General features: G+C 34.4%; 198 protein-coding genes, 5 tRNA genes and 1 pseudogene (1 of these 204 cut by a window edge). 93 read left to right on the forward strand and 111 right to left on the reverse strand.

Features of this window, described 5'->3' with window-relative positions:
* Positions 1-310 (reverse strand): alanine--tRNA ligase-related protein (locus tag Q0L65_RS05565; protein ID WP_296684314.1); only part of this gene is annotated, 310 nt, incomplete at its 3' end.
* Between the two features lie 311 nt (positions 311-621).
* On the opposite strand from Q0L65_RS05565, the gene Q0L65_RS05570 reads away from it, so the two are divergent.
* The 8 genes from Q0L65_RS05570 to Q0L65_RS05605 all read left to right on the forward strand — a co-directional run bounded on the left by Q0L65_RS05570 (position 622) and on the right by Q0L65_RS05605 (position 7,938).
* Positions 622-1,599 carry a M23 family metallopeptidase gene (locus tag Q0L65_RS05570; protein ID WP_296684316.1) on the forward strand — a complete coding sequence of 326 codons (978 nt, stop codon included), beginning with the start codon at positions 622-624 and terminating at the stop codon, positions 1,597-1,599.
* Positions 1,599-1,931: a MerR family transcriptional regulator gene (locus Q0L65_RS05575; RefSeq protein WP_296684317.1), complete on the forward strand. Its 333-nt coding sequence runs from the start codon at positions 1,599-1,601 to the stop codon at positions 1,929-1,931. The genes Q0L65_RS05570 and Q0L65_RS05575 overlap by 1 nt, the downstream gene beginning before the upstream one ends.
* A gap of 59 nt (positions 1,932-1,990) precedes the next feature.
* Entirely contained in the window at positions 1,991-2,584 is a 594-nt protein-coding gene (locus tag Q0L65_RS05580) for a LemA family protein (protein ID WP_296684319.1), read from the forward strand.
* 19 nt (positions 2,585-2,603) lie between these two features.
* A complete protein-coding gene (locus Q0L65_RS05585) occupies positions 2,604-3,041 on the forward strand; it encodes a TPM domain-containing protein (protein ID WP_296684321.1) in 438 nt (145 codons plus the stop codon).
* Positions 3,041-3,841 (forward strand): TPM domain-containing protein, encoded by an 801-nt coding sequence (locus tag Q0L65_RS05590; RefSeq protein WP_296684322.1) that lies wholly within the window; start codon positions 3,041-3,043, stop codon positions 3,839-3,841. The genes Q0L65_RS05585 and Q0L65_RS05590 overlap by 1 nt, the downstream gene beginning before the upstream one ends.
* Positions 3,842-3,894: 53 nt before the next feature.
* Positions 3,895-4,308 carry an Rrf2 family transcriptional regulator gene (locus Q0L65_RS05595; RefSeq protein WP_296684323.1) on the forward strand — a complete coding sequence of 138 codons (414 nt, stop codon included), beginning with the start codon at positions 3,895-3,897 and terminating at the stop codon, positions 4,306-4,308.
* Between the two features lie 221 nt (positions 4,309-4,529).
* Positions 4,530-7,100: a TonB-dependent receptor gene (locus tag Q0L65_RS05600; protein WP_296684325.1), complete on the forward strand. Its 2,571-nt coding sequence runs from the start codon at positions 4,530-4,532 to the stop codon at positions 7,098-7,100.
* A 103-nt stretch (positions 7,101-7,203) separates the two neighbouring features.
* Entirely contained in the window at positions 7,204-7,938 is a 735-nt protein-coding gene (locus Q0L65_RS05605; RefSeq protein ID WP_296684326.1) for a DUF2490 domain-containing protein, read from the forward strand.
* A 61-nt stretch (positions 7,939-7,999) separates the two neighbouring features.
* On the opposite strand, the gene Q0L65_RS05610 is transcribed toward Q0L65_RS05605, so the two are convergent.
* The 3 genes from Q0L65_RS05610 to era form a co-directional block, all read right to left on the reverse strand.
* Positions 8,000-10,765 carry an outer membrane beta-barrel protein gene (locus tag Q0L65_RS05610; protein WP_296684328.1) on the reverse strand — a complete coding sequence of 922 codons (2,766 nt, stop codon included), beginning with the start codon at positions 10,763-10,765 and terminating at the stop codon, positions 8,000-8,002.
* A 160-nt stretch (positions 10,766-10,925) separates the two neighbouring features.
* Positions 10,926-12,236, reverse strand: a complete 1,311-nt coding sequence (der, locus tag Q0L65_RS05615) for a ribosome biogenesis GTPase Der (protein WP_296684329.1) — start codon at positions 12,234-12,236, stop codon at positions 10,926-10,928.
* A gap of 151 nt (positions 12,237-12,387) precedes the next feature.
* The gene (era, locus tag Q0L65_RS05620) at positions 12,388-13,269 is read right to left on the reverse strand and encodes a GTPase Era (RefSeq protein WP_229325392.1); all 882 of its coding nucleotides are present in this window, start codon (positions 13,267-13,269) and stop codon (positions 12,388-12,390) included.
* Positions 13,270-13,388: 119 nt separating this feature from the next.
* On the opposite strand from era, the gene Q0L65_RS05625 reads away from it, so the two are divergent.
* The 3 genes from Q0L65_RS05625 (at position 13,389) to Q0L65_RS05635 (ending at position 14,936) form a co-directional block, all read left to right on the forward strand.
* Positions 13,389-13,461 (forward strand) — tRNA-Met (locus tag Q0L65_RS05625).
* Between the two features lie 268 nt (positions 13,462-13,729).
* Positions 13,730-14,251, forward strand: coding sequence for a hypothetical protein (locus tag Q0L65_RS05630; protein WP_296684332.1), 522 nt, complete (start codon positions 13,730-13,732; stop codon positions 14,249-14,251).
* Positions 14,244-14,936 (forward strand): nucleotidyl transferase AbiEii/AbiGii toxin family protein, encoded by a 693-nt coding sequence (locus tag Q0L65_RS05635; protein ID WP_296684334.1) that lies wholly within the window; start codon positions 14,244-14,246, stop codon positions 14,934-14,936. Before Q0L65_RS05630 ends, Q0L65_RS05635 begins: the two co-directional genes overlap by 8 nt.
* Before the next feature lie 153 nt (positions 14,937-15,089).
* Here the strand turns inward: Q0L65_RS05635 and Q0L65_RS05640 are convergent, their stop codons facing one another.
* The 4 genes from Q0L65_RS05640 to Q0L65_RS05655 are packed head-to-tail and all read right to left on the reverse strand — an operon-like array spanning position 15,090 to position 19,717.
* Entirely contained in the window at positions 15,090-16,373 is a 1,284-nt protein-coding gene (locus tag Q0L65_RS05640) for a bile acid:sodium symporter family protein (RefSeq protein ID WP_296684336.1), read from the reverse strand.
* A 3-nt stretch (positions 16,374-16,376) separates the two neighbouring features.
* Positions 16,377-17,039 carry an aspartate/glutamate racemase family protein gene (locus tag Q0L65_RS05645; protein ID WP_296684337.1) on the reverse strand — a complete coding sequence of 221 codons (663 nt, stop codon included), beginning with the start codon at positions 17,037-17,039 and terminating at the stop codon, positions 16,377-16,379.
* Positions 17,040-17,066: 27 nt separating this feature from the next.
* Positions 17,067-18,467 (reverse strand): four-carbon acid sugar kinase family protein, encoded by a 1,401-nt coding sequence (locus Q0L65_RS05650; RefSeq protein WP_296684339.1) that lies wholly within the window; start codon positions 18,465-18,467, stop codon positions 17,067-17,069.
* Positions 18,467-19,717, reverse strand: coding sequence for a ribulose-bisphosphate carboxylase large subunit family protein (locus Q0L65_RS05655; RefSeq protein ID WP_296684340.1), 1,251 nt, complete (start codon positions 19,715-19,717; stop codon positions 18,467-18,469). The genes Q0L65_RS05650 and Q0L65_RS05655 overlap by 1 nt, the downstream gene beginning before the upstream one ends.
* A 152-nt stretch (positions 19,718-19,869) precedes the next feature.
* On the opposite strand from Q0L65_RS05655, the gene Q0L65_RS05660 reads away from it, so the two are divergent.
* On the forward strand, positions 19,870-21,045 hold the full coding sequence (locus tag Q0L65_RS05660) for a peptidogalycan biosysnthesis protein (RefSeq protein ID WP_296684342.1): 1,176 nt from the start codon (positions 19,870-19,872) through the stop codon (positions 21,043-21,045).
* A 165-nt stretch (positions 21,046-21,210) separates the two neighbouring features.
* On the opposite strand, the gene Q0L65_RS05665 is transcribed toward Q0L65_RS05660, so the two are convergent.
* The gene (locus Q0L65_RS05665; RefSeq protein WP_296684344.1) at positions 21,211-23,121 is read right to left on the reverse strand and encodes an ABC-F family ATP-binding cassette domain-containing protein; all 1,911 of its coding nucleotides are present in this window, start codon (positions 23,119-23,121) and stop codon (positions 21,211-21,213) included.
* Positions 23,122-23,185: 64 nt separating this feature from the next.
* Here Q0L65_RS05665 and Q0L65_RS05670 point away from each other — a divergent pair, with 64 nt between their 5' ends.
* Positions 23,186-23,569 carry a DUF983 domain-containing protein gene (locus tag Q0L65_RS05670; protein WP_296684345.1) on the forward strand — a complete coding sequence of 128 codons (384 nt, stop codon included), beginning with the start codon at positions 23,186-23,188 and terminating at the stop codon, positions 23,567-23,569.
* A gap of 5 nt (positions 23,570-23,574) precedes the next feature.
* On the opposite strand, the gene Q0L65_RS05675 is transcribed toward Q0L65_RS05670, so the two are convergent.
* The 7 genes from Q0L65_RS05675 to topA form a co-directional block, all read right to left on the reverse strand.
* A complete protein-coding gene (locus tag Q0L65_RS05675) occupies positions 23,575-24,624 on the reverse strand; it encodes an FAD-dependent oxidoreductase (protein WP_296684347.1) in 1,050 nt (349 codons plus the stop codon).
* Between the two features lie 96 nt (positions 24,625-24,720).
* Positions 24,721-25,611 carry a gliding motility protein GldN gene (gldN, locus tag Q0L65_RS05680; RefSeq protein ID WP_296685199.1) on the reverse strand — a complete coding sequence of 297 codons (891 nt, stop codon included), beginning with the start codon at positions 25,609-25,611 and terminating at the stop codon, positions 24,721-24,723.
* 39 nt (positions 25,612-25,650) lie between these two features.
* Positions 25,651-27,189 carry a gliding motility protein GldM gene (gene gldM, locus Q0L65_RS05685; protein ID WP_296684348.1) on the reverse strand — a complete coding sequence of 513 codons (1,539 nt, stop codon included), beginning with the start codon at positions 27,187-27,189 and terminating at the stop codon, positions 25,651-25,653.
* Positions 27,190-27,238: 49 nt separating this feature from the next.
* Complete coding sequence (gene gldL / locus Q0L65_RS05690) at positions 27,239-27,874, reverse strand: gliding motility protein GldL (RefSeq protein WP_296684350.1); 636 nt, start codon at positions 27,872-27,874, stop codon at positions 27,239-27,241.
* A gap of 27 nt (positions 27,875-27,901) precedes the next feature.
* Positions 27,902-29,323 carry a gliding motility lipoprotein GldK gene (gene gldK, locus Q0L65_RS05695; protein WP_296684352.1) on the reverse strand — a complete coding sequence of 474 codons (1,422 nt, stop codon included), beginning with the start codon at positions 29,321-29,323 and terminating at the stop codon, positions 27,902-27,904.
* A gap of 109 nt (positions 29,324-29,432) precedes the next feature.
* On the reverse strand, positions 29,433-30,584 hold the full coding sequence (locus tag Q0L65_RS05700) for a formimidoylglutamase (RefSeq protein ID WP_296684353.1): 1,152 nt from the start codon (positions 30,582-30,584) through the stop codon (positions 29,433-29,435).
* A 3-nt stretch (positions 30,585-30,587) separates the two neighbouring features.
* Positions 30,588-33,092, reverse strand: coding sequence for a type I DNA topoisomerase (gene topA / locus Q0L65_RS05705; protein ID WP_296684355.1), 2,505 nt, complete (start codon positions 33,090-33,092; stop codon positions 30,588-30,590).
* 285 nt (positions 33,093-33,377) lie between these two features.
* Between topA and miaB the strand changes: the two genes are divergently transcribed.
* The 7 genes from miaB (at position 33,378) to groL (ending at position 40,036) form a co-directional block, all read left to right on the forward strand.
* The gene (miaB, locus tag Q0L65_RS05710; protein WP_296684356.1) at positions 33,378-34,823 is read left to right on the forward strand and encodes a tRNA (N6-isopentenyl adenosine(37)-C2)-methylthiotransferase MiaB; all 1,446 of its coding nucleotides are present in this window, start codon (positions 33,378-33,380) and stop codon (positions 34,821-34,823) included.
* A gap of 92 nt (positions 34,824-34,915) precedes the next feature.
* Positions 34,916-36,178 carry a sigma 54-interacting transcriptional regulator gene (locus tag Q0L65_RS05715; protein WP_296684358.1) on the forward strand — a complete coding sequence of 421 codons (1,263 nt, stop codon included), beginning with the start codon at positions 34,916-34,918 and terminating at the stop codon, positions 36,176-36,178.
* Positions 36,179-36,218: 40 nt separating this feature from the next.
* Positions 36,219-36,728, forward strand: a complete 510-nt coding sequence (locus Q0L65_RS05720) for an LptE family protein (RefSeq protein WP_296684360.1) — start codon at positions 36,219-36,221, stop codon at positions 36,726-36,728.
* A gap of 74 nt (positions 36,729-36,802) precedes the next feature.
* A complete protein-coding gene (locus Q0L65_RS05725; protein ID WP_296684362.1) occupies positions 36,803-37,636 on the forward strand; it encodes a tetratricopeptide repeat protein in 834 nt (277 codons plus the stop codon).
* 2 nt (positions 37,637-37,638) lie between these two features.
* Entirely contained in the window at positions 37,639-37,965 is a 327-nt protein-coding gene (gene secG / locus Q0L65_RS05730) for a preprotein translocase subunit SecG (protein WP_296684363.1), read from the forward strand.
* Between the two features lie 136 nt (positions 37,966-38,101).
* The gene (locus Q0L65_RS05735; protein ID WP_229317362.1) at positions 38,102-38,377 is read left to right on the forward strand and encodes a co-chaperone GroES; all 276 of its coding nucleotides are present in this window, start codon (positions 38,102-38,104) and stop codon (positions 38,375-38,377) included.
* A gap of 33 nt (positions 38,378-38,410) precedes the next feature.
* Entirely contained in the window at positions 38,411-40,036 is a 1,626-nt protein-coding gene (groL, locus tag Q0L65_RS05740) for a chaperonin GroEL (protein ID WP_296684367.1), read from the forward strand.
* An 89-nt stretch (positions 40,037-40,125) separates the two neighbouring features.
* On the opposite strand, the gene Q0L65_RS05745 is transcribed toward groL, so the two are convergent.
* The 6 genes from Q0L65_RS05745 to Q0L65_RS05770 form a co-directional block, all read right to left on the reverse strand.
* Complete coding sequence (locus tag Q0L65_RS05745) at positions 40,126-40,803, reverse strand: VTT domain-containing protein (protein ID WP_296684369.1); 678 nt, start codon at positions 40,801-40,803, stop codon at positions 40,126-40,128.
* A gap of 108 nt (positions 40,804-40,911) precedes the next feature.
* Positions 40,912-41,316 (reverse strand): cation transporter, encoded by a 405-nt coding sequence (locus tag Q0L65_RS05750; RefSeq protein ID WP_366051379.1) that lies wholly within the window; start codon positions 41,314-41,316, stop codon positions 40,912-40,914.
* Positions 41,317-41,322: 6 nt separating this feature from the next.
* Entirely contained in the window at positions 41,323-43,332 is a 2,010-nt protein-coding gene (locus Q0L65_RS05755; protein ID WP_296684371.1) for a TonB-dependent receptor, read from the reverse strand.
* A 75-nt stretch (positions 43,333-43,407) separates the two neighbouring features.
* Entirely contained in the window at positions 43,408-43,812 is a 405-nt protein-coding gene (locus Q0L65_RS05760) for a hypothetical protein (protein WP_296684373.1), read from the reverse strand.
* 45 nt (positions 43,813-43,857) lie between these two features.
* Positions 43,858-45,213, reverse strand: a complete 1,356-nt coding sequence (locus Q0L65_RS05765; RefSeq protein WP_296684375.1) for an MBL fold metallo-hydrolase — start codon at positions 45,211-45,213, stop codon at positions 43,858-43,860.
* Positions 45,214-45,243: 30 nt separating this feature from the next.
* Positions 45,244-46,074 (reverse strand): ATP cone domain-containing protein, encoded by an 831-nt coding sequence (locus tag Q0L65_RS05770; RefSeq protein WP_296684377.1) that lies wholly within the window; start codon positions 46,072-46,074, stop codon positions 45,244-45,246.
* An 85-nt stretch (positions 46,075-46,159) separates the two neighbouring features.
* Here Q0L65_RS05770 and Q0L65_RS05775 point away from each other — a divergent pair, with 85 nt between their 5' ends.
* From Q0L65_RS05775 to Q0L65_RS05805, 7 genes are all read left to right on the forward strand, one after another.
* Entirely contained in the window at positions 46,160-46,615 is a 456-nt protein-coding gene (locus tag Q0L65_RS05775) for a GAF domain-containing protein (protein ID WP_296684378.1), read from the forward strand.
* Positions 46,616-46,620: 5 nt separating this feature from the next.
* Positions 46,621-47,610: an energy transducer TonB gene (locus Q0L65_RS05780; protein WP_296684379.1), complete on the forward strand. Its 990-nt coding sequence runs from the start codon at positions 46,621-46,623 to the stop codon at positions 47,608-47,610.
* A 105-nt stretch (positions 47,611-47,715) separates the two neighbouring features.
* Entirely contained in the window at positions 47,716-47,985 is a 270-nt protein-coding gene (gene rpsO / locus Q0L65_RS05785; protein ID WP_296684380.1) for a 30S ribosomal protein S15, read from the forward strand.
* A 143-nt stretch (positions 47,986-48,128) separates the two neighbouring features.
* A complete protein-coding gene (locus tag Q0L65_RS05790; RefSeq protein ID WP_296684381.1) occupies positions 48,129-50,264 on the forward strand; it encodes a polyribonucleotide nucleotidyltransferase in 2,136 nt (711 codons plus the stop codon).
* A 163-nt stretch (positions 50,265-50,427) separates the two neighbouring features.
* Positions 50,428-51,291: a sigma-70 family RNA polymerase sigma factor gene (locus Q0L65_RS05795; RefSeq protein WP_026707723.1), complete on the forward strand. Its 864-nt coding sequence runs from the start codon at positions 50,428-50,430 to the stop codon at positions 51,289-51,291.
* Between the two features lie 50 nt (positions 51,292-51,341).
* Complete coding sequence (gene rpe / locus Q0L65_RS05800) at positions 51,342-52,004, forward strand: ribulose-phosphate 3-epimerase (protein WP_296684382.1); 663 nt, start codon at positions 51,342-51,344, stop codon at positions 52,002-52,004.
* A gap of 720 nt (positions 52,005-52,724) precedes the next feature.
* Complete coding sequence (locus Q0L65_RS05805; protein ID WP_296684383.1) at positions 52,725-54,074, forward strand: carboxypeptidase-like regulatory domain-containing protein; 1,350 nt, start codon at positions 52,725-52,727, stop codon at positions 54,072-54,074.
* Between the two features lie 242 nt (positions 54,075-54,316).
* On the opposite strand, the gene Q0L65_RS05810 is transcribed toward Q0L65_RS05805, so the two are convergent.
* Positions 54,317-54,619 carry a hypothetical protein gene (locus Q0L65_RS05810; RefSeq protein WP_296684384.1) on the reverse strand — a complete coding sequence of 101 codons (303 nt, stop codon included), beginning with the start codon at positions 54,617-54,619 and terminating at the stop codon, positions 54,317-54,319.
* Between the two features lie 641 nt (positions 54,620-55,260).
* Here Q0L65_RS05810 and Q0L65_RS05815 point away from each other — a divergent pair.
* Genes Q0L65_RS05815 through Q0L65_RS05845 form a run of 7 tightly spaced genes read left to right on the forward strand, consistent with a single transcriptional unit; the run spans position 55,261 to position 61,935 of the window.
* A complete protein-coding gene (locus Q0L65_RS05815; protein WP_296684385.1) occupies positions 55,261-55,854 on the forward strand; it encodes a TetR/AcrR family transcriptional regulator in 594 nt (197 codons plus the stop codon).
* Positions 55,851-57,101: a TolC family protein gene (locus Q0L65_RS05820; protein WP_296684386.1), complete on the forward strand. Its 1,251-nt coding sequence runs from the start codon at positions 55,851-55,853 to the stop codon at positions 57,099-57,101. Before Q0L65_RS05815 ends, Q0L65_RS05820 begins: the two co-directional genes overlap by 4 nt.
* A gap of 23 nt (positions 57,102-57,124) precedes the next feature.
* Complete coding sequence (locus Q0L65_RS05825; protein WP_296684387.1) at positions 57,125-58,000, forward strand: HlyD family efflux transporter periplasmic adaptor subunit; 876 nt, start codon at positions 57,125-57,127, stop codon at positions 57,998-58,000.
* 1 nt (position 58,001) lies between these two features.
* The gene (locus Q0L65_RS05830; RefSeq protein WP_296684388.1) at positions 58,002-58,913 is read left to right on the forward strand and encodes an ABC transporter ATP-binding protein; all 912 of its coding nucleotides are present in this window, start codon (positions 58,002-58,004) and stop codon (positions 58,911-58,913) included.
* A 3-nt stretch (positions 58,914-58,916) separates the two neighbouring features.
* The gene (locus tag Q0L65_RS05835) at positions 58,917-59,651 is read left to right on the forward strand and encodes an ABC transporter ATP-binding protein (protein ID WP_296684390.1); all 735 of its coding nucleotides are present in this window, start codon (positions 58,917-58,919) and stop codon (positions 59,649-59,651) included.
* Between the two features lie 21 nt (positions 59,652-59,672).
* A complete protein-coding gene (locus Q0L65_RS05840; RefSeq protein WP_296684391.1) occupies positions 59,673-60,779 on the forward strand; it encodes an ABC transporter permease in 1,107 nt (368 codons plus the stop codon).
* Positions 60,780-60,810: 31 nt separating this feature from the next.
* Complete coding sequence (locus Q0L65_RS05845; protein WP_296684393.1) at positions 60,811-61,935, forward strand: ABC transporter permease; 1,125 nt, start codon at positions 60,811-60,813, stop codon at positions 61,933-61,935.
* A 180-nt stretch (positions 61,936-62,115) separates the two neighbouring features.
* On the opposite strand, the gene Q0L65_RS05850 is transcribed toward Q0L65_RS05845, so the two are convergent.
* Both Q0L65_RS05850 and Q0L65_RS05855 read right to left on the reverse strand, forming a co-directional pair.
* Positions 62,116-62,721, reverse strand: a complete 606-nt coding sequence (locus tag Q0L65_RS05850; protein ID WP_296684395.1) for an HPP family protein — start codon at positions 62,719-62,721, stop codon at positions 62,116-62,118.
* Positions 62,722-62,727: 6 nt separating this feature from the next.
* The gene (locus Q0L65_RS05855) at positions 62,728-64,008 is read right to left on the reverse strand and encodes a chloride channel protein (RefSeq protein WP_296684396.1); all 1,281 of its coding nucleotides are present in this window, start codon (positions 64,006-64,008) and stop codon (positions 62,728-62,730) included.
* A gap of 300 nt (positions 64,009-64,308) precedes the next feature.
* On the opposite strand from Q0L65_RS05855, the gene Q0L65_RS05860 reads away from it, so the two are divergent.
* Positions 64,309-64,938 (forward strand): Crp/Fnr family transcriptional regulator, encoded by a 630-nt coding sequence (locus tag Q0L65_RS05860; RefSeq protein ID WP_296684398.1) that lies wholly within the window; start codon positions 64,309-64,311, stop codon positions 64,936-64,938.
* Positions 64,939-64,988: 50 nt separating this feature from the next.
* Here Q0L65_RS05860 and Q0L65_RS05865 read toward each other — a convergent pair whose 3' ends face one another.
* The 5 genes from Q0L65_RS05865 to Q0L65_RS05885 are packed head-to-tail and all read right to left on the reverse strand — an operon-like array spanning position 64,989 to position 71,196.
* A complete protein-coding gene (locus Q0L65_RS05865; protein ID WP_296684399.1) occupies positions 64,989-65,174 on the reverse strand; it encodes a DUF2892 domain-containing protein in 186 nt (61 codons plus the stop codon).
* A gap of 17 nt (positions 65,175-65,191) precedes the next feature.
* Positions 65,192-65,497 carry a hypothetical protein gene (locus Q0L65_RS05870; RefSeq protein WP_296684401.1) on the reverse strand — a complete coding sequence of 102 codons (306 nt, stop codon included), beginning with the start codon at positions 65,495-65,497 and terminating at the stop codon, positions 65,192-65,194.
* An 18-nt stretch (positions 65,498-65,515) separates the two neighbouring features.
* On the reverse strand, positions 65,516-68,707 hold the full coding sequence (locus Q0L65_RS05875; RefSeq protein ID WP_296684403.1) for an efflux RND transporter permease subunit: 3,192 nt from the start codon (positions 68,705-68,707) through the stop codon (positions 65,516-65,518).
* A gap of 48 nt (positions 68,708-68,755) precedes the next feature.
* The gene (locus Q0L65_RS05880; protein WP_296684405.1) at positions 68,756-69,838 is read right to left on the reverse strand and encodes an efflux RND transporter periplasmic adaptor subunit; all 1,083 of its coding nucleotides are present in this window, start codon (positions 69,836-69,838) and stop codon (positions 68,756-68,758) included.
* Positions 69,839-69,882: 44 nt separating this feature from the next.
* Entirely contained in the window at positions 69,883-71,196 is a 1,314-nt protein-coding gene (locus Q0L65_RS05885) for a TolC family protein (RefSeq protein ID WP_296684406.1), read from the reverse strand.
* Between the two features lie 641 nt (positions 71,197-71,837).
* Here Q0L65_RS05885 and nhaA point away from each other — a divergent pair.
* Positions 71,838-72,980, forward strand: a complete 1,143-nt coding sequence (nhaA, locus tag Q0L65_RS05890) for a Na+/H+ antiporter NhaA (RefSeq protein WP_296684408.1) — start codon at positions 71,838-71,840, stop codon at positions 72,978-72,980.
* A gap of 74 nt (positions 72,981-73,054) precedes the next feature.
* On the opposite strand, the gene Q0L65_RS05895 is transcribed toward nhaA, so the two are convergent.
* The 15 genes from Q0L65_RS05895 to mraZ all read right to left on the reverse strand — a co-directional run bounded on the left by Q0L65_RS05895 (position 73,055) and on the right by mraZ (position 90,456).
* The gene (locus Q0L65_RS05895; protein ID WP_296684410.1) at positions 73,055-73,753 is read right to left on the reverse strand and encodes an IS1 family transposase; all 699 of its coding nucleotides are present in this window, start codon (positions 73,751-73,753) and stop codon (positions 73,055-73,057) included.
* Between the two features lie 258 nt (positions 73,754-74,011).
* Positions 74,012-74,461, reverse strand: coding sequence for a GatB/YqeY domain-containing protein (locus tag Q0L65_RS05900; protein ID WP_296684412.1), 450 nt, complete (start codon positions 74,459-74,461; stop codon positions 74,012-74,014).
* Between the two features lie 294 nt (positions 74,462-74,755).
* Positions 74,756-76,708 (reverse strand): cell division protein FtsZ, encoded by a 1,953-nt coding sequence (ftsZ, locus tag Q0L65_RS05905; RefSeq protein ID WP_296684414.1) that lies wholly within the window; start codon positions 76,706-76,708, stop codon positions 74,756-74,758.
* Between the two features lie 54 nt (positions 76,709-76,762).
* Complete coding sequence (gene ftsA / locus Q0L65_RS05910) at positions 76,763-78,148, reverse strand: cell division protein FtsA (RefSeq protein WP_296684416.1); 1,386 nt, start codon at positions 78,146-78,148, stop codon at positions 76,763-76,765.
* Positions 78,149-78,154: 6 nt separating this feature from the next.
* On the reverse strand, positions 78,155-78,877 hold the full coding sequence (locus tag Q0L65_RS05915) for a cell division protein FtsQ (protein WP_296684418.1): 723 nt from the start codon (positions 78,875-78,877) through the stop codon (positions 78,155-78,157).
* Complete coding sequence (gene murC, locus Q0L65_RS05920) at positions 78,864-80,213, reverse strand: UDP-N-acetylmuramate--L-alanine ligase (RefSeq protein ID WP_296684421.1); 1,350 nt, start codon at positions 80,211-80,213, stop codon at positions 78,864-78,866. The genes Q0L65_RS05915 and murC overlap by 14 nt, the downstream gene beginning before the upstream one ends.
* Before the next feature lie 75 nt (positions 80,214-80,288).
* Positions 80,289-81,377: an undecaprenyldiphospho-muramoylpentapeptide beta-N-acetylglucosaminyltransferase gene (gene murG / locus Q0L65_RS05925; protein WP_296684423.1), complete on the reverse strand. Its 1,089-nt coding sequence runs from the start codon at positions 81,375-81,377 to the stop codon at positions 80,289-80,291.
* 10 nt (positions 81,378-81,387) lie between these two features.
* Entirely contained in the window at positions 81,388-82,683 is a 1,296-nt protein-coding gene (locus tag Q0L65_RS05930) for an FtsW/RodA/SpoVE family cell cycle protein (protein WP_296684424.1), read from the reverse strand.
* Between the two features lie 37 nt (positions 82,684-82,720).
* A complete protein-coding gene (murD, locus tag Q0L65_RS05935; RefSeq protein ID WP_296684426.1) occupies positions 82,721-84,055 on the reverse strand; it encodes a UDP-N-acetylmuramoyl-L-alanine--D-glutamate ligase in 1,335 nt (444 codons plus the stop codon).
* A complete protein-coding gene (gene mraY / locus Q0L65_RS05940) occupies positions 84,056-85,285 on the reverse strand; it encodes a phospho-N-acetylmuramoyl-pentapeptide-transferase (protein WP_296684428.1) in 1,230 nt (409 codons plus the stop codon).
* 6 nt (positions 85,286-85,291) lie between these two features.
* Complete coding sequence (locus tag Q0L65_RS05945; RefSeq protein ID WP_296684430.1) at positions 85,292-86,755, reverse strand: UDP-N-acetylmuramoyl-L-alanyl-D-glutamate--2,6-diaminopimelate ligase; 1,464 nt, start codon at positions 86,753-86,755, stop codon at positions 85,292-85,294.
* Positions 86,752-88,752 carry a penicillin-binding protein gene (locus tag Q0L65_RS05950; protein ID WP_296684431.1) on the reverse strand — a complete coding sequence of 667 codons (2,001 nt, stop codon included), beginning with the start codon at positions 88,750-88,752 and terminating at the stop codon, positions 86,752-86,754. Before Q0L65_RS05950 ends, Q0L65_RS05945 begins: the two co-directional genes overlap by 4 nt.
* On the reverse strand, positions 88,743-89,090 hold the full coding sequence (locus tag Q0L65_RS05955; RefSeq protein ID WP_296684433.1) for an FtsL-like putative cell division protein: 348 nt from the start codon (positions 89,088-89,090) through the stop codon (positions 88,743-88,745). The genes Q0L65_RS05950 and Q0L65_RS05955 overlap by 10 nt, the downstream gene beginning before the upstream one ends.
* A 9-nt stretch (positions 89,091-89,099) precedes the next feature.
* The gene (gene rsmH / locus Q0L65_RS05960) at positions 89,100-90,008 is read right to left on the reverse strand and encodes a 16S rRNA (cytosine(1402)-N(4))-methyltransferase RsmH (RefSeq protein WP_296684435.1); all 909 of its coding nucleotides are present in this window, start codon (positions 90,006-90,008) and stop codon (positions 89,100-89,102) included.
* A complete protein-coding gene (gene mraZ, locus Q0L65_RS05965) occupies positions 89,983-90,456 on the reverse strand; it encodes a division/cell wall cluster transcriptional repressor MraZ (RefSeq protein ID WP_296684437.1) in 474 nt (157 codons plus the stop codon). Before mraZ ends, rsmH begins: the two co-directional genes overlap by 26 nt.
* A 304-nt stretch (positions 90,457-90,760) precedes the next feature.
* On the opposite strand from mraZ, the gene Q0L65_RS05970 reads away from it, so the two are divergent.
* Positions 90,761-91,534, forward strand: a complete 774-nt coding sequence (locus Q0L65_RS05970; RefSeq protein WP_296684439.1) for an alpha/beta hydrolase — start codon at positions 90,761-90,763, stop codon at positions 91,532-91,534.
* Positions 91,535-91,552: 18 nt separating this feature from the next.
* Positions 91,553-92,173: a ribosome biogenesis GTP-binding protein YihA/YsxC gene (gene yihA / locus Q0L65_RS05975; RefSeq protein ID WP_296684441.1), complete on the forward strand. Its 621-nt coding sequence runs from the start codon at positions 91,553-91,555 to the stop codon at positions 92,171-92,173.
* 68 nt (positions 92,174-92,241) lie between these two features.
* Here yihA and gldC read toward each other — a convergent pair whose 3' ends face one another.
* Positions 92,242-92,577 (reverse strand): gliding motility protein GldC, encoded by a 336-nt coding sequence (gene gldC / locus Q0L65_RS05980; protein WP_296684443.1) that lies wholly within the window; start codon positions 92,575-92,577, stop codon positions 92,242-92,244.
* Positions 92,577-93,533: a gliding motility lipoprotein GldB gene (gene gldB, locus Q0L65_RS05985; RefSeq protein ID WP_296684445.1), complete on the reverse strand. Its 957-nt coding sequence runs from the start codon at positions 93,531-93,533 to the stop codon at positions 92,577-92,579. The genes gldC and gldB overlap by 1 nt, the downstream gene beginning before the upstream one ends.
* Positions 93,534-93,719: 186 nt before the next feature.
* On the opposite strand from gldB, the gene nadE reads away from it, so the two are divergent.
* Positions 93,720-94,526 carry an NAD(+) synthase gene (gene nadE, locus Q0L65_RS05990; protein ID WP_296684446.1) on the forward strand — a complete coding sequence of 269 codons (807 nt, stop codon included), beginning with the start codon at positions 93,720-93,722 and terminating at the stop codon, positions 94,524-94,526.
* A gap of 87 nt (positions 94,527-94,613) precedes the next feature.
* Entirely contained in the window at positions 94,614-95,243 is a 630-nt protein-coding gene (locus Q0L65_RS05995) for a response regulator transcription factor (RefSeq protein WP_296684449.1), read from the forward strand.
* A gap of 46 nt (positions 95,244-95,289) precedes the next feature.
* On the opposite strand, the gene dnaG is transcribed toward Q0L65_RS05995, so the two are convergent.
* Positions 95,290-97,266 carry a DNA primase gene (dnaG, locus tag Q0L65_RS06000; protein WP_296684450.1) on the reverse strand — a complete coding sequence of 659 codons (1,977 nt, stop codon included), beginning with the start codon at positions 97,264-97,266 and terminating at the stop codon, positions 95,290-95,292.
* A 235-nt stretch (positions 97,267-97,501) separates the two neighbouring features.
* On the opposite strand from dnaG, the gene Q0L65_RS06005 reads away from it, so the two are divergent.
* Both Q0L65_RS06005 and Q0L65_RS06010 read left to right on the forward strand, forming a co-directional pair.
* Positions 97,502-99,844: a PAS domain-containing sensor histidine kinase gene (locus tag Q0L65_RS06005; RefSeq protein WP_296684452.1), complete on the forward strand. Its 2,343-nt coding sequence runs from the start codon at positions 97,502-97,504 to the stop codon at positions 99,842-99,844.
* A gap of 4 nt (positions 99,845-99,848) precedes the next feature.
* Positions 99,849-100,205 (forward strand): response regulator, encoded by a 357-nt coding sequence (locus Q0L65_RS06010; RefSeq protein WP_296684453.1) that lies wholly within the window; start codon positions 99,849-99,851, stop codon positions 100,203-100,205.
* Positions 100,206-100,557: 352 nt separating this feature from the next.
* Here Q0L65_RS06010 and Q0L65_RS06015 read toward each other — a convergent pair whose 3' ends face one another.
* From Q0L65_RS06015 to rlmN, 3 genes are all read right to left on the reverse strand, one after another.
* A complete protein-coding gene (locus Q0L65_RS06015) occupies positions 100,558-101,334 on the reverse strand; it encodes a response regulator (protein ID WP_296684455.1) in 777 nt (258 codons plus the stop codon).
* A 138-nt stretch (positions 101,335-101,472) separates the two neighbouring features.
* Positions 101,473-102,450 (reverse strand): polyprenyl synthetase family protein, encoded by a 978-nt coding sequence (locus tag Q0L65_RS06020; protein ID WP_296684457.1) that lies wholly within the window; start codon positions 102,448-102,450, stop codon positions 101,473-101,475.
* A gap of 63 nt (positions 102,451-102,513) precedes the next feature.
* The gene (rlmN, locus tag Q0L65_RS06025; RefSeq protein WP_296684459.1) at positions 102,514-103,554 is read right to left on the reverse strand and encodes a 23S rRNA (adenine(2503)-C(2))-methyltransferase RlmN; all 1,041 of its coding nucleotides are present in this window, start codon (positions 103,552-103,554) and stop codon (positions 102,514-102,516) included.
* 106 nt (positions 103,555-103,660) lie between these two features.
* Here rlmN and Q0L65_RS06030 point away from each other — a divergent pair, with 106 nt between their 5' ends.
* Complete coding sequence (locus Q0L65_RS06030; RefSeq protein WP_296684462.1) at positions 103,661-104,302, forward strand: O-methyltransferase; 642 nt, start codon at positions 103,661-103,663, stop codon at positions 104,300-104,302.
* Here Q0L65_RS06030 and Q0L65_RS06035 read toward each other — a convergent pair.
* The 4 genes from Q0L65_RS06035 to Q0L65_RS06050 form a co-directional block, all read right to left on the reverse strand.
* Positions 104,279-104,845: a phosphatase PAP2 family protein gene (locus tag Q0L65_RS06035; RefSeq protein ID WP_296684465.1), complete on the reverse strand. Its 567-nt coding sequence runs from the start codon at positions 104,843-104,845 to the stop codon at positions 104,279-104,281. The genes Q0L65_RS06030 and Q0L65_RS06035 overlap by 24 nt on opposite strands.
* Positions 104,845-105,246 carry a twin-arginine translocase TatA/TatE family subunit gene (locus tag Q0L65_RS06040; protein ID WP_296684467.1) on the reverse strand — a complete coding sequence of 134 codons (402 nt, stop codon included), beginning with the start codon at positions 105,244-105,246 and terminating at the stop codon, positions 104,845-104,847. The genes Q0L65_RS06035 and Q0L65_RS06040 overlap by 1 nt, the downstream gene beginning before the upstream one ends.
* Before the next feature lie 112 nt (positions 105,247-105,358).
* A complete protein-coding gene (locus tag Q0L65_RS06045) occupies positions 105,359-107,602 on the reverse strand; it encodes a M1 family metallopeptidase (RefSeq protein WP_296684469.1) in 2,244 nt (747 codons plus the stop codon).
* 56 nt (positions 107,603-107,658) lie between these two features.
* Positions 107,659-108,162, reverse strand: a complete 504-nt coding sequence (locus Q0L65_RS06050) for a DUF6702 family protein (RefSeq protein ID WP_296684471.1) — start codon at positions 108,160-108,162, stop codon at positions 107,659-107,661.
* Between the two features lie 233 nt (positions 108,163-108,395).
* Between Q0L65_RS06050 and Q0L65_RS06055 the strand changes: the two genes are divergently transcribed.
* Entirely contained in the window at positions 108,396-109,103 is a 708-nt protein-coding gene (locus Q0L65_RS06055; RefSeq protein WP_296684475.1) for a hypothetical protein, read from the forward strand.
* A 206-nt stretch (positions 109,104-109,309) separates the two neighbouring features.
* On the opposite strand, the gene Q0L65_RS06060 is transcribed toward Q0L65_RS06055, so the two are convergent.
* On the reverse strand, positions 109,310-110,050 hold the full coding sequence (locus Q0L65_RS06060) for a carboxypeptidase-like regulatory domain-containing protein (RefSeq protein ID WP_296684477.1): 741 nt from the start codon (positions 110,048-110,050) through the stop codon (positions 109,310-109,312).
* A gap of 360 nt (positions 110,051-110,410) precedes the next feature.
* Between Q0L65_RS06060 and pepE the strand changes: the two genes are divergently transcribed.
* Entirely contained in the window at positions 110,411-111,118 is a 708-nt protein-coding gene (pepE, locus tag Q0L65_RS06065; protein WP_296684479.1) for a dipeptidase PepE, read from the forward strand.
* Positions 111,119-111,600: 482 nt separating this feature from the next.
* Here pepE and Q0L65_RS06070 read toward each other — a convergent pair.
* Both Q0L65_RS06070 and Q0L65_RS06075 read right to left on the reverse strand, forming a co-directional pair.
* A tRNA-Gly gene (locus tag Q0L65_RS06070) sits at positions 111,601-111,673 on the reverse strand.
* Positions 111,674-111,720: 47 nt separating this feature from the next.
* Positions 111,721-111,793, reverse strand: a tRNA-Gly gene (locus Q0L65_RS06075).
* Positions 111,794-111,956: 163 nt separating this feature from the next.
* On the opposite strand from Q0L65_RS06075, the gene Q0L65_RS06080 reads away from it, so the two are divergent.
* A complete protein-coding gene (locus tag Q0L65_RS06080; protein WP_296684481.1) occupies positions 111,957-112,403 on the forward strand; it encodes a GNAT family N-acetyltransferase in 447 nt (148 codons plus the stop codon).
* Here Q0L65_RS06080 and Q0L65_RS06085 read toward each other — a convergent pair.
* Complete coding sequence (locus Q0L65_RS06085; protein ID WP_296684483.1) at positions 112,400-113,098, reverse strand: murein L,D-transpeptidase catalytic domain family protein; 699 nt, start codon at positions 113,096-113,098, stop codon at positions 112,400-112,402. The two genes, Q0L65_RS06080 and Q0L65_RS06085, sit on opposite strands and share 4 nt — an antisense overlap.
* A 247-nt stretch (positions 113,099-113,345) precedes the next feature.
* Here Q0L65_RS06085 and Q0L65_RS06090 point away from each other — a divergent pair, with 247 nt between their 5' ends.
* The 12 genes from Q0L65_RS06090 to pruA all read left to right on the forward strand — a co-directional run bounded on the left by Q0L65_RS06090 (position 113,346) and on the right by pruA (position 128,222).
* Positions 113,346-115,751: a DUF5916 domain-containing protein gene (locus Q0L65_RS06090; protein WP_296684484.1), complete on the forward strand. Its 2,406-nt coding sequence runs from the start codon at positions 113,346-113,348 to the stop codon at positions 115,749-115,751.
* Between the two features lie 124 nt (positions 115,752-115,875).
* Entirely contained in the window at positions 115,876-117,393 is a 1,518-nt protein-coding gene (gene gpmI, locus Q0L65_RS06095; RefSeq protein WP_296684486.1) for a 2,3-bisphosphoglycerate-independent phosphoglycerate mutase, read from the forward strand.
* Between the two features lie 119 nt (positions 117,394-117,512).
* The gene (locus Q0L65_RS06100) at positions 117,513-118,184 is read left to right on the forward strand and encodes a TetR/AcrR family transcriptional regulator (protein WP_296684488.1); all 672 of its coding nucleotides are present in this window, start codon (positions 117,513-117,515) and stop codon (positions 118,182-118,184) included.
* Positions 118,185-118,190: 6 nt separating this feature from the next.
* A complete protein-coding gene (locus Q0L65_RS06105) occupies positions 118,191-119,855 on the forward strand; it encodes an ATP-binding cassette domain-containing protein (protein ID WP_296684490.1) in 1,665 nt (554 codons plus the stop codon).
* Between the two features lie 3 nt (positions 119,856-119,858).
* A complete protein-coding gene (locus Q0L65_RS06110; RefSeq protein WP_296684492.1) occupies positions 119,859-121,205 on the forward strand; it encodes an HlyD family efflux transporter periplasmic adaptor subunit in 1,347 nt (448 codons plus the stop codon).
* On the forward strand, positions 121,205-122,593 hold the full coding sequence (locus tag Q0L65_RS06115; RefSeq protein ID WP_296684493.1) for a TolC family protein: 1,389 nt from the start codon (positions 121,205-121,207) through the stop codon (positions 122,591-122,593). Before Q0L65_RS06110 ends, Q0L65_RS06115 begins: the two co-directional genes overlap by 1 nt.
* 34 nt (positions 122,594-122,627) lie before the next feature.
* Complete coding sequence (gene map / locus Q0L65_RS06120) at positions 122,628-123,446, forward strand: type I methionyl aminopeptidase (RefSeq protein ID WP_296684495.1); 819 nt, start codon at positions 122,628-122,630, stop codon at positions 123,444-123,446.
* 46 nt (positions 123,447-123,492) lie between these two features.
* Positions 123,493-123,867, forward strand: a complete 375-nt coding sequence (locus tag Q0L65_RS06125; RefSeq protein WP_296684497.1) for a GxxExxY protein — start codon at positions 123,493-123,495, stop codon at positions 123,865-123,867.
* An 18-nt stretch (positions 123,868-123,885) separates the two neighbouring features.
* Entirely contained in the window at positions 123,886-124,656 is a 771-nt protein-coding gene (locus Q0L65_RS06130) for a class I SAM-dependent methyltransferase (protein ID WP_296684499.1), read from the forward strand.
* Between the two features lie 48 nt (positions 124,657-124,704).
* Positions 124,705-125,958: a DUF5103 domain-containing protein gene (locus Q0L65_RS06135; protein WP_296684502.1), complete on the forward strand. Its 1,254-nt coding sequence runs from the start codon at positions 124,705-124,707 to the stop codon at positions 125,956-125,958.
* 86 nt (positions 125,959-126,044) lie between these two features.
* Complete coding sequence (gene apaG / locus Q0L65_RS06140) at positions 126,045-126,431, forward strand: Co2+/Mg2+ efflux protein ApaG (RefSeq protein ID WP_264534532.1); 387 nt, start codon at positions 126,045-126,047, stop codon at positions 126,429-126,431.
* Between the two features lie 165 nt (positions 126,432-126,596).
* Entirely contained in the window at positions 126,597-128,222 is a 1,626-nt protein-coding gene (pruA, locus tag Q0L65_RS06145) for an L-glutamate gamma-semialdehyde dehydrogenase (RefSeq protein ID WP_296684505.1), read from the forward strand.
* 132 nt (positions 128,223-128,354) lie between these two features.
* Here the strand turns inward: pruA and rsmG are convergent, their stop codons facing one another.
* Positions 128,355-128,984 carry a 16S rRNA (guanine(527)-N(7))-methyltransferase RsmG gene (gene rsmG / locus Q0L65_RS06150; protein ID WP_296684507.1) on the reverse strand — a complete coding sequence of 210 codons (630 nt, stop codon included), beginning with the start codon at positions 128,982-128,984 and terminating at the stop codon, positions 128,355-128,357.
* A 106-nt stretch (positions 128,985-129,090) separates the two neighbouring features.
* On the opposite strand from rsmG, the gene Q0L65_RS06155 reads away from it, so the two are divergent.
* The 11 genes from Q0L65_RS06155 to fabD all read left to right on the forward strand — a co-directional run bounded on the left by Q0L65_RS06155 (position 129,091) and on the right by fabD (position 137,724).
* Positions 129,091-130,188: an acyl-CoA desaturase gene (locus Q0L65_RS06155; protein ID WP_296684509.1), complete on the forward strand. Its 1,098-nt coding sequence runs from the start codon at positions 129,091-129,093 to the stop codon at positions 130,186-130,188.
* 62 nt (positions 130,189-130,250) lie between these two features.
* A complete protein-coding gene (locus Q0L65_RS06160) occupies positions 130,251-131,438 on the forward strand; it encodes a pyridoxal phosphate-dependent aminotransferase (RefSeq protein WP_296684511.1) in 1,188 nt (395 codons plus the stop codon).
* A gap of 79 nt (positions 131,439-131,517) precedes the next feature.
* A complete protein-coding gene (locus Q0L65_RS06165; protein WP_296684514.1) occupies positions 131,518-131,877 on the forward strand; it encodes a VOC family protein in 360 nt (119 codons plus the stop codon).
* 179 nt (positions 131,878-132,056) lie between these two features.
* Complete coding sequence (locus Q0L65_RS06170) at positions 132,057-133,919, forward strand: U32 family peptidase (RefSeq protein WP_296684516.1); 1,863 nt, start codon at positions 132,057-132,059, stop codon at positions 133,917-133,919.
* Between the two features lie 62 nt (positions 133,920-133,981).
* Positions 133,982-134,236 (forward strand): type II toxin-antitoxin system prevent-host-death family antitoxin, encoded by a 255-nt coding sequence (locus tag Q0L65_RS06175; protein WP_296684518.1) that lies wholly within the window; start codon positions 133,982-133,984, stop codon positions 134,234-134,236.
* Positions 134,233-134,487, forward strand: a complete 255-nt coding sequence (locus tag Q0L65_RS06180) for a Txe/YoeB family addiction module toxin (protein ID WP_296684520.1) — start codon at positions 134,233-134,235, stop codon at positions 134,485-134,487. Before Q0L65_RS06175 ends, Q0L65_RS06180 begins: the two co-directional genes overlap by 4 nt.
* An 18-nt stretch (positions 134,488-134,505) precedes the next feature.
* The gene (locus Q0L65_RS06185; RefSeq protein WP_296684522.1) at positions 134,506-134,835 is read left to right on the forward strand and encodes a DUF6370 family protein; all 330 of its coding nucleotides are present in this window, start codon (positions 134,506-134,508) and stop codon (positions 134,833-134,835) included.
* Positions 134,835-135,410, forward strand: a complete 576-nt coding sequence (locus tag Q0L65_RS06190; protein WP_296684524.1) for a Crp/Fnr family transcriptional regulator — start codon at positions 134,835-134,837, stop codon at positions 135,408-135,410. Before Q0L65_RS06185 ends, Q0L65_RS06190 begins: the two co-directional genes overlap by 1 nt.
* A gap of 80 nt (positions 135,411-135,490) precedes the next feature.
* Positions 135,491-136,207 carry a pirin family protein gene (locus Q0L65_RS06195; protein ID WP_296684525.1) on the forward strand — a complete coding sequence of 239 codons (717 nt, stop codon included), beginning with the start codon at positions 135,491-135,493 and terminating at the stop codon, positions 136,205-136,207.
* A 40-nt stretch (positions 136,208-136,247) separates the two neighbouring features.
* Complete coding sequence (locus Q0L65_RS06200; protein WP_296684528.1) at positions 136,248-136,778, forward strand: NAD(P)H-dependent oxidoreductase; 531 nt, start codon at positions 136,248-136,250, stop codon at positions 136,776-136,778.
* A 73-nt stretch (positions 136,779-136,851) separates the two neighbouring features.
* Positions 136,852-137,724 (forward strand): ACP S-malonyltransferase, encoded by an 873-nt coding sequence (gene fabD / locus Q0L65_RS06205; protein WP_296684529.1) that lies wholly within the window; start codon positions 136,852-136,854, stop codon positions 137,722-137,724.
* A 48-nt stretch (positions 137,725-137,772) separates the two neighbouring features.
* Here fabD and Q0L65_RS06210 read toward each other — a convergent pair whose 3' ends face one another.
* The 4 genes from Q0L65_RS06210 to Q0L65_RS06225 all read right to left on the reverse strand — a co-directional run bounded on the left by Q0L65_RS06210 (position 137,773) and on the right by Q0L65_RS06225 (position 140,526).
* Positions 137,773-138,099, reverse strand: a complete 327-nt coding sequence (locus Q0L65_RS06210; protein ID WP_296684531.1) for a hypothetical protein — start codon at positions 138,097-138,099, stop codon at positions 137,773-137,775.
* The gene (locus Q0L65_RS06215) at positions 138,084-138,278 is read right to left on the reverse strand and encodes a hypothetical protein (protein WP_296684534.1); all 195 of its coding nucleotides are present in this window, start codon (positions 138,276-138,278) and stop codon (positions 138,084-138,086) included. Before Q0L65_RS06215 ends, Q0L65_RS06210 begins: the two co-directional genes overlap by 16 nt.
* An 81-nt stretch (positions 138,279-138,359) precedes the next feature.
* Positions 138,360-139,373, reverse strand: a complete 1,014-nt coding sequence (galE, locus tag Q0L65_RS06220; RefSeq protein WP_296684535.1) for a UDP-glucose 4-epimerase GalE — start codon at positions 139,371-139,373, stop codon at positions 138,360-138,362.
* Positions 139,374-139,392: 19 nt separating this feature from the next.
* Positions 139,393-140,526: a DegT/DnrJ/EryC1/StrS family aminotransferase gene (locus Q0L65_RS06225; protein WP_296684537.1), complete on the reverse strand. Its 1,134-nt coding sequence runs from the start codon at positions 140,524-140,526 to the stop codon at positions 139,393-139,395.
* A 153-nt stretch (positions 140,527-140,679) separates the two neighbouring features.
* Between Q0L65_RS06225 and Q0L65_RS06230 the strand changes: the two genes are divergently transcribed.
* Together Q0L65_RS06230 and Q0L65_RS06235 are read left to right on the forward strand one after the other, a co-directional pair.
* Positions 140,680-141,906 carry a glycosyltransferase N-terminal domain-containing protein gene (locus Q0L65_RS06230; RefSeq protein ID WP_296684539.1) on the forward strand — a complete coding sequence of 409 codons (1,227 nt, stop codon included), beginning with the start codon at positions 140,680-140,682 and terminating at the stop codon, positions 141,904-141,906.
* A 184-nt stretch (positions 141,907-142,090) separates the two neighbouring features.
* Positions 142,091-142,285, forward strand: coding sequence for a hypothetical protein (locus Q0L65_RS06235; RefSeq protein ID WP_296684541.1), 195 nt, complete (start codon positions 142,091-142,093; stop codon positions 142,283-142,285).
* Between the two features lie 101 nt (positions 142,286-142,386).
* Here Q0L65_RS06235 and Q0L65_RS06240 read toward each other — a convergent pair whose 3' ends face one another.
* The 4 genes from Q0L65_RS06240 to mutS form a co-directional block, all read right to left on the reverse strand.
* Positions 142,387-142,734, reverse strand: coding sequence for a DUF1508 domain-containing protein (locus tag Q0L65_RS06240; protein ID WP_296684543.1), 348 nt, complete (start codon positions 142,732-142,734; stop codon positions 142,387-142,389).
* A gap of 81 nt (positions 142,735-142,815) precedes the next feature.
* A tRNA-Leu gene (locus Q0L65_RS06245) sits at positions 142,816-142,901 on the reverse strand.
* 15 nt (positions 142,902-142,916) lie between these two features.
* Positions 142,917-142,992 (reverse strand) — tRNA-Gly (locus tag Q0L65_RS06250).
* 146 nt (positions 142,993-143,138) lie between these two features.
* Positions 143,139-145,745 carry a DNA mismatch repair protein MutS gene (mutS, locus tag Q0L65_RS06255; protein WP_296684545.1) on the reverse strand — a complete coding sequence of 869 codons (2,607 nt, stop codon included), beginning with the start codon at positions 145,743-145,745 and terminating at the stop codon, positions 143,139-143,141.
* A gap of 164 nt (positions 145,746-145,909) precedes the next feature.
* Here mutS and Q0L65_RS06260 point away from each other — a divergent pair, with 164 nt between their 5' ends.
* The 3 genes from Q0L65_RS06260 to Q0L65_RS06270 all read left to right on the forward strand — a co-directional run bounded on the left by Q0L65_RS06260 (position 145,910) and on the right by Q0L65_RS06270 (position 150,341).
* The gene (locus Q0L65_RS06260; RefSeq protein ID WP_296684547.1) at positions 145,910-146,338 is read left to right on the forward strand and encodes a DUF1573 domain-containing protein; all 429 of its coding nucleotides are present in this window, start codon (positions 145,910-145,912) and stop codon (positions 146,336-146,338) included.
* A gap of 73 nt (positions 146,339-146,411) precedes the next feature.
* Entirely contained in the window at positions 146,412-146,948 is a 537-nt protein-coding gene (locus Q0L65_RS06265; protein ID WP_296684549.1) for an RNA methyltransferase, read from the forward strand.
* 36 nt (positions 146,949-146,984) lie between these two features.
* Positions 146,985-150,341, forward strand: a complete 3,357-nt coding sequence (locus tag Q0L65_RS06270) for a T9SS type B sorting domain-containing protein (protein ID WP_296684550.1) — start codon at positions 146,985-146,987, stop codon at positions 150,339-150,341.
* A 5-nt stretch (positions 150,342-150,346) separates the two neighbouring features.
* On the opposite strand, the gene folK is transcribed toward Q0L65_RS06270, so the two are convergent.
* Positions 150,347-151,483 carry a 2-amino-4-hydroxy-6-hydroxymethyldihydropteridine diphosphokinase gene (gene folK, locus Q0L65_RS06275; protein WP_296684552.1) on the reverse strand — a complete coding sequence of 379 codons (1,137 nt, stop codon included), beginning with the start codon at positions 151,481-151,483 and terminating at the stop codon, positions 150,347-150,349.
* A 126-nt stretch (positions 151,484-151,609) separates the two neighbouring features.
* On the opposite strand from folK, the gene sppA reads away from it, so the two are divergent.
* Positions 151,610-153,370, forward strand: coding sequence for a signal peptide peptidase SppA (gene sppA / locus Q0L65_RS06280; protein WP_296684554.1), 1,761 nt, complete (start codon positions 151,610-151,612; stop codon positions 153,368-153,370).
* 159 nt (positions 153,371-153,529) lie between these two features.
* Here sppA and Q0L65_RS06285 read toward each other — a convergent pair whose 3' ends face one another.
* On the reverse strand, positions 153,530-154,324 hold the full coding sequence (locus tag Q0L65_RS06285; protein WP_296684556.1) for a DUF2797 domain-containing protein: 795 nt from the start codon (positions 154,322-154,324) through the stop codon (positions 153,530-153,532).
* A gap of 197 nt (positions 154,325-154,521) precedes the next feature.
* On the opposite strand from Q0L65_RS06285, the gene Q0L65_RS06290 reads away from it, so the two are divergent.
* Entirely contained in the window at positions 154,522-156,030 is a 1,509-nt protein-coding gene (locus Q0L65_RS06290) for a GH3 auxin-responsive promoter family protein (protein WP_296684558.1), read from the forward strand.
* Between the two features lie 62 nt (positions 156,031-156,092).
* On the opposite strand, the gene serB is transcribed toward Q0L65_RS06290, so the two are convergent.
* From serB to Q0L65_RS06325, 7 genes are all read right to left on the reverse strand, one after another.
* Complete coding sequence (gene serB / locus Q0L65_RS06295; protein ID WP_296684560.1) at positions 156,093-157,328, reverse strand: phosphoserine phosphatase SerB; 1,236 nt, start codon at positions 157,326-157,328, stop codon at positions 156,093-156,095.
* A gap of 378 nt (positions 157,329-157,706) precedes the next feature.
* Complete coding sequence (gene clpX, locus Q0L65_RS06300; protein ID WP_296684561.1) at positions 157,707-158,939, reverse strand: ATP-dependent Clp protease ATP-binding subunit ClpX; 1,233 nt, start codon at positions 158,937-158,939, stop codon at positions 157,707-157,709.
* 86 nt (positions 158,940-159,025) lie between these two features.
* On the reverse strand, positions 159,026-159,700 hold the full coding sequence (gene clpP / locus Q0L65_RS06305) for an ATP-dependent Clp endopeptidase proteolytic subunit ClpP (RefSeq protein WP_296684563.1): 675 nt from the start codon (positions 159,698-159,700) through the stop codon (positions 159,026-159,028).
* A 128-nt stretch (positions 159,701-159,828) separates the two neighbouring features.
* A complete protein-coding gene (locus Q0L65_RS06310) occupies positions 159,829-161,154 on the reverse strand; it encodes a trigger factor (RefSeq protein WP_296684565.1) in 1,326 nt (441 codons plus the stop codon).
* Positions 161,155-161,266: 112 nt separating this feature from the next.
* Positions 161,267-161,614, reverse strand: coding sequence for a phage holin family protein (locus Q0L65_RS06315; protein ID WP_296684567.1), 348 nt, complete (start codon positions 161,612-161,614; stop codon positions 161,267-161,269).
* A 7-nt stretch (positions 161,615-161,621) separates the two neighbouring features.
* On the reverse strand, positions 161,622-162,383 hold the full coding sequence (locus Q0L65_RS06320) for an alpha/beta fold hydrolase (RefSeq protein WP_296684568.1): 762 nt from the start codon (positions 162,381-162,383) through the stop codon (positions 161,622-161,624).
* Positions 162,384-162,491: 108 nt separating this feature from the next.
* Positions 162,492-163,205 carry a pyridoxine 5'-phosphate synthase gene (locus Q0L65_RS06325; RefSeq protein ID WP_296684569.1) on the reverse strand — a complete coding sequence of 238 codons (714 nt, stop codon included), beginning with the start codon at positions 163,203-163,205 and terminating at the stop codon, positions 162,492-162,494.
* 113 nt (positions 163,206-163,318) lie between these two features.
* On the opposite strand from Q0L65_RS06325, the gene Q0L65_RS06330 reads away from it, so the two are divergent.
* The 8 genes from Q0L65_RS06330 to murI all read left to right on the forward strand — a co-directional run bounded on the left by Q0L65_RS06330 (position 163,319) and on the right by murI (position 171,804).
* On the forward strand, positions 163,319-163,978 hold the full coding sequence (locus Q0L65_RS06330) for a CBS domain-containing protein (RefSeq protein ID WP_296684570.1): 660 nt from the start codon (positions 163,319-163,321) through the stop codon (positions 163,976-163,978).
* 22 nt (positions 163,979-164,000) lie between these two features.
* Positions 164,001-164,885 carry an NAD kinase gene (locus Q0L65_RS06335; RefSeq protein WP_296684572.1) on the forward strand — a complete coding sequence of 295 codons (885 nt, stop codon included), beginning with the start codon at positions 164,001-164,003 and terminating at the stop codon, positions 164,883-164,885.
* Between the two features lie 162 nt (positions 164,886-165,047).
* Positions 165,048-165,734, forward strand: a complete 687-nt coding sequence (locus Q0L65_RS06340) for a DUF6089 family protein (protein ID WP_296684574.1) — start codon at positions 165,048-165,050, stop codon at positions 165,732-165,734.
* Between the two features lies 1 nt (position 165,735).
* Positions 165,736-166,476 carry an isoprenyl transferase gene (locus Q0L65_RS06345; protein ID WP_296684576.1) on the forward strand — a complete coding sequence of 247 codons (741 nt, stop codon included), beginning with the start codon at positions 165,736-165,738 and terminating at the stop codon, positions 166,474-166,476.
* Positions 166,409-169,153, forward strand: coding sequence for a POTRA domain-containing protein (locus Q0L65_RS06350; protein WP_296684578.1), 2,745 nt, complete (start codon positions 166,409-166,411; stop codon positions 169,151-169,153). The genes Q0L65_RS06345 and Q0L65_RS06350 overlap by 68 nt, the downstream gene beginning before the upstream one ends.
* Before the next feature lie 33 nt (positions 169,154-169,186).
* A complete protein-coding gene (locus Q0L65_RS06355; RefSeq protein WP_366051414.1) occupies positions 169,187-170,392 on the forward strand; it encodes an OmpH family outer membrane protein in 1,206 nt (401 codons plus the stop codon).
* Between the two features lie 20 nt (positions 170,393-170,412).
* Entirely contained in the window at positions 170,413-170,913 is a 501-nt protein-coding gene (locus tag Q0L65_RS06360) for an OmpH family outer membrane protein (protein WP_296684581.1), read from the forward strand.
* Positions 170,914-171,027: 114 nt separating this feature from the next.
* A complete protein-coding gene (gene murI, locus Q0L65_RS06365; RefSeq protein WP_296684583.1) occupies positions 171,028-171,804 on the forward strand; it encodes a glutamate racemase in 777 nt (258 codons plus the stop codon).
* Between the two features lie 6 nt (positions 171,805-171,810).
* On the opposite strand, the gene Q0L65_RS06370 is transcribed toward murI, so the two are convergent.
* Both Q0L65_RS06370 and Q0L65_RS06375 read right to left on the reverse strand, forming a co-directional pair.
* Complete coding sequence (locus Q0L65_RS06370; protein WP_296684585.1) at positions 171,811-172,326, reverse strand: gamma carbonic anhydrase family protein; 516 nt, start codon at positions 172,324-172,326, stop codon at positions 171,811-171,813.
* Positions 172,327-172,340: 14 nt separating this feature from the next.
* On the reverse strand, positions 172,341-173,327 hold the full coding sequence (locus tag Q0L65_RS06375; protein WP_296684586.1) for a type IX secretion system membrane protein PorP/SprF: 987 nt from the start codon (positions 173,325-173,327) through the stop codon (positions 172,341-172,343).
* 118 nt (positions 173,328-173,445) lie between these two features.
* Between Q0L65_RS06375 and Q0L65_RS06380 the strand changes: the two genes are divergently transcribed.
* Complete coding sequence (locus Q0L65_RS06380; protein WP_296684588.1) at positions 173,446-174,345, forward strand: NifU family protein; 900 nt, start codon at positions 173,446-173,448, stop codon at positions 174,343-174,345.
* Between the two features lie 54 nt (positions 174,346-174,399).
* The gene (locus tag Q0L65_RS06385) at positions 174,400-176,421 is read left to right on the forward strand and encodes a thioredoxin domain-containing protein (RefSeq protein ID WP_296684590.1); all 2,022 of its coding nucleotides are present in this window, start codon (positions 174,400-174,402) and stop codon (positions 176,419-176,421) included.
* On the opposite strand, the gene tsaB is transcribed toward Q0L65_RS06385, so the two are convergent.
* The 3 genes from tsaB to Q0L65_RS06400 are packed head-to-tail and all read right to left on the reverse strand — an operon-like array spanning position 176,399 to position 179,733.
* A complete protein-coding gene (tsaB, locus tag Q0L65_RS06390; RefSeq protein ID WP_296684591.1) occupies positions 176,399-177,073 on the reverse strand; it encodes a tRNA (adenosine(37)-N6)-threonylcarbamoyltransferase complex dimerization subunit type 1 TsaB in 675 nt (224 codons plus the stop codon). The genes Q0L65_RS06385 and tsaB overlap by 23 nt on opposite strands.
* Before the next feature lie 8 nt (positions 177,074-177,081).
* Complete coding sequence (locus Q0L65_RS06395) at positions 177,082-178,362, reverse strand: efflux RND transporter periplasmic adaptor subunit (RefSeq protein ID WP_296684593.1); 1,281 nt, start codon at positions 178,360-178,362, stop codon at positions 177,082-177,084.
* A gap of 6 nt (positions 178,363-178,368) precedes the next feature.
* Positions 178,369-179,733, reverse strand: a complete 1,365-nt coding sequence (locus Q0L65_RS06400) for a TolC family protein (RefSeq protein WP_296684595.1) — start codon at positions 179,731-179,733, stop codon at positions 178,369-178,371.
* Between the two features lie 183 nt (positions 179,734-179,916).
* Between Q0L65_RS06400 and Q0L65_RS06405 the strand changes: the two genes are divergently transcribed.
* Positions 179,917-181,326 carry a DUF4403 family protein gene (locus Q0L65_RS06405; protein WP_296684597.1) on the forward strand — a complete coding sequence of 470 codons (1,410 nt, stop codon included), beginning with the start codon at positions 179,917-179,919 and terminating at the stop codon, positions 181,324-181,326.
* Position 181,327: 1 nt separating this feature from the next.
* Here Q0L65_RS06405 and Q0L65_RS06410 read toward each other — a convergent pair whose 3' ends face one another.
* The 24 genes from Q0L65_RS06410 to Q0L65_RS06525 form a co-directional block, all read right to left on the reverse strand.
* Complete coding sequence (locus Q0L65_RS06410) at positions 181,328-181,579, reverse strand: hypothetical protein (RefSeq protein ID WP_296684598.1); 252 nt, start codon at positions 181,577-181,579, stop codon at positions 181,328-181,330.
* Positions 181,569-182,114 (reverse strand): DUF420 domain-containing protein, encoded by a 546-nt coding sequence (locus tag Q0L65_RS06415; RefSeq protein ID WP_296684600.1) that lies wholly within the window; start codon positions 182,112-182,114, stop codon positions 181,569-181,571. Before Q0L65_RS06415 ends, Q0L65_RS06410 begins: the two co-directional genes overlap by 11 nt.
* Positions 182,115-182,116: 2 nt before the next feature.
* Positions 182,117-182,800, reverse strand: coding sequence for an SCO family protein (locus tag Q0L65_RS06420; RefSeq protein ID WP_296684602.1), 684 nt, complete (start codon positions 182,798-182,800; stop codon positions 182,117-182,119).
* Positions 182,801-182,811: 11 nt separating this feature from the next.
* The gene (locus Q0L65_RS06425) at positions 182,812-183,453 is read right to left on the reverse strand and encodes a hypothetical protein (RefSeq protein ID WP_296684603.1); all 642 of its coding nucleotides are present in this window, start codon (positions 183,451-183,453) and stop codon (positions 182,812-182,814) included.
* An 80-nt stretch (positions 183,454-183,533) separates the two neighbouring features.
* On the reverse strand, positions 183,534-183,884 hold the full coding sequence (locus Q0L65_RS06430) for a cytochrome C oxidase subunit IV family protein (RefSeq protein WP_296684606.1): 351 nt from the start codon (positions 183,882-183,884) through the stop codon (positions 183,534-183,536).
* 21 nt (positions 183,885-183,905) lie between these two features.
* The gene (locus tag Q0L65_RS06435) at positions 183,906-184,883 is read right to left on the reverse strand and encodes a cytochrome c oxidase subunit 3 (RefSeq protein WP_296684608.1); all 978 of its coding nucleotides are present in this window, start codon (positions 184,881-184,883) and stop codon (positions 183,906-183,908) included.
* Between the two features lie 43 nt (positions 184,884-184,926).
* The gene (locus tag Q0L65_RS06440) at positions 184,927-185,514 is read right to left on the reverse strand and encodes a cytochrome c oxidase subunit 3 (RefSeq protein WP_296684609.1); all 588 of its coding nucleotides are present in this window, start codon (positions 185,512-185,514) and stop codon (positions 184,927-184,929) included.
* 2 nt (positions 185,515-185,516) lie between these two features.
* On the reverse strand, positions 185,517-186,419 hold the full coding sequence (gene cyoE / locus Q0L65_RS06445; RefSeq protein ID WP_296685201.1) for a heme o synthase: 903 nt from the start codon (positions 186,417-186,419) through the stop codon (positions 185,517-185,519).
* Between the two features lie 82 nt (positions 186,420-186,501).
* A complete protein-coding gene (locus Q0L65_RS06450; protein ID WP_296684611.1) occupies positions 186,502-187,641 on the reverse strand; it encodes an MFS transporter in 1,140 nt (379 codons plus the stop codon).
* A 45-nt stretch (positions 187,642-187,686) separates the two neighbouring features.
* Positions 187,687-188,061: a VanZ family protein gene (locus Q0L65_RS06455; RefSeq protein WP_296684613.1), complete on the reverse strand. Its 375-nt coding sequence runs from the start codon at positions 188,059-188,061 to the stop codon at positions 187,687-187,689.
* Positions 188,062-188,065: 4 nt separating this feature from the next.
* Entirely contained in the window at positions 188,066-188,446 is a 381-nt protein-coding gene (gene gcvH, locus Q0L65_RS06460) for a glycine cleavage system protein GcvH (protein ID WP_296684615.1), read from the reverse strand.
* An 80-nt stretch (positions 188,447-188,526) separates the two neighbouring features.
* The gene (gene sprA / locus Q0L65_RS06465) at positions 188,527-195,690 is read right to left on the reverse strand and encodes a cell surface protein SprA (protein ID WP_296684616.1); all 7,164 of its coding nucleotides are present in this window, start codon (positions 195,688-195,690) and stop codon (positions 188,527-188,529) included.
* A gap of 24 nt (positions 195,691-195,714) precedes the next feature.
* Entirely contained in the window at positions 195,715-196,296 is a 582-nt protein-coding gene (gene ruvA, locus Q0L65_RS06470; protein WP_296684618.1) for a Holliday junction branch migration protein RuvA, read from the reverse strand.
* A gap of 32 nt (positions 196,297-196,328) precedes the next feature.
* Positions 196,329-198,605 (reverse strand): NADP-dependent malic enzyme, encoded by a 2,277-nt coding sequence (locus Q0L65_RS06475; RefSeq protein ID WP_296684619.1) that lies wholly within the window; start codon positions 198,603-198,605, stop codon positions 196,329-196,331.
* A gap of 159 nt (positions 198,606-198,764) precedes the next feature.
* Positions 198,765-199,190, reverse strand: a complete 426-nt coding sequence (locus tag Q0L65_RS06480) for a CBS domain-containing protein (RefSeq protein WP_296684621.1) — start codon at positions 199,188-199,190, stop codon at positions 198,765-198,767.
* A 78-nt stretch (positions 199,191-199,268) separates the two neighbouring features.
* Positions 199,269-200,210 carry a PfkB family carbohydrate kinase gene (locus Q0L65_RS06485; RefSeq protein WP_296684622.1) on the reverse strand — a complete coding sequence of 314 codons (942 nt, stop codon included), beginning with the start codon at positions 200,208-200,210 and terminating at the stop codon, positions 199,269-199,271.
* A gap of 43 nt (positions 200,211-200,253) precedes the next feature.
* A complete protein-coding gene (locus Q0L65_RS06490; RefSeq protein ID WP_296684624.1) occupies positions 200,254-201,555 on the reverse strand; it encodes an MFS transporter in 1,302 nt (433 codons plus the stop codon).
* Between the two features lie 132 nt (positions 201,556-201,687).
* On the reverse strand, positions 201,688-202,602 hold the full coding sequence (locus Q0L65_RS06495; protein ID WP_296684626.1) for a GyrI-like domain-containing protein: 915 nt from the start codon (positions 202,600-202,602) through the stop codon (positions 201,688-201,690).
* A gap of 14 nt (positions 202,603-202,616) precedes the next feature.
* Entirely contained in the window at positions 202,617-203,975 is a 1,359-nt protein-coding gene (locus Q0L65_RS06500) for a vanadium-dependent haloperoxidase (RefSeq protein ID WP_296684628.1), read from the reverse strand.
* A 17-nt stretch (positions 203,976-203,992) separates the two neighbouring features.
* Positions 203,993-207,250 carry a VCBS repeat-containing protein gene (locus Q0L65_RS06505; RefSeq protein ID WP_296684629.1) on the reverse strand — a complete coding sequence of 1,086 codons (3,258 nt, stop codon included), beginning with the start codon at positions 207,248-207,250 and terminating at the stop codon, positions 203,993-203,995.
* A complete protein-coding gene (locus tag Q0L65_RS06510) occupies positions 207,243-210,545 on the reverse strand; it encodes an FG-GAP-like repeat-containing protein (RefSeq protein WP_296684631.1) in 3,303 nt (1,100 codons plus the stop codon). The genes Q0L65_RS06505 and Q0L65_RS06510 overlap by 8 nt, the downstream gene beginning before the upstream one ends.
* Before the next feature lie 193 nt (positions 210,546-210,738).
* Positions 210,739-212,304 carry a RagB/SusD family nutrient uptake outer membrane protein gene (locus Q0L65_RS06515; protein ID WP_296684633.1) on the reverse strand — a complete coding sequence of 522 codons (1,566 nt, stop codon included), beginning with the start codon at positions 212,302-212,304 and terminating at the stop codon, positions 210,739-210,741.
* A gap of 11 nt (positions 212,305-212,315) precedes the next feature.
* Positions 212,316-215,270, reverse strand: a complete 2,955-nt coding sequence (locus Q0L65_RS06520; RefSeq protein WP_296684635.1) for a SusC/RagA family TonB-linked outer membrane protein — start codon at positions 215,268-215,270, stop codon at positions 212,316-212,318.
* A gap of 363 nt (positions 215,271-215,633) precedes the next feature.
* Positions 215,634-217,853: an alpha-galactosidase gene (locus Q0L65_RS06525; protein ID WP_296684636.1), complete on the reverse strand. Its 2,220-nt coding sequence runs from the start codon at positions 217,851-217,853 to the stop codon at positions 215,634-215,636.
* A 200-nt stretch (positions 217,854-218,053) separates the two neighbouring features.
* Here Q0L65_RS06525 and Q0L65_RS06530 point away from each other — a divergent pair, with 200 nt between their 5' ends.
* From Q0L65_RS06530 to Q0L65_RS06555, 6 genes and pseudogenes are all read left to right on the forward strand, one after another.
* Complete coding sequence (locus Q0L65_RS06530) at positions 218,054-219,640, forward strand: glycoside hydrolase family 32 protein (RefSeq protein ID WP_296684638.1); 1,587 nt, start codon at positions 218,054-218,056, stop codon at positions 219,638-219,640.
* Between the two features lie 47 nt (positions 219,641-219,687).
* Positions 219,688-221,016 (forward strand): annotated as a pseudogene (locus tag Q0L65_RS06535) (sugar porter family MFS transporter); the annotation flags it as partial.
* A gap of 5 nt (positions 221,017-221,021) precedes the next feature.
* Positions 221,022-221,906, forward strand: a complete 885-nt coding sequence (locus Q0L65_RS06540) for a carbohydrate kinase (RefSeq protein WP_296684639.1) — start codon at positions 221,022-221,024, stop codon at positions 221,904-221,906.
* 3 nt (positions 221,907-221,909) lie between these two features.
* Positions 221,910-222,326, forward strand: a complete 417-nt coding sequence (locus Q0L65_RS06545) for a VOC family protein (RefSeq protein ID WP_296684641.1) — start codon at positions 221,910-221,912, stop codon at positions 222,324-222,326.
* Between the two features lie 29 nt (positions 222,327-222,355).
* On the forward strand, positions 222,356-224,107 hold the full coding sequence (locus Q0L65_RS06550) for an alpha-glucosidase (protein ID WP_296684643.1): 1,752 nt from the start codon (positions 222,356-222,358) through the stop codon (positions 224,105-224,107).
* Between the two features lie 267 nt (positions 224,108-224,374).
* Positions 224,375-225,397, forward strand: coding sequence for a LacI family DNA-binding transcriptional regulator (locus Q0L65_RS06555; RefSeq protein WP_296684644.1), 1,023 nt, complete (start codon positions 224,375-224,377; stop codon positions 225,395-225,397).
* Positions 225,398-225,404: 7 nt separating this feature from the next.
* Here the strand turns inward: Q0L65_RS06555 and queG are convergent, their stop codons facing one another.
* The 5 genes from queG to Q0L65_RS06580 all read right to left on the reverse strand — a co-directional run.
* The gene (gene queG / locus Q0L65_RS06560) at positions 225,405-226,325 is read right to left on the reverse strand and encodes a tRNA epoxyqueuosine(34) reductase QueG (protein ID WP_296685203.1); all 921 of its coding nucleotides are present in this window, start codon (positions 226,323-226,325) and stop codon (positions 225,405-225,407) included.
* Positions 226,326-226,450: 125 nt separating this feature from the next.
* The gene (gene ruvB / locus Q0L65_RS06565) at positions 226,451-227,473 is read right to left on the reverse strand and encodes a Holliday junction branch migration DNA helicase RuvB (protein WP_296684646.1); all 1,023 of its coding nucleotides are present in this window, start codon (positions 227,471-227,473) and stop codon (positions 226,451-226,453) included.
* A 100-nt stretch (positions 227,474-227,573) separates the two neighbouring features.
* Positions 227,574-229,358: a cbb3-type cytochrome c oxidase subunit I gene (locus Q0L65_RS06570; RefSeq protein ID WP_296684648.1), complete on the reverse strand. Its 1,785-nt coding sequence runs from the start codon at positions 229,356-229,358 to the stop codon at positions 227,574-227,576.
* Positions 229,359-229,388: 30 nt separating this feature from the next.
* The gene (locus Q0L65_RS06575; protein ID WP_296684650.1) at positions 229,389-230,543 is read right to left on the reverse strand and encodes a cytochrome c oxidase subunit II; all 1,155 of its coding nucleotides are present in this window, start codon (positions 230,541-230,543) and stop codon (positions 229,389-229,391) included.
* 18 nt (positions 230,544-230,561) lie between these two features.
* Positions 230,562-230,686, reverse strand: the end of a protein-coding gene (locus Q0L65_RS06580; RefSeq protein ID WP_296684651.1) for a quinol:cytochrome C oxidoreductase. The gene runs 1,255 nt beyond the window's last position; the window shows 125 of its 1,380 coding nt (coding positions 1,256-1,380); its start codon lies beyond the right edge, outside the window — the gene reads right to left on this strand; it ends in the stop codon at positions 230,562-230,564.

A 230,686-nucleotide genomic window follows, 5' to 3' on the forward strand; every position in this document is an offset into this window, starting at 1 on the left:
CTTTTTTGAAATAATCGCCAAAAGACCAGTTTCCTAACATTTCGAACATGGTGTGGTGGTAAGTATCAAAACCTACATCCTCTAAATCGTTATGTTTTCCTGAAACACGAAGACATTTTTGCGTATCGGCAATTCGTTGACTCTTTGGAGTTCCATTACCTAAAAAGTATTCTTTGAACTGCGCCATCCCTGAGTTATTAAACATCAGGGTAGGGTCGTCTTTTAGAACGATAGGTGCTGAAGGAACGATTAGGTGTCCTTTGCTTTGAAAAAAGTCCAAAAATTGTTTACGTACGTCTTGTGATTTCATTTTATTTATTTTAGCCACTAAGGCGCTAAGGCACAAAGTTTTTTTGATTTTTATTTATTCTATTTTATGCCCCAGATAGTAGTGGAAAGCTTCGAGTTTAAGAAATCTATTTTTTCTTGAAGTAGCAGAGCGACCAAAGGAAGCTCCTGCTGGTTTATAGAAAAAAAGATTTTAAAACGAGAACTTACAACGAATAGCTGGAAAAGGCTCATTAATTTTTTATTCTCAAAAAAGCAGCGAACCAATGAAACATTTATTAAATTTGTTCGTCTAACTTTTTTACGAAGTGCAAAAATAGGGTATTTTAAAATATGTCGAAAGTAAAATATTATTACGATTCTGAAAATCTGGCGTATCGAAAAATAAAAACAAAAAAAGCGAAGAAAATTGGCGTTGTTTTATTGTTTTTATTGGCCTCTGCCTTATTCGGTTTTTTAAGTTTTGTGGTTTTGTTGAACACTCCTTATTTTGAAACCCCAAAAGACCGTTTACAAGCGCGCGAAATTGACAATTTGAAATTGCATTATGCCATTTTAAATAAAAAAATAGACGAATTAAATGCGGTCACAGCGGCTATTGAAGATCGCGATAATAATTTATACCGTACGTATTTCAACACCACACCTATTTCTGATGAAGAAAGAAAAGCGGGTTTTAAAACCAAAAATAGGTATGCCGAATTGGAAGGTTTTGACAATTCAGAATTGGTAAAAAACACGACGCAACGCTTAGATATTTTGACGAAAGAATTGGCTGTTCAATCGCAATCTTTGGATGAAATTTTGAAATTAGCTAAAGCAAAAGACCATTTATTAAGTGCCATTCCTGCCATTCAACCTGTCAAAAATGAAAATTTAAAACGAATGGCGTCAGGTTTTGGCTATCGTTCTGATCCATTTACGAAAGCGCGAAAAATGCACGAAGGAATGGACTTTACTGCTAAAACAGGCACCCCAATTTATGCTACGGGCGATGGTGTAGTAGCTAAAGCTGACAACACGGCCTCTGGTTTTGGGAATCATATTGTGATTCGGCACGGTTATGGTTATGAAACCTTATATGCGCATTTAAGCAAATACAAAGCGCGTGCAGGACAAAGAGTGAAAAGAGGAGACATCATAGGGTATGTGGGCAGCACTGGACGATCGGAAGCGCCTCACCTACATTATGAAGTTCATAAAAATAATAAAGTCGTGAATCCGCTGAATTTTTATTACGGAAATATCTCGGCGGTGGAATATGTTGCCATTTCAAAATTGGCTAATCAAGAAAATCAATCATTAGACTAATGCACATCAATTTATCAGCAGACAAAAGGTATTACAGCATTGGCGAAGTAGCCAAAGCTTTTGGAGTAAATGCATCACTTATTCGTTTTTGGGATAGTGAATTTGACATTTTAAAACCCAAGAAAAATGCCAAAGGAAATCGAATGTTTACCCCTGAAGATGTCAAAAACCTCCAATTAATTTTTCATTTGGTCAAAGAAAGAGGCTTTACTTTAGAAGGTGCTAAAACACATTTGAAAGAAGGCCAAAAGAGAACTTTAGACAAATTTGACATCATCAATAAACTAGAAACTATTAAGGCACAGTTATTGAGTATCAAAACTGAATTGTAAATAGCAAAAATCAATTTTAAAAACAACAAATAAACAATCAACCTTAAATTAAATTAAAAATGGACTTTAAAAAATTCTTACCTTGGATTATAGCAGCTGTAGTAGTATTTGGAATCTACGGTTGGGTAAAAGGAATCAACAACACCGCAGTAACTTACGAGCAAGATATCCACGAGGCTTGGGGTAATGTACAAACTTCATATCAAAGAAGAAATGATTTGATTGGCAACTTAGTGAATACCGTAAAAGGCGCTGCTGATTTTGAAAAAAGCACTTTGACTGCTGTCATTTCAGCAAGAGCCAAAGCTACCTCAATTACTGTTGATCCAACGAACATTAGCCCAGAACAATTAGCCGCCTTCAACTCTGCACAAAGTGGTGTAAGCAGCTCTTTATCTCGATTATTAGTTTCAGTGGAAAAATATCCTGACTTGAAAGCCAATGAAAATTTCTTGAAACTTCAAGACGAATTAGCAAGTACTGAAAACCAAATCTTAACGGCTAGAACACGTTTTAATGAAGCGGTAAAACCGTATAATACACATATCAAAACGTTTCCAAATTCTATTTTTGCAGGGATGTTTGGATTTAAAGAAAAACCCTATTTTGAAGCTGCTGTTGGAGCTGATAAACCTGTAGAAGTAAAATTCTAATTCAAAACATTTACTACTTATGCAACCAGAAACTATTTTTTTAACCAAAGAAGACGAAACTGAAATTGTGGAAGCCATTCACTTGGCCGAAAAAAACACTTCTGGCGAAATACGAGTACATATAGAACAAACGACTTCCAAAGCCACTTTTGATAGGGCTTTGGAAGTTTTTTATGAATTAAAAATGAATGAAACGCAGTTGCAAAACGGCGTTTTAATATATTTGGCTGTTGCCGACAAACAATTTGTTATCTGCGGAGACAAAGGAATCAATGAGGTGGTGGCTAGTGATTTTTGGGATAGTACCAAAGAAATTATGGCGGCTCAATTCAAACAAGGTAACTTCAAACAAGGATTAATTGATGGGGTTACCAAAGCCGGCGAACAGCTAAAAACCTATTTCCCTTGGCAAGCTGACGATACTAACGAATTATCAAACGAAATCTCAAAAAGATAATGAAAGCTACACAACCTACTCTTACTTTCTTGAAATTACTCGTTTGTTTTTTTATTACACAAATTGGTTTTGCTCAATTTACCATTCCAGAAAAACCAGCGGTTCAAACTTCGGTGTATGATTATGCCCAAGTACTTAGTGCCAATGAAAAAGCGCAGTTAGAAGAAAAATTAGTTCACTATTCGGATTCTACCTCAACTCAGATTATTGTCGTTACCATTGAAAGCCTAAAAGGCGAAGACGTGAGCCAATTGGCAACCAACTGGGCACAAAATTGGGGAATTGGTCAAGCCAAAGAAGACAATGGGGTGATTATTTTATTGGCGAAAGCCGAAAAGAAAATTGCTATCAATCCGGGTTATGGCTTAGAAGACCGATTAACCGCAGGAACTGGTGGAGAAATTATTAGAAATATAATCATTCCCGAATTCAAAGCAGGAAGTTATTTCAACGGATTGGATAAAGGAACAACTGCTATCATTGATGTTTTCAAAGGAAAATACAAAGGAACTAGAAAGCATAATAAAGGAGAAAACTTCCCGATACTTCCTTTTATAGTCATCATTGTTATTGTCTTAATTCTATTCTCAAGAAATAAAAGAGGAGGCGGTAATTCAGGAGGTTCCGGTGGTTTTGGCGGAGGCCCAAGCCTATTAGACATTCTTGTATTAAGCAGCCTTGGCAGAAGTGGTGGCGGTGGATTTGGAAGTTCGTCAGGTGGTGGTTTTGATGGCGGAGGCTTCGGAGGAGGTTTTGGCGGAGGTGGATTCTCTGGAGGAGGTTCCAGTGGAAGTTGGTAATTTATTTTGATTTTTAAGCAATTCAATTATATTTGTATCAATAACCGTAGTAGATGCTTTCACATAAAACCAAATACGCACTTAAAGCTTTATTGTTTCTTGCCCAACAAGAACCAGGTTATATCGCGCGTACCATTGAAATTGCCGATACAGCAGCTATTCCTAAAAAGTTTCTAGAGCAAATTCTATTGGATTTAAAAAGAGCGCATTTGGTAGGTAGCAAGCAAGGAAAATTTGGTGGCTATTACCTAATTAAATCTTCAGACGAGATTACTCTAGCCGACATTCATCGATTATTTGACGGCGCCATTGCCTTACTTCCTTGTGCTTCCCTTAATTTTTACGAACCTTGTTCTGACTGTAAAAGTGAATCAGAATGCGCCTTACGACACGGTTTAATTGCTATTCGCGAAGAAACTTTAAAAGTCATGCAAGGCATTACTATCGCCTCATTAGTAAAAAAATAAAAAAATATATTTTAAACTCTATTAGTTTTATAGAATTAATTATATATTTGCGCTCGAAAACAAAAAATCATTTATTTATGAAAACGTATCCAATTCATTTTAGTACGATCCAAACAAGAAAACAACTTAGCCAACTCCAAAATTCATTACAGTATATGTGCTTGTGCTAGTTATAAAAAAAATAATTTTAAACTCGACTATTTACATATAATTAAAATACAATGAAATCGAATACATTAAACAATACAATTACAAGTCTTTTTATACTTCTTACCACTACTCTTTTTGCTCAAACTAATGTTGAAGGAATTGTTAAAGATAAAAATAACCAACCTTTAGAATTAGCTAATATTCTTTTAAAAGGAACCAAATACCATACTTTAACGGATGCCAATGGTAAATTTACTATTGACACTAGAGAAAAATTACCATTCACATTAATCGTACAATATGTTGGACACCAAACAGCAGAATTGCGATTTACAACATTGCCAACTAGTCCCATTGAAATCGTCTTAAAAAGCGAAAATCAATTGAATGATGTAGTCATCACTTCCAGACGTAGAATTGAAAAAGCACAAAATGTGCCTATTCCGATTTCTGTTGTTGGAGGAAGACAAGCTGAACAAGCTGGTGCTTTCAATGTGAACCGTTTAAAGGAAATTGTTCCTTCTGTTCAATTGTATTCGTCTAACCCAAGAAACACAACCATCAATATTAGAGGACTGGGTTCTACATTTGGTTTGACCAATGACGGAATTGATCCCGGAGTAGGATTTTATGTAGACGGTGTGTATTATGCACGTCCTGCTGCAACCACCCTTGATTTTGTAGATGTAGACCAAATAGAAGTTTTACGTGGCCCTCAAGGAACTCTTTTTGGAAAAAACACAACAGCAGGTGCCTTTAATGTTACTAGCCGTAAAGCTAGTTTCACATCAGGTGCTAATTTTGAAATAAGTTATGGAAATTACGGTTTCATTCAAGCTAAAGCCTCAATCACTGGAGCCTTAAGTAAAAAAATTGCCGCCAGATTGTCTTTCTCAGGCACACAACGTGACGGTTTATTAGAAAATGTAGTTACTGGAAAATCAGTTAACGATTTGAATAATCAAGGAATCAGAGGACAATTATTATTTACTCCTACCGAAAACACTGATATCACTTTGGCAATTGACTATTCTAAACAAAGACCCGATGGCTATGCTCAAGTAATTGCAGGTGCGGTTCAAACCAATAGAGCTTCTTACCGACAATTTGACAACATTATCAGTTCGTTAGGTTATAACTTACCAAGCACAAATCCATTTGATAGAAAAATTGATCATGATACTCCTTGGCGTTCTGGACAAGATTTAGGAGGAGCCTCTTTAAATATCAATAGTAAAATTGGTAATGGAAAATTAACCGCTACCTCTGCCTGGCGTTTTTGGAATTGGGATCCATCAAACGACAGAGATTTTACAGGGCTACCAGTTTTGCGTTTATCACAAGCTACTTCAAAGCACCAACAATGGTCGCAAGAAATTCGTTACGCGGGAACATTTGCTCCAAAAGTAACAGGAGTTGTAGGTGTATTTGGAATTGGACAAGATTTAAAAACAGATCCCTATCATGTTGAAGAATCAGGGGCGGCACAATGGCGTTTTTCTCAAGATTCAACAGATCCACTTTGGCAAACAGCCGGATTATTTGATGGATATGGCATCAAAACTAAATCTACATTAACTACTTTTAGCGGGGCTATCTTTGGACAAACCGATTGGGAAATTACTGATAAATTACACCTATTAACAGGCTTGCGTTATAATTACGACAAGAAAAAAATTGATTATAACAGAACTACTTACGGCGGACTTCAAACAACAAATTCAGCATTGTTAGCCTTAAAGAAGAAAGTATATTCTGATCAAGCCTTTAAAGTGGATGTAGATGATACTAATTTTTCAGGAAACATTACATTAGCTTACAAAGTCTCAGATCAAATCAACACTTTTGCCACCTTTGCTAATAGCTATAAACCAGTGGGAATCAACTTGGGCGGAATTCCTTCAGATGCCAATGGTCCAATTGTTGAGTTGGCTAAAGTAAAACCTGAAAAAGTAAATCATTACGAAATCGGTATCAAATCAACTCCTTTCAATAGTACTACAGTTAACTTAACTGTTTTTAATACGGATATTGACAACTACCAAACCTTAGTACAAAGTGAAGACCCCACCTTAAATCGTGGTTATCTTGCCAATGCCGAGAAAGTACGCGTTCGCGGAATTGAAATTGATTCAAGAATCACTGTTAACCAATACCTATCGTTCAATACTGCATTAACCTATAATGAGGGTCAATATATTAGTTTCAAAAATGCACCATTACCATTGGAAGAAACAGGTTTAAAAGTCAATGGGGTTTCTATCTATTCTAAAGATGTTTCAGGAGGAGCCTTACCAGGTATTTCTAAGTGGGCTGGTACTTTAGGAGGAGATCTATCTAAAGAAGGGCAGTTTTTTGGAAACAAAGGAAGATTCTTTTTAGCCATAGATTCCTATTCTAGATCTAGTTTTTCATCTAGCGCCACTCCGTCAAAATACTTAAACATTCAGGGGTATAGCATTTTTAATGGTCGCATCGGATTTAGAGCTTCAGAAGGATTATCTGTTTATATTTGGGGGCGTAACTTATTAGACAAAAACTATTTTGAACAATTATTACCGGCTTCGGGGAATGCAGGTCATTACGCAGGAGTATTAGGAGATCAGAGAACCTATGGAATTACTTTACGATATAATCTATAAAATCTAAATTGTACTAAAAAGAGTTACTCAATTGAGTAACTCTTTTTAGTTAAGATATGAATCAAATTAAACTATAGTCCTTTATATTTGCAAAAAATATAATATGTCTTTTAGAATTTTTGTAATTATAACCTTTGGATTTCATTTTTTTATTGTCAACGCACAAACTGAAAAAAAAATTGATAATCAGACCATCCTTTGGTCAAGATATTACAATCAATTAACTTTAAATGACAAATGGTCACTTCATTCTGAATTTGACAATCGATTATTTTTAAATCCTGTGACTGAAAATCTTTTTGTCATTCGTTCCCAAGCTCGTTACAAATTAAATTCTACTGTGGAATTAGGAACTGGATTTGCTTATTTTGCTGTAGCCACACAAGATCCTGAAAATACAAGTGATTTTTTAACTCCCGAATACCGAGGACAGCAAGATATTGTTTGGAAAAACACTATTGGCAAAATCAATTTGAGTCAACGATTCCAAGTTGAAGAACGTTTTATTCGAAATGCATCAAAAACAGAATTATTAGATGGCAGTACATTTAATTGGCGATTCCGATTTAGAATTCAAGCTGAATATGAAATATGGAAAAAAAATAATCGTTTTTTAAAAACAATTGTACACGAAGAAATTTTATTGAATGCTGGAAAATCAATTCTAAAAAACACTTTTGATCAAAATCGAATTTATTTGGCATTTCAATATGGATTAAATCAAAACATTGCTTTGGAATTAGGCTATATGAATAGTTTTCAGCAACGAGCTAGCGGGATTGATTATTTCAATAGAGACATTATCCGGTTCAGTTTCATTCATAAATTAAAATTATAAATGATTTTAAAATTTCACTACTAACTGTAAAACCTAAAACATTTTAGATCACTGTCTCATCTTACTTATCTCTTTTTCTAAACTCTTTTGGAAGTTTTTTCATAGCTGAAAAATCTTGTAGTTTATAGGTTAATGAAAACATTGCATACCTTTTTAAAATAGTATTTTCTTCATCACGAATTGTAGTCGCTGAAATTGTTCTAGAAAAACTTTGATTTTGGTTTAGCACATCATACACTTTAACTTTCGCAATCATATTTTTGTTGTAAAAACTATACGACAAACTTGTATTCCATAAGTAGAAATCTTTTTTGAATCCGCTAGCAATTCTCGAATTGTAATTGTATCCGAAATCATTTCCAAAAATCCAGTTTTTAGGAAAATAACTCGTAGTTTGTATATTTATTCTATGTACTACATTAGAACTAGCATTTGTTGTATAATTAGAATATTTTGATTCACTATAAGACAAATTATAAGAAGGGGTTACTGTTAATAGTTCTCCATATTCATAATTAAAATATACCCTTGGAGTTATTCCTAATGATTTTGCATCATATAAAACTCCATTTGTAAAGCCTTTATCTAACGAATAATTTGTATTAACACCTAATCCATATCGGAGAACATGGGATCCTAGTTTTAGAGATTGATTCCAATTTCCACCAAAAGAAGTAGTATATGTGCCTGAAATGTTATCATAAGTAGTATTTCTTTTTCGGCTCGCATCGTATACAGAAATGGATACAATTTCGCTATTATAGTAATCTGCTTTTAGGAACAACGTATAACCTGAACGTGTACGAAGATCAAAGTTTCTAAAATTAATTGTGACACTCTGTTTTGCGTTAGGCTTCAAATTGGGATTACCAATTACTGTATTTAACGGATTAGCTAAATTCTCAACTGGAAGCAATTGACTATATGAAGGCAAGGTATTTATATAATCATAACTTAATGTTATAAATTTAGATCTTTGAAACTTATACCTAATCTGAGCCCTACCAAAAGGCAAAGTATATTGATTATTCAAATCCAAAATTTTACTCATATATAAAGACCTATTATCAAATGTGATAAAAGAAACACTTGAATTTAGATTAAATGTAAACTTACTTTTTTCAAAACTGAACCCTAATTTAGGGCTAATTGAATTTTGTTTGGATTGAACAAAATTAGACAACGATGGGTTTAATGCAGTATATGATTGTGAATTAATATCAAAATCTAACGTTTTAGAATCTTTAACTTCATTCTGCCAATCAAAATCAGCACCAAAACGAATACGTAAAGAATCGGTAACAGGTTCGGTAAATTCTACCTCAGCAGAATAGGAATCAGTAGAATTTTCATTGTTGTTTTTTTGATTCCTTTCATCATTTGGTTTTCCTCCTTGGTAAAAAATAGTTTTAGATTCGGATTGTCCTTCTGAATGATTATTTGAGTTGGAGTTATTTAAGACAAAACTTAAATTACGTGATTTCTTTTGAAAAATTTTATTAAAATTCAATGTGTTTCCAAAATTTATAGCATTACTTTCTCTGTACGACTTTGAATTACTTTCGTTTAAAAGTGCTTCGTTTTCATCTTTAGATAGGCTTGATGCTGTTGAATTACTATTCGAATCAGATTGACTAACTCTAGGTGTGAAATATATTCTTGTTGTTGGATCAAGTTTATACTCCAACTCTAAATTAATCTTATGATCTGTATTTTCATCTCTTATCTTGGAATTTGATTCTGTGGAGAAATTACCCGCCGGTAAAAAATTAGTTTGCTTGGATTTACTTTGATTCCCAGTCACATTATTTGAAAATGAATAACTCCCTGTAGTATCAAAATTTTTAAACCATTCATCGGTATAGTTAACACCAACCAAATTAGATTGTGTAATTCCTTTAGAACTTCCTCCCCCTCTACTTCCTCCTCTCGTATTCGAATTTCTCCCACCTCCCATACTATCAAATACCTCATCCATAGAAAACCCTGTAGAATTTATGTTGTTAGAAGATGCTAAAAAACTTATTTTTTGTTTGTTATTGAATAGATTCATCACAAAACTACTCTCATAGTGATCATCGGTACCATACCCTGCTAAAAACTTAGAAAAGAAACCCTTATTTTTCTTTTCATCTATAGTTAGGTTAATTGTGGAATTCTCTGAACTTGTTTCTTGTTTTGATAATTCTTCTTTCTTTGTTTTAAAATCGGAGACCTGTACTTTACTGATTATTTCAGCGGGCAAATTTTTTAGAGCCATCGCACCATTTTTATCAAAAAAGGCTTTTCCATTGACCAAAAACTGAGTTACCTCTTTTCCATTTACCGTCATTTTTCCATCATTATCTATTTCAAAACCAGGTAGTTGTTTTAAAAGCAACTCTACATTGGAATCAGGTCGAACTTTAAATGACGAAGCATTAAATTCTAAAGTGTCTTTTTTGATGCGAATTGGAGGCGCTTCACTTTTAATAACCACACCTTCTAATGCAGTTGCATTTTGCAATAAATATAATTTTCCGAAGTCTTTATTTTCAAGAATTCCCTTCTGTTCTTCAACATAAGTCTGATAACCAATGTAACTCACCTTTAAAAAAACAGGTTTGTCTGTTTTTTTTGTAAGCATTTTAAAAAAACCTGTTTTATTTGTGTTCGCAAATTCTATAACCGTGGAATCTTTAACATTAGAAAGATACACTGTAGCTGATTCTAAAGGGAGCTGAGTATTAATATCTAAAACTGTTCCTGAAATAAAAGTGGTGGTATTTTGCGCATTAGAAAAATAAAAACAAAATAAAAAAATTAAGGAATAGTACAATTTAGACATTGGTTACAATTTATATAGACAAGAAAGGTAAGACACTAGAATATAGAAAAAGTTTAATACCTTCCTGCAAAAATACTCTATTTATTATTTGGCATTTTGTAATCGATTACAAATTAAATAATTATACAATAAAAAAGTCCCGATTTCTCGGGACTTTTTATTATTTCTCTCTAATATAAATATCAATTGGTACTCCTGAAAAGTCCCATTTTTCTCTGATTTTGTTTTCCAAATACCTTTTATAAGGTTCTTTTACATATTGCGGTAAGTTAGCAAAGAATACAAACTGTGGTGTTTGCGTAGGCAATTGCATACAATATTTAATTTTCACATACTTCCCTTTAGTAGCTGGCGGAGGGTAGGCTTCAATTACTTTCAACATGAATTCGTTGAATTTAGACGTTGGAATATGTTGTTGTCTATTTTCGTATACCTGAACCGTTGCCTCTAATGCTTTTAACAAACGTTGTTTGGTCAAAGCCGACACAAAAAGAATAGGCACATCCGTAAATGGCATTAGTTCTTTTCTAATTTTTTCTTCGTAATCGCGCGTAGACATGGTATCTTTTTCAACCAAATCCCATTTGTTTACCAAAATCACGACTCCTTTACGATTTTTCTCTGCCAACCAAAAAATACTTTGGTCTTGTCCTTCAAATCCGCGAGTGGCGTCAATTATTAAGATACACACATCGGCATGTTCAATCGCGCGTACCGAACGCATTACCGAATAAAATTCTAAATCTTCTTTTACTTTTGCTTTACGACGAATTCCAGCAGTGTCCACTAAATTGAACTCGAATCCAAAACGATCAAATTTAGTATCAATCGCATCACGAGTAGTTCCTGCAATATCAGTAACAATATAACGGTCTTGACCAATTAAAGCATTGATAAAACTTGATTTTCCTGCATTAGGACGACCTACAACCGCAAAACGTGGCAAGGTTATTTCTTCTTCCGTTGGTTCTGGTTTTTCAGGAAAAGCATCGATTAATGCGTCTAACAAATCCCCTGTTCCACTTCCCGAAATACTGGCAAAAGTGAAATAATCGCCTAAGCCAAGGTTATAAAATTCTACCGCATCTTTTTCGCGCATCGCATTATCGACCTTGTTTACGGCTAATAATACTGGTTTAGTCACTTTTCGAAGCAATTTAGCTACAGCATCATCCATAGGCGTAATCCCTTCTTCAACATCTACTACAAAAATGATCACGTCAGCTTCATCGATGGCTAATTCTACTTGTTTGCGAATTTCTCCTTCAAAAATATCATCCGAACCACGAACATATCCTCCAGTATCAATAACAGAAAACTCTTTTCCATTCCATTCACTTTTTCCATAATTTCGGTCACGGGTTACCCCTGAAACTGAATCTACGATAGCTTCTCTTCTTTGGATTAATCGGTTAAAAAGAGTCGATTTTCCTACGTTAGGTCTTCCTACTATGGCTACTATGTTGTTCATAATCTAATTTGAAATATTTTGCAAAGGTACACTATTATTTTGTAAGCTACTACCGTGCTGCGTGAAGGATAGTAGTAAAAATCCTTTGTTGCCAGTCTTTGGCAACAAAGATTGAAACGGATAGCCTGACCCTTGTGGTCACGCCAAAAAATTATTGATTGTACCCAAATCGTTTTAGCATATTGGCATTGCTTCGCCAATTTTTATTGACTTTCACATACAATTCGATATGAATTTGTTTGCCAAAGAACTTCTCTAAATCAGCACGGGAATCCATTCCTACTTTTTTCAAAGCAGCTCCTTTGTGACCAATGATAATTCCTTTTTGGGTATCGCGTTCCACCATAATCAAAGAACGAATGCGAATGATATTCTCATCTTCAAAAAATTCTTCGGTCACGATTTCAACCGCATACGGGATTTCTTTACTGTAATTCAATAAGATTTTCTCACGAATGGTTTCGTTCACAAAGAAACGTTCCGGTTTATCCGTCAATTGGTCTTTTGGGTAATAGGCTGGCGATTCTGGAAGCAATTCGATAATGCGACCAAAAACTTCAGGCACATTGAAATTTTGCAAAGCCGAAATAGGGAAAATTTCTGCATTGGGTACTTTCGCCGTCCAAAAAGCGACTTGCTCTTCCAATTGTTCTTGATTCGAATTGTCGATTTTGTTCAACAACAACAAAACCGGAATTTTGGCGTGGATGATTTTATTAAAAAAGGCATCGTCTTTCAATTCTTGTTCGCCAATTTCGACCATGTAAATCAAAATATCAGCATCTTCAAAGGCCGACTTTACAAAGTTCATCATCGATTCCTGCATCTCATAAGCAGGCTTGATAATTCCAGGTGTGTCTGACAAAACCAATTGAAAATCTTCTCCGTTCACAATTCCTAAAATTCTGTGGCGCGTTGTTTGCGCTTTGGAAGTGATAATAGACAATCTTTCGCCAACGAAAGCGTTCATTAAAGTGGATTTTCCTACGTTTGGATTTCCAATGATGTTTACAAAACCTGCTTTGTGTGCCATTTACTGCGTTTTAATTTTTTGCAAAGGTAGTTATATCAAGCTAATAGAAGAAATAAAAGATTTTTTAATTTTTTTTGTTGCAATAGTCGAATTTCGTTGTATATTTGCACTCGAAACATCGCGGGATAGAGCAGTAGGCAGCTCGTCGGGCTCATAACCCGAAGGTCACAGGTTCGAGTCCTGTTCCCGCTACTAGTCGTACCAATGACCTCAAGAGAAATCTTGAGGTTTTTTTATGGACTCAAATAAGTCTATAAAATCTTCCATTTCGTCAACTAAAGATTCGATTATTGGCTCTGAAATTCCTACTAGTTGCACCAATGACCTCAAAAGCAATTTTTAGGTTTTTTTATGTTTTTTTAAAACATATCGCATATCGCAATATGAAATATAATAGTGTAAAATATTGTTTGTCAATATATAAATTAGTAATATTGCATATCGCAATATGAAATATACTATGATACAGACTAAAAATAATCTCAAACCACAAGACGTAGTAATACTATTAAAAATAATAGCTCTTGGAGACAAATCTTGGTTCCACCATACTATTGCAAAAGAATTGGGAATAAGTCAATCCGAGGTAAGTCAGTCACTAAATCGTTCTAAATATGCTGGATTAATAGATGGTGAAAGAAAAAAAGTAAACAAATTAGCTTTTACAGAATTTCTACTCCATGGAGTTTCGTATGTATTTCCACAACAACCTGGCGCAATGGTAAGAGGAATCGCAACGGCGCATTCCGCTGCGCCATTAAACAAAATAATTGTTGCAACTGAAAAATACGTTTGGCCTTACGCTAAAGGTTCAGACAGAGGTCAAGCGGTTGAGCCACTCTACAGTTCTGTAGTGGAAGCAACAAAAAAAGATACGGAATTATATGAATTACTTACTTTAGTAGACGCTATACGCGTGGGGAAAATTCGTGAAAAAGAATTAGCAAAAAAAGAACTAGAAAAAAGAATATTGGATGCATAATAAAGTCATAAACCTTGCTTTGGTTGCACAAGTAGCTATAGGATTAAAAGAATTAAAAGATAAAATGGTCTTTATTGGCGGAGCGGTAATTAGCCTATATACGGACGATCCATCTGCTGATGAAATTCGTCCTACCTCTGATATTGATATGACCATAAACTTAGCCAACTATGCCGAATGGGCAAAAATGCAAGAACGTTTGGCAGAACTTAACTTTTATCCCGACCCACAGGGTCAATCCATTTGTTCCTATAAATTTCAGGATATTGCTATTGACATTATGCCTGCAGAAGATAGCAGTATAGGGGTTTCGAACCAATGGTATAAACCAGGTTTTAAAAATTTACAAAAAATACAATTAGAAAATGAGGGGGTTGAAATTAATATTTTACCAGCCGCTTATTTTCTAGCGACTAAACTAGAAGCATTTAAAGACAGAGGGAAAAATGATTTTTACGGAAGTCACGATTTTGAAGATATTATTTATCTAATTGACAATAGAAAAACAATCGTTAGCGATATTCAGGAAGCAGATGAAGAAGTAAAACAATTTATAAAAACCGAATTAACCTCCATCAATAATCATAAACAATCTAATGAAATATTAGCAATGCATATCCATCCATTAATCAGAGAGGAGCGTTTTAAAATTTTAAAAGAAAAGATAGAGAGAATAGTAAACTAAAATTAAGTTCAAATTTTTTTTATAGACTCAAATAGATAGAAAAACTTTTCCATTTCGTCAATCAATGATTCGATAATTTGGTTTGAATTATCTACTAAAAAAACCTCATATTGCTATGAGGTTTTTTTTATTAAATTTAATACAAAATTATGACTATTTAGAATAACCTACTTCATCCTTGCGTCTCCAATAATTAGCTAATAGAGATCCGGAAATGTTCATCCATGGACTAAATATGGCAGCAGCTAACCCTACAGTTGCTAGTTTACCCATTGAACCCGCTAAGCCAGATGCCATACCTCCATTTTGCAACCCTACTTCAAGGGCAATCGTTCTACTAGAATTTTTATCAAATCCTAACCCGCGACTAATCCAATAACCTAAAGTATAACCTAAAGTATTGTGTACTATAGAAGCAATCAATATCAATATCCCAATAGACATAATATTTTCTCTACTTGCTGCAGTAGTTACTGTTGTAAAATAGACAATCCCCATCATAGACAACATGGGCATAAAAGAATGAATTTTTGGGCGCCAAATTACGAGATGATAATACAGTACCCCTACAATTATAGTTCCCAAAATAAAATTAGTCAATTCTAACAGTAACATTGTGGTTTCTGAAAACATAGCAGTTAATAAATTCCAGACCCCAAACAAAACTATACTTAACCAAATAATTGCTAGTAAAAAAAGTCGATTAACTTGTCTTCTAAATCGAGGAGAACCATTCAAATAAGCATCATACAACAACGCAGCACCAATTGGGACAATCACTATTTTAATAATTTCCACACACATATTTAAAAAACTAACCTCAACATAAGTCCCAGCAAGTTGTTGCATCATTAGAGGAGTCATTATTGGGGCTAACAAAGTTGAAACAGCAGTTACGGTAACTGAAAGTGGTAAATTGGCTCGAGCTATAAACACCATCACATTGGAAGCTAAACCACTAGAACAAGAACCTATGAGAATAATACCCGCAGCAATTTCTGGTTCAAAATGAAATAGTTTAGTTAACAAATAACCTACTCCTGGCATAATTGTAAAATGGCATAGTATACCTACTAAAACCCCTTTCCCCATAGTTTTTACACCGTAAAAATCCTTTATACTCATTTGAGTTCCCATTCCAAACATAACAATTTGTACCACTACAAGTAGCAACCATTTGTTTCTTAAATCGAAGTCTCCCCATTTTAAGAATGCCGATGGATAAATCATCCCGCAACTAATGGCAACCAAAATCCATGCGGTATACTGATAGCTTTTTAAAGAATTTACGGATCCCATTCCAATTGCTAAAAACACACTACTACTAACAGCCAATGGAGCTGTCCCATTTTCCCAACCAAGCAGTAACGAAAGTATCAAAATCATTACTGAAAATAAACCTAAGTTTAAACTGTATTTTTGAATTTGAGGTATCATAATTTACAATTGAGTTTTTAAATAATCCATTGCTATTTCTGGGCTAGCCAAAATTGGAACTTTTTTATCCTCGGCTGATAACTGTCCTACAACTCTAGCCATTGATGCTTGTGCTAATACAATTACATCGACTTGTTGAGACAATTCTTTCAAAGCCGAAGCTACCATTGCGTCGTGAATTTCTGGCTGTCCTTTCATCAAAGCATCAAAAGCACCCTCACATAAACGCGCGGTTAATTCAATCTCTTTTCCTGCCACAATAGCTCTTCTTCTAACTAAATCAGAAGTTGGTTCTAAAGTAGTTGATAAGGTAGCCACAACTCCTATTCGAGATCCTAACCGAACCGCCTGATCTGCCATTGGCTGATCAACACGCAAAACCGGCACTTTAGTCAATGAAGCCGCAGTTTCTACTGCCGATCCAATAGATGAACAAGTGACCATAATATAATCAGCACCCGCAGCCTCTGCAGAACCCACATAATCAACCACTCTTCGGGAAGTATCTGGAGTTAAAACACCTCTTTCTATAGTATTTTTAATCAAACTGTCATCGACAATATTAAAAACCGTAAGCTCTTTATCTTTTAAAAAATTATTTATCAACTCCTGAAATACTGGTACTAAAGTTGCTGATGTATGAACCAACGCTAATTTTTTCGTCATTTTTTTACTCTTTTAACTATTCATTATTTAAATTGTCTTTCGTCCTTTCTGCAGAGCCCCAAAATAGGTTTCATCTCCTACTTGGCCACCTTTCAAGTTAACGTCTATTTGATCTACAGGAGAATTGGGTGCAAAAGCTCGACACATTGGCGCTCCAATAAAGACTGGCGCAATCATTTCTACTGCTACAATTCCTAACTCTCTAGCCACATAACTAGAGGTATCCCCGCCAGCAATAATTAATCTTTCAACAGGAAATTGATTTAATGCTCCACGCGCGGATTGCCCCAAAATTTTCCCAAATCGCTTGGCAGTTTGAGAGCGAATCATTTGCTCATTCCATCCTTTCTGTTCAAAAAACATTCTGGTTTCTACAACTCTCAAATCTTCTGGCCCCTTAGAAGTGTGCATAATAACACTTTTCCCTTTTTTCAAATAATGTACTATTCTTTCCTGGTATTGAGCTATCAAACTAGCTTCCAAATCGTCACTTTTTAAGACATCAACCGCAACAGCTATTTCTTCAAACCCATTGGCTAAAGCCCAACTAATTTGAGATGCGGTAACAGGAGAAACACTTCCTGAAAGCACTAAAATAGGTTTACTTTCAGACAACGTATTCCAAGTATCCCTTGGAATCAACCTCCCTTTTTGTACCCAAAAATCACCCAATGCCTTTTCTATTCCAGAAGATCCAATTGAAAAAAGAGGCTTATCTTCAGCAACACAACTATCAATAAGTTCTCCTATTATTTGCATTTGATTTTCATACATTGCATCAAAGAAAATAATGGAATTTCCTGAAGCCACTTCGGTAGCCAATTTCTCTTTTATTTCTTCTCTGCTTTTACCTAAATCGACTAAATCAATTAACCCCATAGGTTGTTGAATTTGTTTGGACAAATGAAGTCGTAAATCACTTTCATCAGCTGGGGTAATAGGATGTTTACTCATAGAAGGATGTCTATCTAATCTATGAATTGCTCCTTGACTCCCAATCCCCATTCTTGCATAAAGATGACCAAATGCAGAATATCGTCCAAGATTAGGAGCAGCAACAACAATGGGAGTAAATTCATTTTCAAAAATTGCGGCTCCAACTTGAATTGCAGTTCCAATATTGCCAATCTCTGGAGAAGAATCAAAAGTGGAACACACTTTATAATGAACATGGCGAACTTGTAATTTTTTAATCGATTGAAAAGCGTTATGAAGTACTTTATCCATTTCATTTGGCTCCATCGATCGGGTCATTCCTGCAATCCCAATAGCATCTAAATCATGAAATTGACTTAATAATTCTTGACTAGGATTGTCTAGAAATAGTACCGTTTTTGCTCCCGCACGACTCAAAAATTCTAAGGCATCTGTCGAGCCAGTAAAATCATCTCCGTAAAAAGCCAATAAAATTTCTTGTGTTTTTTGCATTAGTCTATTCCTCCAAATTTCACTACTGATTCACCAAATTCTTTATATTGTTTTGCAGCAACCTCTAAAGTCACTCCTTTAACAGCAGCATCCCAAGCTTGATGTAATGCTCTCACTCCTCCTGCGGGTCCTGACGGATGCGCCATAATTCCTCCTCCAGCCATATACAGCAAATCGGTGGTTTGAGTTCTTCTGTAAGTTTCAAATGCTTGTCCACCCCATTGACCAGATGAAACAACTGGAATTACCGATTCATTATTTAAAAATGGGGTTTGACACGATTGGATAGATCTTACTACAGCATCATCCGATTCCCAAAATTTATTTTTAATTCCATTAACGTGCATTTGGTCTACACCAGCTAATCGCCAAATTTTATTATAGGCAGGAAAATTGATGCCTAAAAGCGGATGTCTATTTAACATTCCCCAGCCATTTCGGTGTCCGTGAATGGATAATTCTCCCCAATCACATACCTGTTTTACTCCTGTCCACCCCACACTATTAATACTCAACATAGCACAGGTACCTCCTGCTTGAACAACTGTTTCGTATTGAGATTTCATTGTTTCTAAGTCGCCCGTAATATTAAAAGCATACATTATTTTTTTTCCTGTCTTATCCGCAAATTCATTTATGACACGCATAATTTTTTCTACTCGAACCGAAAAAGGCGAATTCGCTGAAGAGGCTAATAATTCATCATCTTTAATAAAATCAATCCCTGCCTCTGCAAGAGTTCGAACCAAATCTGCAGTATATTCTGGAGTCAATCCAACACTAGGCTTAATGATTGTACCTATCATGGGTCTTTCAGATCCCACATTAGCTAAGGATTTTGTACCGCTCATACCAAACTTCGGACCTTTAAAATGGTGGGCAAAAGAAGGAGGCAATTCAAAATCATCCAATTTTAATCCGGTAAACTGACGCAACTCGTACAAATTCCCTTGAAGCGTCGAAATTAATGTAGGAATGTTATATCCAAAATTCTCAATTGACCAAGAAACTGTCACCTTAGCTCTATTGTAAACCTTATTGTCAATTACTTCTCCAGGCATACTAGGTCTGGTTACTTTTTCTAATAATTCTATTTCTTCTACTCTAGCTGCAAATCGAGTTTTTAGTTCATCTGTTTCGCCTGGAACGGAAACAAATGTTCCGCTAGATTGTTCTCCTGCTAAAACAGCTGCGGCTTGCTCAACAGCATAAGGAGTTTCTATAAGATAAGTTGCGAGGATTCTTTCCATTTACATTAAGTTAATTGTCAAATTTACACTTATTTTTTATAAAATAATATATATCACTAAAAAACATCTGGATCCAAAGTGAGAAAGTTAAAACTAACAATACAGCAAGTAATTATTAACAAACACAACTTATCAATTCTTAATTTGTATTTTTGAAGAAATATTCTTCTCCAATTTTGAAATCTATTTATTCGTACCAAATCTATTCTAGTGTTAGTCAACTTCCTGAAAATTGGAACGAATTAGCCGTTACTACCATTTTCTTATCAAAAGAATACCTTGCCATTCTTGAAAAATCAGCTCCTGCCAATATGAGTTGTCACTTCATCGGTATGTTTGACAAAGAGACTTTGGTTGGGATAGCCGTTTCTCAATTTGTAGATTTAAACCAATTAGACTCTTTTGGAGAGCGCGACCAATGCATCAAATCATCAGTGCGTAATATTGTATTTAAGAATTTTTGCTCCCATATCCTATTGATTGGCAATAATACCTTGACGGGACAAAATGCTTTTGTAATTTCAGAAAACGCCCATCCAAATGAAGTTTTAAAAACACTCCAAAAAGCCGTTACAGAACTTAAAGCCATTTTCAAGGCGAAAGGCAAAAAAGTACATATGTGTGGGCTAAAAGATTTTTGCAAGGAGGAACTAAACTCATTAGAAATTCCTGAATTCAAACCCTATTTGCTGTTTTCTACCCAACCCAATATGATTTTCACTGTACGGAACCATTGGAAAACAGAAGAAGATTATGTAGCAGCTTTGTCTAAAAAATACCGAGACCAATACAAACGAGCCAGAAAAAAAGCAACGGGACTAGTCAAAAAACAATTGTCTTTAGAGGAAATTAAATCCCAAGAAGAAGTGATTTATGATTTGTATTACCATGTAGCCAAAAGTGCGCCGTTCAATACGTTCTTTTTACCTAAAAATCACTTTGCCGTTTTCAAAGAACAACTTCAAGAAAACTTTTTATTTTACGGCTATTTTGAAAATGACAAACTAATTGGCTTCAACACCTTAATCAAAAACGGAAGTGATTTAGACACTTACTTTTTAGGTTATGACGATAGCGTTCAAAGAGAGAAAATGTTGTATTTGAACATGCTATACGACATGATTGGCTATGCCATCAAAGAACAATTTAAGACGGTTATTTTTGCCCGAACTGCTTTAGAAATTAAAAGTTCGGTAGGCGCGACACCTTTAAAAATGTACGGTTTGATGAGCCATGACAATACATTCATCAACAGTCGTCTTGATTTCTTTTTTCGTTATTTAGAACCTGAAACGGTTTGGAAAGAACGCCATCCTTTTCAGGATTAAGTTTTTTTTCTTTTGCCGCTAAGGCACTAAGGCGCAATTTTTTTCTCTAATTAGTTGTATTTAGTATTGAAATTAGTTTTACGTCCGTTTGAATGATTTTCTTCGTAAAGTTTAGGCAAGAAAATTGTCCTTCGGCTTTGCTCAGAATGACAGACCAAATACAATTTAATTCAAGCTATCAATCTCTTCCTGAACGATTTCCCAATCCAAAAGCAATTGCTCTAAGTCGGCTTTCTTTTTATTGTAGGCCGTAAAGAAAGAAGCGTCTTCAATGTGTTTGTCGTAATTAGACGCTAACATTTTATCGTCGTGCTGAATGTCTTTTTCCAATTGCTGGATTTGACTTTCAATTTTGCTTAACTTATTTTGCAGGGTTTTCCCTTTTTTCTGGTCTTCGTAGGATACTTTTTTGTTTTCTTTTGGGGCTTCTTTTTTAGCAATGTCTTTTTTCTCGACTTCTCGCATGTTTTCTAAATTGCGCTGTTCCAAGAAGAAATTAATATCTCCTAAATATTCTTTTATTTTTTGGTCTTTGAATTCGTACACAATATTCGACATTCCTTGCAAGAAATCCCTATCGTGAGAAACCAATAACAAGGTGCCTCCAAATTTTTGCAAAGCCGCTTTCAACACATTCTTCGATTTAATATCCAAGTGGTTCGTTGGCTCATCCATCAACAACACATTGATCGGTTGCAACAACAATTTACACAAGGCCAAACGGTTTCTTTCGCCTCCAGAAAGTACTTTTACCTTCTTTTCGACATCATCACCACGAAACAAGAAAGAACCTAACATATCGCGTACTTTAGAGCGATTCGTATCCATGGCAGCATCTTCCATCGTTTGAAGTAGCGTAATTTCTCCATCCAAATATTCCGCTTGGTTTTGGGCAAAATAACCCAACTGTACATTATGTCCCAATTTAATCGAACCCTCGTAGTCAAACTCATTTACTATCGCTTTGATGAAAGTCGATTTCCCTTGACCATTCTGCCCCACAAAGGCAATTTTACTTCCACGTTCTACGAGTAAATTAATGTCTTTTAAGATGGTTTTATCTCCGTAACTCTTGGTTACATTCTCCGCCTCTACTACTACTCTACCTGGTTCTTTTGATACTGGGAAAGAAATATTCATCACTGAATTATCGTCTTCATCCACCTCAATACGTTCTACTTTATCTAATTTTTTGATTAACGATTGCGCCATCGAAGCTTTGGATGCTTTGGCACGAAACTTCTCAATTAACTTTTCCGTTTCTTCAATTTTTTTAGCTTGATTTTTTTGGGTAGCCAATTGCTTTTCGCGAATTTCATGTCGTAATTCTAAATACTGCGAATACGGTTTGTTGAAATCGTAGGCTTTTCCAAGCGAAATTTCGATAGTTCTATTGGTCACATTATCCAAGAACATTTTATCGTGAGAAACGATCACTACAACTCCAGGAAAATTGCGTAAAAATCCTTCCAACCAAATGATACTCTCTATATCCAAGTGATTCGTTGGCTCATCCAGCAACAAAATATCATTGGATTGCAATAATAATTTAGCCAACTCAATACGCATACGCCAACCTCCTGAGAAAGTTTCTGTTTGATTATTGAAGACCTCTCTTTTAAAACCCAATCCCAACAGAATTTTTTCGGTATCGCCCACATAATTGTAACCCCCTAATAATTCAAATCGGTGCGTATAATCAGATAAATCTTCAATAATTTGAGAGTATTCTTCACTTTCATAATCGGTTCGGGTAACCAATTGATGATTGATTTCTTCTAGCTTTTTTTCGACAATTTTAATTTCGGTAAACGCTTCATACGCTTCTTCCAAAACCGTTCTTCCTTGTTCAAAATCGATGTCTTGACGAAGAAAACCCATCTTAATTTCTTTCTCTTGGGCAATACTTCCCGAATCTGGAGCAAAATCGCGCGCTAAGATTTTTAGCATGGTCGATTTTCCAGCACCATTTTTACCGACAAGACCTACTCGGTCTCCAGCACCAAGGCGAAAAGTAACTTCTTCAAATAAATAAGAACCTCCGAATGAAACGGACAAATTGTGTATATTAAGCATAGTTTGTGACTAATGTTACATTGGTACTTTCAAAAAAATGTACCTTTGTTAAAAATTTTTGCAAATGTTAAAAAAAGGATCCAAACTAAATAGTATTTTAACAGGAAGTTGTCCTAAATGTCAAAATGAAAGCATGTATGTGGATAAAAATCCGCTACATCTTGGAAATGTGCTGAAAATGAATGAAAATTGCAGCCATTGCGGTTTGAAATATCAAATAGAACCTTCGTTCTTTTATGGCGCTATGTATGTGAGTTATGGTTTGAACGTAGCAGTAGGTGTAGCAGCATTTATTATTGCTCACGTTTTTGTAGGGCTTAATTTAGTGAATTCTTTTATTGCCATCATCGGAACACTTGTTGTTTCTTTCCCATTTGTTTTACGTTGGGCGAGAAATATCTACATCAATATGTTTGTTTCGTACGACCCAAATGCGTCTAAAGAGTAAACCTTTTACTTCTTTTTATTGGTAAATCGCTGGATATCAATTTCCTTAGGCAAAGGAATTTGGTTTTCAACAGCATCGTATAAGGCTTTTGCCATAGCTGGCCCGAGCATTACCCCTCGGGTTCCTAAACCATTCAAGACATGAATTTGCTTATGAATAGGATGGGTTCCAACCAAAGGTCTTCGATCTCGAACTGTTGGCCGCACTCCTGCAAAGTGAGTTATAATCTCAAAATCACAACCAATAATTTCTTGTATTCGTTCTACTAATTCAGCTTTTCCTTCTTCTGTAGGTAAATCAGTTTTATCTTTCCAATTGTAAGTTGCTCCTACTTTAAACAAGTCATTGCCTAAAGGCAAAATAAAGACGCTGGTGTTCACAATTACATCCAAATCTAAGTCGGGTGCTTTTATAATAAACAACTCACCTTTGGTACCGTCTAATGGCAACTGATTAAAATACGGATTAGCATGCAGCCCAAAACCTTCTGCAAAAATGATATGCTTAGCTTGAACATCTTTATAACGAACACTATCTTCTTCAAAAACAATCGCGGTATAATCAAATGATTCTTGGCGAAACCAATTAGTATCCACTAAATAATTTCGATAGGCTGACAATAATGAAGCCGTATCTACATAGCCCGTATGCAATACTTCTCCATAACCAAAAGGTGCTGTAATGCCCTTGTATTCTTTGAAATGCAACTGCGTAGATAAAAAAGGAGCTAACGCCGGTTTATCGGAAGCGGCAAACCAATTGTTTTGTTCTTCCACAGAAAAAAATTTTCGTACAATAGGCATTTTATAATCGAATTGCTGCTCAATTTTAGGCTTTAATTGAGTATAAAATTCATTCATAGTAACCAATTGAGCTTGTGCTTCCCAAACTTCACTAAAACGCTTCAAAATAACCGGATTGTACAAACCTCCTGCAATCTTGGAAGAGTTTTGCGAATCGTTATCTACCACCAGAATCGTTTTGTCGTGCTGCAACGCTTTTTCGGCAAAAGAAATACCTGCCAATCCACAACCTACAATTAAATAATCAATCATAACGCAATTTTGAATACTACAAAGTAAGGACTTTAAAAGAAAAAACTCCTACCTTTTGGGTAAGAGTTCTCATTATTTTTTTTAGAATAAAATTCATTAATAATTCCACATATCTTGTTCGAAACTACGAATTTTATCTTTCACTCGATCCGATTCTAACAACTGATTCTGTGCATTGTCTTTCATGTAATCTTTAATATCTCTATCTCCGTAGACATTTTCCTCTTTATAAATCACACTATTGAAACGGCGCGAATTTAATATCTGGTCGAAAGATATTGGCATAGACGAATTTTTCTCGTTGAATGCTTTAGCACTGTACAAAGTTTCTCTAGCATCTGGGAAAAATACCCAAAACAATTCAATAAAATCGGGATCTTCACTGTTCATAGTATATACGTCTGGCGTTACCGGACAAATTCCTAACAAACGGTATTTCAATTCGCTTTGACGTTTGTCAAAATACCACAACCCTTTGATTTTATATTGTGTAACATCTTGCGAAGTCAAATCTTGTTGCACAATGTATTCTGGAGATATTTTTTGCCCCGCATTCAATTGCTCTCTCCCTGCATCTGTAGTATCTATTCGAGACAAAGACGCTTTAATATCCTTGAATGATTTTTTAGTATTGAAATAACTATCGGTGTATACTTCCGTGATTTTACCTTTTTTAATACCTTTAATCAGAACATCATACAATGAACGTCTTTCTGTACCTACATTAGCTGTATCAATTGGGAAATACAATGGAAAATTAATTTTTTCTCCCAAATCAATAACCTCCCAGGTCATTCTACTCATTAAAATATCTCTATCATGAACATACCCGTATGCTAAAGGTTTGTCATTATCAGAGTCCAATTGAGCCGCTGACTTGATTCCAATTTGGCTTGGCGTTTTTGCATTAAGCAAATTCGATTGTCCAAAAGAAGCTACACCACAACTGATTGAAAAAATAGCTATTAAAAAACTTCTAACGTTCATCATGTTTTGAATATATTGAGTAGTTTGTTATTCTACTTATTATTGTATTTCATAAATTACTGGTGCCGTTCTTGGCAACATATAACTTCCTGCACCCACTAATTTAGTTTTAATTTCAGAAATAGTTACTTGATCTCCTCTTCCTGCTTTAGCCAAAACTGCTTTGCATTGTGCATTCAATTTATTTCCTGGAACTACTACAGTAGGTTGTCCTGTCACTTTAAAGTTAAAACCAACTACATCTAATCCTACTTCAAAGTCAAAATCAACTAATTTAGCTCCTACAGTAGAAATTTCTAAGCTTGATTTAGGTCCTTTAACTACACCCATTTCACCTCTAATTGTTCCCACAGGGCCCGGAATTCCTTTAATTCTGAATTTTTTCTGATCCGAAACTTTAGAACCATCAGGCAATGTTCCTGTAACACTAATTACAGCTTCATTCCCAGCACCAGGATTCATCACATATTTTCCGCCACCCACAGATTTTAACCCTGGACCACTTGCCGATACTTTATCTGCAGACACTCCAGCAAATGAAATAGACATTGGATTCGAAACTCCTCTATACACCACATTCATTTTATCAGCTGAAATAGTCGCCGAGTTAGGACGAGGAACGACAACATACTTCCCTTCAAATGCCAATGGAATAGTTTCTCCATCTTGAACAAAGGTAAATTTACCATTGATTTTTTGTTCACCAACACCACCTGCAGTCATAGAAATTATAGCTTGTCCATTCTCCAAACGTCCTGGACCTTGAAATGAAGTAGGTTTCGTATTGGCATCATATTTACCTAAAACTACTTTTCCCGTTACCTTTTCACCTTGGTAATAGGCATTTTTATCCAATACTACCAAAGCAGTAAAGTTTTTCATAGAAGACGCTTCAACAGCCGCTTTTCCTAATAAAATACTATAAATATCTGCCTCTGCTTTCTTCACATCATTTTGAAATGAAGTAATCTTAGTTAAAGAAGCAATTGCAGGAAATCCTTTGAAATGGTAGTCTAAATATTTTTTAGTTACGCCTTCACCATCCACTACATCAGCAGTAGAGAATTTTGTTCCAATCTCAGCTAAAACACCTTTCAATTTACTATTGTTTCCAACGGCAGTTTTCATATCGGTTACGTATTTTGAGAATTTTGATACAATCTCATTTCCTTTTTTAGAATAACCGTCTCCTTCAAACCAACCTTCGTCAATAGCAGCTCCTTTATCCATTGCTTCGTAAGGTAATTTACCCGTTTCTTCATCCACTTCAACGCCTTCTGTGGCATCAGCCTTTAAAGTACCTAAATATTCGTAGAATTCTTTAGAAATACTCGCTACTTTTTTTGCATCGGCTGCAGCTTGAACAAAGTGCGCATCTTCACCTGCTTTTTTATCTAACGCTTGCAACATACTAGCGTTCATTGACTCAGCACTTACATTTGCTGCATCAAATTTTTCATTCATTAATCCAAAAGCCGATAATACTTCTTTGGACATATTTAAAGCTAACATTGCGATGAAAACCAGATACATCAGGTTTACCATCTTCTGTCTAGGACTTAATTTTCCTCCTGCCATTTTATTTTAAATAATTAGTTAGTAAAGTAATTTAGTTTAAAACTAATTATTATCCTTTGTTACTCATTGCAGAAAGCATTCCACCATATACTGCATTCAATGAAGCAATATTAGCCGTCATGGATTGCATTTGTTGTTTCAACATGGCAGCATTTTCAGCGATATCTTTATTAGCTTCAGCATTTACTGATGCACTTTCTAATTGTAATTTATACAAACTATTCAACGACTCCATTTGAGCAGCTGCTTTAGTTAATTCTTCACTATATTTTTTAGTAGATGCCATAGCATCAACTGTGGGTGCAATACCATTAGCTGCTGATTCAAAATTTTTGATACTATTTCCCAAACTTGCCATTAACTCTCCGTCAATTTTAGCTTCTTTCAACATAGCATCTAATTTTTGAGAAAGTAATCCATCTGCATCAGATGCATCTTCTTTCTTTTTCGCTTTTGGCTTTGCTTCACCACCCGCTAATTCTGGATAAACCAACGTCCAATCTAATTCATCATCTACTTTATCAAACGCCGACAATGCAAAAATAAACGCCTCAGTTAAAAGTCCAATAACTAATAACTGACTTGCTCCTGTCCAGTGTTGGATTTTAAACAAAGCTCCTACAATTACTACAGCCGCTCCCATACCGTAAGCGAAATTCATTACTTTTTTGTTGATTAATGCCATAATTATTTATTCTTTAAGTGATATTTATTATTTTTTTGTATTTGTTTTTTTAGTTGAAATTTTCTGAGTTCCCATATAGTCTTGAACCGTTCTAAAACCAATGTAACTTCTTGCAGAATCTGCATATTCGTAATCTCTAGTAGATACTTGTAACATATAAGCTACGTCTTTCCAAGAACCTCCACGCACTACTTTTCGTTTATTTTTAAAATCTTGAATATTTGGACTCATGGTAGAAACGTATTCATAAGCACCTGCATCATAAGCTGTAGCAGTCCATTCTGCCACGTTACCTGACATATTATACAAGTTATATCCGTTAGGATCAAATGATTTTGCTTCTACAGTGTACAAGGCATTGTCCGCAGCATAATCTCCCCTACTAGGTTTGAAGTTGGCCAAGAAACATCCTCTATCATTTTTCGTGTAAGGACCTCCCCAAGGATAAGTAGCTGATTGTAATCCGCCTCTAGCAGCATACTCCCATTCTGCCTCCGAAGGCAATCTGAATTTGTTAACCAAATTTCTACCTTTTTTCTTTGATTTTTTGATATATGCATTTTTATACAACGTTCTCCATTCACAAAAAGCTACTGCTTGTTTATGATTTACCCCAACAACAGGATAGTCGCCATACGATTTAAAACCAAAATAATCATTATGCATGGGCTCATTATACGAATAGGAAAAATCTTTAATCCAAACGGTAGTATCTGGGTATACTTTTACTTGTTCTGTTCTGATAAAATCTTGTCTTTTACCTCCTTTTGATTTCGCAGCCGCTTGGATATCCATCCAAGAATAACGGAATTTTAATTTATCTACATCAATGGTTCTAAGACCATTGTAAGATGCTTCCAAAGGCAAATACATCGAATCCATAACTTCTGCATAGGATTCGTCTGGATATTTCTTTGTGTCTGTAATTAATTTAACTTTTTTGTTTAATTTTCTATAAGCATTAGGATCATCTTTAGTACCTATACTGTAATAATTATCCCACATGTATTTTTCATACACATTGTTACTTTTCGAATTTTTAACATTTTTATCATCATAATCGTTATATGCAAAACTAGAAATAGTTATATTCTTGTCTTGATTTCCTCCACTATTAGAACTTCCCTCAGCCATAAGTGCTAAACGAACTCTCATTGTCGAATCTTTTACCCATTCCACAAACTGACGGTATTCACTATTGGTAATCTCTGTTTCATCCATATAAAAAGAAGGAACAGTTACTGTTTTTGTAGGTGCATCTTCAACCCCAGCTAAGTCTTGATCTGACTTACCCATAATGAACGAACCTCCAGGAACTAAAGACATTCCGAATGGTTTTTCAGGATGCCATTTAGCCCCTTTTATCCCAACCAATTCTCCTTTATCTCCAGATTTTCCGCAACTAATCAATAGTGTCAAAATTGCTGTAAATGCAATGAACTTCTTCATATAATTTTGAGTTATATTTTCTTTATTTTTCAATGTGTAAACCTATTTATTATTTTTTTAAAAAGCAATTTTTTTATTTCATAAGCTTTTTTTTACAAAAATAATGATTTTATATACTGTTTTTTCGCTGTGCCTTCCACCATCTTTCTGGCAATTCTTGATCACAAGCGGCTAGATATTCTTCATAAGAACATGGTAATAACGTGTTTCTTTTCAATTTATTATTGCCATTCGTTATAAAAGGGATTTCTATCCACCAACGGTCTGTTTTATCGCTTTTATAAAAGATCAATTCTTCATCTTCAGAAGGGACAATATATTTCAAATAATTCTCTCTACTTCCAAAAGGATATTCATTAGAACGGTAATGAAACCCTTCTATGAAATACCAAATGATTTGGGCAATCAAAACCGATTCTTGCTCGGTATCATTGTGATTAAAAACCCCAAATGACGTAACTTTATCACTGATACCTGCATATCTTGACAAAGCACATATTTCTTTACCATTGAACCCATTGGGTACAAAATGGGCAAAATTTCCAGAATCGGATGATGTAACTGAATTCATATCAATACTTACCAAATCCGCATCGCGAAAAACAGGCTCAGCAATCGCTATAGTATTAGAAACTTCTCCTAAACGGTAGGCATCAAAAAACAATTTTTCTACCAAATCAATTTCCTCTTGTGAGTTGTAATAGGTTTGGTAGCCAATGTTGCAATAATTAAATAAGTTGTTGGGCTCTTCAATCACTATTTTTGTCAAATACGAAGAAGCTGAAATGGCATCACTTTCTTTTCCAAAATCGAATTTACTATCAATAGCGACTAAATTCACCATTTGCTCTAAATCGTCATACCCTCTATAAAGCGCGTATGTCAAATCTTGAGAACCACCAATTACAACAGGAATAATTTTGTTTTTAATTAAATACGAAGCAACTTTTTTCAAAGCAAAATACGTATCCTCTTTAGAATTCCCAGCTAATATATCTCCGAAATCAGCAATAGAAGCATCCCAATTTCCAGGAAACAATCCGTACAATTCTTTTCGGATTGCCAATAAATCAATCTCAGGATTGCCATTTTTGTTTCCTCGATTTTCTAACACGCCAATGATTCCAATAGTTACTTTACTTACTTCTGGAAATGCTTCCGAAGTATGCAAAACTACCTTGCTCCCCAATTGCTGAGAAGACAAACCATCTATATAGTCGATGATTTCAGTATCTAAAGGAGAAAGAAAATCAAATTCCATTTTTTATTTCTTTTTAGCAGTCGTTTTTTTAGCTGTACTTGCTTTCTTAGCTGGCGCTTTTTTTGCTGGTGTTTTCTTAGCAATCAGTTCTTGAACTTCTTCCAATGTCAATTTACTTGCATCAACATCTTTACTCAATTCAATTTTGATTTTACCTTTGGTAATCACAGAACGTCCCCAACGGGCTTTTTCTACTAAAATTCCTTCTGCTGACCAATTATGAATTACTTTATCGATATTTTTTTGCAATTTATCTTCAATCAATTCTTCGATATCCGCTTGAGATAAGTTGTCAAAATTGTATTTCTTACTTACATTGATGAAAAGACCATCCCATTTGATAAAAGCTCCAAAACGCCCCACCCCTTTTTGCACACCTAAACCTTTATAAGTAGCAATTGGCGCATCAGCCTGTACTTTTTCATCAATTAATTCCTGCGCTCTTTCCATAGAAACATCCAAAGGATCTTCGCCTTTTGGCAAAGAAATGAAAGCGGCTCCGTGACGAACATAAGGCCCGTAACGTCCATTACTTACCTCTACCTCTTCTCCTTTATACAAACCTAAATTTTTAGGCAATAAAAACAGATTCAAAGCATCCTCTAAAGTAATGTTCCCGATATTTTGATCGATTTTTAAACTCGCAAATTTCTTATCTTCATCTTCAGCATCTCCAATTTGAGCCATGGGTCCAAATTTCCCTAAACGAACCGAAACTGGTTTTCCTGTAGCAGGATCTGTTCCAAGAATTCGTTCTCCACTTTCTCTATCTGCATTGGCTTCTACGTCTTTCACATTGGGGTGAAACTTATTGTAGAATTCCTGCATCATGGTAGCCCATTCGATATTTCCTTCGGCAATTTCGTCAAAATCTTGTTCTACTTTTGCCGTGAAATTATAATCTAAAATAGCTCCGAAATTTTTTACTAAGAAATCAGTAACAATCGTTCCTATATCAGTAGGCACTAACTTCCCTTTATCAGAACCTGTATTTTCTTTTAATACTTTCTCCCCTACTTGACCCGATTGCAAAGTCAGTTGTGTATATTTTCTTTCTTGACCTTCTAAATTTCCTTTTTCAACATAGTTTCTGTTGATAATCGTAGAAATCGTTGGTGCATAAGTAGAAGGACGGCCAATGCCTAATTCTTCCAATTTTTTCACCAAAGAAGCCTCAGTATATCTCGCTGCAGGTCTTGAATATCTTTCGGTAGCTGTGATGTAATTGTTCTCTAATCGTTCGTTTACTTTTAGTGCAGGCAACATTCCTTCTTGTTCCTCTTCGTCATCATCATTTCCTTCCAAATACACTTTTAGGAAACCTTCAAAAAGCAATACTTCTCCCGAAGCCGTGAACACTTCACTATGATTATTGGCTTCAATTTTCACATTGGTACGCTCTAACTCGGCATCACTCATTTGCGAAGCCAACGTTCTTTTCCAAATCAAATCATACAAACGCGCTTGATCTCTGTCAATATTTACGGTGTGACGCGACATGTCTGTTGGACGAATTGCTTCGTGAGCTTCTTGAGCGCCTTTGCTTTTATTAGCAAACGTACGTGGTTTAGAAAACTCTTTTCCGTACGATTTAATAATCTCTGCTTGAGCCGCATCCATTGCCTCTTTAGACAAATTCACGCTATCGGTTCTCATATAAGTAATTAACCCCGCCTCATACAAACGTTGCGCTAATTGCATGGTAATTCCAACAGGCAAATACAATTTACGAGCTGCCTCTTGTTGTAAAGTTGAAGTAGTAAATGGAGCTGTTGGTGATTTTTTAGTAGGTTTCGTTTCTAACTCTCCTACTTTATAGGTTGAAGCTATATTTTTTTGTAAAAAATCTTCCGCTTCTTTTTTAGTATTGAAATTTTTAGGCAACTTAGCCTTTACTGTTTTTCCTGCTTCATTAATAAATTCAGCTGTAACAGAATAGCTTGCAACGGCTTTAAAGTTTTGTATCTCACGTTCGCGTTCTACAATTAAACGAACAGAAACGGATTGCACACGACCTGCTGAAAGTCCGCCCTTCACTTTTCTCCACAAAACAGGCGATAATTCATACCCTACTAAACGGTCTAAAACACGACGCGCTTGTTGTGCATTTACTAAATTATAGTCAATTTCACGAGGATTATCAATAGCTTTAAGAATAGCCGTTTTGGTAATTTCGTGAAAAACGATACGTTTTGTTTTCTTTTTGTCTAGTTTTAATTCTTCGGATAAGTGCCAAGAAATAGCTTCTCCCTCACGGTCCTCATCGGAAGCTAACCAAACCATTTCAGCATTTTTTGACAATGTTTTTAGTTTACTAACCAATGCTTTTTTATCGGCAGAAACTTCGTATTTAGGTTTGAAACCATTTTCAACATCTACACCAATTTCTTTGGAAGGCAAGTCGGCAATATGTCCATAACTTGATTCAACTTGAAAGTCACTTCCTAAAAATTTTTCGATTGTCTTAGCCTTTGCAGGTGATTCCACTATAACTAAATTCTTTGCCATATCCCGTTTGTTTGTGTCCGCAAAAGTATGGGATTTTTTTAAATTTTAAGATTTTTAAATTTTAAAAGTAAATTTTATCGGTGAAAAACGTTTTTCACCGATTCATAATTCTGAAAATTCTAAAAAAATAGTTAATCTTAAATTAATTACTTTTTCAGTCACTATATTTATACGTCCTACACTACTACATTTTTTAAAAAGCATATAAAATACTGTTAAAAGTTCAACTGCCATCTTGTCATATTTCTCTAATTTGACGTATCTTTGCACTATTGAAAATAGGAAATGGAAAAAGTAATTGAAGAAAGCAAACAAGGTGAAAGTCTTGTTTTAGAACATAAACAAGAAAACACAAAAAAACTTTTTATCGAGAGTTATGGTTGTGCTATGAATTTCTCAGACAGTGAAATCGTAGCTTCTATTTTATCCGAAAACGGTTTTAACACTACCCAAACGCTTGAAGAAGCCGACTTGGTTTTGGTGAACACCTGCTCTATTCGCGATAAAGCAGAACAAACTATTCGCAAACGTTTAGAAAAATACAATGCCGTAAAACGAATCAACCCCAAAATGAAAGTAGGGGTTTTAGGCTGTATGGCCGAACGTTTAAAAAGTCAATTTTTAGAGGAAGAAAAAATAGTAGACTTAGTCGTAGGGCCTGATGCTTATAAAGATTTACCGAATTTACTTGCCGAAGTCGAAGAAGGACGTGACGCTATCAATGTGATACTGTCTAAAGAAGAAACTTATGGCGATATTGCTCCTGTTCGATTAATGAGCAACGGAATAACCGCTTTGGTTTCTATCACTCGTGGTTGCGATAATATGTGTACGTTTTGTGTAGTGCCTTTCACCCGAGGTCGTGAACGCAGTCGTGAGCCACAAAGTATCATGAAAGAAATTCAGGATTTGTGGGATAACGGATTTAAAGAAATTACTTTACTAGGACAAAATGTAGACAGTTATTTATGGTACGGTGGCGGATTGAAAAAAGATTTTGAAAACGCTAGCGAAATGCAAAAAGCAACGGCTATTGGGTTTGACCAATTGTTGGAAAACGTTGCTATTACTTTTCCTAAAATGCGCATCCGATTTTCGACTTCTAATCCGCAAGACATGCACGAAGAAGTGCTTCATGTTATTGCAAAATATCCGAATATCTGCAAGCACATTCACTTGCCTGTTCAATCTGGAAGCAATCGTATTTTAAAAGAAATGAACCGTTTGCATACGCGTGAGGAATACATGACTTTGATTGACAAAATCAGAACTATCATTCCGAATTGTTCCATTTCTCAAGATATGATTGCGGGTTTTCCAACTGAAACAGAAGAAGATCATCAAGATACCTTGAGTTTAATGGAATACGTAAAATACAATTTTGGATACATGTATTCCTATTCAGAACGCCCTGGTACTTTGGCTGGACGCAAAATGGAAGATGATGTTACTGAAGAAATAAAAGCAAGACGCTTACAAGAAATTGTGGATTTACAACAAACTCACGCTTGGTTCCGATCAGAAGAATTCATCGGGCAAACGGTAGAAGTTTTGGTTGAAAAAGTATCTAAAAAATCAAAAGAAGAATTTTCAGGACGCAATTCACAAAGTATTACAGTAGTATTCCCAAAAGAAAATTACAAAATAGGTGATTTTGTCAATGTAAAAATCACTTCTTGCACCAGTGGTACCTTAAAAGGAAAAGCTGTTGGTTTAAGTGAAATGAATTGAATAAATAAAGAATAGTTTAAAATAAATCTGCGTCCCGAAACTTCGGGATAAGGCTAACAAAAAGAGATTGCTTCGTGCCTCGCAATGACATTATGGAAACAGTTCAATCAATAAAACAACGTTTTGAAATTATTGGGAATGATCCCAAATTAAATCGTGCCATAGAAAAAGCAATTCAGGTTGCTCCTACCGATATTTCGGTATTAGTAATTGGTGAAAGTGGAGTTGGAAAAGAAAGTATTCCAAAGATAATTCACTCCCTTTCTCATAGAAAACACGGAAAATACATTGCCGTAAACTGCGGAGCTATTCCCGAAGGAACCATTGATAGTGAACTTTTTGGACACGAAAAAGGGGCATTCACGGGAGCTACTAGCACTCGTGAAGGGTATTTTGAAGTGGCCAACGGCGGAACTATTTTTTTAGATGAAGTAGGCGAATTGCCTTTAACCACTCAAGTTCGTTTGCTTCGTGTTTTGGAAAACGGTGAATTTATAAAAGTAGGTTCTTCACAAGTACAAAAAACTAACGTTAGAATCGTTGCTGCTACCAATGTGAATTTGTTCAACGCTATCGAAAAAGGAAAGTTCAGAGAAGATTTATATTACCGTTTAAGTACCGTGGATATTAGTCTACCTCCACTACGCGAACGAAAAGACGATATTCATTTATTGTTTAGAAAGTTTGCCGCTGATTTTGCTCATAAATACAAAATGCCACCGCTAAAATTGGATGAAAATGCCATTCAATTGTTGCAAAAATTTCGTTGGAGTGGTAATATTCGTCAGTTGCGAAATGTAGCCGAACAACTTTCTGTATTGGAAACCAACAGAGACATTACTGCAACCACACTGCAGTCCTATTTACCTACAGAAGGAACTAATTTACCTTCTGTAATTAGCGACAAAAAAAGCGATAGTGATTTCAATACCGAAAGGGAAATTTTATACAAAGTGCTTTTTGACATGAAAAGTGATTTGCATGATTTAAAAAAACTCACTTTAGAATTGATGAAAAACGGCAGTTCTAAAGTCCAAGAAACGAATCAAAATCTAATCAAGAAAATATACGGATCTCAAGAAAGTGACAATGAAATAGATTTTGAAGAAAGACCGAGAACGGCTTTAATTACTACCCCAACTAATGAAGTGGAGGAGTATGATGAACCCGAAGACAATTATCTTTTTGCAGAAACTATTGAAGCCGAAGAAGAAATTCTAAAATTAGAGCAAAAAGAAATCGAAATGATTAAACGCTCTTTAGAGAAAAACAAGGGAAAACGAAAAGCTGCAGCGGATGAATTGGGAATTTCAGAACGTACTTTGTACCGAAAAATAAAACAATTTGACCTTTAATAATTATCAATTGATTTTGAATATCTTTGACTTTTTAAAAATGAAAATGAAAAATTTACATTACCTGTATATCGTTTTAATCGCACTAACTTTTACAAGTTGTTCTATCTATAATTTTACAGGAACTGGAAAAATTGATGCTAAAACATTCCAGGTAAACTTTTTTCAGAATAATGCCGAATTAATTGAGCCGGGTATAGACCGTACTTTTACACTAACTTTACAAGATTTAATTCAAAATCAGACTAATTTAAATCTGGTTAAGAATGGTGCTGATTTAACGTATGAAGGAGAAATTGTTGATTACAGAATAAGCCCGATGACCGCTACTGCAGACCAGCAAGCAGCACAAAACCGATTAAAAATCAGAGTCAATGTTCGGTTTACCAATAAAAAAACAGAGAAAGATGATTTTGAAAAAACATTTGAGTTTTATTATGATTATCCAGCGACTACACAACTTAATGGCAGCACGTTAAACAAAGCGATAGATGAAATTTTTGAGAGAATTACACAAGATATTTTTAACGAATCATTAGCCAAGTGGTAATCTAAAATAATGATTTGTGGATTTGTAGATTCAAATTGACCATAACCAAATCCCCAAACAAACAAATAACCTTTATGAACGTAACTGATTATACTTTTTTAATTAACAAACCCGATGCTATCAACGAAAAGCAAACGGAAGCTTTGACCCATGTTTTGGAAGATTTCCCTTATTTCCAAAGTGCAAGAGCTTTACGTTTAAAAGGTCTGTACAATCAAAATAGTTTCAAATACAATTATGCTCTAAAAGTTACGGCGGCTCACACCACAGACCGAACGGTTTTGTTTGATTTTATTACCTCAGATACTTTTACAGCAATTCAGAAAGGCTATTACGACAAAAAAGTATTGGAACTTCTTGATATTAATGTCATCGATAGTGAAATTATCGCTTTTGAAGAAAAGACCGAAAGTAAAGACACTCTTGAAGCCTCAATTCTTACATCAATAAAAGAAGCCGAAACAACCGAAACTAAAACTGCGGAAGAGAAATTAGAGATTGGTAAACCTTTGGATTTTTCTACCAATGAAAAACACTCTTTCCAAGAATGGCTTCAACTTTCCAGAATTCAACCGATTGTTAGAGAAAAAGAAGAGAAAGTAACAGCTATATCGCTAAACGAAACGCAAAAGAAAAAACTGGAATTAATCGATAAATTTATCGAAACCAATCCGAAAATTCCAGCAGTAAAACAAGGAACTGCTACTAATTCAGCATTCGATTTGAACAAAGAAGACCATTCGATGTTGATGACCGAGACCTTAGCCAAGGTATATTTGGAACAAAAAAAATATCAAAAAGCAATTCAAGCTTATGAAATATTAATTTTGAAATATCCAGAAAAAATTACTTTCTTTGCAGACCGCATTTCGGATATTAAGATTTTACAACAAAATAACAATAATTAACAATGAGCACATTTTCAATTTTTTTAGTTTTAATTACAATAGTTTGCTTTCTATTGGTAGTAGTAATCATGGTTCAAAATCCTAAAGGAGGCGGTTTATCTTCTTCTATCGGAGGATCTCAAATGTTAGGTGGTGTACAAAAAACTACTGACTTTTTAGATAAAAGTACTTGGACATTGGCCACTATTTTAATTGCACTTATTTTACTTTCAAGCTTAAGCTTTACTGGTTCATTAAGTGATACCGATTCTAAAATTATCGAAAAATCAGAAGCTCCTGCTGCAACGCCAGCAACACCAACTGCTCCTGCAGCTCCAGCTACAAAATAAGTAGTATTCATTATACAAAAATGCCAGCCTGTCAAAGCTGGCATTTTTTTTAGGAAAAAATGTCAGTCAAAACGGGATGGCATAATTTCTGAAATAACTGAAACATTCATTTAAAATAATTTAAAAATATACAATCATGGGATTAAACATTAAACCACTTTCAGACCGCGTTCTTATTGAACCAGTTGCTGCAGAAACTAAAACTGCATCAGGAATTTTTATTCCAGATACCGCTAAAGAAAAACCACAAAAAGGAACTGTTGTTGCCGTAGGTAATGGAACAAAAGACCACACAATGACTGTGAAAATTGGAGATACTGTTCTTTACGGAAAATATGCTGGTACCGAATTAAAATTAGAAGGTAAAGATTATTTAATCATGCGCGAAGATGATATTCTAGCAATTATCTAAATCAAATAAACTAATCAACAAATAAACATTAAAATGGCAAAAGATATAAAATTTGATATTGAAGCACGTGACGGATTAAAACGTGGTGTTGATGCATTGGCTAATGCAGTAAAAGTAACTTTAGGTCCTAAAGGACGTAATGTTATTATTGGAAAAGCTTTTGGTGGACCCAACGTAACTAAAGATGGGGTGACCGTAGCTAAAGAAATCGAATTACAAGACCCATTAGAAAATATGGGAGCTCAAATGGTGAAAGAAGTAGCTTCTAAAACAAATGATTTAGCTGGAGATGGGACTACAACTGCAACTGTTTTGGCACAAGCTATCGTAAAAGAAGGTTTGAAAAACGTAGCAGCTGGTGCTAACCCAATGGATTTAAAAAGAGGAATTGACAAAGCAGTAGAAGCTATTGTTGAAGACTTAACTAAACAAGCTAAAGTTGTTGGAAGCGATTCTGAAAAAATCAAACAAATTGCTTCTATTTCAGCTAACAACGACGAAGTTATTGGTGAATTAATCGCTAATGCTTTTGGAAAAGTAGGTAAAGAAGGTGTAATTACTGTTGAAGAAGCTAAAGGAACAGATACATTTGTTGACGTTGTTGAAGGGATGCAATTTGACAGAGGATATCTTTCTCCTTACTTTGTGACTAATCCAGAAAAAATGGAAGCTGAATTAGACAGTCCTTACATTTTATTATACGACAAAAAAGTATCTTCATTAAAAGAATTATTGCCAGTATTAGAGCCTGTAGCACAATCTGGAAAACCATTATTAATTATTGCTGAGGATGTTGATGGCGAAGCGTTATCTACTTTAGTGGTAAACAAATTACGTGGCGCCTTGAAAATTGCAGCTGTAAAAGCACCTGGTTTTGGAGATAGAAGAAAAGCCATGCTTGAAGATATTGCTATCTTAACGGGTGGAACTGTAATCTCTGAAGAAAGAGGATACACTTTAGAAAACACAACCATCGATATGTTGGGAACTGCGAAGAGAGTAAACATTGACAAAGACAACACTACCATTGTTAGTGGAGCTGGTGATGCGGATACAATCAAAAACCGTGTCAACCAAATCAAAGGTCAAATGGAAACTACTACTTCTGACTATGATAAAGAAAAATTGCAAGAGCGTTTGGCTAAATTAGCTGGTGGTGTTGCAGTATTGTACGTTGGAGCGGCTTCTGAAGTAGAAATGAAAGAGAAAAAAGACCGTGTTGACGATGCACTTCACGCTACTCGTGCAGCAGTTGAAGAAGGAATTGTTGCTGGTGGAGGTGTTGCCTTATTAAGAGCAAAAGCAGTTTTAAGCAAAATCAAAGCAGACAACGCTGACGAAGCAACTGGAATACAAATCGTATCTCGTGCTGTAGAAGCGCCTTTAAGAACTATCGTTGAAAATGCTGGTTTAGAAGGTTCAGTAGTAGTTGCAAAAGTTGCTGAAGGAAAAGGTGATTTTGGTTACAACGCTAAAACAGATGAATATGTTGATATGTTAAAAGCAGGAATCATTGATCCTAAGAAAGTAACTCGTGTAGCTTTAGAAAATGCGGCTTCTGTTGCTGGAATGATCTTGACTACAGAATGTGCTTTAATCGACATCAAAGAAGAATCGGCACCAAGTCCAATGGGCGGAGGTATGCCAGGAATGATGTAATTCAATTTACGAAGTACGATATACGAAGTACGAAGTAAATATTAAATAAAAAATCCGAAGTTTTCACTTCGGATTTTTTTTGTCTTGTACTACTTATCTTTAGGTCGTTTCTTCAATAATTTCAAAAAAACAGGAAAGGTGGAAATCAAAATTATTCCAATCACTATCATTTCAATATGTTCTTTCAAATCAATTCCAAATCCTAAAAACACTCCATACAAATAATGTCCAGAGAATACCAAAACAAAAGACCAAAGAAACGAACTTAAGGTATTAAAAAACATAAATTTCTTTTTGTCCATAGAAACTATCCCTGCAACTATTGGTGCAAAAGTTCTGAATATAGGCAAGAAGCGCGCATAAATTATCGCCTTACCACCATATTTTTCAAAGAAATCTTTCGACTGTAATAAGTACTTTTTCTTGAACCAAAAAGAATCTTCTTTTTTAAACAAATAATATCCACTTTTGGCTCCAAACCAATAACCAACTGTATTTCCAACAATTCCTGAAAAAGCAATTAATAAAGCTAATAAGGTTACGTTGACGAAATCACTTTCGATTACGATTATATTACCCACAAGATCTCCACTGTAGATTCCTGATAAAAAAAGCAAGCTATCTCCCGGAAGGAAGAATCCTGCAAAAAGTCCGGTTTCGGCAAAAATGATAAATAAAACAATGTACAACCCAACTTGAACCCCGCCAATTGATAGGGTAATATAAAACTCTGGATTAAGTAATTGAGTCCAATCAAAATTGTTCATACACTTGAATTTAGTTAGTAACTTGGGCGTGAAAGTAAGAATAATTTAGCGCAACCACAATTTAAACATGGCTTTTAGAATTTTATTAACGCTTTGATAATTCTAAAATTATTTTCTTTCATACAGACAACAATGGTGTAAACTTTCGTACACCTCATCCTTAGCCCGTACCCCATCGGTGTCGTGTCCTACTTTAGCAATGGCTTTTTTCACATCCAACAGCGTGCATTTTTCCTCATTCAAAATCACATTCAATTGATGTGTTTCAATATTCCAAACCGCTGACTTTACTCCTTCAACTGAGAAAGCGGCTTTCTGGATTCGTTTTTGACATTGTTCACAATTTCCATTTACTTCTGTAACATATTTGGCATTTTTATTTTTTTTCACTTGTGCTTGAACTGAAAGTCCAACGAATACTAAAAGTACTAATGCAATTATTTTTTTCATGATTTCTATTTTTATTTTTTTGTTATTGTTATAGACATTGACATTGATTTTTAATATTGCCATTGTCGTTTATTTAATTTTAAACCGCAACCCGGCATAGTACATCTGTCCAAAAACGGGTGCATACACAATAGAAGAATCAAAAGTTGATCCAAAAGGATTTTCTGCTCCTAAAATAGCTTTGGACTGCGTATAATTCCCGATATTTTCTCCACCAACATACATTTCAAATACTGGTGAAAACACACGGGTAATTTGGGTATTCATTAATGAATAAGCAGGAGAAAACTCGGGTAATCGACTACTAATTGGATTCGATTGCGTGTTAGGCAATTGTTGTTCACCAATCCAATTGTACGTAAAATCGAATTTCCAGTGTTGTGAATTATTTCTCGGTGCAGTTTCGTATTCTAAATTTCCAAAGAAACGATTCTTCGCTTGTAACGGTTTTTGAAAAGTGCCCGAAAAATAATCCGTTTGCACATCATACATTTTATAAGCCGAACGCAATCGAAGATTTTTCACCATCTCATAATTGAATTCAATTTGAAAGCTATTCGCAAATGATTTACCTTTCAAATTGTAAAACAAAGCTTGTTGTGAACTTTGCATTACATCCACCACGACTTGATTCTGAAAATCGGTACGGTACCAATCGAGAGTCACATCGGCACTTTTGCCAAAAAGCATAAAAGATTGGGTAAAACTTGTTCCGTAATTCCAAGCAATTTCGGGATTCAATCCATACATTTTGCCATTGGTATCCAAAATAGAGAAAGCTCTCGAACTAGCAAAAAGCGATTGATTTTCTGCAAAAATATTCGCGCTTCGTTTTCCTCTTCCTGCTGAAAATCGAACAACGGCTTTCGCCCAAGGATTGTATCTCAAATGCAAACGGGGAGTTACAAAAGTCCCCAAACGGTTATGATTATCAATTCTTCCTCCAAGAATTATACTAAAATTATCACTATTATCATAGGTGTATTCGAAAAAAGCACCAATAGAATTATCCGTTCTACTCCAATTTTGGGTAGTAACTAATTCCTGATAATTATCTAACGTAAAATTCAACCCTGCGGCAAACTTATTCATGGTGTTATTGATAATCGAATTAAAAATTAAGTTCGAATAATAACTATTTTGCTTGATATTGTATTGGCTCAAGCCAAAATACGATTGCTGGTTATGAGTCGTAAAAGCATTCTGAAAACCGATACTTTGATACGGCAAGTCTTTGAAAACATAACCTAATTTGGTAGTAATATCCAAACGTTCTGTATTAATCTCTGAACCCCAAAAATGGGTTGTCCCTCTATCTTTATCTGGATTGAAATTAATTTGTCCCGTTTGTTTTTTATCATTCATGTATCTAAAATTGATAAAACTCACCCAGCCTTTTTCAGCATCATAATACTGATACCTGTTCAAAATATTGATTTGTTTTGCCAATGGATTGTCTAAAAAACCATCCTCGTTTTTATCCATTTTGGCCGTACGAGTGTTGCCGTGTAAAAACAAACTACTGCTCCATTTATCTGAAAGATGCGTATTGAAATGCGTATTCAATTCAAACCTTGAGTCGGTTGAACCATAAGCGTTCAAAAAAAATGGAATGTCGTTAATCGGTTTTATGAGTTCAGTATTAATTTGCCCCGAAATACTTTCGTAGCCATTGACCACACTCCCCGCTCCTTTTGTAATTTGAATACTTTCTACCCAAGTACCTGGAGTAAAAGACAAACCATAGGCTTGCGAAGCGCCTCGAACAGACGGAATGTTTTCTTCAGCAATTAACAAATAAGGACTGGTCAAACCTAACATTTTAATTTGTTTTGTCCCTGTTAAAGCATCTGAAAAATTCACATCAATAGACGGATTAGTCTCAAAGCTTTCTGCCAAATTACAACAGGCGGCTTTGAGCAATTCCTTACTCGTTACCAAGGTAGTGTTACCAGTAACTGTAAACGATTTTTGAAGTCCTTTACGCTTTGTGACAATTTTTACTTCTTCCAATTTTTGTTGTGCAAAAATGGGAGTTGCCAGTAAAAAAAGTACAAAAAACAAGATTGATTTTTGCATATAAAATGATTTTAATGTTTGTAAAAAATAAACTTCAAGTCCTAAAAGACTTGACTTTTAAAAACATTAAAAAAATCAGGCGTAGAAAATATAGCGATGGTACAACTTAAATAAAGGAGGCGCATTGGCATCACAATAATAGGTTGCAATGGGTTTATGTATAAAAGCAGCTTGTAAAGTAGCTATTTCTACTTTATTTTCGGGAACTAGATAAGCAACATACGGTTCAAAAGAAAACGCTTTTAAGGTTGCATTGTCCGATTTTTTTTGAAAATGAACTGTTTTATTTTTACAACAAGAGTCTTTTGTAATTGCTTTTTTAGCGCAACACCCTTTTTCGGAATCAGTTGTATTGGCTAAAGTTTGAACAGATACAGAAGCTACTTTACCCCCACAATAATGCATTGTAAAAGCCAAACCAACATTGGAAACCAATATCAGCAACGCTAAAAATAACCCGATGTATTTTTTACAATTCATACTGCAAATTTACATAATATTCCATCCCTTAAATTTAAAATCCTGTTAAAGTTCAAATTCTTGTCCCATCATAGCAACAGAACAATCGTAACCGTATTTTTCTTGGATCTTGATACGAAGTTCATCGGCAGGTTCATTTTCTCCGTGAACGATGAATATTTTTTTAGGTTTCACCTCCAAATCCGAAAGCCAATGCAACAAATCGTTTTGATCTCCATGTGCCGAAAGACCTTTGATTTCTAAAACAGTAGCTAAGACAGGATGGTATTTTCCGTGAATTTTAATTTCCTTAACTCCTTCTAATAATTTTCGACCACGTGTCCCTTCAGCTTGATAGCCCACAATAATAATAGTAGTTTCAGGCATACTAATATAATGCTCTAAGTAACTCAATACACGCCCGCCCGTTACCATTCCGCTAGCGGCAATAACTACTTTAGGTTGTTGATCAAAAATAACTGACACACTTTCTTGGTAATCAGAAACCAAAAGAAACATTTTGCTCATCGCCTCACAATCTTCCAATGATAATTTGTGCCATTTTTTATTATTCGAAAAGATATCCAAAGCATTAATTCCCATCGGTGTATCTATAATATACGGGATATTAGGAATGCGAGCTTCTTCTTTCAATTGCCAAAGCAAATACATTAAGGTTTGTGCTCTTTCTACCGCAAAACTTGGAATAATCAAAGTTCCTCCTCTATCAACCGCATTGTTGACATAGGTTTCCAATTCAAATTTAGCATCTGAAGTGGGATGAATTCGATTCCCATACGTACTTTCAAGAAAAATATAGTCCGCCTGTTTCGGTTTGGTAGGTGGAAACATCAAAATATCATTATCACGCCCAATATCGCCAGAAAAAACTAACGTTTGGTTTTCAATGTGCAAAGCAATACTACAAGCTCCCAAAATGTGACCCGCATTGGTAAAAACGGCACTAATTTCGGCATCCAAAGGAATTTGTTCTTCAATTGCAGCAATTCTGAAAAGTGGAAAAACTGCCTTAGCTTGATCCACCGTATACAATGGTTCTGCTACTTCGTGTTTAGAGAATTTCTTTTCATTGGCTAAGCGCGCTTCCTCTTCTTGAATTTTAGCTGAATCCAAAAGAATCAATTTGGTAATCTCTTTCGTAGGACCGCTACAATAAATTTTACCCTGAAAACCTTGGGCTACTAATCGTGGTAACCAGCCGCAATGATCCAAATGCCCGTGAGTCAACAACACATAATCAATACTCGAAGGCAATATAGGCAATGGTTCCCAATTGAGCTCACGCAACGCTTTTACACCTTGAAACAAGCCACAATCTACTAAAATACGAATTCCATTACTCTCTATTAGTGTTTTTGAACCTGTAACTGTTCCCGCTCCTCCTATAAATTTTACTTTCATCTTTTTATTTTTTAAAGTTTCCTCCTCATTTTATATATACCGGCATAATTCTGTAGCCTCTTTCAACACATTTTTTATTCGGCTCGGACTTATTCCTATTTTTTCCAAACAATCCGAATTGTTAATGATCTCTTTTACCAAAATCACATCTAAAATCAGTAATTTATCTTTTTCTGCAAGAGATAATGTGGTCAAACAAGTAACTGGATACAAGGCGTTACTATCGTTTTTTGTTTTCAAATTATTGTTTTTGGGAAAATCCCAACTCAATAAATTCAAGCCCGAACAGTTGGCAAATGTCATAGCATCTAACGTAAACCGGTTATTGGTCACAATCCAACATTTCGTAATATGCTCCCTATCATCAAAAACAGGATGTGTTCTTTCTTTCAAATCATTAAATCGCGACAGGATATACATAGGCACTTTTACATCCGAAGCCGCATCTCTACCTTGGTGAAATTTACATTCGACCATAGCAATGGAATTGTTTTTTTTCAACAAAACATCTATTTCATGAGTAACACATTTCCCTTGGAGTGTAAGGTTTGTCATCGTTTCAAAATGTTCTGAAGCAAATAGACGCGCTATATATTTCTCGAAGAAAAATCCGGCAGGGCCTAACAATCGGATAGATTCTCTCAAATTGTACCGTGCAGCGTGTGCATTAGCTGTTTTTTTTAATAGACCAAAAGCCATTTTATAAATTTGCTTAGTCGTCATTCCTTGAAAAAGTTCTTTTTTTATCTCCTTTAAAATGGACGCTACCACTTGGGGTTCTGCACCTGATTTCAAAAGAGAGGTTCGGAGTTTTTCTGGATCAAAATCGACTATATCACCTGAATGTTTCACAATTTTCATAACGGAACTCTTTATATCTCCTTTAAAGGTACGAAATAAATATTATGTATTTTTATTTAATACTTTTGTTTAAAAATCATAGTCCATGACATTTCAAGAATTACAGCCAAGAGTTTCAACAATCATTGTAAATACCCTAACTTCGAGAGACGAAAAACTACAAGCCATCTGCCAATTACTTAACGAGAATGTGGCTCATTATAACTGGGTAGGCTTTTATTTTGCCAATCACGAAAACAGAACGCTGCATTTAGGCCCTTATGTTGGCGCGCCAACAGACCACACCGTAATTCCATTTGGAAAAGGAATTTGTGGTCAGGTAGCCGAATCCAACTCAAATTTTGTAGTGCCAGATGTGGCGGCTCAAGACAATTATATTGCGTGTAGTTTTACTGTAAAATCTGAAATTGTGGTACCTTTATTCGTTAACGGAATCAACATTGGACAAATTGATATTGACAGTCATGTTTTAGATCCTTTTACTGTAGAAGACGAACGTTTTTTAGAATTTGTAAATCAAGAAGTTGCTAAATTATTTTAATTCATATGAAATACAAAGTTGCACTCCTATTTTTATCGTTTTTCTTTATTGGAATAGCTCAAAAAAATAAAGATCTTGTTATTTATGTAGATTCCACCCATAGCTTCTGCAAAGAAAAAGAGCACCAATACATTAGAGTAATTAAAGATTATTATTTAGACAAAGAGAGCTATGTGTTTGCCGAATATTATAAATCAGGTAAAATAGCTTTGAAAGGAGAAACAAAAGATAAGAACTCAATGCGGTTTATTGGAACTGTAATATCGTATTATGAAAACGGCAATAAAAAAGAGATATCAAATTATCTTAATTTTAGTTTAAATGGGAAACAATTTGGGTGGTACGAAAATGGAACTACAGAATTTGAAAAAGATTACAATCTTGATATGAAAAGTAAAATTATTGTTGAGAAAATTCACCAACATTGGGATGAAAATGGGAATCAAGATGTGATTAACGGAAACGGTTTTTATACCAAAGCGACTGAAACAAAAATAGATTATTTGAATCCCAATACTACTTTTTCTGAAAGTGGCGAAATTAAAAATGGTTTGCGAAACGGAATTTGGACTGGGAAATCAAAAGAATTAAAAATTAGTTTTACAGAAATCTATAACGAAGGGAAATTTGTCAATGGAGTAAGTACCGATTGGGACAACCTTGAACATCCTTACACTGAAGTATTTAAAAAACCAATTCCTAAAATAGGAATGGACAATTTCTACAAATACATTGGACAAAACTTTATAGTTCCTAGAGTCACCCCTAGCTACGAAAGACCTTTGTCCGCTAATCTTAACGGAAAAATTCTGATTTCATTTACAATTGATAAAAATGGAAAAATAATTGATTCTAAAATAATTCATGACATCGGTTATGGTTCTGGTGATGAAGCATTGCGAGTGATTAAAAAATCTGAAGATTGGATTCCAGGAGAAATCAGAGGTGTTAAGACCAAAGTTTTTTATAGATTACCTATTACTATAAAAAGTTAAAAAATATTTCTAATATTTAGTCCATTTCAAAAAATAAATAGTACTTTTGCAGCCGTTATATAATAGCTATATAACATACATAATAATCATTTAAATAATATTGGAATGTATTTAACTAAAGAAATTAAAGAAGAAATCTTCGCTAAACACGGAGGAAAAGCAGAAAATACTGGTTCTGCAGAAGGTCAAATCGCTTTATTCACACACAGAATTAGCCATTTAACTGAGCACTTGAAAAAAAATCGTCACGATTACAACACTGAGCGTTCATTAGTATTATTAGTAGGTAAAAGAAGAGCTCTACTAGACTATTTGAAGAAAAAAGATATCAACAGATATCGTGAGATTATCAAAGTATTGGGTATTAGAAAATAATCAATATAAAAAAGAGGTGCGAAAGTGCCTCTTTTTATTTTTACACAACAACAAAAAAAGTTTGGTTTTTCATTGGGATTTTATACAACAACTACACACAACAACACAACTAATTCCAAAGTTTTAATCAATATTAAAAATTTATGATTCCACAATTATTTGTAGAAAGTATCGATTTAGGTGATGGCAGAAACATCACAATCGAGACAGGTCGTTTAGCTAAACAAGCGGATGGATCTGTAGTAGTAAGAATTGGAAATACTGTTATTTTAGGTACAGTTGTTTCCGCAAGAAAAGCCAGTCCTGGTATTGACTTTTTACCATTAACGGTAGATTACCGTGAAAAATTTGCAGCAGCAGGTCGTTTTCCTGGTGGTTTCTTCAAAAGAGAAGCTCGTCCAAGTGATAGCGAAGTTTTGACGATGCGTTTAGTGGATCGTGTATTGCGTCCGCTTTTCCCATCTGACTACCATGCAGAAGTGCAAGTGATGATTCAATTAATGTCTCATGACGAAGACGTTATGCCAGATGCCTTAGCAGGATTAGCTGCTTCAGCTGCATTAGCATTGTCAGACATTCCTTTTGAAACTTTAATTTCAGAAGCTAGAGTTGGACGAATTGATGGTAAATTCATCATCAACCCATCTCGCGCACAATTAGAATTATCAGATATTGATATGATGATTGGAGCTTCAAGAGATTCTATCGCCATGGTAGAAGGAGAAATGAAAGAAATTTCAGAAAAAGAAATGGTAGAAGCCATTAAATTTGCTCACGAACATATTAAAGTACAAATTGCCGCTCAAGAAAGATTGGCACAAGCATTTGGAAAAAAAGAAGTTCGTACGTACGAAACTGAAAAAAATGACGACGCTATTTACGCTAAAGTAAGAGCTGCCGCTTATGATAAAATTTACGCTATTGCTAGCAAAGGTTCGGCTAAACACGAACGTTCAGCTGCATTTGATGCTGTAAAAGAAGAAGTAAAAGCTTTATTTACAGAAGAAGAATTGGCAGAAAACGGAGATTTAGTTTCTAAATATTTCTACAAAGTAAATAAAGAAGCAGTTCGTAATGTAACTTTAGATTTAGGAACTCGTTTGGATGGTAGAAAAACTACTGAAATTCGTCCTATTTGGAGTGAAGTAAATTATTTACCATCTGTTCACGGATCAGCATTGTTTACCCGTGGAGAAACTCAAGCATTGGCTACAGCTACTTTAGGAACATCTAGAGAAGCCAACCAAATTGACTCACCATCTGAACAAGGAGAAGAAAAATTCTATTTACACTATAATTTCCCACCATTCTCAACAGGAGAAGCTCGTCCATTAAGAGGAACTTCAAGAAGAGAAGTAGGTCACGGAAACTTAGCACAACGTGCGTTGAAAAACATGATTCCTGCTGATTGTCCTTACACTATTCGTGTGGTTTCTGAAGTATTAGAATCGAATGGTTCTTCTTCAATGGCTACCGTTTGTGCGGGAACATTATCATTAATGGATGCTGGTATTCAAATGATTCGTCCAGTTTCTGGAATTGCGATGGGATTGATTACTGACGGAGAACGTTTTGCAGTGTTATCTGATATTTTAGGTGATGAAGATCATTTAGGAGATATGGATTTCAAAGTAACTGGTACTTCTGAAGGAATTACAGCTTGTCAAATGGACATCAAAATTGATGGATTGAAGTATGAAATCATGGAGCAAGCCTTGGCTCAAGCTCGTGATGGACGTTTGCATATTTTAGGTAAAATAATGGAAACATTAGACAAACCTAATACTGACGTAAAAGTACATGCACCAAAAATCATCATGCGTACTATTCCTGGAAACTTCATTGGAGCGTTAATTGGACCTGGTGGAAAAGTAATTCAAGAATTACAAAAAGCTACTGGTTGTACCATCGTTATTAACGAAGTGGACGAACAAGGTGTAGTTGAAATCTTAGGGACAGATCCTGATGGAATTGCAGCGGTATTGGCTAAAATTGATTCTATCATTTTCAAACCAGAAGTAGGTGAAGCTTATGAAGTTAAAGTAATCAAAATGTTAGATTTTGGTGCTGTTGTAGAATATACAGCTGCTCCAGGAAACGAAGTTTTATTACACGTATCTGAATTAGCTTGGGAACGTACTGAAAATGTTTCTGATGTAGTGAATATGGGAGATGTATTCCAAGTGAAATACCTTGGTCTTGACCCTAAAACTAGAAAAGAAAAAGTGTCAAGAAAAGCACTTTTACCAAGACCTCCACGTGAGGAGAAAAAAGAGTAATCCAATCTTAGTTTACTAAAGGTTTATTGATAGAAAAAATCCCGTTCCGAAATATTGGAACGGGATTTTTCGTTTTTATGAAAATAATTTAAAAATTTTGTAACTTTTTAAACACTCCTTACGTATAACCTTTGTACACTTAAAAAATTGAGGAGACAAAGACATGAGACAACTTAAAATTACCAAGCAGGTTACCAATCGTGAAACCGCTTCATTAGACAAATATTTACAAGAAATTGGAAAAGTTGACCTTATTACTGCTGACGAAGAAGTAGAATTAGCTCAGAAGATCAAAGCCGGAGACCAACGTGCTTTAGAGAAATTGACCAAAGCTAATTTACGTTTCGTTGTTTCGGTGGCTAAACAATACCAAAATCAAGGGTTAACACTTCCCGATTTGATTAATGAAGGAAATTTAGGTTTAATCAAAGCGGCTCAACGTTTTGACGAAACGCGTGGTTTCAAATTCATTTCGTATGCCGTTTGGTGGATTCGTCAGTCTATTTTGCAAGCTTTGGCCGAACAATCTCGTATCGTTCGTTTGCCTTTGAATAAAATTGGTTCGATCAATAAAATCAATAAAATGTACGCTTTATTAGAGCAATCTAACGAACGTCCGCCTTCTGCAGAAGAAATTGCCAAAGAATTGGACATGACCGTAAATGACGTAAAAGAGTCTATGAAAAACTCAGGGCGTCACTTATCTATGGATGCGCCTTTGGTAGAAGGAGAAGATTCTAACTTGTATGACGTGTTACGCTCAGGTGAGTCTCCAAACCCAGACCGCGAATTGATTCACGAATCGTTGCGTACGGAAATCGAACGTTCTTTAGAAACCTTAACTCCAAGAGAAGCAGACGTAGTTCGTTTGTATTTTGGTTTAGGCGATCAACACCCAATGACGTTAGAAGAAATTGGAGAAACTTTCGACTTAACTCGCGAGCGTGTACGCCAAATTAAAGAAAAAGCCATCCGCAGATTGAAACATACTTCAAGAAGTAAAATATTAAAAACATATTTAGGGTAAACCTACCAAAACTCCGGCTTCATTCCGGAGTTTTTTAATTACAATTACACATGAAAAACACACTTATTGCCCCATCCGTTTTAGCCGCTGATTTTGCCAACTTACAACGCGACATCGAAATGATTAATGCTAGTGAAGCCGACTGGTTTCATATTGATATTATGGACGGTGTTTTTGTTCCCAATATTTCTTTTGGAATGCCGGTTTTAGAAGCGATTTCGAAACATGCTAAAAAAACCATCGACGTCCATTTGATGATTGTTGATCCAGATCGCTACATCAAGACCTTTGCTGATTTAGGTGCGAATGTATTGACTGTTCACTACGAAGCGTGTACGCACTTACACAGAACGCTACAAGCAATCAAAGCGGCAGGAATGAAAGCAGGTGTAGCTTTGAACCCACATACTAGCATCAATTTATTAGAAGATGTGATTAACGATATTGATTTGGTTTGCATCATGAGTGTGAATCCAGGTTTTGGAGGTCAATCATTTATTGAAAACACCTACGATAAAGTGCGTCAATTAAAAGCATTGATTACTAAAAAAGGCGCTGTGACTCAAATTGAAATTGACGGAGGCGTAACCAATAAAAATGCCAAACAATTGGCTGAAGCGGGTGCTGATGTTTTAGTAGCAGGAAGTTTTGTTTTTAAAGCCGAAAATCCAATTGCTACCGTAGCTGATTTGAAAAGAATCACCTCTTTTTAGTGTAAAAATCACTTGAAAAATAGCACCAAAAAATGGTTTCTGTACTAAATACCAAATTTTAACATCAACACAGTCCTACCCTACTAGATATTTTCTTTAGTTTAAAGTCTTTTGACTTTGAACTAAAGAAAACAAATAACTGAAAATCCTTTCCAATCATACCTACAAAAAACTGGTACTGCAACAACAGCTGCTATACCAGGATTTGAAAATACTACAAAACAATTAAAATTAAATTGAAGCAACCAATAAAAAAGCCAAACATCCCATAAGTATTACTAAATGTAGTTTCTTCATAATTATTTTTTAATTGATGAAGCAAAAGTAGAAGGGATATCCTAGCCAGTCAGTAACAATTGTTACAGTGATTCAGAACTTATTTAGGAGCAGTTGTTTTTAATTTCTCCACCCGTGCTGTCCCGCTATTCGCGCTACAAGGTAGCTTGCTACTATCGGGGCTAGAATTCCCGTTTATTTTTCAAAACAAAAAAGCAACAGTAGTTGCTCTTTTGTTTTTTAATTAAACTTTATTTCTAGGCACGAGCGAGACGCGCGCCAGCTGGTGGCTATTTGTTAGGCACGGATTGCAAATCCGCGCTATCGGGTGTAACAACCTTCAGAGTAGCCAATAAGTGAATCTCTAATAACAAAATTATAATTCGTCAAATTAGAAAATTAGTAGTAATTTTAATCTAATTTAAACTTTCATTAAAACCTATTTTGAAAAAAATAATAGTAATCCTAACCTTACTTCCTTTGTTCTCAATTGCCCAAGAGTATACTGGCTCAATAATTGACAGAAAAAGCAATCTACCAATTAAAAATGTTAATATAAAACTGAAATTATTGAATATAAATAGTACTAGTGATGAAAATGGAGGTTTTATTTTAAATACTACTGCACAACTTAAAAAAAATGACACATTATATTTCTCTCATATAAGTTATGCTACTAAAAAAATAAGCTTCGAAAAATTAAAAGAAAATAATTTTTTAATCTTTCTAGATGAAAATATTGAACAATTAGAAAATGTTACACTACCATTATCCACTAATAAAAGTCTAAAACAAAAAATTTCTTTTAAAAAACTGACTCCTCCAAAATATGCTCTATCAAATTCTGGAGCAATCTTAAAGGATAATAAAATATATGTGATAGGTGGAGATGCTTCCTTTAAAACAGATGCTTGGAAAAAAATACAAAATGAAAAAGCTGACCCAACAATGGAAGACTATATTAGAGAGCTCAATTTTCAATATTCAGGGCAAAAATATAATGGTAATCTAATGATTTATGACATAATAACAAATCAATGGGAAATTTCTTCAACAAAATTCAGAAAAAGAGCATATCATAATATCAATGAACATAATAAAAAAATTTATGTCTTAGGGGGTAAAAGTATTTCAACAAATGCTGTTTTTGAATATTTAGACAATAAAATTGAGGTATTTGACATAGAAAAACAAACAATTATTATAGACAATACTAATCCTCATCAAGCAGCTGAATTTGTTTCCTTTACTTATAACAATAATTTAATTATGATAGGAGGTTCAATAAAAATGGATGGAAATGGAATAAAAAAATATTCTAACAAAGTTCACTCCTACGACATCAATTCCGGTTATTGGTATGAATTAAATGATATGCCAATAGCTAAAGAAACTTCTGGTATTTTGATAAATAACAAAATTTACTTATTTGGAGGCTCTAATGGTAAACCTTTATCTACTATAGAAAGTTTCGACTTAATTAATGAAAAATGGAAAACGGAAGGCAATCTATTTTTACCATTAGAAAACCCTGCAATTACGTCAAAAAATGACCTGGTATACTTGTTTGAAAACGAAAAATTATATACTTATGATGTTAATACAAAAGAACAAAAAGAATATTTAATTGACTTACCGATGAAGTCTTCAAAATTATTTTATTATGACAACAAATTGTATTTATTAGGCGGCTATATCGAGAATTATTACTCAAAATTTCCTTCGCCAAATCTTTTCAGTATTGATATTAATGAATTTAGCAATACAAAACCAAATAAAGTAACCGCTCAATAAAATTGGTTTTGAACAATTAAAAATAAACTAATTCTAAATTTGAACTAGTTTGAGCTACAAAGTAGCTTGCTGCTATCGGGGCTAGAATACTCGTTTATTTTTCAGTACAAAAAAAGCAACCGAAGTTGCTGTTTTTTAAAATTGTTTTTAATTAATTTTTATTTCTAGGCACGAGCAAGATGCTCGCGCCAGTAGGAGCATTTTGTTAGGCACGGATTGCAAATCCGCGCTATCGGGTTGTTTTACTTACTATAATAAGTAATTGTCCAATTTATTTTATCCAAATCCTCTATTGTGAAAAGATACTTTTTATTATAAATATTTTTTTTAAATATTTCTTTCCAGCCATATTTGTCTACGCTGTCTTTTTTAATTATATAATATCTTAATTTTTGGTTATCACAATATTTAATGTATTCTTCCCAATATATACGTCCTGTGATATTAATGACATCTTCTTTTGGTAATGATTCTTTTCCCATATTTGGAATACTATTTATATTATTTAATTCTTTTTTTGTGTAAAAAGCATAAATACTATTCATAGAATTGTTGTGGGTAGTAATGTACCTACCATCTGTCTTATGCCCTATACAGGATATTAATACTGAAAATGAAATCAGACAGTAAAATTTTATTAGCTTCATAATATTTATGGCTTAAAACGATTAAAAGGTTTTAAATGATTTGTAAGTAAAAACCCCTTGCTGGTGCGAGCATCTTGCTCGTGTCTATTAATTCAACCCCGCTACTCAAAGTCTCCTGACTTTGAGCTCAATCAAATGTACTGAAAATTATTTCTAATTAATACCTACAAAAAAACCTACTGCATAACAGTAGGTTTTTTTGTGAGCGCTATAGACTTAAAATCAAACCAACTCATTGATTTTCTGAATGTTATCGGTTCGATATAAAACAAGAAACAACTTCTATATTGGATGCAAATTATAAGACTACTAACTTTGATACACGAGGACTGATAAAGGCGACTAGTAAGAATTCTAAGAAAGAAAGAAAGAAAGAAAAATCATAGAGTATTGTTAATCATACAATTAACACCTCGCTGTCACTAAAGGCGATACATTAACCGCTTAATTGAAACGAAAAACTTTCAATTTTTCGTTTTGAAATACTTTTTTTAAATATCTTTGTTAACCATTTGGTTAAACCATTTAGTTAAATTAAAATGACTACAGAAGAAAAAATATTTGATGCCGCCCGAATCGTATTCCAAAAAAAGGGATTTGCAGGAGCGAGAATGCAAGAAATTGCAGATGAAGCAGGTATCAACAAAGCGATGTTGCATTATTGTTTTAAAAACAAACAATCGCTTTTTGAAGCGGTTTTCATGAAAGCGTTTAGCCAGTTAGCTCCTCAGATTAATTTAATCTTTCGTTCTAACGAAAGTATTTTTGACAAAATCAGACAATTTACACACAGCTACATTTCATTCGTTATTAACCACCCCTTCTTACCGCAGTTCATTGTTCAAGAAATGAATAACAATCCTGAGTTTGTGATGCAATTTTTAAATCATGAAAACCGACCTAATCCGAGTTTAATGATTGCCCAAATAGAAGCCGAAATTGCAGCTGGAATTATAAAACCGATTCCGCCCAAACAACTACTATTGGATATTTTTTCTCTAACTGTTTTCCCTTTTGCGGCACAGACTATGGTAAAGGGAATGTTTCATATTTCGGAAACCGAATTCAATCAAATGATGGAGGAACGAAAAACAACTATTGCAGAACACATTATTAATTCGATAAAAAAATGAAAAATACACTTTCCATTTTAGTGATTTTGGTATTCCAATTTTCTAACGCACAGCAAGTTGTAACTTTAGAGAATTGTTATGAATTGGCGAACAAAAATTACCCATTAGCAAAACAATCGGGATTATTCGCACAGAAATCAGCTTATGAAACGTCTTCGTTGAATACTGCTAAACTAACTAAAATTGATTTGAACGCACAAGCTAGTTATCAATCCGATGTGACAGGTTTACCAATTCCATTACCTAATATAACCCCTTTAAACAAAGACCAATACCGAGCTACTTTGGATGTCAATCAATTGATTTACAATGGTGGTCTCATTGATTCCAATGTTAAATTGAGAGCAATTCAAACACAAACACAGCAACAACAAGTTGCGGTCAATTTGTACTCCCTTAAAACACGAATCAACCAATTGTACTTTTCCATTCTTTTGGCGCAAGAAAGAAAATTAATTTTGACTTCTAAACAAGAACAATTAGCTTCCAAAATTAAAGAAGTGAAATCGGGAGTGAAATTTGGGGTACTTATTCCTGCTTCTGAGCAAGTATTGGAAGCTGAAAATCTAAAAATCAAACAACAATTGCGTGAAAACGAATTGGATAAAAATAGGCTTTTGACTAACTTATCTACTCTTATATTTTCTCCTTTAGATGAAAAAACTATTTTAGAAAAACCACTAATTTCAGTTGCTGACTATGAAACTATTTCCCGACCAGAAATACAATTGTTTGAGTTGCAAAACCAACAAATTTTAGGTTCAAAAGAACTCATTTCAAAAAACAAGCTGCCTAAAATTACTGCTTTTGGGACTGCAGGTTATGGAAATCCAGGGCTAAACATGTTAAACAATTCGTTTCAAACCTTTTATATAGTAGGACTAAAAGCCAATTGGAATGTGTGGGATTGGGACAAAACCAAAAAAGACGAAGCTTCTCTTTCTATTTCGGAGGCGATTATCACGACCGAAAAAGAAACTTTCTTACTCAATACCCATTTGCAATTACAAGAAATCCAAACAGAAATTAACAAACTGGATGAAACGATTCATACCGATCAAGAAATCATCAATTTACGTGAAGCCGTTGCCAAATCTTCGGATGCACAGTTAAAAAACGGGGTGATTACCTCCTCTGATTATTTGGTGGAATTTAGCAATTTATACGAATCCAAAATCAATCAGAAAACACATCAAATTCAATTGGCTTTAGCGAAAGCCAATTACAAAGTAATCAAAGGAAATTAATAACATTATATAAACGAATCAAAATGAAACAAGTATTTGTGTTTTTAGTATTAATGAATGTAGTAGCGTGTACCAAAAGTAACGACAAAGCCGATGGCTACGGAAATTTTGAAGCTACAGAAGTGACCATCTCGGCAGAAGCCAATGGAAAAATTGAATTTTTAAACCTTAAAGAAGGTGCTACTTTAGCACCTAACACGTTAATAGGATTAATAGACACCACACAACTGTATTTTTCGAAACAACAACTGATTGCTTCCAAAAGTACCATAGCCTCTAAGTCGCAAAATGTGTTATCCCAAACGGCAGTTTTGAAGGAGCAATTGAAAACTACTTTGATAGACCAAAAAAGAATCCAAAATATGTTTGCCGAAAATGCCGCAACCAAGCGTCAGGTGGATGAAATCAACGGAAAAGTCAATGTGTTGAACGAGCAAATTAAAAGTGTCAAAACACAAGATGCTCCCATCAACAATGAAGTAAAATCTATCGACGTACAAATTGAAAAAATAAACGACCAAATCAAAAAATGTAACATCATCAATCCATTTCAAGGGACCGTTTTAGCAAAATACACTGAAGCCAATGAAGTAACAAGCTTTGGTAAACCCTTGTATAAAATTGCCGACATCACTGAAATGACCTTGCGGGTGTACATTAGCGAAAAGCAATTAAATCAAATTAAAGTAGGACAAAAAGTAACCGTAAAAATTGATGCTCAAGAAGATATGAAATCCTATCCTGGAACTATTTCTTGGATTGCTTCTTCGGCTGAATTTACTCCAAAAATCATTCAAACTAAAGAAGAACGTGCCAATTTAGTCTATGCTGTAAAAGTGAAAGTAAAAAATGATGGTAGTCTAAAAATTGGAATGCCAGCCGAAATGTGGATTCAATAAAATGAGTATTTCTGTTCAGAACATATCCAAATCGTATAAAGACTTCAAAGCCATTGAAGCCATTTCATTTGATGTAAATGAAGGGGAATTGTTTGGACTTATTGGCCCCGATGGTGCTGGAAAAACGACTATTTTTAGAATCCTAACTACCCTACTCCTTCCAAACGAAGGTATGGCAAACGTCGCGGGTTTTGATGTTGTAAAAGAATACAAATCCATTCGAAATTCGGTAGGCTATATGCCAGGCAAATTCTCCTTGTACCAAGATTTATCCGTAGAAGAAAATCTTCAGTTTTTCGCCACCATTTTTGGCACCACCATTGAAGAAAATTACGACTTGATTCGAGAGATATATGTTCAAATTGAGCCTTTCAAAAAACGACGCGCCGGTGCGCTTTCGGGCGGAATGAAACAAAAATTAGCCTTGTGTTGTGCTTTGATTCACAAACCAAAAGTTTTATTTCTTGACGAACCCACCACAGGTGTTGACCCTGTTTCCCGAAAAGATTTTTGGGAAATGCTAAAACGATTACAGCAAAAAGGAATTACCATTTTGGTTTCAACTCCTTATATGGACGAAGCCGCTTTATGCGACCGAATTGCCTTGATTCAAAAAGGAAGAATCTTTGAAATTGATAGCCCCAAAAATATTATTTCAAAATATCCCAAAACTATTTATGCTATTTCAGCCAAAAACACACACCAATTGTTACACGACTTAAAAGCTTATCCAAGCCAATACAGTGTTTTTGCCTTTGGCGAATTCATCCATTATATTGACCAAAAAAATAATTTTAATAGCGCTGATTTACAGTATTATTTGGAAAGTAAAAATCATACTGAAATAGAAATTCATATTGCTACCCCAACAATTGAGGATGTTTTTATGGATTTAACCGCTTTAGAACACTAAACATTGAAACAGTCAAGCATCATATCAGTACACAATCTCACCAAAACTTTTGGTGAATTTACGGCAGTGAACAACATTTCATTTGAAGTCGCCAAAGGAGAAATTTTCGGATTCTTGGGTGCCAATGGAGCTGGAAAAACAACGGCGATGAAAATGTTAATCGGGATTTCTAAACCAAGTTCGGGAAAGGCTACAGTTGCGGGATTTGACATTGCTAATCAGGCTGAAATGGTCAAGAGAAATATTGGCTACATGAGCCAAAAATTTTCGCTATATGACGATTTGACCATCAAAGAGAATATTACTTTTTTTGGCGGAATTTATGGGTTAAGTCGAAAACAAATCAAAGAAAAAACGGCGATTTTAATAGCGGAATTGGAATTAGAAGAAGTGGCAAATCAATTAGTAGGCGCTTTACCTTTGGGTTGGAAACAAAAATTATCATTTTCGGTGGCCTTACTGCACGAACCCAAAATTATTTTCCTTGACGAACCAACGGGAGGTGTTGACCCTATTACTCGAAGACAATTTTGGGAAATGATTTATGCTCAAGCGTATAAAGGCACGACTATTTTTGTTACCACACATTATATGGATGAAGCCGAATATTGCGACCGCGTTTCGATTATGGTAGATGGAAAAATTGAAGCCTTAGATTCTCCTAAAAATTTAAAAAAACAATTCAAAGTCGATTCTATGAATGAAGTCTTCTTGAAGTTGGCTCGAAATATTGAATAGTAATTTGCTAAAAAATAACCCATGAAACGATTTATAGGTTTTGTAACTAAGGAATTCTACCACATTTTTAGAGATAAGCGCACGATGTTTATTCTCTTTGGAATGCCCATTGCTCAAATTATGTTGTTTGGTTTTGCTATTACCAATGAAATCAATAACGTCAATATTGCGATTTTGGACGAATCAAAAGATGCTGAAACTCAAAAAATTATTAATAAAATCAATGCTTCCAAGTATTTTGATATCAAGCAAGAAATCAGCAATGAAAACGAAATAGAAAATGTCTTTAAAAAAGGAACTATAAAAGCGGTTCTGGTTTTTGAAAATCATTTTATCAAAAATTTAGAAACCAAAAAACAAGCTAAAGTTCAAGTAATCACTGATGCCACCGACCCTAATATTGCCAATACCATTACGAATTATGTCAATGCTATTTTGCAAAATTATACTCAAAAATTAAATCAAGAGAATTCGGCTGCTTATTCCATTCAAACCCAAACGCAATTATATTACAATCCAGAACTAAAGAGTGTGTTTAACTTTGTTCCGGGAGTAATGACCATTATTTTGATGCTGGTTTCAGCAATGATGACCTCTATTTCTATCACAAGAGAAAAAGAATTGGGAACGATGGAAGTTCTTTTAGTTTCGCCTTTAAAGCCGTTTCTAGTCATCATTGGAAAGGTGTTTCCTTACATTTTTTTATCTATCATTAATGCTACGATAATTGTACTTTTAGGTTATTTTGTGTTCCAAATGCCGATTGTTGGCAGTATATTTTTAGTAGCCTTTGAAAGTGTTTTGTTTATTATTACTGCGCTTTCCTTAGGAATATTAATCTCGACTGTAGCCAACTCACAACAAACCGCTATGATGATTTCGTTGTTTGCTTTAATGCTTCCTGTAATTATCCTTTCGGGTTTTATTTTCCCTATTTCGAGTATGCCATTGCCACTGCAAATCATCAGCAACATTATTCCGGCGAAATGGTTTATCATCATTATTAAAGCGGTAATGCTCAAAGGAGCTACTTTAGGAGTAATTTGGAAAGAAACTGCCATTCTAATCGCAATGACTATTTTTTTCATTGCTTTAAGTACCAAAAAATATAAGAAAAGATTGGAGTAATTTTCAAACTAAATTATTAGCTAAACGCAAAATGAAAACAATACTATTTATTATCCAAAAAGAGTTTAGGCAAATTTTCAGAAACAAAGGGATGCTACCAATCATCTTTGTTTTACCAATGCTTCAATTGTTAATCTTATCGAATGCTGCTAGTTTTGAAGTGAAAAATATTGCTTTTTCTTATATTGATCACGATCATTCACAAGCTTCGAGAGAATTAATTTCAAAATTTGCTGCCTCTGAATATTTTCAAATTAAAAATGAATTTGAATCAAAAGAATTAGCCAATGAAGAAATGCAAAAAGGAAAAGTAGATGTAATACTCGAAATCCCAAATCACTTTGAGCGCAATATACTTAAAGACAAAAAATCAAACTTAGCTGTAAGTATCAATGCAATTGACGGGGCTTCTGCAGGAATTGAAAATGTATACATCACTCAAGTCATTGGTAATTTCAATCAGAATTTGCAAACGCAATTGGTATCTTATAAAGAAGGAAATTTGATTCCAGCTCAAAATATTGTAACTATTCCTTCATTTTGGTATAACAATACGCTGAATTACAAAACTTTTATGGTACCAGGAATTTTGGTGCTTTTGGTAACTATGTTGACTTTATTTTTATCGTCCATGAATATTGTTCGGGAAAAAGAAATCGGTACTTTGGAACAAATCAATGTTACTCCCATAAAAAAACACCAATTCATTATTGGAAAATTATTTCCTTTTTGGGTACTAGGGTTATTTATTCTTAGTATCGGCTTGACTATTGCCAAACTAGTTTTTAACATTCCTATTTTGGGAAATATCAGTTTGATTTATTTGTTCACATCAGTCTATTTATTGGTTATTTTGGGCATCGGATTGATTATTTCAAATTTTACCGAAACCCAACAACAGTCTATGTTTATTGCTTGGTTTTTCACGGTGATTTTTATTCTAATGAGCGGTTTGTTTACACCAATCGATAGTATGCCACAATGGGCGCAAAACATTACTTTATTCAATCCCATTCGCTATTTTGTAGAAATAGTCCGAATGGTGATGCTGAAAGGTGCTACATTTTCGGATATTTCATTTCAATTTTTTATCATCGTGAGTTATGCGATTGTTTTAAATAGTATAGCTGTTTGGAGTTATAAGAAAATTTCGTGATTCTTGGTTATGAAAAGTAATGAGAATTCTGAGTCAAAATTTGTAAGAGGAAGAAAATAGATTAAAAATAAAACAAGGAATAATCTTAATCTTAAATTAATATCATTGGTACAAGTGTTAGCAGTAAACCCATTTTAATGAGTATAGGAGCGCATTAGAATGAGGACAAATTTAGTATCACTAATTTTGATACATTATCAAAACTGCTCGAATTCTCTTTTTAATTTTATGATATTTTTTATGACTAGGATATTGCCTTTTCGAAGTCATATTGTTAAAAATTAATGCAGTAATAAGTAAAATCAATACACCAATTAATACGGGGGAAAATAAATAGGTATAACCGAGAGCTTTTATTTTATCGGAACCAATAACAGCAATTAGAGCAGTTGCTCCTCCTGGTGGATGCAAGGTTTTGGTAATTTGCATCAAAACTATAGAAAGTGAAACAGCTAATGGAGCAGCTATCCAAATAATATCAGGAACGAATTTATGAACAGTTACACCTATAAATGCTGAGATTAAATGACCACCAACTAAGTTTCGGGGTTGAGAAAATGGACTTTGAATAATACCATAAACTAACACGCTCGATGCTCCAAAAGAACCAATTAAATACACAGCATCATTGCCTGAAAAATGTATGGATTGGATATATGCTAAAATCCCAATAGCGACAAATGAGCCCAGAAACGACCACAAATGTTCTTTAAAATCGACTAAAGTCTCTTTGTAAAGAATATATTTGGCTTTCCGGTAACTCCGTTTTATTTTCTGAATTGGCATAAGTAATTATTTGGCTAAACTAGGTAAAAAGGTATAAACAGTATAAGGAAATATTATTTTTGCAGTGTATTTAGAAATTAAACAAACCACTAAAATAGGGAAGAATAAGGTGTAATCATTCGTCAATCCGCAAATTAGAAAAATTGCTGTAAAAGGAGCATGTATACTTGCACTAAGAACTGCCGCCATGCCTATTATCATAAAATTTATTGGAATTACATTGGCATAAAAAAAAGTATTTAAAACAGTTGCTAATAGTAATCCGAGGAATGCCCCGATAAATAAACTTGGAGCAAAAACACCTCCGTCACCTCCAGAAGCTAGTGTTATTGAAGTTACTATAGGTTTTAAAATTAAAATTCCAATAAAGGTGAATACAATTGTATAACTCAGTTTTATAGTATCCGATTGCAAAAAAATTTCTTTTATTGAATTATATCCTTCTCCGTAAAGTTGTGGAAATAGGAATAAGGATGCGCTTAAAATTATAGAACCTATAATTATTTTGTAATATGATATTTTAATTTTAGAAAATTCTCTCTTAAAGAAAATTACACATTTGGTTAAATATACAGAATTTAATCCAGCCAAAATTCCCAAAAGAATGAAATAAGGAATTGCATGCAAATGCCAAGTTGTAATTTTTAAGTTGAATAATGGAGGTTCATTTAGTACAAATAATAATCCAGATGCAACAGAAACGGCTAGAATTGTAGTAAGGAAAAAAGTTTTTGTGCGTTTTTTTGAAATCACTTCGTAGGCAAATAAAATTCCAGCAATTGGACTGTAAAACAAAGCAGTAATCCCAGCTGCAATTCCTGCAGATATCAATTCTGTTTTATATTCTTGGAATACATTTTCTTTTCGTTGCACTACAGAACCAATTGTTGCTGTAGCTACAACTGTTGAGACTTCTATTCCAGTTGAACCACCAAATATAACAGTAAGTAAACCATTGATGTAATGGGAAGGAATTTTGTAAATGGGTAAGTTTTTCGATTTGGAATTAGTACTTTCAAAGATTTCTTTAATGCCTTTATTTTCATTCTTTTTGAATAAATATTGACGAAGAAAAAAGATAACAGATAATCCAATAATTGGAAAAAGCAGAAAAAACAAAGGGTTATTAATGGCTTTATTAAAAAAAATGGTTTCATAATATTCGGTGATTTTTTTTAATGAAAGTGCTAAAAAAGTACATAAAAAGCCAATTAGCAAGGAAAAAACAATTAGTTTCTTGAGTTTAATTAAAATATGATTTCTTCTAATTTTAGAAATGGCATTCATGATAAATGAATTTATTTTTTACAAACTTAAATTTTAAAAAAGCAAAAAATCATTTTTAAAAGTTAAAATTTCAAAAAAAATCTTAAATGAATTTAGTTATTTATGATACTTCACAAAAGTTGATGAGTAAATTATCCGGATTGCAATAAATGTGAATCTATCCACAGTCCACTTACATATAAATACTTAATTGAGAATATAAATTTTTAGATAGAAAATTATGCGCAGTTTGTGATTTTGTGCCACTCGATTAAAAAGAGGATTAAATTAATTAGCTATTTTTGTACTAAACAAAATCGCATGAGAGACTTACTTAATTCTAGTTATGGATTTGTCTTTGAAGACTTACTTATTGATGAAATTATTGCAGTTGCGACCTTAGTTGAATTTAAAGAAGGAGATGTCTTAATAGACTTTGGGGATTATATCAAAAAGATGCCATTGCTAATTGAAGGCGCCATAAAAATTCTACGAGAAGATTTTGACGAAGGCGAAATGCTCTTGTACTTTATTGAAAAAGGAGACACATGTGCCATGACTATGGCATGCTGTATTGGCGAAGCAAAAAGCGAAATTAGAGCGGTGGCTGAAACAGATGGTAAAATAATCATGATTCCTGTTACCAAAATGGAAGAATGGTTAGGCAAGTACAAAAGCTGGCGAAAATACGTCTTTAATAACTACAACAACCGTTTAAAAGAAATGCTCTCGGCTATTGATAGTTTGGCCTTCATGAATATGGAAGAACGTTTATTAAATTATCTTTTCGAAAAATGCAAAATCAATAACTCTCGTGAAATATTTAGCACACACAAAGAGATTGCTTATGATTTGCATTCGTCAAGAGAAGTCATCTCTAGATTATTAAAAGCATTAGAGATAAAAGGTCGAATCAAATTAAATAGAGCTTCTGTTGAAGTTTTAGTATAAAAAAACCAGAACAAATGTTCTGGTTTTTTCGTTTTAAACGTGGGGACAAATTAATCTTTTACACCTAATTTGGTTAAAATATCTTCCATCAAACACCATTTGGTGATAGAAGATTGTAACAAATTAGCTCCTACAAAAGCCGTAAACCATAACCAGTTTTGATTAACATAAATGGACAAAACCACACTAAGCAGAACAAAACTTCCTGCTATTGCTCTAATAATTCTATTCTTCATCTTGATATATTTTTAAGTTAATTTGATTTTTCAATATTGAGTACCGCTAAATGTATTTTCGATTCTATTTCTTGCTTTTCGTTAAAAACAGTAACAAAATCAAATACCATATCTACATTTTCTTTCTTTACAAAAGCGTAAAATAACAAAGAGTCCGTTTCATTGATTTCGCTTCCGAACCAATTCGTTTCAACATCTTCCCCTGAATTGTCTTTGAACCCTTTTACATCGCGATATGAAAATGTGTTTACTTCAGCTTGTCGCAATATTTTTTTAATATCTTTTTCAAAATCGGATACTGCAGTTATAATTAATAATTTCATTTTTTTTAGTTTAAAGATTTAATTCTCCCATTTTTTTCTTTCCGTGATGTAATAAATTAAAGGCACAACAATCAATGTTAAGATTGTTGAAACAATAGCTCCTGCCACTAACGAAATAGCTAATCCTTGGAATATTGGATCAAATAAAATAATTGACGCTCCAATAACTACCGCACCTGTTGTTAATAAAATTGGGGTTGTTCTAACAGCTCCCGCTTCTATAATCGCTTGTTTCAATGGAATTCCATCATTCAAACGAATTTCAATAAAGTCAATCAGCAAGACCGAATTTCGTACCATAACACCTGCCAAAGCAATCATTCCAATGAATGAAGTAGCCGTGAAATAAGCATTCAACAACCAGTGTCCTAACACAATTCCGATTAAGGAAAGCGGAATGGCCAACATCATAACCATTGGCGTTTTGAAATTTTGGAACCAACCTACAATCAGCATGTAAATAATAACAATTACCACCATAAAAGCCACTCCTAAATCCCGAAAAACTTCTAAAGTAATTTGCCATTCCCCATCCCATTTTACAGTAAAATCACTTTCATCTGTGGGTTGCTCCATGTACAATTCATTTACCTTATAACCTGCTGGCACTTTAATTTTAGCTAATTTTTCATTCATTCCTAAAATAGCATACACTGGACTTTCTAGAGTTCCTGCCATATCAGCGGTAACATAAACTACTCGTTTTTGGTCTTTTCTATAAATGGTTTTTTGTAAAGTGTCTTTTACCACTTTTACCAAATCACTTACAGCTACCATATTCCCTTGACTTCCCTTGATTTTCAGGTTTTGAATGTCTTTCAAACTAGTTTTATCTTTGTCGTCAAGCGAAAGAACAATCCCTACATTATCATTGGAATTTTCGTCATACAAATTAGATACTGGATATTCTTTCAACAAATAGGTGAGATTTACAACCACTTGCTGCGGAGCAATTCCGTTCAACATAGCTTTTTCTTTGTCAATTTCCAATCGGTATTCAGTTTGGTTGTCTTCTACCATCCAATCTGTATCAACTACATCTGGATTATTTTTCAAAATGGTTTTCACTTGGTCTGCCACTTTGATTTGTTCTTTGTAATTAGGCCCATAAATTTCAGCTACCAAAGTAGACAGTACCGGTGGTCCAGGTGGCACTTCGATTAGTTTTACATTGGCTCCGTATTTTTTAGCAATTTTCTGAATTTCAGGACGCATTGCTTTAGCAATATCATGACTTTGCAAATCTCGCTCTTCTTTGTGCAATAAATTCACCTGAATATCCGCCATATTACTTCCGCCACGCAAATCGTAATGACGCACTAATCCGTTGAAAGTAATTGGTGCCGAAGTTCCAATGTAGTTTTGGTAATTTACCACTTCTGGTTTGGTTGCCAAATACTGTGCAATCTCTCTTGTTACTGCCGAAGTTCGTTCTAAAGTAGTTCCCTCTGGCATATCGATTACGACTTGGAATTCGTTTTTGTTATCAAAAGGCAGCATTTTAACTACTACCGATTTGGTGAAAAACATCAAAACCGAACCAAACAACAATACCACAGTAAGAGCCAAAAGCATTCTTCTTTTTGGACTACTATCTAAAAACGGACGCTCTAATTTATTGTACATTTTATAAATCCAGCTGGTATCCATCCCTGCGGCTTCTTTGTGCTCTTGCTCCTCTTTTTCTTGCAACAAATGGTATCCTAAATATGGTGTAACCGTCAACGCTACAAACAACGATAACAACATCGCTATGGAAGCTCCAATAGGCATTGGACTCATATACGGCCCCATCATTCCAGATACGAAAGCCATTGGTAAAATCGCAGCAATTACCGTGAAAGTGGCCAAAATAGTTGGATTTCCCACTTCGTTAATGGCATAAATCGCCGCTTGTTTGAAAGGCAGTCGCTTCATTTTAAAATGGCGGTGCATGTTCTCTGCAATGATAATACTATCATCTACTACAATTCCCACCACAAAAACCAAGGCAAAAAGTGTAATTCTGTTTAGCGTATAACCCAATAAATAATAGGCAAATAAGGTCAAGGCAAATGTAAGCGGTACGGAGAAAAACACGACCAATCCACCACGCCAGCCCATCGCTAACATTACTAAAACCGTAACAGCGATAATGGCAATGCCAAGGTGCATTAATAATTCACCCACTTTATCTGAGGCTGTTTCTCCATAATTACGCGTTACTTCTACATGAACATCATCTGTAATAATGGTTTGTTTTAAACGATCTATTTTTTCAATAATTTTCTCCGAAATTTTCATCGCATCAGCACCTTTCACTTTTCCAACCGCAATAGTTACCGCAGGATATTCTGAAGGAGCTGTTTTGAATTTTTCATTGGCTTTACCAAATCCAAAAGACACATAACTACGAGCTGTAGCAGCACCGTCTTGTACTTTGGCTACTTGTTTTAGGTAGACTGGCATATTTCTATTTACACCTACAACTAAATTTTCAACGTCGTCTGTATTTTCTAAAAATTGTCCTGTTTTCAATAAATATTCTTGGTCATTTTCTACAAAAGCTCCCGATTGCGAACTACCGTTATTGGCCTGAATCATTTGCATAATTCCCAAAGCATCCACGCCATTTTCGGCCATTTTATCTTTGTCCAAAATCACTTTTAGTTCGCGATTGCTTCCACCTATTTCTTTTGTAATGGCAACATCTTTTACTTTTTCGATTTCCGAAGTAACTTCTTCAGCAATTTGACGCAATTGAAAATCATCTTGTTTGTCACTCCAAAGCGTGATACCCAACATCGGAACATCGTCAATAGAACGAGTTTTTACCATTGGTTTGTAAACCCCTTGCGGAAACATATTTTCGTGTTTCGCTAATTCGTCATACAATTTTACATACGAACGCTCCACATCTTGACCCACATAAAACTGTACAATCAACATCGCTTGACCGTTCATTGCCATCGTATGGACGTGTTCCACTCCTTTAATATTCGAAATGATTTTTTCCAACGGTTTGGCTACACGACTTTCAACTTCCGCAGGAGTTGCGCCAGGATAACCCACCATAATGTCGGCCATTGGTACATTAATTTGTGGTTCTTCTTCCCTTGGAATTAAAAACGAACTGTATACACCAATAATCATCAACGCCACCATCAATAAAATGGTTAATTTCGAATTGATGAAAAAATGGGCTATTTTACCTGATATACCTTCTTGCATAATTTTTTTGTTTAAAGTTTAAGTTTCAAACTGAACACTAACAACTGCTTACTGAGCACTAATTTTAGCGCCATTAAATAATTTCCCTTCTGCCGAAACAATGTAGTGTTCGTTAGCAGAAAGTCCGGATAAAACTTCTACTTGGTCTCCACTAATTTTACCTATGCGCAACCATCTTAAAATAGCTACATTTCCAGTTCCAATAGTATAAATTCCTGTCAACTGACCTTGGTGTACCAAAGCCGATTGAGGCACTAAAACTGTAGTTGTTTTGGCTGTAGTTTGATTCTTGTTCTCAATTGGGAATTGTACATTCACAAACATTCCCGAAAGGATTTTGTTTGATGTTTTGGCTAAATTAATTTTAACCAAATACTGACCACCAGTATTTTTAGCCGAAACACTCACTTCAGCTACTTTTCCACTAATAGTTGTATTATTCGATTTTACCAAAACCGTAACGGGCATTCCTTTAGTAATACTATTAATATCACTCTCAGCCACCATAGCTGTTACTTGCAAACGAGAAGCACCTTCAATGCTCACTAAAGGCATTCCAGGATTAGCCATATCGCCTTCTTTAACAAATGTATTCGTTACTTCTCCTGAAAATGGAGCGGTAATATTCAAATATGAAAATTGCGCTTGTACTTCGTTTCTCATTTGCTTAGCACCTTCTAAACCAGCTTTCGCCATTTCGTAACGTGCCGTCATATCATCTAATTCTTTTTGAGAAGCACTTTGTTGTTTGAATAAATTGGTAAAACGATCGTAATCTTTTTTTGCATTATTATACCCTGCAGTGGCTTGCAAAATTGATGCTTCAACCTGTGCTTTTTTCGCTTGCAAATCCGAACTATTAATGCTTACCAAAAGTTGTCCTGCACTCACTTTTTGACCTACTTGAACATGAACTTTGGTTACATAACCCATCATTCGGGTGCTTAAATTAGCACTGTTTTCGGCTTCAATTTTTCCGCTTGCAGTTACAAACTGACCGTTGTCGGTAGAACCAACACTACTTAGTTGTACTGCGATAGCAGGTTCATTATTGATTACTTCTTGTTTTTCTTTTCTGCACGATAGAAATGCGAATGTAGAAAGGGTTAGGATTGCTATTGTCTTTTTCATGTCTTTTGTATATTGAAATTGCTTTTTGAAATTGAACTTGATATTTATTTAGTTAAAAACTGTGCATATTCTTTCGTGAAATTATACTCGAATACGGCTTGTAAAAACTCTAATTCTTTTTGAGCCATTAAGGTTTCTGATTGTAACAAATCGGTAGTTTTTTCAAGTCCTTGTGTAAAACGGTTCGAACGAATACGATACGCTTCTTGTGATTGTTCTAAAGCCAATTTGGATAAGTTTACTTTGTTTTCGGTATCTTTCAATTGGCGATTGGTTTTATTTAATTCCAACTGACTTTGTGCTTTGTATTGTTGACTTTCTAAACTTGATTTTTGAAAATCGGCTTTGGCTTTTTCTAATTTACCAATGCTTTTGAATCCGTCAAAAACTGACCAAGACAATTGAGCTCCTACTAAATACCCTTTGGCTTTTGTACCCAACAAAGTCGTATCATACAATTCGTAGCTTCCAAAAGCATTCAATCTTGGCAAGAAACTCATCTTATTCGATAACACCATTTTTTCATACGCTTGAGACGCTTTGTCCATCGCTTGAATGTCTTTTCTATTTCCAGAAAGTGTCGTGTTTACTGTTTCAATCGCAATGCTGTTGTCCAACGTTTCTATAGGCTTATAGACTTTGTTCGTATTATCTTCATTTAATAAAAAGGCCAAATAATCGGACGCATTTTGCACATTACTTTTAGCGTATTGCAATTGATTTTTAATTTCGTTCACACGAACTTGTACCGACAATAAATCGGTTTTTTGCAAAATGCCCTGTTTAAAATAATTTTCTATCAGTTTTAAATTAGCATCTGCCGTTTGATTTGCTTTGGACAAAACCGCCACCGCTCTGTACGCCAATTGTAACTGCATAAATGATTTATTGACTTCCAATTCTAAATATTCTTGGGTTCTTTCGGTTTGCAGTTGAAATGCTTCCATTTTAGATTTAGCCGCCTGTCTACCATACATTCCATCTACATTAATCAAGGGTTGTAACACCTCAATTTTAGTAGCGAAGTTTTTAGTTTTAGCTGGGTTGTTCAATAAATTTGGGTCAAAATCAGAAGCCATTAAAACTTCCTGATTCAGTTTAGAACCAAAAGCCATCAAGGGATTAGTAGTAGAAATTGCGGTATGCGAAGCCGAAATACTCGGTAAAAATAACGCATTGGATTGTCTAAAATCTGCTTGAGCCGATTTGAAATTTTGATTTGCAATTTGAATTTGTAAATTCTTCTCTAATGCTTTTTGTCCAATTTCTTTTTTAGAAATAGGTAAAGTATCCTGACTATATCCAAAATAGGAACAAGCCAAACATCCCATAAGTGCTAATACATGTAGTCTCTTCATAATTATTTTCTAATTGATGGAGCAAAAGTAGAAGGGATATACTAGCGAGTCAGTAACAATTGTCACAGTGAAGGGAATATGAATAATATAAACAAAAAAACTACCGCATAACAGTAGGTTTTTAGTGAGTGCTATAGATTTAAAATCAAATCAACTCATTGATTTTATGAAGTTTATCGGCTCAATATAAAACAACAAATGACCTTAAAAATGAATTTAAGGTCATCGGTTCAACTTGTGAATACTGTAAATTTAAAATAAATTAACTAGTTGATTTACTTAAGCTTATTGGTTCGATATAAAATAAATAATTAATCTTTGATACATCTAAAGGATTGTCTAGTAGTTTAATAATAATAATTGTTATTCCAAGTAACTCTATTGTAAAATTGTGAATAAAGAGTAGGCTGATTTAAACAAAAATAATTGCATTAATAACAATGAATTTTATTAAAAAACACTGCGTAAGTAGAGTTTTTTTTATTTTTTTTATTGATAATAATATAGTTTAAAGGTGTTCAATAACTTATATTTACCCAAAATTAGTATTCAGTGATTGAATAATGTTAAGACTTTCATAGATTTAAATATCATATAAGAAAATACTTATAATTTACCCGTAGATAAAATTTAATTGCAAAATGAAAATCACAAAAATATTTAAAGATTTTTTTGAAAGTGAAAAAGTAGGTGGTATACTTTTAATTCTATGTACAGTAATTTCTTTACTAATTGCAAATTCTTTATTTGGAGAAAGTTATCATCATTTTTGGTTGACAAAATTTGCAGGAAAAAATATTGAATATTGGGTTAATGATGGATTAATGACAATTTTCTTTTTATTGATTGGTCTAGAGTTAGAAAGAGAAATTTACAAAGGAGAATTATCAAATGTAAAAGATGCTTTTTTACCAATATTTGGAGCCTTTGGAGGAATGCTTATACCCACAGGTATTTATATTTACTTAAATCATGGAACATTAACACATTCAGGTGCCGGGATTCCAATGGCAACTGACATTGCATTTGCTTTAGGGGTATTGTCATTATTAGGAAATAAAGTTCCTACATCACTAAAAGTATTTTTAACTGCTTTAGCAGTAATTGATGATTTAGGAGCAATTTTAATAATTGCCATTTTTTATACCAAAAATTTACTTTGGATAAACTTAATTATTGCATTAAGCATTTTCCTCATACTTTTTATTTTAGGTAAATATTTTAGAGTAAAAAATTTAATATTTTATATTATTGGTGGAGTTGCTATGTGGTATTACATGCTGAATTCGGGTGTTCATGCTACAATATCAGGTGTATTATTGGCTTTTGCAATTCCATTTGGTAATGGTGGTAAAAAATCAACGTCATATATTTTGCAACATCTTTTACACAAACCTGTAGCGTTCTTTATTTTACCCATTTTTGCATTGGCAAACACCGCTATTGTTTTAAATTCGAATATCTCATCTACACTTACTCAAAATTATAGTTTGGGAATTTTATTCGGTTTAATTATTGGAAAACCATTAGGAATATTTGCACTAACATTTATTGCTGTGAAGATTGGTATTTGTAAGCTACCGAGTGATCTTAACTGGAAATCAATTCTAGGTGTTGGATTTTTGGGAGGAATAGGATTTACAATGTCAATCTTTATTACCTTACTTGCTTTTGAAAGTGAAACTATTATTAATAATGCAAAATTTACAATACTTCTATCTTCATTAGTTGCAGGAATGTTAGGTTTTCTATTTTTGAAATTTGCATTGAAAACACTCTCTTAGTTTATGTCTAAATCAGTCCACTTTTTGCTGACGATTTACACTATACTTTATTTTTTAGGTTTAAATAATAAAAACTACAACCAGAAATAAATCCTTAGCACCGCATTGAGTACAAGCAAACTTTTGGAGAAACAAATCGACCTTCTATTGAGGCGTTTTAATTGGGTACGTAGGCTAAGATTTTTTCTTTCAATTCTATTGGTTCCAAAACGGGTAACTTTATGAATAGTGTTGTGAATTAAAAATTTGTAGTGAATCAATCCATCAGTATAAATTCGTTTGGGATTGGAAAGTACAACAGTTTGAATCACTTGATTGAGTGTTTTCTTGGTTCTTGAACCAACAGCAAAACTGATTACATTTTTGTTGACTCTATCTAAAGCATATACAATCCAAATTACCTTGCCTTTATGCCTTAAAAAAGTCCTCATTTCGTCTACTTCATAGATTTGACCAGAATAAATGGGTGGCGATTGTACTCCTTTGGCAATAAACAATATGCGTTTTAGTAAAGTAGTGGTAGAAATACATAAAACTCGAGCCATACTTCTAATTCCCATTCCTTCTTTAATAAGCATTATGATATGGGCATTGATTTCTTTACTACATCCCCTACTTGTATAAAAATCTATGCACCGTTTCGTACATGTTTTACAATAAAATTGTTGTTTTCGATTAGAAGTAAACCCATTTTTAATAAGTGTAGAAGCAGTACAATGAGGACAAATTTTAGTATCACTAATTTTGATACACGAGGACTGATAAAAAGCCATTTTAAAAGATTTAAGCGATAATAAATATACAAAAGGAGAGACATACAGCCTCTCCTTTTGTAAAATAAATTAACTTAAATATTGATTATCAATATAGTAACTTATTGATTTGGAGTCATCACTAATTTTGATACATTACCCTATCCAGTTGAACTACGCAGTCTTATTTACGATATACGAGGTACGATTTACGATATTAGCTTCGCTCCGTTCGGCTTCGCCTCGGGTCGATTTACGAAGTACGAAATCAATTGTATCCTAAGATAATAATTTTTTAACTATAGTCGAAATGGTTTTTCCATCCGCTTTTCCGGCTAATTCAGCCGAGGCTAAGCCCATTACTTTTCCCATAGCTGCCATTCCTGAAGCGCTATTGTCGGCAATGATTTTAACTACAACCGCTTCTACTTCGGCTTCTGATAATTGAGCTGGTAAGAATTTCTCAATTACGGCTGCTTGCTCTAATTCAGGCGCTGCTAAATCAGGACGTCCTTGTTCGGTGTAGATATTAGCACTGTCTTTACGTTGTTTGACCAAACGTTGCAACAATTTAATTTCCTCCTCGGCACTGATTTCTTCTTTGGCACCGCTCTCCGTTTGTGCTAAAAGCAAAGCCGATTTCACTGCACGCAATGATTCTAATGCTACAGTATCTTTGGCTTTCATGGCGTTTTTGATTTCGTCCATGATTTGTGTGGCTAAACTCATATTTTTGACTCTTAAGTGAATGATTTTCTTTTTGCCCCAGATGGTAGTGAAAAGCCTTTTTAGGAGAAAATGTATTTTTTCTTGGAGTTAAAAAGCGACTTTAGGAGCTCTTTTACCTCCTTAGAAAAAAGCATTTTCGAGAAAAAGCTTGTAACGACAGCTGGACTAAGGCTCGCAAATTTAACACAATTTACCCGAACTAACAAAAGATTGATTGCAACGACAATAGGATAAAAAAATAACCCGAAAATCGGTTGAATTTCGGGTTATCTTGGTTTTGGTTAGTTTGGTTTGTTAGTCTACATTATCGTGTAAATACGAGTTATTAGAACGCAACTGCAAGTCATTGTTGCTGTCTGTTCCTACCGATATTCTCGAATTAGTAGTATTCGGTTGATTCGTAGAAAGCTCTACTCCTAATCTTTTGTAAGCAGGCTCTTTTTCGTACTCGTCTATTTTAGACACGTTGTTGTGAAACTTATAATTGAATTCTTTCAACTTTCTTCTTCTTTCGTCAGCACGGGCGCGTAAGGTTTCCTCGATAGTCATTTCCATTGGAGAAATTGATTCAAACTCTGAAGCAGCAATAGTTGATTCGTCTATTTTCTTCATCGTGATGTTCAATTCTTCTGGAACCACTTCGGCAACTTTTTCAATAGTTTTAGTAGCTACAACTTCTTGCTCTACTTCCATGTACTCTTCTAACGAGTGACGAATTACTCCGTTTTCAGCCACTTCAGTTACGGGTACAAATTGAACTGGATCTACTACTTTGATATCGTTGATTTCATTGTTAGTCAATTCAAAAACTACTTTGTTTTCTTCTACCGCTGGCTCTGATTTGAACAAAGGTAAATCGAATGAAAACGTAGCTTGTTCTTCTCTTTGAACGGCTTTTGGCTGTGCTGTTTCGATAGCATGTGCCTCAGGCGTTGTAAAAGTAAAATCGATGTCGTTAATTGGTGAAACAATTTCAAAAGTCACATCTAAATTTTTGATGAATTCAGACATTACGATTAAATCATTTTCATTGGTAATTGGTTCGTAAGCAGCAACCACTGGCTCAGCCACTACTTCGGCAACTGGCTCTTCTTCCTCTAACAATTCAAAAACAATACGTTCTTCTGTAGCAGCTACAGGAGTTGGCACATCCAAATCAAATGTAGCCACAGGAGTGTTTGATAAATTGTGAGTGATTTTTTGCTCATCCTCTAAAGCGTGGATAATTTTTTGAGGCTCTGTGTTTACAATTTCATTTTGTTGCTCCAAGTCAAAACCTGTAGCAATAACCGTTACTGCGATAGCATCACCAAGAGTTTCGTCTTCACCAACTCCCATAATAATATTCGCATTGAAACCAGCTTCTGATTGGATGTGGTCATTGATTTCACCAATTTCATCCAAAGTGATTTCGTTAGTTCCAGAAACGATAAGCAACAATACGTTTTTGGCACCTGTGATTTTGTTGTCATTCAATAATGGAGAATCCAAAGCAGAAATAATAGCATCTTTCGCTCTAGTTTCACCTTCAGCTATTGCAGAACCCATAATAGCTGTTCCACTATCAGACAATACCGTTTTAGCGTCACGTAAATCGATATTCTGAGTATAGTGGTGTGTAATTACTTCGGCAATACCTCTTGAGGCTGTTGCCAATACTTCGTCTGCTTTTGAGAAACCAGCTTTGAAACCTAAGTTTCCGTACACTTCTCTCAATTTATTGTTATTAATAACGATTAGCGAATCGACTTGTTTGCGTAATTTCTCAATACCAATTAAGGCTTGTTCTTGACGTACTTTACCTTCAAAAACGAAAGGAAGTGTCACAATACCTACAGTAAGAATATCACGTTCTTTAGCCAATTGAGCAATGACAGGCGCAGCACCAGTTCCAGTACCACCTCCCATACCAGCAGTGATAAATACCATTTTAGTATTTTGATCTAACATTTTTTCAATGTCAGAAATACTTTCAATAGCTGATTGTTGTCCTACATCTGGATTTGCTCCAGCTCCCAATCCTTCAGTTAAGTTGACACCCAACTGAATTTTGTTAGGCACAGCACTGTTTTGCAAGGCTTGTGAATCTGTATTACAAACAATAAAATCTACCCCTTTGATTCCTTGTTTAAACATGTGGTTGATGGCGTTGCTCCCGCCGCCTCCAACACCAATTACTTTGATTACATTTGATTGGTTCTTTGGTAAATCAAATGAAATACTTCCAAATTCTGAGTTGCTCATCATTTTATTTGGTTTTTGCTATTTGTTATTAATTTAATATTGTCAAAGGCTAGGCCTCTATTCTGCATTATCTAAGAAATCTTTGATTTTAGTAACGTACTTATCAAAGAATGATTCTCTAATTTGAGTACCTGTAGATTTATCTTTTGATTCTTCTACAGTAGACGGTTTTTCTGCAACAATTTCGTCTTGTACTTCTACATCAGCTACCACTTCTGGAGCTTTGTAAACAGGCATACTTGGGGCTTCTGTCTGTTGATTCATTTTAACGGCACTTTGCGTTTGGTTTTCGATGCTATTCATCACTAAACCAACAGCCGTTGCATATAAGGGACTTGATATTTCTTCGCTTGAATTACCTGCTAGGTGTTCGTTTGGATATCCAATTCTTGTATCCATTCCCGTGATGTATTCCACTAACTGCTTGATGTGTTGCAATTGCGATCCTCCACCTGTAAGCACAATTCCTGCGATTAATTTTTTTCTTGGGTCTTCATGACCGTAGGCTTTGATTTCAACAAAAACTTGTTCAATAATCTCCACTACACGAGCGTGAATTATTTTAGACAAATTCTTTAACGAAATCTCTTTTGGCTCTCTTCCTCTCAATCCTGGAATAGAAACAATCTCATTTTCTCTATTTTCTCCTGGCCAAGCAGAACCAAATTTTACTTTTAATAATTCGGCTTGTTTTTCAATAATCGAACAACCTTCTTTAATATCGTCTGTAATTACATTTCCTCCGAAAGGAATTACTGCGGTGTGACGAATAATACCATCTTTGAAAATAGCCAAATCCGTTGTTCCACCACCAATATCAATCAGCGCCACTCCTGCTTCTTTTTCTTCTTGGCTCAAAACAGCGTCAGATGAAGCCAACGGCTCTAATGTCAAACCAGACAATTCAATTCCAGAATCGTGAATACAACGTCCCACGTTTCTGATTGACGAAGCCTGTCCCACTACTACGTGAAAACTTGACTCTAAACGTCCACCATACATCCCGATTGGTTCTTTTATTTCGGCTTGTCCGTCAATTTTAAATTCTTGAGGCAATACGTGAATAATTTCTTCACCAGGAAGCATCGCTAATTTATTTACTTGATCAATCAACAATTGAATATCATTCCCTCCAATCACTTCTTCGGGATTGCTTCTGCTGATGTAATCAGTATGCTGAATACTACGAATGTGTTGACCCGCAATACCTACTACGCAATCTTTAATTTTATAACCTGAGTTATTTTCAGCTTCTTGTACAGCGTGTTGGATAGACTGAATTGTTTGTGTGATATTATTCACAACACCTCTAGCCACACCTAAACTTTTGGATTTTCCAACACCCAAAATTTCTAGTTTTCCGTACTCATTTTTTTTGCCTATCATAGCGACAATTTTAGTTGTCCCAATGTCTAGTCCTACTGCAATATTCTCTTTTTCCATTACCTCTTATTTTGTGCAAACTACTTGTTCCGTAAAACGCAGATCAATTTTTTTATATTTATACAACGAACTATCTACAATTGCCTTTTGAAAAAATGCTTTATAATTTCTAATTTTTCGATCCACATTGATGGTTCCTCCGAAATCAATTTGAAAATCAAAATTTCTATTGAGCATTTTTAAGCTACCATTGGGCATAATTTGAATGGCAATGATGTTTTTTTTCAAAAACGCATCGTCATAAATTTTTCGAAATAATTCAGCTAAAGCCTCGCTATTTTTTTTATTTATCACTCCCAAAACGAGGGGAACTCTGGCAGTATAATTGGCCGACAACGGCATTGTATTTCCCTTGTAATCAATATAAAAAGAACGATGACCATCAAAAACTCTTGCTACTGGAGTTTTCTGTTTTACTACTGCTTTTAGCACTCCGTCAATCGTTACAAAAACATCTGATTTTTCAACCATCTGATTTGAATTAACGGCTTTTTCTAATTTATTCAAATCTAATTTATCTTTTCGGATAGCTGAAGCGTCTCGATTATTTTCTATTAACAATTTATTAACCGTTTCCTGTTTAAGAAATGGCTCGTTTTCTCCAACAAAAATGACTTTTGAATTAGTCAATTTCCGATTTCCATTTCGATTTGAAGTAAACGAAAACAAGAAAATCACTAACCCAAACATGAGTAGCAACCGAATAGTTATCCAATTAAATCGTTTCATACAATGCATTTTTTATTGACGGTACCATTTCCCCTAAATCTCCCGCTCCAATGGTTACAATAATTCGAGCATCCGTTGCTAAAATTGTCGGAATCAAATCTTCTTTGGATACCAATTTTTTATCTTCACTTGTCATTTTGTTCATCAACCATTGCGAAGTAATTCCTTCCATTGGCAATTCGCGTGCTGGATATATATCCAATAATACTACTTCATCAAAATTGGATAAACTTTTCGCAAAATCATCTGCAAAATCTTTTGTTCTACTAAATAAATGCGGTTGAAAAATAGCCATCACTTTTTGGTTAGGATACAATTCGCGAACTGCTTGATGTACTGCATTTATTTCTGTTGGATGATGTGCATAATCATCGATATAAACTAAATTTGGCGTTTTGATCTGATACGAAAAACGTCTTCTAATTCCTTTAAATGAAGCTAGCGCTTTTGCAATCGCTTCTGACGAAGTTCCAAAAGTTTTGGCCATAGCCAATGCCATCAAAGCATTCATTAAATTGTGTCTACCTGGCAAACCAAAAGCAATATCGCGTATCGTTTCTGTTGGTGTTTGTACGTCAAAAACATAACTACCATTTCCAACTCTCACATTAAAGGCTTTATACACCGCTTCTTCATTTACCGCACAAGTCACTCCTTCAATTGGCAATTCATTGGTAATAAACAATTGACTTTTATCTTCCACTTTATTGGCAAACTCCACAAACGACGCTTCGATTTCTTCACTTGTTCCATAAATATCTAAATGGTCGGCATCCATAGAAGTGACACAAGCAATATCGGGGTGCAAATGCAAGAACGAACGGTCAAATTCATCCGCTTCAACTACCGTAACTGTCTTTCCAGTTCCAATCAGATTAGAATTATAATTTTCTACAATTCCACCCACAAAAGCAGTGACATCCGCTCCACTTTCAAATAAAATATGACCTAAAATACTCGACGTAGTGGTTTTACCATGTGTTCCTGCTACCGCAAAACAAAAGGTGTCTTTGGTGATAATCCCTAATACTTCTGCACGTTTTTTCACTTCGTAATCGCGCTCTAAAAAATAATTCCATTGCGAGTGTGTTACTGGAACGGCTGGCGTAATAATCACCAAGGTGTTTTCTACATAATAGTCTTTCGAAATTAAATCAATACGGTCTTCAAAATGAATATCGATTCCGCTTGCTATTAATTCATCGGTCAACATCGAAGGCGTTTTATCGTAACCCGAAACATTTTTTCCGATGGTTTTAAAATAACGCGCCAAAGCACTCATCCCGATTCCTCCGATCCCTATAAAAAAGACGTTATGTATTTGATTTAAGTTCATTTTAAATATCAATTTCAAAATTCAATTTCAATTTCAAAACTCAACTTTTATCATTGATTTTTGAAATTGAAATTGTTATTTTATTAGTTTTAGTATCTCTTCTACAATGGCTTTGGTTGCATTTGGCAACGCCAAGTTTTTGATGTTTCGACTCAATTCATCTTGCTTACTTTCATTGGCAACTAAATCCGAAAAAGTCGATTCAAAAGTAGTATCCAACTCGCTTTCGCGTATCAAAATAGCCCCATTTTTATCGGCAACTGATTGAGCATTTTTAGTTTGATGGTCTTCAGCTACATTAGGAGACGGAATAAAAATCACCGGTTTACCCACAATGCACAATTCCGAAACAGAAGAAGCTCCCGCTCTCGAAATCACAATATCTGCCGCAGCATAAACCAAATCCATTCGTTCAATAAACGCCATCACTTGTACGTTTTCTGAATTGTATTTTTGGTACTCTTCAAAATACAATTTTCCGCATTGCCAAAGCAATTGTACTTTTTGCGAAGCGAAAAATTCCAATTCTTTTTCAATCAACTGATTCACGCGACGCGCACCCAAGCTTCCACCCAAAATTAAAATGGTCTTTTTATTGGGGTCTAAATTAAAATGGGATATTCCTTCGGCTCTTTTACCATCAATTGCAATCAAGTCTTGACGCACCGGATTGCCTGTTAAAACAATTTTCTCTTTAGGAAAAAAGCGCTCTAATTTTTCGTAAGCAACACAAATTGCATTCGCTTTTTTGCTCAATAATTTATTAGTAATTCCTGGATAGGAATTTTGCTCTTGGATTACAGTAGGTATGCCTGCACTATTGGCCATTTGCAATAAAGGGCCGCTCGCAAAACCTCCTGTACCAATTACCACATCTGGTTTGAATTGTTTTATAATTTGTCTTGATTTCAACAAACTGCTCAATAGTTTTACTGGGAACAACGCATTGTCAAAAGTCAGTCGTCTTTGCAAGCCTGCAATCCAAAGTCCTTTTATTGGATACCCTGCCTGAGGCACTTTTTGCATTTCCATTTTATCCTGCGCACCAACGAAAAGAATGTCAGCATCAGGAAAACGAGATTTCAATTCATTAGCGATAGCAATTGCTGGATAAATATGCCCTCCTGTTCCTCCTCCGCTTAATATGAATTTATATGTTCTCATGGTAAATTTGCTATTTATTTATAACGGCATCCATCGGATTTCTTGAACTATCTTGAATGGAGTAATTGCCTGTTTCTGTATGCTGTTCGTCTGCTTCTAATTGTTGGTCTATTAATTTTTGAAGTGCTTCCTCACGTTTGGCAGCTTCTTTTTGTTCTTGTTCGATTTCTTCTTCTTTCTTGGTCACATTGATAATAATTCCAAGTGCAAAACAAGTCATCCAAATGGAACTACCTCCACTACTTATCAGAGGTAAAGTTTGTCCTGTAACTGGTAATAAATCCACTGCCACTGCCATATTAATTAAGGCCTGAAATATCAATGGAAACCCTAAACTAATGACGACGAGTTTTCCAAAGAGGGTATTGGCTTTATGTGCTGCAATTACAAATCGGAAGAGTAATAAAAGATACAAGCCTAAAACTCCAAGCCCTCCTATCAGTCCATATTCTTCAATAATAATGGCGAAAATAAAATCGGAAGAAGACTGGGGTAAAAAGTGTCTTTGTACGCTTTTTCCAGGACCTACTCCTGTAAGATTCCCAGATGCAATTGCGGTTTTTGCCGCATTAATTTGATATTCATCTTCGCCGGGTTTATCTGAACTGAAATTCTCAATTCTACTAATCCATGTATCTACCCTACTAAAGAATTTTGAATCCGGAAATGTTTTTGCTAATACGTAGAAAATTGCTAAACCTATTATTGCCATTCCAATAATAAAACCGATATATTTTAGTTGGTATTTACCAATGAAAGCCACCATCACCACCATAGCAAACATCAAGGCGGTAGTTGAAAAGTTGGCTGGTAATATTAAAGCCAATGTAATAAATACAGGGAGCCACAGTTCTAATAAAGAAGCCTGAAATGTTATTGGTGTTTCTCTGGATTTGGACAAATAACGCGCTACATAAATATACAATATGATGGAGGCAATAGACGAAGTTTGGAATGAAATTCCGATGAACGGCACTTGCAACCAACGACTAGCATTAGCTCCTCCAATATGTGTTCCTTTAAAAAGGGTGAGCGCTAACAGTCCCCAAACAAAAGGCAATCCGATTCGGGAAATAACTCTAAAATAGTGAAACGGCACTTTGTGAACTAAGTAAATAATCATGAAACCCATTCCTAAATGCGCCAAATGTTTTACTAAATAGCCTAACGTATTTCCATCTCCACCACGACCAAAAGCTAAATTAGTACTGGCGCTAAAAACAGGCATAAAGGAAAACAAAGCCAATAAAGCCAAGAACGACCAAATTACCTTATCTCCTTTTAGATTGCTTAATAGCTGTTTCATTTTCATATCGCCTAAAGTCTAATTGTTAGCTGTACTTTTATAAATTATACACTGCTTGTTTGAATTGTCTTCCTCTGTCTTCGTAGTTTTCAAATAAATCGAAACTTGCACAAGCTGGCGACAATAAAACAGTATCTCCTTTTTCGGTCATGCGTTGTGCCATACGAACTGCGTCAGTCATATTGTCCACTTCTATCATTACATCAACTACATTCCCAAAAGCATCAATGATTTTTTTATTATCCACACCAAGACAGATAATTCCTTTTACTTTTTCGTGAACCAAAGACATCAATTCGTTGTAATCATTTCCTTTATCAACACCCCCAACAATCCAAACTGTTGGCGTAGTCATACTATCCAAAGCAAAGAAAGAAGCATTCACATTAGTGGCTTTAGAATCGTTGATGTATTGCACATTCTGGATTTTCAAAACTTTTTCTAAACGGTGTTCTACACCTTGGAAATTAGACAAGCTTTCTCTAATGGTTGCGTTTCTAATTTGCATTAATTTGGCCACAGAAGTTGCCGCCATAGCATTCTTCATATTGTGCTTTCCTTCTAATGCAATTGATTCTGTTTCCATTGAAAATTCTTCGTGATTCATCATCTTTACTTCCATTTTATTATTTTTTATAAAGGCCCCTTCAGTGACAACTTGGTTCAATGAAAAAGGAATTAATTTTGCTTTTGTTATATTCTTTGTTAACCAATTGGCTATAGCTTCGTCTTCGGCATCATAAATCAAATAATCTTCTTCGGTTTGATTCATTGTGATTCTAAACTTGGAATCGATGTAATTTTCATACTTGTAATCGTAACGATCCAAATGATCTGGACTAATATTCGTTATGATGGCGATGTGCGGCTTGTAATTAATAATTCCGTCCAATTGAAAACTACTCAACTCTAAGACATAGGAATCAAAATCATTATCGGCTACCTGCCAAGCAAAACTTTTTCCGATGTTTCCTCCCAATCCTACATTCAATCCTGCTGATTTGAGCAAATGATAGGTCAACATCGTAGTAGTTGTTTTACCGTTACTTCCTGTAATTCCTATCGTAACCGCTTTGGTAAAAGGAGCGGCAAACTCAATTTCTGAAATTACCTTGATTCCTTTTTCGATTAGCTTTTTCACTATGGGTGATTTATCCGGAATTCCAGGGCTTTTCATCACCACATCGGCATTCAAAATCAAAGATTCTGTATGCGTTTCCTCTTCCCAAGCTATTGCATTATGATTAAGAACTTCTTTGTAATTTTCTTTTATCTTTCCAAAATCGGACACAAAAACTTCATATCCTTTTTTCTTTCCCAGAATGGCTGTCCCCACTCCGCTTTCGCCTCCTCCTAAAACAACTAATCTCATCTATCGTAGTTTTAAAGTCACAATGGACAAAATGGCCAACATAATTGCTACAATCCAAAATCGGGTAACAATCTTACTTTCGTGATACCCTTTTTTCTGATAATGGTGATGCAAAGGCGACATCAAAAATATTCTTCGGCCTTCGCCAAAACGTTTCTTGGTGTATTTGAAATAAGCTACTTGAATCACAACCGATAGATTCTCGGCTAAGAAAATTCCACATAACAAAGGGATTAGCATTTCTTTACGAACTGCAATGGCCAATACTGCTATGATTCCTCCAATAGTTAAACTTCCTGTATCTCCCATAAAAACGGATGCCGGATAGGAATTGTACCAAAGAAACCCAATCAATGCCCCAACAAAAGCAGAAATAAATACCGTCATTTCCCCTGAATTTGGGATGTACATAATGTTCAAATAATTCGAGAAAATGATGTTTCCAGAAAGGAAGGTGAAAATCCCTAAAGCCAAAACAGATACCGCTGAAGTTCCTGCTGCCAATCCGTCAATACCATCTGTAAGATTCGCACCGTTAGACACTGCCGTAATAATAAAAATTACTACCGGAATAAAGATTAGCCAAGCCCAATTTTGATAACCTTCGCCAGTCCAAGCCAATACTTCGGCATAATCAAATTCATTATTCTTAAAAAACGGAATGGTTGTAGCAGTTGATTTTACTTCTATAGGTGCTTGAGCAATTACATTTTCAGTTGTTTGTTTAATCACAGGGGAATCCCCCACATTTTCACGTACTGTAACTGCTGGGCTAAAATAAAGTACTGAACCCACAATTAGTCCTAAACCTACTTGACCAATTACTTTGAAAATACCTTTTAAACCTTGTTTGTCTTTCTTGAAAATTTTGATATAATCGTCAATAAAACCAATCGTTCCCATCCACAAAGTGGTCACAATGAGCAATACGATATAAATGTTATGCAATTTGGCAAACAATACAACAGGCAATAAAGTAGCAAAAATGATAATCAAACCACCCATAGTTGGCGTTCCTGCTTTTTCATTTTGTCCTGCCAAACCTAATTCACGAACCGTTTCACCTACTTGTTGATTGCGCAAAAAATTAATAATTCTTTTCCCGTAAATAGTAGACAATAGTAACGACAAAATAAAAGCTAGGCCTGATCTAAACGTAATGTATTGGAAAACTCCCGCTCCTGATACATTTAAAGTTTTGTCTAAATATTCAAATAAGTAATACAGCATAATCTTCTATTTATGGAGTTGTTCTAATAGTTCTTTTACAATTTTCATATCGTCAAAATCATGGCGGACACCATTGATTTCTTGGTACGTTTCATGGCCTTTCCCAGCGATTAAAATAATATCATTAGGCTGAGCCAATTGACAAGCAGTTTTAATCGCTTGTTTTCTATCGGTAATCGATAAAATTCTTTTAAAATTTTGCGGTGCAACTCCTTGTTCCATTTCGCTAATAATTACTTCTGCATCCTCATTTCTAGGATTGTCCGAAGTCAAAATTGCTTTATCGCTCAAGTCTGATGCGATACCTCCCATTACTGGACGTTTCGCTTTATCTCGATTTCCTCCACAGCCCACAACGGTTATCAATTGTTCGTTTTTGGTACGGATATCATTAATCGTTTTCAACACATTCTCCAAAGCATCTGGCGTATGTGCATAATCGACAATTGCTGTGATATTCGCAGCCGAAACAATGTATTGAAAACGTCCTGAAACACTTTCTAACTCCGATAATAAGCGAAGGGCTTCTAAACTTTCCATTCCTAATTCAATTGCCGTTCCGTAGATAGCTAATAAATTATACGCATTAAAAGTCCCTATCAATTTTACCCAAACCTCATTCCCATTAATCTTCAATAACAAACCAGACAACTGACTCTCTAAAATTTGCGCTTTATAATCCGCATACGATTTCAGAGCATACGTACATTTTTTAGCTACTGTATTTTGTAATAAAACAGGTCCGTTTTTATCGTCTATGTTGGATAAAGCAAAAGCTGTTTTTGGCAAATGATCAAAAAATGATTTTTTAACATCTCTATATTCCGCAAACGTAGCGTGGTAGTCCAAATGGTCGTGCGACAAATTGGTAAACACCCCTCCAACAAAATGCAAGGCTTCTGTACGTTTTTGATGAATTCCATGCGAACTCACTTCCATAAAACAGTACTCCACTCCAGCATCAAACATTTCAGCCAAATAATGATTAATGGTAATAGAATCCGGCGTAGTATGTGTGGCTTTGTATTCGACCTCATCCACCATAATTTTTACGGTAGAAAGTAAGCCTACTTTGTATCCCGCTTTTTTATACAATTGATACAATAAAGAAGCAATTGTAGTCTTACCATTAGTTCCCGTTACTCCAACCAATTGTAATTTTTGTGACGGGTTATCAAAATAATTGGCTGCCATAATTGCCAAAGCTGTATTGGTATCTTTTACCTGTATATAAGTAATTCCCTCAACAATCGTTTCTGGAAGTGTATCACAAACTATGGCAGTAGCTCCCAATTCGATTGCTTTCGCAATAAAATCATGACCATCAGAAATAGTACCTCGAATGGCTACAAAAACATCATTTTGTTCCATTTTTCTGGAATCAAAATCGATTTTACCAATAGCAATTTCCGTCGAACCTTTTACTGCCTCGATAGCTACTTTATATAATATGTCTTTCAGGATGCTCACGATAATTCTAATACTATGGTTGTGTTCTTTGCTATATTCTGACCGGCTTGAAGGGATTGTTTTTTAACCTTACCAAACCCTTTTATTTTCACTCTAATCCCCAAATTTTCCAATAAGGCTACTGCATCCATTCCCGACATTCCTTTTACATTTGGAATTAAGTTTTGTTTCTTTTGAGATTGATTGTAATAAGCAGCATAATCCAACTCTTGTTTTGAAATTTTCTTATCTATTTTTCTAATCTCGTTGGTAGATGGCGCATCTGTAAATATTTTTTGAGCAATACGTTTAAATACCGGTCCCGCCACGTCTGCACCATAATAATTATTATGAGCAGTATTGGGCCTATGCACCATAACTATACAGGTATATTGTGGTTTATTTGCAGGAAAATAACCAACAAATGAAGACGCATAGTACATTCCAGAGCCTGATTTGTTTCCGTAATTCATTTGTGCAGTTCCAGTTTTTCCTGCCATTGGAAATTCTTTAGTATATAAGGATTTTGCAGTTCCTCTTTTTACTACATTTTCTAATATTGCGCGAACTTTTTTCAATGTCTCTGGCGAACAAACTCTAGGATTGATTACTTGAGGTTCAATTTTTTTAATTGTAGTATTCCATTTTTTGATTTCAGAAACTAATTGTGGTTTTACCATCACCCCATTATTTGCAACTGAATTATAGTAGGTCAAGGTTTGCATAGGAGTAATATTAATCCCATATCCAAACGCCATCCATGGGAGTGAAATTTTAGACCAACCCGCTTGTCCTGGTTTTGGGATTATTGGAGATGCTTCTCCTTTTAATTCTAATCCGATTTTTTTATCCAAGCCCCAATCCTCAATATGTTTAATAAATTTTGAAGGATTGTTTTTGTAATTATTATAAACCGATTGAACCATTACCGTATTTGACGAAACTTCAAATCCATGCCCTAAAGAAACCCTTCCTAAACCATGGTGTGAATCTTCAACTGGTTTTCCATATATTCTAATTAGTCCACCATTAGCATCAAAAACAGTACTTGTATCAGCCACTTTATCTTCCAAAACAGCCATTAAATCAACTAGTTTAAATGTAGATCCAGGATCATGAGCTTCAGTAATAGCGTAATTTTGAGTTTCATAATACGTCCCATCTGTAGCTCTTCCTAGATTAGAAATCGCTTTAATACGACCTGTTTTAGTTTCCATTACCACAACGCAACCATGTTCAGCCTCGTACTCTTCTAATTGTTTCAATAAAGCATGATGTGCAATATCTTGAATGAACACATCAATAGTAGAAATTACATCATAACCGTCTATTGGATCCACTTCATTAAGGTCTCGAATAGGCTTCCATTGCCCTTTAGCGATTTTTTGTTTTAAAATCTTACCGTCTTTACCATTCAAATACTTTCTGTACGCCCATTCAATCCCTTTTCCATCAGGAGTACCGTCAGGTTTAACTCTCTCATAACCAATAGTTCTTTCGGCAATTTTACCAATTGGATATTCTCTAACTGTTTTCTGACCTACAATAATACCTCCTTTATTAGCCCCTTCTTTGAACAAAGGGAAACCTTTAATTTTAACATAATCGGTATAACTCAAATTTCGAGCTATTAAAAAGTACCTGTTCTTTTTAGCTCTAGCTTTTCTTAATTCATTTTCATAAAAATGAGAAGGCTTCCCTAAAAGATAAGCCAAAGAATCTGCCAATGAGTCCACCGCTCTTTGGAATAATTCTGTTTTTGGAACTACCGCATCAAAACGAATTTCATAATTTGGAATAGAGGTAGCTAATAGACTTCCGTCAGCCGAATAAATATTTCCTTTATTAGCATGAATAGTGAAGTTTTGAACCGTTCTTTCTTTCGCTAACTTTCTGTAATGAGTTCCTTCTACCCACTGTATATTGGTCAACTTTACAACAATAGCACACGCCATGACAAACATTGCGAAAGCCACAAGATAAATTCTATACGAGATATTTTTATCGTCTACTGCCATAATTTATTGAAAAATCCTTTTTCTTCTTCTTTCTTTACTTTTATTTTGACTGGAGGAACCGTAGATGGTTTTAATTGTCTTGCTTCCATTTTTTGAGCTACAGTAGACTCCATTTTTAATTTCATTAGTTCTGAACGTCTATCTACAAATTCTGAACGCAACTCTTTTACCTCATTCGTTAGCTCTGCAATTCTAAAAACCTTTTGCTCGTAACTTTGTGTGTTAGCAATCATAACAATCGCTAGCAGGATAATAAACACAATAAAACGCCAATTTTTAATTGCATCTTCGTCAAGTAGAAATCGCGCTTTTAATATGCCATACACTCCTTTTTTCATTTGAACTAATTATATTTTTTCAGCAATTCGCAACTTGGCACTTCTCGCTCTATTATTCTCTTTAATCTGCTCGTTATTCGGGACAATTAATTTTCCAATCGTTTTAAATGGAACCGAAAAATTTCCGAAAAAATCACGTTCTGGCTCTCCTTCAAACATTCCGTTTTTAATAAACCGTTTTACCAATCTATCTTCAAGTGAATGATACGAGATAATACTCAATCGCCCTCCTGGTTTCAATATTTCCAATGATTGTTCTAAAAATTCCTTCAAAACATCCATTTCTTGGTTGACTTCTATTCGAATTGCCTGATACATTTGAGCCAAAATTTTATGGCTTTTATGCGCCGGTAAAAAACGACTTAACACTTGTTTTAACTGTTCCGTATTGCGAATTGGAGCTTTTTCTCTTGCTTCCAAAATCACCCTTGCAATAGCAGGTGCATTTTTTAACTCTCCATAATCCAAGAAAACCCTGCGTAAATTGTCTTCATCGTATTCATTCACCACTCGGTAAGCACTCAAATCATTCTTTTGACTCATTCTCATATCCAACTCCGCATCGAATCGAGTTGAAAATCCTCTTTCAGCTACATCAAATTGATGAGAAGAAACCCCCAAGTCACCCAGAACCCCATCAACCTCTTTAACATTATGAAAACGCAAAAAGCGTTTGATAAATCTGAAATTCTCATTAATAAGAACAAAACGATCATCTTGTAAGGCATTTATCAAAGCATCTTCATCTTGATCAAAAGCAAACAATTTACCATTTGACCCCAGCCTGCGCAAGATTTCTCTGGAATGACCTCCTCCACCAAAAGTAACATCAACATAAATCCCATCCGGTTTAATATTCAAACCATCCACCGATTCGTGAAGCAAAACAGGATTATGATATTCCATTCTCGTCGTCATTTACATTACCCATTACATCCTCTGCCAAATCAGCGAAATCAATATCCTCACCGTTTATTGATTTTTCATACAACTCTTTATCCCAGATTTCAACAATATTGACTGCCGAAGAAAAAACTACATCTTTTGAAATACTAGCAAAACCAACTAAATCTTTAGGCACTAGCAATCTTCCTAAAGCATCAATTTCAACCACTTTAACCCCCGCAGTAAAACGACGAATAAAGTCATTGTTCTTTTTAACAAAACGGTTCAACTTATTGATCTTCTGCATCATTCCATTCCATTCTTGCATTGGATACAATTCCAAACAAGGTTGAAAAACAGAACGTTTCAATACAAAACCTTCTTGCAACGAGGAAGCCAATTGCTTTTTCAAAGGAGAAGGCATCAAAACCCTTCCTTTTGCATCCACTTTACATTCGTATGTCCCAACTATTGTATTCAAGAAATTTTATTTAAATGATATTAAGCAAAAATATAAAATATTTTACCACATTTTACCACAATATACCACTTTGTTAATAAGTTTCCCCACTTAACCACTAAAACCCTTAATTTTTGTACAATCAGAGCATTAGCATCAATTCTTCTTGTTTATAAAATTGTTGAAGACTTAATAAGGACTACATAACCAAAAGCGACTTTTTTAAAGAGAAAAATGCATATTGTATTAAAAAACGTTTTCAAAAATTAATTTTTATGTATTAAATCCTATATTTGTCGAAATTGAAAAATAGGGATCCGAAAAAATGGAACAACACTATAAAAAAGAAGGTAAATACAGTTATTTTGAAGCAGGAGAAGGAACTCCAATCGTTATTCTACACGGATTAATGGGCGGTTTAAGCAATTTTGATGGAGTTGCTAATTACTTTTCTACCAAAGGTTATAAAATAATCATTCCGGATTTACCTATTTATACTCAGAATATTTTAAAAACCAACGTAAAAGCATTTGCCAAATACGTCAAGGATTTTATTACATTCAAAGGATTGGACAACGTCATTTTATTAGGAAACTCATTAGGTGGTCATATTGCTTTGTATCATACTAAAATGTACCCAGAAAAAGTAGCGGGACTAGTAATCACAGGAAGTTCTGGACTGTACGAAAGTGCTATGGGCGATAGTTACCCAAAAAGAGGCGACTACGAGTACATCAAGAAAAAAGCAGAAGACGTTTTTTACGATCCTAAAGTAGCTACTCCCGAACTTGTGGACGAGGTATATGCTTCTGTAAACGATCGCATTAAATTAATTAAGACGTTAACCATTGCCAAAAGTGCCATTCGCCATAACATGGCAAAAGACCTACCAAAAATGAAAGTACAAACCTGTATCATTTGGGGGCGCAATGACAAAGTAACACCACCAGAAGTAGCAGAAGAATTTGACAAATTATTGCCTAATTCTACTTTATATTGGATTGACAAATGTGGCCATGCCGCTATGATGGAACATCCAGACGAGTTCAACAGAATATTAGAAGAATGGTTTACTACTGTATACAAGCCGGTTTCTTAAATCTGTCAATATATAACTATGAAAATTACAACTGCTGAATTTATTATTAGCAACTCACAAGTAGATAAGTGCCCTAAGGACTTTTTACCTGAATATGCCTTTATTGGCCGTTCAAACGTAGGTAAGTCTTCGCTTATCAATATGTTAACTAATCATAAAAGTTTAGCAAAAACTTCTGGAAGACCTGGAAAAACACAATTAATCAACCACTTTTTGATTAATAAAAACTGGTTTTTAGTGGATTTACCTGGTTATGGTTATGCCAAAGTTTCTAAGAAAACTAAATCTATTTTCCAGCAATTCATAACGGATTATTTTGAAACGAGAGAGCAATTAGTGTGTGCTTTTGTATTGATTGATATTCGCCATGAAGCGCAAACAATTGATCTAGAATTTATGTCGTATATGGGAGAAAGTGAAATTCCGTTTTGCATTATTTTTACCAAAGCAGATAAAATCAGTAAAGTCAAAATAGACTCACATATTGCCGCATATCGAAAAAAGATGTTTGCTAACAATTGGGCAGAGATGCCTCAGTATTTTGTAACTTCTTCCACAGAAGCTACCGGAAAAGAAGAACTATTAAACTATATAGACGAAGTCAATCAAGAGGTTTTTAAAAACCAAAACGGATTTTAAATCTTTGATAAAAAATAAAAAAGCCAAAACGAATCGTTTTGGCTTTTTTATTACTGAAAATTGTAGATTTATTTAGTCAACTCCAATTTTTCGGCAAAGTAGTCGCAAAAGTCTTTCATTGTTGCGGCCATTTTTTCGTCGTCAGTAGCACGTTTGAAAGTATCAGACATTGCTACTAAAGTTTGATGAAAGAAAATCTTCATTTCATCAACTGGCATGTCTTTAGTCCACAAATCGATACGCATCGTTTCTTTTGCTTTGCTATCCCAAATAGACAACATGAATGCTTTTGCTTCTTCTTTTGTTACACCACCATCGGCTGCCGTCCAAAATAATTTTTCGGGAACACGATTAGGATCTAATTCAATTTCAAATTTAATTTCTGATGTGATAGAATCTGACATTATTTCTTTGGTTTATATTTTGATTTTTCAAACAATTCTTTAGCATTCATTTTTAATACATCGGCAAGAGGAATATCGTTGTTTTCCGCATACGAACGAACTATTTGCCAACCTATCCAGGCTCCTACTTGCCCAGGGGATTCATTATCTATTTCTAAATAAAATTTAGAAAACGGAGCTGGAGCAATAAATCGCGAACTTAATTTTGGTTCGTCACTATACAACAAATCATTCTCTAAAAAATACCGCCAAATATACGCTTCATTTTCCTGACACCAATTAATTTCTTTTGGAGTATACCCCATTTTTTCAGCATCGGTATACTCAGGCAGCAATAGGTCTTTTAGATACAATTGTTTTCCGTAATAAATCATCTGATTTAATAACGTTTTATCTTTTCCAAAATTAATCTTACTTGCTGCAAAACTTGAAACCACATCGGGCATCATCTGTCTTTGTTCAAAATTTTGTTTGATATACTTAGGAAATTCGTAAAACTTATGTTCTTTTCCCAAATACAATTCCAAAGAAATAATCACCAAACTATCTGCATAAATAACTTTATTATTGTAATCCATTTCAGCGATTACAGTAATAGCTTTAGGTGTTTTTGTTTTTGGAAAATAGTGTTTAATGTGCTTAAATAAGGTCATTAGCTCTGAACGAACGGGTTCAATATCACTATATTTTTTTTGAACTTCCCCATACAATTCACGCCAAAGTGGATTTTGAATTTTATTTGTCCAAACGCTATCTGGAACTCCTGCCGGAAAGAAAAAAGGGTATTGCTTCTTTATTTTTTGCAAATCTTCTGGTTTAGACTCAAAAAACACTTTATCAAATCGTTCTACTTTAATGTCCATAGGGATTTCTTCTACTGCTTTTTCTACAGCAGTTTTTTTATCGCAAGACAAAAAAAAGAAACAAAAGACAATTGAAAACAAATATACTCTCATGTATGAAAAATTAATTTTTAACTTTTGTATTAGAATCCGCTTGGTCTATTTTTTTAGTAAAAAACAATTAGTTACTCGCGATTTCACATTTATTAATTAAATTTGTTTCCAAAGTATCAGGAAAACAGATGGATTTCAAAATGGTTCTGCAAATATACATTCCTGCTTTTTAATACCTAAATTATTATGTCGAAAAAAAGTACGCTTCAAGTCGAAAAGGCAAATGAGTTTATTGTTGATTGGTTAAAAACCTATGCTACTAACGCAAAAGTAAATGGTTTTGTTGTGGGAATTTCTGGCGGAGTTGACTCAGCCGTTACTTCAACCCTCTGCGCACAAACAGGATTAAAAGTAGTTTGTGTACAAATGCCTATCCATCAATCAGAATGTCAAGTAAATAGAGGAAAAGAGCATATTGACCAATTAATGCAACGATTTCCTAATGTTTCTGAAGCCGAATCTAATTTAACCACCGTTTTTGAAACATTCAAAGAGGTACTTCCAAGCGATACCGAAGAACATCAACTACACCTAACTCTAGCCAATACGCGCGCGCGAATCCGAATGACAACTCTATATTATTATGGAGGAATCTATGGTTTATTAGTAGCTGGCACTGGTAATAAAGTAGAAGATTTTGGTGTAGGTTTTTATACTAAATATGGTGATGGTGGGGTGGATTTAAGTCCTATTGCCGATTTAATGAAATCGGATGTTTTTGCCTTAGGCGCTTATTTAAAAGTGCCAGAATCAATATTGACCGCTTCTCCTACTGATGGTTTATTTGGAGATGAAAGAACCGATGAAGATCAACTAGGCGCCAGTTATGACGAATTGGAATGGGCTATGCGACAAGATGAAGTAGGAAAATCCGCTAATTCTTTCTCAGGTAGAGAGAAAACTGTTTTTGAGATATACAAACGTTTAAATACTGTAAATCAGCACAAAATGCAGCCAATACCTGTTTGTATCTTACCTCAATCGTTAAAATAACACATTTTAACTGATTTGCAATTGTTTACAGAATTTATTTATTAATTTTACTACTCCAAAACAAATAACAATTCTAAAAACAACATTATGATTAAGGTATGTGTCGCCGACAATTATCCTGTAGTACACTTTGGAGTAAAATCATACTTCAAAGATCACTCGGATATTTCCATAGTAGCGAATATTGGAAATTTTTCCATGCTAAACGAAATCCTACAAACCAAAGAGATTGACGTTTTATTACTAGACCTAGAATTAGAAGGGCTTACAAGTATTTTTGAAGTTAAATCAATTCTAAAAGAGTTTCCAAAAACAAAAGTAATTATTTACAGTAATCTTTCTGAACAAATTTATGCGCCAAATGCCATAAAAGCAGGAGCTTCAGGGTTTGTACATAAAACTGAAAAACTAGGAACTTTGGCAGAAGCCATCATCAAAGTACAACAAGGAAAAATCATCATGAATGAAACCGTGAAGAAAAACCTTGCTTTGATTGCAAAACAGAGTAAAAGTGAACGATTGTATCGCAAATTATCTAATCGCGAAGTAGAAGTTTTACGTTATTTAAGTGACGGCAAAAAGAACCACGAAATTGCCGATATTCTTAAATTGAACGAAAAAACAATCAGTACTTACAAATTAAGATTACTAACTAAATTGAATGTAACTAATTTAGTTGACTTGGTAAACAAAGCCAAAACACTGGAAATTGTTTAGTTACAATTAAGTATAAAAAAATGAAAGCCATCAGCTTTCATTTTTTTTATATATAAGTAGAACGAATTCTACCTATGGTTCCTGTTAGATTAACTTTTAGCTTGTTGTAATCGTTAATCAATATTTTTAATTCTTCTTGGTCTGAATCTGGTTTTTCTACAAACTCACTCATCAAATCCAAAATCAGCTTATTGATTAAATACTCTCGCATTGAAATAATTATTTCTGAAGTATGCTGACTTACTGTTTCGGATTTTTGTTTTACAAAAATATTTTGATCATCCCATTTATGAAGCGTAACTCGTTCGTCTTCCATCAAAATATCGGTGACTTCTTGAGCAAATTGATCGGGTAAATGCTTCAAATAATTTTCGATACCAAAATCTTCATTTTGCAAATAATAATTAATCAAGTCATTAAAAATAGCTCGAAACAAAGGATTGGCTAATTCTACTTCGTCTTCTTGCAAACTCAAATAAATGCGTTGGTACACTTTGTATTCTTTCTTTTCAACTACTTGCTCAATTTCTCCTTCCCCATTAGTTTTCAAAAGCACATCTTCAAACTCTTCAACCTTATTTCCATAAAGCAATAAAATCTCAATAATTTTTCGCTCCAGATGGTATAAAATATCAATTTTTTGAGCTTGAACAGGCGCTTCATTTTTTACAATTTCAAATGCTTTTTGTTCTTGCTTTTGTTTTTTTCCAACTTCGGCAATGTCTTTTTGAACGAGTTGTGCCAACGTACTTACCAAAACTTGTTCTGAAATATCCATAATTCGGGAACATTCCTGAATATAAATTTCTCGTTGAATTCGATCTGGAATTTTAGAAATACTTTGCACCATTTCTCGAATCAAATCGGCTTTTTTGATAGGATCATTTTGAGCATCTTTCATCAAAAGCGAGGCTTTGAATTGGATAAAATCCTTAGCATTATTTTCGAGATAGGCTACCAAATCATCGTACGATGTTTTCTTAGCAAAACTATCCGGATCTTCTCCGTCAGGAAATGCACATACTTTTACGTTCATTCCTTCTTCAAGAATCAAATCAATCCCTCGAATAGACGCACGAAGTCCGGCAGCATCTCCGTCAAAAAGAACGGTAATATTTTTAGTCAATCGATTAATTAACCGAATCTGATCTGGTGTCAAAGCAGTTCCCGAAGAAGCCACTACATTTTCAATCCCCGCTTGATTGAACTGAATTACATCCGTATATCCTTCGACCAAATAACAATTATTCAATTTTGCAATGGATTGTTTCGCCTGAAAAATTCCGTATAGTACTTTACTTTTATGGTAAATTTCACTTTCTGGAGAGTTCAGGTATTTGGCCGCTTTTTTGTCATTCGTTAGAATTCGCCCACCAAAACCTAAAATACGTCCCGACATACTTTGTATCGGAAACATTACACGACCTTTAAAACGGTCAAAAGGCCTATCTTCTTTAGGAATAGTTAATCCGGTGCTTTCTAAAAATTCTAATTTATAGCCTTTCCCTAAAGCTTCTTTGGTAAAAGCATCCCAAGTTTCAGGGGAATACCCCAAAGCAAACTTGGTAATAGTTTCATTAGTAAAACCTCTTTCTTTAAAATAAGAAAGACCAATCGCTTTTCCTTCTTCAGAATGTAATAGGATATTGTGAAAATAGTTTTTGGCAAATTCCGAAACCAAATACATACTTTCTTTAATGTCTGTATTCGCTTTTTCTTCGTCAGTTTGCTCGGTTTCTTCTATTTCAATATTGTATTTTTTAGCTAAATAGCGAATCGCCTCAGGATAGGTGAAATGCTCGTGTTCCATCAAGAAAGCTACCGAGTTACCCCCTTTTCCCGAGCTAAAATCTTTCCAAATTTGTTTCACTGGCGAAACCATAAATGATGGTGAACGTTCGTCAGAAAAGGGACTTAACCCTTTATAATTACTACCCGCGCGTTTTAATTGTACAAAATCACCAATAACCTCCTCAACTCGAGCAGTTTCGTATACGGTATCTATGGTAGCTTTTGAAATCATTTATTTAGTAGGAAAGTGACAAATATACAAAGTTTCAGCTCGATTTATTCAGAATACAAAATGAATTTTGGAGTCCTAAAAATGGAAAATCAATTAAGTTTTAAATTTATACACTCAAAAAAGAAATATTTACCAATAAAATTTTATTTTTATACCAATAATGGTTGTTTGCCTTGACGTCCCGAATCGTAATTGCAATCTACTACTGCAAATTAATCCCAAATACTTAAAACCTATGCCCTTAAATAGCGTAACTATTCCATCCATAATTAGTTCGAAAAAATTTCAAGAAGAATGCCTTTCTATTCTTTCATTGGCTGCTGAAATTTGCAACATACCAGTTGTTGTTCTATCGTATGTAGAAAATAACAACACAACAATAATTGCAAAAACAGGAAATAACATCCTCTTTTCTGCCGAAGCACATCAATTATTAAATACTAAAGTTATTCTAGAACATAAAACTCAAGAAGGATACGATGCTAATTTTAATTTAGGCATTCCAATTTCGTTTGGAAATGAAATTACAAACGGAACACTTTGTTTTTGGGATTCAAATTCAAAAAAAGTAACACCAATTGAATTAAAAATAGCTACTAATATTGTAAATCAAATTCAAACTCTATATCAATTACACGCTCAAAATTTTGAATTAGAGCAAAGAGAATTGTATAAAAAAATATTAGATTTTTTACCCACTGAAGTCGCTGTTTTTGATCAAAACCACAAGTACCTATATGTTAATCCTGCAGCCATTCAAAACGAAGAACTTCGTAACTATATCATCGGGAAAGATGATTTTGAATATGCTAAACATACAAAAAGAGATCCTTTATTTGCAGAAGAACGAAGGAATCGATTTACAGCAGCTGCAAAAACAAATTCTGTCATTGAATGGATTGATGAGATTACAAAAAATGATAATACAACAGCCTTTTATACCCGCAAATTTGCCCCTGTATTCAATGCATTTGGCGTATTAGAAATGATGGTGGGTTTTGGAGTAGATATAACTGCTCAAAAAAAGGCAGAAGCTGCTTTAAAAATCAGTAATGAACGATTTAGCTATGCTAGCCAAGCCACTTCCGATGCGCTTTGGGATTGGAATATGTTAACTGATGAAATTTTTGTTGGTGAAACCTATTCTGCTCTTTTTGGCCACCAATTTAAAAATAATACAATTACTGCTGCAGCATGTGAAAACTTTATCCATCCCGATGACAGAGAAAATTATTTTAAACATTTTGACGAAACTTTAGAAAGCAACGCTACCAAATGGGCAGGCGAATACCGTTATCTGAAATCAAATGGAAGTTATGCCTACGTGAGTGACAAAGCGATTATCATACGAAATAAAGACGGTGAAGCTATACGCATGATTGGAGCGATGCAAGACATTACAGAAACAAAAAATGTAGAAGAACAAAACCGTTTATTAATCGAAGAAAACAATCGAAACAAAAATATTCAGATCAACGAAGCTAAAAACATGTATCGCCTATTAGCAGACAATACAGTAGATTTAGTCTGTTTACATAACTTAGACACTAGCTTTGAATATATTTCACCTTCTATCGTAAAACTTATGGGATATACTCCAGAAGAACTTATCGGAGAATTACCCATGAACTTTGTTCATCCCAAAGATCTAGAATTAATACAAAATAGTTTTGTGAGTTTCATTACAGAAGAAGAAGACGAAAATGCACATGTAGAAGCTCGATTTAGAAATAAAAAAGGAGACTATGTTTGGTTCGAAATTAAAGCTACAATAGTTAAAGAAAATGGAAACCCAATCAGTTTTCAAACTAGTGCACGCAACATTACGCAGCAAAAAGAAGTGCAATATGCTATGAAAAAAGCGTTAGCACAAGAACGTGAGTTGAACGAGTTAAGAACCAATTTAGTTTCTACCATTTCACACGAGTTCAGAACTCCTATGACTACTATTAGAACCAGTGCCGAGCTAATCGAAATGTATATTGAAGGGCATAATTTTGTCCATTCGACACAGTTACAAAAAAGAATTAACACAATAACGGAAGAAATTGACCGAATAGTAGAGCTAATGAATGCCGTACTTACTATTTCGAAAGACGATGCTGGCAAAACAAATTTCAATCCTATTATATTTGACTTAAAACAAATTTGTTTGGATGTGATAGAAACCAGTTATTCACACCAAATTGGAGGCCGTAAAGTGCAGACTGTTTTTGAAGGAAACAATTTCACTGTTTTTGCCGACAAAAATTTAATGGAGTATTCACTATTCAATCTATTAAATAACGCCTTTAAGTACTCTGAAGGTTCAGGCGACATAATGCTGAACCTAACATCAAGAAACCATGAAATCGAAATTCAAATCATCGATTTCGGCATTGGAATACCCGAAAAAGATATTCCGAAATTATTCAACACTTTCTTTAGAGCGAGTAATACTGAAGGAATTCAAGGAACTGGATTAGGTCTTTATATAGTAAAAACTTTTACCGAAAGAAACTCTGGAACTATACAAGTAACCAGTGAACTTGGAAAAGGGACTACAGTAACACTTCTCTTTCCCTTATTAAAATCTTAATTCTATGAAAAAAGTATTAATTATTGATGATGAAATCAAACTAAGAGAAGCCATTGTTGAGCTATTTTCTTTTATTGGATATCAAATAGTAGAAGCGCAAGATGGATTAGACGGATTAGACAAAGTACAATTACACACTCCTGATTTAATTATTTGTGATGTAATGATGCCTAAATTAGATGGATACGGATTCTTAAAAAAACACCTCGCATCAGAACAAGCTACTATACCTGTTGTATTATTAACTGCAAAAACCGAAGAAGTTGATGAAGTAATCGGGAAAGACTTAGGTGCAAAAGATTACATCAAAAAACCATTCTCGTTTCAAGAATTAAAACGTATAGTCGAAAAACATATTTAAAAAAATAGTTTTTAAAGCAATTGATTATTGTTTATGATTTAGTATTGGGGAGAGTAGTGTATAGAATCTTACCTAAAGCAGCCTACCTTAACTAAATTGTAATCATAAATTCATTGCCCCCAATAAATCTTCTGAGTAAGCTGCCCGGTAAGAAAGATCCCAAATCTTACTTCAAAAGTAAGGCAACTATTTTTATTTCATTTTGTTTTAATGGATAACTTAAAAAAAAATACTAATAATTTAATTTTTTCACAAACATTAAATTGATGTTGAAAAATCCTAGTATTTAGGTCAATTTCTATTCCAAATGAAATATAAAATTTAGAAAAATTATACCCAGGTTTGAAGACAATTATTTACTGTATTGTGCAACCTGAACCGATTTTATATAATCGCGAGGACTCATTTGGCTGTACGCTTTAAAACTTGTAGAAAAATAAGAAAAAGAACCAAAACCGGTTTCGTCAACTAAAAATTGAATGTTTCTTTCACCTAGATTAATCAATTTCATAGCATATTGAATTTTGAACTCTCTAATGTATTGGCTTATATTTTTATTAGTAAGTTTTCTAATCCTTTTATCTAAAGTAGACTTGCTAATAAATAATTTTTTAGACAATTCATCTAAATCAGGTCTTGTCTTTATTCCTTTTAAAAGAAGCTCATTTAAAGAAGTAAGGAAATCTTTTTCAGATAGTTTAATCGTAACCTTTGAAAAAGGGTCAATTCCGAAGTTTTTTTCGATATTTTTTCTTAGTTCTAAAACATTATTGACTTTAAAGACTAATTCTTTAACCTTAAATGGCTTCATGATATAATCATTTACACCGTGTTCCAGCTGGCGTAACTTAACTTCATCATCTATATTAGCAGTAATAATAATAAATGGTACTGTTGTGAATTTTCTGTTTTTTCGAATGTTGAGATACAATTCCTCTCCATTCATATCAGGCATCATCAAATCACTAATGATAACATCTGGAATATTTTGATATAAATATTGAAGTGCTGCGGTACTATCTTGAAACCAAGTAACATCAAAATTACTCAATAACAATAGCTCTAGGATAGAGTCTCCTAATGCCACATCATCTTCAATTAATACTATTTTTTGTTTTTGAATTTTCACGTGACGAATTTAACTATAATATCTTTAAATTATTCGCTTTTTTTTAAAATTATAGTATATTTTAAAATCAATCGTCAAATATTATAAATTATAAAGCCATTTAATACGCCTTAAACAGCAAAAGAATCAGAAATAACCCTATATCTTCCTTTGAATCACGTAATTAACCATCAAAATTAAAGCCTCTTTGAATGGAGAATCAGGATAGTGTGCTAGTAACTGCAATGCTTCTTGTTGGAATTGAAGCATTTTTTGTTCGGCGTAAGCCAAACCATTATTATTCTTAACAAAAGCAATCACTTCTTTGACACACTTTTTGTCTTTATTGTGGTTCTTTATGGAGTTGATTAACCAACTTTTTTCTTTCGTCGTACAGGTATTCAAAACATGAATTAAAGGCAAAGTCATTTTTTGCTCTTTGATATCAATTCCTGTAGGTTTTCCAATAGCATCGTCGGTATAATCAAACAAGTCGTCTTTGATTTGGAATGCCATTCCTATCAATTCTCCAAAACGATGCATGTTCTTCACTTGCACTTCATCGTCTATGACTGATTGGGCTCCTAAAGCGCAACAAGCCGCAATTAATGTCGCTGTTTTTTTGCGGATAATATCGTAGTACACTTCCTCAGTAATGTCTAATCTTCGGGCTTTCTCAATTTGAAGTAGTTCACCTTCGCTCATTTCTCGAACGGCAACCGATATGATTCGAAGTAAATCAAAATCGCCATTGTCAATAGAAAGCAACAACCCTTTAGAAAGGAGATAATCGCCCACTAAAACGGCAATTTTATTTTTCCAAAGCGCATTCAAAGAGAAAAATCCGCGACGACGGTTACTATCATCTACCACATCATCATGAACCAAAGTTGCTGTATGTATTAGCTCAATCACACAGGCGCCACGATACGTTCGCTCGTTTACTTTGCCTTCCGAAACCATTTTGGCAGTCAAGAATACAAACATCGGACGCATTTGTTTTCCTTTTCGGTTGACAATATAATACGTAATTCGGTTCAACAACGCCACTTTGGAAGACATCGATTCGTAGAACTTTTTTTCAAAAAGTTCCATTTCGATCAAAATCGGTTGTTTTATTTGAGAAGTGATATTCATTGACTCCAAAGATACAAAATGATTATTTTTTCAAAGCCAATACACGCATTAAATTGAATGAATTTAAGATTTGTTAGCCAATTGTCCGCAAGCCGCATCAATATCTTTTCCACGACTTCTTCTCACTTTGACCACAATTCCAATAGCTTCTAATCCTTTAATATAGGCCGCAATAGCTTCTTCTGATGCTTGTTGGAATTCGCCATCATCAATGGGGTTGTACTCAATCAAATTCACCTTGCAGGGTACATATTTGCAGAATTTTACCAAGGCATCTACCGACGCTTTATCATCGTTGATTCCTTTCCAAACTACATATTCGTACGAAATCTTACTTTTGGTTTTTCGGTACCAATATTCTAAGGCTTCACGCAAATCAGCCAGCGGAAAATTTTCGCTAAAAGGCATAATACGAGAACGAATTTCATCAATGGCAGAATGTAAAGAAACCGCCAATTTGAATTTCACGCCATCATCTGCTAACTTCTTAATCATCTTTGGTACACCCGAAGTCGAAACCATAATTCGTTTAGGAGACATTCCTAAACCTTCTGGCGAAGTAATCATATCAATCGCTTTGATGACGTTATTGTAATTCATCAAAGGCTCTCCCATTCCCATAAAAACAATATTGGATAAGGGGTGATTGTAATACAAACGGCTTTCTCTATCAATGGCGACCACTTGATCATAGATTTCACCTGGTTCCAAATTGCGCATTCGCTTTAAGCGGGCAGTAGCACAAAAGTTACAATCCAAACTACAACCCACCTGACTGGAAACACAAGCTGTAGTTCTCGTTTCTGTAGGAATTAAAACGGATTCTACAATCAATCCGTCATGCAAACGAACGGCATTCTTTACCGTACCATCTTCACTGCGTTGCATCGTGTCCACTTTGATATGATTAATCACAAAGTGTTCTTCAAGCATCTGCCGAGTCGGTTTAGCCACATTCGTCATGTCGTCAAAAGTATGCGCACCCTTGCTCCACAACCATTCATATACTTGGTTGCCGCGAAAGGCTTTGTCTCCATTGGAAACAAAAAAATCACGCAATTGTTCTTTGGATAAGGCTCGTATGTCTTTTTTCTCGATTTGCATGGCGCAAATTTAAGGAGTATTTGTTGATTTATTTCATCAATTCACATAAATGCTCGTGTACAATTTGATAATTTGATAACTTTGCGCCAATTGAAAAAACTATACAATGCACTTCATTTCTCAAGAACTCGAAGATTATATCGAACAACATTCTGAAAAAGAACCACAACATTTAGCTGCTTTAAACAAAGAAACCTACCAAAAAATTTTGTTGCCACGAATGTTAAGTGGGCATTTTCAGGGACGTGTTTTGAGTATGTTGTCCAAATTGATTCGTCCTGTAAACATTCTTGAGATTGGCACCTACACAGGTTATTCGGCTTTGTGCTTGTGCGAGGGAATGCAAGAGAACGGACAATTACACACCATTGATATCAAAGAAGAGTTAATCGATTTTCAACGCAAACATTTTGACAAATCACCTTGGGGCAACCAAATTGTGCAACATTTGGGAGAAGCCGTAGACATTATTCCTACTCTTGATATGCAATTTGATTTGGTTTTTATTGATGCTGACAAAGAAAACTACATCCATTATTTTGAACTGATTGTTCCCAAAATGAATAAAGGCGGCATTATTTTATCGGACAATGTGTTATGGAGCGGCAAAGTTTTGGAACCGCTTCAAAAAAATGATGTGAGTACCAAAGTGCTTTTAGAATACAATCAATTGCTGAAAAACGACCCTAGAGTAGAAACAGTTTTGTTGCCTATTCGAGATGGATTAACCGTTTCGAGAGTGCTTTAAAACGTATTTTTGATACAATTTGTACGCTATAAACCCAAAAGTAGCGCCAAACAAATAACCCGTTACAATATCCAAAGGATAATGCAAGCCCAAGTAAATTCGGCTATAAGCAAAAATTAGAGGAAATAAGAATAATAGGAAAGCATAACGATAGCACTTTTTCAAAAGCAAGAATAAGAAAGTCATCGTTGCCATAGAATTAGCGGCATGACCTGAAAAAAAACTAAAGGTATCGCTTGATTTTACAATTCGTATCACCGACTTTATTTCTGGATTATTGCACGGACGTAGACGCTGAAAAGTATATTTAAAAAGATTACAGGTTTGGTCTGAAACCAGAAGTAATAGTGCAACAAACAACAGCAAGACAAGTGTTGGTTTTGTGCCTAACTTTTTATACACCAAATACAATACAATCAAGAAAAAGGGTGTCCAATTGGATTGTTTTGTGATGAATAACCAAAACCCATCGTAAGTTGGCGAACCCAGACTATTCAAATAAACCAATAATTGGGTATCAAGTGCTAGTACTTTTTCAAGCATTACATTTGACGTTTAATTGGTCCTTCAACCTCCTCTTCTTTAGCTACAGCTGCCACTTCTGTTTTATTTTCTTCAACAGAAAGTTCTTGTTTTACTTGAGTTAGTTCAGATGTTACCGTATTCGAAAAATCGTTTAAAGTAGTTGAATCACCTAGTAAATTTTCTTTAGCTTTATCAATTTCAGCAGTAATATTCCCCGTTAAATTAGCTAACGATTGTTTGTCAAAACCATTTTCTTCAGCTCCTTTTTGGATTTCCGTTTTTATATCATTTGTAGCGTTCTTAATTTGCGCCATCGTCTTACCTAAGGTTCGTGCAATTTCCGGCACTTTATCAGACCCAAAAAGCATTAGAACTATAAACATGATGAAAATTAATTCGCCTCCACCTATACCAAACATAATTATCTATTTTATTTCTTGGTCACAAATATACCAAAATTCAAGTCGGTCTATTTTAAATTTTTCATAAAAAAATAAAGGCTCCAATTGGAGCCTTTATTTTAATTTTCATTTATTCAAATTTTGATTTCACTTCTTGTTTAGGCCAAGTGTTGTTAGTAACATCAACATCTGCTGTTTCTAATTTTGGGTCAATTTGAATTTTCTTAATCGCCTTTGCAGTAGCATATACTTTTCGAGCGGTATCGTTATTTTTTCTCCAAATTTGAGCTGGATATTTAAAGCTTTCTTTCGTGTCGTCCTCATACGTGATTTCCACTACAATAGGCATTAACATTCCGCCTGGTTTATTAAACATCACTTCGTAGAAGTATTTAGGCGCTTTTAAATTCGCTTTTTCATCTGCAGATAAATTTTGATTTACATAATCTGAAAGCAATTTAACATCCTCGATTTTCAATGCTTTTTTATCATTCGGGTTCACCTCCACATTTTGCCCAGAAACCAAATACACAAAAGGTCCTTTGTCTAAACCGAAACGTCCTTTTCTCACTTTTACGTCTTTCAAATCAGTCGTTGCTGTTTCAGAAACATAATATTGTTTGACATCTTCCACCCCAATATCTACAAAATCAGTGGAGTAAAACCAACCTCTAATGAACCAATCCAAATCAAAGGCTGAAGCATCTTCCATAGTTCTAAAGAAATCTTCTGGAGTTGGGTGCTTGAATTTCCAGCGGTTAGCGTATACTTTAAAAGCATGATCAAATAATTCACGGCCCATTACGGTTTCTCTCAAAATATTCAATCCTGTTGCTGGTTTACCGTAGGCATTATTACCAAATTGGTAAATGTTTTCAGAGTTAGACATAATAGGTTCCAAAAACTTTTGGTCACCACTCATATAAGGAACAATGTTTTTAGCTGGACCACGATTAGATGGGTAATTAGCCTCTAATTCTTGTTCTGCCATGTATTGCATAAACGAGTTCAAACCTTCGTCCATCCAAGTCCATTGACGCTCATCAGAATTGACAATCATTGGAAAAAAGTTATGACCCACTTCGTGAACAATCACACTAATCATTCCGTGTTTGATTCTATCACTTGTTACTCCATTTTCATCTGGACGACCGTAGTTCCAACAAATCATTGGGTACTCCATTCCTTGATCTTCTGCCGAAACCGAAACTGCTTTTGGATAAGGATAATCAAACGTATGAGATGAATAACTTTTCAAGGTATGTGCCACCGTTTTGGTAGAATAATCACCCCAAAGCGGATTACTTTCTTTAGGATACACCGACTCCGCCATAACGATTTTGTTGTTCAATTTTACGGCCATCGCGTCATAAATGAATTTTCTTGACGAAGCGATTCCAAAATCTCTCACATTTTTAGCGCTAAAACGCCATGTTTTTTTCTTATCCGAAAATCCTTTTTCAGTAGCTGTTGCTTCTTCTTGAGTCACAATCACAACTGGTTTATCAAATGACTTTTGAGCCAATTCGTATCGCTTCACCTGAGCAGGTGTAAATACTTCGGCACGGTTTAGTAATTCTCCCGTTGCATCAATTACATGATCTGCAGGAACCGTAATATTCACATCAAAATTTCCAAAAGGCAAGGCAAATTCACCGCTTCCCCAGAACTGCATGTTTTGCCAACCCTCTACATCATTGTACACTGCCATTCTTGGGTAAAATTGAGCTATTACATAAATTTTATTGCCGTCTTTTTCAAATAATTCATATCCTGAACGCCCACCTTCTTTTCTATAATTATTGATATTGTACCACCATTTTGTAGAAAAAACGAATTTGTCTCCAGGTTTCATTGGTACTGGCAAATTAATGCGCATCATCGTTTGATTGATGGTATAAGACAAAGCAGTTCCCTTTACATCTTTTACATATTCAATATGAAATCCACGATCTGGTTTCTCTCTCAAATAATCTGTGGCAAATTTTTCAGCTGGCAAGACCTGGTCTATTTTTTGGCTTTCTGCCAAAGGAGATTGAGACGTTTTTGCTTGTTGGTTTTGATCCAATTGCACCCATAAATACTCTAAAGTATCTGGCGAATTGTTCGTGTACGTAACCGTTTCTGAACCACTTAATTTTGAGTTTTTATCGTCTAATTCAATGTCAATTTTATAATCCGCTTGCTGTTGGTAATACGCAGGACCTGGCGCTCCTGAAGCCGTACGAAACATATTGGGTGTAGCCAACAAATCGTACATCTGACTGAATTTATTCGTATCATATTTTCCGGTTTGCTTTGGCGCTGCCGGTGCTGACTTCTCTTGAGCCAAGGTAATTACTGGTAACAGTAACAATAATGCGATTTTTTTCATTTTGGGGAATTTTAGCTTGTGAAAATACTACTTTTTAACAAAAGGACTAATTACAATTAGAATTTTAACACTTCGGTTTTATTGGAAGACGTAAAAAGAACCGTTTTCTTTTCGCCAAAAGCAGTAAAATGCAAAATGTTTTGTTGTTCTGAATTCCAATGTGTTAGCAATGTATTGGTAATTTCAGCCGAATGTAATTTAGCAACATCGGTAACACGACAATAGCAAATCAAGACATCGCCTTCTAGTTCTTTGCTTAAAAAAGCCACCGGCTTGGATTGACCGTTGACTTTGATTTGCAAGTTTTCGGCAAAATATTTTTTGAGTACTCCTTGATCGTCTACCGACTCTTTCTCTGAACCCAAATACACTTTTTTACCGTATTTTTTTTCGATTGCCAAGTTCAAGTCATCGACAAAAATGCGGGACGTGATTTGGAGCATTTTTTTCTCAGGAGTATAATTCACCTGAAAAATAGCCATATAAAACTTATGGACTTCAAAGGCCGAAACACTACAAAACAGCAGCCCTAAAAAGGCCATACAAACGATTTTCTTCATTTTTCAAAAATACAATTTCTTTTGAAATGAAAGTAGCGCTTAAAAAAAGTGAAACAACCCACTTTACTAAGTCGTTAATTTGTAACTTATTTTTTATATTTTAGCATTACGATAAAAACAAATTCGTATCAGACTTATACACCCAAAACAATGTAGCTATGTCTGATTTTGTGAGACATATAAGCAGATTAGCGGCAAGTTTACGTGAAGAATTATAAATTAAAGAACCTATAATGAAAATAAAAAAATGTAGAATTGTGAACAAAAATTTAAAAACAATAATCCTATTCTTTTTCTTTTTAATCTTGCCATTAGCATCTTATTCTCAAAAAGATGTAACGCAATTTCTAGACATTCCTGTTGATGGATACAAACCAGAAATGCTACAAAAAATTAAATCTAAAGGATTTACAGCTAATCGAAATAAAGAAGATATACTAAATGGAGAATTTAATGGAACTGATGTTAATATAGTAATTGCAACGAACAATAACAAAGTTTGGCGTGTTGCAGTTTTAGACGCTAATTCTACAGATGAAACAAATATTAAAATAAGGTTTAACAATCTAATCAAACAATTTGTAAATAATGAAAGGTATTCAAAAGAAGCTGATTCAACAATTGCAAAATATACAATACCTAAAGACGAGAACATTTCTTATGAAATTACAGTCAATAAAAAGCGATACGAAGCCGTATTTTACCAAAAGTCATTAAAATATGACTCTTTAGCAAAAGAAAATGAAATACTTGTAGCGAAAGAAAAACTGACCGATAAAGAAAAGGAAAGAGTTGGAGAGTTAATATTAGAAATGTTTAGAGAAAGTATGAATAGCCTAAATAAACAAGTTTGGTTTATGATTAGTGAAAATTATGGAAAATATAGCATCGTAATATATTATGACAATGAATTTAACAAAGCAAACGGAAATGGTCTTTGATAGAAAACACGAAGAAAATTTAACCGCCGAAAATTTATTTGGAAAAATATAAAACCTGCCTATAATAACAGTTTTGTACTATTGTGAGAAAAGTGCATAATTCATATTTATCTTTCGCTAGAAATTTTATTTTAGAAAAAAAATTATGCCGTGCCGAACGTTAAAAAATCTTTACTAAGCTTAGCATTTTATTCGCAATTTTTAGGTTAATTCTCCTTTTTAGTCGCAATTGTTTCGAGGTATTTTGTCGCCAATTCAGCCAACAAAAATTCAATAGAAGTGTGGTTTTTGGTTTCCAAAACTCGTGTAAATTTTGGATTTTCAACAGCAAAATACAAAAATCCTTTTACATAAATAGAGGGAATGTGTAGGGTATTGACCAAATGATTTTGATCAAACATTGCTTCGAGTTGAGCTAAAAAAGTCTCTTTCTTTTCTACTTCCAATTCTTTTTTAAGCATAGCGGTTCGACCTGAAAAATAATTCAATAGCGGGTCTAATCCCATTGGATTCAATCTACCCGAAGAAGCTGTTGCTAATTTGCGCTCTGCTGGGGTGTATTTTTTTATTCCGTAAGGTATAATGCCCAAAGCCTCTGCCGAAATATTCGGATAACGACGTACAATCACTTCTTTCAATTCATTCATAATGGGTTTCATCTTTACAAAAAACAACGTACTTTGAACATGCTCCTGGGTCAAAGCAACCTTAGTCGATTTGAACTGAACTGCCGATAAAAGTAAGGTGTCGCCCACCGAAGCTTTGATAGAAAAATACCCTTGACTATCCGTTATCGAAGCGTTTTCGGTTTTTAGATTAATCACATAAATCCCTTCTAGATTAGTCATATCGGCATTGACTTTTCCATGGCATTCAACAGCAACGTTGCCTTGAGCAAAAAGCTGGGTGGTACACCAAAAAACTATAAAACAAATCAGTCGTATCATACACGAACTAGCCCCTATCTCAGGAATAGATTACAAAAGTATTGGAGTGTCCTCCAAATTAATTACTAATGAGTTGGTAAAAATTTGTTAATTAAAACCCGTTGGGTGTAATTATTAAAAACGTCATTTCGAGTGTTTTTTGTGTAATCCCGAAACATCGGGATGGAACAAAAAATGTATCGAGAAACGTTTTTAATGAAATTTTACTTGTTCTGTCATCCTGAGCAAAACCGAAGGACAATTTTCTTTTGAAAATCACTCGAACTGACGTAAAATTATCATCAAAAACTAATTACACACAACGTGTTAATTAAAAAACGGGATTATGTACCTTTACCCTACTATAAAATGATTTTGAAGATGAAAAACATCCTATTGGCAAGCACCTCAACGGTATATGGAAGCGGCTTTTTAGACTACCTACTTCCTGAATTGGAGCAGCATTTTAAAGATTGCAACACCCTGCTTTTTATTCCGTATGCTCGATCTGGCGGAATGACACACGAGGAATATACGACTAAAGTGGCTTTGGCTTTTGCCAAAATAAACATTGCCGTAAAAGGAATTCATGAATTTGAAAATCCTGCAGAGGCAGTTCAAAATGCTGAAGGAATTTTTACCGGAGGAGGAAATACGTTTGTTTTGGTTTCCCAATTGTACAAAAATCAAGTGATGGATGTTTTGGCTGAAAAACTAAAAAGCGGAACGCCCTATTTAGGTACTAGCGCCGGCAGCAATATTGCAGGATTAACCATTCAAACCACCAATGACATGCCTATTGTGTACCCTCCTAGTTTTCAAACACTGGGAATGATTCCGTTCAATTTGAATCCGCATTTTATCGATTCTGAAGGGCCTGATAACCACATGGGAGAAACCCGAGAAGCGAGAATTAAGGAATTTCACACCTTCAATTCTATTCCAGTTTTAGGGCTACGCGAAGGAAGTTGGCTAGCAATCAAAGGAAATACAATTACATTAAAAGGCCATCTCAAAGCACGTCTTTTTAGACAAAATCAGTTAGCTGAAGAACTAGAAAGCGGTGCCGATTTAAGTTTTATAAAATAAATCTGTTCTATCCGTGAAATCCGTGGCAAATATTTAACCGCAGATTCGCAGATTATTTTACAAACTTTTTACCACATAGATACATAGAAAGGATAGCCTTTAAAAGATAGAGATAGCCATTTCATTCTTCACATAGCTATGTGAAGAATACAATTATTTCTATCTTTTCTTTTTATTTACCTAAAAGACCTATGTTTCTATGTGGTTAATTTGTATTTATAAATTTTAAATCAATAAACAAAATAAATTTAGAGGAAACCGCAGATTCGCAGATTATTTTACAAACTTTTTACCACATAGATACATAGAAAGGATAGCCTTTAAAAGATAGAGATAGCCATTTCATTCTTCACATAGCTATGTGAAAAATACGATTATTTCTATCTTTTCTTTTTATTTCCTAATAGTCCTATGTTTCTATGTGGTTCATACATCTGAATATAGAAAATAAAAAAGCCGAAACAAAAGTTTCGGCTCTAAAGAGCGGAAGACGAGGCTCGAACTCGCGACAACCAGCTTGGAAGGCTGGAGCTCTACCAACTGAGCTACTTCCGCATGAAAAACAGTAAATAAAAAACCTCAAATTAGATTTGAGGCTTTAGAGCGGAAGACGAGGCTCGAACTCGCGACAACCAGCTTGGAAGGCTGGAGCTCTACCAACTGAGCTACTTCCGCATTTCAACGGTGCAAATATAAATAATAAGTTTTCATGATTGCAAGTTTTTTTCAAAAAAATAACAAACTTCTCTTTTAAGGAAACCAATACATGCACTCGATTTAATTCATAAATATTTTAGTATGAAATTATTATCTCTTTAATTTGTATTAAAATTTTGCTTTGAAAAACAACCATTCTATTCAAGAAATTACCGCAATTCGTACTTATCCCGTAAGACAGGCCGTTTTAAGAGCAGGCAAACCCATTGAAAGTTGCCATTTTGTGGGAGATGAATTACCCTCTACTCATCATTTTGGGTATTTTACAGCAAACCAACTCCTAGGCGTCATCTCTCTTTTTGAAGCTAAAAATGCTACTTTTGAGCAACAAAAATCTTTTCAAATTAGAGGAATGGCCGTTTTAGAAAGCCATCAAAAAAAAGGTATTGGCGAGGCGTTGGTTAGAGAAGTAGAAACCTTTTGTAAAAAACAAAAAACCACATTAATTTGGTTCAATGCTCGAACTTCAGCTGTTGGATTTTATAAAAAAATGGACTATGAAATAGCGGGTTCTGAATTTGAAATTAAGGAAGTTGGGCCTCATTTCTTGATGTATAAAAAAATCTAAGAAGATAGGGATGACACTAATTTAGGATGGTAAATAAAAAGACAAGATTTGTCTTTAATCGCGCTAATAATTTCTTTAGATAAAGCAACTGGAACAGCTGGACATCCTTGACTTCGACCTAATCTTTTATTGTTTTTAACAAAAGAATTAGATACATAGTCTGCCGCATGCATCACCACTCCCCTATTTCTTGCATTGTCGTTGATTCCTTTTTCAAGACCATCTAATCGCAGTGACAATCCGTGTTTCCCATTATACACTTCTCCTGTAGCGTAAAATCCTAAACTACTTTTAAAAGACTGAGCAGCATTCGAAAAACTGTTGGCAAATTCTTCCCCTGTATTTCTTCCATGTGCCACCAAGGATTGAAACAAAATAGTTTTTGAGGCTAAATCAATTACCCAAAGACGTTTCACATTAGACGACAAACTAAAATCAATCAAAGTCAGAATGTCTTTTTTGATTATTCCCTTTTCTTTCAATTTATAAAACCCTTTCAAAGCTTGAGTAAAACTGGCTAACTTAGGCAATTCATACTGATTCGTCTGTAAATCGGAATACAAGGCAACGGCTGCGCTTTCAGTAATTAAATTCGTTTTTTTGGATTTTGACTTTGTTGAAGTGGGATTGGCATTCAGATGAGCCGTAAAAGAAGTAAATAAAAAAAGTGTAATCGTTAAAAATTGGGCAACCATAGTATTTTGTTAATGAATTTTAGATTTGAGAATTGCAAAGATACGCTCAAAAACAAGTCAATCAATTAAAAAACAACACTTTAACTTAATTTTTAACAAATCAAAACGGTTTAACACAACTTATCTTAAATAGATATGATAGTATAGTGTAACAAATTAAAATAATCAAGACTAATTGCATGCAATCCAATTTTATAGACAAAATTACGTTGTACTAATTTAAACCTGCTAATTGCATCCCCAAAATATGAAATCATTTTTCAGCCTAGTTGTAGTCTTTATATGTTGCTTTGGCTATAGCCAAAAAAAATCGTTAACCACTCAGTTCACAACGGAAAAAATTACCATTGATGGTAAATTTGATGAAGGAGCGTGGTTAAAAGCCGACGTAGCCAAAGATTTCGTGATGTGGATGCCAGACAATGGAAAAGCAGAACCCAAAGAAACGCGTACCGAAGTCAGAGTAACTTATGATAATGAAGCGGTCTATTTTGCCGCTACGATGTATGATAATGAACCGACTAAAATCTTAAAAGAATTAAGCCAAAGGGACAACTCTGGAACGGCAGATCGTGTAGGCGTTTTTATCAACGGATACAATGATGGCCAACAAGAATTCAGCTTTATTTTGAGTGCTGCTGGAGTTCAAGAAGATTTTCTTTTTACCGAAAGTAACGGAGAAGATTCTTCATGGAATGCTATTTGGGAAGGGAAAACTCAAATCACCGATTTTGGTTGGACAGCCGAAATAAAAATTCCCTATGCTGCACTTCGATTTTCATCAGAAAAAAAACAAACTTGGGGAATTAATTTCATTCGGGATTTTAAAAGAGCGCGCGCGTTTTATTCTTGGAATTTAATCGATAATAAAATCAATTCTAGAGGCAATCAAGAAGGCGTTTTAAATGGAATTGAAAATATTAAAACTCCCACTCGTCTATTCCTTATACCCTATTCTTCTTTTTACTTGAACTCAAATGCCAATCAAAAAACAAAAGGTGATTTAAAAGGTGGAGTCGACATTAAATACGGCATTAATGATGCGTTTACTTTAGATGCTATTTTAGTGCCCGACTTTGGGCAAACCACTTTTGACAATGTAATTTTAAACTTAGGACCTTTTGAACAACAATTCAATGAAAATCGTCCTTTTTTTACGGAAGGAACAGAGTTATTTAGTAAAGGTGATTTATTTTATTCTCGAAGAATTGGCGGAAGCCCAACTATTTATCCTGACTTATTTTCTAACGAGTCGTTTACCGAATATCCTGCAAAGGTCAATTTACTAAACGCTTTAAAAATTTCAGGAAGAACTAAAAATGGTTTAGGCATTGGTGTTTTGAACGCTGTGACTGAGAAAACAGAAGCTATTATTACCAATGATATTACTGGAACTACTCGTAAGGCATTGATAGAACCTTTGGCTAATTACAATGTATTTGTTTTAGACCAACGCTTTAGGAAAAATTCATCTGTTTCCTTTATCAATACCAATGTAACGCGCAATGGAGATGGACGTGACGGAAATGTTTCGGCTCTTTTATTTGATTTAAACACGAAGAAAAATACCTATAATTTATCTGGGGATTATAAATATAGCTTTGTTAATGGATTAGGTGTAGAAAATAAAAAAGGATACAGTTCTAGTATCAATATTGGAGAAACTAGTGGCAAGTTTCAGTATGGAGCTGGGGCTGAATATATTTCAAAAGAATTTGACAAAGACGATATGGGCATTCAATTCCAGAGCAATTATCATAGTTTCTATTCCAATGGAAGTTACCGCATTTTAAACCCGACCAAGACCTTCAATATGTTCAACATATATGTGAATCTCTATTCAGAATTTGACAACCGCTCAGGTCGAATCCAACAAGGAATGATGAATTTTAATTTGAATTCTATGACCAAAAAGAATAATTATTATGGTGGTGGTTTCAATGCAAGGCCAATAAAAACCTATGATTTCTATGAACCAAGAACACAAAACCAATCCCGTTTTCTTAAAATTCCAGAAGTAATAAACGCCTATTTTTTTTACTCTTCGAATTACAATAACCGCTTTGCTTTTGAATTTAATCCTTCCTACGGGATAGCTAATGAAAAAGGACGAATCGGATATGGACTCTCCATTTCACCACGATACCGTTTTTCGGATCACTTTTCTTTAAACTTTAACTTCGACTTTAGTCAACAAAATAATAACATAGGTTATGTAGGGGACAATTCCGTTTCAAATGAAATTTTTATGGGACGTAGAGATCGCTCCACATATATCAACACCTTACAAGGAAAGTTCACTATTAATAGCGACATGAACTTTAACCTTTCGTTGCGCCATTATCTGAGCTACGCAACCTATAATCAATATTATAGCTTGCAAAATGACGGATCAATTGTACCCACATCGAATTATACCGAAAACAGCAACTCCAATTTTAACGCTTGGAATTTAGATTTGTCGTATTCTTGGTGGTTTGCTCCTGGAAGCCAAGTTTCTATCTTATATAGAAACAATGCCGCTTTATTTGAAAATGAATTCAAACGAGATTTAGGCAATAATTTTCAAAAAGTGATTGATAAGAATAACTTAAACCATGTTTTTTCAATAAGTGTTCGTTACTTTATCGACTACAACTCTTTAAAAAAATAATAAATTTCCATCAAATTCATTTATAAAACAAAAACGATTGTATTTGTTACTATTTGAATAATTGTGAATTGGAAGTATTCGGAGATTTTTAGAAATGCCTTATCTTTGCCTAAAATAAATTCCGATGAACAAGAAAGTTATCCTTATGATTTTAGACGGTTGGGGAAAATCTCCTGACCCTAAAGTATCTGCAATAGACAATGCGAATGTCCCTTTTATAAATAGTTTATATACAAAATACCCAAGCGCTCAATTGAGAACTGACGGTTTAAACGTTGGTTTGCCTGAAGGTCAAATGGGAAATTCAGAAGTAGGCCACATGAACCTTGGAGCTGGACGTATTGTGTACCAAGATTTAGCCAAAATTAATTTGGCCGTAGCCAATAAAACATTGGCCAAAGAACAAGTGCTGATTGACGCTTTTAACTACGCTAAAGCCAACAATAAAAAAGTACACTTTTTAGGTTTGGTTTCTGATGGTGGTGTACACTCGCACACCTCTCATTTAAGAGGTTTGATCGATGCTTCACAAGAATACGGACTAGACAAAGTATTCATTCACGCGTTTACTGACGGACGTGACGTAGATCCTAAATCAGGAAAAAAATACATTCAAGACTTACACGATTATATTGCGCCAACACCGGTTAAAATTGCCTCGGTAATTGGTCGTTACTACGCAATGGATCGTGACAAACGTTGGGAAAGAGTAAAATTAGCCTACGATTTAGTGGTACATGGAACTGGAACTCCAACAAAAGATGTGGTAACTTCTATTGCAACCAGTTACGGAAACGATGTGACTGATGAATTTATTCAGCCGCTTGTTGCTGTGGATGCTAACGAAAAACCATTGGCTATAATTGAAGAAGACGACGTGGTTATTTTCTTCAACTTTAGAACTGATAGAGGTCGTGAATTGACTGAAGCGCTTTCGCAACAAGATTTTCACGAGCAAAACATGCACAAATTGAATTTGTATTATGTAACGCTAACCAACTACGACGAAACCTACCAAAATGTAAAAGTGGTGTACAATAAAGATAACATCACAGAAACTTTAGGGGAAGTATTGGAAAAAGCCAACAAAAAACAAATTCGTATTGCCGAAACTGAGAAATACCCACACGTGACGTTTTTCTTTTCGGGCGGTAGAGAAACTCCTTTCGAGGGTGAAACTAGAATCTTAAGAAACTCACCTAAAGTGGCGACTTACGATTTGAAACCAGAAATGAGTGCTTACGAATTGAAAGACGCTTTGGTTCCTGAATTGAATAAAGGAGAAGTGGATTTTGTTTGTTTGAACTTCGCTAACGGAGACATGGTAGGACACACCGGAATCATGGAAGCGGCTATCAAAGCTTGTGAAGCGGTAGATATTTGTGTAAAAGAAGTGGTAGAAGCGGCTTTAACTAATGACTATACTACTATCATCATTGCAGATCACGGAAACTGTGAAACCATGATTAATCCTGATGGATCACCTAATACAGCACACACTACGAATCCTGTGCCAATTATTTTAGTAGATAAAGACTTGAAAAAAATTAACGACGGTGTTTTAGGAGATATTGCTCCAACCATTTTAGAATTGATGGGCGTTGCACAACCTGCTGCTATGACAAGTCATTCGTTATTGTAGAATAAACTACCTTAAAAAGCAAAGCTGTTCCAATTTGGAGCAGCTTTTTTTATAAATAAAAGTTAAAATTTCAATATTAATAGTAATACTATTATATTTGCATAAAAATATATCATTTTATGCAAGCTATTTTATCCAACATCATCATTTCGGTCAATGACAAGCTCTACGTCAAGAACCCTGAAACATCCGATTTAGGCAAAAAAATTATTGAACATAGTATTGTATTGATTAATGAAATTGGCTTTGAAAACTTCACCTTTAAAAAATTAGGCGAAAAAATAAATTCCAATGAAAGTTCAATTTATCGCTATTTCGAAAGCAAACATAAGTTAATGTTGTACCTATCTTCTTGGTATTGGGGCTGGATTGAATACAAACTCGTTTTTGCGACAAGCAATGTCTCAGACCCAATGGAAAAATTAAAAAAAGCAATCACTATAGTGACTGAAAAAGTAGAAGATGACACCGCTACTTTACATATTAATGAATCCATTTTGAATAAAATTATTATCCAAGAATTCACTAAAACTTTACTTACTAAAGAAGTTGACGAAGAAAATAAAGAAGGATTTTTTATCGTATATAAAAGAATTATCAATCGAATAATTGAAATTATAGTAGAGACTAATCCTAACTATACTTTTGCAAAAAGCCTAGCGTCTTCTATCGTTGAAGGAGCTTTACACCAACATTTTTTAAAAGAGCACCTAACAACTATTACCAACTGCACCGAAACGTGTTCTGTAACAGATTTTTATATTGATTTAGCTGAAAAAACTCTAAGATAACTAATTATGAGCCAGACCCCCTTACAACGATTTTATAATTTATTAAAACTAGACCGAAAAGATATTTCACAAATCTTTTTTTACGCCATTTTTTCAGGATTAGTTAGTCTCTCTTTGCCTTTAGGAATCCAAGCTATTATTAACTTGATACAAGCTGGAAGGATAAGTATCTCCTGGATTGTGTTGGTACTAATTGTAGTAATTGGTGTTGCACTTGTTGGTATTCTATCTTTAATGCAATTACGAATCACAGAAAACTTACAACAAAAAATATTTGTTCGTTCTTCTTTTGAATTTGGGTATCGTTTGCCAAAAATAAAATTTGAAGAATTATACAACCAATATCCACCTGAATTAGCTAACCGATTTTTTGACACACTAACCATTCAGAAAGGAACATCAAAACTCTTAATTGATTTTTCAACCGCTTTATTACAAATTGTTTTTGGAATACTGTTACTGTCTTTGTACCATCCGTTTTTCATATTTTTCGGTGTACTCTTATCCTTTCTACTTTATTCTATATTTAGATTTTCTTTCCAGGCAGGACTATCATCAAGCTTGAAAGAATCAAAATACAAATACAAAGTGGTCAGTTGGTTACAAGAAATTGCTCGAAATAATTTTAGTTTTAGAAAACAAGAAAATTTTGAATTTGCTCTTGAAAAAAACAATCATTTGGTAGAAGAATATATTAATTACCGCGAAAAACATTTTAAAGTAATTAAACGACAATTCACTCAATTAATTGGTTTTAAAGTAATCATAACAGCCAGTTTATTATTAATTGGTGGCTATTTGGTTTTAAATCAAAAAATGAACATTGGTCAGTTTGTAGCTGCCGAAATTATCATTTTATTGGTAATTAATTCAGTAGAAAAAATTATTATTGGACTAGAAAGCTTGTATGATGTTTTAACTTCTGTTGAAAAAATCGGTCAAATAGTAGATTTAAAAATGGAAGAACTTAGTGAGCAAAATTCGGATTATTGTTTTACTAACATCTCCATCGAAACCGAAAATCTTAAGTTTAAATATCCTGATTCAACCGATGATATTTTAAGCGAAATCAATCTGAAAATTGAACCTTCAGAAAAAATATATCTAGACGGAGCTAACGGTTCAGGAAAATCAACACTTATCCGAATTTTAGCCGGATTTTTTCAACCTACCTCTGGTTCGTTTTTTATCAATGACGATACATATAGAAAAATAGATTTAGCTCAATATCGTTCGCAAATAAGTACCATTACTCAAGGAGAAACCCCTTTTGAAGGAACAGTTTTGGAAAACATTACTATGAATAATCCATCTATATCGAATGAAGATATTAAATGGGCAATTGAGAGCGTACAATTAGGATCATTTATAAAAACCTTACCGGAAGGTTTAGATACTAAAATTTTTCCAGATGGGCGACAATTATCTTCTTCTAATGCCCAAAAAATACTATTAGCCCGAAGCATTATAAACAAACCTAAAATAGTATTTTACGAAGATCCATTAGACAAAATGGACGAAGAAGCGACCAAAGACATTATTGATTTCTTAACCAACTCTTCAAACCAATGGACTGTTATTGTATCTTCAAAAAACAGCTATTGGGAAGAAAAATGCGGTAGAAAAATCACTCTACAAAACGGAAAAATAATTGCTGACCTAAAAAAATAAGACATGCTAAATATTTCAAAAAAAAATCCAATTGCTGAAAACATTGAACACTACAGCACTGTGAAAAATTTGGCTAATAGGCCCCATTACCAAATTTTAAATAAAATCATTGTATATGTTTCGCTTATTGGTATCGTCATCCTTTTCCTTCCATGGACACAAAACATTTCAGGTTCTGGAGCTGTTACCACATTAAAACCCGATCAACGTCCGCAAACTATTCATTCTGCTATTGCTGGAAGAATTGAAAAGTGGTATGTAAAAGAGGGAGATTATGTAAAAAAAGGCGATACTATTTTATTTATTTCAGAGATTAAAGAAGACTATTTCGATCCAAATTTAGTGAATAACACTAAAAATCAAGTAGATGCTAAAAAAATGGCATTACAATCTTATGGAAGCAAAGTCTCGACCTTATCCTCTCAAATTAATGCAATTCAAAATGAGAAACAACTCAAGTTGCAGCAAGCACAAAACAAAATCCGTCAATCGTTACTTAAAGTAAAAAGTGACAGTATGGACTTGGAAGCGGTCAAAACTCAAATTAAAATTGCAAATACACAATACAATCGCGCCGTGACATTAAACAAAGAAGGTTTAAAGCCAATGACTGATGTGGAGGAAAAAAGATTAAAACTGCAAGAAGTAGAAGCGAAAATCATTACCCAAGAAAATAAATTATTATCGAGCAAAAATGAATTTATCAATTCTAAAGTCGAAGTAAATCGAATTCAAGCTGAATACTCGGAGAAAGTTTCCAAGGCTGAAAGTGATCAATATACCGCTTTGAGCAATCAATATGACACCGAGGCTCAGGTAAATAAATTACAAAATCAGTATGTGAATTATCAAATTCGTAACGGGATGTATTATATAAAAGCACCTCAAGATGGGTATATCAATCGAGCTATTCAATCTGGACTTGGAGAAATTATTAAAGAAGGTACTCAAATTGTAAGCATTATGCCTTCTAAATATGATATTGCTGTCGAGACCTTTGTTACCCCTTCGGACCTACCACTAATTCATAAAGGAGAAAAAGTACGCATTTGGTTTGATGGATGGCCGACAGTTGTGTTTTCAGGTTGGCCCAATATGAGTTATGGAACTTTTGGCGGAAAAATTGTAGCGGTTGAAAATTTCATAAGTGCCAATGGAAAATTCAGAGTATTGATTGCGCCAGACCAAGAAGAAGATGCCTGGCCAAAGCAAATTAGCATCGGTTCTGGAGCTCAAACATTGGCTTTGCTAGATAATGTCCCAATATGGTTTGAACTATGGAGAACTCTAAACGGCTTCCCTCCTAATTATTACCAACCAAAAGAAGAAAAATCTAAAGAGAAAAAATAATGAAGAATATAGGCATTCTATTCCTGCTTTTTTGTTCATTGGCTTGGGGACAAGAACAGAATCCAAAAGAATTCAGTTACAATGAGTTTTTAGGATATGTAAAAAAATACCATCCTTTAGCGAAACGTGCACAACTCGAAATCAATCAAGCACAGGCTAATTTGATGATGGCCCGTGGGGGATTTGACCCAAAAATCGAAGCTGATTTTGACCAAAAACAATTCAAAGGCAAAGAATATTATTCGGTTTTCAATAGTAGTTTTAAAATCCCTACCTGGTACGGAATTGAAGTAAAAGCAGGTTTTGACAACAGCGAAGGTATCTTTGTAAACCCTGAAAATTCACTTCCAAATCAAGGATTAACCTCTTTAGGAATAACTATTCCAATTGGGCAAGGATTAGTAATCAACCAGCGTATGGCCGATTTACGAAAAGCAAAAATTCAAATCCAATTAAGCCAAGCCGAACGAAAATTGCAAGCTGTTGAAGTACTTTACAATGCATCGGTGGCCTACTTCAATTGGAAAAGAAATCACAGTGAAGTACAATTGTATACCAATTATTTAAACAATGCAACCATCCGCTACAAAGGAGTTTTAACTTTAATTAAAAACGGAGACAAACCTGCTATAGATAGCGTTGAAGCAGGGATTGTGGTAAAAACAAGACGATGGAACTTGGAAGAATCCAAACTAAAATTAGCCAAATCAAAATTAGAAATATCTAATTATTTGTGGTTGGACAACAATATTCCTTTAGAACTGCAAGACGACATAATTCCAGAAAGTAAATTAGAACAAACAATCAGTGAAACTTTGAAAATTAATGAACTACTAACTGAAAAACTATCTGTTGAGAATCATCCTAAAATCAATTCTTTAGAAAACAAGTTGGCTATTTTAGAAGTGGATCGAAAGCTAAAAGCAAATAATTTATTACCAAAAATGGATGTGGGTTACCATTATTTATCAGAACCCAATTATTGGAACGACACCAATTTTAATAATTACAAAATTGGAGTGAATTTCAAATTCCCATTATTTCTTAGAAAAGAACGTGGCAGTTTGCAATTAGCTAAATATAAAATTCAAGACACCAAATTAACTTTAGATTTGGAGCGCATCCAACTGAAAAATAAAATCAATGCCCAACAAACCGAAATAAGATCAATTGAAAAGCAACTCCAATTGATTACTGAATTAGTAAAAGATAATAATCAGATGCTTCAGTCAGAAGAACGATTATTTACTTTAGGGGAGAGTTCTATTTTTTTACTCAATTCAAGAGAAAACAATTTGGTAAGCATCCAACTCACACAATTAGGATTGGGAAATCGATTTTTAAACTCGAATGCTGAATTATTCAAAATAATGGCAAATCCAGATTAATAGTATTACTTTTGCATTCTTATATTTTATAAATATGATTATAGTAAAATCACGTGAAGAAATAGAATTAATGCGCGAAAGTGCTTTAATCGTATCCAAAACCTTAGGAATGATTGCTTCTGAGATCAAAGAAGGAGTCACTACATTGCATTTAGACAAATTAGCCGAAGCATTCATTCGTGACCACGGAGCAATTCCAAGTTTTTTAGGACTATACGGATTTCCTAATTCACTTTGTATGAGTCCAAATACGCAAGTAGTACACGGAATTCCAAACAATACCCCGTTACAAAGTGGTGATATTATCTCGGTAGATTGTGGTGCTTTTAAAAACGGATTTCACGGCGATCATGCCTATACTTTTGAAGTGGGTGAAGTCGCTCCCGAAACGAAAAAACTATTACAAATCACCAAAGAATCTCTATATGTTGGAATCCGCGAATTCAAAGCAGGAAATCGTGTAGAAGACGTAGGTAATGCGATTCAAAAATATACCGAGGCTCATGGTTACGGAGTCGTTCGCGAGTTAGTAGGTCACGGTTTAGGACAAAAAATGCACGAAGAACCTGAAATGCCTAATTATGGTAAAAAAGGTCGCGGTAAATTATTTGTAGAAGGAATGGTAGTTGCCATCGAACCGATGATTAATTTGGGTACCAAAAACATCAAACAACACAAAGACGGTTGGACGATCACTACGGCTGATAACAAACCTTCAGCCCATTTTGAACACGATGTAGCCTTAGTAGAGGGAAAACCTGAATTACTTTCGACTTTCAAATATATCTATGACGCTTTGGGAATTGTGAGTAATGAGGAAGATGAGTTTAGAAAAGACCCAACTTTGATTTAACTATTTTATTCTAACACAGATTTCACGAATTTCACAAACCCTAATTATGGAAAATTTCTATTTAAAAGATGAGACCTATAAAATAATAGGTTTGTGTATGGAAGTCCATAAAATATTAGGCAGAGGTCATAGTGAAAATACATACGGAGATGCTTTAGAATATGAATTTAAAATAAATAACATCCCTTACGAAAGAGAGAAAAAATATAATATTGAATACAAAGACATTCTTTTATCTAGATATTATTTTTCTGATTTTACGGTTTACGATGAAATTATCTTAGAATTAAAAGCAATAGAAAGTTTATCAAGTAGCGAAATAAAACAAACATTAAATTATTTAGCGGCATCAAAGAATAAAATTGGATTATTAATCAATTTTGGAGAAGATAGCTTAAAATACAAACGAATCATTTTATAATTAAAATCTGCGAAATCTGTGAAATCTGTGTTTAAATTCATACTCAATACCATCCCACGCCCAATTTTAATTCGATTGAGTATAGTGGTACGCCCTATTTTGGCATTTTTATTAAAAGGAAACACATTTACTGATCCTATTGACGGAAAAAGCTTTCGAATGTTTTTGCCTTATGGTTATGGTACACAAAGAAACAACGTGCTTTCGCCGAGTACCCTTTCGTTAGAAAGACATCGTTTATTATGGTTGTATTTACAAAATGAAACTGATTTTTTTACTGCAACGGAGAAAAAAAATGTACTCCATTTTGCGCCAGAACAAGAATTTTACAAACGTTTCAAAAAGCAAAAAAACATTCAATACACCACTACCGATTTATTTTCGCCTCTAGCCGATGTAAAAGCGGATATTTGCAACCTGCCTTTTGAGGATAATCAATACGATGTGCTATTTTGTAATCATGTATTGGAACATATTCCAGACGACACCAAAGCCATGCAAGAATTGTATCGCGTTTTAAAACCGGGTGGAATGGCGATTCTTCAAATTCCACAAGATCTAAATAGAGCTACTACTTTTTCTGATGATTCCATTACCGACGAAAAAGAACGCGCAGCAATTTTCGGGCAATACGACCATGTTAGAGTGTATGGACGCGATTATTTCGACAAATTGAGAAGCATAGGATTTGCTGTAGTTGAAGAAGATTATACCAAAACAATCAGCCCAGAATTAGTTACTAAATACTGTTTAGCGCCTGGCGAAATTATACCTGTTTGTTTCAAATAAACAAAAGCTACTAATTGCTTATATTTACATTTCGTAATCCAATCAATTATGCTTCGTTATTTGTTTCAAACACTACTCCTTTTTGTATTTACTTTAGCAACAGCTCAAGTAGAAAAAGAAATAGTACCACCTTACAATATCAAGACCATTTCTTTTGTACAAAACAATCAAAATGTAGTACCTATTTTCCAACTAGGAGATGCATTTCAATTGCAATTTGACGACCTTTTTGGGAATGATGCTTCTTATTTTTACGAAATTATTCATTGTGACTACAACTGGAACCCCTCTGATTTACAAAAAAGAGACTACCTGCAAGGATTTGACAACCAGCGAATTCAAGAATCGACAAGTTCATTTAACTGCTTGCAAATTTACACCCATTACCGATTAAATTTCCCTAATAGCAACACCCAACTAAAAATCAGCGGCAATTACATTCTGAAAATTTTAAATGAGGACAAAGAAGTCGTTTTCTCTAGAAAATTGATTCTGTACGAAGATTTAGTGACTGTTCCTATCCAAGTCAAAAGAGCTAGAAACGTGACTAATTTAGATTCGAAACACAATTTAGAATTCACCATCAAATCCAATGTAATTAACTTCCAAAACCCATTAAAAAACATAAAAACAGTTCTACTGCAAAACGGAAAATTCCAAACTGCAATCAGCAATATTGCACCGCAATACACAATGGGTAATGATTTGGTTTACAAATACGATACACCAACTCAATTTTGGGCCGGAAACGAATTTCTGTATTTTGATAACAAAGAAATTCGAGTAGCAAGCAATAATATCTCTCAAATTGACAGCCAAAAAGACATCTACAGTAGCTATTTATTTACCAATGAAGCACGCGCTAATTCCAATTATTACAACTGGCCAGATGTAAATGGCAACTTTGTAGTGCGCCGATTATTTGCTGAAAATAGCGAAATCGAAGCGGATTATTCTTGGATTTATTTTAGTCTTTCAGCACCTCTATTTAGAAGTTCTGATGGGGCAATCTATGTAACGGGAATGTTTAACAATTATGCGCTCACGCCTGAAAACAAAATGGAATACAACACTGAAAAAGGAATCTATGAAAAAGCCATTTTAATCAAACAAGGATTTACCAATTTTGAATATTCAGCCGTAAAACCCAATGGAACTATTGATTTAGAAAATGCCATTGACGGTAATTTTTATCAAACGGAAAACGAATATACGGTTCTAGTATATTACCGAGAAAACACAGATCGATACGACCATGTAATAGGTAAAGGAACCGCAACTTCCTTAAATATAATCAATTAAAAAACATTTTCCAATCAAATTGTCGAAGCAAAATCATTTTTTTGTAATTTTGTGACAATCGATTTGATTTTCAGTAACAATTTCCTATGGTTTCTCAAATAACAAGAGGCATAAAAATTTCAGTTTTGACTAGTTTTGAAGGTACTTACTTCAAGAACTACCGAATCCATTTTGCCTTTAGTTATGAAATCAAAATCGAAAACCACAGTAAAGACTCAGTACAATTAGTCTCGCGTCATTGGGAAATTTTTGACTCATTGAACGAATTAGAAATCGTAGATGGCGAAGGTGTTATTGGTAAAAAACCAGTATTAAAACCAGGTGAATTTTACACCTACAGTTCAGGCTGTTTACTATCATCTCCGCACGGTGCAATGAAAGGACATTTCAATATGATTAATTTCACCACAACCAAGACTTTTAAAGTAATTGTCCCTTCTTTTAGACTAAGCGCTCCTTTTGCTCTTAATTAAATTCATTGAATAAATTTTAATTTATTCCTCTCGATTATCTATTTTATTGAATTATCCTTTGTACTTTTGTGATAGTTTAAATTATTCGCAAGATTCAGAATAAATTTAATTATTGATTTTCTAATTCAAATCTGTTGTATCAACAGATTATTTAATACCATTATTATGCTAAAAGGATTTTTTAAAGTACCCAAAGCGGTAAACGAACCTGTTAAAGGGTACGCTCCAAATTCGGCTGAAAAAGCAGCTGTATTGGAAGCTTACAAAAAAATGTGGAATACCACTATCGACGTTCCATTGTATATCGGAAGCGAAGAAATCAGAACTGGAAATACCAGAACCATGTCGGCACCACACGACCACCAACATATTGTTGGGACCTACCATTTAGCTGAAAAATCACATGTAGAAAAAGCCATTGCAAATGCATTGGAATCAAGACAAGCTTGGGCTAACATGGCTTGGGAACAACGTGCTGCTATTTTCTTAAAAGCTGCCGAATTGATTGCCGGACCTTACAGAGCCAGAATCAATGCAGCCACGATGATTGCACAATCTAAAACAATTCATCAAGCCGAAATTGATGCGTCTTGTGAATTAATCGACTTTTTACGTTTCAACGTAGAATTCATGTCTCAAATATACAGTGACCAACCCACTTCGGACTCATCGGTTTGGAATCGTTTAGAATACAGACCTTTAGAAGGTTTTATCTATGCCATTACTCCTTTCAACTTTACAGCCATTGCTGCTAACTTACCTGCTAGTGCTGCCATGATGGGAAATGTTGTGGTTTGGAAACCAAGCGACAGTCAAGTTTTCTCTGCAAAAATTATTATCGACATTTTCAAAGAAGCGGGATTACCTGATGGTGTAATCAATGTAGTTTTTGGAGATGCGTTAATGGTAACAGATACTGTTTTGGCAAGTCGTGATTTTGCAGGAGTTCACTTTACAGGCTCAACTCATGTTTTTAAAGATATTTGGGCTAAAATTGGAACAAACATTCACCACTATAAAACCTACCCAAGAATTGTTGGAGAAACAGGAGGAAAAGATTTTATCATTGCCCATCCTTCGGCGAATGTGAAACAAGTAGCTACAGGAATTGTTCGAGGTGCTTTTGAGTTCCAAGGACAAAAATGTTCTGCCGCTTCTAGAGCTTATATTCCAAAGAGTTTATGGCCAGCCGTAAAAGAACAAGTCATTACTGATGTAAAATCAATGAAGATGGGATCTCCAGAAGACTTCTCAAACTTCATTACTGCAGTAATTCACGAAGGTTCATTTGACAAATTAGCGAGTTATATTGACCAAGCTAAAAAAGATGCCGATGCTGAAATTGTTGTGGGAGGAAATTACGATAAATCAAAAGGCTATTTTATTGAGCCAACGGTAATTGTAACTACTAATCCAAAATACACTACTATGGAAACCGAATTGTTCGGTCCAGTGATTACCATTTATGTGTATGAAGATGCGCAATGGTCTGAAACCTTACAATTAGTAGATACTACTTCTGAATATGCTTTAACAGGAGCTGTTTTCAGTACCGATCGTTATGCTATTGAAGAAGCAACTGTAGCACTTCAAAATGCAGCCGGAAACTTCTATATCAATGACAAACCAACAGGAGCTGTTGTAGGACAACAACCTTTTGGTGGCGCTAGAGCTTCAGGAACTAATGACAAAGCAGGATCTGCCTTGAATTTATTGCGTTGGGCTTCGCCAAGAACTATTAAAGAAACTTTGGTAGCGCCAGAAGATTATAGATATCCGTTTTTAGGATAAACTAATTTACGAGGTACGATATACGAAGTACGATTTAAGTCGTTCCAAGTAGAACATAAAAACCCACAAATTGAATTTCAGTTTGTGGGTTTTTCAATTAATAATTGAGATTGCTTTGTTCCTCACAATGACTTAAATCGTAAATTTCAAAGGTAAATGCACTACTTTTTTCGTTTCAAAAAATTCATCTTCAAAGTAATCAGCTAAGTCGTACAAGGTTGCTTTAGGAAAGTCTTTCAATTCTTCGGTTAAGTCGCCACCTTTGAGGTAGAGAATCCCGTTTTTCAATTCGTGTTTGTGTTGTTTTTTGATTTTGGTTTTCACCCAAGAAACAAAATCGGGCATATTGGTTACCGCCCGACTAACGATAAAATCAAAATCACCTTTCACATTCTCGGCACGAATTTGTTCTGCTTTCACATTTTTCAACCCTAAAGCATCCGCAACCGCCTGAACTACTTTTATTTTTTTAGCAATGACATCAATCAAATAAAAACGAGTTTCTGGGAAAAGTATCGCTAACGGAATACCTGGAAATCCGCCTCCTGTTCCTACATCCAATACAAAAGTACCCGGTTCAAAAGGCTGAATTTTAGCAATTCCTAAAGAGTGTAAAACGTGTTTAGTATATAACGCATCAATATCTTTTCGAGAAATGACATTAATTTTTTCGTTCCAATCGTGGTATAACGAATCCAACTGCTGAAATTGCTCTTTTTGAACTTCAGTTAAATTAGGAAAATGCTTCAGAATTGCTTCCATTTTAAAAATTTTTAACAAAAGTACTATTTTTAGATTGGAAATAGTAGTTCATTTTTGTACATCGAAAATTTATAATAATTATCTTTGTAGATTATTACACAAGATTATGAAAAATACCGCTCCAACATTTGCGAAGCAAGACGATCTAAAATTTTTTAGAACATTAAACTCGCGGGTCAACAATTATTTCAAAGAAAACAATCTTGATAAAACTGGAAATTGGAAATTACATCTCAAAACGATTGTAATGTTCTCCATTTTCTTAACACCGTATTTCTTCTTATTGGCTATGGATATGCCTTTTTGGACGTATTTGTTACTGAACCTAATCATAGGTGTAGGAATGGCTGGCGTAGGAATGAATGTAATGCACGATGGAAATCACGGTGCCTATTCTAACAAATCTTGGGTCAACAAATTCATGGGAGGTAGTATTTACATCCTTGCTGGGAATGTGTACAATTGGCAAGTACAACACAATGTATTACACCACACTTACACTAATATTTTGGGGCATGATGAAGATTTAGAAGCAGGACGAATTTTACGTTTTTCTAAAACTGCGAAATGGTACAACTACCATAAATTCCAACATTATTACTCTGTTTTCCTTTATGGTTTATTAACTTTCAATTGGGCGATTACTACTGATTTCCTTCAAATGAAACGTTACTTAAAACGCAATTTGTCGTATGGCGAATTCAAAAAACCAGCTATTCGTTGGACCACCTTAATCATTACTAAAGTTATTTATTTCTCTATTTGGTTAGTAATTCCAATGGTATTAGGCATCACTTGGTGGAAAGTAATTTTAGGCTTTCTAGTAATGCATTATACAGCAGGATTGATTTTGAGTGTCGTATTCCAATTGGCACATGTGGTTGATGAAACAGCAAATCCAGTTCCAAATGAAGAAGGCGAAATTGAAAACACCTGGGCCATTCACCAATTATACACCACTGCTAATTTTGCTCCTAAAAATTGGTTAGTTAATTATTATACAGGTGGTTTAAATCACCAAATCGAACACCATATTTTTCCGAATATTTCTCACGTGCATTACGATAAAATTGCCGAGTTTGTCAAACAAACCGCAAAAGAGTGTAACCTTCCGTATCATGAGTTTAAAACCACTCGAGAAGCCATTCTATCACATTTTACACATTTGAAAAATTTAGGAATGAAACCCGAATTAAGTGCATAAAAACAAATACTAACTATACCTAATTCGACAAGTCCGAATTAGACCATTCAATACAATAGAAAATGAGCAATCCACTTTCAGACAGAATTAACAACTTAGCTACATCACAAACATTAGCAATGGCCGCTTTAGCCAGAGAATTAAAAGCACAAGGAAAAGACATTATCAGTTTAAGCTTAGGCGAACCCGATTTCAATACGCCAGACTTCATTAAAGAAGCCGCTAAAAAAGCGATTGACGAAAATTATAGCACCTACTCTCCAGTAGATGGATATGCCGAATTGAAAGAAGCAATTTGCAGAAAATTTAAAAGAGACAACGATTTGGATTACAAGCCATCACAAATTGTAGTTTCGACAGGAGCAAAACAATCGTTATATAACATTGCTCAAGTAATGTTAAACGACGGTGACGAGGTAATTTTACCAGCACCGTATTGGGTTTCTTATTTCGAAATCGTGAAACTTTCAGGAGGAGTTCCTGTAGAAGTTCCAACTTCTGTTGAGTCTGATTTCAAAATCACACCAGCACAATTAGAAGCAGCAATCACACCAAAAACAAAAATGATGTGGTTCAGTTCACCTTGTAATCCAAGTGGTTCGGTATATAGCCGTGAAGAATTAACTGCTTTGGCTAAAGTGTTAGAAAAATATCCTAACATCTATGTTGTTGCTGACGAAATCTACGAACACATTAATTTTTCTGGAACTTTTTGCAGTATTGCCTCTATTCCAGGGATGTTAGAAAAAACGATCACTGTAAATGGAGTTGCCAAAGCGTTCGCCATGACAGGATATCGAATTGGATACATTGGCGCACCAGAATTCATTGCCAAAGCCTGTACTAAAATTCAAGGACAAGTAACGAGTGGAGCCAATTCTGTAGCACAACGCGCTACTATTACTGCAGTAGATGCTGATCCATCCGTTTTAAAACACATGGTGGATGCTTTCCATAGCCGTAGAGATTTAGTAGTGGGATTAATCAAAGAGATTCCAGGAATGAAAATCAACGTTCCAGAAGGGGCTTTTTATGTCTTCCCAGACGTTTCCTCTTTCTTTGGAAAAACCTTGAAAGGAACTGAAATTAAAGACGCTAACGATTTCTCTATGTATCTTTTGGCCGAAGCCAATGTAGCTACCGTAACGGGAGATGCTTTTGGAAATCCAAACTGCATCCGTTTCTCTTATGCTACTAGCGATGATATTTTAAGAGAAGCCTTACGCCGAATTAAAGAAGCGGTTTCTTAAAACACTATTTATATAAACTAAAGCCTCAAGGAAACTTGGGGCTTTTTTATATTTTTATACCCAATCTAATAAAATCATTATGCTCACTCACTCCCACCCTAAACTTCCGATGCGAAACAAAGCCATAACCAAAGATTTCTATTGTAACCTATTAGGCTTTGAAGTTTTCGGCAGTGCTGACTTTGAGAGCTATTTAATGTTGCAAAAAGACGAAATTCAATTGCATTTTTTTGAATTTTCCAATCTAAACCCATTGGAAAATTACGGTCAAGTCTACATCCGAACCAAAAACATAGAAGACATATACAATCTTTTTATGGCGAACAATGTAGCCATTCATCCCTCAGGACAGCTAGAAATCAAGCCTTGGGAACAAAAAGAATTCTCTCTCCTCGACCCTGATCATAATCTATTGACTTTTGGAGAAAGTGTTTTTTAAGCAAAAGTGATTAACTACTTATATGTTCTTCGATCGAGCGAAGTGACTTTTTGTGGAAACTTATATGACTTATATGTTTAAGAAAAAGACTGGTATAAACTTTGTAACTTTTTCCAAAAATCTCAATAATTTATGAGAACTTTGCAAACTAATTTCCCTAAAAAGAAATCCCTCTTATAATGAAAAAGAAAATAGAAATATTAGCGCCTGCCAAAGACTTATTGCACGGTATGGCAGCCATCAATAGTGGCGCCGACGCTGTATATATAGGAGCACCCCAATTTGGCGCGCGTTCCAATGCACACAACTCTATGGAAGATGTGGCGGCATTAGTACAATATGCCCATTTGTATCACGCCCAAGTTTTTGTGGTTATCAACACTATTTTGTACGACAACGAGCTCGAAACCTGTCGCCAAATGATTTGGGAATTGTACCACATTGGAGTGGATGCCTTGATTATTCAAGACATGGCGATTATGGAAATGGAACTGCCTCCTATTGTGTTACATGCCAGTACCCAAGCCAATAACCGAGATCCTAAAAATATTAAATTCCTAGCCGATGCTGGTATCAAACGTGTGGTTTTAGCACGTGAATTGAACTTACACCAAATCAAAGAAATCAGCGAAGCCACTGATGTAGAATTAGAATTTTTTGTAACAGGAGCTTTATGCGTAGCATTCAGCGGCAATTGTTATATGAGCGTGGCCAATGGCGAACGTTCGGCCAATCGTGGTTCGTGCGCTCAAAACTGCCGTTTGCCGTACAATTTAATTGACGGTCACGGAGACACTTTAATCAAAAACAGTCACTTACTTTCGATCAAAGATTTTGATGTGACTGACCAAATCCCAAACTTAATTGAAGCCGGAATAGTTTCTTTCAAAATCGAAGGTCGATTAAAAGACATGGTGTATGTTAAAAATAATGTGTCGTTTCTTCGCAAGAAAATCGATGCTTTTTTAGAACAAAATCCCAATTATACCAAAGCGTCTTCAGGAAAATGCACCTTCACTTTCGATTCGGAACTAAACCGTACCTTCAATAGAGGTTATACCGATTATTTTGTAAACGAAAGATACCAAGCTATTGGTTCTTGGGAAAGTCCAAAATCCAAAGGGCAATATATTGGAAAACTGATTAAAACTATTGGCAATTCGTACGAAATCGAAAACGGACATTTACTCAACAATGGCGATGGTTTGTGCTTCATTAACGAGAACAATGAAGCCGACGGAATTTATGTAAACAAGGCCGAAAACGGCATCATTTACCCGAACGTTTTAAAAGAAATTAAAGACGGAACTTTCATTTACCGAAACAACGACGCCGCTTTCATCAAAATTGTGGAGCGTGAAGACAGTGCGGTACGAAAAATTGGCACCACATTACATCTTACCGAAAACAAAACCGGTTTTGAACTCACCGCCACCGACGAAGACGGTTATGTAAGTAAAGTCCATTTGGAACACACCAAAGAAACCACTAAAAATAATTTGTCCATTGAGGACAACATCAAAACACAGTTAGCTAAAACGGGTTTTACACCTTACACCGCTGACGAAATCACGATTCAGTTTTCAGAAAATTGGTTCTTACCGATTTCAAAAGTCAACGAAATGCGTCGCACCGTCTACGAACAATTGACTGAAATTCGTTTGGCCAATTACAACCGAGAGGAACATCAAATCGTAAAAACCGACCATCCTTTTCCAGTGGATCAATTGGATTTCACCTACAATGTTTCGAATAAAATGGCGCGCAAATTCTACGAACGTCACGGTGTTACCGAAATCGAAAAAGCTTTTGAATTGCAATGGGATCCAGGAAAATCTCGTGTAATGACGACCAAATATTGCATCAAATACGAATTGGAGCGTTGCCCAAAATACCATCCAGAGCATCGAGACAAAAAAGTCAAAGAACCTTTAGTTCTAAAACAAGGTGAATTGGAATACAAACTCAAATTCAACTGCAAACCCTGCGAAATGGAAATCTGGGAAAAAGATGCTGAATTTGAAATTGAAGAAGAGGAATAATTTATTATTTAAGTAATTATTTACGTTATTTTATATATTTTTGTATTCTAATTTTTTGAAAAATGAAAGTCATCAATTACACTGATTTACGATTGAATCTAAAAAAATGGATGGATTCTGTCACAGAGGATATGGAAGAAATAATTGTAAAGCGAAAAGACAACAAAGACCTTGTTTTGATTTCGTTGGAAGAATACAATGCTTTAAATGAAACCAACTATTTATTATCTGGAAAAAACAGAGACATCTTACTTCAATCTGTAAAAGACATTCAAGCAAACAAATCATTAGTTCAAAAAGAGTTAATTGAAGAATGATAGTTTCTTGGCAACTTCAGGCATGGGAAGATTACTTGTATTGGCAAAAAACCGATAAATCCAAACTCAAACGAATCAACGAATTAATTAAATCGTGTATTCGAACTCCTTTTGAAGGCATTGGAAACCCGGAAGGATTGAGACATGATTTGCAAGGATTTTGGTCAAGAAGAATCGACTCAGAACACCGATTGGTTTACACCTTTAGAGAATCCAACATAATCATTGTTTCTTGTAGGTATCATTACTAAAATCACATACAATATTCCATGAAAAAATTACTTACTTTTTTACTTATTTTAAGTAGTGTTACGATTTGGGCACAAGACAAAAAAGAAACATCTAAAGTTCAAACTGTAGAAGCCTCTTGTGGGCAATGTCAATTTGGAATGGAAGGAAAAAGTTGTGACTTAGCTGTTCGAATTGATGGGAAATCCTATTTTGTAGAAGGTACTTCTATTGACGCCCACGGAGATGCTCACGCCAAAGATGGTTTTTGTGCAAGCATTCGCAAAGCAGAAGTAATTGGAACATTGAAAAACAACAAATTTGTCGTAACTTACTTTAAATTACTTCCTTTAGTAACTGACAAAAAATAATGATTCCAATTTTAGAGAATATTGCCAAATATGTTACCCTCACTCCTGAGGAACAGGAATTATTTTTATCTAAAATTGAAATCAGAAAATACAAATCCAAAACCGTTTTATTGCATGCTGGCGAAATAGCAACATATACGTATTTTGTAAATTCAGGCATCCTACGAAGTTTTTCCATCAATGATAACATTATGGAACACATTTTACATTTTGCTTGTGAAGGTTGGTGGATTGGAGATATGTATAGTTATATTGCTCAAAAACCCGGCAATCTGTTTATTGAAGTAATCGAAGATGCTGAAGTTGTACTCATTTCAAAGGAAAAGCAAAATCAATTGTACTTAGAAATCCCAAAATTAGAACGTTTTTTTAGAATTCTCTCCGAAAATTCATTAGTAGCACATCAAGAACGATTATTAGATAATCTAAGTTTAACTGCTGAAGAACGTTTTGAAAAATTGTGTAAAAAATACCCGAGTTTAATTCAACGCCTACCACAAAAACACATCGCCTCTTACATTGGGATAACTCCTGAATTTTTTAGTAAAATGAAAGCCCGATTATTGAAAAAATAATTTCTTAATCTAGGTTAAGTACACTCAATGCATTTAGGAAGTAAATTTGTATCTATAAATAATCTATAAAAATACACGATATGAAAAATACAGTTTTACATAAAGCAGATTCAAGAGGTCATGCTGATCATGGTTGGTTAAATGCGTACCACAGTTTTAGTTTTGCCAGTTGGTACAACCCTGAGCGCATACAATTTGGAATGTTACGCGTTTTAAATGATGACACTGTTGCTGCTGGAATGGGCTTTGGCACGCATCCTCACGACAACATGGAAATCATCACGATTCCATTAGAAGGCGATTTGGCACACAAAGACAGCATGGGTAATTCGTCTACCATCAAAACAGGCGATGTGCAAGTGATGAGTGCCGGAACTGGAATTCAACACAGTGAATTCAACCCGAATCACAATCAACACACGAAGCTATTCCAAATTTGGTTGTTCCCAAAATACAGAAATGTGGAGCCGCGTTACCAACAAATTACTTTAGATATCGCTAAACAAAAAAATAATTTCGCTCAAATTTTATCTCCAAATCCAGATGATGAAGGCGTATGGATTCATCAAGATGCTTGGTTTTATTTGGGTGACTTTGACAAAGACTTGTCTAAAAAATTGGCACTAAAAAAAGAAGGGAATGGTTTTTACATCATGAACATTGAAGGCGAAATGGAAGTAAATGGAGAAAAACTAGAAAAAAGAGATGCGATTGGAATTTGGGAGACCAATGAGATTGAAATCAAAGCCAATACCAATGCGCGATTTTTAGTGATGGAAATCCCAATGGAACAATAATTCTTATTCCATTTGTAACATTCAGTTAAAATAGAATAAAATGACAAAAAAAATTATAGCATTTGGAGCTTCTTCAAGTAAGCATTCGATCAATAAACAATTTGCAACTTATACTGCAAATCAATTTAAGAATGCCTCAATTGAAATTTTGGACTTAAACAATTATGAAATGCCCATTTTCTCAGTTGATAGAGAATCTGAAACTGGAATTCCTAAACAAGCTCAAGATTTTTATGCTAAACTTGGAACAGCAGATTTCATCGTAATCTCATTTGCCGAACACAATGGGGCTTATTCAACTGCATTTAAAAATATTTTAGATTGGACATCAAGAATTGATGCTAAAACATTTCAAGAAAAACCGGTTCTTTTACTTTCAACTTCGCCTGGGCCAAGAGGCGGGAGCTCTGTATTAGAAATAGCAAAAAATCGATTCCCATTTCAAGGAGCCATAGTAAAGGGGAATTTTTCGTTACCTAGTTTTAATGATAATTTTGATAGTGTTAATGGAATTACCAATGTTGATTTAAAAAATCAATTATTGGGTATCGTAAATTCAATCCAATTATAATAAAAGTATTATTTTTGCTGGAGTTTGTGGGGCAAAACTACAAAACAATGAATCAAAATATAACCATAACGAAATGAAAGCATACGTATTTCCTGGTCAAGGAGCACAATTTACTGGAATGGGGAAAGATCTTTATGATAATTCGCCTTTGGCAAAAGAATTGTTTGAAAAAGCAAATGATATTTTAGGCTTCCGCATCACAGACATTATGTTTGAAGGAACCGCTGAAGAATTGAAAGAAACTAAAGTGACACAACCTGCGGTTTTTTTACATTCTGTTATTTTAGCCAAAACCTTAGCGGATTTTAAACCAGAAATGGTAGCTGGTCACTCTCTTGGGGAATTTTCTGCTTTAGTAGCGAATGGAGCTTTGTCTTTTGAAGACGGACTACAATTAGTTTCTCAACGTGCATTAGCCATGCAAAAAGCATGTGAAATTACTCCTTCAACCATGGCGGCAGTTCTAAATTTAGAAGATACAATCGTAGAAGATATTTGCGCTTCAATTGATGGCGTAGTCGTAGCTGCTAATTACAACTGTCCTGGGCAATTAGTAATTTCTGGCGAATACAAAGCGGTGGAGTTAGCTTGTGAAAAAATGAAAGAAGCAGGAGCAAAACGGGCCTTAATCTTACCTGTTGGTGGTGCTTTTCACTCTCCAATGATGGAACCAGCAAGAGAAGAACTAGCAGCAGCAATTGAAGCTACTACTTTCTCTACACCTATTTGTCCAGTATATCAAAACGTAACAGCAAGTGCTGTTTCTGACCCAGCTGAAATTAAGAAAAATCTAATCATTCAGTTGACAGCTCCTGTAAAATGGACACAATCCGTACAAAAAATGATTAAAGATGGTGCAACTAGCTTTACTGAAGTTGGCCCTGGAAAAGTTTTAGCTGGTCTAATTGGAAAAATTGACAAAGAAGCAATTACTGCTAATGCATAAATAAAATGTATTCAAAAATAAAAATCCCAAACTACTCGTTTGGGATTTTTATTTTATATGTTTTACTTCAACAGAATAATTATTTAGAACTCCTGTAACTAAATAGATATTATCTTTTATTTCAAAGAAAATATACCAAGTTGTTCTCTTATTCGATTTATAAAAAATATAATGACTCCCAAGATACAGTAATTTTTCTGGAGTTAATTTATTGTTTAAATGGATATTATAATTAATAGCATCATATATTGAAGCTACGTATTCTTCAGCAGATGTTATAAATCCAAAATATTCTTTTTTGTATAATTGATAAACTAAAGCATCTAAATAATCAACAACTGTAGGACTGATAAATACTTTTATTTGTCCCACCATCCCCTAATTCTCTTGATAGACTCTTGTTTTGCAATTTCAATAGATAATCCAGATTGAATTTCTTTTTCAAAATCAAAAGTTTTTGTACCAATTCCTTTTTGAGTTAAAGGCGAGATAGGATAGGAAACACTTGGCTCCTCTACTTTATTAATTTTAGATTTATGATGTTTGGAATCCATGGGTAGAAATTTTAGCTAATGTACAAAAAATCCCAAACTATTCGCTTGGGATTTTTAATATATTTAAACTTAGACTGTTTATTAACTTCTAATTTTTTGTTCCCATTTCCATGCGCTAGCCATAGCTTCTTCAAGAGTAGATTGCGCTTTCCAACCCAAAACGGTATTTGCTTTATCCGTATTAGCATACGCCTCTGTAATATCTCCTTCTCTACGCGCTACAATTTTATAAGGTAATTTTTGTCCGCTTACTTTTTCAAAAGCATGAATCACTTCCAAAACAGAACTTCCTGTACCCGTTCCTAAGTTAAACGTTTCAACTTTGGCTTGATTTTTCTTATTCAACAAACGTTGTATCGCAATCACGTGAGCTTTCGCCAAATCGACTACGTGAATATAATCACGAATTGCAGTACCATCTGGAGTTGGATAATCATCGCCATAGACTGATAATTCTTGACGTAATCCAATCCCGGTTTGTGTTATAAACGGCACTAAATTTTGCGGAACTCCTAATGGCAACTCCCCAATTTCAGCAGAAGAATGAGCCCCTATCGGATTAAAATAACGCAATAAAATCGCATTGATATTGGTTACTTTAGTGGTATCGGTGATGATTTCTTCTCCAATTTGTTTGGTATTTCCGTAAGGAGACATCGCAGTTTGAACAGACGAATCTTCAGTAATAGGCATTTTTTCGGCTTGACCGTAAACCGTACAAGAAGAACTAAAAATAAAATTAGCAGTTGGTTTTTGTTGTAACTCTTGTAAGAGATACACTAATGCATTAATGTTATTTTCATAATACAAAAGTGGATTTCCGACACTTTCTCCTACCGCTTTTGAGGCCGCAAAATGAATCACTCCATCAATATCTGAATGTCTTTTAAAAAAATCGTGTACTTTTTCTTTATTGCGTAAGTCTAACTTTTCAAAAGCAGGCACTTTTCCTGTTATATTTTGGATCCCATCTAAAACTGCCAAAGAAGTATTAGATAAATCATCAATAACTATTACTTCAAAACCTTCATTTTGAAGTTCGACAACTGTATGAGAACCTATAAACCCTAAACCTCCTGTTACTACTATTTTCATTTGATTTTCTTAAGCTAAACTATTTATTTAAAAATTCTAAAACACTATCTGTGATGAATTGAATTTGCTCATCATCTAATTCAGTATGCATGGGCAACGAAATCACTTCTTGTACTAATTGATTTGTCACTGGGAAATCTTCTTCTTTGTAACGTGCGTCTGCATAGGCTTTTTGACTGTGCAATGGAATTGGATAATAAATGGCACATGGAATTCCCTTGTCTAATAAATGTTGCATCAATCCATTTCTATCGGCATCAACAATTCGCAACGTATATTGATGAAAAACATGACAATCACATATCTCACAAATGCTTGGCGCAATGATATTTTTGTGTCCCTCTAATGCCGCAGTGTATTTTCTAGCTGCATTTTGTCTGGCTTTATTATACTGATCTAATAATGGTAATTTGACATTCAAAACAGCTGCTTGAATACTATCTAAACGAGAATTAACTCCCACTACATCGTGATGATATCTTTCATACATCCCGTGATTAACAATACCTCGCAGCGTATGTGCTAAAGCATCATCATTAGTAAAAATCGCTCCTCCATCTCCGTAACATCCTAAATTTTTAGAAGGAAAGAAAGAAGTGGCTCCTACATGACCTATCGTTCCTGCTTTCTTTTTAGTCCCATCCGAAAATTTACAATTGGCACCAATCGCCTGTGCATTATCTTCAATTACATACAAATTATGCTCTTTTGCCAAAGCCATAATGGCTTCCATATTAGCAGCACGACCAAACAAATGAACGGGTACAATAGCCTTCGTCTTTGGAGTGATTGCTTTTCTTATTTTGTCAATATTGATGTTCATGTTATGCATATCAACATCGACCAAAACAGGCGTCAATTGCAACAACGCTATTACTTCAACGGTGGCTGCAAAAGTAAAATCAGCAGTAATTACCTCATCTCCGGGTTGTAACCCTAAACCCATCATTGCAATTTGAAGCGCATCAGTCCCATTAGCACAAGGAATAACGTGTTTCACGCCTAAATAATCTTCCAACGATTTTTGAAATGAATGAACTTGAGGTCCGTTGATATAGGCATTTGTATCTAAAACTTCTTGAATAGAAGTATTAACTGTCTCTTTTATTGCATCGTATTGACCTTTCAAGTCAACCATTTGTATTTTTTTCATTTACTTTTTGTTTAATGATTGGAAGATTTTCAATTTAAAATTCCAACTAAAGTGAGTCCATTCGTAAAACGAAAAACAAAAATAGGTATTTAATGAGTTCTAACCAATCAAAATAAAATAAAGAAACTGTATTTTAGCAGCAAAATATCGGGTATGCTTTTTATTTACAGTAAAATTGTTTCAATAGCAGGAGTATTACTGCAACTTATTGCGCTATTTGTACCAAAAATCAAACTTTTTGTTACAGGAAGACAAGACGTGTTTTTAACTTTAAAAACCAAAATCAACCCCAATGACAAAACCATTTGGTTTCATGCTGCTTCATTAGGAGAATACGAACAGGGATTACCTGTAATTGAAAAAATCAAAATAAAATACCCCAACCATAAAATCATCGTTAGCTTTTTCTCTCCGTCTGGCTATGAAGTGCGCAAAAACAACACCGTAGCAGATGCAACTGTTTATTTGCCTTTAGACACGATGAAAAACGCTAAAAAATTCATTCAGTTAGTGCATCCTGACTTGGTGTTTTTCATTAAATATGAATTTTGGCCTAATTATTTGAACGAACTTAAAAAACAACACATACCAACTTACTTGATTTCAGGAATTTTTAGAGAAAAACAGGCTTTCTTTAAATGGTATGGAGGATTTTACAAAAAAGCATTGGAGGCATTTACTTACTTCTTTGTTCAAAACGAAAGTTCATTACAATTACTCCATCAACTAGGGAAACAAAATGCTATCATTTCAGGAGATACTCGTTTTGACAGAGTAGCAAGCATTTTAGAAAAAGACAATAGCCTCGATTTTATTGCTGCATTTAAAAACGAAAAAACAACCATCGTTGCAGGAAGTTCTTGGCCAAAAGACGAAGAATTATTACTAAATTTCATTAATTCAAGTACCGCTGACTGCAAATTTATAATTGCACCACACAACATTAAATCGGAACAAATCCAGCTATTAAAAAATAATTGCACCAAAAAAGTACTTTTGTTTTCAGAAAAAGAAAACAAAAATAGCACAGACTACGAGGTGTTTATCATAGACACAATAGGAATCCTGACCAAAATATACAGTTATGCGGATATTGCTTATGTTGGAGGCGGATTTGGACATCCTGGAGTTCATAACATCTTAGAACCTGCTACTTTTGGCATACCAATAGTAATTGGCCCCAACTACTCACATTTTGCAGAAGCTACCGACTTAGTAAATTTGAAAGGATGTATATCCATCAAAAATCAAGAAGAATTAAACTTTAATTTTCAAAATCTAATTGAAGACAAAAAGACACGCCGTGAGAGAGGAACTATTTGCGCTAATTTTGTACAAAAAAACAAAGGAGCAACCCATCAAATCATAAAGAACCTATAACAACCTAAACTATTTAAAAAAATAAGCCGTTTTTATTGATTTTCCTCCCTTTAAAACCCTATTTAACATAAATAAGCCTGTATTGACGAATATTATTTAAAAAAAAAATGAAAAAATATTTTACATATTAAAAATTTTATATCTTTGCCACGAATTAATAATTAACCTTTTATAATAAAGTAAGATGAAAAAAGTATTTTTAAGTTTAGCTGTTGTTGCTGTATTAACTGTTGTATCTTGTAAAAAAGCTGATGCTGCTGCTGAAGAAGTAGCTGCTGATACTACTGCTGTAGCTGTTGATTCTGCTGCAACTGATACTGCTGCTGTAGCTGTTGATTCTGCTGCTGCTCCAGTTGATTCTGCTGCTGCTGCAAAGTAATTAAATTACGACACAGAAAAAATTAAGCCGTACACTTAGTGTAACGGCTTTTTTTATTTTAGATTAAACTCTAATTTACAGAAGATTGATTACTATTTTTGTCAATCTGAAAAAATAACATCATTAGTCGAAAAGTCCAACACATCTGACTGTGCTGCATATTTTACAATCTCATCAATTCCTTTCTGAAGACGTAATTCGGTATTGTACTTTCTACTAGTTGCAAAATGCACTCCATCCAAAAGCAACTTAAAATAAAACTTACCTTTAGTTGATTTAAACTTTAGGAAAGTAACCAAATCAATATTCGCTTTGAATTTTTCAATATCCTCTTCTCCTTCAAATTTAAGCTCATAGCTCAAACTCGTAAAGATAGTCTTCCCTTTTCTAGAAGCAAATACAAACTTGTATTCGTCATTGAATCGTTTTGTTATTACAAAAGTTCCCATATTTTAAATCTAATTCTAAAAAAGTATATTACTCATTTTTTATAAAACAAAAAAAAGCCTCTTCAATTGAAGAGGCTTTAGTACTCAGAGCGGGACTTGAACCCGCACGAACATTGCTGTTCACTGGATTTTAAGTCCAGCGTGTCTACCAATTTCACCATCCGAGCATTATATGGTCTTGTTGGAGCGAAAAACGGGGCTCGAACCCGCGACCTCGACCTTGGCAAGGTCGCGCTCTACCAACTGAGCTATTTTCGCATTTTCAATTCTTGTGAAAGAATCGCGATACTTGTTCTGTATTGCGGATGCAAATTTAATACATTAATTCAATTACACAAGCCTTTTCTCCAAAAAAATAGTCCTAAAAAGTTAATCTTCTGATAACGTAAACTTTAAAATCAAAACTATTTTTTTGTCAGCATTCTTTTTATTTCATTCAGCTTCATCAAAGCCTCCATCGGCGTAATAGTATTGATATCTAAATTCAGAATTTCTTCTTTAATTTCTTCCAAAAGCGGATCATCTAAATTGAAAAAACTCATTTGCATTTCTTCTTTAGCTTCCTTGATACCATTGAGCGCATCATTCGAATGGTTCTTTTCTAATTTCTTCAATAGCTTTTGCGCTTTCAAAATTACAATCTGAGGCATTCCTGCCATTTTAGCAACGTGGATACCAAAACTGTGAGCACTTCCTCCTTTAATCAACTTTCTGACAAAAAGAACGGTATCTTTTAATTCTTTCACCGCTACATTATAATTCTGAATTCTTGGCAACGACTCACTCATTTCATTCAACTCGTGATAATGGGTTGCAAAGAGCGTCTTAGGCTGTGCTGGATGCTCATGTAAAAATTCGGCAATAGCCCAAGCAATCGATATTCCATCATACGTGCTTGTCCCTCTTCCAATCTCGTCTAAAAGCACCAAACTTCGGTCTGAAATATTGTTCAAAATAGAGGCAGTTTCGTTCATTTCAACCATAAAAGTTGATTCGCCCATCGAAATGTTATCACTTGCTCCTACTCGCGTAAAAATTTTATCTACAATTCCCATTCGTACGCTCTCTGCTGGAACAAAACTTCCCATTTGAGCCAAGAGCACAATTAAAGCTGTTTGCCGCAAAATAGCCGATTTCCCCGACATATTAGGCCCAGTAATCATAATCAACTGCTGTGTTTCTCTATCCAAGAACACGTCATTAGAAATGTAAGGAGTTCCAACGGGTAATTGTTTCTCAATCACAGGATGTCTTCCTTCTTTAATTTCTAATTCGAAGCTCTCATCAATTTCTGGACAAACGTATTTATTTTCAATCGCCAATTGCGTAAACGAACACAAACAATCCAATTGCGCTATCAAATTCGCATTCATTTGAACAGGCTTGATATACGTACCAATCCATTGTACTAATTGTTCAAATAATTCAGATTCAATTTTATGTATTTTTTCTTCGGCACCAAAAATCTTCGTTTCGTATTCTTTCAACTCTTCGGTAATGTAGCGTTCTGCGTTCACCAAAGTTTGTTTGCGAATCCATTCCTCAGGCACTTTATCTTTATGAGTATTTCTTACTTCAATATAGTACCCAAAAACATTATTGAACGAAATTTTCAAAGATGAAATTCCTGTTCTTTCGGATTCTCTTCTTTCGATTCCTTCCAAAAACTCTTTTCCTGAAGTAGAAATAACACGCAGTTCGTCTAATTCGGTATTCACCCCTACAGCAATCGCATTCCCTTTGGCAATAGCCACAGGCGCTTCTTGATTCAGCGTGGTTTTTATTTTCTCACGCAACAAATCACAACTATGCAAACTGTCTCCAATCACTTTTACTGCTTCTTGTGAACTTTGCAAAGCCAATGCTTTAATTGGAAGTATCGCATCTAACGATTCTTTTAAATACACTACTTCACGTGGCGATACTTTTCCCGTCGCTATTTTCGAAATCAAACGTTCTAAATCCGAAATTTGTTTGATTTGCGATTGTATATTTTTTAAAATTTCTTGATTGTCTTTCAAATAAGTCACCACCTGATGACGGCTTTGGATTTTAGCTGTGTCTTTTAATGGCAAAGCCAACCAACGTTTCAACAAACGCCCACCCATTGGCGAAAGCGTTCTGTCAATAACATCGAGTAAGGTAACCGCATTGGGATTATAACTGTGATACAATTCCAAGTTACGAATAGTGAATCGGTCCATCCAAACATAAGCATCTTCTGCGATTCGTTGAATAGACGTAATATGTTGTACTTTGTTATGTTGTGTTTCAGACAAATAATACAAGATCGCACCCGCAGCGATTATTCCTTCTTTCAATTCTTCAATCCCAAAACCCTTCAACGAAACCGTTTGAAAATGTTTGGTTAAAGTTTCAAAAGCATAGTCTTCTTTATACAACCAATCTTCCAAATAAAAACTATGATAATCTTCTCCAAAAGCAGCTTTGAAATCATTTTTATTATTCTTTGGAACCAAAACTTCACTTGGGCTAAAATTCTGAAGCAATTTATCAATATACTCCGCATTCCCTTGTGCGGTAAGAAACTCTCCCGTTGAAACATCTAAAAACGAAATTCCAATGGTTTTATTGGTAAAATAAATTGAAGCTAAAAAATTATTGACTTTAGCTTGCAACACCTCATCATTCATTGAAACACCTGGGGTAACTAACTCGGTAACTCCACGTTTCACGATGGATTTAGTCATTTTAGGGTCTTCGAGTTGGTCACAAATTGCAACACGCAAACCTGCTTTGACTAATTTGGGCAAATAGGTATTTAAAGAATGGTGTGGAAACCCTGCTAAAGCCGTTTCGGTTTCAGAACCAGCTCCTCTTTTTGTCAATACAATTCCTAAGATTTTTGAAGCTCTAATTGCGTCTTCTCCAAATGTTTCGTAAAAATCACCTACTCGGAACAACAAACACGCATCAGGGTATTTTGCCTTGATTTCGTTGTATTGTTTCATTAACGGAGTTTCTTTAACTACTTTCTCTTTAGTTGCCAATTTAAATATTTTAGTCAATTATAAAATGTGTGAGCGAATTTATAGATTTTATAGCGAATTACGAACTGTTCTAAAATTTTAAACTATTTTTAAGTAAAATTTAAGAGGTAATTTCTATTTTTTATCTAGATTTGTCTTTTACAATTTAAAATAACTATAGATTTATGAAAAAAATACTAGTTTTAGCCTTATTAGTTTTAGGAACTGTGGCTACTAATGCACAAGAAACTTCAAAAAAAGTAAAAACAGCAACTAGCAAAGTAATTGGAGCAGGAATGGTTTTTGCTAACGAAGTAATTGATTACGGAACAATTAATCAAAATGCTGATGGAAAACGCGAATTCGTATTTACTAATAATGGTAATGCTCCTTTAATAATTACTAATGCACAAGGTTCTTGTGGTTGTACAGTGCCTTCTAGTCCAAAAGAGCCAATTGCTCCTGGAGCAAAAGGAGTTATTGGTGTAAAATACGACACTAACAGAGTGGGGGCTTTTACAAAAACAGTTACTATTTCATCAAACGCAGCAGGTCAACCAACTAAAGTTTTGACTATCAAAGGTACTATTGTTGCTGCACCAGCAAAAAGCTAATTTTATTTCAAAATAAACACAAAAGCTTCCTACTTTCACGGAAGCTTTTTTTTTACCTATACCCTACAATACAATGAGAAAATTAGAGAATAGCGAACTCGACAGAAAATCGGTTGCAGATTTTAAAAAATCCGAAAAGACGCCTTTAATTTTGGTCTTGGATGACATTCGCAGTTTACACAATATTGGTTCTGTTTTTAGAACTGCTGATGCTTTTTTAATTGAAAAAATCTACCTGTGTGGCATTACTGCAACTCCACCCAATAAAGAAATTCACAAAACAGCACTTGGTGCTACTGAAACTGTAGCTTGGGAACATGCTGAAAATGTTTTGGATGTAATCCAAAAACTAAAAGCGGAAAAAATTCAGACTATTGCTATCGAACAAGTCGAAAGCGCTATTTTTCTTCAAGACTTTAAAGTAGCAACTAATCAAAAATACGCCCTTGTTTTTGGCAATGAAGTTTTTGGAGTAGCACAAGAAGCTGTAGCTCTATGTGATGGCGCTATAGAGATTCCGCAGTTAGGAACTAAACATTCTCTAAATATTTCTGTAAGTGCAGGAATTGTAGTCTGGGATTTGTTCAAAAAAATACATTTTATAAAATAAATTCACCCAATCAGCTGAAAATACTATATTTATAGCATGAAGAAAAGAAATACCACAACATTCTTCTTAACGATTCTTATAGTATTTGGAATCCAAATGGGATATTCAAACCCTCTCTCTTTTGAACCACCTACAAAAAAATTAGTCGCAACTATCGCCCCCTCGATTACAGCAACAGGCAATTTATCTTATTGCCCTCTTTCGCAAACAAAAATTGTTAGTACAGTGAGTATTTCTCATGATCCTTCTGAACTAACTACTGATGCAGTTTATATTCAAATTGCTGGTGGCTATGTAATTGGAACAGACCAATTACTATTAACTAATACTGCCTCACATCCAACTATAACTTCTTCATGGAACTCCGTAGAAGGAAAATTAACTCTCTCTAGTCCCACTACAGGAACACAAGTTAATTATTCTGAATTTGAAGCGGCAATTAAGGATGTTGCCTATTACAATTCTTCTCCTAATCCATCTGGAACACGTAACTTTTCTATTTCTTTAGGGAATGGACAAGCCAATTATTTACCAAGTAATGGACACTATTACGAGTATGTTCCTAGTTTAGGAATTACCTGGACTAATGCCAAAGCAGCTGCGGCTCTAAAAACATTTTATGGAATGCAAGGGTATTTGGCTACATTAACCGCTGCAGATGAAGCTCAATTAGCCGGAAAACAAGCTCCTGGAACCGGATGGATTGGTGGAACAGATGAATCGGCCGAAGGAGTCTGGAAATGGGTAACTGGCCCAGAAGGACTAGCTAATGGAGGAACGGGGGTTATTTTTTGGAATGGAACTGCCAATGGCAACTCTCCTAATTTTGCCTTTTGGAATACTGGAGAGCCAAATCAATCGGGTAATGAAGATTATGCACACATTACGGCACCAGGAGTTGGAATTCCTGGCTCATGGAATGACTTATCCAATACAGGAGGATCCAGTGGGTCATACCAACCTAAAGGCTACATAGTAGAATACGGAGGGATGCCTGGAGATCCTACATTACAACTTTCTGCCAGTACCACACTTTCAATTGCAGCGCAAATTACCACAACCACTCCAGCTTCACATTGTGGACCAGGCAGCATAACACTTAGTGCAACAGCTTCTTCTGGAACAATTAGTTGGTACAATACCAATACAGGAGGAACTGTATTAGGAACTGGGACAAATTACACTACTCCCACGCTCAGTAACACTACTTCTTACTATGTAACAACATCAGACTGTACAGTAAGAACAGAAATTAAAGCAACAATAGTAAATCTGCCCAATTACCCGAGTTCTACTAATTCTATTACTTATTGCTTAAATAATACTGCAACACCTTTAACCGCAACTGCTGATGCAAATAGCACGCTCAATTGGTACACTGTAGCTAGTGGAGGAACTTCAAGTTCTACCAGCCCTACTCCTACAACATCCGCTAGCGGAATTACTAAATATTATGTCAGTCAAACCAACACACTAACAGCTTGCGAAGGAGCTCGTACCGAAATTACCGTCACTGTAAACGCATTACCTACCGCTCCCGGTATAGCTCCCATTTCCTATTGTTTAAACAACACTGCAACACCTTTAACCGCAACTGCTGATGCAAATAACACGCTTAATTGGTACACTGTAGCTAGCGATGGAACTTCAAGTGCTACCAGTCCTACTCCCTCAACCACATCTAGCGGAATTACTAAATTTTATGTCAGTCAAACCAATACACTAACAGCTTGTGAAGGACCGCGTACCGAAATTAACGTCACGGTAAATGCATTACCAAATACTCCCAGTGTAGCTCCAATTTCTTATTGTTTAAACAACACTGCAACACCTTTAACCGCAACTGCTGATGCAAATAGCACCCTGAATTGGTACACTGCTGCTAGCGGAGGAACTTCAAGTACAACTAGTCCTGCGCCATTAACTAACTCGAGTGGAACAACTATGTTTTATGTCAGTCAAACCAACACACTGACAGGATGTGAAAGCCAGCGTGCCGAAATTAACGTCACGGTAAATCCACTACCTATAGCAAATGATATTATAATTACGCAATGTGACACCGATTTAATTTCGGATGGAAAAACATCTTTTAATTTAACGGTAAATAATAATCTGATTTCTTCTAATTATGCAAACGAAACTTTCAAATATTACACCTCGTTAAACGGAGCGATGAACGATATAGCAACTGATTTAATCACAAACGAATTGGTTTTTGAAAACACGACTCCTACTTCAATGGACATTTGGACTAGAATAAATAACTCTTATGGTTGCTTTAGTGTGGGTAAAATAACCTTAAAAGTTCCCACTACTAATTTTCATCCGTCTACAAATTTCACCTATACCGTCTGTGATGATTTTCTGGACGCTAATGGAAACAATACTGCAAATAATAACGACACGGATGGAATCGCTAGTTTTGATCTTTCTCCATCTAAAGCGATTATCTTATCTCAATTACCTTCAAACCAAACATACACCATTAATTACTACAGAACTCAAGCAGATGCCTTGGCGCAAACCAATGCGATTACAACTATCTCTAACTATAGAAATATTGGATATCCCAATTCTCAAACACTTTGGATCAGAATAGAAAGTAATCTAGATAATAGTTGTGTAGGACTAGGTCCATACCTCTCTTTGAATATCGAAAAATTACCCAACATTGAACTCAATTCTACCAATTTGATTTGTTCAAACATCCCCACTTTCTTCGTAACATTAGATGCAGGAGTTTTAAACAACAGTAGCGTTTCTAATTTTAATTACCGATGGGGAAAAGATGGTGTCGACTTGAATATAACAACTCCTACATTAGGCGTTAACACAAATGGAGTCTATACCGTAGAAGTAGCCACTCCATCGGGCTGTAGTAGAACTAGAACGATACAAGTTACCGCTTCTAATAGTGCAACTATTACGTCAATTGACATTGTGGATTTAGTAGATAATAATACCGTCACTGTAAACATCACTGGGCAGGGCGATTATGAATACAGTATGGACTACTTAAATGGCGTTTGGCAAGATTCTAATTTCTTTACTAATGTCCCTGGAGGTATTCATCAGGTTGTAGTCAACGACAAAAATGGATGTGGTTTAGTTTCCAAAGAAATCACCGTATTAAGTATTCCGAAATTCTTCACCCCAAATAACGACAGCTATAATGATGTATGGATTGTAAAAGGAATGGAATCCTATCCGAATTCAGACCTCAAAATTTTTGACCGATACGGAAAATTGATAAAAGTATTGGCTCCAGGAAGTACAGGTTGGGACGGAACTTTTAATGGGCAAGAACTACCCTCTTCTGATTATTGGTTTGTTTTAAAATTAGACCCAACAAGTCCAGAAAAAAGAGGGCATTTTTCATTGAAAAGGTAATGCTTTTATGAATTTATTTTATTTTGAATTTCACTCAAAATGAAAAGATAATCTTCATGATTTTTTACAAAATCTCGATCCGAAACATCAATGATTAAAATATTCAAATCCGTTTGTGATTTGATGTAATCCAAATAGCCTATGTTGATTTTATCCAAATATTCCGAAGGAATCTCTTGTTCGTAACTTCTACCACGCTTTTTAATATTTTGCAACAATCGTTCTGAATTTTGGTACAAATACACATACAAATCCGGCTTGGGCATTTCTTTATAAATGATATTAAACAGATTGCTGTACAATCGATATTCATCATCCGCCAAAGTAATTTTAGCAAAAATCAAGGACTTGAAAATATGATAATCGGCTACAATAAAGTCTTTGAACAAATCAAATTGCGACAAATCATCCGACAATTGTTTGTACCTATCGGCCAAAAATGACATTTCTAATGGAAAGGCATATCGGTTTTGGTCTTTATAAAATTTAGGTAAAAACGGATTGTCTGCAAAGCGTTCTAAAACAGATTTAGCATTAAAATCTTCAGCTATTTTGGTTGCCAAAGTAGTTTTTCCAGCCCCAATATTTCCTTCAAAAGCCACATAATTAAACTGTTCCAAGGTAATTTTTCGCAACGGACTTTCTAAACTTTGAACAGCTACGCACTTACTTTTATCTTCAGTAGTAGCCAACAACTCAACAACTGTCTGGTTTAAAACGGGATGAATCCATTCCAAATTCAAATCCAACATCGGGTTCAATACGAAATTCCGCTCCTGCATCAAAGGATGAGGGACTTGCAGTTGCTCTGTTTTTATAATTTCACTGTCAAATGCAATAATATCAATATCAATAACACGAGATTGATAGCCTAAAACATCTTCTCTCACACGTCCCATCTGCTGCTCAATTTGCAAAATTTTTGACAAAATAGTAGCTGCCGAATCGAAGGTATGAACTACAATAGCCGCATTGTAAAATGCATCGCTATCAAACCCCCAAGAAGGCGTTTCATACAATTTAGAAACCTTAACCACAGTAGCCACCTCATGATGAATTATTTGCAAACACCTTTCGATGTTTTCCAAACGATTCCCCTGATTAGTTCCTATTGATAAAACGACTTGATGTTGTGATTTCATAATGGCTGCAAATTAACTAAAAGAATGTTATATTTGTGTGAGGTGTTGATAATTAAATTTCAATTTGAAAAATCGAATGGTGTAACATTTTAACACCAACTACTACTCATTAGAAAAATAGATATTATGAAGTTTTTAGGAAATGTATTGGCTACCATTGTAGGTATTTTTGTTTTCACGATGTTATTCTTTTTCGGAATCGTACTTATTGGAGTCCTTTTTGGTGGCGAAGAAGAAAGCGTTACAGTAAAAGAAAATTCGGTGATCGAATTGAATTTGGAGGAAATCCACAATGACTATGCTGGAAAATATTCTGACCCATGGGTAACGGCTTTCTCAGACAAAAAACACATCGGGTTGACGGATATCATTGATGCTATTGACGCGGCCAAAACCGATGACAATATCAAAGGAATTTCCATTTTAAACAACAATTCTTCTCTTGGAATGGCACAAAGCAAAGCCGTTAGAGATGCTTTGGAAGATTTCAAAAAGTCAGGAAAGTTTGTCATGGCGTATGCCAATACCTATTCACAAAAAGAATACTATCTGAATTCCGTTGCCAATACTATTTATCTGAATCCTGTAGGTGATTTAGATTTCAAAGGATTGTCTTCTGACCTATTATTTTTCAAAGATTTTCAAGACAAAACAGGTATCAAAATGGAAGTAATTCGCCACGGAAAATACAAAAGTGCCGTGGAGCCTTTCTTGGAAAATAAAATGAGTGACGCCAACAGAGAACAAATTACGGCGCTATTGAATTCGATTTGGAACTCAGTAGTGACTGATATTGCCAAAAGCCGAAACCTATCTGTTCAAAAACTCAACGAAATTGCAAATGGGCTTTTAGCTCGAACTACAGAAATGGCGAAAGCACAAAAATTAGTAGACGTCGTAGCGTATGAAGATGTATACCATAACGCCATTAAAAAATTGCTGAAAGTCGACACTAAAGACGAATACGAAACCGTTTCCATTGCTGATTACGCGCGTAAATTTACCACTACATCCATCCCTTCGGACACTACAGATGAAATTGCAATTATTTATGCGCAAGGCGAAATTCAAAGTGGAGAAGGTGATGTCAATATCATTGGTGAAGGGGCGATGCGTCGTTCGATCAACGAGGCAAGAAATAACGACGATGTAAAAGCGATTGTCCTTCGCATTGATAGCCCAGGTGGAAACGCCTTGACTTCTGATTTAATTTGGAGAGAAATTGAATTGACTAAAAAAGTAAAACCCGTTGTCGTTTCAATGGGAAATTATGCGGCTTCGGGAGGGTATTATATTGCGTGTAATGCTACCAAAATTTTTGCAGAAAACAATACCATTACGGGTTCCATTGGTGTGTTTGGAATACTACCTAATTTTAGTGGCTTAACCAATAAAATGGGGATTCATTCTGAACAAGTAAAAACACATGAGAATTCAGGAAACTACAATCCATTTGCACCAATAGACGAAAAATTCAAAGCCGTGACTACAGAAGGAGTAGAACAAATTTACAAGACCTTTGTTTCTCATGTGGCTCAGGGACGTAAAATGACTTTTGCACAAGTAGATGCTATTGCACAAGGTAGAGTTTGGACAGGTTCAGACGCTATTAAAATTGGATTAGTAGATAAAATAGGAGGTTTAGACGATGCTATACAAGAAGCGGCTCGATTAGCAAAAATCAAAACATACAACACCCAAAATTATCCTGAATACAAGAAAAATTTTGATGATTTCTTAGAAAGCTTCCCTTTTGCTAAAACCAAAGAACGTTTGATTAAAGAAGAAATTGGCGAAGAAAATTATAAAGTAATGGAACAAATCAAACGTGTCCAAAGCTACAAAGGAATTCAGGCTCGAATGCCATTTGAGATTAGCATTCAATAAATAAAAAATTATTTAACAAAACGTGAGGATGTCCTAAAAAAGGATTTTGTCATTCCGAATTTATTTCGGAATCCAATAAATTATTCGATTACAAGAAGAAACTGAAACAAGTTCAGTTTGACAAGAATAGAACTTTTAGGACATCCCCATTACTGTTTTTTATACCTCAATTTTCACCACATAGCCTTCGGAACTTCGAATATTAAAAACAGTTCCGCCTTCAAAAAGCAAATATTGTCCTTTGATTCCAATTAGTTTTCCTTGAAAATTAGGTGTTTTATCCAAACTTAAACTAGTCACTTTGCTAGGATATTCCAAAACAGGATAATGCATCTCATACAAATCAATTTTCTGATTGTAAAAATACTCCTGAACTTCGGTGGGAATTAAATGTTCTACTTTCAATCGTTCTGCAACTAAGTCAATGGTCTCAAAAGTATTCGTCAACATTTTTCGCCAATTGGTTTTATCAGCATAATGATTTTTCAAAGCCACCTCAGTAATTCCTGCCAAATACCGATTCGGTACCTCAACAATAGCAATCGCCTGGCTCGCTCCTTGATCAATCCAACGCGTAGGCATTTGAGTTTTTCGAGTAACTCCCACTTTTACTTCGCTTGATAAAGCCAAATAGACAATATGCGGTTGCAATTGCACTTTTTCTTCATAAACCAAATCGCGATCTGCAATTCCGAGATGAGCCGTACTCAATTCGGGTTTCATAATCCAATCTCCCACAGCCGGACTAGAATAAAAACAATCATAACAAAATCCTTGTCGGAATATTTTTTTCTTCTTCCCACAATTCAAACATTGAAACCCTACAAAATTGATTTCCATTGGTTTACCCAATAGTTGGTTTACATTCAAAAAGCTGTCTTCAAAAACAAGATAATACTGGATTGGCGCTCCAAATTCAGTTTGCATTTTGGTTAATACCCCTTCGTAAGTCATAGCATTTATGATTGTTGATTAACGATTGATGATTTCAAATTTGAGGTGTGATTTCTTTGTTTTTTATTGCTTTACCTCTAAATCAAGCTCCAATATTTATAAGAATAGATTTTTATACAAAAAAACACTATTTTTGATACAGCCGCAAAGTTAGTATTTGTCATTCTAAAATCAGCATTCTAAAATCATAAATTGCTATGCCCATACCCATCATTAATTCCATTGCTTCTTGGGTTTTAAAGCAACGGATTCATCAAATCGAATTGTTCTTAAAGTACCCCAATGAGGTACAAGAAGAGCTATTGATGAATTTGATTCGGAGAGCAGAGAATACGGTAATTGGAGCTCAATACGATTTTAGTTCGATAACCTCTTACACTACCTTTTCAGAGCGAGTTCCAGTTTCCAGTTACGAAGATTTACAACCCCTAATTGAACGTACGCGCCAAGGCGAACAAAACGTTTTTTGGGATGCCCCAATTAAATGGTTTGCCAAATCAAGTGGTACTACCAATGCCAAAAGTAAATTTATCCCCGTAAGTAATGATGCCTTAGAAGACTGTCATTACAAAGGAAGTAAGGACTTGTTGTGTTTGTATTTGAACAACAACGAAGCATCGGAAATGTTTTTGGGGAAAAGCCTTCGCTTGGGTGGAAGCTCTCAAATCTACGAAGACAAGGATACTTTTTTTGGCGATTTATCGGCTATATTAATTGAAAATATGCCTATTTGGGCTGAATTTAGCAGCACGCCCAGTAATAAAATTTCGTTAATGAGCGAATGGGAAACCAAGCTAACTGCCATTATCAACGAAACCAAAAACGAGAACGTAACCAGTTTTGCAGGAGTTCCTTCTTGGCTTTTGGTCTTGATGAATCGGTTATTAGAGGAAACGGGCAAAGGGAATTTATTAGAACTATGGCCTAATTTAGAAGTCTATTTTCACGGTGGAGTTAGTTTTGAACCGTATCGCGAACAGTATAAAAAACTACTTCCAAAATCCGATTTTAAATACTACGAAATATACAATGCCTCTGAGGGTTTCTTTGCCATTCAGGATTTGAATGATTCTAGCGATTTATTACTAATGTTAGACTACGGGATTTTTTATGAGTTCATTCCGATGGATACTTTTGGCACACCCAATCAAAAAGTAATTCGCTTGGCAGAGGTGGAATTGTTTAAAAATTATGCCGTTGTGATTACTACTAATTCAGGATTGTGGCGTTATTTAATAGGCGATACCGTTCGTTTTACTTCCCTAAATCCCTATAGAATTCGTGTTTCGGGCAGAACCAAACATCACATTAACGTTTTTGGCGAAGAACTCATGGTAGAAAATACCGATCAGGCAATAGCCAAAGCCTGTCAACTCACCCAAACGGAAGTAGTAGATTATACCGTCGCTCCTATTTTTATGGATGGCAAAGAAAAAGGTGCTCACGAATGGATGATTGAGTTCAAACAAAATCCAACCGATATCGCTCAATTTCAAAAAATATTAGACGATACCTTACAAAGCCTCAACTCTGATTATGAAGCCAAACGGTACAATAACATGACACTAAATCCTTTGGTTATTAATATAGCGCGCCCACATCTTTTTTATGATTGGCTCAAAGAACGAAATAAATTAGGCGGCCAACACAAAATCCCTCGATTATCGAATCAAAGAGAGTATTTGGAACAGTTGAAGCAGTTATAGTAATTAGTTAAAAAAAAGCCCAACATTGAGTTGGGCTTTTATAATTATAATCAATCGAATTGCTATTCTTCCATCATATCAATATGGCGGTCGTGGTAGCCTAACAGGTACAAAACTCCGTCCAATCCCAAGCTAGAAATCGAAGTCGCTGCATTTTCTTTTACCGTAGGTTTGGCATGGAACGCAATTCCTAAACCTGCTAAATTCAGCATTGGCAAATCATTGGCACCATCCCCCACTGCAATGGTTTGGTTAATATGGATTCCTTCTTTATCCGCAATAGCTTGAAGGTATTCGGCTTTCTTTTGTCCATCGACAATTTCGCCCAAGTATTTACCTGTTAATTTTCCGTCTTTGATTTCCAATTGGTTGGCATGAACATAATCAATTCCCAACTCTTTTTGTAAATACTCCCCAAAATAAGTAAACCCCCCAGATAAAATAGCCGTTTTGTAACCGTAGTATTTCAAAGCTCTCATCAAACGGTGCGCTCCTTTGGTTATGGGTAAATTAACCGCTACGTTATGCAATACTTCTTCGCTTAAGCCTTCTAACAAAGCCATGCGTTTTTTGAAGCTTTCTTTAAAATCAATCTCGCCATTCATCGCTGATTCGGTAATCGCGCGTACTTGCTCTCCTACTCCAGCTAAATCAGCCAATTCGTCAATTACCTCGGTTTGAATCAAGGTAGAATCCATATCAAAACACACCAAGCGGCGGTTTCTGCGGTACATATTGTCTTCTTGGAACGAAATATCGACATCCAAGGTTCTAGAAATTTCCATGAAACTGGCCGTCATGGAGGCTTTATCTTCAATAATTCCGGTCACCGCTAATTGCACACAAGAACGTGGATACTCTTCTTTCTCCACTACCGAAGTTCTACCCGTTAAACGAATAATCGAATCAATGTTCAAATGTTGGTCTGACATGATTTTGGTTACCGCAGCGAGTTGAACAGCCGTTAGCTCTTCGCCTAAAATATTGATGATATAGCGTTGTTTGCTTTGTGCTTTTACCCAATTTTCATAATCGGAAATAGAAATCGGAATAAACTTCACTTTAATTCCTAACTCATACCCTTTAAATAATAAATCTTTCAAAACTGGTCCTGAGGAAGACCCCGCTTTGACTTGAAATAAAATTCCTAACGAAAGCGTATCGTGAATATCGGCTTGACCAATATCCAAAATAACGGCATCATAGGTTGCCAATATAGAAGTCAAACCCGCTGTTACACCTGGTTTATCTTGACCAGAAACTTTCAACAAAATAATCTCTTTATCTTCTATTGCCATTTTTAATGCTATTGATTAGGACGACAAAAATCGGCAATCTATCGCTGATAAAAAAGAATAATGTTTGATTTTTCAGTGTTTGTAACAAAAAATATTTCGTCCCTACGGGACTTTTTATAATCGAATACAGTTTTCATTACCTATCTGTTGTCCCTACGGGACATTGTATTGAAACTAAATTGAAATGAAACTTTTTTTAGAATATTGCTATTACCAAAAAAATCCCGTTAGGGATTCTATTTGGGTAATAAATATAGTGTCCCTACTCCAAATGTCCCGTAGGGACAACATTAAAAAAGTAGTAATTCATAAAGCAATAGCCACAAAAAAACCTGTCTATTGTATTAGACAGGTTTTTATTATTTCTGAGAAAACTATTTAAGAAGCTATTTCCAATCGCTTCAATAAATTTTTATTCAAGGTTTCTTTAGCATATTCTAAATCAATCGCTAATTTTTTATCTTCAGAACTTGGTAGTTCATACATCGCATCGGTTAAAATAGCCTCGCATAACGAGCGCAATCCACGAGCGCCTAATTTGTATTCTAAAGCCTTTTCAACGATAAAATCTAAAGCATCATCCGTAATCGTGAATTCCACCTCATCCATCAAAAATAATTTCGCATATTGCTTAATCAAGGCATTCTTTGGCTGGGTTAAAATTGCGCGCAAAGTAGCCTTGTCCAAAGGATCCATGTGCGTTAAAACGGGCAAACGACCAATAATCTCCGGAATCAAACCAAAATCCTTAATGTCTTTAGGAATAATGTATTGTAGCAAATTGTCTTTGTCAATATTGTCCACATTTTTCGAAGTACTATACCCCACTGCTTGACGATTCAAACGTTTCGAAATGATACGTTCTACTCCATCAAAAGCACCTCCTGCAATAAACAAAATGTTTTGGGTATTCACCTCCACAAATTTTTGATCGGGATGTTTACGACCTCCTTTGGGTGGTACATTCACCACCGTTCCTTCTAACAGTTTCAACAAGGCTTGTTGCACTCCTTCTCCTGAAACATCACGAGTTATCGATGGATTATCACTTTTGCGAGCAATTTTATCAATCTCGTCAATGAATACAATCCCTCTTTCAGCTTTAGCTACATCATAATCAGCTGCTTGAAGCAAACGCGTCAAGATACTTTCAACATCTTCTCCTACATAACCGGCTTCGGTAAGTACTGTAGCATCTACAATAGCCAAAGGAACATCCAACATTTTAGCGATAGTTTTAGCTACCAATGTTTTACCTGTTCCCGTTTGACCTACCATGATAATGTTACTTTTCTCAATCTCTACCTCATCGTCTAATTGCTGTTGCATCAAACGTTTGTAATGATTGTACACTGCCACCGACATTACTTTTTTGGTTTGGTCTTGACCAATAACATATTGATCTAAAAAAGCTCTGATTTCTTTTGGCTTTTTAAGAATTAAATCTCCAACCAATTTTGAGCTTCCTCCCGATTTTAATTCTTCTAAAACAATTCCGTGTGCTTGTTCAATACACTTATCGCAAATATGTGCATCAATACCCGCAATCAATAAATTGGTTTCAGGCTTTTTTCTACCACAGAAAGAACATTCTAATACTTGTTTTGCCATCTATTTTAAGTTGCAAAGTAACAAAGTAACAAAGTTGCAAAGTCCTATACTATGGAACTTTGCAACTTCATACTTTGAAACATTTTTTATTCTCTTACTAAAACTTCATCAATCATTCCGTATGCTTTTGCCTCTGCAGCAATCATCCAATAATCGCGTTCGCTATCGGCGTGTACTTTTTCAAAAGTTTGTCCAGAATGGTGTGAAATAATTTTATACAATTCGTCTTTCAATTTCAACATTTCACGCAAGTTGATTTCCATATCCGTAGCTACTCCTTGAGCGCCTCCTGAAGGTTGGTGAATCATTACTCTTGAGTGTGGCAATGCCGAACGTTTTCCAGCAGCACCTGCACATAACAATACCGCTCCCATAGAAGCAGCCATTCCTGTACAAATCGTAGCTACATCCGGTTTGATGTATTGCATTGTATCATAAATTCCTAATCCAGCATACACACTTCCTCCTGGAGAATTCAAATAAATCTGAATATCTTTAGAAGCATCAGCACTTTCTAAGAATAACAATTGAGCTTGCACAATGTTAGCAATTTGGTCATCGATTCCTGTTCCTAAAAAGATAATTCTATCCATCATCAATCTTGAAAATACATCCAATTGAGAAATATTCAATTGACGTTCTTCAATGATATAAGGAGTCATATTTTTTGGAGTCATTGCCCCTACGATTTTATCGTAATACATGGCGTTTACCCCTTGGTGCTTTGTAGCAAATTTTCTAAATTCTTTACCGTAGTTCATTTTTCTTAGTTTAAAAAGTTTAAAAGTTTAAAAGTTTAAAGTGCTCAACAAGAACCTTAGCTTAAAACAAAATAAAGAGCGCCAAAAGAAATTCTTTTGACGCTCAAATATACTCAATTTTTTAGAATTTATTCTCCGTATGAAGCAGCAATAAATTCTTCGTAAGTAACTTCTTTTGTAGTTGGGTTTGCTTTTTCTTTGAATACATCCAATAATTTAGCAGCAACCACTTGGTCAGACAAACGTTTTACCTCGTCTTGATTCGATAAAACTCTAGCCACAATTCCTTGAACTTCTTCGTCAGTAGGATTGGTTTGTCCAAATTGTGCCATTTGTTGTCTGATAGCATTTGAAGTGAATGATTTCAAATCTTCGAAAGTAATTTGGATATTACTTTGAGCCAAAGCTCTACCTTCGATTAATTGGAAACGCAATCCTTTTTCAGAACGAGCGTATTCTACTTCAGCTTCTTCAGCAGATAATTTTTTCTCACCAACAGTTTGCAACCATTTTTTCAAGAATTCAGCTGGCAAATCAAACTTAGTGTTCTCAATTAAAAACTCGGTTACATCACCTAATAATTTTTGGTCTGCTTGTTGCGCAAATTGGCTTTCAGCATCTTCTTTGATTTTTGCTTTCAATTCGTCTAGAGTAGCCACGCTTCCTTCTCCAAATAATTTATCAAACAATTCTTGGTTCAATTCAGCCAATTCAGTTGAGTTGATCGACTCAATTGTAAAGTCAACATCTACTGCCAAAGAATGTACATCATCGTGTCCTACTTTAAGGTAGTCCATTAATTGGTGATCGTCTTCAAATAAACCTTTAGTATTTACAGTTACTACATCACCTACTTGTTTTCCGATGAATTTTTTAGCTGTTTTTTTATCTTTAAAAACATCTAAAGACAATACCGTTTTATTATTGATTCCTTTTTCTTCATTTGAAAAAGTTCCTGTTACATCACAACCTTCAGCTACTACTTCTTGAGGAATAGCTTTACCAAATTGTTTTTGGATACGCGCTACTTGACCGTCAATTAATTTGTCGTCAGCTTTAACTACATATTTAATGATGTTATTTTTAGCTTCTAAGTCCAATTCGAAATTAGGTACCAAACCAATTTCGTATTCGAATACTAATTCTTCAGCATCCCAATCCAGATCCTCATTCTCTTTAGCTAATGGAGTTCCCAAAAGGTTCAATCGTTCTGATTGAATGAAACGCTCTAGAGCCAAATCAACTACTTTTTTAACCTCTTCTTTCTTAATCCCTTTTCCGTATTGTTTTTCAACAAGATCTTTAGGTACTTGTCCTTTTCTAAATCCTTTTACGGTAGCCAAAGGCATTTTTTCATTGATTCTTTTTGCTACTTGTCCTTTGTAATCCATATGAACCACAGTCATGACAATCGTTTCATTTACAGCATCTATAGCTACTCTTTTGATATCCATCTTGTTCTTTAATTTACATAATAAAATTGGGTTGCAAAATTATAAAAATTTTACAACCCAAACAAGTTTTAATGCAATCAATACATCGGCCTAATAATGCCAATACAACGACTTATTTTTTTGAACCTCCAGTAATCTTATACATAATAGATTGAGAGAGGGACAAGATGATGCTAAATAACGTTGCCGTCCAGAACGAATCCACATGAAATCCTCCAACTATCTTAGTACATAGCAAGATCAATATTCCATTGATTACAATTAAAAATAGACCCAAAGTAAAAATGGTAAATGGCAGTGTAAAAAACACCAAAACAGGTTTAATAAAAGCGTTTAATAATCCTAATACAATCGCAACCGTTATTGCAGTTACCACGCCGTCTACTCGCACTCCTTTCATAAAATAAGACAAAACCATAACTAAAAGGGCAGTGACCAATATTCTAATAAATAACTTCATAATTCATTTAATTTAAATAAGACAAACTCAATTGATAAAATAAGGCGGGGTTTTCGGCATGAAGCCAATGTCCCGCATTTGGAATAGTTTCGATACTAGCGTTTGGAAATTGTTCCTTAATTGCCACTATATCTTCATCCAAAATATAATTCGAATTGCCTCCACGAATAAAAAGTGTTGGTTTTTCAAAACGCAACTCTGCTGGCAGCGGCACTCCAATTTCAGTGATTTTTTTATTAAAAACCGCCAAATTAAATCGGAACGCCAATTGACCTGGCTCTTGCCAATATAAATTTTTCAATAAAAATTGTCGCGTTCCAAAATCAGGAATATAATTTGAAAGTGTCGCTTCAACTTCATTACGACTTGGTTTTTGAGAAAAATCAACGGCATTCAATCCTGCTAAAATATCTTGGTGATGTGGCGCATAATATTTAGGCCCAATATCAGCCACAATTAATTTTTCGACCAAATTAGGATAACGTGCCGCTAAAAGCATCGCCGTTTTTCCACCCATAGAATGACCAATCATATTAATTTTTTCCAAATGATGTTCCTCACAATACTGCACAATATCTTGCACCATCAGTTCATAACTAAATTCTTCCGACTGAAAGCTTCTTCCATGATTGCGTAAATCCAAAATATGGACTTCAAAACCTTCGGAAGCAAATTGTACCCCTAATGTTTTCCAATTATCAGACATTCCTAAGAATCCGTGAAGAATCAAAAGAGGTTTACCTGAACCTTCTATTTTTGAATATAACATTTTTGATGTTTTTAAAAATTATTGCACAAAGAATTCTAAAAATTTAAACTTTGAGTTTCTCTGTGAAATCTTAGCGCATCTTTGTGGTTCGAATCTATGACACGAAGATTATTTCAGTTTGTTCAAATACATATTAACGACATTGTCCAAACCTAGATACAAAGCTTCGGAAATTAGCGCGTGACCGATGGAAACCTCTAATAAACCTGGAATATTTTGTTTGAAAAATTGAATATTATCCAAACTCAAATCGTGACCTGCATTGATTCCTAACCCCAATTCATTAGCCAAAACTGCCGAAGCCACATACGGCTCAATTCCTTTTTCATTTCCTAAATCGTATTGGTATGCAAAGGCTTCTGTATACAACTCAATTCGGTCGGCACCTGTTTTTTTTGCTCCTTCAATCATTTCTAGAACGGGATCCACAAAAATAGAAGTTCGAATACCATTGCGTTGAAATTCTTGAATAATCTCAGTCAAATACGCTTGATTTTTTACCGTATCCCATCCTGCTGAAGAGGTTATTGCACCAATAGCATCGGGAACTAAAGTTACTTGGTCTGGTTTGCATTCTAAAACCAAATCAATAAAATTATGTTGCGGATTTCCTTCTATATTGTACTCGGTATACACAATCGATTTCAAATCACGCGCATCTTGATAGCGAATATGACGCTCATCTGGACGTGGATGAATAGTGATGCCTTGTGCACCAAATTTTTGAATATCAGTAGCGACTTTCAGCAAATCAGGCACATTTCCGCCACGAGCATTTCGTAAAGTAGCTATTTTGTTGATATTTACACTTAACTTTGTCATACAACTAGGATTGGTTTTAAAAAACTATTTTGCGGATACAAAAATACAAAGTAAAAGGTAGGAGTTTCTGTCTTTTTTTGATTATTTTGCATACTTATTGAGGATTGATTTTTATGACAGCAATTACAGACTACATCAATAACGACTTTAGAGCCATTGACAGCCAAGAAACTGTTCTTGCTGCACAAGACTTTTTTATGGATGCACCTTTTTCTCATTTTCCAGTTTTGGAAGAGGGAATTTACATTGGAAGTATTGTAGCTGATGATTTAGAAACTTTTGATACCGACAAAAAAGTAGGCGATTACAAATACACTTTGGAACCCTTTTTTGTGAGACCCAATATGATTTGGTTAGATGTTTTGGAAGTTTTTGGTAAAAATCATACCGACATTGTTCCTGTTTTGGATGAAAATAATCATTATGTGGGCTACTATGAGTTAGTTGACATTATGCGATTTTTTCACGAAACGCCTTTCATTAAAGAAGCTGGAGGCATCATCATTGTAAAAAAAGCCTTGATTGACTACTCTATGAGTCAAATTACTCAGATTGTAGAAAGTAATAATGGAAAATTATTAGGACTTTTTGTTTCTGATTCAGATACCGAAACCATCGAAATTACCATCAAAGTGACACTAGGCGTTATGAATGACATTATTCAAACCTTCAGACGCTATAATTATGAAATTATATCAGAACATAACGAAGACAATTACATCAATAATCTAAAAGAACGTTCTGATTATTTGGACAAATACCTAAACATTTAACTTCGCGTTACACCAATAGCAAATGAAAATAGCCATCTACGGACAATATTACCTCAATAGTACAGAACCAATTATTAAAGACATTTTTGTTTTTTTTAAAAAGAACAATGTTGAGCTAATTATCGAATCGGCATTTCTTGAAATGTTGTACGAAAAAGACATTATCCACGAAACCTACCAAACCTTCTCATCTCATACCGAATTAGACACTAGTTTTGATCTATTAATCAGTATTGGTGGAGACGGAACCATTTTGAGAGCCGCTACTTTGGTGCGTAATTCTGAAGTTCCTATTTTAGGCATCAATGCAGGTCGATTAGGCTTCTTGGCTACGGTTCAAAAGGAAAATATTGATTCGTTCTTACAATTTGTAATCGATAAAAAATACAGCATTTCTAAACGAACATTACTTGGCTTAGATTGTTCACCTGAAAATGAAGCTATTAAAGAAATTAACTTTGCTATGAATGAGATCACCGTAAGTAGAAAAGACACTACCTCGATGATTACCATAGAAACGTATTTGAACGATGAGTTTCTCAATTCGTATTGGGCAGACGGCTTAATTATCTCCACTCCAACGGGATCTACAGGATACTCTATGAGTTGCGGAGGTCCTATTTTAACTCCAGAGGTAAAAAGCCTAGTAATCACTCCTATTGCACCTCATAATTTAAATGCCAGACCGCTTGTTATTCCAGACGACACTGAGATCAAACTTCGTGTAACAGGTCGAGAAGATCAATATTTAGTTTCGCTTGACTCCCGGGTAACTACTGTGAAGAACGAATCGGTTTTAATTATCAAAAAAAATCCTTTCGAAATTAATATGATCGAAATCCCAGAAGAAACCTTCTTAAAAACCTTGCGCAACAAATTACTTTGGGGTGAGGATAAAAGAAATTAAATGCGCTGCATACGATTCTAATGTTTTTTATCGTTTAGATTGTTCTTTTCTGAATTAGAAATCAACTTATTGATTATCAAAATTAGAGAGAAAACACATTTACAATAACTAGCATTGATTCGGATTCATAATTCTTATATTTGCGCACATTTTATTATTTAGATGAATAAAGTCATTCTTGTATTAATTAGTCTCTTTTGCTTTACAACCACCCAAGCTCAAATTAACGAGTTAGGTGTTTTTGTTGGCGGAAGTAACTTTATTGGAGATGTTGGTTCGACAACGTACATTAACCCCAATAGTTCTGCGTTTGGTTTGCTTTATAAATGGAACAAAACACCACGTCACTCTTGGCGATTTTCGTACATACAATCCAAGTTAGAATCTAAGGATGTTAACTCAGATGAGATAAGAAGAACAACTAGAGGGCTTTCCTTTCAAAACACTATAAAAGAACTTTCAGGAGGTATTGAATTTAATTTTTTTGATTTTAACATCTACAATCCTTTGGAAAGAAAAATCACTCCCTATGTCTTTACAGGGCTAAGTCTAAGCTTTTATGATAGTTTATTTTACAAATACGGACAGGCAGAATTTGACTCAAAACAAAAAACTCTTGCATTACCGATAATTTTAGGTGTAAAATCCAATTTAACTTCTAATTTTGTGCTTGGTTTGGAAATAGGAGCTAGACACACATTTGCAGATGACATTGACGGAAGTTCTCCCAGAAATGAAAATTGGCAACCAATTCAGTTTGGCAATCAAAATAATAACGATTGGTACGTGTTTTCAGGCATAACCTTAACCTATACCTTTGGTAATAAACCTTGCTTTTGCGCAGAATAAAATGGATTTAATTAATAGTATCGACAAAAATAAACTCCCTAAACACCTCGCCATTATTATGGACGGGAATGGCCGTTGGGCTAAACAACGAGGGCTTTTACGCGCGTTGGGACATGAAAGTGGGACTAAATCTGTAAAAAAAATCATTGAAGCTTGTGCTAAATTAGGAATAGAAAACTTGACTTTATATGCCTTTTCTACTGAAAATTGGAACCGACCAAAATTAGAAGTCGAAGCTTTAATGAGAGTTTTAGTGAATTCACTAAAAAAAGAATTACCTACATTAGACCGCAACAATATAAAGATGAATGCGATTGGTAATTTAGACAAATTACCAGCAACAGCACAAAAAGAACTTCAAGAAGTAATCAACAAAACAAAAGACAATACTCACTTAACCTTAACACTTGCTTTAAGCTATGGTTCTAGGGAAGAAATTGTAAGTGCAGTCAAAAAAATTAGTGATAAAGTTAAAAATAATATAATTTCAATCGACAGTATTGACGATTCCATTATAAATGAGCATCTTTACACGCAAAATTTACCAGAGGTAGATTTATTAATACGAACTAGTGGAGAACATAGAATAAGTAATTTTTTGCTATGGCAAATAGCCTACGCAGAGTTATATTTTACAGATATCTTGTGGCCTGACTTTAAAGAAAAAGATTTATATGAGGCTATCCTTAGTTATCAAAAAAGAGAACGTAGATTTGGAAAAACAAGCGAACAAATTAAATAATTTTTTAGTGTTACAAAAAAGCATCAAAATAGCCCTTTGCCTACTTATTTTTGGAAGTGTATTCCAAGCAAAAGCACAAGATAGAGTACCTTTTGACCAAGGAAAAAAATACATTTTAGCCGACGTAAACGTGGTGGGTAAAATAACTTTTAACACTCAAACTGTAGTTGCTTTTACAGGACTAGAAAAAGGAAAAGAAATCAGTATTCCCGGAGAAGAAATCAGTAGTGCAATTAAGAAATTAGGGAAATTAGGATTGTTTAACGAAATTTCTTTTTACGTCAATAAAATACAAAATGACAGTATTTATCTTGATTTAAACTTGGAAGAATTGCCTAAACTAAACAAAATACGTTTTGTAGGAATTAAAAAAAATAAAACAGAAGGTTTAATAAAAGACAATGGACTAACTGAAAACAAAGTTGTAAACGAAAACTTAATTACAACCACTAAAAATTACATTGAAAATAAATACAAAAAAGACGGATTTTACAACACCAAAGTAAATATCAATACAGTTAGTGATACTACTACAATCAATCAGGTAAATATGCTCGTAAGCATTGATAAAGGTACCAAAGTTAAAATTGACGAAATCGATTTTATTGGAAACACTAAGATGTCTGACAAATCATTACGAAAAGCAATGAAAGACACCAAACAAAGAAAAATTACACGTCTTTTCAAAGCTTCTAAATTCATCAAAGATAAATACAAATCTGACTTAGAAAAAGTAATTGATGCCTACAAAGAAAAAGGATTTAGAGATGCCCGAATTGTTTCTGATACCGTTTCTTATAGCAAAGAAAAAAACACCTTAGCTGTCAAAGTTAAAGTTGAAGAAGGTAATAAATATTATTTTGGAAATATCAAATTCTTAGGAAATACGGTGTATTCTGACCAAGGTTTAAGTAGAATCTTAGGATTAAAAAAAGGAGATGTCTACAATGGGGTTCTATTGGAAAAAAGAATTGCCGATAAATCAAAACCAGACGGAGAAGACATTACTAATCTATACCAAAACAACGGATACTTATTTTCAAACATTAATGCAGTTGAAGTAAAAACAGCAAATGACACTATCGATTTTGAAGTTCGTGTTACCGAAGGACCAATTGCTTATTTCAATAAAATAACAGTTGTTGGGAATGACAAAACAAATGACCAAGTTATATATCGTGAATTACGCACAAAACCAGGAGAAAAATACAGCAAAGAAGAATTAGTTAGAACTATTCGTGAAATTGGACAACTTGGATTTTTTGACCCAGAGACGATTGATCCAAAATTCAAAAATGTAGATTCAGGCGCAGGAACAGTAGATATCGAATACCATTTAGCTGAAAAAGGAGCCAGTCAAATTGAACTTCAAGGAGGTTATGGAGGCGGAGGATTCATTGGTACTTTAGGACTTTCATTCAACAACTTCTCTGCAAGGAATATATTTAAAAAAGATTCATACAAACCGCTTCCTATGGGAGATGGCCAAAAAGTATCTTTGAGATTACAAGCTAGTACTTACTTCAAAACATATAGTGCTTCATTTTCAGAGCCATGGTTTGGCGGTAAAAAACCGGTACAATTCAGCACTTCCTTATCGTATAGTCAACAATACTTGAACAACTACATCACATACAAAGTAGATAAAACTAAGAGTTTTAGTATTTTAACATTATCTGTGGGTATTGCCAAGCGATTAACTGTGCCAGATGATTTCTTTGTTCTATCTCAATCATTAAGTTACCAACATTACGACTTAAACAATTACAATACCGGATTATTTACTTTTGGTAATGGTACTTCAAGAAACCTAGCTTACACTATCGGAATAACACGAAGTAACAAAGGGGTGAACCCAATTTTTCCAACTTACGGATCTGAATTTAGTATTTCGGCAAAATTAACACCTCCATATTCTTTGTTTAGCAAAACCAATTATGAAACTTTAGGGGATCAAGAAGCCTATAAATACAAATATACAGGCACGACCTATACAGGTAGTAATGGAATACAAGTTAACGAAGGTGATTTACTAGAAGCCGTTCCAACTTCATCTAACCCATATCCAAATAGCGTAGCCAACTATCAAGATGCAGCGGCAGACCCTTCTAAAGTAGACCAGAAAAAATTCAATTGGTTAGAATATTACAAAATAAAATTCAAAGCAGATTGGTATACCAAAATATATGGTAAATTAGTTTTACGTAGTTTATCTGAATTTGGATTTATGGGAGCTTATAACCAAAACCGCGGTGCGATTCCTTTCGAAAGATTCTACTTAGGCGGCGATGGAATGGCGATGTATGCAATGGACGGTAGAGAAACTATCCAATTAAGAGGATATCCTAATAATTCGTTAACACCTATCAATAGTGCTGGAGAACAATTAGGAGCTACTATCTATAATAAATTTTCGTTAGAAATGCGTTATCCTATCACCCTTAAAGCTTCAGCCTCTATTTATGCTTTAGCCTTCTTGGAAGCAGGTTCTTCGTTTGATAAATTCAAGAATTATAATCCATTTGCTTTAAACCGTTCAGCAGGAGTTGGGCTACGAGTTTTCATGCCTGCATTTGGATTACTAGGTATCGATTTTGCTAAAGGATTTGACGCTTTACCAGGACAAACAACACCAAATGGTTGGGAAACCCATTTTATCATTGGACAACAGTTCTAAAAATTTGTTTCATTTTCCAAAACAACAAAAGTTATGAGAAAACAATTTTTATTTCTACTTTTAACCCTTATTGGAATAAGTACAGTTCAAGGGCAAACAAAAAGCACCAAAATTGGGTATATCGATATGGAATACATTTTACAAAATGTATCCAATTATACTGAGGCTCAAAATCAATTAGAGCAAAAAGCTCAAAAATGGAAACAAGAAATTGAAACAAAGAAAAATGAAATACAAAAACTTGTTGAAGCATTAAAAATCGAAAAACCACTTTTAACAAAAGAACTAATTGAAGAACGAGAAACTGAAATTAAATTCTTGGAAAAAGAAGTTTTAGAGTACCAACAAAAAAGATTTGGCGCCAATGGGGATTTAATGCAACAAAAATTAGTTTTAGCAAAACCCGTTCAAGATCAAGTTTTCACAACAGTACAAGATATCGCCGAAGCAAAACAATATGATTTCATATTTGACAAGTCATCTGATTTAACAATGCTTTTTGCAGCGAAACGATTTGATATCAGCGATCAAGTATTACGCGTATTGAATAGAACCGAAAAAAGAGAACAGCTTTCTAAAAAACAACAAAAGGAGCTAGAAGAAAAAGAGAAAAAAGAAGATGCACTTGATGAAAATCCGGGTTTAAAGGACAGACAAAAAGCATTGGACGAGAAAAAAGAAGCTCGTGAAAAAATAATAGCAGAACGAAAACTGCAACAAGAAACAAAGAAAAAAGAATTTGAAGAACGAAGAAAAAAATTAGCGGAAGAAAAAGAAGCTAAAAAAAATAATGCTCCTAATTCTACTACTGCTGAAGCAAAAGCGGATGTAGCTAAAATTGCTCAAGAGAAATCAGAAGCGGCAGAATTAGCACGAAAAAAACAAGCCGAGGAAAAAGTAAAAATCCTTGAAGAACGTAAAAAAGTTATTGAAGAAAATAAAAAGGCTTTAGAAGAGAAAAGAAAAAAAGCAATCGAAGAAAGGGAAGCTAAAAAAAATGGCACGATTTCTGAAAAAGTTACAACAAATAATAAAGTAGTTGATTCTACAAAAATTAAAATTGAAGCAGCTAAGCAAAAACAAGCATTAGAAAAACAAAAAGCGTTAGACGATCGTAAAAAAATTATTGAAGCCAATAAAAAAGCATTAGAAGAAAAACGAAACAAAATTATAGAAGAAAGAGCAGCTGCAAAAAAAGCAGCTGAAGAAAAATTAAAAGCAAATACAAACAAAAATTAATTATTAAATACCTTAAAACAATGAAACAAATCAAGACTTTATTAATCGCTGCAATACTAATCTTAGGAGCAAGTCAAACTATTTCAGCACAAGCAAAAACAGCTCACGTAGATGTAAATGATATTATGGCCAAAATGCCTGCTATGTTGGATGCTCAAAAACAATTAGAAAAATTGAGCGCAACCTACGATGCTGAATACAAAAAAATGGTTGAAGAATACCAAGGAAAGTTAAAAAAATACGAGGCAGAAGCAGCTACTGTAACTGAAGCTATAAACGGTGAGCGTTCTAAAGAAGTGCAAGACATGCAAAAAAGAATTGTAGATTATAGAGATAACGCTCAAAAAGAATTACAACAAAAAGAATCAGATATCGTAAAACCATTAATGGAAAAAGTAAGAGCTTCTATCCAAAAAGTTGGAAAAGCAAAAGGTTTCCAATACGTATTAGACGGTTCTTCTCTTTTATTAGCTGATGGTCCAAATTTGACTGCTGATGTAAAAAAAGATTTAGGTTTCTAAAATAACCCAAATAAAAACACAAAAACTGCTCACCTAAATTTTAGGAACGAGCAGTTTTTTTTTGATCCAATATAAATGTAGGAAATTTAAATTGTAGCTCGTAACTTTGTTTTTATGGAGAACAACCAACCTATCGGAATTTTTGACTCTGGCATTGGAGGCACCTCAATTTGGCAAGAAATACACCAATTACTTCCCAACGAGAAAACCATCTACCTTGCCGACAGTAAAAATGCCCCTTACGGACAAAAATCAAAACAAGAAATTATAGCGTTGAGTATGAAAAACACCGATTTTCTACTCAAAATGAAATGCAAATTAATCGTTGTTGCTTGCAACACGGCTACTACAAATGCTATCCAAGAATTAAGAGCCAAATATAATGTACCTTTCATTGGAATTGAACCCGCCATAAAACCAGCGGCAACTAATTCGAAAACACAAACCATTGGAATCTTAGCTACCAAAGGAACACTTAACAGTGAATTATTCCACAAAGCAACCGAAATGTATCAAGATACTACAATCGTTGAACAGGTAGGACACGGTTTGGTTCAACTTATTGAAGGAGGTCAAATCAATTCGTCAGAAATGGACAAATTACTTCAGTCCTATTTACAACCAATGATTGAAGCCAATATTGACTATTTAGTATTAGGATGTAGTCACTATCCGTATTTGATTCCTCAAATAAAGAAAATACTACCTGAACACATTCGAATAATAGATTCGGGACAAGCAGTTGCAAGACAAACGCAAAAAGTACTACAAGAAAAAGTAGGTATTTCTAATTTAAAAACACCTGAACCTGTTTTCTATTCCAATACAGACACTAAGGTATTATATGAAATCTTAGAAAGAAAATATAGAGTGGAACAAATCGACTTTTAAAAAAATCTATTCTTCTTTAAACCAATTCGAATACATCACATAGTTGTTCGAGATACGTTCAATTTCTCCAGCAAAATCAGATTGATTAATTTCTTTCACTTTTTTAGCAGGGACTCCTGCCCAAATCGTTCCTGACTCCACCACAGTATTTTGAGTAATAACAGAGCCTGCAGCAACTATCGAATTACTTTCTATCACACAATTATCCATTACAATAGCTCCCATACCAATTAAGACGTTATCTTTAATGGTACAACCATGCACAATGGCATTATGGCCAATAGATACATTATTTCCAATAAAAGTAGGATGCTTTTGATAGGTACAATGAATAACTGCACCATCTTGAATATTCACTTTATTTCCTATAGCAATAGAATTCACATCACCACGAATAACCGCATTAAACCACACGCTACAGGAATGTCCAAAAGTTACCTCGCCAACAATAGTTGCATTTTCAGCAACATAACAATCTTCTGGAATTACGGGAGACTTCCCATTAACTGATTTAACTAACATGAAATAACATAAAATTAATTAATAGCAGGACAATGACAATCATAATGTTCTCTTTTACAAAACAAATCCATTCCCAAAGTTATCTGATGATATCCTCCTGTATCAAATAATACAGGTCCTGAGACTTTTGAATACGTATATGCAATCATGAATTTTTTATAATTAAACCCAAAGAAAGGAGTAATATATTGTAATTTCTGACTGGCAACTCCAGTTGTTGTCAAATATTGGGCTCCTTCAAAACTTCTTCTATAAGATAAACCTCCCCAAATAGTACCAATGGGTATTTCTTTATGTACTTTAATATTAAAATCAACTAATTTTTCTTTTGTCCTATCAATTAATTGGAATAACATAGAAGGTTCCCATAGAAAAGTTTCTTTACTTCCAAAAACATATCCTGCACTCAATAAGTATTTTCTTAAATTATTACTTTCAAAATCACTATACAAAGCTCTTCGAGTTTCAATAGCACCTTGAACCGTAGCATGTGCATAAAAATTCAAAAAATTATAAGACATCCCAAAATCAACATTAGAGTAAGAACTCTTTTGAACTTGCCCAAAAACAATCGGGTCATAATCTGTAAAAGTAGTCTCATCCAATTGACTTTGAATAAACCCCACACTCATACCAAAAGACAGCTGATTTAAATCAATTTCATCTCTAGAAAACATAATGTGATGAGCATAAGTCAATTTTACTCCTTTTTGAGAATGATAGCCATTTTTATCATTAAAAATAATTATTCCCGCTCCCGATTTTTCTCCAACTCGACTATTAAAACTTATCGTTTGTAACTCTGGCGCATCTTCTTGACCCAACCATTGTTTACGCCCAGTTAGACGTATCTTATCACAATTGGCAGCACCTGCCATTGAAGGATGTAAAAGATAATAATTATCTGTAAGATAGTCTGAATATACAGGAATTCCTTCTTGAGCATTTGAAGAAAATTGAATTAAGAAAACAAGAAATAAAAATTTTAATTTTGTATACACCTTTTGCGGTATTTAATTTCTTAAACTAACGTTAATACTATGATAGTATTGTATTTAATTATCAAATATAACGATTCAAAGAAAATAACTTTAGTAAATTTGCAAAAAAATAAAACTCATGACAAAAGTTACCATAAAAGAAACCCAAAATCCAACTATATTAAAATTTGAATTTCCTGATTTTATCACTCAAAATGAAAATTTCGAATTCAAAAACATTGATGAGGCGGGAGCTTCTCCTTTAGCACAACAACTTTTTTACTTGCCTTTCGTAAAAACAGTATATATCTCCGGTAATTTTATTGCGGTTGAACGTTTTAGCATTGTGGAATGGGATGATGTAAAAGAAGCGGTTGCAGAACAAATTGAGAAATTTGTTAATAATGGAGGAATTATCATCAAACAGGACGAAAACAAAGCAAAAAAACAACCCATCACCGTTTACGGCGAAACCACTCCAAACCCATCTGCTTTAAAATTTGTAGTTAGTCGAATGCTAACTAAAACGGCTGTCGAATTTAAAAATATTGATCAAACAGCTTCGTCTCCTTTGGCAAAAGAATTATTCAAATTCCCTTATGTAAAGGAAATTTTTATTGACGAAAATTACATTTCAGTTACTAAATATGACATTAATAATTGGGATGAAATTACATTGGAATTAAGAAGTTATATCAAACAGTTTATTGAAAACGGAGGAACAGTTTTAGAAGAAAATTTCGTTCAAGAAACACTTGTTGAGGAAACTAAAAAAACCGAAGACTTTGACAATCTAGACGTTACTTCACAAAAAATCATCAATATTTTAGAAGAATACGTAAAACCAGCCGTAGCTGCCGATGGTGGCAATATTGCTTTTGAATCGTATAACGAAGAAGATAAAGTAGTGAAAGTCATTTTGCAAGGTGCGTGCAGCGGATGTCCTTCTTCGACATTTACTTTAAAAAGCGGAATCGAAAGTTTACTTAAAACGATGCTCAATGACGATACAATTATAGTTGAAGCGGCAAACGCTTAACCATACAATACCAAAGCGTTTCAATACTGAAACGCTTTTTTTAGCAACAGAAAAATGAACGAACTTCACTTAGAAACCAGTCCCTATTTATTACAACACGCCAATAATCCAGTCTTTTGGAAAGCTTGGAACAGCACTTCTTTGGCTGAAGCCAAAAAAAAGAACCAACTTATCATTATCAGTATTGGTTACTCGGCTTGTCATTGGTGTCATGTAATGGAACACGAAAGTTTCGAAAATGAAGCTGTTGCGGCTGTAATGAACGCTCATTTCGTCAATATCAAAGTAGACCGAGAAGAACGTCCCGACGTAGATGCTGTTTATATGAAAGCAGTGCAAATTATGACAGGTCATGGTGGTTGGCCTTTAAATATTGTCGCGTTACCTGATGGTCGACCAGTTTGGGGAGGCACTTATTTTAGAAAGGACGAATGGACTGATACTTTGGAACAGTTGCAAAAAATGTATCGGTTGGCACCTGAAAAAATGGTAGACTATGCCAAAAAATTGCATCAAGGAATTGAAGCTATTTCCATAATCCAAAACGATGGCAGTGAAAATTCCAATCAAAAATTGCTTTTAGAAAATTTAGTTGCCAAATGGAAAAAGAGCTTTGATTGGGAATTTGGCGGTATGGCAAGAGCACCTAAATTCATGATGCCCAACAATTACCAATTTTTACTTCGGTATGCCCATCAAAATCAAGATGCAGAGTTGTTAGAATTTGTGAATCTCACTTTAACAAAAATGGGATATGGCGGAATTTTTGACACTGTTGATGGCGGATTTTCTCGCTACTCAGTTGATTTAAAATGGCATGTTCCGCATTTTGAAAAAATGTTGTACGACAATGGGCAACTGATTTCATTGTACAGCGACACATACAAGTTGACACAAAACCCACTGTATAAAGAAATCATTGAGAAATCATTAGATTTTATAAAAAAAGAATGGAAAACCGCTGAAGGGGGATTCTTTTCAGCATTGGATGCTGATAGTTTGAATGACAAAAATCATTTAGAAGAAGGTGCTTTTTATGCTTGGAAAATCCCTCAATTAAAGACAATTCTAAAAGACGATTTTGACTTATTCCGTCAAGTGTTCAATATTAATTCTTTTGGCTTTTGGGAAGAGGAAAATTATGTTTTAATTCAGAACCAAAGTCTTGAAGCTATTGCCAAACTCAATCAACTTACTACAGCTGAATTAAAAAACAAAAAGAAAATCTGGGAGCGACTACTTTATACCGAAAGAGAAAAACGACCTAAACCACGATTAGATGACAAATGCCTAACATCTTGGAACGCCATTATGTTAAAAGGGTATATTGATGCTTACAAAGCTTTAGGCAACCCAGAATATCTTGATATAGCCTTAGAAAATGCCACCTTTATAATCAAAAAGCTTTGGTCAAACGAAGGAAATTTATTTCATAATTTTAAAAATGGCAAAAGTACCATCAATGGCTATTTAGAAGATTATTGCTTTGTGATTGCGGCTTTTATTTCTTTATACGAAGTCACTTTTGAAGAAAAATGGCTCCACGATGCCAAGCAACTAACGGATTATGCCTTAGAACATTTTTACGATGAGCAACAAGCATTCTTTAGATTCACTTCGGATAAAGACGAAGCGCTAATCAGCGTGCATTTTGAAACGGAAGACAATGTAATTCCAGCTTCCAATTCAGTGATGGCAAAAAATTTATACCAACTCAGCATCTATTTTGACAACTCGTATTACGAAAAAGTAGCCAAACAAATGCTCACTATTCTTTTACCCAATATCGATTATCCTTCGGCATATTCCAATTGGTTGGATTTGGCCTTGACCATGTCTGAACAAAATAAAGAGTTGGCTATTTGTGGGCCAAATGCAAAAGAAACAAACAAAATTAGTATGGGTTTGTATTTTCCTAATGTGATTATTGCCGGAACTGAAAAACCATCCCATTTGCCTTTTCTAAAAGATCGTTTTGTTGAAGATAAAACCCTCTTTTATGTTTGTCAAAATAAAACCTGTCAATTGCCTACAGAAGATTTTCAAGAAGCCGTTACCCAACTTTTTTTGAAGTAGTAATCATAAAATCCTTTAAGTAATAGGGCTCGAAATAAGCTACATCTTCAAATTCACTATTTTGGAATTTAGAAAAACTCAAAGCGCTCATCTCTTTTGCCGAAGGGTATTTTACCTCTTCCAAGAAAACAAAATTAGATTTTACTAGAACCGATTGACATTTATCGGCACAATCACCAACGAAATAAACCGTTTCAGCAATAGTTTCAAATGAATTTTCAGTAATAACTTCTGCTTGAATTTCGCGTTGTTTTTCAAATTTGGCATTAAAAATTGCGCTGTATACTTCCATTCTTCGTGCGTCGAGCATCGGAATAATCAATCCTTCAGAAATAGTTGCTTGAGAGGCTAACACCTGCAAAGTATCTACCGCAATCAAAGGAATATTCAGTGCAAAGCACAAGCCTTTGGCCGCTGAAACTCCTATCCGCAATCCAGTATAAGAACCCGGACCTTGACTAACCGCAATGGCTTTTAGATCTTGAAAAGTAATTCCAGCTTCTTGTATTATTTCTTCAATAAAAACATGCAAACGCTCGGCATGGGAATAGCCTTCTTCTGCAATTTCTTTGCAAATAATGGTTTGACCCTCTTTTGCTAGAGCTACAGAACAATTTTTAGTAGCCGTTTCAATATTTAAAATATAATTCAATGCTATTTTTATTTCTTATCCTTTTTGATTTTTACTTTATCTCCAGAATTTAATTCTTTGGATACTGTTGTATAAGGCCCTGTAATTACTACATCTCCTTTTTTAAGTCCTGTTAAAACTTCAATATTGGTATCATCCTGAATTCCAGTTTTGATTACTCTAATTTTAGCTTTATCCCCTACTTTTACAAAAACGCATTCGAATTTTTTATCACTTTTAGGAGTAGCTTTTTCTTCTTCCGGATCTTCCACTTTAATTTCTTTTACTGCCGATGTATCTGATTTTACTACAACCGAACTAATTGGCACTGCCAAAACATTCTTTTTAGTTTTAGTAATAATATCAACAGTAGCTGTCATTCCTGGTCTAAATGGAGAATAAGTAACTGGTTTCCCTTCTAATAAATCTTGGTATGATTCTTTTAAAATGCGCACTTTCACTTTAAAATTAGTCACTTGATCAGCTGTTAAAGCTGAACTTGCTGAATTAGCAATACTCGTAACCACTCCTCTGAATTCTTTTTTCAAATAGGCATCTACTTCCACTTTAGCTTCATCGCCTACCTTTATTTTAACAATATCATTTTCATTCACATCCACTTCCACTTCCATATTGTTCAAATTGGCGACTCTTAAAATTTCAGTTCCTGCCATTTGTTGGGTTCCCAAAACACGTTCTCCTAATTCCACGTTTAGTACTGAAACCGTTCCATCCGCTGGAGCATAAATAATCGTTCTTCCTAAGTTGTCTTTTGCCTCATTTACTGTAGCTGAAGCACTCCTAACATTGTAGTATGCTGATTCTTTGGTTGATTTAGCTACTTCAAAAGATGCAATCGATTTATCCCAATCTGCTTTAGAAATGATGCCTTTTTGAAACAAGACTTTATTTCTTTCATAACTTGCTTTAGCTTCATTAAAACTTGCATCAGCCTGCTGCAAACCAGATTTAGTTCCTGATAAATTAGCTTGTGCTCTATTCAAACCAGAGGTATATAAATCAGGATTAATTTTTACTAATAAATCTCCTTTTTTAACAACTTGGCCTTCTTTAATTGGCAATTCAATTATTTCACCAGAAACCATTGATGCTATTTTAACTTCAATTTCAGGTTGAATTTTTCCAGTTGCAGAAACGGTTTCAATAATAGTTGTTGCATTAACATCAACCATTTCAATTTCTTTTCCTTCGTCTTTGTTTCCAATGACTCCCGTTTTTGACAAAACGATTAACAAAGTAATTAAAGCTACTGCTGCACCTATTAAGATGTATATGGTCTTTTTTGACATAATAAATTAGTTTTTAATGATTGGAATTCCGAAATAGAATTCAAGAATTTTAATTTTAAATATATAATCGTATTTGGTTCTAAGTACTTCAGATTGAGCATTAACAAATAAGGTTTGAGCTTGATTGAAATCGAAAGAATTCATCAAACCAACAGCAAATTTTTCTTTAGCATAATTGTATGCTTCTTGTCTTGACTCTAAAGCCGCAATTGCTGAAACATTAGCATTTAAAGCCCCTTTGGCATCGGTAAATGCTGCGTAAATAGTACGCTGTAAATCTAAATTTTGTTGTTCTAAAGCAATTTTTGACTTCTCTAAATTAACTTTGGAACGCTCCACATTATTTTTAGCTGAAAATCCATTAAAAACAGGAATTGATAACTGAGCTCCAAAGGATTGCCCTTTATTATCACTGAATTGGGTCCAAAAAGGATTAGCTGGTTTCGTCACAATTGTTCCACCAGATACAATCGCAACATCAGCATAGGAAATTCTTGTATTAAACCCATAAAATCCTTGTATAGTAGGCTGAAAAGCTCCTTTAGCAATTACTAGATTTTTTTGAGCGATTTCTAAATTAGTTTGGGCAATTTTAAGAGCTGTTCTAGTTTCTTTTGCTTTGTCTAATATTGCAGATGGTGTTTGAGATAAAATAGTGACACCCTCATTCATAGAAGTTGCATCGACTACATCAAAACCTTCAAAATCTTTTAATTGAAGTAATTGAGCCAAACTCAATTTAGAAATTAACAACGTGTTTTCTGCAGCAACTACATTCTGACGGTTTAAAGCTAAATTAGCTTTAATGTCTAACACATCACCTCTTGGGATTGATCCAACATTTACTAATTCTGTAGCGCGATTTAATTGTTTCTCATTGATAGACAATTGTTCTTGTTGCACCTTTAAATTTTCTTTATTAAAAAGCACTTGTAAAAAAGCATTAGCCACATTCAATGCGATGTCTTCTTGTATTTTTAGCAATTGATACTTAGAAGCAATTAACGCTAAATTAGCTTTTCGCAAATTGTTTTGGTTTTGCAACCCCTTATAAATATCAATTCCCACATTAGCTCCGGCTGAAGTAAATTGAGTAGTTTGATTTCGTAAAAGACCCGTTGTAATATCCTGATTTAAACCGATATTCCACGAATGATTAGTAGTTGCATTAATAGAAGGAAGGAAATTACCCAAAGCACCTCTTTTATCAATTGCAGCCGTTTGAGTATCTAACTCAGATTGTTTGATTGAAATGTTATTTTCCAAAGCGTATTTTACGCACTCTTCTAAGGTCCATTTTTTGGATTGTGCCTGAGTTGACAATCCAAAAAATAGGATTACAATCAAACTGAAACAACTATTTTTTCTCATATACTTTGAATGAATGTTCTGTAAAGATACTACACAAATTTAAGTTTTCTATTTAAGAATTAGAGCCGAAGCTGTAATTATTTTAGAAACTAAAAACAATTAGACATCCGAACTTCGCATTTGTTACAATTACACCTAAAAATATAATTCTTTTAGTAATTTTGCTAGACAAATTCAAATCCAATGCAACGTATCCGCATTTTTGTTCTTTCATTCAGTTTTCTTCTTTTAGCAGCGAACTGTTCCGCACCATCAAAAATAAACACCTTCAAGCCTGAGCCTGACGATGCTGTTCCGTTGGTTTATGAAAACAGTCCTTCTTTCATCAATTTACCCATCACTATACAGTTAAAAGACATTGAAAATAAAACCAATAATCTTCTAAATGGGTTAATCTACGAAGACAATACTATTGAAGATGATGATATCGAAATAAAGATTTGGAAACTTGCACCAATAACGATGGAAAACAGTTCCAAAGATGCTGATGAAAAAATTAAAACCATACTCCCGTTAAAAGCCAATGTAAAATACCGTATAGGAACAAAAAAACTGGGAGTTGAGTTATACACTATTAAAGAGTTCAATCTCAATGGCGTGATTACATTAGTAAGCGAAGTGAATTTAGTAAATTGGAAATTGGACACCAAAACCAAATTAGAATCGTTAGATTGGAATGAAAGCCCAACTATGGTACTTTTTGGAAAAAATGTTCCTATCACTTTTTTGATTAATTCTAGCACAACCCTTTTCAAATCGAAAATAGAACATAAAATAGACGAATCAATAGCCAAATCAATGGACTTTAAACCCAATGTAGTAAATGCTTTGGAAAAAATAAGCACTCCCTTCCAAATGAGTGAACAATATGAAAGTTGGCTTCGACTTACCCCTATAGAAATTTATAGCACCAATGCTAAATTAAAAGGTCAGACTATTCAATTGGATATGGGGATTAAATGCGCTATGGAAACGCTGATTGGTAAGAAACCTGAAACAAAATTCAATGCAAATACTATTGTTTTAAAATCTGCTACCAAAATTCCAAATCAAATTACAGCCAATATCACAGCTGTTTCTAATTATGATGATGCTTCAAAAATTATAACCAAGAATTTTGCAGGCCAAGAATTTGGTTCTGGCAAAAAGAAAATTAAAGTGCAAAACGCAAGCATTTGGCATAAAAACAACAAAATGGTGATTGCTTTAGATGTTCTTGGAAGTATCAATGGAACAATTTACCTGACCGGCTTACCCCAATACAATGAAACTACTAAGGAAATATATTTTAACCAAATGGATTATGCTTTGGATACTAAAAACAAATTAGTTCAAACCGCCAACTGGCTAGCACAAGGCTATATTTTAAATAAAATTCAGGCCAATTGTCACTATTCTATTCAAACTAATTTAGAGGAAGGTAAAAAAAGTATGATGACCTATTTAAAAAATTACTCGCCTATGCCAGGCGTTTTTGTCAATGGTAAAATTGAAGACATACAATTCAAGAAAATACAATTGACTAATCAAGCTATTATTGCTTTTTTAACCATAAACGGTGTAGTGAATATTACAGTCGATGGATTAAAATAAATTATTTCTTCTTCATTCTGTAAATCGCATATCCAATTCCTCCCACCAATAAGTACGGAATAACCATTAAATACACAATTCCATCGTTTACAGCTTCGGCTTTAGTTTTATTTCCTTCGCTAGTTAGAGCGGCTCTACACATCGCGCATTGCGCATTTGCGGTTAAAGATAAAGCCGAAAAAAGCATAGAAATGAGAAGAACATTGACAATACTTCTCTTTCTAATCTTTAATGATATTGTTTTATTGAACATAGTAAGGAGCAATCATTATGTACACAATAACACCCGTTATAGCAACATATAACCAAATAGGAAAAGTGATTTTAGCTATTTTCTTATGTTGATCAAATTTGGCAGCTAAAGCACGTACATAGGTAATTAATACTAAAGGTATTACTGCAATTGACAAAAGAATATGCGATATCAACAAAACGAAATAAACCAATCTTATAAATCCTTCTCCTCCAAACTTAGTCGAATCAGATGTCATGTGATATGCCACATACATTACTAAAAAAGCTAACGATAGAGCTATCGCCACAGTCATTAAACGTTGATGTAACTCTTTATTTCCTTTTTTAATCGCTAATACAGCACTAACTAAGACTACAGCTGTAATTCCGTTAATTGTTGCGTAAATTGGGGGTAAAAAAGATAACGGCTCCACATCAAAACCAAAGTCTTTCAATTTAACACGGAACAAAACCGCCACTACTACAGGTATCAATACAGATACGAATACGATGAGTTTATTATACTTTTGATCTACTGTTGAATTATCTTTCATTTTTATTCTTTTAATAATAGTTTAATATCTTCTTGAATGTCTTTTACTCCTTCAGGATCTAAGCCATCATAATATAAAATAGGATTCCCAAATTTATCTTTTCTACAACGAATAGTTCCGTTTTTATCAATCAAAGCAAAAAGTCCAGAGTGTTCAAATCCACCGCTCACTTTACTATTCTCACCAGCATACAAATTAAATCCTTTATTGGCTAAATCTAATATATAGGTTTTATCTCCAGTAAGAAAATGCCAATTCGACGAAGTTGCACCTAACAACTTAGCATGTTCTTTCAATACTTGAGGCGAATCATGTTCTGGATCAATACTAATCGAAGCGATCCCAAAGTTTGGATTACCAAAAAATTGTTTTTCAATAACCAACATACTTTGATTCATCTTTGGACAGATTGTCGGACAACTTGTAAAAAAGAACTCAATTAAAAACACTTTTCCTTGATAGGTAGCATTGGAAACCTTTTGATTATCTTGATTTGTTAATTGAAATTTAGGTGCCGGTCCAATTGTAACTAAACTTTCTTCTTGCGAAGATCCAGCTGCCACTTTATCCAAACGATCACCTTTTACTACATTCCCATTTTGAATTCGATCAATAATTTTAGGAATTACCAAAATTCCAAAAACCAAAATGATAAATGATATTCCTATATAGGATTTATTTTTCATTACTTTCGTTTTTAAATTTTTCTGGAAGCATTATGATTTTTCTTAAGTGCCGCTCGATATTCATACAAAATCACTTTAAAATCATCTAACATTTCATTACTTAATTCTGAAGGATGAAAAGTGTCATACCCTTCTTTGTATTCTTTATTTTCTTTTCTTCCTCTAAGATTTCGCTCTTTATCCAGAATATAAATCATAGACGTACCCGAATTAGCATCTAATTTTCCAACTAAATGCAATTGTTTATGATACTTAGAAATTTCCATAGGAGATGCAAAAACAAATTGCCATTGAGACATTTCTGTAAATGTCCCTAATGCCTTAAGAATTTTTTCTGCATCGTTTTCAGTCCCAAAAGGACATAGGTAAACAAACTGCAAATCTTTAAATCCGTGATAACGTTGATACACTTTCTGATTCAAGTTAAAAAGATTACCTCTATTTTTCAACAATTCAGCTCCTCCAAAACCTAACACCGTCACTTTACCATTCAAACTCACTTGATTTCCACTTAGAGATTTCCAATTGCCAAAGTCAGCAGTTTTAGATGTTATAACCGGCAACTTAGTATAACTATTTACACCTGATGCAAAAAACAAATAGGCCACAATAGGCAAAACAAAAAGAGTAAAAAGAACAATATTTTTTTTCATCGGTAGATAGACTCTATTTATAAAGTACAAAAATAAAAAAAGGCACGCAATGCGTACCTCTTTTTTGAATTAATATCGTGTTAAAAATTCCATTTAATCGTAGAATCTTTAAAAACCCCATAAATATAATCCCCTTCGGTCAAAAGAATAAAAAGAATATATAATACTAAAAATACCACTGGATAAACCACTGCATTTCTCAATGAACTTTTCTCTCCTTCTATGTGCATAAAAGCCCATACAATATAATATGCTTTAAAAATTGTCAATGCATAAAATATCCAGTTCAATAAATTTAATCCTAAAACATTAGTCATATGAAGAGATTCTGGCTTTATAATACCTAAAATAACCTCTATAATTGTAACTGCAGATAAAATTCCGAAAACTTTCCAGATTCTACTAGTATTTGATACGTGTTCGTGTGACATGATAATTACTTTTTTTGAAAATTAAACAAGATAGAATACTGTAAATACAAATACCCAAACTAAATCTACAAAGTGCCAGTATAACCCCACTTTCTCAACCATTTCATAGCTTTTTCTTTTGTCATACGTTCCTAAAAGAACATTGAAAAAGATAATGATATTAATGATAACTCCAGAAAAAACGTGGAAACCGTGGAATCCTGTAATGAAGAAAAAGAAATCAGCAAATAATTTATTCCCGTATTCATTTCTAATTAAATTAGCTCCTTCAACAACAACTGCAGCATCTTTCAATCTAGCCACAGATTCTTCTCTTGATAAAACTGTTTTTTTCTTTTCTTTAGTGATTGTTTCTGTTCTGATTAACAAATCAGGATGTGCTTCAAAACCTGCTTGAACTTCAGCAACAGAATAAGTAGGTAAAGTAGCCTCTTCCATGAACCATCTTCCTTTACTTCTTGTCAATTGCTCTCTTTCTTCAGGTAAAGTTGTAGCAAAATCAGCCAAAGCTACTCTATGCCCTTCTTTGTCTACAAATTGAAGTAAACTACCTCCTTTTGTTTCGATAGCACCATATTCTCCTTTAATGAAGTTTTTCCATTCCCAAGCTTGAGAACCAACGAAAATTAAACCTCCAATAATAGTAAGAAACATATAAATGGTTACTTTCTTTTTGTTTAATTGATGACCTGCATCAACAGCTAAAACCATTGTTACAGATGAGAAAATCAAAATAAATGTCATCAATGCCACATAATACATTGGAGCAGATACTCCATGCATAAATGGAAAGTGGGTAAACACTTCATCAGCCAAAGGCCAAGTTTCAATAAATTTAAATCTAGAAAAACCGTAAGCCGCTAAAAATCCAGAGAATGTCAAGGCATCTGATACGATAAAAAACCACATCATTAATTTACCATAACTTGCTCCCATTGGCTCATTTCCGCCTCCCCAAGTTTTTTCTTCACTATTTGCAGTAGTAACTGTCGCTCCCATAAAAAGTTATTCGTTAAAAAGTTCCCAAATTTACGTTTTTTTCTTATTTAAAGAAAAATAAAAATAAAAATAAATAAACCCATAGAATATCGAGAAAGTGCCAATACATCGCACCTAGTTCAATTCCAAGAGTTTGTGTTGAATTGTATTTTTGTTTAAAATGATTATAAATTATGATTAAAAGTGAAATTATCCCTCCAGCTAGATGCAATAAGTGCATCAAAGTAACTATATAAAGGAAAGTAGTAGTAATTGAACTCGCTTGTCCAGTAAAATAATACCCCTCTGAAACTATTTGACCAAAACCTATAAACTGCAAAATAACAAACAGAATTCCTAATGCTAATGTAGTCAAAAGAAATGCTGTAGTCTTAGAACGATCATCTCTTTGTATTGCTTTTTTAGCCAAATGAAATGTTACACTACATCCTATAATTGCAACTGTACTGATGTAAAAAGCAGATGGCAATTGAAAATCTTTCAACCAATCAGCTCTCGATTTACTTACAACAAAAGCACTTGTAAGACCCGCAAACATCATGGTCATGCTTACCATTGCAAACAACAAAATCAACTTAGCTGATCTTGACTTTTTGGCTTTTTCTTCGTCTTGTATTATTGTCCTATCCATAACTATCTTAAAAATTTGTCAAATATATAAACTAATTGTAACAAAGTAATATACGAAACACTTACTAACATTAACGTTCTCGCCGCTTTAGCAGTTCGTAGTTGATACAATCGCACAGCATAAAACAACATCCAAACGCCAAGCAAAAACACAAGAACCGCAGCAATTGGTGTACTATATAATTGCCCTGTATATCCCAAAACGGGTAAAAGTGATGCAATTATCAACCAAATCGTATACAAAATAATCTGTAATGCCGTTCCTTTATCTTTTTTCCCTGTTGGCAACATAAAAAACCCTGCCTTTTCATAATCTTCGTATAAAAACCACCCAATTGCCCAAAAATGAGGAAATTGCCAAAAAAACTGAATTAAAAATAAGTTTCCTGCTTCAATTCCAAAATTACCCGTTGCCGCCACCCATCCTAACATAAACGGAATGGCTCCCGGAAAAGCTCCGACAAATACAGACAAAGAGGTAACTGTTTTTAAGGGTGTATAAACACTTGTGTATAAAAAAATAGAAATCGCCCCAAACATAGCTGTTTTAGGATTGATTGTATACAACAAAAAGATCCCGATTATCGTCAACAAACTAGCAATTGCCAAAGCAACATTAGGCTGCATTCTACCTGCAGGAATTGGTCGGTTTTTAGTTCTGTCCATCAAGGCATCTAAATCTTTTTCAATCACTTGATTAAAAGCATTAGAAGCGCCCACCATACAATATCCTCCAATTGTCAATTTTAATAATACAATCCAATTGAAAGTCGCAAAATCTGCTTCGCCAAGTACAAAACCTGCTATAGAAGAAAAAACCACACTAATGGCCAAACCAGCCTTAGTGATTGCTTTAAAATCGACATAAATGGATTTAAGAGAAATTGTACTCAATGTATTTGGTATAAAACTGGCGCGAAGATACAAATAAGATTACAGAATGTGGAACCTGAATTTTAGATTTTTTGACAAATAAAAAATAGAAAAATTAATTTTCTCCTTTATCAAAAGTAAGAAACAAATACAGGCTTAAAAGCAGAATTATAATTTCGAAAACTAATAAAGAAGTCACAATTCCGACAGCATCAGCTAAAAATCCTAATATTACAGCAGGAATCCCAAAACCAACATAACCAAAAAACATGTAACCCGAAACAGCGCGCGCTTTTTGGCTACCACCTAAATCAGCAATTATAGCTAATCCTCCTTGGTAACTAAACCCGTAAGCTGCTGAACCAATAAAAGCTGTACCTAATAAGACTATTGGTAAAATCCCTAAATAGGATCCCAAAATCACTAAACCAAAACCAAAAGGAATAAGGGCAAATCCTATTTTAAGACTTGTCTTAGGCTGGAATCTTTTTCGAATAAACGGCTGCATAAAACCACCTGTCCAATTAATTAGAACCAAACAAAATCCAGCATAAGCTGTCAAATGGAATATAGCCAATTGAGTAGGAATAATTGCAATAACTACTCCTGTGGTTGCCCAACAAATCGCGATGGACAAATTAACTGGAAATGACCCTTTAGGAAAATAAGGCAATCGAACCAAATTACCTCCTATTGGCGGTAACTTAGGAAGAGAAAAAGCCAATACAACTCCTGTAATTGTAATTACAATAGCAACAAAATAAGTGATAGGTAAATACGTAAAATGGATTAACAAAGCGATACTTGTCATAAAAGCTCCTCCACTAAAACCAATTGCTGTTGCCATTGAAGTAGCATTAGCCGCACGGACAGAGGCATTCACATCTTTAGAAACGATTTCTGAAATATAAGCTGTTCCTGTTCCCATGCTTAATGCCAAAGCTACTCCTTGAAAGAATCGAGCAAAAATCAAAGCATAAACCGTTGGAAATACCGTTATCGTAAGATTCGAAGCTAAGGCCAAAAACAAGCTAAAAAGCAAAACTGGTTTCCTTCCTATTCGATCCGAAATACCTCCTAAAAAAACATAACAAGGCAACATCCCTAAAATATAAGTCGCCAATACCAATGCTGTCTGACCATTATTGAATCCCGCCACCTCAGCATACGGTCTAAAAAGCGGCATCGATATGTTAACCGCCAAAGTAATCAAGAAGAGCGCAAACGATATGATGGAGGTAGGTTGTAATCTCATAATTTTCAATGTATAAAAAATCCCACCGAAGTGGGATTTGTATTTTTATTCTTTAATGGATTTTTTTCTTATTCTTTTAGCAAAAAGCACCAAGACAAATGCTAAGATTGCACCCGTAAGATTAGCCAAAACATCAAAAAAATCTCCACTTCTAGTTGTGGTCAATTTATTTTGCAAAACTTCAATTCCTATTCCAAATAGTAAAGAAAAGCAAAAAGCAACTACAAGAAGCTTCAATTGATTCTTTTTTTTAACTTGTTTTTTGAAAAACAAAAACCAAAGTATCGTAAAAACAAAATGAAAAAAAGCGTGAACTAATTTATCTAAATTTGGAATGTTAACTGTTGGAATATCATTAGAAGGAGTCAAACAAAAAAAGCCTACCACTCCTGTCCAACATAATGCAATCCAAAAAAACAAATTTTTAAGCACCAATCAATTCTTTGTATGATTCACTTGAAAGTAACGAATCCAATTCTGCTAAATCAGAGATTTTTACTTTAATCATCCAACCAGCTCCATAAGGATCAGAGTTAACACTTTCTGGGGTGCTTTCTAATTCTTCATTAAATTCAATAATTTCTCCAGATAAAGGCAAAAACAAATCAGAAACTGTCTTAACTGCTTCTACTGTTCCAAAAACCTCATCTTTTGCTAAAGTCTGATCTAAAGTTTCTACCTCAACATAAACGATGTCTCCCAATTCTTTTTGAGCGAAATCAGTAATTCCAACCGTAGCAACATCTCCGTCAATGCTTACCCATTCGTGATCTTTTGTGTACTTTAAATTTGCAGGTATATTCATAATATATATAATAAATTAATTATTCTATTTCAGAGGGCAAAGGTACTATCTTCATTCGAAATTTAAATTATAATTAAAAATTAATTTCCAAAATTATATCGAATTGTAAATCCAGATCGAATATTAGTCAACGGAAAAGTCGTTGAAACAACAGCTTTAGAAAAAGAATGGTCATAATAGAAAATAGCCGTTAAGTTTTTACTCAACGAATAATCTGCAGTCACTTTTAATGACCAAATATTTTGTCCTGCTGCCAATTGATTTTTATTATAATCCAAATACCTTACAATAGTTTGATTGTCTCTTAACGATAAATCAGCTTTCAAATTAACATCACTTTTTATAATTCCTGTAGGATTATCTGCTAATCGCGAAGAGAATATCACATCCTTAAATCGATACCCTAAACCAATAACATATTCTATTCCTTTCACTTCTGTCAATAAATTATTATCAAAGCTCATCGATAATGCTCTATCTTTTTTGATCTCTGTCAATACTTTTAACGAATTTTTCAATTCAAAATCCATTCGCACTAACGGACTGAATTGCTCCACTAAATTTACATTAGACATAATGGTCGAATTCAATAAATTCCCATTTTTATCGACTCCGTTTGGGTTTTTATCATATTCGAAATTAGATCGAAAGGCATTTATAGTATAAGAAGCTCTATAATTATGTTGAAGCGAAACGCGTTTGAAGTTTTTCTTAAAAAATTCATATCGCATAAATCCGTTGTATCGTAACGACCAATTAGGTAAGGGCAAACTTTTAAAAATTCCCAAAGAAGCATCATTTACATTTGACCCCGAGTAAGCTGCCAGAAAAGCAGGTAATAAAACGGCTTGATTATTTTTGCCAAAACCTAAGGGAAAGCCTTCTGAATCAATATTAGAGGGATTTGTTATGTCAATTCCACGTTGAAGCGCTAGTCGATTGGCTACAACTAGTCGGTTCTCTCTAAAATCATCAAAAGCTGCTGAAGAATTAGCATCACTAGTTGAAAAAGCTGTCTTAACTAAAACTGTTGAGATAGAAAATATACCCGAACTATACGGCGATCTTGCATTATAAATTCCATTAGCTACATCGTATTGTTCTGAAAAATTTTCAGAATACGATCGGTCTAACGTTAAATCAATTTTTAAATCTGGAAGCAAATCCACATTAGCTGATGCTTTGAAAATTTTATTTTGTACCTGAGTAAAGTTCTGATTAAAATCAGGATAATTAGTTAACCATCCTTGTTTTGCTGCTTCGTATCTCACATCATCTTGACTTCCAAAAATGAATCCCAGTGTAGGTTTAGAAGTCCCTAAAAAACCTATCCCCGGAGTATAGCCTGGAAGTACTGTCCCACTATTATAGGTGTAATTCATTTGAACATTTTTCAGACTCGTCAGAACACCAATGAAACCGTCTACCAATGGATTTGATTGTTTTTGTTGCTCGTTAGTTTTAGCGATTTTTTCTCCTGGTTTGGGTGGTGTCGTAATTCTCGGTCTCGAATTTATTGCCGCATTAGACTTGGTCAACCCTAAATATTTATATAAAGTTTCCATATTAAAAGTGGCATTCAGATTGTTAGAATTAGCATTCTGAATAGTATTCCCTAAATTATAAGACGCACCTTCTATTTCAATTCTTGATAACGCCTCTGATGCGCGTTGCCAACTATAATCTGCGGTATAGGAATAAGTAGCCTTTATAAAGCTGAATAGAGGTATCTTATTTATTGGAAGTTCATAGTTTAGTACAACTTGTTGTTGATGTTGATTCGGAGTCCCAATATTCCAATAATCATCCCAAACTGTCCAACCTTCTTTTGAAGTATTGTCTGAATTCAAATAACTCTTTACAATATTTCCAGAAGATGCCGCATAATTTAACTTTAACGACTTCGATAAATTATAATTAAAACCGTACTGATAATTGAACGCATAATTCCTTCTATAGAGCGCATCTAAACCTATCCCTTCAACACCATCTACTTGCCTAAATTGTTGACGGTTGTATTGTCTAACTATATCAGTATTAAAGGAAACATTGGCAGGTAAAAAATTAAAATTAAAATCCTGAAGTAATTTCCAATAATTACTTTTCTTCATGAAATTGGCTTTTTTGAAAGGCTCAATTGGTTTTGAATTGAAAGTGTAAGCAAAATCTACTGAAGAACTTACTTGTTGATCCGAGTAATCCTCAATTTCAAAATCATGGCGTTGTACTTCGTTAATTGACTGAGAAAAAGTAAAATTTTCTACATCATAAATATGTCCTTTTTTTTCTGGATTCTTTTCTTTACGAACCCCTATAAAATTGACACTAGTTCGTTTGGTGTAATCAATAGCACGATTGCGAATATTAGCTTTTCGGGCAGCATCAGTTGTGTTATCCAATAGTTGATTCAATCTAATATCTTGATTAAACGGATCGTACTCTGGAGTGATTATTTCTTCTCCTACGCCATAATTGAAAGGCAAGTTAACCCCCCATTTTTTGGGAAACAATTTTCCTAAATTTAAGTTAGTTACAATGTTATATTGCTGAATATCTTCTCTACTTCTTTCGTTTGGACCCTGCTCTAAAGTTCCAAAACCAATAGTGCTTTTCTTTCCAGAAGCTGACACCGTTGCAAAGTCGGCCATATTAGAATCAACATTCAATATCGCTGCCATACCTCCTTTATTATCCATATCGGCTAGTCGAAGTTCGTTGAACCAGACTTCACCTTTAATTCGTCTCGACGTTTCATTGCTTCTTACCCCTGCCATCAATGTTCGAACTAAACCAAAATTTGGATTCCCTTTAATTCCCAATCGAAGTTTGTTGGGTTTGTTGGTTAATTTCGGATCTAATTCATCTTCATTTTGATAGTAAATTCCATCCTGCGGCAGCGTTGTAGGATCGATACTCATCGATTGAATTTTTAATTTGGTCAACAGTTCCAAAGCCAGATCTATTTGATTTTCTTCTGGCCAAACTACTTCTGGGCTTAACGGAGAACAATCAGAGTTAGCCGATGATGATGGCAAAGTTACTTTTAATGGAATCTCGATTTGATAAAAATTTTGCGTAAAATCATTTCCAAAACGAATAAATCCAATCATCTGATTGTCTCTGATAGCAATTTCATTGGGCAACGATTCTGCATGTAAAAACATTTTCAGTTTGTTAAACTGACGCATATCTACGCTTACATTTTTGAATACAGCCCTTGCATCGCCTGTTTCTAAACCATCGCCAGCAACTCGTAATGAAAGTGATTGCTCATCCTGATTAATAACGGTATTGTTATTATACAATTGTTCTCTAACTACTCCTGGAGGTGTAACGTAATTAATTGGACAGCGTTCATTATTTTGTTGAACATTGACTGCTAAAACATCTAAATCCGTTCTATCATCATCCACATTGGTATCTCTAACATCTAATGTATTTGTATATCTTCTCCATTCGCCACGAACCAAATCTAAAGCTCCAAAACGGAGTACTACAGGATTATTAAATCCTGTCATAAATAGCCTCATAAAACGAATCGAACGAAAATCAGAAATACTTCCAATAGTATTTTGAGGTTGAGAAACTGGTATCTTAAATTGAATCCAACGTGCTTCAGTTGAAGAACCATTAGGCAATTCTACCTGTGTATTCCTAATGTCCGTAACATAATTTTGCCCTACATTCATGTTAGGCATCATATCAATACTATATTCATAATACGCATTGATGGTATTCATAGTATTATCTCTGTTGATATCTTCAACATCTGGAAATGTAGTCGAACCTCTGTTAGGTGTATCAATTGAAACGGCTGAATTTCCATCAGTTCCATTATAATTCTTATACCTATTAAGAACATCTCCAGTGGCATTTAAATAAAAAGTATAATCATCTGCTGCTGGATCTGTTTCAGTAGTGAAATTAGAATAGGTCGAAGCCTCGTCATCATTTTTTAATCCATCTAATCCAATATCCTGATTAGTTCTATTATCAGCATTAGTATCAAATGTATAAATTAATGATTGGGATGCAGGTACATTTCCCCATATCGGTCTTGGATTAGCCAAAATTTGATTCGGCCCTAGTCCATTTTCATATTGCTTCCTTCCATCTTTCAAGACATCTTCTGAAATTTCGCCTAAGTTGAAATACACTTTCCCTATGTTTGAAGGGGATGAAGCTCCCTGACCCACATAAGGGTCTAAAACCCAGAACTGAATATATTCTACGTTTCCTTGTTCAAAATTAGTTGCATTGATAGCGCGCATAATTCCTCCAAAATTATCCCTTGGATTTAACGAAGTTGAAGGATTATTATTATAAGGACCTCGCTCTGAAGGGTAATAACTTAAATCTAATGTATTTACAACCTGAGATTGTCCCTGAGCAATATCAGTTAATGGGTAAAGCTCTTTACTAAATATTCTTCTAGTAGAATTTAAAGATACATCTTCGGTTGAAACTCCCGATGGTCTTTGAGTGTAAAAAACGGGGTCAATAGAATACCAAGCTAGTTTAGCTCTTTTAAATCCGTAAGTCAAATTATTAGTACTTTCATTAAAATTGTATCGACTTTCAGTATCATTAACTGGTGTAGAAGCTAAGCTCCATGCATAGGGAGAACGCATATCAATTGTCGATTGCGACCCTTCAAAATCATCAACATAAATAGTTGACTCTCCTTGAAACTGATCTGCTTTTGGAGTATCTGGTTTCAAAAATGCGATTTCTCCTTTTACTGAAATATTTGAAGGAACATCGGTATCTATATTCGGCAATTTATTAGCCAATCGTGTTAAAAAAGGAACTTCAGAAGAAAAAGCGGTATTGAACCCAAAAATAGTATTATTCACTGACTCTTGACCAAAACTTGATTTTTGCGTAAATGGCTTTTCAGTCATTTTTAAAAATGTAGCACCAACCAGAAACTTATCAGAAATTTTGTGTTCTACATTCACTCCCATAAAACGTCTAGTCTGTTGACCAAAAATGGAATTATTTTCTAACGAAACTTCAATTGGAGTATTAGAGGCTTGTAAAGACGGGTCTAAAATTTGTACTCGCCCTAATTGATAATTCACACTATAATCAATCCCTTCTACTAAAACTCTTCCCGCGGCAGATACTCTCACAGAACCTTGAGGAACATTAAACGCACCTATGGGTATTCCGTCACCCGTAGAAGATTTGTACTTTCCTCTCAGTAGGAATTTGTTTTTCTCACTCTCTTGCAATGCTCCAGATTGTGTATTTCGATACATATTCCTGAAAACATATTTTTTTTGATTCGGGTTATAGGTATCGACATCACTGTACTTTTCTCCCGAGCCTATATTGGATAATTTCGAAAAAAGTAATTCTCCAAAAGGTTCTTTTACCGTAAAAATAATTCGACCGTTTTGAGCATCAATTGTCAACCCAGGCATAAAATCAAAAAAACCATCTCCTCCTACTTGCGGATCATTATTATAATTCAATTTATCCAAATTGAAAACCTTTAACAAAGGAGTTTCTGCCACTTTGTTTTCTGGGATTGGATTCACAGGAAAGGGAGTTCCTAATACTGGGGTAATGTAATTTAAAGGAGAAGGATCGGTATACAGAATATTAAATCTAAAATCCTCTTTCTTTAATTGATAACCTCCCGGTATTTGATAAATATTTTTCATCATCAAATTCCAAACAGGATTTTTAACATTCGTCAAATTACTTTTAAGCATCTTTAGAATTAAGCTCTGAGTAATTACCGCCTGAGTAGAAGGCGTATTTCCTGTTACCACTGTAGCATCTACTCCATCATTACCAAACTCACCAACCTGATATACTTTATCTCCGATAGTATATTGATACGCTACCGCCAATACCTCATCGTTAGCTAATTTTTGTTGTAATGAAATGTATCCTAATTGTGGATGAAAAGTATATTCGTTTGGATTCAACTTTCTGGCATTCTCCAATTTAGAATAGTCTTGTCCTTCACTCACTGAGGTATTAAATCCAGAACTAGCAGAAACCATTTCACGGATATTACTATTCAATAATCCTGTACCTAATTTTATTTGATCTGGATCATAATCATTATTGGTATTATCTGAAGGAGAATCAGCCGGTTGATTAAAAATTCCTGTGGCAGGATTCAAAACAACAACCTCACTGTCCGGCAATCCTGTCAATTGACTCTCTCCCAAATCCTGAATTGCAATAATATTTCTAATATTATTATTAGTAGTTGTGATTCTATTTTGTCTATTGGTTACCCAAATTTCCAATCTAGTAATTTGAACTCTACTGTCTATGAATGGATAATTTTTAAGGGCTGCATCATACCTACTTCTAAAATATTGGGATAAGAAAAAGTGTCTGTCACTATCATAATCCAAAGCAAAAATATCAAAATTCTGAACCGTTCCTCCACCTTCAGCAACGACGCTTTTTGTCTTAGACTTTTGCTCAGAAAATACTCCTGTAACGGTTGTCTTTCCGAATTGTAATTTTGTTTTTACTCCAAACAAACTCTGTGCACCACGAATTAAGGTGCTGTTTAATGGCATACTTACGTTACCTACCTCAATATTTTGTATGATAGCATCATCACTAGCGCTATAAGTAGGGTCGTAAGCAATCTTAATTAAATTTTGAAAAGAAAATGTAGACTGTGTATCATAATTAGCATTAACATTCAGGCGTTTTCCAACCTTACCTGTCAATCCTAAACTTATTCTTTGATTAAAATCAAAAGTTGTAGTAGAACGATTTCTTAGCGAAAAAGAAGGGTTGTCTTGTTTAGTATACCGCATCCCTAAATCCATCTCAACAGAACCCGTAGGTTTTACATCGATGGCATTTCCACCAAATATAGTTTCAAACAAACCCGATTTAACGTAATATTTAGGTAACAAATCCTTTTTTGCTGCGTCAGCACCTTGCTTTTTCCCGTCTACAGCATCTAATTTCTTTCTGAAATAATTACGCATTGATTCTTTCAAAACCAAATTCTCGTATTCTTTCGGAGTCAAAATTATAGGGTAATCTATGGTAAACCCATCTACCGTATTGGTGTAAACATACCTATCAGTAAGAGGATCGTACGTATATCCTGAAAGAATACTTTTAGGATTTTTAACAGCTATTTTACCTACCGAAAAACCTTTAGGAATAGTGTCCTGAGCAGCAGGTACAACTTGAGCTTGAACTACATAAGTAGAAAATAAAATTAGCAATAGCTGACAAATTTTATTCATAAATTTTACTGTTTCTTTATGCAATTACAAACTCTTTAATGCCTTTTTAATAATCGATTCTACAGAAGCATCCGGTTCTTCTTTGATGATTTTTTCAATCACTTTCTCCGAAGTTTTACGAACAAAACCTAATACCTCCAAAGCAGATAACGCTTCATCTCGGTTTGTATTGTTCTGCACCATAGAAACTTCATCTAAATCATACAATTTAAGCACTTTGTCTTGTAAATCTAAAATCACTCTTTGAGCTGTTTTAAGTCCGATTCCTTTGATGGATTGAACAGTGCCTACATCTCCTGAAGCTATTGCTTGAATTATTTGTTTGGGTTCTAATGAAGATAGCATCGTTCTAGCTATACTGGCTCCAATTCCAGAAACAGACAAAAGCATTTTGAAAATCTCTCTTTCTGATTTTTCGACAAATCCAAATAAAGTGTGTGCATCTTCTTTTACTTGAAGATACGTAAATAATTTAATTTGGTCTGAATTGGGGAGTAAAGAATAAGTATGTAACGAAATATTAATTTGGTACCCAACACCACCGCAATCAATTACGACTTCGGTGGGTGTTTTCTCAACTAATTTTCCTTGAATATGTGCTATCATAATTATGTGGGGGATAAATTACTTATCGTATTTTAATTATTTTTCTCTTTTTCTTGAGCATCTATTACTGCAATAGCAGCCATGTTAACCATTTCTTCGACACTAGCTCCTAATTGAAAGATGTGAACTGGCTTGCCCATTCCCAACATAATTGGTCCAATTGACTCTACATTATTCAACTCTTTCAATAATTTATAGGTGATATTCGCTGACTCCAAATTAGGGAAAATTAAGGTATTTACCTTTTTACCTGCCAATTTAGAAAATGGGAATTTTTTCTCCAACATCTCTTGATTTAAGGCAAAATCAGCTTGAATTTCTCCATCTACTATCAAATCAGGATGATTTTTATGCAAATACGCCACTGCTTCTCTCACTTTAGCTGCACCTTCATTGGTTGACGAACCAAAATTAGAGAACGACACCATGGCAATTACAGGTTCTATCCCAAACATTCTCGCCGTATTAGCAGTCATAATAGCAATTTTAGCTAAGTCATCTGCAGACGGATTAATATTAATCGCGGTATCCGACAAGAACATTGGCCCACGAGCCGTCATCATCATATTAGTAGTAGCCACAATAGAAACTCCTGGTGCTTTATCAATTAACTGTAACATTGGTTTTACTACCGAAGGATAACTTCTTGAATGACCCGAAACTAAGGCATCAGCCTCTCCTTCATTGACCATCATAGCAGCAAAATAGTTTCTTTCTCGCATTAATTTTTGAGCGTCTAACAACGAAATCCCTCTTCTTTGTCTTGTTTTCCAATACGAATTAGCAAATCGATTTCGTCTATCTTCTTCTTCCGCAATTTTTGTATCTATAATTGCAACATCGGCAACAAAACCTATTTCTTCTTTTAGTTCTTGAATCACTTCTTTGTCTCCTAACAAAATAGGAAAACCAATCCCTTCTTCATATACAATTTGAGCAGCTTTTAGTACATCTAAATGATCGGCTTCAGCGAAAACAATACGTTTCGGATCTCTTTTGGCTCTATTGGTAATCAAACGAACCATTTTATTATCATTCCCTAAACGTTCTAAAAGCGATTCTTCATATTCATTCCAATCAGTAATTGGATTTAATGCTACTCCTGAATCCATAGCAGCTTTCGCCACAGCAGGAGCCACTACCGTAATTAATCTTGGATCAAACGGAGAAGGAATAATGTATTCTCTACCAAAAGTCAATTTGGTCACTCCGTAAGCAATGTTCACTTGTTCGGGCACATTTTCTTTTGCCAATGCGGCCAAAGCTCTTACCGCAGCCATTTTCATTGCCTCGTTAATTTTGGTAGCACGAACATCTAATGCGCCTCTAAAAATATAAGGAAAACCAAGCACATTATTCACCTGATTAGGAAAATCAGATCTTCCCGTAGCCATGATTACATCTTTTCGGGTAGCAACCGCTAAATTATAATCGATTTCTGGAGTTGGATTTGCCATAGCAAAAACAATAGGATTGTTTGCCATTGTCAATAACATCTCAGGAGACATAATATCTCCTGACGATAATCCTAAGAAAATATCAGCACCAACTAAGGCTTCTGCCAAAGTCATTTGTGCCGAATCTTTAGCATATTTTTGTTGCAAAGGCGATAGCGATGGATTGTCTTTAGTTAACAACCCTTTGCTATTGAACATCAATATATTTTCTAATTTAACTCCTAATAAAATATATAAATCAGCACAAGCTAAAGCCGCAGAACCTGCTCCTGAAACTACCATTTTCATGTCTTCTGCTTTTTTTCCTGCCAATTCTAAAGCATTCAAAAGTGCTGCCGAAGAAATAATAGCGGTTCCGTGTTGGTCATCGTGCATTACCGGAATATTCAATTCGTCAACCAAACGACGCTCAATCTCAAACGATTCAGGTGCTTTGATATCTTCTAAATTGATTCCTCCAAAAGTGGGCGCAATATTTTTAACCGTTTGAATGAATTCTTCCACATTTTTGGTATCCACCTCAATGTCAAATACATCAATTCCTGCGAAAATTTTAAACAACAAACCTTTTCCTTCCATTACTGGTTTAGAAGCTTCTGGACCAATATCTCCCAATCCCAAAACAGCAGTACCGTTTGAGATTACAGCTACTAAATTCCCTTTTGTCGTATATTTATAAACGTCGTTAACGTCTTTTGCAATTTCGAGACAAGGTTCAGCTACCCCCGGAGAATAAGCTAGAGACAAATCTCTTTGCGTCGCATATTTTTTTGTTGGGAGTACTTGTATTTTACCTGGCTGGGGTTTTGAATGATATAATAAAGCCTCACTTTTTTTATTATTTTTATCCATTTTTTGTTATATTTTTTCTGATTGACAAAGATAGAACTCTTGAATTAAAAAGGAGTATTTAAGTCGAATCTTTTGTAGGAAAGAGTTCGATTTTCAAGTAGTAGTCAAAAAAAACAGCTACAATTTACTGTAGCTGCTCTTTAATTTTATTATAACTATTTATTGTGTAATATAAGAATTCAAATGATTGATTGTGTCTTTCTGAATTTCAATAATGGCTTTTACCACGTCACTAATGGATATGATTCCAATTACTATATTATTTTCTAATACAGGTAGATGTCTCACACGTTTTTTACTCATTACTTCCATACAATAATCTAAATTATCTGAGAGTTTAACCGTTTGTACATCGACTTCCATGATTTCGTGAACTAGAGCTTTCTTAGAAGACTTTGCTTTCAATACAATTTTTCGAGCATAATCCCTTTCCGAAAGAATTCCTTTCAATACATTTTGTTCAATAACGAGTATTGCCCCTATATTTTTTTCACTCATTAGCGTCAACGCCTCGTATACTGTATTAGAAGGAAGTACCGAAAACACTTCCTTTCCTTTCGTGCTTAAAATTTGATCTACAGTCATAGTAAAAAGATTTAGTGAACTATAAAGTTAAAAAAATAATGGTTCAAAAAACAAAAAAAAATGACTTCGGAAAATATTTTATTTAATCTCCGCTCCTAAATATTCCTGAATATTAATTCCCTCAGGCAATCTACCTACGTTTTGCAATTTTAAAACGGCTAATTTTTGAGCAATAGTAATCGTTTCTTCAAAATCTTTCCCTAACAAACGAGCATATAAAAATCCGGTCCAAAAGGCATCTCCTGCCCCTGTTGTGTCTTTGATATCATCTATTCGAGTGGCTTGTTGATGAAACATTCCGTATTCTTTATCAGATAAAACAACCCCGTCTTTCCCTTTGGTCAAACAAATAGTAGACGCTCCTAATTCATGAAAATAGTCAAAAATATAATCTTCTGTTTTAGAGGCTGCAAAAAGTCGGTAACAATCGTCTTCACTCAATTTTACCAACGGATTAGTTGACAAATAGTCTCTCAACACTTGTTTAGCTTCTTCTCTATCTGGCCAAATGCGTTCTGAAAAATTGATATCAATACTCGTTTGTAGTCCTAAAGCTCTTGCTTTTTTAGCACTTTCTACAATAGTAGTTCGGGCTGGATTTTTACTTAATGCAAAACAAGTTGTGTGAAAAATTTTAGCACTTTCTAGTAATTCATCTGGAATTTGAGAAGGTAAAATTTGGTAATCGGCTTCTCTATACGGAATAAAATCAGGTGTCCCAGTTGACTTGGAAACAAAAATTACCGAAGTAGGCTCTGTTTCTGATTTTCTGACCTGAGAGGTAATTACATGATTGTCTTTTAACTTTCTCACAATATATTCGCCCAACCCATCTTCGCCACAAGTCGCCACTATAACCGATTTTAATCCCAAACGAGTGGCATTTACAGCAACGTTAGTTGGCGAACCTCCCAGAAAACGGTGGTAATCTTTGGTTCTATTAATTGAGGTATTTACTTCATGGCCTATAAAATCTATAAGCACTTCTCCTGCACATATAAGGTCAACTGTTTTTTCCAATTTAGACTAATAATTTAAAATTTGTGTTGGTATTCTAGTTATTTTATTGAGTTACTTTCCTTGTTTTAATCAATAGTGTACAAAAAGTTCCTATTAACAATAGTACACCTGCAAAAGTAATCGCCAAACGAGGATCATTATTCAAAAAGTTTTTCAAGATATATCCAAACGTAAGATTTTGAATAATCATTGGAATCACAATCATCATATTGATAATTCCCATGTAAACCCCATAACGTTCTTTCGGAATATCGGCCACTACCATTAAATACGGAATACCCATCATACTTGCCCAACCAATTCCAAAACCAGTAATGGCAACAAATAATAGGTATTTATTGGCAATATGTGGAAAGGCTAGAAAGCCTAAAGCCGCTAATAACAAACAAAATGCGTGTACATTTTTGGGACTGTATTTTTTGGCAAAACCAACTAAGGCAAAAGCTATTAAAAAAGTAACTATATTATACCAGCCATTGACTAAACCTGTCCAACCCACTGCCGTTTCATAAGCTGCCGGATTACTATCTGGCGTGGCATTCCAAACTGACAAGGCAATACTTTTAGACGAATTTTGCCAATAGCAAAACAAGGCATACCACTGAAATAAATAGACTAGTGCTAATTGCCACATCACTTTAGGCATTTCGCCAATAGCGCCAAAAATTTCAACTATAGGTTCTATAATTCCTCCTTTTTTAGCTTTCATAGCCCTTAGTTCCTCATCTGTTGGGGGAATTTCAGGTGTAGTTTTCATACTCCACCAAATAGTCCCTATTGAACAAACCGATCCTAAAAAGAAAGAAGCATAAATCCAAGTAGGTAAAGAACCTGTTTTCCCAATAAAAATTAATGGAAATATAAATAATGATAAATTAGCCAATGTTTGTCCAAAGCCCGTAAAGAAACTCTGCATTTGAAATCCAATTGGTTGTTGGTCGGCATCTAATTTATCAGCAACGAAAGCTCTGTAAGGCTCCATAGCAGTATTATTACCTGCATCTAAAATCCAAAGTAAACCAGCTGCCATCCATAACGAACTACTGAATGGAAACAGTAACAAGGCTATACTGCATAACAAGGCGCCTACAAAGAAATACGGCTTACGTCTTCCCCAACGAGGATGCCAAGTGTTATCACTCATGGCTCCAATAAGTGGTTGTATCAATAGACCTGTAACAGGACCCGCTAAATTTAATAATGGAATTTGATCTGGACTAGCGTGTAAAAAATCATAAATGGGATTTACAGCACTTTGCTGCAAACCGAAACTGTATTGGATACCAAAAAATCCAACATTCATGTTCCAGATTTGCCAAAAATTTAATTTTAATTTCGCACTCATTCGGTTTAGTTATTTGGTTAGCTCATAAAAGTAATCTGAAAATACCAATCTAAAACCTTATTCAACCAAAAAACGTTTTCGTATTAGACGAAAACGTTTTCGAGTTGTATAATTTATCCAAGAAAAAAATGCTTATTTTGAAGCGAAAGGGATAATAATTTTTGTTTCCCACTCTAACTCATTCCCACCATTGAAAGGATTGGCTAAGAAATGTTCCAATACTTTGTTCTGCACTTTTAAACCATTTCTCTTGGCATAATCAAACAATGCAAACCACGCCCTGTCTGAAGTTCTGTAATTTCCAAAATAAGTTGCCTGAATTCCTTTCATTGCAGGAATTGTTTTGAATTTTACTTTATCATCAGGAACATACTTTGTGTTTTTTGCTATAGGAAAACAATAATTAAAACTAACAATCTCTTTATCTTGATCCCAATCTGTGATTTCTAAATAAGGACGAAATCCAATAATTTTTATCTTATTTCTATCTAAATACCCTACAATATCTGGATCATTCCCTATCATTGTTTGTGCCTTTTCTTGCAAAACACTTTTTAAACTGATATAAGCTACAAATAATTCTTTTGACTCACCCTCACCATCTACTCTAACTTTAAAAGCCTTCAAATGGTCTTCTAAACCTGCTTTAAAATCTTTAATTTTATTAACTTGTTCTACTTTAAAAGGAGTAGAAATAAAAGGAACTGTCAATTTATTGTACCAACTATGATTCAAATCTTTAATATCAACTACTAATCGTGTTGTAGAGTCATTAATAGATTTCATAGTCCAAGAATACTCCATTTGATTATTCCCTTTTTTAAACTCTTGCTTGATAAAATCGAAATTCTTTTTTTCAAGAGTAGTATAAGTGTCATTATTCTTTTTGGACTGTGCTACTGACCATTCTTGTATTCCTTGAAAAACAGTTCCAGTAGCTGCTTTAGCTTCAAAAGTAATAGTATAATCGGATTGTTTAATTAAAAAATACCAGCCTAAGAAAACAATTGAAATTGCAATAATTGACCATTTAATTTTTGTATTCATTGTATAAATGAGATTTATTTAGATTTAAAAAAGTTGATTTTAGAATTGATATAATTTCCAAGATTAGTTCCTTGAACTACTCCATTTTCAATAGCAGCTCTATAATGAATTCCGCCATATAGCCTGCTCAAAGAGGCTTCTGAAGCAGCTTGTTTGAATGATTTAAAATTTCTTTTTGGCAAACCAAAAGGAATTTCAGAATCATCCGTATAACTAAAATTATCTCCAAAAATAGAGGTTAAAATTATCGATGAACAAGAAGACACAACCGAGTGCCCACTTGTATATTCTGGAAATGGAGGCGTTTGTAATTGTGGCTTCCAGTTCTCATCAATATATAAATTAATATAGGTTTCTGGACGAATCACATTCGTTCTGTATTTTTCATGCCAACAACTAATAAAACTTTCAAATATCCCAATTGAAGTTTTGGTATTGACAAAAACAGCTGTTTCAAAATCAGATTTTGTTTTCTTCAAAGCAATTTTAGCAATATTAATCCAATGTGCGTCTGGTGTGTTTTTCTTTTTGGCAAACATCATGTGACCTTGAGTTACTGTCGCATACGGATTACAATCCCAAAAAGTGGCTATTGCTGATTTCTCCGGAATTACATTTGTCTTGGCGTTTTCAATTGCCAATAATTTTTTAGACATTTCATTACCCACATCATAGGTCTCTTTAGCTTCTTTATAGAATAAAGAATTTTTGTCAGTCGAAAAAGGATGGGGTGCTTTTGGTTTAAATTGCGCTGCCGAATCCATTACTAGAGTTCTTATTTCCCCCCAATGTGGCTCTACTCCATCCATGTAAGCTGGAGGGGTAGGTTGCCATCTTCCTGCTTGATCCGTGTGAACTGAATATTTAGGAAAGGTTCGGGTTTGTTTGTAATTGTCTTTTCCCATCCACGCCTTAATTCTATCTACTACTTTTAGCGCATAGTCTTTTGATACTTCAAATTCTTTTTGGTTTTCGGAACCCCATTTTTCATACAAACTATCCCTGTATTTTTCCAATGCTTGTTCTGAAAAAATAAGCTGTTTACTTATTTCCATATGAGCAATCAAAGCCGCTAATTTTTGGTTGACTCCACTTTTAGGATCTATAACGGGAATAGAATCTAAACCATGTAATTGACCTTGCAAACTTTGATATTTAGCATTATTCTGCGCTATAATTTCATAGGCCGCAATATTGGGATACACATAGACTCTTGCTGCAACTGGAGGAGAAAAAATATCATGAACCATAATACCCGTTACCGTATCTACTGCCGCACAATAATCATCGGTAGTTACCACAATAGGTTGGTCTTTTTTACACGAAGTAAAAAGGACTATCATTAACCCTAAAAGATAAATTTTAGTTTTCATTTTAATTATTTGATTGTTTAATTTTTATTCATTGGAAGTTCATATACTTCCGCTTTTTTATTATTTATAGTTACCAAAAGGTATTTTTTACCATTTAATGGAATAATATCCAAATGCCTCACTGCTTTTTGAGTCAAGTCAATTCCAATTTGGTTTCCTAAAAAAATCGTTTTATGATCTTTGATTAAGGCTCCCGAAAAGCCATCAAAACGGCTATGATATGGAGTTACACCGAAATAATTACCCGCTACAAAAACGTCTTCTTTTCTGTCCCCATCAAAATCAGCTTTTACAAAACTTGTGATTGGGGCTACTTGCATTTTATTAGAAAACGGAACAAAAGTAAATTTCCCTTTATCATTTCTCAAATAACCGGATTTTAGATTATATACTTCATACAATGCTGCTTTTTCTAACATTGCTACATCAAAAATTTCATCAACTGTTTTGCCTGCAAAAGATTTATAAGTATTAAACTTTTTCTTCAGCATACCGCTGAATTCTTCTACTAATTCATCTAATCCCATGGTGGTATAATACTTCCCATTTTTTTCGATAGTAACAATCGTCTCAAAAGTACCATTAGCATCAAAATCATCATAGTACATCTTCATAGGAAACTCTTGTGAAGATTTGAATTTTGAATTCATTCCCCAATTCCCCACTAAATAATCTTGATCACCATCCTGGTCAATATCAAAAGAAGTAATGGACTGCCACAAACCATTTTGATTACCTGGCAACACAGTTTCGGTAACTTCTTTAAAATTGCCTTTTGTATTGGCGAAAAATTTTGGTTTCATCCATTCTCCAACCACAATTACATCTTGACTACCGTCTTTATTAAAATCGGTTACCAATGCATCGGTTACCATTCCAATTGCAGCAAAAGTTCTAGATTGTACAATACTAAAAACTCCTTTGTTATTGTTTAACAAATAACAGTCCGGCATTTTTCCAAAACTATTGTATTTTGAATTGTTCCCAATAAATAAATCCAAATCACCATCTTTATCGTAATCAATCGTTTTAATAACTGATGCATTCATTGCTTTTGTATCCGGAAAAGCGGATTTAGTTAACGTATTTCCTAAATACAATCTATGAACTAAATCAGCCGCAAATTGACCACTTCCAGAAGCAACAACTAAATCATTTTGGTGGTCTCCATTGAAATCACCAATTACTGCTGAAGCATCTTCATAAATCGAATCGGCAACAATCGAACTGAATGCTTTCTTTGAAAATCCATTCCCATTTTGAAGATAAATAGCAGCTTGCTTACCTTGAGCTCCACCGAAGAAAATATCGCTTTTACCATCATTATTCAAGTCTCCAACTACAGTTGCTGGTCCTCTATCGGAACGTTGATACGGAATTAATTTTTGAGCTGTAAAATCAACAAAATCATTTTCTTGATGAATAAAGTCAATCCCTAAATTAGTTACTGATTTCTTAAAAATTGGTAGAACCCTAGCATGTAATTGAGCATAATTAAATACTTTACGTAACTTATTTGGCTGAACCGTCAGTGTTTGATTTGTTTTTACATTTTTCAGCGTTTGAACAGTCTTATCTGGCCAAATGATTTGAACGGAATCTACTTGACTAATTTTACCATAACCAAAGTGAATTATTGGTTCTGAACTCGATTGAAAACCGCGAGTCGTTTGAATGTCTTTGAATTGCTTTTGGCCTTTAGTATATGAAATTACCTTAGCCCCAATGCCAAAAGTATTTTTACCTCCAAAACGCAATTTCAATTTCAAATAATTGGCTTTTTCATTTGTCTTATTGATGTAAATAGAAGCAAGATTATTTAAATTATTAGTCACCACATCTAAATCGCCATCATTATCCAAATCAGCATAAGCCCCACCATTAGAAATAATAGAATCATTTTCTATCCAATCAGTTGATCTGTTTTTAAATTGTAAATCTTTACCACCTTGAAACACATAATTCGAAACATTCCCTTTTGGCATCTTTTTCAGCGCCTGTTTATCTAATAATTTGGTTGTATTCAACTTTGTTTTTATACTTTCATTTGAAAAATATTTTATGTAATCCAAATCGTTTGGTCGTTTCGGAATTCCATTACAAACAAAAATATCTTGTTCTCCATCTTGATCATAATCCGCAAATAATGTGCTCCAACTCCAATCTGTTGCCGCCACACCACTCAACAAAGCCGTTTCAGTAAAGTGTTTTCCACCCTGATTGATTTGCAACATATTTCTAGTGTACTGATAATGGTATCCTAATTTTTCCGTGCGGTATTTCAACATTTGCGGGTTATCATCCCCTGCCGAGGATTTTAAAGCGGTCTCATTTTCAGGAAGCATATCTAATGTCATCAGGTCCGGATAGCCATCGTGATTGATATCAGCAGCATCTACCCCCATTGAGAATCGGCTAGTATGACCAAAATAATTCTTCATACTCTCTGTAAAAGTTCCGTCACCGTTATTCAAATAATAATAATCATCTTCATGAAAATCATTACACACATAGATATCTGGATTTCCATCTAAATTAAAGTCAGAAACGGCAATTCCTAAACCATAGCCATTCGCACCACCAAATATTCCCGCTTTTTCACTAACATCAACAAAATGACCGTTATCATTTTGGAATAATTTATCTCCACTTTCGTAACTTCTTTTGTTTCTAATGTCTGCTTTTCCATACGAAGACTCCGAGTGAATCGCATGATTTAATAAATACATATCCAAATCACCATCATTATCATAATCCAAGAATGCGGCAGAAGTAGTATAATTATCAATATCTAAACCATATTCGGCAGCGCTTTCAGTAAACGTATTGTCTTTATTATTGATATACAATTCATTATGCCCTTCAAAACCGTTAATACCCACCACTGCGCAAACATAAATATCTAAATAACCATCTCCATTAACATCTGCCATAATGGAACCCGTTTGCCAATCACTTTCACCCTCAACACCCGCTTTTACTGAAACATCCTCAAATTTATTTCCTCCCTTATTGAGATATAGTTTATTTTTTCCTTGGTTAGATGTAAAATAGATATCGACTAAACCATCGTTATTAATATCTCCTAGAGCGACCCCTCCTCCATTATAATAATAGAGATAATCTAAAATGGAGATGTTTTTTGATTCGTCTAATTGATTCGTGAATTTAACATTACTGGCATCTGGCGATAATTTTTCAAATAATTGATTTTCATTCTTTGAACAACCGATGAGTAGCAATGATGCTAAGCCTATTTTAATAAAATTATTCATTGCTTGTAAATAGTTTTGGAGTAGTATTATTTAGTACCGTAATAACGGTAGTTGTATTATTTTTATTCTTTATCGTTCTCATCTTTTGAATTTCACCTGTAACAAAGAAACCTGAATTATTATAAGGCAACCAAGAATAATTTCCTTTTTTATCACCCAGTAAAACACTTCCATGATTAGCATCTAAACGCCCAAATTGTGGTTTGAATTCGTATTGATTCCCTCCAAGAATAATATCCAAGATACCATCTTTATTTACGTCCATAACACAACTTGTATTTACAGATGAGAATTGTACTTGAGCAGGCACTTTTTTCATTTCAAACTGGCCATTTCCTTTATTAATAGCCACAACACTTTCTTGAAAAACAGCAGTTTTTTGCAATGAATTAGTAATCACTTCAGAAGAAAATATTTCCTGAATTGATTTTTTCGCATAATCACCATAACTCAAATTTTTCTTCTTAATAGACGGAATCTGTTTTGCTAGTTCTTGTTTTAAATTAATTGGCTTATCCTTTCCGTCAATGAAACGAGTAGTAATTTGCTCAATGGTTCCATTACTATCAAAATCATTAGTAAACAATTTCATAGGGTTTTTAACCGATGCTTTATAAGGAGTATTAGTCCCTTTATTGCCTAAAATAAAGTCTTTTTTACCGTCATTATTCAAATCCACACATTGTACTGAATTCCAAAAACCAGTATAATCCGTCAAATTAGATTTGAATACCGCTAAACGTCTTCCTGTATTTTTAAAAATTTGCGGCGCCATCCAATCGCCTACAATGATTAAATCTTTCTTACCATCATTATCAACATCTTCCCAAACAGCATCGGTAATCATTCCAGTTGCATTGAGTTTAAATGCTTTTTTATCAATAACATTTTTAAAATTTCCTTTTCCGTCATTTTCTAACAACACGTGTTTTGGATCAATCCCATAGACTCCTGGAACACTTCGACTACCGACAAAGACATCTACATCTCCGTCATTATCAAAATCATACGGCGCAATTACCGAAACACTTGTGCTTGCGGAAGGAATAATTGCTGATGATTTTGCAAATGCACCCTTACCGTTATTCAAATACAAACGGTTTTGATAATTCGCTGGACTTATTCTTTCATTTCCCCCAGAACCCACTAATAAATCCAAATCACCATCGCCATCAGCATCAAAAAAACTAGCGGCTGTGTCTTCAAAATTAGCATCTCCTTCTAAGGCTTTTTGAGTAGTAACACCAAAGTTATTATTCCCTTTATTGACATAAATTTTACCTGATTGTCCTTTGGCTCCACCAATAAATACATCTTCATTTCCATCTCCATTAATATCTCCAACTGCTAATGAAGGACCTTCTTGTGATAGCATTTTAGAAATTAATCCCTCGTAATCAAAATCAATAAAATCATTTTCTTTATGAGCAGCAAAATTCGATTTCACTTCTCTCAGCCAACTCTTCGATGGATTAGATTTTACAACATATTCTGCTTTAGCATCCACAATAGATAAATTAATAGTGGAATTTAAAGCTACTTTTTTAATCGTTTGTGATTTGCCATTCGGCCAAATGACTTGTAAAGAATCAATTTTTTTATTGCCCAATCCAAAAGTCATCACATAATCTATAGAAGACTGAAATCCTCTTGACGGAATTAATTCTTGACGAATAATTGCTGAACCTGAATACAATTCCACCACGCTACCCACGGCAAATTTATTTTGAGCAGCTCCTTTCAATTTTACTTTAAGAAAATGATTGGCTTTATTTTTCTCTGAATTATTTCTATAAACAAACGATTCCATATTCACATTATTGACTACTAAATCTAAGTCGCCATCATTATCCAAATCCCCATAAGCAGCACCATTGGAAAAACTTGGAGTATCTAACCCCCAATTGGTAACATTATTAGTAAAGGTAAGATTACGATTATTTTTAAAAGCATAATTAGGAATAGGCGTACTTGGCATTTTGGCAATAATAGTTTCTATATCATCTTTTTTACCCGTAACCACCATTTTTTGCATCAAATCATTAGCAAAAAAATCCATAAAATCTTGATTGGTCAAATCGTGATAAATCCCATTACATACGTAAATATCTTTATATCCATCATTATCCATATCAAAAATAAGCGCACCCCAGCTCCAGTCCGTTTTGGATACTCCAGCAAAATTGGCAATTTCTGTAAAATGATTTCCATCATTGATATGCAACGCGTTAGACATGTATTGATTAAAAAAATCCATACTCAATTTACGTGTCAACAAATCATAATTATCAAAACTTGTAGTAGTCTTCAAACGTTCATCGCCTTCAGGCAACATATCTGTAGTGAAGATGTCTGGTTTACCATCGTTATTGATATCGGCTAAATCAGCTCCCATAGACGCTTGACTAAGGTGGGTTGCCCAAGTTTGAATTTGCTCTGAAAAAGTTCCGTTTTTATTGTTAATATACAAATAATCTCTTTCATAAAAATCATTCGATATATAAATATCCGGGTATAAATCTCCATTGACATCTCCTACCGTAACACCTAAACCAAAACCAATTAAACTGCCATAAATTCCTGAAGCCTCACTTACATCAACAAATTTACCATTATCATTACGCATCAATTTATCTCCTCCGCCTTTTAAAATGTCTGCTACATCCCAATCTTTATCGCGTAATTCTCTTTTGTTTGAATAATTTAAACTACTTACTGGAATAAAACTATTATTCAAAATATAGCAATCTAAATCACCGTCTTTATCATAATCAAAAAAGGCTGCATGAGTGGTGATTCCTGTATCTGCTAAATTATACTCCGCTGCTTTTTCAGTAAAAGTGTTGTTTTTATTGTTAATGTACAATTGACTTTTACGAATTGCATCGATATTACTTCCTGCATCCAAAACGTAAATATCTAAATAGCCATCATCATTGATATCCACCATCACCACACCTGTAGACCAGGCCTTTTTACCTTCAATTCCAGACTTGGACGAAATATCTTCAAATTTAAAATTCCCTTTATTCAAGTACAACTTATTAGTTCCTTGATTGGACGTAAAAAAAACATCGGCTAAACCATCATTATTAATATCGCCAATAGCTACCCCGCCACCATTATAAAAATTACGGTATTTGAAGATGTTCATATTCTCTCCATTTTTGACTTCGTTTTTAAAATCAATTCCAGTTTCAGAGGAATCCAATTGAGTAAAGAGAGTATCGGAATTATTTTTAGAACAACTTATAAAAAACGTACAAAAGATAAAAAAAATAGCGCGTTGCAACATAGTAATAGGAGTTAATTTTTCAGTCTATATATAGGGAGCAATTTATGTATTATTCGGTACATAAAAAAATTAAAAACACCTTAAAATAGTGATATACATCAAATAAATAAACAAAAAAAAGAGCCTAAATAGGCTCTTAAAAAACAAGGAGAGCAATTTGCTCTCCTTGAAATAAGTATCAAAATACGGAATATTAGTATCCAGGATTTTGTTTAATATTTGGATTCAACAACGCTGTAGTTGGAATTGGCAACAATACTCTATACGCATCTGTATTAGTCATCGTAGCCCTAGCAGTTGTATATTTACCAAAACGAATCATATCGTTTCTTCTCCATCCTTCTTCCCATAACTCTGTAGCTCTAGCAGTATATATTCCTGTTAAAGTTGACAAATCCATCGGGGTAGTTATTCCAGGACGTGCAGTAAATAAAGCTTTAATAGAAGCCGGAGTTGTAGTACTAACACCTCCTCTAGCAATAGCTTCTGCTTTCATCAACAACGCGTCTGCATAACGGAACAATACGTAATCATTTTCTGGTTTATCCATATTAGAAACGTCTGGTATGTATTTCTGAGGACGAATACCCCATCTTTCTAACCACTCTGCAGCTAATATTTTACCGTCTGCTGGCAGACCAGCAGGATCACTTTGAAAATTCAAAGGACGAGAGTCATTTTGAGCTCTAGTTTTCAAAGCAACAGCTCCTCCTTTTTCATATTGTTGACCAATACGCATTCCAAGCGGACTACCGAAATTAGCAATTATAGAAGCATCATTGTTTTTAATACGTCTATCGGCAGGATCAAATTGATTATAATATTCTTGCAGTACAGAAAAACCATTCCATCCAGAAGGAGTTTGATTGTAATGAGCACTCATATACCATCTTGATCTAATTCCATTTATCCCTAAACCTGCAACTCCATCTACACCAAGCACATTTCTAACTGATAATATTACTTCAGGACTAGTATTGTTTGAAGGCTTGAAGTTGTCCCAATAATCAGGAGCCAATGAAGTTGATGAAGAAATAGCATCAACATACTGAATCACTTTATTCATATTGGCAACATTATTTGCATTAAATCCAGTATGTGATGGAGCATCGAATACTGCTTTGTTCAAATAAATTTTAGCCAATAAGAAATTAGCTGCATCTTTACTAGCAATAGATGGATCTGAAGTGTTTTTAGCCGGTAAATTAGGTAACGCTTCTTCTAACAAAGCAATGATTTTGGCAGTAGCTGTTGGAGAATCCCACACTTTAGGGAAATCATCATTAGAACTACCTGCCTCTCTGTAAGGCACTTGACCAAACATATCAATTGCATTATAATAGTAATACGCTTTCAAAAATTGAGCTTGTGCTTTATTTGAAGGAGAAATTCCTTTAATAGCCAAAGCCAAATCACAGTTATAAACACTTGACAACATATGCTTCCAAGCAGTATTAACTTCTCTACTATCTGCTTTCCATGTGTGAAAGTGATCTTCTAACCATGCTCCTCCATCTCCCCAGTCTCCTGCACGTGTTGGCACTATTGCAAAATCTGTAGTTACTTCTTGTATAGCAAAAAGACCATCTTGAGTCTCAAAATTATGCAATCCAGCATAAGCAGATACTAATACTGCATCTGCATCAGCAGCTGAAAGTTCTGTAGCATCTGTAATTTGCTCATCTAAATTGGTACAGCTTACACCTAACACTAATGCTCCAGCAAAAAGCCCGTACTTTATAAAATTAATTTTTTTCATTTTTATTCTAATTAAAATGTTACGTTAAGTCCTACCGAAAAAGATCTCGCTTTTGGATATGATAAATAATCAATACCTGCTGAAGGAATACCATTTAAAGATTTATTTGTATCAACCTCTGGATCAAAACCAGAATATTTAGTGATTACAAATAAGTTAGATCCATTTACATAAAAACGAGCTGTTTTCATTTTCAATCTTTCTAAAATTGACCCTTTGATTGTGTAACCTAAAGTTAATTGACCTAGTCTAAGGAAATCTCCTTTTTCAAGATATTTAGTAGAAGGAGTATTTGCATCAGTATTCGATTGAGCAGAATAAGCTACTTCAGGCGTAACATTTTTACCACCTAATTGATTTTGGTAGAATAACGCTACGTTAGTATTGTTAAACAAATAATTTCCAAAATTACCGTACATTGAAGTAGAGAAATCAAAATCTTTGTAAGCTACGCTTGTAGAGAAACCAACTGTCATTTTTGGCAAAGGTTGTTTATCTAACATTGAAGTAGCACCACCATTGGCATATAACGATTTACCATTGGCATCATAACCTGTAAATTCAGGTAAATAATAAGTATACAAAGGATATCCATCTTGAATTCTTTGAACATAAGCATCAGTTAAACCTTGACCATCAATACGTCCTACATTATAAATGTTAGAAGCTCCTAAGTTTTCTACTGTATTAGACAAGAAAGCTACGTTTCCAGAAACATCCCATGATAAGTCTTGAGTATCTATAACTTTATAATTTAAAGCAACCTCAACTCCTTTATTAATTAAATTTGCTGGTAAATTAACATACTTGATACCTTGTGGAGAAGGTTGACCTGATGTAGACGGAATTCCCACAATTAAATCAGTCGTGTTTTTATTAAAATAATCCACAGATCCTGATAATTTATTTTTTAACAATGTAAAATCAGCACCTACACCATAAGAAGTAGTCGTTTCCCAAGTCAATTGAGAGTTGGCATTATTTACAATAGTAAATTTATCTGGTCCATTGTATTCAATAATACTAACTGAAGAATTTCTTGGAAACTCAGTATTACCAGTTTTACCAATATTAGTTCTTAATTTCAAATCGTTAACCAATCCGTCTTTACCTTCAACTAATTTGTAAGCCAAACCTAAAGATGGGAAATTTCCATATTTTTTTCCCTCAGCTGCTTTAGATGAACCATCACGACGTACAGTAAGATCTAAATTCAATTTATTGTAAAAAGACATAGAAGCTCTTGCAAAAACCGATTGCATTTCAGAAAGCCCTTTGTATGAATTTGTTCTAGTTTCTGTAGGAATTCCTCCTTCCATATTTTCTAACAAATTAGTTTGAGTAGGAGCAAATCCTTTTGCAGATACAAAAGTTCCATTTGAAGCATAATTATAATAAGAATATCCAAGAATCGCATTCAAATTAATGTTTTTAGTAAGATCTTTAGTGTAAGTTAAATTATGTTCAATCGTCTTATTAACTCTTTGATCTTCAGCTACAACTGCCTGCCCTCTATATTCTACTAAATTTGAAGGATTTACTGCTCTAGCAAAATCTTGAATATTTAAACTAGGTGAAGCTTGTTGTTTTACTACTGAATTTGAAGTTTCAAAACCTACAACCATTGTATATTTCAAATTATTGGTTAATTTCACATTTGTAGTTAAACTTCCTAAAAATTTAGACAAATCTCCTTTGTTCGAATAATCATTCAATAAATGAACAGGATTTATATAATCCCCACTTACACGAACATAAGAACCATCAACATTTTGTACATTTCTTGTAGGATTCCAGTACAAAGCCGAACTTAAAACATCCCCAATATATCCTGTATTATTAGTTGTCAAAGCTCTTTGATCTTTAACATTAGAATACGAAATACGAGTTTCTAATTTAACTCTACTATCTAAAAATTCATTAGAATTAAACAATGTAGCAGTGTACTTATCCAAACCTGTATTTCTTATAATACCATCTGTATTAGCCATACCTAAAGAGATTCTCGTATTCGATTTATCTGTTCCACTTGAATATGACAAATCATGATTTAAAGTACTTCCTGTTTGTAATACTTGTTTTTTCCAATCATAAGAACCACCAAAATTTTTGTCAGCTGGAGTAAGTTTGATAAATTCATCTGTTGACAATACATCAAATTTAGATGCAAAAGAAGAGGTCGTATAAGATGAAGAATAAGTTAATTCTGGCTCTTTTGATTTACCTTTTTTAGTTGTAATAATGATTACACCATTGGCTCCACGAGCACCATAAATAGCTGTAGAAGAAGCATCTTTCAAAATAGACATACTTTCGATATCATTTTGATTAATGAAACTTAACGGATCTTTAGCAGATGAATTACCATTACCTAAACTCGCACCACCAGAAGTTACATCACCACCTGCCAACGGCACACCGTCGACTACAATAAGCGGACCATTCCCAGAACGCAAAGTTCCATTACCACGAATTCTGATAGAATTTGAAGCACCTGGCTCTCCATTTGAAGAGGTAACTTGAACACCAGCAACCTTACCTTGTAAAAGAGAAGCTGGATTCACCGCAGCAACGTTATCAAATTTCTTAGACGAAATTTGATCAACCGCACCTGTTGCATCTTTTTTCTTCACAGAACCGTAACCGATAACGACTACTTCTTTTAATTCTGCTGAATCTTCTTTTAAAGTAACATTTACATTACTTCTTCCTGCTACATTTACTTCTTGTGTTTTAAGACCAATGTAACTAAAAACTAAAACTGCGTTTGAGCCAACATTTTTGATAGTAAATTTACCATCGAAATCTGTTTGTGCTCCTTTTGTCGTTCCTTTAACTAATACAGAAGCCCCTGGAAGAGGTCCGCTAGCATCGGATACGGTACCTGACACATCTTGCGAATATGTCAAACTTGTACATAGCATGGTTAAGAAAACCATCAAGCCTTTAAGTAGACTATTTTTCATACGTAATAAATAAGTTGGTTAATAAATGGTTTGTTTTAAATATTGATTCAAACATACTATTAATTTTATGAAAATATTAAGAAAAAGTAAACTATATCGTTTTCGGTACATCGAAAACGTTTTCGATTTAAAAATTGATACTGTAAAAAAATAAGTGAAAAAATAATTTATATGTAAAAAAAATACGGTAAAAAAACACATATTCTATATTTTAATCTACTACATTGAAAAAACGATGAATTATCCCTAAGATAAGACCTCAATATCAAATTATATTGCGAATTATTTAAAATTTGATCCAAAAACAAAAGCTTCCAGTCTATAAAAGAACGGAAGCTTTTGTTACTAAAAAATGAAGATTTACTATTTTAGCTCGGTAACCTCTAGAACAACACTTGTTCTTTTTAAATTCACATCGGGATTATATCCTGCCTTCATTAAAAAGTCCCCGGAATAAACTACCGATTTCAACGTAGATTCTATCTCAGGATATAAATTGATTTCTTTTACCACATATTTTTTATTCGAGTCCAAACCATTAAACACTACTGGTCTTTTGGTTGCCGTAAGATTAAATCTGTTATTGACTAAATAATTAAAAACCACCGCTCTGGTTTTATCTTTATTTACATACATCAAAGATGCGATATCATTTTCGTACGGATTTACTAAGCGATATTGATCTCCATGCCAAACTATATCCTTAAACGAATGATAATTTGAAATCGCTTGTTTACAAAACTGTCTGTCCTTTTCGCTCAAATGATTGGTAACAATATCAAACCCTAATTTCCCCATACTAGCAACATCAACTCTGAACTTCAAAGGCTGTTTCCCCCAATCAGTCACGTGATTATCTGTAGTGATAGAAGGAAAGAAATACGAATAATTCCATTGCATAAAAATTCGTTCTAAAGGTTCTGTATCATCACTCGGCCAAAACTCAGTGAAATATTTCAAAAATTCATATTCCCCTCTACCACCTCCGCCAGAACACAACATCATAGGCACTTTTGGGTATTTAGCACGAATACGCTCTAACACTTTATACAGTCCTTTAATATAATCGACATACAAATTAGATTGTGGCAATCCTTTTTTATTCAAATAAGCTGAATAAGCATTATAAATAACCGCATTACAATCCCATTTGATAAAAGCCAATTCTGGATTTTTCACAAATAGATTATCTACGATTCCAAAAACAAAATCCTGTACTTCTGGATTGGATAAATCCAACACCAATTGGTTTCTGTAATAAATTTCAGGACGCTCCGGTTGACGAATTACCCAATCTTGATGTTTTTCGTACAATTCACTTCTAGGGTTTACCATTTCTGGCTCAATCCAGATTCCGAATTTCACTCCTTCTTTTTTAGCTTCTTTTACTAAATAGCCTAACCCATGAGGCAATTTCTTTTTGTTTTCTTGCCAATCTCCTAAACCAGCATCATCATTATTACGAGGATATTTATTTCCAAACCAACCATCATCTAGAAGAAATAAATCTACACCAATATCTTTAGCTCCTTTAAACAAGCCTGAGATTTTATTCTCATCAAAATCAAAATAAGTAGCTTCCCAATTATTTAATAAAGTCAATCGCTCTCCTTCTCCATCTAGAACTCTATATTTTCTTGCCCAATTCTGTAAATTTCTACTTGCCTCTCCCGTTCCATTAGTAGATAAAGTATAAATTAATGAAGGAGTCTTGAACGTTTCGTTTGGCACCAAAGCATATTCTGATGCATACGGATTTATTCCAGTAATCAAACGAAGATTTTTATGCGAATCTATTTCAAAATCCAATTTAAAATTACCACTCCAAGCCAATTGACCTAACAATACCGTCCCTTGATTCTCTGAAGCAGGTTTTCCAAAAGAAACTATAAAATTTGGGGTCTGTAACAGCATTGCTCTAGTTCCTAATTTAGAATCAATTGTTCTAATGCCTTGTTCTAATTTCGTTTCAATAGGCTGCATTTCTTTTAAATACTCTCCTTGAAAACTGGTTAAATAGAAATCTTTGTTTGAAAAGTACAAATTGGCAGAAGCAAACTTTTGCAACAAGACTGCTTTTTTCTCTTTGTGTCTAATTTCTGTCCATTGTTCAATCAGATTTTCTTTTGACCAAACTTTATAACACAAAGTCACCTCAAAAGGATAAACAGGATCTTTCAAAACAATACTTGTAAGAGAAGTATTGGCATCAATTTGTTCTTTTTTGTGACTGCTGTATTTCAACTCTAACGAAGGATTCCCATCCGCATGTTTGACCTGAATAGCGGGTTCTGATAAATTCCAAGTTCCTGCCGGAGTGTAAGCCGAATTATAAATTCCTGAATTATTTTCATCATAATTCGTAGTAGCCCCAACCGCTTCTAATTCGCTTTGATTTTGTATTGGTTTACCAAAGTATATTGTTCTTAATCGATTCAAATGATCCGTCTGCAACAAAATCATGTGATTTTCAGAAGCAATGGGAATAGTCACTTTTTGAGCACTCAACTGTATCGAGGTAATTAATAGGCTTACAATAAAAAATACTTTTTTATTATAAAGATTTAGAAGATTTAGATTCATATTTTTATTTAAATTGGTTTGACAATAGACATTTACAACTTTCAAACATAATACATAAAATTGTAATACTATTTACAAAGACATTTAAAACTACTAAATACAACATCGACAACGATTTCGGAAAAATTCTATATCATTATCAATATTCCAAAGCTGACTATTCATAAAAGAATACTATTTTTAACAGCCAAAAAAACCAGATGAAATACCTATGGACTCAAATAATAGCCGTTAGCTTGTTCATAAGCACTCTATTCACATTAAATTGCGTAGCGCAAGAAAAGAATAGCGTTTTGATTTCGTCTAAAGAAACTATCACTGTTGACTCTACTCAATATTATAAAGAACCTTTTAGACCACAATTTCATTTTTCGCCTGAAAAAAAATGGATGAACGACCCTAACGGGATGTTGTACTACAAAGGAACCTACCATTTATTTTACCAATACTATCCTGCAGACATTGTTTGGGGACCCATGCATTGGGGACACTCAATAAGCGCTGATTTAATTCATTGGCAACACAAAAAAATCGCCTTATTTCCAGATCAATTAGGCTACATATTTTCAGGTAGTGCTGTAATGGATGTGAACAACACTTCTGGACTTGGCACCAAAGAAAACCCTCCAATGATTGCTGTTTTCACTTACCACAATATGGAGTTTGAAAAGGCAGGTAAAATTAACACGCAAACCCAAGGTTTGGCTTACAGTTTAGACGAAGGGGAAACTTGGAAAAAATACGAGGCCAACCCAATTATCAATAATACAACTTTACGTGATTTTAGAGACCCTAAAGTATTTTGGAACGAAGATGCCAAAACTTGGAACTTAGTTTTAGTTGCGGGAGATCGTGCTCAATTCTATACTTCCAACAACTTACTCCATTGGAAACTAGAAAGTGAATTTGGACAAAAGAATGGCGCACACGGAGGCGTTTGGGAATGCCCTGATATATTTAAACTGAAAGTAAACGGAACTCAAGAAGAAAAATGGGTGCTTTTAGTAAGTATCAATCCAGGAGCGCCCAATGGTGGTTCGGCGACACAATATTTTATTGGCGATTTTGATGGAAAAACGTTTACAACTGCGCAAAAAGAAACCAAATGGGTGGATTACGGCACCGATAATTACGCAGGCGTCACTTACAACGATACACCCAAGGGTGAACGTGTATTTTTAGGCTGGATGAGTAACTGGAATTATGCTCGAAATACGCCAACAACCAATTGGAGAAGCGCAATGACCTTAGCTAGAACGCTTTCTCTTTCAACAATCAACGGAGATTATGTACTACAAAGCAAACCTGTTGAACAGTTCAAAAAGCAATTAACTACAGAATTCTCAAAAGAAGAAATCAATATTAAAAAAGGAAGCGGAAAAACTTTTGCTTACCCTAAATTGAATCAATCTCAAATTCAATTCAATGCCAAAAACAAAAATCTAAAATTGATTTTTTCAAATGAGGTTAAGGATACCCTTATCTTAAACTATGATGCCAAAAAACAAACTTTTGTAATTGACAGACGCCATTCGGGTAAAGTGAATTTCGAGAAAAGTTTTGGAGAAAAAATACACACTAGACCTACTCCAAATTTAATTTCGAAAACTATTGATTTTCAAATTATCTTGGATTGGTCTTCGATTGAGATTTTCTTAAACGAAGGAGTTTATACTTTTACTGATCAAATTTTTCCAAACCAACCTTACACTAAATTAACCATTGAGTCTACTGAAAATCAAGAAATTAAAAATATCGTTTTCCAATCTGTAAAAGGAATTTGGTAAAATAGTATCTTTCCAACTCAAAATTAACTAAACCACAAAAACTAAAAAAAATGAATAACAAAAAAATTCTCTACTGGTCCATTGTAGTAGCCTTGGCAGGATTCTTATTCGGTTTCGACACCGTTGTAATTTCAGGTGCTGACAAACAATTGCAACAATTATGGGGTTCTTCCGATTTATACCACGGTTTAGTGGTGATGTCATCCGCTTTATGGGGAACCGTAATTGGGGCGATATTTGGTTCTTATCCAACTAATATTTTAGGGAGAAAAAAGACGTTAATTATCATCGGACTTTTATTTTTCATTTCTGCATTAGGAACCGCTTTTGCCACGGATTCCATCATTTTCTCAATTTTTAGATTCCTTGGCGGAATTGGAATAGGTGCCTCAACCATTGCAGCACCAACCTATGTATCTGAAATTGCACCGGCCAAAGACCGTGGAAAATTAGTGGCTTTGTACCAATTCAATATCGTTTTTGGAATTCTTATTGCCTTCACTTCTAATTTTTACTTACAAGATATTGGCGAAAATTCTTGGCGTTGGATGCTTGGAATTCAGGCTTTTCCAGCTTTTATTTACACCTTATTGGTTTTTGGTATTCCAGAAAGTCCGCGTTGGATTTTTGAATACAAAAAAGATAGAGCACAAGCTATTTCAATTTTAAAACAAATCAACACTGACGCGCAAGTAGAAGAAGAAATTGCCGCTATTGAAAACGAGACCGCTCACGAAGGTAAAAATGAATCCATTTTTATGAAAAAATACAGGAAGCCTTTATTATTGGCATTTTTCATTGCCTTTTTCAATCAGCTATCTGGAATTAATGCGTTTTTATATTATGCACCGCGTATTTTTGAATTGGCCGGATTAGAAAAATCGGCTTCTTTCTTAAGCAGTATCGGGATTGGAGTAATCAATTTATTGTTTACTATGATTGGTATTTCATTAATCGATAAATACGGCCGAAAAACCTTGATGTATTTGGGTTCTGTTGGCTATATTATTTCGTTAGGATTAGTAACGACTGCCTTTTTTTACGAATGGAAAGGCATGGCAGTGCCGCTATTTTTCTTCTTATTCATCGCCTCTCACGCCATTGGTCAAGGAGCGGTAATCTGGGTATTTATTTCAGAATTATTCCCTAATAAATTAAGAGCTGCAGGAACTTCTTTTGGGACTTCTGTTCACTGGGTTTTAGCTGCTTTAATCCCATCGTTTATTCCGTTTTTATTCAAAGAAATTGGCACTACAACTGTATTTGCTATTTTCTGCATTATGATGGTGTTCCAATTGCTTTGGGTTTTCTTCAAAATGCCTGAAACTAAAGGAAGAACGTTAGAAGAATTATCTGAAAGTTTATCTAAAAATTAATAACTATGGCTACAAAAATAGTTTGTTTTGGAGAAGTCTTATTTGACGTTTTTCCAACACATAGAAAAATTGGAGGAGCGCCTTTGAATGTTGCACTTAGAATGGCTTCATTGGGAATCGAGACTCAAATCATTAGTCGTATTGGGCAGGATGAAATCGGGAAAGAATTACTCGATTTTGTTAGCCAAAATGGCGTAAGTACAAACTCTATCCAAGTTGACAACACTTTTGCAACAGGGGAAGTATTGGTAAAATTAGACGCAAAAGGTTCGGCTTCTTACACCATCAATTATCCTGTAGCTTGGGATAAAATTGAAGCTACTCCTGAAGCTCAAAATGTAGTAGCTAATGCAGATGCTCTCGTTTTTGGAAGTTTAGTTTGTAGAGACAATACCTCTTACCAAAGCTTGATAAGCCTACTAAATTCAGCTAAATATAAAATTTTTGATGTGAATTTAAGAGCGCCTTTTTACACCAAAGAATTGCTTTCAGACTTAATGAACAAAGCTGATTTTATTAAATTTAATGATGACGAATTATATGAAATTAGCGAGTATTTAGGCTCTCCTTTTCATTCTTTGGAACAAAACATTCAGTTTATTGCTGAAAAAACTAACACTAAACATATTTGTGTAACCAAAGGCAGTCACGGAGCCGTTTTGTTATACAACAACCAATTATTTTACAATAGTGGGTATAAAATAACAGTAGCCGATACAGTAGGTGCTGGTGATTCATTTTTAGCTGGTTTATTAACCAAATTATTGACAGGAATAGTGCCTCAAAAAGCGATTGATTTTGCTTGTGCTTTAGGAGCATTAGTCGCTCAAAATGAAGGTGCTAATCCAAAAATTTCACCGGAAGCTATTGCTGAATTTATGCAAATTTAGACCATGGATTTAAAAATAAACCACATACAACACATTGGAATTCCAGTTTCCAACATTCAGAAATCAATTGCTTTTTATGAGCAATTCGGTTTTAAAAATGTCATGCCATCTACCTTTGAAATTGAAGGAGAAAAAGGCGGAATTGTGGCCATGATGGAGCGAGGTGCTATGGTAATAGAATTATATCAAATGCCTGCCTCTCACCTATCCGAAATTGCCAATAGGAAAGACGGACATATTGATCATGTTGCCTTTGATGTGGATGATATTAATTTAACATACAAAACCCTAAAAGAAAACAATTTTACAATTCTCGAAAACGAACCCGTTTTTCTTAATTTTTGGAACAAAGGCTGTAAATATTTCAATATTTTAGGTCCTGACGGAGAACGTTTGGAGTTCAACGAAATAATTAAATAACTTTATATCTACAATTAAATTTTAACCGAATGAAAAAGAATCAAATGCTGTTGATTGCCTTACTCTTCTCTTCTTTGATGAGTATTATGGCGCAAGAAAACAAAACAACAATCGTTAAAACTGGTGATGCAAAATGGTGGAAAGAAGCCGTGATTTACCAAATTTACCCTCGAAGTTTTAAAGACAGCGATGGAGATGGAATTGGCGATATTAAAGGGATTATTTCTAAATTAGACTACTTGAAAAGTTTAGGAATTGATGCTGTTTGGCTAAGCCCAATTTACGATTCTCCAAACGATGATAACGGTTACGACATTAGCAACTACAGAGAAATCTTAAAAGATTTTGGAACGATGGCAGATTTTGATCTTTTGTTAAAAGAAATGCACAAAAGAAACATTAAATTAATTATGGATATGGTAGTAAACCATAGTAGTGATGAACACGAATGGTTCAAACAATCTAAAAGTTCTAGAGACAATAAATACCGTGATTATTACTATTGGTGGCCAGCCGAAAAAGGAATTCCTCCTTACAGATGGAGCTTTTTTGATGTAAATAGCAATGCTTGGAAATATGATGCGACAACTAATGCGTATTATTTACATTATTTCTCTCAAAAACAACCCGACTTAAACTGGAACAATCCTACACTTCGTAAAGAAATTTACGACATTATGGCTTTTTGGCTGAACAAAGGAATTGATGGGTTTAGAATGGATGCTTTCCAATTCATTTCAAAAGATGACAGTTTCCCTGAATTACCAAAAGAAATTGTAAATAACACGCTGGAGATTATTAAATTCTATGGTAATGGTCCGAAATTACACGAACATATTCAAGAAATGAATCGTGAAGTATTAAGTAAATATCCAGATGCTATGACGGTTTCAGAAGGTGCGGGAGATTCTCCAGAAGCAGCTATGAAATTTGTTGATCCGGCTCGAAAAGAACTGAATCTAGCGTATCATTTTGAAAGTGTAGATATTGGAAACCATGTTCGTGAATTTGGATTGGTAAAATACAAAAACATTTTCTCTAAATATGACGAAGTTTTTAAAGACAAAGGATGGTTATCTATTTTTGTAGCCAATCATGACCAACCTAGAATGGTAAGTAAATTTGGAAATGACTCCCCTCAGTTCAGAGCTGTTTCTTCTAAAATGCTTTCTACTTTTGTAATGACTATGAGAGGAACTCCTTACAACTTCAACGGAGATGAAATTGGGATGGTTAATATTCGCTTTGACAATATTGAGGACTACAATGATGTAGATACCCGAAATAAATACGTACAACTCAAAAATGCAGGTGGGGACTTAAAGGCATTTTTGGAAAACAAAAAACAAACGTCTAGAGAAAATGGAAGAACTCCTTTTCAATGGAATGCTAGTGCTAATGGAGGATTTACAACAGGTAAACCTTGGCTTAAGGTAAATCCAAACTTTACAACAATCAATGCCGAGTCACAAGAAAAAGATCCAAACTCGGTATTAAATTATTACAGAAAATTAGTAAAAGTTCGTAAAGCAAGCCCTGTACTACAATACGGAAAATATACTCTTTTGGATAAAGAAAATCCAAATGTATTTTCTTACACTAGAGAGCTTGACGGGAAAAAAATATTGGTTTTATTGAACTTTACAGAAAAGGAAGCTGCTTATAATTTAGGTTTTTCAACGGACAAATCTAAAATCATCCTAAGCAATTACACCAAATCAAAATCAATGAAAATCAATACACTACGTCCATACGAAGCAATAATTTTAGAATTAAAATAAATACTTATACATTTTAAAAGCGGTTTAAAAATATATTTTTAAACCGCTTTTTTATTTGCAAAAACTAGGTATCCCAACTAATGTTTGAAATATAACGTTCCATTTATAATTTGTAAATATTCATTTAAATGAAGAATTATTTCATAAAAATGAATACCTTGTGGATGGATTTACAACCAATCAAATTGGTATAAAATTTCATACTAAATGAGCTGGAACAATTATTCCATATCATTACTAAACTAAATGTTTCCAAAAATCACGGTCATGAAAGACATTACTCTTAAAGAAATTGCGACTACGCTAGGAATCTCCATTACAACAGTTTCTAAAGCACTAAAAAACTATCCAGATGTTAGTGAGAAAACGAAAAATGCAGTTAAAGAGTTGGCACAAAACTTAAACTACACTCCTAACAGTTTTGCCGTAAATTTAAGAACGAAAGAGTCTAAAACCATTGGTTTAATAATCCCTGAAGTATCGCATCATTTTTTCTCTAATATTATTAAAGCTATTATTGATGAGGCTGAAAAAAATGGATATTTAGTAATCATCTTACAGTCTAACGAAACATTAGAATTAGAAAAAAAACAAGTAGAATTACTCATTAACAAAAGAGTAGACGGGATTCTGATGTCACTTTCTAATGAATCGAATAACGATTCTCATATCCAAGAGATAATTAAGAGAAACATTCCTTTAGTAATGTTTGACAAGATTGCCAAATTAGCGAAATGTTCCAAGGTAATTATTGACGACCAAAAAGCAGGATTTGAAGCCACACAACACTTAATTGATAATGGTTGCAAAAAAATAGCTCATATTCGAGGGCCTCTCAACCCGCAAAATTCTATTGACCGCTATCTAGGCTATAAAAAAGCTTTAGAAAAAAATAATATTCCATTTGACTCAAAATTAGTATATGCTTGTGAAAAAGTATCTTTCGAAGAAGGAAAAGAGTTCGCCGAACAACTATTTGAAGAGCATCCAGATGTAGACGGAATATTTGCGATAACTGACTTGGTTGCAGTAGGCGTATTAGCTTATTGTAACGAACACAAAATTAACGTACCCAAAGACGTTAAAATAATTGGTTTTAGTAATTGGTTTATGTCTCAAGTAATTACTCCAAAATTAAGTACTATAGAGCAACCAAGTCATGAAATGGGAGTTACTGCTTTCGATTTATTGTTAGAAGAAATGACAGCCAGAAAAGAAGAAGTTGAATTTAGTCCGAAAACTATTGAATTAGATACTGAAATTATTGAACGAGAATCTAGTTCAAAATAGAGATTTATTATTTTAAAAAATTTAAATTTCGCTTTAAGCCTTCAAATTTAGTGCGTTTAAGAGGAGAATTTTTAAATACCTTTTGAAACGTTTCAGAGGTAATTTCTTCCCAGTCTTTTTTAGAAAACGAAAGTAATTCAGGATTGGTATCAAACAAAGGCTCATTGTGAGGTTTAGAAAATCGATTCCAAGGGCAGACATCTTGGCATACATCACATCCAAAAGCCCAATCGTCCAATTTTCCCTTCATATCATATGGAAGATTATCCTTTAATTCGATTGTATAATATGAAATACATTTACTGCCATCTACTTGATAAGGCGCAATAATAGCTTGCGTTGGACAAGCATCTAAACAAGCGGTACAAGTACCACAGTGGTCAGTAGTTGGAGTATCATATTCTAAATCTAAATCAATGATTAACTCGGCTATAAAATAAAAAGAACCTACTTTTTGTGTAATGAGATTACTATTTTTCCCTATCCAACCCAAACCACTTTTAGCTGCCCAAGCTTTATCCAACACAGGTGCTGAATCTACAAAAGCGCGACCTGAAACCTCCCCTATTTGTTCTTGGATAGAAAACAAAAGTGCTTTCAGCTTTTCTTTGATTACATAATGATAATCTTGTCCATAAGCATATTTGGAAATTTTATAGGAATCGGCTCTTTGAAATTCTGATGGATAATAATTCAGGAGTAATGAAACGACACTTTTGGCACCATCAACTAGTAAAGTAGGATCCAAACGCTTGTCAAAATGATTTTCCATGTAGGTCATTTGACCATGGCTATTGTTTTTAAGCCATTTTTCGAGCCGTGGAGCTTCTGTTTCTAAAAAACCAGCCCTAGATATACCACAAGACAAAAAACCAAGGCGTTGCGCCTCAGATTTGATGAATTGCGAATATTTTGATTTATTGTTAATAGAAATAGAATTAAAACCGGTTTAACTAGCCCTGATAGAAGCGACATCTTTTAAGGCTTCTAGCCTTTGAAAGGCTAGAAGCCTTAGGGAAAAGATACAGCGGATAGCAGGATGAGCTCCCAAAATTAAAACAACCCGCCTTGAATATTGGTTTTCAATTTACCTAAATGTTTATAGGCTTTGTCTGTCACTTCACGTCCACGAGGGGTACGCATAATAAATCCTTCTTGAATTAGAAACGGCTCATAGACTTCTTCGATGGTTTCGCTGCTTTCTGAAACAGCTGTAGCCAAGGTAGTTAAACCTACAGGACCTCCTTTAAATTTGTCAATAATGGTATTTAAAATTTTATTATCCATTTCATCCAAACCGTGCGCATCCACATTAAGCGCTTTTAAGGCATATCTTGCAATTTCTATATCAATCGTACCATTACCCTTAATTTGTGCAAAATCACGCACTCTACGCAGCAATGCGTTAGCTATACGAGGTGTTCCTCTACTTCGCCCTGCAATTTCAATTGCTGCTTCAAGATCAATAGGCATTTTTAAAATACTTGCACTACGTTCAATGATAGTTGTTAATAGTTCAGTGGTATAATATTGTAAACGTGAGGAGATTCCAAAACGTGCGCGCATAGGAGCAGTCAATAAACCTGAACGAGTAGTAGCACCAATAAGCGTAAAAGGATTTAAATTGATTTGAACGGTTCTTGCATTAGGACCAGATTCAATCATAATATCAATCTTGAAATCTTCCATAGCCGAATACAAATATTCCTCTACTATAGGGCTTAAACGATGGATTTCATCGATAAACAAGACATCTCGTTCTTCAAGATTGGTTAACAAGCCCGCTAAATCCCCTGGCTTATCCAAAACCGGACCAGAGGTGATTTTAATTCCAACTTGCAATTCATTAGCCAGAATATTAGCTAAAGTAGTTTTACCTAATCCTGGAGGACCGTGAAATAATGTATGATCTAAAGCCTCGTTACGCTGATTAGCTGCCTCTACAAATACCTTAAGATTTTCAAGGATTTGATCTTGACCTGCAAAATCATCAAAAGAGAGTGGTCTTAATCTTTTTTCAAGATCAAGTTCATCCGGGTTATATCCTTTTGTAGTTGGGTCTAAATTTTCGTTCATGAAACAAATATAGAGAAAGATTTTGGAGGAATTAAATAGAAAATTCAGATGTGAATGAAATCAAATAAAAAAGCCTCTATTTTCATAGAGGCTCTGTATATTAATGGTGTAAAACTTCTTCACCTGGTTTCATTGGCACGTTTTGAGGAACGTAATCTTCATCATGTGCAGGATTACTATAATCGTAAGGCCATCTATGTACTTCAGGAATTTCTCCTGGCCAGTTACCGTGCATATGTTCCACTGGTGCAGTCCATTCTAAAGTGTTAGATTTCCAAGGATTTTGCTCTGCTTTTTTACCATAGAAGATACTTACAAAGAAATTATATAAGAATACTAATTGGAAAGCCCCACCGATTAAAGCAAATGTTGTAATTAATACGTTCACATTTTGTAAATCATCAAACAATGGAAAGTTAGTGTTTGTATAATAACGTCTTGGCAAACCAGCTAATCCAATAAAGTGCATTGGGAAAAATACTCCATAAGCACAAACAGCCGTTACCCAAAAGTGAATATATCCTAAATTTTTGTTCAACATTCTTCCAAACATTCTTGGGAACCAATGATACACACCTGCAAACATCCCGTAAAGAGCAGAAATACCCATTACTAAGTGGAAGTGAGCTACAACGAAATAAGTATCATGCACATTAATATCCAAAGTACTATCTCCAAGAATAATTCCTGTTAATCCACCTGTAATAAAAGTTGATACCAATCCGATAGAAAACAACATAGCTGGATTGAATTGTAAGTTTCCTTTCCACAAAGTTGTGATATAATTAAACGCTTTTACAGCTGATGGAATTGCAATAAGCAAAGTTGTAAAAGTAAATACAGAACCTAAAAACGGATTCATTCCTGATACAAACATGTGGTGACCCCAAACGATTGTAGATAAAAAAGCAATCGCTAAAATCGACATAATCATCGCTCTATAACCAAAAATTGGTTTACGAGAGTTTGTTGCAATAATTTCTGATGTAATACCTAAAGCTGGTAATAATACAATATAAACCTCAGGGTGACCTAAGAACCAGAACAAGTGCTCAAACAATACAGGTGAACCACCTTGATAATGTAAAACCTCTCCTGCAATATAAATATCTGATAAGAAAAATGAAGTTCCGAAACTTCTATCGAAAATTAATAACAAAGCAGCAGACAACAATACTGGGAAAGAAACAATACCAATAACAGCAGTGATAAAGAATGCCCAAATAGTAAGTGGCAATCTAGTCATTGTCATTCCTTTTGTTCTCAAATTGATTACTGTTACAACATAATTCAAAGATCCCATCAAAGAAGACGCAATGAATATAGCCATGGAAACTAGCCATAATGTCATACCAGCTCCAGAACCAGGAATAGCTTGTGGCAATGCACTCAATGGCGGATAAATTGTCCATCCAGATGAAGCTGGACCAGCCTCAACAAATAATGAACAAACCATGATCACACTTGATAAAAAGAATAACCAATACGAAATCATATTCATGAATCCTGAAGCCATATCTCTTGCCCCAATTTGAAGCGGAATCAATAAGTTACTAAAAGTACCACTTAAACCAGCAGTCAATACAAAGAAAACCATAATGGTTCCATGTATTGTAACCAAGGCTAAATAAATATCATTAGCCATTACTCCTTCTGGTGCAAATTTATCACCTAATAAAATATTGAAGATTTTAAAAGATTCTTCAGGCCAAGCCAATTGCATTCTAAAAAGCAACGACATTGCTACACCAATAATTCCCATAACGATACCTGTAATAAGGTATTGTTTTGCAATCATTTTATGATCAATACTAAATATATACTTAGTAATGAAAGTTTCTTTATGATGATGATCGTGTTCGTGACCGTGTCCTTCTGCTGACATATTTGTATACTTTAAATATTCTTAAATTTATTATTTCATCGCTACTTTAGCAACCGCTGTATCACTTGTAACCGAAGTTGAATCAGTACCTGTGGCATCAGCAGGAGCAGGCTCATTAGCCGCTTTAACTTCTTTAACTAAAGCCACTTGTTCAGACAACCATTTTTTATACTCTTCTGGTGTATCCACAACGATTTTCATTTGCATATTGTAGTGAGATGCACCACAAATTTTATTACAAAGCAACAAGTAATCAAAAGTATAAGGATCAAGTGCTGTTTTACCTTCAGCGACTAACTTAAGGCTTTGTTTTGCTCTTAACTCATTAATCCTAGCTACTTTTTCTACCATATAAGGCAATTCTCTATACTCTGCAGAGGTATAAATAGGAGTAAAAGCAAATTCAGTAACCATCCCTGGAACACAATTCATCTGTGCTCTAAAATGAGGCATATAAGCTGAGTGCAACACATCTTGGGAACGAATCTTGAAATGTATTTTTTTACCTTTTGGTATGTGCAATTCAGAAACTACAATATCATCTTGTGCATTTGGATCAGCTAGATCAACTCCCAAAGTATTAACTCCCTCTATTAATCTTACATTTGCTTTACCCAATACATTATCAGCACCAGCATAACGAGCAGACCACTTAAATTGTTGAGCATATAATTCAATTACAACCACGTCTTCATCTTCGTCAACAAACATAATGTTATTCCAAGCATAAAGACCGTATAAAATTAAACCTGCTAATACAACCGCTGGAATAACACTCCAAATTGCCTCTAACTTATTATTATCAGCAAAAAACAAGGCTTTTTGATCTTTCTTACCTCTATATTTAAAAGCAAAAAAGTGCAATAAAACTTGAGTGATGGCTTGGACAGTAAAAATTAAAACCCAGGTAATATTCATCAAATTATCGACATCAGCACCGTGTTCAGAAGCTGGGGTATGCAAAGGAAGATCTCCCCATTTTAATAACCCATATATCGTAAAAATATAAATGAATGCTAAAAAGCCAAACATTAAATATCCTTGAATATTATTATCATTATCAGTAGCAACTTGAGAATCATTTGAATTTGAAACTCCTACTTGCGTAAGGTCGAATATTTTAGTCAATTGCCAAAGTGCAACAGCTAATAGAACTAAAACTATAATTACCAACAAACTTGTCATCTGTTTTTTCTTTAAATATTAATAATGAAAATGTTTACTCTCCTCAATGAATGGATTTCTTTTTGCCAGTAATGGAGCTTTTGTTAATGCTGTGAATACAACATAAATAAATAATCCAAGGAAGAAAAGAATTGAAGCAATTT

Source organism: Flavobacterium sp. (genome assembly GCF_024642105.1).
Lineage (GTDB): Bacteria > Bacteroidota > Bacteroidia > Flavobacteriales > Flavobacteriaceae > Flavobacterium.

Excerpts from the sequence above, each read along its gene's own strand:
- Q0L65_RS05570 (WP_296684316.1), top strand. The coding sequence starts at position 622 with ATGTCGAAAGTAAAATATTATTACGATTCTGAAAATCTGGCGTATCGA.
- Q0L65_RS05575 (WP_296684317.1), top strand. The coding sequence starts at position 1,599 with ATGCACATCAATTTATCAGCAGACAAAAGGTATTACAGCATTGGCGAA.
- Q0L65_RS05580 (WP_296684319.1), top strand. The coding sequence starts at position 1,991 with ATGGACTTTAAAAAATTCTTACCTTGGATTATAGCAGCTGTAGTAGTA.
- Q0L65_RS05585 (WP_296684321.1), top strand. The coding sequence starts at position 2,604 with ATGCAACCAGAAACTATTTTTTTAACCAAAGAAGACGAAACTGAAATT.
- Q0L65_RS05590 (WP_296684322.1), top strand. The coding sequence starts at position 3,041 with ATGAAAGCTACACAACCTACTCTTACTTTCTTGAAATTACTCGTTTGT.
- Q0L65_RS05595 (WP_296684323.1), top strand. The coding sequence starts at position 3,895 with ATGCTTTCACATAAAACCAAATACGCACTTAAAGCTTTATTGTTTCTT.
- Q0L65_RS05600 (WP_296684325.1), top strand. The coding sequence starts at position 4,530 with ATGAAATCGAATACATTAAACAATACAATTACAAGTCTTTTTATACTT.
- Q0L65_RS05605 (WP_296684326.1), top strand. The coding sequence starts at position 7,204 with ATGTCTTTTAGAATTTTTGTAATTATAACCTTTGGATTTCATTTTTTT.
- Q0L65_RS05610 (WP_296684328.1), bottom strand. The coding sequence starts at position 10,765 with ATGTCTAAATTGTACTATTCCTTAATTTTTTTATTTTGTTTTTATTTT.
- der (WP_296684329.1), bottom strand. The coding sequence starts at position 12,236 with ATGAACAACATAGTAGCCATAGTAGGAAGACCTAACGTAGGAAAATCG.
- era (WP_229325392.1), bottom strand. The coding sequence starts at position 13,269 with ATGGCACACAAAGCAGGTTTTGTAAACATCATTGGAAATCCAAACGTA.
- Q0L65_RS05630 (WP_296684332.1), top strand. The coding sequence starts at position 13,730 with ATGATACAGACTAAAAATAATCTCAAACCACAAGACGTAGTAATACTA.
- Q0L65_RS05635 (WP_296684334.1), top strand. The coding sequence starts at position 14,244 with ATGCATAATAAAGTCATAAACCTTGCTTTGGTTGCACAAGTAGCTATA.
- Q0L65_RS05640 (WP_296684336.1), bottom strand. The coding sequence starts at position 16,373 with ATGATACCTCAAATTCAAAAATACAGTTTAAACTTAGGTTTATTTTCA.
- Q0L65_RS05645 (WP_296684337.1), bottom strand. The coding sequence starts at position 17,039 with ATGACGAAAAAATTAGCGTTGGTTCATACATCAGCAACTTTAGTACCA.
- Q0L65_RS05650 (WP_296684339.1), bottom strand. The coding sequence starts at position 18,467 with ATGCAAAAAACACAAGAAATTTTATTGGCTTTTTACGGAGATGATTTT.
- Q0L65_RS05655 (WP_296684340.1), bottom strand. The coding sequence starts at position 19,717 with ATGGAAAGAATCCTCGCAACTTATCTTATAGAAACTCCTTATGCTGTT.
- Q0L65_RS05665 (WP_296684344.1), bottom strand. The coding sequence starts at position 23,121 with ATGCTTAATATACACAATTTGTCCGTTTCATTCGGAGGTTCTTATTTA.
- Q0L65_RS05670 (WP_296684345.1), top strand. The coding sequence starts at position 23,186 with ATGTTAAAAAAAGGATCCAAACTAAATAGTATTTTAACAGGAAGTTGT.
- Q0L65_RS05675 (WP_296684347.1), bottom strand. The coding sequence starts at position 24,624 with ATGATTGATTATTTAATTGTAGGTTGTGGATTGGCAGGTATTTCTTTT.
- gldN (WP_296685199.1), bottom strand. The coding sequence starts at position 25,611 with ATGAACGTTAGAAGTTTTTTAATAGCTATTTTTTCAATCAGTTGTGGT.
- gldM (WP_296684348.1), bottom strand. The coding sequence starts at position 27,189 with ATGGCAGGAGGAAAATTAAGTCCTAGACAGAAGATGGTAAACCTGATG.
- gldL (WP_296684350.1), bottom strand. The coding sequence starts at position 27,874 with ATGGCATTAATCAACAAAAAAGTAATGAATTTCGCTTACGGTATGGGA.
- gldK (WP_296684352.1), bottom strand. The coding sequence starts at position 29,323 with ATGAAGAAGTTCATTGCATTTACAGCAATTTTGACACTATTGATTAGT.
- Q0L65_RS05700 (WP_296684353.1), bottom strand. The coding sequence starts at position 30,584 with ATGGAATTTGATTTTCTTTCTCCTTTAGATACTGAAATCATCGACTAT.
- topA (WP_296684355.1), bottom strand. The coding sequence starts at position 33,092 with ATGGCAAAGAATTTAGTTATAGTGGAATCACCTGCAAAGGCTAAGACA.
- miaB (WP_296684356.1), top strand. The coding sequence starts at position 33,378 with ATGGAAAAAGTAATTGAAGAAAGCAAACAAGGTGAAAGTCTTGTTTTA.
- Q0L65_RS05715 (WP_296684358.1), top strand. The coding sequence starts at position 34,916 with ATGGAAACAGTTCAATCAATAAAACAACGTTTTGAAATTATTGGGAAT.
- Q0L65_RS05720 (WP_296684360.1), top strand. The coding sequence starts at position 36,219 with ATGAAAATGAAAAATTTACATTACCTGTATATCGTTTTAATCGCACTA.
- Q0L65_RS05725 (WP_296684362.1), top strand. The coding sequence starts at position 36,803 with ATGAACGTAACTGATTATACTTTTTTAATTAACAAACCCGATGCTATC.
- secG (WP_296684363.1), top strand. The coding sequence starts at position 37,639 with ATGAGCACATTTTCAATTTTTTTAGTTTTAATTACAATAGTTTGCTTT.
- Q0L65_RS05735 (WP_229317362.1), top strand. The coding sequence starts at position 38,102 with ATGGGATTAAACATTAAACCACTTTCAGACCGCGTTCTTATTGAACCA.
- groL (WP_296684367.1), top strand. The coding sequence starts at position 38,411 with ATGGCAAAAGATATAAAATTTGATATTGAAGCACGTGACGGATTAAAA.
- Q0L65_RS05745 (WP_296684369.1), bottom strand. The coding sequence starts at position 40,803 with ATGAACAATTTTGATTGGACTCAATTACTTAATCCAGAGTTTTATATT.
- Q0L65_RS05750 (WP_366051379.1), bottom strand. The coding sequence starts at position 41,316 with ATGGCAATATTAAAAATCAATGTCAATGTCTATAACAATAACAAAAAA.
- Q0L65_RS05755 (WP_296684371.1), bottom strand. The coding sequence starts at position 43,332 with ATGCAAAAATCAATCTTGTTTTTTGTACTTTTTTTACTGGCAACTCCC.
- Q0L65_RS05760 (WP_296684373.1), bottom strand. The coding sequence starts at position 43,812 with ATGAATTGTAAAAAATACATCGGGTTATTTTTAGCGTTGCTGATATTG.
- Q0L65_RS05765 (WP_296684375.1), bottom strand. The coding sequence starts at position 45,213 with ATGAAAGTAAAATTTATAGGAGGAGCGGGAACAGTTACAGGTTCAAAA.
- Q0L65_RS05770 (WP_296684377.1), bottom strand. The coding sequence starts at position 46,074 with ATGAAAATTGTGAAACATTCAGGTGATATAGTCGATTTTGATCCAGAA.
- Q0L65_RS05775 (WP_296684378.1), top strand. The coding sequence starts at position 46,160 with ATGACATTTCAAGAATTACAGCCAAGAGTTTCAACAATCATTGTAAAT.
- Q0L65_RS05780 (WP_296684379.1), top strand. The coding sequence starts at position 46,621 with ATGAAATACAAAGTTGCACTCCTATTTTTATCGTTTTTCTTTATTGGA.
- rpsO (WP_296684380.1), top strand. The coding sequence starts at position 47,716 with ATGTATTTAACTAAAGAAATTAAAGAAGAAATCTTCGCTAAACACGGA.
- Q0L65_RS05790 (WP_296684381.1), top strand. The coding sequence starts at position 48,129 with ATGATTCCACAATTATTTGTAGAAAGTATCGATTTAGGTGATGGCAGA.
- Q0L65_RS05795 (WP_026707723.1), top strand. The coding sequence starts at position 50,428 with ATGAGACAACTTAAAATTACCAAGCAGGTTACCAATCGTGAAACCGCT.
- rpe (WP_296684382.1), top strand. The coding sequence starts at position 51,342 with ATGAAAAACACACTTATTGCCCCATCCGTTTTAGCCGCTGATTTTGCC.
- Q0L65_RS05810 (WP_296684384.1), bottom strand. The coding sequence starts at position 54,619 with ATGAATAGTATTTATGCTTTTTACACAAAAAAAGAATTAAATAATATA.
- Q0L65_RS05815 (WP_296684385.1), top strand. The coding sequence starts at position 55,261 with ATGACTACAGAAGAAAAAATATTTGATGCCGCCCGAATCGTATTCCAA.
- Q0L65_RS05820 (WP_296684386.1), top strand. The coding sequence starts at position 55,851 with ATGAAAAATACACTTTCCATTTTAGTGATTTTGGTATTCCAATTTTCT.
- Q0L65_RS05825 (WP_296684387.1), top strand. The coding sequence starts at position 57,125 with ATGAAACAAGTATTTGTGTTTTTAGTATTAATGAATGTAGTAGCGTGT.
- Q0L65_RS05830 (WP_296684388.1), top strand. The coding sequence starts at position 58,002 with ATGAGTATTTCTGTTCAGAACATATCCAAATCGTATAAAGACTTCAAA.
- Q0L65_RS05840 (WP_296684391.1), top strand. The coding sequence starts at position 59,673 with ATGAAACGATTTATAGGTTTTGTAACTAAGGAATTCTACCACATTTTT.
- Q0L65_RS05845 (WP_296684393.1), top strand. The coding sequence starts at position 60,811 with ATGAAAACAATACTATTTATTATCCAAAAAGAGTTTAGGCAAATTTTC.
- Q0L65_RS05850 (WP_296684395.1), bottom strand. The coding sequence starts at position 62,721 with ATGCCAATTCAGAAAATAAAACGGAGTTACCGGAAAGCCAAATATATT.
- Q0L65_RS05855 (WP_296684396.1), bottom strand. The coding sequence starts at position 64,008 with ATGAATGCCATTTCTAAAATTAGAAGAAATCATATTTTAATTAAACTC.
- Q0L65_RS05860 (WP_296684398.1), top strand. The coding sequence starts at position 64,309 with ATGAGAGACTTACTTAATTCTAGTTATGGATTTGTCTTTGAAGACTTA.
- Q0L65_RS05865 (WP_296684399.1), bottom strand. The coding sequence starts at position 65,174 with ATGAAGAATAGAATTATTAGAGCAATAGCAGGAAGTTTTGTTCTGCTT.
- Q0L65_RS05870 (WP_296684401.1), bottom strand. The coding sequence starts at position 65,497 with ATGAAATTATTAATTATAACTGCAGTATCCGATTTTGAAAAAGATATT.
- Q0L65_RS05875 (WP_296684403.1), bottom strand. The coding sequence starts at position 68,707 with ATGCAAGAAGGTATATCAGGTAAAATAGCCCATTTTTTCATCAATTCG.
- Q0L65_RS05880 (WP_296684405.1), bottom strand. The coding sequence starts at position 69,838 with ATGAAAAAGACAATAGCAATCCTAACCCTTTCTACATTCGCATTTCTA.
- Q0L65_RS05885 (WP_296684406.1), bottom strand. The coding sequence starts at position 71,196 with ATGAAGAGACTACATGTATTAGCACTTATGGGATGTTTGGCTTGTTCC.
- nhaA (WP_296684408.1), top strand. The coding sequence starts at position 71,838 with ATGAAAATCACAAAAATATTTAAAGATTTTTTTGAAAGTGAAAAAGTA.
- Q0L65_RS05895 (WP_296684410.1), bottom strand. The coding sequence starts at position 73,753 with ATGGCTTTTTATCAGTCCTCGTGTATCAAAATTAGTGATACTAAAATT.
- Q0L65_RS05900 (WP_296684412.1), bottom strand. The coding sequence starts at position 74,461 with ATGAGTTTAGCCACACAAATCATGGACGAAATCAAAAACGCCATGAAA.
- ftsZ (WP_296684414.1), bottom strand. The coding sequence starts at position 76,708 with ATGATGAGCAACTCAGAATTTGGAAGTATTTCATTTGATTTACCAAAG.
- ftsA (WP_296684416.1), bottom strand. The coding sequence starts at position 78,148 with ATGGAAAAAGAGAATATTGCAGTAGGACTAGACATTGGGACAACTAAA.
- Q0L65_RS05915 (WP_296684418.1), bottom strand. The coding sequence starts at position 78,877 with ATGAAACGATTTAATTGGATAACTATTCGGTTGCTACTCATGTTTGGG.
- murC (WP_296684421.1), bottom strand. The coding sequence starts at position 80,213 with ATGAACTTAAATCAAATACATAACGTCTTTTTTATAGGGATCGGAGGA.
- murG (WP_296684423.1), bottom strand. The coding sequence starts at position 81,377 with ATGAGAACATATAAATTCATATTAAGCGGAGGAGGAACAGGAGGGCAT.
- Q0L65_RS05930 (WP_296684424.1), bottom strand. The coding sequence starts at position 82,683 with ATGAAACAGCTATTAAGCAATCTAAAAGGAGATAAGGTAATTTGGTCG.
- murD (WP_296684426.1), bottom strand. The coding sequence starts at position 84,055 with ATGAGATTAGTTGTTTTAGGAGGAGGCGAAAGCGGAGTGGGGACAGCC.
- mraY (WP_296684428.1), bottom strand. The coding sequence starts at position 85,285 with ATGCTGTATTACTTATTTGAATATTTAGACAAAACTTTAAATGTATCA.
- Q0L65_RS05950 (WP_296684431.1), bottom strand. The coding sequence starts at position 88,752 with ATGGCAGTAGACGATAAAAATATCTCGTATAGAATTTATCTTGTGGCT.
- Q0L65_RS05955 (WP_296684433.1), bottom strand. The coding sequence starts at position 89,090 with ATGAAAAAAGGAGTGTATGGCATATTAAAAGCGCGATTTCTACTTGAC.
- rsmH (WP_296684435.1), bottom strand. The coding sequence starts at position 90,008 with ATGACGACGAGAATGGAATATCATAATCCTGTTTTGCTTCACGAATCG.
- Q0L65_RS05970 (WP_296684439.1), top strand. The coding sequence starts at position 90,761 with ATGGAACAACACTATAAAAAAGAAGGTAAATACAGTTATTTTGAAGCA.
- yihA (WP_296684441.1), top strand. The coding sequence starts at position 91,553 with ATGAAAATTACAACTGCTGAATTTATTATTAGCAACTCACAAGTAGAT.
- gldC (WP_296684443.1), bottom strand. The coding sequence starts at position 92,577 with ATGTCAGATTCTATCACATCAGAAATTAAATTTGAAATTGAATTAGAT.
- gldB (WP_296684445.1), bottom strand. The coding sequence starts at position 93,533 with ATGAGAGTATATTTGTTTTCAATTGTCTTTTGTTTCTTTTTTTTGTCT.
- nadE (WP_296684446.1), top strand. The coding sequence starts at position 93,720 with ATGTCGAAAAAAAGTACGCTTCAAGTCGAAAAGGCAAATGAGTTTATT.
- Q0L65_RS05995 (WP_296684449.1), top strand. The coding sequence starts at position 94,614 with ATGATTAAGGTATGTGTCGCCGACAATTATCCTGTAGTACACTTTGGA.
- dnaG (WP_296684450.1), bottom strand. The coding sequence starts at position 97,266 with ATGATTTCAAAAGCTACCATAGATACCGTATACGAAACTGCTCGAGTT.
- Q0L65_RS06005 (WP_296684452.1), top strand. The coding sequence starts at position 97,502 with ATGCCCTTAAATAGCGTAACTATTCCATCCATAATTAGTTCGAAAAAA.
- Q0L65_RS06010 (WP_296684453.1), top strand. The coding sequence starts at position 99,849 with ATGAAAAAAGTATTAATTATTGATGATGAAATCAAACTAAGAGAAGCC.
- Q0L65_RS06020 (WP_296684457.1), bottom strand. The coding sequence starts at position 102,450 with ATGAATATCACTTCTCAAATAAAACAACCGATTTTGATCGAAATGGAA.
- rlmN (WP_296684459.1), bottom strand. The coding sequence starts at position 103,554 with ATGCAAATCGAGAAAAAAGACATACGAGCCTTATCCAAAGAACAATTG.
- Q0L65_RS06030 (WP_296684462.1), top strand. The coding sequence starts at position 103,661 with ATGCACTTCATTTCTCAAGAACTCGAAGATTATATCGAACAACATTCT.
- Q0L65_RS06035 (WP_296684465.1), bottom strand. The coding sequence starts at position 104,845 with ATGCTTGAAAAAGTACTAGCACTTGATACCCAATTATTGGTTTATTTG.
- Q0L65_RS06040 (WP_296684467.1), bottom strand. The coding sequence starts at position 105,246 with ATGTTTGGTATAGGTGGAGGCGAATTAATTTTCATCATGTTTATAGTT.
- Q0L65_RS06045 (WP_296684469.1), bottom strand. The coding sequence starts at position 107,602 with ATGAAAAAAATCGCATTATTGTTACTGTTACCAGTAATTACCTTGGCT.
- Q0L65_RS06050 (WP_296684471.1), bottom strand. The coding sequence starts at position 108,162 with ATGAAGAAAATCGTTTGTATGGCCTTTTTAGGGCTGCTGTTTTGTAGT.
- Q0L65_RS06055 (WP_296684475.1), top strand. The coding sequence starts at position 108,396 with ATGAAAATAAAAAAATGTAGAATTGTGAACAAAAATTTAAAAACAATA.
- Q0L65_RS06060 (WP_296684477.1), bottom strand. The coding sequence starts at position 110,050 with ATGATACGACTGATTTGTTTTATAGTTTTTTGGTGTACCACCCAGCTT.
- pepE (WP_296684479.1), top strand. The coding sequence starts at position 110,411 with ATGAAAAACATCCTATTGGCAAGCACCTCAACGGTATATGGAAGCGGC.
- Q0L65_RS06085 (WP_296684483.1), bottom strand. The coding sequence starts at position 113,098 with ATGGTTGCCCAATTTTTAACGATTACACTTTTTTTATTTACTTCTTTT.
- Q0L65_RS06090 (WP_296684484.1), top strand. The coding sequence starts at position 113,346 with ATGAAATCATTTTTCAGCCTAGTTGTAGTCTTTATATGTTGCTTTGGC.
- gpmI (WP_296684486.1), top strand. The coding sequence starts at position 115,876 with ATGAACAAGAAAGTTATCCTTATGATTTTAGACGGTTGGGGAAAATCT.
- Q0L65_RS06100 (WP_296684488.1), top strand. The coding sequence starts at position 117,513 with ATGCAAGCTATTTTATCCAACATCATCATTTCGGTCAATGACAAGCTC.
- Q0L65_RS06105 (WP_296684490.1), top strand. The coding sequence starts at position 118,191 with ATGAGCCAGACCCCCTTACAACGATTTTATAATTTATTAAAACTAGAC.
- Q0L65_RS06110 (WP_296684492.1), top strand. The coding sequence starts at position 119,859 with ATGCTAAATATTTCAAAAAAAAATCCAATTGCTGAAAACATTGAACAC.
- Q0L65_RS06115 (WP_296684493.1), top strand. The coding sequence starts at position 121,205 with ATGAAGAATATAGGCATTCTATTCCTGCTTTTTTGTTCATTGGCTTGG.
- map (WP_296684495.1), top strand. The coding sequence starts at position 122,628 with ATGATTATAGTAAAATCACGTGAAGAAATAGAATTAATGCGCGAAAGT.
- Q0L65_RS06125 (WP_296684497.1), top strand. The coding sequence starts at position 123,493 with ATGGAAAATTTCTATTTAAAAGATGAGACCTATAAAATAATAGGTTTG.
- Q0L65_RS06135 (WP_296684502.1), top strand. The coding sequence starts at position 124,705 with ATGCTTCGTTATTTGTTTCAAACACTACTCCTTTTTGTATTTACTTTA.
- apaG (WP_264534532.1), top strand. The coding sequence starts at position 126,045 with ATGGTTTCTCAAATAACAAGAGGCATAAAAATTTCAGTTTTGACTAGT.
- pruA (WP_296684505.1), top strand. The coding sequence starts at position 126,597 with ATGCTAAAAGGATTTTTTAAAGTACCCAAAGCGGTAAACGAACCTGTT.
- rsmG (WP_296684507.1), bottom strand. The coding sequence starts at position 128,984 with ATGGAAGCAATTCTGAAGCATTTTCCTAATTTAACTGAAGTTCAAAAA.
- Q0L65_RS06155 (WP_296684509.1), top strand. The coding sequence starts at position 129,091 with ATGAAAAATACCGCTCCAACATTTGCGAAGCAAGACGATCTAAAATTT.
- Q0L65_RS06160 (WP_296684511.1), top strand. The coding sequence starts at position 130,251 with ATGAGCAATCCACTTTCAGACAGAATTAACAACTTAGCTACATCACAA.
- Q0L65_RS06165 (WP_296684514.1), top strand. The coding sequence starts at position 131,518 with ATGCTCACTCACTCCCACCCTAAACTTCCGATGCGAAACAAAGCCATA.
- Q0L65_RS06170 (WP_296684516.1), top strand. The coding sequence starts at position 132,057 with ATGAAAAAGAAAATAGAAATATTAGCGCCTGCCAAAGACTTATTGCAC.
- Q0L65_RS06175 (WP_296684518.1), top strand. The coding sequence starts at position 133,982 with ATGAAAGTCATCAATTACACTGATTTACGATTGAATCTAAAAAAATGG.
- Q0L65_RS06180 (WP_296684520.1), top strand. The coding sequence starts at position 134,233 with ATGATAGTTTCTTGGCAACTTCAGGCATGGGAAGATTACTTGTATTGG.
- Q0L65_RS06185 (WP_296684522.1), top strand. The coding sequence starts at position 134,506 with ATGAAAAAATTACTTACTTTTTTACTTATTTTAAGTAGTGTTACGATT.
- Q0L65_RS06190 (WP_296684524.1), top strand. The coding sequence starts at position 134,835 with ATGATTCCAATTTTAGAGAATATTGCCAAATATGTTACCCTCACTCCT.
- Q0L65_RS06195 (WP_296684525.1), top strand. The coding sequence starts at position 135,491 with ATGAAAAATACAGTTTTACATAAAGCAGATTCAAGAGGTCATGCTGAT.
- Q0L65_RS06200 (WP_296684528.1), top strand. The coding sequence starts at position 136,248 with ATGACAAAAAAAATTATAGCATTTGGAGCTTCTTCAAGTAAGCATTCG.
- fabD (WP_296684529.1), top strand. The coding sequence starts at position 136,852 with ATGAAAGCATACGTATTTCCTGGTCAAGGAGCACAATTTACTGGAATG.
- Q0L65_RS06210 (WP_296684531.1), bottom strand. The coding sequence starts at position 138,099 with ATGGTGGGACAAATAAAAGTATTTATCAGTCCTACAGTTGTTGATTAT.
- Q0L65_RS06215 (WP_296684534.1), bottom strand. The coding sequence starts at position 138,278 with ATGGATTCCAAACATCATAAATCTAAAATTAATAAAGTAGAGGAGCCA.
- galE (WP_296684535.1), bottom strand. The coding sequence starts at position 139,373 with ATGAAAATAGTAGTAACAGGAGGTTTAGGGTTTATAGGTTCTCATACA.
- Q0L65_RS06225 (WP_296684537.1), bottom strand. The coding sequence starts at position 140,526 with ATGAAAAAAATACAAATGGTTGACTTGAAAGGTCAATACGATGCAATA.
- Q0L65_RS06230 (WP_296684539.1), top strand. The coding sequence starts at position 140,680 with ATGCTTTTTATTTACAGTAAAATTGTTTCAATAGCAGGAGTATTACTG.
- Q0L65_RS06235 (WP_296684541.1), top strand. The coding sequence starts at position 142,091 with ATGAAAAAAGTATTTTTAAGTTTAGCTGTTGTTGCTGTATTAACTGTT.
- Q0L65_RS06240 (WP_296684543.1), bottom strand. The coding sequence starts at position 142,734 with ATGGGAACTTTTGTAATAACAAAACGATTCAATGACGAATACAAGTTT.
- Q0L65_RS06260 (WP_296684547.1), top strand. The coding sequence starts at position 145,910 with ATGAAAAAAATACTAGTTTTAGCCTTATTAGTTTTAGGAACTGTGGCT.
- Q0L65_RS06265 (WP_296684549.1), top strand. The coding sequence starts at position 146,412 with ATGAGAAAATTAGAGAATAGCGAACTCGACAGAAAATCGGTTGCAGAT.
- Q0L65_RS06270 (WP_296684550.1), top strand. The coding sequence starts at position 146,985 with ATGAAGAAAAGAAATACCACAACATTCTTCTTAACGATTCTTATAGTA.
- folK (WP_296684552.1), bottom strand. The coding sequence starts at position 151,483 with ATGAAATCACAACATCAAGTCGTTTTATCAATAGGAACTAATCAGGGG.
- sppA (WP_296684554.1), top strand. The coding sequence starts at position 151,610 with ATGAAGTTTTTAGGAAATGTATTGGCTACCATTGTAGGTATTTTTGTT.
- Q0L65_RS06285 (WP_296684556.1), bottom strand. The coding sequence starts at position 154,324 with ATGACTTACGAAGGGGTATTAACCAAAATGCAAACTGAATTTGGAGCG.
- Q0L65_RS06290 (WP_296684558.1), top strand. The coding sequence starts at position 154,522 with ATGCCCATACCCATCATTAATTCCATTGCTTCTTGGGTTTTAAAGCAA.
- serB (WP_296684560.1), bottom strand. The coding sequence starts at position 157,328 with ATGGCAATAGAAGATAAAGAGATTATTTTGTTGAAAGTTTCTGGTCAA.
- clpX (WP_296684561.1), bottom strand. The coding sequence starts at position 158,939 with ATGGCAAAACAAGTATTAGAATGTTCTTTCTGTGGTAGAAAAAAGCCT.
- clpP (WP_296684563.1), bottom strand. The coding sequence starts at position 159,700 with ATGAACTACGGTAAAGAATTTAGAAAATTTGCTACAAAGCACCAAGGG.
- Q0L65_RS06310 (WP_296684565.1), bottom strand. The coding sequence starts at position 161,154 with ATGGATATCAAAAGAGTAGCTATAGATGCTGTAAATGAAACGATTGTC.
- Q0L65_RS06315 (WP_296684567.1), bottom strand. The coding sequence starts at position 161,614 with ATGAAGTTATTTATTAGAATATTGGTCACTGCCCTTTTAGTTATGGTT.
- Q0L65_RS06320 (WP_296684568.1), bottom strand. The coding sequence starts at position 162,383 with ATGTTATATTCAAAAATAGAAGGTTCAGGTAAACCTCTTTTGATTCTT.
- Q0L65_RS06325 (WP_296684569.1), bottom strand. The coding sequence starts at position 163,205 with ATGACAAAGTTAAGTGTAAATATCAACAAAATAGCTACTTTACGAAAT.
- Q0L65_RS06330 (WP_296684570.1), top strand. The coding sequence starts at position 163,319 with ATGACAGCAATTACAGACTACATCAATAACGACTTTAGAGCCATTGAC.
- Q0L65_RS06335 (WP_296684572.1), top strand. The coding sequence starts at position 164,001 with ATGAAAATAGCCATCTACGGACAATATTACCTCAATAGTACAGAACCA.
- Q0L65_RS06340 (WP_296684574.1), top strand. The coding sequence starts at position 165,048 with ATGAATAAAGTCATTCTTGTATTAATTAGTCTCTTTTGCTTTACAACC.
- Q0L65_RS06345 (WP_296684576.1), top strand. The coding sequence starts at position 165,736 with ATGGATTTAATTAATAGTATCGACAAAAATAAACTCCCTAAACACCTC.
- Q0L65_RS06350 (WP_296684578.1), top strand. The coding sequence starts at position 166,409 with ATGAGGCTATCCTTAGTTATCAAAAAAGAGAACGTAGATTTGGAAAAA.
- Q0L65_RS06355 (WP_366051414.1), top strand. The coding sequence starts at position 169,187 with ATGAGAAAACAATTTTTATTTCTACTTTTAACCCTTATTGGAATAAGT.
- Q0L65_RS06360 (WP_296684581.1), top strand. The coding sequence starts at position 170,413 with ATGAAACAAATCAAGACTTTATTAATCGCTGCAATACTAATCTTAGGA.
- murI (WP_296684583.1), top strand. The coding sequence starts at position 171,028 with ATGGAGAACAACCAACCTATCGGAATTTTTGACTCTGGCATTGGAGGC.
- Q0L65_RS06370 (WP_296684585.1), bottom strand. The coding sequence starts at position 172,326 with ATGTTAGTTAAATCAGTTAATGGGAAGTCTCCCGTAATTCCAGAAGAT.
- Q0L65_RS06380 (WP_296684588.1), top strand. The coding sequence starts at position 173,446 with ATGACAAAAGTTACCATAAAAGAAACCCAAAATCCAACTATATTAAAA.
- Q0L65_RS06385 (WP_296684590.1), top strand. The coding sequence starts at position 174,400 with ATGAACGAACTTCACTTAGAAACCAGTCCCTATTTATTACAACACGCC.
- Q0L65_RS06395 (WP_296684593.1), bottom strand. The coding sequence starts at position 178,362 with ATGTCAAAAAAGACCATATACATCTTAATAGGTGCAGCAGTAGCTTTA.
- Q0L65_RS06400 (WP_296684595.1), bottom strand. The coding sequence starts at position 179,733 with ATGAGAAAAAATAGTTGTTTCAGTTTGATTGTAATCCTATTTTTTGGA.
- Q0L65_RS06405 (WP_296684597.1), top strand. The coding sequence starts at position 179,917 with ATGCAACGTATCCGCATTTTTGTTCTTTCATTCAGTTTTCTTCTTTTA.
- Q0L65_RS06410 (WP_296684598.1), bottom strand. The coding sequence starts at position 181,579 with ATGTTCAATAAAACAATATCATTAAAGATTAGAAAGAGAAGTATTGTC.
- Q0L65_RS06415 (WP_296684600.1), bottom strand. The coding sequence starts at position 182,114 with ATGAAAGATAATTCAACAGTAGATCAAAAGTATAATAAACTCATCGTA.
- Q0L65_RS06420 (WP_296684602.1), bottom strand. The coding sequence starts at position 182,800 with ATGAAAAATAAATCCTATATAGGAATATCATTTATCATTTTGGTTTTT.
- Q0L65_RS06425 (WP_296684603.1), bottom strand. The coding sequence starts at position 183,453 with ATGAAAAAAAATATTGTTCTTTTTACTCTTTTTGTTTTGCCTATTGTG.
- Q0L65_RS06430 (WP_296684606.1), bottom strand. The coding sequence starts at position 183,884 with ATGTCACACGAACACGTATCAAATACTAGTAGAATCTGGAAAGTTTTC.
- Q0L65_RS06435 (WP_296684608.1), bottom strand. The coding sequence starts at position 184,883 with ATGGGAGCGACAGTTACTACTGCAAATAGTGAAGAAAAAACTTGGGGA.
- Q0L65_RS06440 (WP_296684609.1), bottom strand. The coding sequence starts at position 185,514 with ATGGATAGGACAATAATACAAGACGAAGAAAAAGCCAAAAAGTCAAGA.
- Q0L65_RS06450 (WP_296684611.1), bottom strand. The coding sequence starts at position 187,641 with ATGAGATTACAACCTACCTCCATCATATCGTTTGCGCTCTTCTTGATT.
- gcvH (WP_296684615.1), bottom strand. The coding sequence starts at position 188,446 with ATGAATATACCTGCAAATTTAAAGTACACAAAAGATCACGAATGGGTA.
- sprA (WP_296684616.1), bottom strand. The coding sequence starts at position 195,690 with ATGAATAAAATTTGTCAGCTATTGCTAATTTTATTTTCTACTTATGTA.
- ruvA (WP_296684618.1), bottom strand. The coding sequence starts at position 196,296 with ATGATAGCACATATTCAAGGAAAATTAGTTGAGAAAACACCCACCGAA.
- Q0L65_RS06475 (WP_296684619.1), bottom strand. The coding sequence starts at position 198,605 with ATGGATAAAAATAATAAAAAAAGTGAGGCTTTATTATATCATTCAAAA.
- Q0L65_RS06480 (WP_296684621.1), bottom strand. The coding sequence starts at position 199,190 with ATGACTGTAGATCAAATTTTAAGCACGAAAGGAAAGGAAGTGTTTTCG.
- Q0L65_RS06490 (WP_296684624.1), bottom strand. The coding sequence starts at position 201,555 with ATGAGTGCGAAATTAAAATTAAATTTTTGGCAAATCTGGAACATGAAT.
- Q0L65_RS06495 (WP_296684626.1), bottom strand. The coding sequence starts at position 202,602 with ATGAATACAAAAATTAAATGGTCAATTATTGCAATTTCAATTGTTTTC.
- Q0L65_RS06500 (WP_296684628.1), bottom strand. The coding sequence starts at position 203,975 with ATGAAAACTAAAATTTATCTTTTAGGGTTAATGATAGTCCTTTTTACT.
- Q0L65_RS06505 (WP_296684629.1), bottom strand. The coding sequence starts at position 207,250 with ATGAATAATTTTATTAAAATAGGCTTAGCATCATTGCTACTCATCGGT.
- Q0L65_RS06510 (WP_296684631.1), bottom strand. The coding sequence starts at position 210,545 with ATGTTGCAACGCGCTATTTTTTTTATCTTTTGTACGTTTTTTATAAGT.
- Q0L65_RS06515 (WP_296684633.1), bottom strand. The coding sequence starts at position 212,304 with ATGAAAAAAATTAATTTTATAAAGTACGGGCTTTTTGCTGGAGCATTA.
- Q0L65_RS06520 (WP_296684635.1), bottom strand. The coding sequence starts at position 215,270 with ATGAAAAATAGTCTACTTAAAGGCTTGATGGTTTTCTTAACCATGCTA.
- Q0L65_RS06525 (WP_296684636.1), bottom strand. The coding sequence starts at position 217,853 with ATGAATCTAAATCTTCTAAATCTTTATAATAAAAAAGTATTTTTTATT.
- Q0L65_RS06530 (WP_296684638.1), top strand. The coding sequence starts at position 218,054 with ATGAAATACCTATGGACTCAAATAATAGCCGTTAGCTTGTTCATAAGC.
- Q0L65_RS06540 (WP_296684639.1), top strand. The coding sequence starts at position 221,022 with ATGGCTACAAAAATAGTTTGTTTTGGAGAAGTCTTATTTGACGTTTTT.
- Q0L65_RS06545 (WP_296684641.1), top strand. The coding sequence starts at position 221,910 with ATGGATTTAAAAATAAACCACATACAACACATTGGAATTCCAGTTTCC.
- Q0L65_RS06550 (WP_296684643.1), top strand. The coding sequence starts at position 222,356 with ATGAAAAAGAATCAAATGCTGTTGATTGCCTTACTCTTCTCTTCTTTG.
- Q0L65_RS06555 (WP_296684644.1), top strand. The coding sequence starts at position 224,375 with ATGAAAGACATTACTCTTAAAGAAATTGCGACTACGCTAGGAATCTCC.
- ruvB (WP_296684646.1), bottom strand. The coding sequence starts at position 227,473 with ATGAACGAAAATTTAGACCCAACTACAAAAGGATATAACCCGGATGAA.
- Q0L65_RS06570 (WP_296684648.1), bottom strand. The coding sequence starts at position 229,358 with ATGTCAGCAGAAGGACACGGTCACGAACACGATCATCATCATAAAGAA.
- Q0L65_RS06575 (WP_296684650.1), bottom strand. The coding sequence starts at position 230,543 with ATGACAAGTTTGTTGGTAATTATAGTTTTAGTTCTATTAGCTGTTGCA.